Origin of the sequence: Pseudomonas sp. LFS074 (assembly GCF_047978165.1) — a bacterium.
In the GTDB taxonomy this organism is placed as follows: Bacteria; Pseudomonadota; Gammaproteobacteria; order Pseudomonadales; family Pseudomonadaceae; genus Aquipseudomonas; species Aquipseudomonas putida_P.
The window spans coordinates 230,687-459,729 of the sequence record NZ_JBFPFV010000001.1 but is presented as its reverse complement, the minus strand read 5'-3'; the positions used below and the strand labels follow the sequence as shown (position 1 = coordinate 459,729).

General features: G+C 61.7%; 200 protein-coding genes, 3 tRNA genes and 4 pseudogenes. 100 read left to right on the top strand and 107 right to left on the bottom strand.

All coding sequences use genetic code 11. From position 1 onward, the window contains the following. Positions 1–106 precede the first annotated feature (106 nt). From ACNQP3_RS02035 to ACNQP3_RS02025, 3 genes are read left to right on the top strand one after another with little or no spacing between them, the layout of a single operon-like run. Positions 107–1,381: a YeaH/YhbH family protein gene (locus ACNQP3_RS02035; protein WP_012270194.1), complete on the top strand. Its 1,275-nt coding sequence runs from the start codon at positions 107–109 to the stop codon at positions 1,379–1,381. Then, a complete protein-coding gene (locus tag ACNQP3_RS02030; protein WP_012270193.1) occupies positions 1,378–2,946 on the top strand; it encodes a SpoVR family protein in 1,569 nt (522 codons plus the stop codon). The genes ACNQP3_RS02035 and ACNQP3_RS02030 overlap by 4 nt, the downstream gene beginning before the upstream one ends. A 55-nt stretch (positions 2,947–3,001) precedes the next feature. Continuing rightward, positions 3,002–4,105, top strand: coding sequence for a multifunctional CCA addition/repair protein (locus ACNQP3_RS02025; RefSeq protein ID WP_264316752.1), 1,104 nt, complete (start codon positions 3,002–3,004; stop codon positions 4,103–4,105). A 118-nt stretch (positions 4,106–4,223) separates the two neighbouring features. On the opposite strand, the gene folK is transcribed toward ACNQP3_RS02025, so the two are convergent. Next, on the bottom strand, positions 4,224–4,733 hold the full coding sequence (gene folK / locus ACNQP3_RS02020) for a 2-amino-4-hydroxy-6-hydroxymethyldihydropteridine diphosphokinase (protein WP_060494194.1): 510 nt from the start codon (positions 4,731–4,733) through the stop codon (positions 4,224–4,226). Then, the gene (gene folB, locus ACNQP3_RS02015) at positions 4,724–5,080 is read right to left on the bottom strand and encodes a dihydroneopterin aldolase (RefSeq protein ID WP_004375185.1); all 357 of its coding nucleotides are present in this window, start codon (positions 5,078–5,080) and stop codon (positions 4,724–4,726) included. Before folB ends, folK begins: the two co-directional genes overlap by 10 nt. A gap of 74 nt (positions 5,081–5,154) precedes the next feature. On the opposite strand from folB, the gene plsY reads away from it, so the two are divergent. Continuing rightward, positions 5,155–5,724 (top strand): glycerol-3-phosphate 1-O-acyltransferase PlsY, encoded by a 570-nt coding sequence (gene plsY / locus ACNQP3_RS02010; protein ID WP_264316751.1) that lies wholly within the window; start codon positions 5,155–5,157, stop codon positions 5,722–5,724. A 17-nt stretch (positions 5,725–5,741) separates the two neighbouring features. On the opposite strand, the gene tsaD is transcribed toward plsY, so the two are convergent. Continuing rightward, complete coding sequence (gene tsaD, locus ACNQP3_RS02005; protein ID WP_012270189.1) at positions 5,742–6,767, bottom strand: tRNA (adenosine(37)-N6)-threonylcarbamoyltransferase complex transferase subunit TsaD; 1,026 nt, start codon at positions 6,765–6,767, stop codon at positions 5,742–5,744. Between the two features lie 204 nt (positions 6,768–6,971). Here tsaD and rpsU point away from each other — a divergent pair, with 204 nt between their 5' ends. The 7 genes and pseudogenes from rpsU to ACNQP3_RS01970 all read left to right on the top strand — a co-directional run bounded on the left by rpsU (position 6,972) and on the right by ACNQP3_RS01970 (position 16,821). Continuing rightward, positions 6,972–7,187 (top strand): 30S ribosomal protein S21, encoded by a 216-nt coding sequence (gene rpsU / locus ACNQP3_RS02000; RefSeq protein ID WP_003255575.1) that lies wholly within the window; start codon positions 6,972–6,974, stop codon positions 7,185–7,187. Between the two features lie 303 nt (positions 7,188–7,490). Next, positions 7,491–9,473, top strand: a complete 1,983-nt coding sequence (gene dnaG / locus ACNQP3_RS01995) for a DNA primase (protein ID WP_264316750.1) — start codon at positions 7,491–7,493, stop codon at positions 9,471–9,473. Between the two features lie 67 nt (positions 9,474–9,540). Continuing rightward, entirely contained in the window at positions 9,541–11,391 is a 1,851-nt protein-coding gene (rpoD, locus tag ACNQP3_RS01990; RefSeq protein WP_012270187.1) for an RNA polymerase sigma factor RpoD, read from the top strand. 127 nt (positions 11,392–11,518) lie between these two features. Further along, positions 11,519–15,262 carry a bifunctional diguanylate cyclase/phosphodiesterase gene (locus tag ACNQP3_RS01985; protein ID WP_012270186.1) on the top strand — a complete coding sequence of 1,248 codons (3,744 nt, stop codon included), beginning with the start codon at positions 11,519–11,521 and terminating at the stop codon, positions 15,260–15,262. 16 nt (positions 15,263–15,278) lie between these two features. Next, a tRNA-Ile gene (locus ACNQP3_RS01980) sits at positions 15,279–15,355 on the top strand. A 125-nt stretch (positions 15,356–15,480) separates the two neighbouring features. Beyond that, positions 15,481–15,812: pseudogene (locus tag ACNQP3_RS01975) on the top strand (site-specific integrase); the annotation flags it as partial. A 244-nt stretch (positions 15,813–16,056) separates the two neighbouring features. Next, the gene (locus ACNQP3_RS01970; RefSeq protein ID WP_264316749.1) at positions 16,057–16,821 is read left to right on the top strand and encodes a hypothetical protein; all 765 of its coding nucleotides are present in this window, start codon (positions 16,057–16,059) and stop codon (positions 16,819–16,821) included. A gap of 290 nt (positions 16,822–17,111) precedes the next feature. Here ACNQP3_RS01970 and ACNQP3_RS01965 read toward each other — a convergent pair whose 3' ends face one another. Together ACNQP3_RS01965 and ACNQP3_RS01960 are read right to left on the bottom strand one after the other, a co-directional pair. Next, on the bottom strand, positions 17,112–17,789 hold the full coding sequence (locus ACNQP3_RS01965) for a hypothetical protein (RefSeq protein WP_012270183.1): 678 nt from the start codon (positions 17,787–17,789) through the stop codon (positions 17,112–17,114). A 179-nt stretch (positions 17,790–17,968) separates the two neighbouring features. Further along, complete coding sequence (locus ACNQP3_RS01960; RefSeq protein WP_012270182.1) at positions 17,969–18,523, bottom strand: serine acetyltransferase; 555 nt, start codon at positions 18,521–18,523, stop codon at positions 17,969–17,971. Between the two features lie 134 nt (positions 18,524–18,657). Between ACNQP3_RS01960 and ACNQP3_RS01955 the strand changes: the two genes are divergently transcribed. Beyond that, a complete protein-coding gene (locus ACNQP3_RS01955; protein WP_416469510.1) occupies positions 18,658–19,149 on the top strand; it encodes an Lrp/AsnC family transcriptional regulator in 492 nt (163 codons plus the stop codon). Positions 19,150–19,411: 262 nt separating this feature from the next. Continuing rightward, complete coding sequence (locus ACNQP3_RS01950; protein WP_038635113.1) at positions 19,412–20,137, top strand: autoinducer binding domain-containing protein; 726 nt, start codon at positions 19,412–19,414, stop codon at positions 20,135–20,137. A gap of 31 nt (positions 20,138–20,168) precedes the next feature. Here ACNQP3_RS01950 and ACNQP3_RS01945 read toward each other — a convergent pair whose 3' ends face one another. Then, positions 20,169–20,759, bottom strand: coding sequence for an acyl-homoserine-lactone synthase (locus tag ACNQP3_RS01945; RefSeq protein WP_038635110.1), 591 nt, complete (start codon positions 20,757–20,759; stop codon positions 20,169–20,171). 320 nt (positions 20,760–21,079) lie between these two features. Between ACNQP3_RS01945 and ACNQP3_RS01940 the strand changes: the two genes are divergently transcribed. From ACNQP3_RS01940 to ACNQP3_RS01900, 9 genes are all read left to right on the top strand, one after another. Continuing rightward, positions 21,080–22,762, top strand: a complete 1,683-nt coding sequence (locus tag ACNQP3_RS01940) for a flavin monoamine oxidase family protein (protein ID WP_060493143.1) — start codon at positions 21,080–21,082, stop codon at positions 22,760–22,762. A 14-nt stretch (positions 22,763–22,776) separates the two neighbouring features. Next, positions 22,777–23,571 (top strand): carbon-nitrogen hydrolase family protein, encoded by a 795-nt coding sequence (locus ACNQP3_RS01935; protein ID WP_060493144.1) that lies wholly within the window; start codon positions 22,777–22,779, stop codon positions 23,569–23,571. Between the two features lie 62 nt (positions 23,572–23,633). Continuing rightward, a complete protein-coding gene (gene pqqF / locus ACNQP3_RS01930) occupies positions 23,634–25,934 on the top strand; it encodes a pyrroloquinoline quinone biosynthesis protein PqqF (protein WP_060493145.1) in 2,301 nt (766 codons plus the stop codon). A gap of 159 nt (positions 25,935–26,093) precedes the next feature. Further along, the gene (gene pqqA, locus ACNQP3_RS01925; protein WP_003243383.1) at positions 26,094–26,165 is read left to right on the top strand and encodes a pyrroloquinoline quinone precursor peptide PqqA; all 72 of its coding nucleotides are present in this window, start codon (positions 26,094–26,096) and stop codon (positions 26,163–26,165) included. Positions 26,166–26,244: 79 nt separating this feature from the next. Beyond that, entirely contained in the window at positions 26,245–27,156 is a 912-nt protein-coding gene (pqqB, locus tag ACNQP3_RS01920) for a pyrroloquinoline quinone biosynthesis protein PqqB (RefSeq protein ID WP_012270177.1), read from the top strand. A gap of 9 nt (positions 27,157–27,165) precedes the next feature. After that, complete coding sequence (gene pqqC, locus ACNQP3_RS01915) at positions 27,166–27,921, top strand: pyrroloquinoline-quinone synthase PqqC (protein ID WP_012270176.1); 756 nt, start codon at positions 27,166–27,168, stop codon at positions 27,919–27,921. After that, on the top strand, positions 27,918–28,193 hold the full coding sequence (gene pqqD, locus ACNQP3_RS01910) for a pyrroloquinoline quinone biosynthesis peptide chaperone PqqD (protein WP_012270175.1): 276 nt from the start codon (positions 27,918–27,920) through the stop codon (positions 28,191–28,193). The genes pqqC and pqqD overlap by 4 nt, the downstream gene beginning before the upstream one ends. Continuing rightward, positions 28,165–29,325, top strand: coding sequence for a pyrroloquinoline quinone biosynthesis protein PqqE (gene pqqE, locus ACNQP3_RS01905; RefSeq protein WP_060493147.1), 1,161 nt, complete (start codon positions 28,165–28,167; stop codon positions 29,323–29,325). The genes pqqD and pqqE overlap by 29 nt, the downstream gene beginning before the upstream one ends. Beyond that, positions 29,291–31,114: an alpha/beta hydrolase family protein gene (locus ACNQP3_RS01900; RefSeq protein WP_060493148.1), complete on the top strand. Its 1,824-nt coding sequence runs from the start codon at positions 29,291–29,293 to the stop codon at positions 31,112–31,114. Before pqqE ends, ACNQP3_RS01900 begins: the two co-directional genes overlap by 35 nt. 33 nt (positions 31,115–31,147) lie before the next feature. Here the strand turns inward: ACNQP3_RS01900 and ACNQP3_RS01895 are convergent, their stop codons facing one another. Both ACNQP3_RS01895 and ACNQP3_RS01890 read right to left on the bottom strand, forming a co-directional pair. Continuing rightward, positions 31,148–31,306, bottom strand: a complete 159-nt coding sequence (locus ACNQP3_RS01895) for a YqaE/Pmp3 family membrane protein (RefSeq protein ID WP_003177654.1) — start codon at positions 31,304–31,306, stop codon at positions 31,148–31,150. A 152-nt stretch (positions 31,307–31,458) separates the two neighbouring features. Beyond that, positions 31,459–32,739: an aspartate aminotransferase family protein gene (locus tag ACNQP3_RS01890; protein WP_012270172.1), complete on the bottom strand. Its 1,281-nt coding sequence runs from the start codon at positions 32,737–32,739 to the stop codon at positions 31,459–31,461. Positions 32,740–32,948: 209 nt separating this feature from the next. Here ACNQP3_RS01890 and ACNQP3_RS01885 point away from each other — a divergent pair, with 209 nt between their 5' ends. Continuing rightward, entirely contained in the window at positions 32,949–33,872 is a 924-nt protein-coding gene (locus ACNQP3_RS01885) for a LysR family transcriptional regulator (protein WP_012270171.1), read from the top strand. Between the two features lie 368 nt (positions 33,873–34,240). On the opposite strand, the gene ACNQP3_RS01880 is transcribed toward ACNQP3_RS01885, so the two are convergent. The 9 genes from ACNQP3_RS01880 to bioB all read right to left on the bottom strand — a co-directional run bounded on the left by ACNQP3_RS01880 (position 34,241) and on the right by bioB (position 44,603). Next, positions 34,241–36,019, bottom strand: coding sequence for an acyl-CoA dehydrogenase C-terminal domain-containing protein (locus tag ACNQP3_RS01880; protein ID WP_012270170.1), 1,779 nt, complete (start codon positions 36,017–36,019; stop codon positions 34,241–34,243). 124 nt (positions 36,020–36,143) lie between these two features. Then, complete coding sequence (locus tag ACNQP3_RS01875; protein ID WP_012270169.1) at positions 36,144–37,427, bottom strand: sensor domain-containing diguanylate cyclase; 1,284 nt, start codon at positions 37,425–37,427, stop codon at positions 36,144–36,146. Positions 37,428–37,610: 183 nt separating this feature from the next. Further along, positions 37,611–39,416, bottom strand: coding sequence for a phenylacyl-CoA dehydrogenase (locus ACNQP3_RS01870; protein ID WP_012270168.1), 1,806 nt, complete (start codon positions 39,414–39,416; stop codon positions 37,611–37,613). Between the two features lie 289 nt (positions 39,417–39,705). Beyond that, the gene (locus ACNQP3_RS01865) at positions 39,706–40,002 is read right to left on the bottom strand and encodes a hypothetical protein (protein ID WP_012270167.1); all 297 of its coding nucleotides are present in this window, start codon (positions 40,000–40,002) and stop codon (positions 39,706–39,708) included. 142 nt (positions 40,003–40,144) lie between these two features. Continuing rightward, complete coding sequence (gene bioD / locus ACNQP3_RS01860) at positions 40,145–40,825, bottom strand: dethiobiotin synthase (RefSeq protein ID WP_012270166.1); 681 nt, start codon at positions 40,823–40,825, stop codon at positions 40,145–40,147. A gap of 10 nt (positions 40,826–40,835) precedes the next feature. Then, positions 40,836–41,654, bottom strand: a complete 819-nt coding sequence (gene bioC / locus ACNQP3_RS01855) for a malonyl-ACP O-methyltransferase BioC (protein ID WP_012270165.1) — start codon at positions 41,652–41,654, stop codon at positions 40,836–40,838. Then, positions 41,647–42,378 (bottom strand): alpha/beta fold hydrolase, encoded by a 732-nt coding sequence (locus ACNQP3_RS01850; protein ID WP_012270164.1) that lies wholly within the window; start codon positions 42,376–42,378, stop codon positions 41,647–41,649. Before ACNQP3_RS01850 ends, bioC begins: the two co-directional genes overlap by 8 nt. Beyond that, a complete protein-coding gene (gene bioF / locus ACNQP3_RS01845) occupies positions 42,371–43,543 on the bottom strand; it encodes an 8-amino-7-oxononanoate synthase (RefSeq protein WP_012270163.1) in 1,173 nt (390 codons plus the stop codon). Before bioF ends, ACNQP3_RS01850 begins: the two co-directional genes overlap by 8 nt. Before the next feature lies 1 nt (position 43,544). Next, the gene (bioB, locus tag ACNQP3_RS01840; RefSeq protein ID WP_012270162.1) at positions 43,545–44,603 is read right to left on the bottom strand and encodes a biotin synthase BioB; all 1,059 of its coding nucleotides are present in this window, start codon (positions 44,601–44,603) and stop codon (positions 43,545–43,547) included. Between the two features lie 89 nt (positions 44,604–44,692). Here bioB and ACNQP3_RS01835 point away from each other — a divergent pair, with 89 nt between their 5' ends. The 5 genes from ACNQP3_RS01835 to rarD all read left to right on the top strand — a co-directional run bounded on the left by ACNQP3_RS01835 (position 44,693) and on the right by rarD (position 51,168). Further along, positions 44,693–45,424, top strand: a complete 732-nt coding sequence (locus ACNQP3_RS01835; RefSeq protein WP_264316748.1) for a ComF family protein — start codon at positions 44,693–44,695, stop codon at positions 45,422–45,424. Between the two features lie 58 nt (positions 45,425–45,482). After that, complete coding sequence (locus ACNQP3_RS01830) at positions 45,483–46,247, top strand: TOBE domain-containing protein (protein ID WP_060493150.1); 765 nt, start codon at positions 45,483–45,485, stop codon at positions 46,245–46,247. Positions 46,248–46,404: 157 nt separating this feature from the next. After that, positions 46,405–47,379 (top strand): serine/threonine protein kinase, encoded by a 975-nt coding sequence (locus ACNQP3_RS01825; RefSeq protein WP_012270159.1) that lies wholly within the window; start codon positions 46,405–46,407, stop codon positions 47,377–47,379. Between the two features lie 272 nt (positions 47,380–47,651). Continuing rightward, complete coding sequence (locus tag ACNQP3_RS01820; protein WP_060493151.1) at positions 47,652–50,096, top strand: hypothetical protein; 2,445 nt, start codon at positions 47,652–47,654, stop codon at positions 50,094–50,096. Positions 50,097–50,280: 184 nt separating this feature from the next. Next, the gene (gene rarD, locus ACNQP3_RS01815) at positions 50,281–51,168 is read left to right on the top strand and encodes an EamA family transporter RarD (protein ID WP_060493152.1); all 888 of its coding nucleotides are present in this window, start codon (positions 50,281–50,283) and stop codon (positions 51,166–51,168) included. A gap of 335 nt (positions 51,169–51,503) precedes the next feature. Here rarD and ACNQP3_RS01810 read toward each other — a convergent pair whose 3' ends face one another. Continuing rightward, positions 51,504–52,022, bottom strand: a complete 519-nt coding sequence (locus ACNQP3_RS01810) for a glycine cleavage system protein R (RefSeq protein WP_049275374.1) — start codon at positions 52,020–52,022, stop codon at positions 51,504–51,506. Between the two features lie 449 nt (positions 52,023–52,471). On the opposite strand from ACNQP3_RS01810, the gene ACNQP3_RS01805 reads away from it, so the two are divergent. Then, positions 52,472–54,649 carry a malate synthase G gene (locus tag ACNQP3_RS01805; protein ID WP_060493153.1) on the top strand — a complete coding sequence of 726 codons (2,178 nt, stop codon included), beginning with the start codon at positions 52,472–52,474 and terminating at the stop codon, positions 54,647–54,649. A 34-nt stretch (positions 54,650–54,683) separates the two neighbouring features. Here ACNQP3_RS01805 and ACNQP3_RS01800 read toward each other — a convergent pair whose 3' ends face one another. Continuing rightward, positions 54,684–55,223, bottom strand: a complete 540-nt coding sequence (locus tag ACNQP3_RS01800) for a response regulator (RefSeq protein ID WP_060493154.1) — start codon at positions 55,221–55,223, stop codon at positions 54,684–54,686. 116 nt (positions 55,224–55,339) lie between these two features. Here ACNQP3_RS01800 and ACNQP3_RS01795 point away from each other — a divergent pair, with 116 nt between their 5' ends. The 7 genes from ACNQP3_RS01795 to ACNQP3_RS01765 all read left to right on the top strand — a co-directional run bounded on the left by ACNQP3_RS01795 (position 55,340) and on the right by ACNQP3_RS01765 (position 63,650). After that, positions 55,340–57,277, top strand: a complete 1,938-nt coding sequence (locus ACNQP3_RS01795; protein ID WP_060493155.1) for a DUF294 nucleotidyltransferase-like domain-containing protein — start codon at positions 55,340–55,342, stop codon at positions 57,275–57,277. Then, positions 57,274–57,984 (top strand): PolC-type DNA polymerase III, encoded by a 711-nt coding sequence (locus ACNQP3_RS01790; protein WP_012270151.1) that lies wholly within the window; start codon positions 57,274–57,276, stop codon positions 57,982–57,984. The genes ACNQP3_RS01795 and ACNQP3_RS01790 overlap by 4 nt, the downstream gene beginning before the upstream one ends. Positions 57,985–58,185: 201 nt before the next feature. Then, positions 58,186–58,704, top strand: a complete 519-nt coding sequence (locus ACNQP3_RS01785) for an RNA polymerase sigma factor (protein WP_012270150.1) — start codon at positions 58,186–58,188, stop codon at positions 58,702–58,704. After that, positions 58,701–59,657: a FecR domain-containing protein gene (locus ACNQP3_RS01780; RefSeq protein ID WP_012270149.1), complete on the top strand. Its 957-nt coding sequence runs from the start codon at positions 58,701–58,703 to the stop codon at positions 59,655–59,657. Before ACNQP3_RS01785 ends, ACNQP3_RS01780 begins: the two co-directional genes overlap by 4 nt. A 218-nt stretch (positions 59,658–59,875) precedes the next feature. Next, positions 59,876–62,308 carry a TonB-dependent siderophore receptor gene (locus tag ACNQP3_RS01775; RefSeq protein ID WP_069943195.1) on the top strand — a complete coding sequence of 811 codons (2,433 nt, stop codon included), beginning with the start codon at positions 59,876–59,878 and terminating at the stop codon, positions 62,306–62,308. Between the two features lie 56 nt (positions 62,309–62,364). Next, on the top strand, positions 62,365–63,477 hold the full coding sequence (locus tag ACNQP3_RS01770; RefSeq protein ID WP_012270147.1) for a PepSY-associated TM helix domain-containing protein: 1,113 nt from the start codon (positions 62,365–62,367) through the stop codon (positions 63,475–63,477). Continuing rightward, entirely contained in the window at positions 63,474–63,650 is a 177-nt protein-coding gene (locus ACNQP3_RS01765; protein ID WP_012270146.1) for a hypothetical protein, read from the top strand. The genes ACNQP3_RS01770 and ACNQP3_RS01765 overlap by 4 nt, the downstream gene beginning before the upstream one ends. A 44-nt stretch (positions 63,651–63,694) precedes the next feature. On the opposite strand, the gene ACNQP3_RS01760 is transcribed toward ACNQP3_RS01765, so the two are convergent. From ACNQP3_RS01760 to glnE, 8 genes are all read right to left on the bottom strand, one after another. Further along, positions 63,695–65,137, bottom strand: a complete 1,443-nt coding sequence (locus tag ACNQP3_RS01760) for a lipopolysaccharide kinase InaA family protein (protein ID WP_060493158.1) — start codon at positions 65,135–65,137, stop codon at positions 63,695–63,697. Next, the gene (locus ACNQP3_RS01755; RefSeq protein ID WP_012270144.1) at positions 65,137–65,889 is read right to left on the bottom strand and encodes a lipopolysaccharide kinase InaA family protein; all 753 of its coding nucleotides are present in this window, start codon (positions 65,887–65,889) and stop codon (positions 65,137–65,139) included. Before ACNQP3_RS01755 ends, ACNQP3_RS01760 begins: the two co-directional genes overlap by 1 nt. Then, the gene (locus ACNQP3_RS01750) at positions 65,886–66,620 is read right to left on the bottom strand and encodes a lipopolysaccharide kinase InaA family protein (RefSeq protein ID WP_012270143.1); all 735 of its coding nucleotides are present in this window, start codon (positions 66,618–66,620) and stop codon (positions 65,886–65,888) included. The genes ACNQP3_RS01755 and ACNQP3_RS01750 overlap by 4 nt, the downstream gene beginning before the upstream one ends. Then, positions 66,620–67,426 (bottom strand): lipopolysaccharide core heptose(I) kinase RfaP, encoded by an 807-nt coding sequence (gene rfaP / locus ACNQP3_RS01745; RefSeq protein ID WP_060493159.1) that lies wholly within the window; start codon positions 67,424–67,426, stop codon positions 66,620–66,622. Before rfaP ends, ACNQP3_RS01750 begins: the two co-directional genes overlap by 1 nt. Next, positions 67,423–68,547, bottom strand: a complete 1,125-nt coding sequence (locus ACNQP3_RS01740) for a glycosyltransferase family 4 protein (protein WP_012270141.1) — start codon at positions 68,545–68,547, stop codon at positions 67,423–67,425. Before ACNQP3_RS01740 ends, rfaP begins: the two co-directional genes overlap by 4 nt. Beyond that, entirely contained in the window at positions 68,547–69,605 is a 1,059-nt protein-coding gene (gene waaC, locus ACNQP3_RS01735) for a lipopolysaccharide heptosyltransferase I (protein WP_012270140.1), read from the bottom strand. Before waaC ends, ACNQP3_RS01740 begins: the two co-directional genes overlap by 1 nt. Next, entirely contained in the window at positions 69,606–70,655 is a 1,050-nt protein-coding gene (gene waaF, locus ACNQP3_RS01730) for a lipopolysaccharide heptosyltransferase II (RefSeq protein WP_012270139.1), read from the bottom strand. Positions 70,656–70,788: 133 nt separating this feature from the next. Further along, a complete protein-coding gene (gene glnE, locus ACNQP3_RS01725; protein WP_060493160.1) occupies positions 70,789–73,722 on the bottom strand; it encodes a bifunctional [glutamate--ammonia ligase]-adenylyl-L-tyrosine phosphorylase/[glutamate--ammonia-ligase] adenylyltransferase in 2,934 nt (977 codons plus the stop codon). A 383-nt stretch (positions 73,723–74,105) separates the two neighbouring features. Here glnE and aceE point away from each other — a divergent pair, with 383 nt between their 5' ends. The 5 genes from aceE to ACNQP3_RS01700 all read left to right on the top strand — a co-directional run bounded on the left by aceE (position 74,106) and on the right by ACNQP3_RS01700 (position 82,825). Beyond that, complete coding sequence (gene aceE, locus ACNQP3_RS01720; protein ID WP_060493161.1) at positions 74,106–76,751, top strand: pyruvate dehydrogenase (acetyl-transferring), homodimeric type; 2,646 nt, start codon at positions 74,106–74,108, stop codon at positions 76,749–76,751. A gap of 13 nt (positions 76,752–76,764) precedes the next feature. Next, positions 76,765–78,402, top strand: a complete 1,638-nt coding sequence (gene aceF, locus ACNQP3_RS01715; protein WP_012270136.1) for a dihydrolipoyllysine-residue acetyltransferase — start codon at positions 76,765–76,767, stop codon at positions 78,400–78,402. 271 nt (positions 78,403–78,673) lie between these two features. Next, complete coding sequence (locus ACNQP3_RS01710) at positions 78,674–81,364, top strand: putative bifunctional diguanylate cyclase/phosphodiesterase (RefSeq protein ID WP_012270135.1); 2,691 nt, start codon at positions 78,674–78,676, stop codon at positions 81,362–81,364. Positions 81,365–81,529: 165 nt separating this feature from the next. After that, positions 81,530–82,198, top strand: coding sequence for a peptide-methionine (S)-S-oxide reductase MsrA (gene msrA, locus ACNQP3_RS01705; RefSeq protein WP_060493162.1), 669 nt, complete (start codon positions 81,530–81,532; stop codon positions 82,196–82,198). A gap of 3 nt (positions 82,199–82,201) precedes the next feature. Then, a complete protein-coding gene (locus ACNQP3_RS01700) occupies positions 82,202–82,825 on the top strand; it encodes a glutathione S-transferase (protein WP_012270133.1) in 624 nt (207 codons plus the stop codon). Between the two features lie 166 nt (positions 82,826–82,991). Here ACNQP3_RS01700 and creD read toward each other — a convergent pair whose 3' ends face one another. From creD to ACNQP3_RS01680, 4 genes are all read right to left on the bottom strand, one after another. Then, positions 82,992–84,320, bottom strand: a complete 1,329-nt coding sequence (creD, locus tag ACNQP3_RS01695) for a cell envelope integrity protein CreD (RefSeq protein WP_264316747.1) — start codon at positions 84,318–84,320, stop codon at positions 82,992–82,994. A gap of 165 nt (positions 84,321–84,485) precedes the next feature. Further along, positions 84,486–85,922, bottom strand: a complete 1,437-nt coding sequence (gene creC / locus ACNQP3_RS01690; RefSeq protein WP_060515046.1) for a two-component system sensor histidine kinase CreC — start codon at positions 85,920–85,922, stop codon at positions 84,486–84,488. Further along, positions 85,922–86,602: a two-component system response regulator CreB gene (gene creB, locus ACNQP3_RS01685; protein ID WP_060515047.1), complete on the bottom strand. Its 681-nt coding sequence runs from the start codon at positions 86,600–86,602 to the stop codon at positions 85,922–85,924. Before creB ends, creC begins: the two co-directional genes overlap by 1 nt. A gap of 180 nt (positions 86,603–86,782) precedes the next feature. Beyond that, positions 86,783–87,283 carry an ATP-dependent zinc protease gene (locus ACNQP3_RS01680; protein WP_012270129.1) on the bottom strand — a complete coding sequence of 167 codons (501 nt, stop codon included), beginning with the start codon at positions 87,281–87,283 and terminating at the stop codon, positions 86,783–86,785. Positions 87,284–87,465: 182 nt separating this feature from the next. Here ACNQP3_RS01680 and ACNQP3_RS01675 point away from each other — a divergent pair, with 182 nt between their 5' ends. Together ACNQP3_RS01675 and ACNQP3_RS01670 are read left to right on the top strand one after the other, a co-directional pair. After that, on the top strand, positions 87,466–88,353 hold the full coding sequence (locus tag ACNQP3_RS01675) for an acyltransferase (protein ID WP_060493166.1): 888 nt from the start codon (positions 87,466–87,468) through the stop codon (positions 88,351–88,353). A gap of 243 nt (positions 88,354–88,596) precedes the next feature. Continuing rightward, entirely contained in the window at positions 88,597–89,970 is a 1,374-nt protein-coding gene (locus ACNQP3_RS01670) for an APC family permease (protein ID WP_264316746.1), read from the top strand. A gap of 234 nt (positions 89,971–90,204) precedes the next feature. Here ACNQP3_RS01670 and ACNQP3_RS01665 read toward each other — a convergent pair whose 3' ends face one another. After that, positions 90,205–90,786 carry a DUF2780 domain-containing protein gene (locus ACNQP3_RS01665; protein ID WP_179027109.1) on the bottom strand — a complete coding sequence of 194 codons (582 nt, stop codon included), beginning with the start codon at positions 90,784–90,786 and terminating at the stop codon, positions 90,205–90,207. A 200-nt stretch (positions 90,787–90,986) separates the two neighbouring features. Here ACNQP3_RS01665 and ACNQP3_RS01660 point away from each other — a divergent pair, with 200 nt between their 5' ends. Beyond that, a complete protein-coding gene (locus ACNQP3_RS01660) occupies positions 90,987–91,937 on the top strand; it encodes an RHS repeat-associated core domain-containing protein (RefSeq protein ID WP_264316745.1) in 951 nt (316 codons plus the stop codon). Positions 91,938–92,093: 156 nt separating this feature from the next. Here the strand turns inward: ACNQP3_RS01660 and ACNQP3_RS01655 are convergent. Beyond that, positions 92,094–92,358: pseudogene (locus ACNQP3_RS01655) on the bottom strand (formaldehyde dehydrogenase, glutathione-independent); the annotation flags it as partial. A gap of 91 nt (positions 92,359–92,449) precedes the next feature. Here ACNQP3_RS01655 and ACNQP3_RS01650 point away from each other — a divergent pair. Beyond that, positions 92,450–93,394, top strand: a complete 945-nt coding sequence (locus ACNQP3_RS01650) for an RHS repeat-associated core domain-containing protein (protein WP_264316744.1) — start codon at positions 92,450–92,452, stop codon at positions 93,392–93,394. 42 nt (positions 93,395–93,436) lie between these two features. Here the strand turns inward: ACNQP3_RS01650 and fdhA are convergent, their stop codons facing one another. The 7 genes from fdhA to ACNQP3_RS01615 form a co-directional block, all read right to left on the bottom strand. Then, entirely contained in the window at positions 93,437–94,636 is a 1,200-nt protein-coding gene (gene fdhA / locus ACNQP3_RS01645) for a formaldehyde dehydrogenase, glutathione-independent (protein WP_012270123.1), read from the bottom strand. A gap of 274 nt (positions 94,637–94,910) precedes the next feature. Further along, positions 94,911–95,768 (bottom strand): formyltetrahydrofolate deformylase, encoded by an 858-nt coding sequence (gene purU, locus ACNQP3_RS01640; protein WP_179027112.1) that lies wholly within the window; start codon positions 95,766–95,768, stop codon positions 94,911–94,913. Between the two features lie 12 nt (positions 95,769–95,780). Continuing rightward, a complete protein-coding gene (locus ACNQP3_RS01635; RefSeq protein WP_012270121.1) occupies positions 95,781–96,413 on the bottom strand; it encodes a sarcosine oxidase subunit gamma in 633 nt (210 codons plus the stop codon). A gap of 174 nt (positions 96,414–96,587) precedes the next feature. Beyond that, positions 96,588–99,602, bottom strand: a complete 3,015-nt coding sequence (locus ACNQP3_RS01630) for a sarcosine oxidase subunit alpha (RefSeq protein ID WP_060494181.1) — start codon at positions 99,600–99,602, stop codon at positions 96,588–96,590. Continuing rightward, a complete protein-coding gene (locus tag ACNQP3_RS01625; RefSeq protein WP_012270119.1) occupies positions 99,599–99,934 on the bottom strand; it encodes a sarcosine oxidase subunit delta in 336 nt (111 codons plus the stop codon). Before ACNQP3_RS01625 ends, ACNQP3_RS01630 begins: the two co-directional genes overlap by 4 nt. A 14-nt stretch (positions 99,935–99,948) precedes the next feature. Continuing rightward, positions 99,949–101,199 (bottom strand): sarcosine oxidase subunit beta family protein, encoded by a 1,251-nt coding sequence (locus tag ACNQP3_RS01620; protein WP_003255680.1) that lies wholly within the window; start codon positions 101,197–101,199, stop codon positions 99,949–99,951. Positions 101,200–101,214: 15 nt separating this feature from the next. Next, a complete protein-coding gene (locus ACNQP3_RS01615) occupies positions 101,215–102,468 on the bottom strand; it encodes a serine hydroxymethyltransferase (protein WP_003255681.1) in 1,254 nt (417 codons plus the stop codon). A gap of 339 nt (positions 102,469–102,807) precedes the next feature. Here ACNQP3_RS01615 and ACNQP3_RS01610 point away from each other — a divergent pair, with 339 nt between their 5' ends. Further along, positions 102,808–103,848: a low specificity L-threonine aldolase gene (locus ACNQP3_RS01610; protein WP_264316743.1), complete on the top strand. Its 1,041-nt coding sequence runs from the start codon at positions 102,808–102,810 to the stop codon at positions 103,846–103,848. A gap of 53 nt (positions 103,849–103,901) precedes the next feature. Here the strand turns inward: ACNQP3_RS01610 and ACNQP3_RS01605 are convergent, their stop codons facing one another. From ACNQP3_RS01605 to ACNQP3_RS01590, 4 genes and pseudogenes are all read right to left on the bottom strand, one after another. After that, the gene (locus ACNQP3_RS01605; RefSeq protein WP_370739392.1) at positions 103,902–104,630 is read right to left on the bottom strand and encodes a methyl-accepting chemotaxis protein; all 729 of its coding nucleotides are present in this window, start codon (positions 104,628–104,630) and stop codon (positions 103,902–103,904) included. 135 nt (positions 104,631–104,765) lie between these two features. Further along, positions 104,766–105,794, bottom strand: a pseudogene (locus ACNQP3_RS01600) (cache domain-containing protein); the annotation flags it as partial. A 250-nt stretch (positions 105,795–106,044) separates the two neighbouring features. After that, the gene (locus ACNQP3_RS01595) at positions 106,045–106,347 is read right to left on the bottom strand and encodes a cell division protein ZapA (protein ID WP_012270116.1); all 303 of its coding nucleotides are present in this window, start codon (positions 106,345–106,347) and stop codon (positions 106,045–106,047) included. Continuing rightward, positions 106,344–106,574, bottom strand: coding sequence for a hypothetical protein (locus ACNQP3_RS01590; RefSeq protein ID WP_012270115.1), 231 nt, complete (start codon positions 106,572–106,574; stop codon positions 106,344–106,346). The genes ACNQP3_RS01595 and ACNQP3_RS01590 overlap by 4 nt, the downstream gene beginning before the upstream one ends. Before the next feature lie 223 nt (positions 106,575–106,797). Here ACNQP3_RS01590 and ACNQP3_RS01585 point away from each other — a divergent pair. Together ACNQP3_RS01585 and ACNQP3_RS01580 are read left to right on the top strand one after the other, a co-directional pair. Beyond that, positions 106,798–107,610 (top strand): annotated as a pseudogene (locus ACNQP3_RS01585) (MCP four helix bundle domain-containing protein); the annotation flags it as partial. Next, complete coding sequence (locus ACNQP3_RS01580) at positions 107,593–108,465, top strand: methyl-accepting chemotaxis protein (RefSeq protein WP_404943662.1); 873 nt, start codon at positions 107,593–107,595, stop codon at positions 108,463–108,465. The pseudogene ACNQP3_RS01585 and the gene ACNQP3_RS01580, both read left to right, overlap by 18 nt. A gap of 44 nt (positions 108,466–108,509) precedes the next feature. Here ACNQP3_RS01580 and gbcB read toward each other — a convergent pair whose 3' ends face one another. Then, positions 108,510–109,610 carry a glycine-betaine demethylase subunit GbcB gene (gene gbcB / locus ACNQP3_RS01575; protein ID WP_012270113.1) on the bottom strand — a complete coding sequence of 367 codons (1,101 nt, stop codon included), beginning with the start codon at positions 109,608–109,610 and terminating at the stop codon, positions 108,510–108,512. 295 nt (positions 109,611–109,905) lie between these two features. Between gbcB and gbcA the strand changes: the two genes are divergently transcribed. Continuing rightward, positions 109,906–111,198, top strand: coding sequence for a glycine-betaine demethylase subunit GbcA (gene gbcA, locus ACNQP3_RS01570; RefSeq protein WP_060494184.1), 1,293 nt, complete (start codon positions 109,906–109,908; stop codon positions 111,196–111,198). Positions 111,199–111,243: 45 nt separating this feature from the next. Here gbcA and ACNQP3_RS01565 read toward each other — a convergent pair whose 3' ends face one another. From ACNQP3_RS01565 to ACNQP3_RS01535, 7 genes are all read right to left on the bottom strand, one after another. Beyond that, positions 111,244–112,080, bottom strand: a complete 837-nt coding sequence (locus ACNQP3_RS01565; protein WP_082421449.1) for an RHS repeat-associated core domain-containing protein — start codon at positions 112,078–112,080, stop codon at positions 111,244–111,246. Between the two features lie 666 nt (positions 112,081–112,746). Further along, positions 112,747–113,517 carry an electron transfer flavoprotein subunit beta gene (locus tag ACNQP3_RS01560; protein ID WP_012270110.1) on the bottom strand — a complete coding sequence of 257 codons (771 nt, stop codon included), beginning with the start codon at positions 113,515–113,517 and terminating at the stop codon, positions 112,747–112,749. A 10-nt stretch (positions 113,518–113,527) separates the two neighbouring features. After that, the gene (locus ACNQP3_RS01555) at positions 113,528–114,760 is read right to left on the bottom strand and encodes an electron transfer flavoprotein subunit alpha/FixB family protein (protein WP_264316742.1); all 1,233 of its coding nucleotides are present in this window, start codon (positions 114,758–114,760) and stop codon (positions 113,528–113,530) included. After that, complete coding sequence (dgcB, locus tag ACNQP3_RS01550; RefSeq protein WP_012270108.1) at positions 114,760–116,712, bottom strand: dimethylglycine demethylation protein DgcB; 1,953 nt, start codon at positions 116,710–116,712, stop codon at positions 114,760–114,762. Before dgcB ends, ACNQP3_RS01555 begins: the two co-directional genes overlap by 1 nt. A gap of 208 nt (positions 116,713–116,920) precedes the next feature. After that, positions 116,921–118,981 (bottom strand): dimethylglycine demethylation protein DgcA, encoded by a 2,061-nt coding sequence (gene dgcA, locus ACNQP3_RS01545; RefSeq protein WP_012270107.1) that lies wholly within the window; start codon positions 118,979–118,981, stop codon positions 116,921–116,923. Positions 118,982–118,996: 15 nt separating this feature from the next. Beyond that, positions 118,997–119,527 carry a DUF5943 domain-containing protein gene (locus ACNQP3_RS01540; RefSeq protein ID WP_008091518.1) on the bottom strand — a complete coding sequence of 177 codons (531 nt, stop codon included), beginning with the start codon at positions 119,525–119,527 and terminating at the stop codon, positions 118,997–118,999. Positions 119,528–119,604: 77 nt separating this feature from the next. Continuing rightward, positions 119,605–120,582: a dipeptidase gene (locus ACNQP3_RS01535; RefSeq protein ID WP_003257506.1), complete on the bottom strand. Its 978-nt coding sequence runs from the start codon at positions 120,580–120,582 to the stop codon at positions 119,605–119,607. 284 nt (positions 120,583–120,866) lie between these two features. On the opposite strand from ACNQP3_RS01535, the gene ACNQP3_RS01530 reads away from it, so the two are divergent. Then, positions 120,867–121,268: a lysozyme inhibitor LprI family protein gene (locus tag ACNQP3_RS01530; RefSeq protein WP_060494187.1), complete on the top strand. Its 402-nt coding sequence runs from the start codon at positions 120,867–120,869 to the stop codon at positions 121,266–121,268. 81 nt (positions 121,269–121,349) lie between these two features. Here the strand turns inward: ACNQP3_RS01530 and ACNQP3_RS01525 are convergent, their stop codons facing one another. Then, positions 121,350–122,294 (bottom strand): GlxA family transcriptional regulator, encoded by a 945-nt coding sequence (locus ACNQP3_RS01525; RefSeq protein ID WP_069943185.1) that lies wholly within the window; start codon positions 122,292–122,294, stop codon positions 121,350–121,352. Between the two features lie 146 nt (positions 122,295–122,440). Between ACNQP3_RS01525 and choX the strand changes: the two genes are divergently transcribed. From choX to ACNQP3_RS01500, 5 genes are all read left to right on the top strand, one after another. Further along, positions 122,441–123,385, top strand: a complete 945-nt coding sequence (choX, locus tag ACNQP3_RS01520) for a choline ABC transporter substrate-binding protein (RefSeq protein WP_060494188.1) — start codon at positions 122,441–122,443, stop codon at positions 123,383–123,385. Between the two features lie 125 nt (positions 123,386–123,510). Continuing rightward, positions 123,511–124,395, top strand: a complete 885-nt coding sequence (locus ACNQP3_RS01515; RefSeq protein WP_012270103.1) for a 3-keto-5-aminohexanoate cleavage protein — start codon at positions 123,511–123,513, stop codon at positions 124,393–124,395. 18 nt (positions 124,396–124,413) lie between these two features. Further along, on the top strand, positions 124,414–125,379 hold the full coding sequence (locus ACNQP3_RS01510) for an L-carnitine dehydrogenase (protein ID WP_012270102.1): 966 nt from the start codon (positions 124,414–124,416) through the stop codon (positions 125,377–125,379). 10 nt (positions 125,380–125,389) lie between these two features. Beyond that, positions 125,390–125,866, top strand: a complete 477-nt coding sequence (locus ACNQP3_RS01505) for a thioesterase family protein (RefSeq protein ID WP_060494191.1) — start codon at positions 125,390–125,392, stop codon at positions 125,864–125,866. 265 nt (positions 125,867–126,131) lie between these two features. Next, on the top strand, positions 126,132–126,389 hold the full coding sequence (locus tag ACNQP3_RS01500; protein WP_012270100.1) for a hypothetical protein: 258 nt from the start codon (positions 126,132–126,134) through the stop codon (positions 126,387–126,389). 58 nt (positions 126,390–126,447) lie between these two features. Here ACNQP3_RS01500 and ACNQP3_RS01495 read toward each other — a convergent pair whose 3' ends face one another. Next, complete coding sequence (locus ACNQP3_RS01495; protein WP_012270099.1) at positions 126,448–127,554, bottom strand: GlxA family transcriptional regulator; 1,107 nt, start codon at positions 127,552–127,554, stop codon at positions 126,448–126,450. 449 nt (positions 127,555–128,003) lie between these two features. Next, positions 128,004–129,380 carry an L-serine ammonia-lyase gene (locus ACNQP3_RS01490; protein WP_012270098.1) on the bottom strand — a complete coding sequence of 459 codons (1,377 nt, stop codon included), beginning with the start codon at positions 129,378–129,380 and terminating at the stop codon, positions 128,004–128,006. Positions 129,381–129,822: 442 nt separating this feature from the next. Between ACNQP3_RS01490 and ACNQP3_RS01485 the strand changes: the two genes are divergently transcribed. From ACNQP3_RS01485 to choV, 3 genes are all read left to right on the top strand, one after another. Continuing rightward, complete coding sequence (locus ACNQP3_RS01485) at positions 129,823–130,770, top strand: choline ABC transporter substrate-binding protein (protein WP_012270097.1); 948 nt, start codon at positions 129,823–129,825, stop codon at positions 130,768–130,770. Between the two features lie 81 nt (positions 130,771–130,851). Next, a complete protein-coding gene (gene choW, locus ACNQP3_RS01480; RefSeq protein WP_174244689.1) occupies positions 130,852–131,700 on the top strand; it encodes a choline ABC transporter permease subunit in 849 nt (282 codons plus the stop codon). Beyond that, positions 131,697–132,875 (top strand): choline ABC transporter ATP-binding protein, encoded by a 1,179-nt coding sequence (gene choV / locus ACNQP3_RS01475; RefSeq protein WP_012270095.1) that lies wholly within the window; start codon positions 131,697–131,699, stop codon positions 132,873–132,875. Before choW ends, choV begins: the two co-directional genes overlap by 4 nt. A 119-nt stretch (positions 132,876–132,994) precedes the next feature. On the opposite strand, the gene hisF is transcribed toward choV, so the two are convergent. The 6 genes from hisF to ACNQP3_RS01445 form a co-directional block, all read right to left on the bottom strand. Then, positions 132,995–133,765, bottom strand: a complete 771-nt coding sequence (gene hisF / locus ACNQP3_RS01470; protein ID WP_264316741.1) for an imidazole glycerol phosphate synthase subunit HisF — start codon at positions 133,763–133,765, stop codon at positions 132,995–132,997. Between the two features lie 10 nt (positions 133,766–133,775). Next, a complete protein-coding gene (hisA, locus tag ACNQP3_RS01465) occupies positions 133,776–134,513 on the bottom strand; it encodes a 1-(5-phosphoribosyl)-5-[(5-phosphoribosylamino)methylideneamino]imidazole-4-carboxamide isomerase (RefSeq protein WP_060494680.1) in 738 nt (245 codons plus the stop codon). Between the two features lie 27 nt (positions 134,514–134,540). Next, positions 134,541–134,801 (bottom strand): DUF2164 domain-containing protein, encoded by a 261-nt coding sequence (locus tag ACNQP3_RS01460; protein WP_012270093.1) that lies wholly within the window; start codon positions 134,799–134,801, stop codon positions 134,541–134,543. Beyond that, a complete protein-coding gene (gene hisH / locus ACNQP3_RS01455; RefSeq protein WP_012270092.1) occupies positions 134,801–135,439 on the bottom strand; it encodes an imidazole glycerol phosphate synthase subunit HisH in 639 nt (212 codons plus the stop codon). Before hisH ends, ACNQP3_RS01460 begins: the two co-directional genes overlap by 1 nt. Then, on the bottom strand, positions 135,440–136,033 hold the full coding sequence (gene hisB, locus ACNQP3_RS01450; RefSeq protein ID WP_003255736.1) for an imidazoleglycerol-phosphate dehydratase HisB: 594 nt from the start codon (positions 136,031–136,033) through the stop codon (positions 135,440–135,442). Between the two features lie 170 nt (positions 136,034–136,203). After that, complete coding sequence (locus ACNQP3_RS01445; protein WP_012270090.1) at positions 136,204–137,865, bottom strand: OFA family MFS transporter; 1,662 nt, start codon at positions 137,863–137,865, stop codon at positions 136,204–136,206. A 307-nt stretch (positions 137,866–138,172) separates the two neighbouring features. Here ACNQP3_RS01445 and ACNQP3_RS01440 point away from each other — a divergent pair, with 307 nt between their 5' ends. The 4 genes from ACNQP3_RS01440 to ACNQP3_RS01425 all read left to right on the top strand — a co-directional run bounded on the left by ACNQP3_RS01440 (position 138,173) and on the right by ACNQP3_RS01425 (position 141,918). Next, positions 138,173–140,419 (top strand): AsmA family protein, encoded by a 2,247-nt coding sequence (locus ACNQP3_RS01440; protein WP_264316740.1) that lies wholly within the window; start codon positions 138,173–138,175, stop codon positions 140,417–140,419. Then, entirely contained in the window at positions 140,416–141,483 is a 1,068-nt protein-coding gene (mutY, locus tag ACNQP3_RS01435; RefSeq protein ID WP_060493522.1) for an A/G-specific adenine glycosylase, read from the top strand. The genes ACNQP3_RS01440 and mutY overlap by 4 nt, the downstream gene beginning before the upstream one ends. Then, complete coding sequence (locus ACNQP3_RS01430; RefSeq protein WP_003255742.1) at positions 141,480–141,752, top strand: oxidative damage protection protein; 273 nt, start codon at positions 141,480–141,482, stop codon at positions 141,750–141,752. Before mutY ends, ACNQP3_RS01430 begins: the two co-directional genes overlap by 4 nt. A gap of 90 nt (positions 141,753–141,842) precedes the next feature. Next, positions 141,843–141,918, top strand: a tRNA-Phe gene (locus ACNQP3_RS01425). A 136-nt stretch (positions 141,919–142,054) separates the two neighbouring features. Here ACNQP3_RS01425 and ACNQP3_RS01420 read toward each other — a convergent pair. Further along, complete coding sequence (locus ACNQP3_RS01420) at positions 142,055–142,357, bottom strand: addiction module antidote protein (protein WP_060493523.1); 303 nt, start codon at positions 142,355–142,357, stop codon at positions 142,055–142,057. A gap of 9 nt (positions 142,358–142,366) precedes the next feature. Continuing rightward, entirely contained in the window at positions 142,367–142,657 is a 291-nt protein-coding gene (locus ACNQP3_RS01415) for a type II toxin-antitoxin system RelE/ParE family toxin (protein ID WP_179027120.1), read from the bottom strand. A gap of 149 nt (positions 142,658–142,806) precedes the next feature. Here ACNQP3_RS01415 and ppk2 point away from each other — a divergent pair, with 149 nt between their 5' ends. Both ppk2 and ACNQP3_RS01405 read left to right on the top strand, forming a co-directional pair. Further along, positions 142,807–143,787: a polyphosphate kinase 2 gene (gene ppk2 / locus ACNQP3_RS01410; RefSeq protein ID WP_264316739.1), complete on the top strand. Its 981-nt coding sequence runs from the start codon at positions 142,807–142,809 to the stop codon at positions 143,785–143,787. Between the two features lie 60 nt (positions 143,788–143,847). Further along, positions 143,848–144,291, top strand: a complete 444-nt coding sequence (locus tag ACNQP3_RS01405; RefSeq protein ID WP_264316738.1) for a hypothetical protein — start codon at positions 143,848–143,850, stop codon at positions 144,289–144,291. 76 nt (positions 144,292–144,367) lie between these two features. Here ACNQP3_RS01405 and gabP read toward each other — a convergent pair whose 3' ends face one another. Beyond that, positions 144,368–145,753 (bottom strand): GABA permease, encoded by a 1,386-nt coding sequence (gabP, locus tag ACNQP3_RS01400; protein WP_012270085.1) that lies wholly within the window; start codon positions 145,751–145,753, stop codon positions 144,368–144,370. 641 nt (positions 145,754–146,394) lie between these two features. Between gabP and ACNQP3_RS01395 the strand changes: the two genes are divergently transcribed. The 8 genes from ACNQP3_RS01395 (at position 146,395) to ACNQP3_RS01360 (ending at position 152,053) form a co-directional block, all read left to right on the top strand. Next, positions 146,395–147,168, top strand: a complete 774-nt coding sequence (locus ACNQP3_RS01395) for an ABC transporter ATP-binding protein (protein WP_003257472.1) — start codon at positions 146,395–146,397, stop codon at positions 147,166–147,168. 11 nt (positions 147,169–147,179) lie between these two features. Then, positions 147,180–147,932 (top strand): ABC transporter substrate-binding protein, encoded by a 753-nt coding sequence (locus tag ACNQP3_RS01390; protein WP_003255747.1) that lies wholly within the window; start codon positions 147,180–147,182, stop codon positions 147,930–147,932. Between the two features lie 54 nt (positions 147,933–147,986). Continuing rightward, positions 147,987–148,679: an ABC transporter permease gene (locus tag ACNQP3_RS01385; protein ID WP_003255749.1), complete on the top strand. Its 693-nt coding sequence runs from the start codon at positions 147,987–147,989 to the stop codon at positions 148,677–148,679. Continuing rightward, a complete protein-coding gene (locus tag ACNQP3_RS01380; RefSeq protein ID WP_012270083.1) occupies positions 148,679–149,368 on the top strand; it encodes an ABC transporter permease in 690 nt (229 codons plus the stop codon). The genes ACNQP3_RS01385 and ACNQP3_RS01380 overlap by 1 nt, the downstream gene beginning before the upstream one ends. Positions 149,369–149,432: 64 nt before the next feature. After that, positions 149,433–150,638, top strand: coding sequence for a methyltransferase (locus tag ACNQP3_RS01375; RefSeq protein ID WP_069943184.1), 1,206 nt, complete (start codon positions 149,433–149,435; stop codon positions 150,636–150,638). A gap of 416 nt (positions 150,639–151,054) precedes the next feature. Next, the gene (locus tag ACNQP3_RS01370; protein WP_060493557.1) at positions 151,055–151,303 is read left to right on the top strand and encodes a hypothetical protein; all 249 of its coding nucleotides are present in this window, start codon (positions 151,055–151,057) and stop codon (positions 151,301–151,303) included. Between the two features lie 98 nt (positions 151,304–151,401). Further along, a tRNA-Thr gene (locus ACNQP3_RS01365) sits at positions 151,402–151,477 on the top strand. Between the two features lie 369 nt (positions 151,478–151,846). Further along, a complete protein-coding gene (locus tag ACNQP3_RS01360; RefSeq protein ID WP_232862600.1) occupies positions 151,847–152,053 on the top strand; it encodes a helix-turn-helix transcriptional regulator in 207 nt (68 codons plus the stop codon). Between the two features lie 122 nt (positions 152,054–152,175). Here ACNQP3_RS01360 and ACNQP3_RS01355 read toward each other — a convergent pair whose 3' ends face one another. From ACNQP3_RS01355 to ACNQP3_RS01340, 4 genes are all read right to left on the bottom strand, one after another. After that, positions 152,176–152,424 carry a pyocin activator PrtN family protein gene (locus tag ACNQP3_RS01355; RefSeq protein ID WP_264316737.1) on the bottom strand — a complete coding sequence of 83 codons (249 nt, stop codon included), beginning with the start codon at positions 152,422–152,424 and terminating at the stop codon, positions 152,176–152,178. Beyond that, positions 152,421–152,750 (bottom strand): hypothetical protein, encoded by a 330-nt coding sequence (locus tag ACNQP3_RS01350; protein ID WP_264316736.1) that lies wholly within the window; start codon positions 152,748–152,750, stop codon positions 152,421–152,423. Before ACNQP3_RS01350 ends, ACNQP3_RS01355 begins: the two co-directional genes overlap by 4 nt. 337 nt (positions 152,751–153,087) lie before the next feature. Beyond that, the gene (locus tag ACNQP3_RS01345) at positions 153,088–153,291 is read right to left on the bottom strand and encodes a hypothetical protein (RefSeq protein ID WP_156858712.1); all 204 of its coding nucleotides are present in this window, start codon (positions 153,289–153,291) and stop codon (positions 153,088–153,090) included. A gap of 222 nt (positions 153,292–153,513) precedes the next feature. After that, on the bottom strand, positions 153,514–153,759 hold the full coding sequence (locus ACNQP3_RS01340) for a hypothetical protein (RefSeq protein ID WP_264316735.1): 246 nt from the start codon (positions 153,757–153,759) through the stop codon (positions 153,514–153,516). Between the two features lie 1,483 nt (positions 153,760–155,242). On the opposite strand from ACNQP3_RS01340, the gene ACNQP3_RS01335 reads away from it, so the two are divergent. Next, on the top strand, positions 155,243–155,803 hold the full coding sequence (locus ACNQP3_RS01335; RefSeq protein WP_264316734.1) for a hypothetical protein: 561 nt from the start codon (positions 155,243–155,245) through the stop codon (positions 155,801–155,803). 793 nt (positions 155,804–156,596) lie between these two features. On the opposite strand, the gene ACNQP3_RS01330 is transcribed toward ACNQP3_RS01335, so the two are convergent. Next, positions 156,597–157,211: a recombinase family protein gene (locus ACNQP3_RS01330; protein ID WP_264316733.1), complete on the bottom strand. Its 615-nt coding sequence runs from the start codon at positions 157,209–157,211 to the stop codon at positions 156,597–156,599. A gap of 253 nt (positions 157,212–157,464) precedes the next feature. Here ACNQP3_RS01330 and ACNQP3_RS01325 point away from each other — a divergent pair, with 253 nt between their 5' ends. Both ACNQP3_RS01325 and ACNQP3_RS01320 read left to right on the top strand, forming a co-directional pair. Continuing rightward, complete coding sequence (locus tag ACNQP3_RS01325; RefSeq protein WP_125474416.1) at positions 157,465–158,448, top strand: hypothetical protein; 984 nt, start codon at positions 157,465–157,467, stop codon at positions 158,446–158,448. Further along, positions 158,414–159,013: a hypothetical protein gene (locus ACNQP3_RS01320; RefSeq protein ID WP_264316732.1), complete on the top strand. Its 600-nt coding sequence runs from the start codon at positions 158,414–158,416 to the stop codon at positions 159,011–159,013. Before ACNQP3_RS01325 ends, ACNQP3_RS01320 begins: the two co-directional genes overlap by 35 nt. A gap of 109 nt (positions 159,014–159,122) precedes the next feature. Here ACNQP3_RS01320 and ACNQP3_RS01315 read toward each other — a convergent pair whose 3' ends face one another. The 16 genes from ACNQP3_RS01315 to ACNQP3_RS01240 form a co-directional block, all read right to left on the bottom strand. Then, positions 159,123–159,446, bottom strand: coding sequence for a hypothetical protein (locus tag ACNQP3_RS01315; protein ID WP_264316731.1), 324 nt, complete (start codon positions 159,444–159,446; stop codon positions 159,123–159,125). Continuing rightward, positions 159,443–163,270 (bottom strand): tape measure protein, encoded by a 3,828-nt coding sequence (locus ACNQP3_RS01310; RefSeq protein ID WP_264316730.1) that lies wholly within the window; start codon positions 163,268–163,270, stop codon positions 159,443–159,445. The genes ACNQP3_RS01315 and ACNQP3_RS01310 overlap by 4 nt, the downstream gene beginning before the upstream one ends. A gap of 465 nt (positions 163,271–163,735) precedes the next feature. After that, positions 163,736–164,347 (bottom strand): hypothetical protein, encoded by a 612-nt coding sequence (locus tag ACNQP3_RS01305; protein ID WP_209862268.1) that lies wholly within the window; start codon positions 164,345–164,347, stop codon positions 163,736–163,738. 179 nt (positions 164,348–164,526) lie between these two features. Further along, complete coding sequence (locus ACNQP3_RS01300) at positions 164,527–165,471, bottom strand: hypothetical protein (RefSeq protein WP_264316729.1); 945 nt, start codon at positions 165,469–165,471, stop codon at positions 164,527–164,529. Positions 165,472–165,474: 3 nt separating this feature from the next. Further along, positions 165,475–166,074 (bottom strand): hypothetical protein, encoded by a 600-nt coding sequence (locus ACNQP3_RS01295; RefSeq protein ID WP_119368517.1) that lies wholly within the window; start codon positions 166,072–166,074, stop codon positions 165,475–165,477. Beyond that, on the bottom strand, positions 166,071–166,373 hold the full coding sequence (locus ACNQP3_RS01290) for a hypothetical protein (RefSeq protein WP_264316728.1): 303 nt from the start codon (positions 166,371–166,373) through the stop codon (positions 166,071–166,073). Before ACNQP3_RS01290 ends, ACNQP3_RS01295 begins: the two co-directional genes overlap by 4 nt. Before the next feature lie 336 nt (positions 166,374–166,709). Further along, complete coding sequence (locus ACNQP3_RS01285) at positions 166,710–168,509, bottom strand: DUF927 domain-containing protein (RefSeq protein WP_027610157.1); 1,800 nt, start codon at positions 168,507–168,509, stop codon at positions 166,710–166,712. Then, positions 168,496–169,386, bottom strand: a complete 891-nt coding sequence (locus tag ACNQP3_RS01280; protein ID WP_264316727.1) for a toprim domain-containing protein — start codon at positions 169,384–169,386, stop codon at positions 168,496–168,498. The genes ACNQP3_RS01285 and ACNQP3_RS01280 overlap by 14 nt, the downstream gene beginning before the upstream one ends. Further along, the gene (locus ACNQP3_RS01275) at positions 169,383–169,610 is read right to left on the bottom strand and encodes a hypothetical protein (protein WP_264316726.1); all 228 of its coding nucleotides are present in this window, start codon (positions 169,608–169,610) and stop codon (positions 169,383–169,385) included. The genes ACNQP3_RS01280 and ACNQP3_RS01275 overlap by 4 nt, the downstream gene beginning before the upstream one ends. Further along, positions 169,603–169,887: a hypothetical protein gene (locus ACNQP3_RS01270; protein WP_264310694.1), complete on the bottom strand. Its 285-nt coding sequence runs from the start codon at positions 169,885–169,887 to the stop codon at positions 169,603–169,605. The genes ACNQP3_RS01275 and ACNQP3_RS01270 overlap by 8 nt, the downstream gene beginning before the upstream one ends. A 2-nt stretch (positions 169,888–169,889) precedes the next feature. Further along, positions 169,890–170,606, bottom strand: a complete 717-nt coding sequence (locus tag ACNQP3_RS01265; RefSeq protein WP_198749613.1) for a hypothetical protein — start codon at positions 170,604–170,606, stop codon at positions 169,890–169,892. Continuing rightward, positions 170,603–170,818, bottom strand: a complete 216-nt coding sequence (locus ACNQP3_RS01260) for a hypothetical protein (RefSeq protein WP_198749612.1) — start codon at positions 170,816–170,818, stop codon at positions 170,603–170,605. Before ACNQP3_RS01260 ends, ACNQP3_RS01265 begins: the two co-directional genes overlap by 4 nt. After that, a complete protein-coding gene (locus tag ACNQP3_RS01255) occupies positions 170,815–171,114 on the bottom strand; it encodes a hypothetical protein (protein ID WP_198749611.1) in 300 nt (99 codons plus the stop codon). The genes ACNQP3_RS01260 and ACNQP3_RS01255 overlap by 4 nt, the downstream gene beginning before the upstream one ends. Positions 171,115–171,439: 325 nt before the next feature. Beyond that, positions 171,440–171,598 carry a hypothetical protein gene (locus ACNQP3_RS01250; RefSeq protein ID WP_198749610.1) on the bottom strand — a complete coding sequence of 53 codons (159 nt, stop codon included), beginning with the start codon at positions 171,596–171,598 and terminating at the stop codon, positions 171,440–171,442. Positions 171,599–171,918: 320 nt separating this feature from the next. Beyond that, complete coding sequence (locus ACNQP3_RS01245) at positions 171,919–172,224, bottom strand: helix-turn-helix domain-containing protein (protein ID WP_264310695.1); 306 nt, start codon at positions 172,222–172,224, stop codon at positions 171,919–171,921. A gap of 1,394 nt (positions 172,225–173,618) precedes the next feature. Continuing rightward, on the bottom strand, positions 173,619–175,049 hold the full coding sequence (locus tag ACNQP3_RS01240) for a site-specific integrase (RefSeq protein ID WP_264316725.1): 1,431 nt from the start codon (positions 175,047–175,049) through the stop codon (positions 173,619–173,621). Between the two features lie 448 nt (positions 175,050–175,497). On the opposite strand from ACNQP3_RS01240, the gene ACNQP3_RS01235 reads away from it, so the two are divergent. Beyond that, complete coding sequence (locus ACNQP3_RS01235) at positions 175,498–175,704, top strand: DUF3079 domain-containing protein (protein ID WP_264316724.1); 207 nt, start codon at positions 175,498–175,500, stop codon at positions 175,702–175,704. Between the two features lie 61 nt (positions 175,705–175,765). Here the strand turns inward: ACNQP3_RS01235 and ACNQP3_RS01230 are convergent, their stop codons facing one another. Then, entirely contained in the window at positions 175,766–178,054 is a 2,289-nt protein-coding gene (locus tag ACNQP3_RS01230) for a TonB-dependent siderophore receptor (RefSeq protein WP_264317280.1), read from the bottom strand. Between the two features lie 149 nt (positions 178,055–178,203). Here ACNQP3_RS01230 and ACNQP3_RS01225 point away from each other — a divergent pair, with 149 nt between their 5' ends. From ACNQP3_RS01225 to ACNQP3_RS01215, 3 genes are all read left to right on the top strand, one after another. Further along, entirely contained in the window at positions 178,204–178,926 is a 723-nt protein-coding gene (locus ACNQP3_RS01225; protein ID WP_069943176.1) for a response regulator, read from the top strand. Position 178,927: 1 nt separating this feature from the next. Next, positions 178,928–180,295 (top strand): ATP-binding protein, encoded by a 1,368-nt coding sequence (locus ACNQP3_RS01220; protein WP_264316723.1) that lies wholly within the window; start codon positions 178,928–178,930, stop codon positions 180,293–180,295. A gap of 113 nt (positions 180,296–180,408) precedes the next feature. Next, positions 180,409–182,076 (top strand): FMN-binding glutamate synthase family protein, encoded by a 1,668-nt coding sequence (locus tag ACNQP3_RS01215; protein WP_264316722.1) that lies wholly within the window; start codon positions 180,409–180,411, stop codon positions 182,074–182,076. A 30-nt stretch (positions 182,077–182,106) separates the two neighbouring features. Here the strand turns inward: ACNQP3_RS01215 and ACNQP3_RS01210 are convergent, their stop codons facing one another. Then, positions 182,107–183,426 (bottom strand): OprD family porin, encoded by a 1,320-nt coding sequence (locus ACNQP3_RS01210; RefSeq protein ID WP_012270074.1) that lies wholly within the window; start codon positions 183,424–183,426, stop codon positions 182,107–182,109. Positions 183,427–183,930: 504 nt separating this feature from the next. Here ACNQP3_RS01210 and ACNQP3_RS01205 point away from each other — a divergent pair. After that, on the top strand, positions 183,931–186,027 hold the full coding sequence (locus ACNQP3_RS01205; RefSeq protein WP_264316721.1) for a TonB-dependent receptor: 2,097 nt from the start codon (positions 183,931–183,933) through the stop codon (positions 186,025–186,027). 71 nt (positions 186,028–186,098) lie between these two features. Here the strand turns inward: ACNQP3_RS01205 and ACNQP3_RS01200 are convergent, their stop codons facing one another. Then, a complete protein-coding gene (locus tag ACNQP3_RS01200) occupies positions 186,099–186,296 on the bottom strand; it encodes a hypothetical protein (RefSeq protein WP_012270072.1) in 198 nt (65 codons plus the stop codon). Between the two features lie 183 nt (positions 186,297–186,479). Next, entirely contained in the window at positions 186,480–187,586 is a 1,107-nt protein-coding gene (gene aguA / locus ACNQP3_RS01195; RefSeq protein ID WP_012270071.1) for an agmatine deiminase, read from the bottom strand. A 278-nt stretch (positions 187,587–187,864) separates the two neighbouring features. Here aguA and rfbC point away from each other — a divergent pair, with 278 nt between their 5' ends. Genes rfbC through ACNQP3_RS01175 form a run of 4 tightly spaced genes read left to right on the top strand, consistent with a single transcriptional unit; the run spans position 187,865 to position 192,125 of the window. Beyond that, positions 187,865–188,410 carry a dTDP-4-dehydrorhamnose 3,5-epimerase gene (gene rfbC / locus ACNQP3_RS01190; RefSeq protein ID WP_012270070.1) on the top strand — a complete coding sequence of 182 codons (546 nt, stop codon included), beginning with the start codon at positions 187,865–187,867 and terminating at the stop codon, positions 188,408–188,410. A 42-nt stretch (positions 188,411–188,452) separates the two neighbouring features. Then, positions 188,453–190,267, top strand: coding sequence for a sensor histidine kinase (locus ACNQP3_RS01185; protein WP_012270069.1), 1,815 nt, complete (start codon positions 188,453–188,455; stop codon positions 190,265–190,267). Then, positions 190,264–191,670: a sigma-54-dependent transcriptional regulator gene (locus ACNQP3_RS01180; RefSeq protein WP_060493554.1), complete on the top strand. Its 1,407-nt coding sequence runs from the start codon at positions 190,264–190,266 to the stop codon at positions 191,668–191,670. The genes ACNQP3_RS01185 and ACNQP3_RS01180 overlap by 4 nt, the downstream gene beginning before the upstream one ends. Continuing rightward, positions 191,670–192,125 (top strand): YiiD C-terminal domain-containing protein, encoded by a 456-nt coding sequence (locus ACNQP3_RS01175; RefSeq protein ID WP_060493555.1) that lies wholly within the window; start codon positions 191,670–191,672, stop codon positions 192,123–192,125. The genes ACNQP3_RS01180 and ACNQP3_RS01175 overlap by 1 nt, the downstream gene beginning before the upstream one ends. 47 nt (positions 192,126–192,172) lie before the next feature. On the opposite strand, the gene cysQ is transcribed toward ACNQP3_RS01175, so the two are convergent. Both cysQ and nudE read right to left on the bottom strand, forming a co-directional pair. Next, positions 192,173–192,991: a 3'(2'),5'-bisphosphate nucleotidase CysQ gene (cysQ, locus tag ACNQP3_RS01170; protein WP_012270066.1), complete on the bottom strand. Its 819-nt coding sequence runs from the start codon at positions 192,989–192,991 to the stop codon at positions 192,173–192,175. Further along, the gene (gene nudE / locus ACNQP3_RS01165) at positions 192,988–193,554 is read right to left on the bottom strand and encodes an ADP compounds hydrolase NudE (RefSeq protein WP_012270065.1); all 567 of its coding nucleotides are present in this window, start codon (positions 193,552–193,554) and stop codon (positions 192,988–192,990) included. Before nudE ends, cysQ begins: the two co-directional genes overlap by 4 nt. A gap of 64 nt (positions 193,555–193,618) precedes the next feature. Between nudE and yrfG the strand changes: the two genes are divergently transcribed. Further along, positions 193,619–194,281: a GMP/IMP nucleotidase gene (gene yrfG, locus ACNQP3_RS01160; RefSeq protein ID WP_264316720.1), complete on the top strand. Its 663-nt coding sequence runs from the start codon at positions 193,619–193,621 to the stop codon at positions 194,279–194,281. Between the two features lie 50 nt (positions 194,282–194,331). Here the strand turns inward: yrfG and lysM are convergent, their stop codons facing one another. Continuing rightward, a complete protein-coding gene (lysM, locus tag ACNQP3_RS01155; RefSeq protein WP_264316719.1) occupies positions 194,332–194,772 on the bottom strand; it encodes a peptidoglycan-binding protein LysM in 441 nt (146 codons plus the stop codon). Between the two features lie 220 nt (positions 194,773–194,992). Here lysM and fdhD point away from each other — a divergent pair, with 220 nt between their 5' ends. The 3 genes from fdhD to ACNQP3_RS01140 all read left to right on the top strand — a co-directional run bounded on the left by fdhD (position 194,993) and on the right by ACNQP3_RS01140 (position 198,805). Beyond that, on the top strand, positions 194,993–195,778 hold the full coding sequence (gene fdhD, locus ACNQP3_RS01150) for a formate dehydrogenase accessory sulfurtransferase FdhD (RefSeq protein WP_244965008.1): 786 nt from the start codon (positions 194,993–194,995) through the stop codon (positions 195,776–195,778). A gap of 5 nt (positions 195,779–195,783) precedes the next feature. Next, on the top strand, positions 195,784–198,129 hold the full coding sequence (locus ACNQP3_RS01145; RefSeq protein WP_264316718.1) for an FdhF/YdeP family oxidoreductase: 2,346 nt from the start codon (positions 195,784–195,786) through the stop codon (positions 198,127–198,129). Positions 198,130–198,325: 196 nt separating this feature from the next. Next, positions 198,326–198,805 (top strand): glycine zipper domain-containing protein, encoded by a 480-nt coding sequence (locus tag ACNQP3_RS01140; RefSeq protein ID WP_012270060.1) that lies wholly within the window; start codon positions 198,326–198,328, stop codon positions 198,803–198,805. A gap of 55 nt (positions 198,806–198,860) precedes the next feature. Here ACNQP3_RS01140 and ACNQP3_RS01135 read toward each other — a convergent pair whose 3' ends face one another. The 3 genes from ACNQP3_RS01135 to hslO form a co-directional block, all read right to left on the bottom strand. Beyond that, positions 198,861–199,301 carry an acyl-CoA thioesterase gene (locus tag ACNQP3_RS01135; protein WP_012270059.1) on the bottom strand — a complete coding sequence of 147 codons (441 nt, stop codon included), beginning with the start codon at positions 199,299–199,301 and terminating at the stop codon, positions 198,861–198,863. Between the two features lie 153 nt (positions 199,302–199,454). After that, a complete protein-coding gene (locus tag ACNQP3_RS01130) occupies positions 199,455–200,996 on the bottom strand; it encodes a phosphoenolpyruvate carboxykinase (RefSeq protein WP_012270058.1) in 1,542 nt (513 codons plus the stop codon). Between the two features lie 179 nt (positions 200,997–201,175). Further along, the gene (gene hslO / locus ACNQP3_RS01125; protein ID WP_264316717.1) at positions 201,176–202,075 is read right to left on the bottom strand and encodes an Hsp33 family molecular chaperone HslO; all 900 of its coding nucleotides are present in this window, start codon (positions 202,073–202,075) and stop codon (positions 201,176–201,178) included. Between the two features lie 119 nt (positions 202,076–202,194). Between hslO and ACNQP3_RS01120 the strand changes: the two genes are divergently transcribed. After that, positions 202,195–202,989: a phosphatase PAP2 family protein gene (locus tag ACNQP3_RS01120; RefSeq protein ID WP_060493640.1), complete on the top strand. Its 795-nt coding sequence runs from the start codon at positions 202,195–202,197 to the stop codon at positions 202,987–202,989. A 102-nt stretch (positions 202,990–203,091) separates the two neighbouring features. Here ACNQP3_RS01120 and ACNQP3_RS01115 read toward each other — a convergent pair whose 3' ends face one another. Then, a complete protein-coding gene (locus ACNQP3_RS01115) occupies positions 203,092–203,493 on the bottom strand; it encodes an RNA-binding S4 domain-containing protein (RefSeq protein WP_060493641.1) in 402 nt (133 codons plus the stop codon). A 109-nt stretch (positions 203,494–203,602) separates the two neighbouring features. Between ACNQP3_RS01115 and ACNQP3_RS01110 the strand changes: the two genes are divergently transcribed. Together ACNQP3_RS01110 and rimK are read left to right on the top strand one after the other, a co-directional pair. Next, positions 203,603–204,085 carry an ATP-dependent zinc protease gene (locus ACNQP3_RS01110; protein WP_041166351.1) on the top strand — a complete coding sequence of 161 codons (483 nt, stop codon included), beginning with the start codon at positions 203,603–203,605 and terminating at the stop codon, positions 204,083–204,085. Then, on the top strand, positions 204,082–204,987 hold the full coding sequence (rimK, locus tag ACNQP3_RS01105) for a 30S ribosomal protein S6--L-glutamate ligase (protein WP_008099005.1): 906 nt from the start codon (positions 204,082–204,084) through the stop codon (positions 204,985–204,987). The genes ACNQP3_RS01110 and rimK overlap by 4 nt, the downstream gene beginning before the upstream one ends. 31 nt (positions 204,988–205,018) lie before the next feature. Here the strand turns inward: rimK and ACNQP3_RS01100 are convergent, their stop codons facing one another. After that, on the bottom strand, positions 205,019–206,332 hold the full coding sequence (locus ACNQP3_RS01100) for an ATP-binding protein (protein ID WP_012270053.1): 1,314 nt from the start codon (positions 206,330–206,332) through the stop codon (positions 205,019–205,021). A gap of 13 nt (positions 206,333–206,345) precedes the next feature. After that, positions 206,346–207,086, bottom strand: a complete 741-nt coding sequence (gene ompR / locus ACNQP3_RS01095) for a two-component system response regulator OmpR (RefSeq protein ID WP_012270052.1) — start codon at positions 207,084–207,086, stop codon at positions 206,346–206,348. Positions 207,087–207,303: 217 nt separating this feature from the next. Here ompR and ACNQP3_RS01090 point away from each other — a divergent pair, with 217 nt between their 5' ends. The 5 genes from ACNQP3_RS01090 (at position 207,304) to ACNQP3_RS01070 (ending at position 214,362) form a co-directional block, all read left to right on the top strand. Beyond that, on the top strand, positions 207,304–209,628 hold the full coding sequence (locus ACNQP3_RS01090; protein ID WP_264316716.1) for a Tex family protein: 2,325 nt from the start codon (positions 207,304–207,306) through the stop codon (positions 209,626–209,628). Continuing rightward, entirely contained in the window at positions 209,628–210,011 is a 384-nt protein-coding gene (locus ACNQP3_RS01085) for a PaaI family thioesterase (protein ID WP_012270050.1), read from the top strand. Before ACNQP3_RS01090 ends, ACNQP3_RS01085 begins: the two co-directional genes overlap by 1 nt. 153 nt (positions 210,012–210,164) lie before the next feature. Further along, positions 210,165–211,742: a glutamate--cysteine ligase gene (gene gshA / locus ACNQP3_RS01080; protein WP_171577235.1), complete on the top strand. Its 1,578-nt coding sequence runs from the start codon at positions 210,165–210,167 to the stop codon at positions 211,740–211,742. Continuing rightward, positions 211,742–212,377, top strand: a complete 636-nt coding sequence (locus ACNQP3_RS01075; RefSeq protein WP_060493644.1) for a TetR/AcrR family transcriptional regulator — start codon at positions 211,742–211,744, stop codon at positions 212,375–212,377. The genes gshA and ACNQP3_RS01075 overlap by 1 nt, the downstream gene beginning before the upstream one ends. Before the next feature lie 86 nt (positions 212,378–212,463). Continuing rightward, positions 212,464–214,362, top strand: a complete 1,899-nt coding sequence (locus ACNQP3_RS01070) for a dermonecrotic toxin domain-containing protein (protein ID WP_416469509.1) — start codon at positions 212,464–212,466, stop codon at positions 214,360–214,362. Here ACNQP3_RS01070 and ACNQP3_RS01065 read toward each other — a convergent pair. Then, on the bottom strand, positions 214,353–215,135 hold the full coding sequence (locus tag ACNQP3_RS01065) for an autoinducer binding domain-containing protein (protein WP_416469508.1): 783 nt from the start codon (positions 215,133–215,135) through the stop codon (positions 214,353–214,355). The genes ACNQP3_RS01070 and ACNQP3_RS01065 overlap by 10 nt on opposite strands. On the opposite strand from ACNQP3_RS01065, the gene ACNQP3_RS01060 reads away from it, so the two are divergent. Then, positions 215,134–218,682, top strand: coding sequence for a hypothetical protein (locus tag ACNQP3_RS01060; RefSeq protein ID WP_416469507.1), 3,549 nt, complete (start codon positions 215,134–215,136; stop codon positions 218,680–218,682). The genes ACNQP3_RS01065 and ACNQP3_RS01060 overlap by 2 nt on opposite strands. Positions 218,683–218,728: 46 nt before the next feature. On the opposite strand, the gene ACNQP3_RS01055 is transcribed toward ACNQP3_RS01060, so the two are convergent. The 8 genes from ACNQP3_RS01055 to ACNQP3_RS01020 form a co-directional block, all read right to left on the bottom strand. After that, the gene (locus tag ACNQP3_RS01055) at positions 218,729–218,944 is read right to left on the bottom strand and encodes a TOBE domain-containing protein (protein ID WP_008095172.1); all 216 of its coding nucleotides are present in this window, start codon (positions 218,942–218,944) and stop codon (positions 218,729–218,731) included. Between the two features lie 44 nt (positions 218,945–218,988). Then, positions 218,989–219,801 (bottom strand): aliphatic sulfonates ABC transporter ATP-binding protein, encoded by an 813-nt coding sequence (gene ssuB, locus ACNQP3_RS01050; protein ID WP_012270046.1) that lies wholly within the window; start codon positions 219,799–219,801, stop codon positions 218,989–218,991. Further along, positions 219,798–220,595, bottom strand: coding sequence for an aliphatic sulfonate ABC transporter permease SsuC (gene ssuC / locus ACNQP3_RS01045; RefSeq protein WP_012270045.1), 798 nt, complete (start codon positions 220,593–220,595; stop codon positions 219,798–219,800). The genes ssuB and ssuC overlap by 4 nt, the downstream gene beginning before the upstream one ends. A 10-nt stretch (positions 220,596–220,605) precedes the next feature. Then, positions 220,606–221,754: an FMNH2-dependent alkanesulfonate monooxygenase gene (ssuD, locus tag ACNQP3_RS01040; protein ID WP_012270044.1), complete on the bottom strand. Its 1,149-nt coding sequence runs from the start codon at positions 221,752–221,754 to the stop codon at positions 220,606–220,608. Positions 221,755–221,814: 60 nt separating this feature from the next. Further along, complete coding sequence (locus ACNQP3_RS01035) at positions 221,815–222,780, bottom strand: sulfonate ABC transporter substrate-binding protein (RefSeq protein ID WP_012270043.1); 966 nt, start codon at positions 222,778–222,780, stop codon at positions 221,815–221,817. A gap of 85 nt (positions 222,781–222,865) precedes the next feature. Next, a complete protein-coding gene (ssuE, locus tag ACNQP3_RS01030) occupies positions 222,866–223,459 on the bottom strand; it encodes an NADPH-dependent FMN reductase (protein ID WP_012270042.1) in 594 nt (197 codons plus the stop codon). A 308-nt stretch (positions 223,460–223,767) separates the two neighbouring features. Next, positions 223,768–224,406 carry a peroxiredoxin gene (locus tag ACNQP3_RS01025; protein WP_012270041.1) on the bottom strand — a complete coding sequence of 213 codons (639 nt, stop codon included), beginning with the start codon at positions 224,404–224,406 and terminating at the stop codon, positions 223,768–223,770. Positions 224,407–224,571: 165 nt separating this feature from the next. Continuing rightward, positions 224,572–225,900, bottom strand: a complete 1,329-nt coding sequence (locus tag ACNQP3_RS01020; protein WP_012270040.1) for an OprD family porin — start codon at positions 225,898–225,900, stop codon at positions 224,572–224,574. 508 nt (positions 225,901–226,408) lie between these two features. Between ACNQP3_RS01020 and tauA the strand changes: the two genes are divergently transcribed. Genes tauA through tauC form a run of 3 tightly spaced genes read left to right on the top strand, consistent with a single transcriptional unit; the run spans position 226,409 to position 229,018 of the window. Beyond that, positions 226,409–227,380, top strand: a complete 972-nt coding sequence (gene tauA / locus ACNQP3_RS01015) for a taurine ABC transporter substrate-binding protein (protein ID WP_060493646.1) — start codon at positions 226,409–226,411, stop codon at positions 227,378–227,380. Between the two features lie 13 nt (positions 227,381–227,393). Next, entirely contained in the window at positions 227,394–228,182 is a 789-nt protein-coding gene (gene tauB, locus ACNQP3_RS01010) for a taurine ABC transporter ATP-binding subunit (protein WP_012270038.1), read from the top strand. Then, positions 228,179–229,018: a taurine ABC transporter permease TauC gene (gene tauC / locus ACNQP3_RS01005; protein ID WP_012270037.1), complete on the top strand. Its 840-nt coding sequence runs from the start codon at positions 228,179–228,181 to the stop codon at positions 229,016–229,018. Before tauB ends, tauC begins: the two co-directional genes overlap by 4 nt. The last annotated feature ends 25 nt before the right edge of the window (positions 229,019–229,043 follow it).

Below are 229,043 nucleotides of genomic sequence, written 5' to 3'. Positions count from 1 at the left end.
TAGCGCCGAGCGCAAGCCCGGCGCTGTAGCTTGCAGCAGCGGTGGCTGCTCTTTCCTGCAGCCAGAAGCTTGTGGCTTGCAGCTGCTCCCAGCTACCGGAGGGACCATGAGCTACGTTATAGACCGACGCCTGAACGGCAAGAACAAGAGCACGGTCAACCGCCAACGCTTCCTGCGGCGGTACCGCGAACACATCAAGAAAGCCGTCGAAGAGGCGGTGAGCCGCCGTTCCATCATGGACATGGAACACGGCGAGCAAATCAGCATTCCCGGCCGCGACATCGACGAGCCGGTGCTGCACCATGGTCGCGGGGGCAAACAGACCATCGTGCACCCTGGCAACAAGGAATTCACCGCCGGTGAACACATCCCGCGCCCGCAAGGCGGTGGAGGTGGCGGCGGCGGTCGCGGTAAAGCGGGCAACTCCGGCGAGGGCATGGACGAATTCGTCTTCCAGATCACTCAGGAAGAGTTTCTCGAATTCATGTTCGAGGACCTCGAGCTGCCCAACCTGGTCAAGCGTCACCTGACGGGCGCCGACACCTTCAAGACCGTGCGCGCCGGTATCGCCAACGAAGGCAACCCGTCGCGTATCAACATCGTGCGCACCCTGCGTTCGGCCCACGCCCGGCGCATCGCCCTGACCGGCAGCAGCCGCGCCCTGTTGCGTGAAGCGCAAAAGGAACTGGACCGCCTGCGGGTCGAAGAGCCAGACAACTTCACCGATATCCAGGAAGTCGAACAGGAAATCGAACGCTTGAAGGCGCGCATCAACCGCCTGCCCTTCCTCGATACCTTCGACCTCAAGTACAACCTGCTGGTCAAACAACCCAACCCCAGCTCGAAGGCGGTGATGTTCTGCCTGATGGACGTATCCGGCTCGATGACCCAGGCCACCAAGGACATCGCCAAGCGCTTCTTCATCCTGCTGTACCTGTTCCTCAAGCGTAACTACGACCGCATCGAAGTGGTGTTCATTCGCCATCACACCAGTGCCCGTGAAGTCGATGAGGAAGAGTTCTTCTACTCGCGGGAAACCGGCGGCACCATCGTCTCCAGCGCCCTGAAGTTGATGCAGGAGATCATGGCCGAACGCTACCCGGCCAGCGACTGGAACATCTACGCCGCACAAGCCTCCGACGGCGACAACTGGAACGACGACTCGCCGATCTGCCGCGACATCCTCTCCAAGCAGATCATGCCGCATGTGCAGTACTACACTTACGTTGAGATCACCCCCCGTGAACACCAGGCGCTGTGGTATGAATACGAGCGCATCGGCGAAGCCTACCCCGACACGTTCGCCCAGCAGCAGCTGGTATCGGCCGGCGACATCTACCCGGTCTTCCGTGAACTCTTCCAGCGCAGGTTAGCCACATGACCGCCAGAGCACAGAGACGCCAACCCATTTCCACCGGGTCCGAGTGGACGTTCGAGCTGATCCAGACCTACGACCGGGAAATCAGCCGCCTGGCCGAGCGTTACGCCCTGGACACCTACCCCAACCAGATCGAGGTCATCACTGCCGAGCAGATGATGGACGCCTACGCCTCGGTCGGCATGCCGCTGGGCTATCACCACTGGTCCTACGGCAAGCAGTTCCTCAGTACCGAAAAGTCCTACAGTCGCGGCCAGATGGGCCTGGCCTACGAGATCGTGATCAACTCCGACCCGTGCATCGCCTACCTGATGGAAGAAAACACCATGTGCATGCAAGCACTGGTGATCGCTCACGCCTGCTATGGCCACAACAGTTTTTTCAAAGGCAATTACCTGTTCCGCACCTGGACTGACGCCAGTTCGATCATCGACTACCTGGTGTTCGCCAAGCAGTACATCGCCCAATGCGAAGAGCGCCACGGCATCGATGCGGTGGAAGACCTGATTGACTCCTGCCACGCGCTGATGAACTACGGCGTCGACCGCTACAAGCGGCCTTACCCTATTTCCGCCGAGGAGGAGCGGCGCCGGCAACAGGAGCGCGAAGAACACCTTCAGCGCCAGATCAACGACCTGTGGCGGACGATTCCGAAAAGCGCGGAAAAGGGCAACGACCGCGATGATGGGCGCTTCCCCGCCGAACCGCAGGAAAACATCCTGTACTTCATCGAAAAGAACGCGCCGTTGCTCGAACCTTGGCAGCGTGAAGTGGTGCGCATCGTGCGCAAGATCGCCCAGTACTTCTACCCGCAGCGCCAGACCCAGGTGATGAACGAAGGCTGGGCAACCTTCTGGCATTACACCCTGATGAACGACCTGTACGACGAGGGGCTTATCACCGAAGGCTTCATGATGGAGTTTTTGCAGTCGCACACCAGCGTGGTGTTCCAGCCCGGTTTCGACAGCCCCTACTACAGCGGCATCAACCCCTATGCGCTGGGATTCGCGATGTACACCGACATCCGCCGCATGTGCGAAAACCCGACCGAGGAAGATCGCCACTGGTTCCCCGACATTGCCGGCAGTGACTGGCTTTCTACCATCAAGTTCGCCATGAGCAGCTTCAAGGACGAGAGCTTCATCCTGCAGTACCTGTCGCCCAAGGTAATGCGCGACCTGAAGCTGTTCAGCATCCTCGATGACGACCAGCGCGACGACCTACTGGTGCCTGCCATTCATGACGAAGCCGGCTACCGGGTGATTCGTGAGCAGCTGGCAGCACAATACAACCTAGGCAACCGTGAGCCGAACGTGCAGATCTGGAGCGTCGACCGTCGCGGCGACCGCTCACTGACCCTGCGCCACCAGCAACATAACCGCAAACCACTGGGCGACTCGACCGATGAAGTGCTCAAGCACCTGCATCGCTTGTGGGGCTTCGATATTCACCTGGAGACCGTACAGGGCGAGCAAGTGATGAAAACCCACCACATGCCCCCGCGCGGCGAGCACGGCGAAAGCGCCGACTATGGCCGCATGGACCTGGCCGTTATCCACCATCTCTGATGCAACCCCATAACTGCCGACAGGTTATCCTGTCGGCAGTTATGGAGAGCTGCACATGCACATCTACAAAGTCGGCGGCGCCGTGCGCGACCGCCTGCTCGGCCGCCCGGTCAGCGATATCGACTGGCTGGTGGTTGGCGCTACCGTCGAAGAAATGCTTGCCAAGGGCTACCGGCCGGTCGGTGCCGATTTCCCGGTGTTCCTGCACCCGAAAACCGGCGAGGAGTACGCCCTGGCGCGCACCGAGCGCAAGAGTGGGCGCGGCTACGGTGGGTTTACCTTTCATGCCAGTCCCGACGTCACCCTGGAAGAAGACCTGATCCGCCGCGACCTCACCATCAATGCGATGGCTGAAGATGAAGCGGGCACGGTGTACGACCCCTACCATGGCAAGGACGATCTCGATCAACGCCTTTTGCGCCATGTTTCCCCGGCATTCGCCGAAGATCCTCTGCGCGTACTACGCGTCGCGCGCTTTGCTGCTCGTTATGCGCCTCTGGGTTTCCGGGTTGCCGACGAGACCCTGGAACTGATGCGCCAGATCAGTGCCTCAGGCGAACTGCAGGCACTGACCGCCGAGCGCAGCTGGAAGGAAATCGAGCGCGCGCTGATGGAGGCTCGCCCCCAGGTGTTCTTCCAAGTGCTGGGCGCTTGCGGCGCCCTGCACGAGCTACTGCCTGAGCTTGTCGACGATACACAGGCCCTGGCGGCGCTGGAGCAAGCCGCAGCGCACGAACAACCGCTGCACGTGCGCTGGGCCTGCCTGTTGCGAGGGCTGGCACCGGCGCCGATCAAAACCGTCAACCAGCGCCTCAAGGCACCACGGGAATGCCAGGAACTGGCCTTACTTACCGGAGAGTGCCTGGCGCAGGGTAACCAGGCGCAGGAGCTACCAGCCACGGCACTGCTGGAGCTGTTGCAGAAATTCGATGTGTACCGGCGACCGCAGCGGTTCGAGGATTTCATTGTCGTGTGCGAGATGGCGGCGCTGGGCGATGGCAAGTCGAGTTATCCACAAGCCGATTATCTGCGTGGCGCAGCAGCGGCGCGAGCGGTGGATGTGAAGCCGCTGGTGCAAGCCGGGCTGACGGGCCAGGCGCTGGGCGAAGCGCTCAAGCGTGAGCGGCTGAAGGCTGTCGAGGCTTACAAACGCAGTTGACCAGCGCGGTACCTGTGGGAGCGGGCGCGCCCGCGAAGAACCCAATGCGGTGGATGGCACCGGCTATGCCGGTGTTCGCGGGCACGCCCGCTCTCACAATGACCGCGAAAGCCGTTAGTTAGATAGGCGTCAGCTGCAACCCGCGCCACTCGAAGGCTACCGGAGCCAGCACCTGATCGATCTGCGCCTCCTGCCATAACTGCGCCATGCCCTTGCCCGCCCCCGGATGTACCAGTTCGGGGGCCAGCAGCGACAGCGGCCACAACACAAAAGCGTTTTTCAAGATCTCGGCGCGAGGCAGCACCAGTCCGTCGAAAGTACCGTGCAAATCGTCATACATCAGCACGTCGATATCCAGTGGCAAGCCTTTGCGGTCCGGGGCATAGCGGCCGTTGTCGGCCTCGATGAACTTCAGTCGACGGTCCAGCTCGATCAACGGCAACGCGGTTTTGCCGGTCACCACGAAGTTGATGAACGGCCCGCTCTTGATCCCCACCGCCTGGCTTTCGAACGCCGGCGAGCAATGCATGTCCGTCAGGATACCGGCCAACGCATCGAGCCCGGCGCACAAATGCGCTTCACGGTCGATGTTGCTGCCGAGCCCCAGGTAAACCGTGCTCAGAGACATCCGCGCTCGATCTCCACGCCTACACCACCACGGGCCGCCGGCACCGCACCCGGTTTGGTCAGCTTCAACCGTACCCAAGGGATGTGGAATTCCTCCATCAGCGTTGCCACCAGGCGCTCGGCAAAGGTTTCCACCAGCTCGAAACGGGCCTGCTCGGCGAACGCCTGGATGCGTGCCGAGACACTGGCGTAGTCCAGCGCCAGGTTCAGGTCGTCACCGGCGGCAGCCGGGCGGTTGTCCCAGGCAAAGCTCAGGTCCAGGCGCAAGCACTGGCGAATATCCCGCTCCCAGTCATAGGCACCGATGACGGTATCGACTTCCAGGCCTTCGATGAACACTCTGTCCAAGCACTTCTCTCCACAGCACGACAAGGGCGACTGGCGCCGTTAGAATCAGGGCGTCCTCGCCCGGAATAGTTAGCATGTTTTGGTTACTGGCGTTGCTCGCCTACCTGCTCGGCTCGCTGTCCTTCGCCATTGTCCTCAGCCGCCTTTCAGGCAGCCCGGACCCGCGTTCCAGCGGCTCAGGCAATGCCGGCGCCACCAATATGCTACGCCTGGCAGGCCGTAAACTGGCGATCCTGACCCTGCTTGGCGACCTGTGCAAGGGCCTTTTGCCGGTATTGCTCGCCCGCGCTGCCGGGCTGGACCTGCATGCGCAGGCCTGGGTGGGCGCGTGCGCGGTGCTGGGCCATCTGTTCCCCCTGTACTTCCGTTTCCAGGGCGGCAAAGGCGTGGCGACAGCTGCCGGCATGCTCATGGGCCTGTATTTCCCGGCCGCACTGCTGGCTATCGGTGCCTGGCTGCTGACCTTCTACCTCACCCGCACCAGCTCGCTGGCGGCACTGATCGCCACACCACTGACGTTGCCATTGCTGGCCTGGCGCGAGCCCGAGGCCCTGCTGCCGATCACCGTGCTGACAGCGATGATCGTGTGGCGCCACCGTAAAAATCTGCGCGACCTGTTTGCAGGGCGCGAACGGCACTTCTGAACCTTCGGCGGTAAACCTTACAGTGGTGGCAACTGCTCCATCGGCCAGCGTGCCTGCACGCTGATCGCCAGGTCCTGCTGCTGCCCGGCCAACAGTCGCTGGCAACCGGCATAGGCGATCATCGCGCCATTGTCGGTACAGAACTGTGGGCGCGCGTAGTACACATTGCCCTTCATTCCGGCCAGCATCTCTTCCAGCGAGGCACGCAGCGCTTTGTTGGCACTCACGCCACCAGCGATGACCAGGCGCTTGAGGCCAGTCTGCTTGAGGGCTCGCTTGCACTTGATGGTCAAAGTTTCCACCACCGCCTGCTGGAATGCCAGGGACACGTCGCAACGGGTTTGCTCACCGTCGTCGCCAGCATTCTTGCATTGCTGCCAGGTGTTGAGGGCGAAGGTCTTGAGGCCGCTGAAGCTGAACTCAAGACCCGGACGATCGGTCATCGGCCTTGGGAAAACGAAGCGGCCAGGTACGCCCTGCTCTGCGAGGCGCGCGATTTCCGGGCCGCCTGGGTAATTGAGGCCGATCAACTTGGCGGTCTTGTCGAACGCCTCGCCGGCAGCGTCGTCCAGGCTCTCGCCCAGCAGTTCGTACTGGCCGATGCCATCGACCCGAACCAACTGCGTGTGACCACCGGAAACCAACAAAGCGACGAACGGAAACTCGGGTGGGTTTTCTTCCAGCATGGGCGCCAGCAGGTGGCCTTCCATGTGGTGCACACCTATCGCCGGGATGTCCCAGGCAAAGGCCAACGCCTGGGCGCAGGAAGCCCCGACCAGCAAGGCACCGACCAGGCCAGGGCCCGCGGTATAGGCGATGGCGTCGATCTCGGTGGCGACGCAGCCAGCCTCGTCCAGCACCTGGCGAATGAGCGGCAGCATGCGCTTGACGTGATCACGCGAGGCAAGCTCGGGCACTACGCCGCCGAACACGCGGTGCAGGTCGATCTGGCTGAACAGTGCGTCGGCCAACAAACCGCGTTCACTGTCGTATAATGCGACGCCAGTTTCGTCGCAGGATGTTTCCAATCCCAGTACTAGCATGGGTTCGTCCCTTGTGGGGGCTGAATTCGAAGCCGCGCATGATAGTCCCCGTGTCGGATGCCGACCAGCGGTTTTCGATCAGAGGCTTTGCATTCCTGCTTGCTAAGGGTTAACATCCGCAACCCTTGAAAACCGACGTTCTCCAGCACACCTTTGTTTTGCCAGGAGCACGTCTACCCCGGTAATGAATTAAGGTAGCCCTGGATGCCAGCCGTCAAAGTTAAAGAGAACGAACCCTTCGACGTAGCTCTGCGTCGTTTCAAGCGCTCCTGCGAAAAAGCCGGTGTACTGGCTGAAGTTCGTAGCCGCGAGTTTTACGAGAAGCCGACCGCCGAGCGTAAGCGTAAAGCAGCTGCTGCTGTTAAGCGTCACGCCAAGAAAGTTCAGCGCGAACAGCGCCGCGCCGTTCGTCTGTACTAATACAGGCGTTCAACGCAAAGCTTCTGCCCTGCCCGGCTAACCGCCGGGCGATGGCAGTGGTCGCTTCACACTTGAGCAGCTAGCTCAAGGCCCTGCACAAGCTTCATGCGAACTGCTCATGGGCAACCTGCCTGAAACGTCAGAGCTGGTCCTTCTTGCTGTATGACCAGACGTGCACGTCCGACTGACGGGCCCTTAGGGGCTGGCGACGAGCACACACCCCCTCGCACTTCCCCAAGCAACACTCGCCCCATTCGGCGCGTGAGCGATTAGACTTGCCAGTTGCCAGATGACGAGACTGCCATGGCCGGGCTGATTCCCCAGAGCTTCATTGACGACCTTATCAACCGCCTCGACATTGTCGACGTGGTGAGTTCGCGCGTCCAACTGAAAAAAACCGGCAAGAACTACTCCGCCTGCTGCCCGTTCCACAAGGAAAAGACCCCTTCCTTCACGGTCAGCCCCGACAAGCAGTTCTACTACTGCTTCGGCTGCGGCGCCGGTGGCAACGCCCTGGGTTTCGTCATGGACCACGACAACCTGGACTTCCCGCAGGCCGTCGAGGAGCTGGCCCGCGCCGCTGGCATGGAAGTGCCCCGCGAACAAGGCCGCCGCGACCAGAAGCCGCGCCAGCCCACCGATTCGCCGCTGTACCCGCTGCTGGACGCCGCCTCGGAGTTCTACCGCCAGGCCCTGCGCAACCACCCGACCCGCAAGGCGGCGGTGGATTACCTCAAGGGCCGCGGCCTGTCCGGCGAGATTGCCCGCGATTTCGGCCTGGGTTTTGCCCCGCCCGGCTGGGACAACCTGCTCAAGCACCTGGGTGCCGACACCCTGCAGCAGAAAGTGATGATCGATGCCGGCCTGCTGATCGAGAACGCCGAAAGCGGCAAGCGCTACGACCGTTTCCGCGACCGGGTGATGTTCCCGATCCGCGACAGCCGCGGGCGCATCATCGCCTTCGGCGGCCGGGTACTCGGCGACGACAAGCCCAAGTACTTGAACTCCCCTGAAACCCCGGTGTTCCACAAGGGCCAGGAGCTGTACGGGCTGTACGAGGCACGCAAGCACAACCGCAACCTCGACGAGATCATCGTCGTCGAGGGCTACATGGACGTCATCGCCCTGGCCCAGCAAGGCCTGCGCAATGCCGTGGCCACCCTCGGCACCGCCACCAGCGAAGAGCACCTCAAGCGCCTGTTCCGCGTGGTGCCCAGCGTGTTGTTCTGCTTCGACGGCGACCAGGCCGGGCGCAAGGCCGCCTGGCGCGCACTGGAATCGGCCTTGCCGAACCTGCAAGATGGCCGCCGCGCACGTTTTCTGTTCCTGCCCGAAGGCGAGGACCCGGACAGCCTGGTACGCGCCGAAGGCACCGACGCTTTCATGGCCCGTATCAACCAGCACGCCCAGCCGCTGGCCGATTACTTCTTCGAGCAACTGAGCGTCGAAGCCGACCCACGCTCGCTGGAAGGCAAGGCACACATGGCGACCCTGGCGGCACCGTTGATCGAAAAGATCCCTGGCGCCAACCTGCGCCAGCTCATGCGCAACCGCCTGAAGGAAATCACCGGCCTCGACCCGCAGCAGGTCGAGCAACTGGCGCAACAAGCACCCACGGTTAGCAGCGTGCCGGACTACGGCCCTGGCTACGACTACGACGCCATGGCCAGCTACACCCCCGATTACGGCGACATGCCGCAACACGACTTCGCCCCCGTTCATCAGGAGCAGGCCTGGAAGCCCAACAAGAACGGCGGTAAGAAGCCATGGAGCGACAAGCCCTGGGACAAGAACCGCAAGGGTGGCAAGCCGTGGCAACAACGTGACGAAGCGCCACCCCGCGTGCCGGCGCCGGTCGAGCCACCAACCCTGGCCGCCCTGCGCACCCTGCTGCACCACCCGCTGCTGGCCGGCAGGGTAGAAGATGCCAGCCACTTCGCCGACGAAGAACACCTGTACAGCCAGCTGCTGGTGGCATTGATCGAAGCCGCACAGAAAAATCCTGGGCTAAGCTCAATGCAGTTGATCGCACGCTGGCATGGCACCGAGCAGGGTCGCCTGTTGCGGGCCCTGGCGGAAAAGGAATGGCTGATCGTGGCCGACAACCTTGAACAACAGTTTTTCGACACTATAACTAGCTTGTCCGCCCGCCAACGCGAGCGCAGCCTGGAACAACTGCTCAGGAAATCACGTCAAAGCGAATTGACCAGCGAGGAAAAAACCCAGCTCCTCGCCCTGCTGAGCCGGAATGTTCCCGCACAAACGCCGACCTCATCTGGCGCGTGAGGCCCATGCTCGGGTATAATCCTCGGCTTGTTTTTTGCCCGCCAAGACCTTCAGTGGATAGGGTGTTATGTCCGGAAAAGCGCAACAGCAGTCTCGTATCAAAGAGTTGATCACCCGCGGTCGTGAGCAGGGCTACCTGACTTACGCGGAGGTCAACGACCACCTGCCTGAGGATATTTCAGATCCGGAACAGGTGGAAGACATCATCCGCATGATCAACGACATGGGGATCAACGTATTCGAGAGTGCTCCGGATGCGGATGCCCTTCTGTTGGCGGAAGCCGACACCGACGAAGCCGCGGCCGAAGAAGCCGCTGCTGCGTTGGCGGCCGTTGAAACCGATATCGGCCGCACGACCGACCCGGTGCGCATGTACATGCGCGAAATGGGTACTGTCGAACTGCTGACCCGTGAAGGCGAGATCGAAATCGCCAAGCGTATCGAGGAAGGCATTCGTGAAGTCATGGGCGCCATCGCCCACTTCCCGGGCACTGTCGATTACATTCTCGGCGAATATGACCGCGTCACCACCGAGGGTGGCCGCCTGTCGGACGTACTCAGCGGCTACATCGACCCTGACGACAACATTGCCGCGCCGACCGAAGAAGTGCCGATCCCAGGCACCAAGGCCGCTGCTGCGAAGGAAGAGTCCGACGACGAAGAGGAAGAGTCCGAAAGCGGTGACGACGAGGAAGAGGCCGAGAGCGGCCCGGACCCGGTAGTCGCGGCTCAACGCTTCGGTGCGGTATCCGATCAACTTCAGGCAACCTCCAAGGTCCTGAAGAAAAACGGTCGTGGCCACAAGGAAAGCATCGAGGCCCTTCAGGCCCTGGCTGACCTGTTCATGCCGATCAAGCTTGTACCGAAGCAGTTCGAGGTACTGGTCGAGCGTGTACGTGACGCCCTGAACCGTCTGCGCCAGCAAGAACGCGCCATCATGCAGCTGTGCGTCCGTGACGCCCGCATGCCGCGTGCCGACTTCCTGCGCATGTTCCCGAGCAACGAAACCGACCAGACCTGGAGCGGTGACCTGGCCAAGCGCAACACCAAGTGGGCTGCTGCCCTGGGTGAAAAGGACGCTGCCATTGTCGCTTGCCAGCAGAAACTGATCGACCTTGAGACCGAAACCGGCTTGACCGTTGCCGAGATCAAGGAAATCAACCGTCGCATGTCGATCGGTGAAGCCAAGGCCCGCCGCGCCAAGAAAGAAATGGTCGAGGCGAACCTGCGTCTGGTGATCTCCATCGCCAAGAAGTACACCAACCGTGGCCTGCAGTTCCTCGACCTGATCCAGGAAGGCAACATCGGCTTGATGAAAGCGGTGGACAAGTTCGAATACCGCCGCGGCTACAAGTTCTCGACCTATGCCACCTGGTGGATCCGTCAGGCGATCACCCGCTCGATCGCCGACCAGGCACGCACCATCCGTATTCCGGTGCACATGATCGAGACGATCAACAAGCTCAACCGTATTTCCCGCCAGATGCTGCAGGAAATGGGTCGCGAACCGACCCCGGAAGAGCTGGGCGAGCGCATGGAAATGCCTGAGGACAAGATCCGCAAGGTACTGAAGATCGCCAAAGAGCCGATCTCCATGGAAACCCCGATCGGTGACGACGAAGATTCGCACCTGGGCGACTTCATCGAGGACTCGACCATGCAGTCCCCGATTGACGTGGCCACGGTCGAAAGCCTCAAGGAAGCCACCCGCGACGTGCTCTCGGGCCTGACCGCACGCGAAGCCAAGGTGCTGCGCATGCGTTTCGGTATCGACATGAACACCGACCACACCCTCGAAGAGGTGGGCAAGCAGTTTGACGTAACCCGTGAGCGGATTCGTCAGATCGAAGCGAAGGCGTTGCGCAAACTGCGCCACCCGACTCGCAGCGAGCACCTGCGCTCCTTCCTCGACGAGTGATGACAAAACCCCGGCCCAGGCCGGGGTTTTTCTTTAGCGGCCCGTAACATAAAGCCCGCCTTCCACAGCACACCTGCCGCAATGCCCGTCTACACTCGACTTCAGACCACCTGAATGCGAGGCTGCCATGCCCTTGAAGCCGGCCATTCTGTTGCTGCTCCTGATTTTATGGAACACAACGGCCGGCGCCCTGACCCTGACAGATGAGGAGAAAGCCTGGCTGGCTGCTCACCCGCAGTTGAGCCTGGGCGTAGACGCCTCTTGGCCACCGTTCGAGTTTCGCGACCAGGAGGGCCGGTACCAGGGATTGGCCGCCGATTACATCGCCACGATCCAGCAGCGCCTGGGCGTGACACTCAAACCGGTCGAACCCAGCAGCTGGACCGAGGTACTGGCACAGGCACGGGAAAGCCGCATCGACCTGCTGCCCGGCATCATGTCCACCCCCGAACGCCAGGGCTATCTGGCCTTCACCCGCCCGTACCTCGACTTCCCCATTGTCATCCTGGCCCACAAAGGCGGCGCACAACCACGCAAGCTGGATGACCTGTACGGCCTGAAAATCGCCGTGGTCGAGAACTACGCCCCGCACGAGCTGCTGCGCACCCACCACCCCGACCTCAACCTGGTGGCGCTGCCCAATGTCAGCTCCACGCTGCAGGCCCTGGCCACCGACCAGGTGGACGCCGTGGTCGGCGACCTGGCCTCCAGTATCTGGAGCCTGCGCCAGCTCAAACTCGACGGCCTGTACGTCAGCGGCGAAACACCCTACCGCTACCAGCTGGCGATGGCCGTCCCCCGCGACAAGGCCGTGCTGGTCGGTATTCTCGACAAAGTGATGGCCGACATGAGCAGCAGCGAAATCAGCCAGATCCAGCAGCGCTGGGTGGGCAATGTAGTCGACCAGCGGATGTTCTGGTCTGACCTGCTGGTATATGGCTTGCCAACGGTGCTGTTGCTGATGGCCGTGCTGGCCGTGGTCATCCGCATCAACCGCCGCCTCAGCTCGGAAATTTCCAGGCGCATCGCCCTGGAGCAAGAGCTGCGCAGCAGCGAATACCACTACCGAGGCCTTGTAGAGAGCCTGTCAGCCATCGCCTGGGAAGCCGATGCCAACGACTTCACCTACAGCTACGTTTCACCGCATGCCGAAGACCTGCTCGGCTACCCCTTGAGTGACTGGCTCCGGCCCGGCTTCTGGCGCAGCATCCTGCACCCGGAGGACGCCCTCTGGGCCCAGGCGTACTGCGACAGCGAAACCGCAGCGGGACGCGACCACAGCCTGGACTACCGAGTGATCCGCGCCGACGGCCAGCCCCTTTGGGTACGCAACATCGTCAGCATGATCGAACACGGCCACCAACCGGTGATGCGCGGCCTGATGATCGACATCAGCGAAACCAAGCACACCGAGGACGCCCTGCGCCTGTCCGAGCAGAAGTTCGCCTCGGTGTTCCAGCAATGCCCAGACATCCTGCTGATCGCCCGCCACAGCGATGGCTGCCTTCTGGAGGTGAACGAAGCCTTCGAAGAGCAGATCGGCCTGACCCAAAGCCAGGTGATTGGCCGTACCGCCACCGACCTGAACCTGTGGGGCGTCGAAGGCAGCGGCCTACGAGTGCTCGAACACCTGCACCAGGGCGGCATCCGTAACCTGGAAATGAGTTTCCGCCGCAGCAATGGCCAGCTGTTCACCGGCCTGACCTCGGCCGAAACCTTCGAACTCGACGGCACCCCCGCGCTGGTAGTGGCGGTGCGCGACATCAGCCAGCTCAAGGAAACCCAGCAACAGTTGCAAACCTCGGAAGAGAAATTCGCCAAAGCCTTCCACGCCTCCCCCGACGGCCTGCTGCTGTCGCGCCAGAGCGACGGTCTGCTGCTGGAGGTGAACGAGGGCTTCTGCCGCCTGACCGGCTATGACCTCAACCCGACCATCGACCAGACCTCGCTGGACCTGGGCATCTGGGTAGACCTCAACGAGCGCAAGCGCCTGGTCGAGCAGCTCAACCGCGACGGCTTCGTGCGTGATTTCACCTGCCACATCCGCCGCAGCGACGGGCAGATCCGCCTTTGCGAGCTGTCCGCCCGGCCCCTGCCGATTACCGGCGTCGACTGCATGCTGACCATCGCCCGCGACATCACCGAGCGCCACCTGATGCAGGAAAAACTGCAGTTGGCCGCCACCGTGTTCGAAAACACTGCCGAAGGCGTACTGATCACCGACATTGACCAGCACATCAGTGCTGTCAACCGCGCCTTCAGCGAAATCACCGGCTACAGCGAAATCGAAGCCCTCGGCCAGACCCCGCGTCTGCTCGCGTCCGGCCAGCACGACAGCGCCTTCTATGCGGCCATGTGGCACCAGCTGACCGACGAAGGGCACTGGCAGGGCGAGATCTACAACAAGCGCAAGAACGGCGAGCTTTACCCAAGCTGGCTGACCATCAGCGCCGTGCGCAACAGTGAACGCGAGATCACTCACTTCGTGGCGGTTTTCGCAGACATCTCCAGCATCAAGCACGCCCAGGCCAAACTCGACTATCAGGCCCACCATGACCCGCTGACCGGCTTGCCCAACCGCGCCCTGTTCGAGAACCGCCTGCAGGCTGTACTCACCTGCGCGCAAGTCTCCAACCGCCAGGGCGCGGTACTGTTCCTCGACCTCGACCGTTTCAAGCACATCAACGACAGCCTCGGCCACCCAGTCGGCGACCTGCTGCTTAAAGGCATCGCCCAGCGCCTGAAGGAGCAGGTGCGCGACGTCGACACCGTGGCCCGACTGGGCGGCGACGAGTTCATCATCCTGCTACCCGGCCTGCACAAGCCCAGCGACGCCAGTACCATCGCCAACAAGCTGCTGGCCTGTTTCGCCGCGCCGTTCCAGGCCGGTGAACACGAGTTCTTCACCAGCGCCAGCATCGGCATCAGCCTGTATCCACAGGACGGCACTGACGTTGCCACACTGATCCGCAACGCCGACGCCGCCATGTACCGCTCCAAGGCCAAAGGCCGCAACCGCGTCGAAGCCTACACCCGCGACCTCACCGCCCAGGCCAGCGAGCGCATCGCCTTGGAGCATGAACTGCGCCGCGCCGTCGAACGCAACGAAATGAGCCTGTGCTTCCAGCCCAAGCTCAGCCTCAAGACCCAGAAGCTGGTAGGCGCCGAGGCGCTGATCCGCTGGAGCCACCCAACCTTTGGGGAGGTGCCACCAGAGCACTTCATCCACCTGGCGGAAGAGAATGGCACCATTCTCCAGCTCGGTGACTGGGTTCTGGAGCAAGCCTGCCGACAGATGCAGGCCTGGAAACAGCACTACCAACCCTTCGGCCCGCTGTCGATCAACCTTGCCGGCGCCCAGCTGCGCCACCCGCACCTGGCCCGGCGCATCGAACAGTTGCTAAAGCACTACCAGCTAAAGGCCGGTGACCTACAGCTGGAAATTACCGAGAACTTCATCATGAGCCAGGCAGAAGAGGCCCTGGCCGTGCTGTACCAGTTGAAGAAACTGGGCGTGCAACTGGCTATCGATGACTTCGGCACCGGCTATTCCTCGCTGAGCTACCTCAAGCGCCTGCCGCTGGATATTCTCAAGATCGACAAGTCCTTCATCCGCGGCCTGCCCGACGACCCACACGATGCCGCCATCGCCCGCGCGATCATTGCCCTTGGCCGCAGCATGCAGCTGACGATCATTGCCGAAGGCGTGGAAAACCAGGCCCAGCAGCGTTTTCTGGCAGCGGAAGGGTGTGAGCAGATCCAGGGCTACATCGTCAGCCTGCCGCTGCCACCAGACGAGTTCGCGGCCGCGTTCCTTCGCATAGCACTATCAGATCTTTCAGATGGCACAGGTGCGAAACCCTCGTTATAATCCGGCCACTTACTGAGGGCCTATAGCTCAGTCGGTTAGAGCAGAGGACTCATAATCCTTTGGTCCACGGTTCGAGTCCGTGTGGGCCCACCAACCTTGAAGCCGCGTACTACGCGGCTTTCGTGTTTTTGGTGGAACCACCTCAGTACAGTCCTATGGTCTAAAGGTACAAATTAGGTACAGTGCGGCTTCGCTTGCACGCCTTTGGAGTCCTTCAGATGGCTACAATCGTCAAAACCCCTGCCGGCACCTGGAAGGCTGTCATCCGCAAAACCGGATGGCCGACCAACGCCAAAACCTTCCGCACCAAACGCGACGCCGAGGATTGGTCACGGCGCACCGAAGATGAAATGGTGCGGGGTGTGTATATCCAGCGCAGCGGGTCCGAGCGGCTGACACTCGAAAATGCGCTGCAGCGACATCTGCGCGAAGTCAGCCCTACCAAGAAGCCCACCGCGCAAAAGGCCGAGGCGACCAGGGAAAATATTCGCTCGCAGCTCTATCATCCGAGGTGATCGCCAACTATCGCGATACACGCCTGGGCTCCCTGAGGCTCGTAGGAATGAGAAACGCTATCGGGCACGGAGCGTCTTTCACAGCCTCAGGCAGTCGCGAATTGAACGAGCTAATTGATTACACAAGGTCGTTAATAACACAATATGCGGAATTAGTTATCGACCAGCTAAATACTTATGCTCTTCCTGATCCAGAACCAGAACCAGAACAAAACTAATTAATATCAAATTTAAATCCTCAGCTGACACTGGTAGAACACTCGAATGGTTAGGGAAAACTTGATAGATGCCTTCGTACAAGAACTGCTCGCAAAGAAAAACATGTCACCATCTGAAAGGTGCTCATACGAGGTTTCTCAAATATTAAACAGCGCCGCGACCGAATGGGTTGATATAATGGATTTTGTCTGGAAAAGCCATTATACCATTACGCATGAGCAAGCTATTGAAGCAGAAAAAGTCACTCACTACTTTCCTGACATCGAAAAGCATGCAGAAATAATCGCCGCACGCGCGGCGATTCATAAGCGTCGATGGGACAACACCTATCCATATATGATTTCATCTGGCAACCTATTTTCTACGCTTTCACTATTCGAAGCTTATATTTTGCGGCTTGCAATCGCAACTGAACAAGCATCCGAAATCCAACTGTCATCCATAAATGGCGCGGGCGTCGAAAAAATATTCAATTACTTCAGGAAGCTAGGAATACCTCTTGAAACCATTGCAGTGCACGAGCCTATCAAGTGCGCACAGAAGATTCGAAATTGTCTAATGCATGCAGGCGGACTGCTTCAGCTATCAAAAGACGCCGACACAATTAGAACCATAGTAGAGCGGAAATCTTATCTCTGCAGTGAAGACAGAGGTCGTTACACAAAAAGCAGCGAAACAGAACTAGTGTCAATTAGATTTTACTTTGTTGGCGAGAAAGTCTCAATCGAGCATGATTATCCTCACCTGCTCTGCAATTACATCTCCCGCTACATCCAAATCTTAGGTGAAAAAATTCTGATTTGGCTGGAAGCTCAGAGAGCCTAGGCACGAACAGCTCAATACGGGCTGCAGGCCGTCGTGCTAGCTAATCCCTGGGAGGGCTTCGAGGTACAATGGAGGTACACTGAAAAGATTCGTTGACTTACCTTAAATTTCGCTCAAACATCGCTGCGATGCTGGCTTAATGTTACTGTACCTTTTCTTGCTTACAGTAGATTTCTGCTACTATCACATGTAGCAAGCTAACTCTGATCCTTTAGTCCACGATTCAAGTTCGTGTGGGCCCACCAGATACGACAAAGCCGCGCAGTTGCACGGCTTTTTTGTGCCAGACATCAATCTGCCCCGCAAATCACCAAGGCATCTTCAACCCGGCAACTCACGCGCTGCCCATCGTAGCCCCAATAGGTAGAAGGCAGCGGCCCACTTCCCACCGAGCTGCCATCCTCTTCGTACACATTGATGACTGCGTTCCACAAACTGGTCCGAGGCGTTTCGCTTGCGGGGTCCAGACAGAGGATGTGAGTCAGCTGGAAACCATCCTCATCTTCATAACCTTGGTAACCCACTACCATCATCCAGTGCCCACCGCCGCCACTGAAGCGAACACCGACAATCGGAGCGCACTGGCTATCGATGGCATGCTCAACCTGCTCTACGATTTCCTTTTTACTGCCACTCACATACTCGGCACCGACACCGAGACCACTGAAGCAATCGACGAGCCGAATCATGTCTTTATGATCGGTACCACCAGAGACCAACGCCCCTAGATTGCGAATTTCGTTCCGAAACCGCCCTTCTCGACTGTTGCCATGCCACTGGTGCATTTCTGTAGCTTCGTCATACCGCATTACGCCCAACGTGATAAGCGCCATGACAACACTGTAGGGCCCACAAGCGCCATCCAGGCCGCCTTGGCGTAGATGCACCTGTTGGTCGTCATCGAAAGCACAGGTGACCGGCCCATCAGGCGAGACCATCAACCAGGGGCTTACCATCATCTTGTTCATTGCGAGTCCTTGTGCGAGAGCGTTCCCGGGTGGGTGGCGGCGGCAAAGATATCAACCAGCCACCATAGCGTCCAGGCGCCATCCGCCTCGCTAGCCAGTGCTAGAAGAACCCTTGGGAGCACTCCCACTCTGCCCCAACATCCACGGCGCCCACCGCTGCAAAAACTTTAAGCTGATAACTACTGCGCACTCGGCCGCATCACTACCTGCCGCTGGTTGTAGAAGGTCATGCCAGCCGGAATATCCCGCGTAACCAGCGACATAGCGCCAATCACCACGTCGTCGCCAATATCGATGCGATCGGCAACAATGCAGCTATTGGCGCCCATGCTCACATTGTCGCCAATGCGCAGCGCGTATTCCTCTAGGCCAAGGGTCTTGATGCCGATCGAGCAGTTCTGCCGGATGAAGAAATTGCGCCCGATGCGCACGTGCCGGGTGATCACTACCCCCGGTAGGTGCGCGATGCGCAGGCCGGGCGCGATGTGTGCACCTATATCGATGTCCACGGCGTACTTGAGGTTTAGCCGCTGTTGCATGCGCCGGGCGTGACGCCGTGCCAGGCCACCATGGGCGTCGAGGTACTGGGCCAGGCGGTAGGCAAAGAGAAAACGCAGTTTGTTGTCCTTGCGGGCGCGGCGCAGCACGTTGAACAGCAAACTGATTCGGCGTCCGGGCCTTTTCTTGTTGGAGACTTCCAGTCGCCAGCATTCGAGCAGGTGGTCGAGGTTCACGCTGAGGTTCTCGTTGGACTAGCGCTTCATCATGCCGAAGGCAAAGTCATCGGGCCAGCGTGGTCAGCTGTGACGGCCCTTGCCCTCATCGGCATTGGCTGGCTAGGCTAGCGGGCCAACCGCAGAGACTCGCCATGTCGGATTCCCGCTCCATCACGCTGGATGAAATCGATCGCCAGCTGATCGCCCTGTTGCAGATCAACGCCCGCGAAAGCGTCGCCACCCTCGCCCGCCAGCTGGGCATTGCCCGTACCACCGTCAACTCACGCCTGGAGCGGCTGGAGAAGAACAAAGTCATCTCCGGTTATGGCGTGCGCCTGGGCCAGAGTGTGATAGGCGGCGGGCTGCAGGCGTACGTGGGGATCAAAGTACAGCCGCGTTCCGGCAAGGAAGTTGTGCGGCGCCTGAGTGCCATGGGGCAGGTGCAGCAGCTGTGTGCGGTAAGCGGAGAATTCGACTACGTGGCCTGGCTGCGTACGGACTCGCCCGAACAGCTTGACCAGTTGCTTGACCAGATCGGCAGTGTCGACGGCGTGGAGAAGACCACCACGTCGATCATTGGCGGTGCTGAGCGGGTGTTGTTTATACACCTGCGTTTCTTGGGGGTGGACTACCAGATCTTGTAGTGATTAGCGTATGAACGGGTTGGCTGCAGCCCACCGAATGAACTGTTGCATTATTGTGAAGAGGCAGGTTCATTCGTCGGCTGAGAGGCGGTAATGGCTTACTAACATCGCCGGGATGCAATGTTCTAAGTAGTTGGTTGGATTAGGCGCAATGAATCTAGTGCTAGCGCAAAGCCTTCTATGACGATGTGATTTTGCTTGTTGACAGAGATTCAGGTTGGTCTAGTCTAACGGCCTGTTTTCAACTTTAGTGGTGCTCAAAATGGAATTAGGGCAGCAGTTGGGATGGGATGCGTACTTTTATAGTATCTTTGCGCGAACCATGGATATGCAGGAGTTTACGGCTGTCGCGTTGAGGGCCTTGCGCGAACTACGGTTTGATTTTTTTGCCTACGGCATGTGCAGCGTGACCCCGTTCATGCGGCCCAGGACTTATATGTACGGCAATTACCCCGAGGACTGGGTGCAGCGATATCAGGCGGCTAACTACGCGGTGATCGATCCCACGGTGAAGCACAGCAAAGTCTCGTCGGCCCCCATTCTATGGAGCAATGAGTTGTTCCGGGGATGCGCGGACCTGTGGTCTGAAGCCAAGGATTCACATTTATGCCACGGCCTGGCACAACCCTCGTTCAACGCCCAGGGGAGGGTCGGGGTGTTAAGCCTGGCGCGCAAGAACAACCCCATCAGCCTTCAGGAATTTGAAGCCTTGAAGCCGGTGACCAGAGCCTTTGCCGCCGCGGCCCACGAGAAAATTTCCGAGCTGGAGAGCGACGTGCGTGTCTTCAATACGGGCGTGGCGTTCAGTGGGAGGGAATGTGATGTGCTGCGCTGGACGGCCGACGGCAAGACCTCGGAGGAAATCGGCGTGATCATGGGGGTGTGCACCGATACCGTGAATTACCATCACCGCAACATCCAGCGCAAAATCGGCGCCAGTAACCGCGTGCAGGCAGTGTCTTACGCAGTCGCGATGGGCTATATCTGAGGGGCATTCAAAAAGGACGACTCGGCCCGTATCAAGCTGTCTCTTTCAATAATGTGCCGGACATGAAGGCTGACGGTGCGACCGCGCTGCGATGGTGCTCGCGGTGGGCCGAGAGTTTGATGGCGAGGATTTTCTCATTCTGGTGCACCGTGACCGGGCCCAGCCGTTCGTAGTGGACTCCGTTGATTTTGTAATAGCGCTCCATGGTGCTGTTGACGATCCCGACGATGGCCTCTGCGCCCGCCAGGGCGGCCGTCTTGAGGCTTCTCCAGAACAACGGCATCGCCAATTGCGGTTCGCAGGTGGTGAAGCGAGTCATTTCCCAGACGGCTGGATGCTTGGGCGGCGCCCCGGCGCAGGCATGGCTGAACACCCCTTCAAGCAGGTTGGGGAGCGTGGTGGGAATCAGCCGGGCGCAGCCAACGATGGCGCGGTCTGCATTGAACGCCAGGAGGTAGCGGGCGTGTTCGGTGTCGTATTGATCCCATTCACAACCTGCCTGGCTCGGATGGGCGGGCAGCCGCCATCCGAGTTTCTCGACGAATTGTTCGTGCCGAAAGCGGCCGAGCATGAGTTTCAGCTCATCGTCCATTTCGCTCAGTGTGTGCTCTTCCATGTGCATTGCTGGGGTTCCTTAGGGATGGAGTGCAGTTTTATAGAGGACTTGCACAGGCTTGGCACCTGCAAGATCTGGTAGGGGCTTCGGTGGAATCGAGGTCAAGCCATTCGTTGGGGGTCTCAGTAGCAAGGTAGATCGCGGGCAGCCGCTCTGATTTCTAAGTCGTCGTAATGTATATGACGCATGTTATTCCGACGAAACAAACTACATTCAGACACCACTCTGCGCCTTAATTACGAAAACCCCACGCCCTAAAATGACCCCCAGGCATCTCCTATACTCAGGCTCCGCTCCCCGCGCAGCCTCTCTGGCAAGGTCACTTCATGAACAAGAAAAACCGCCACCCCGCCGACGGCAAGAAGCCGATCACCATCTTCGGCCCGGACTTCCCGTTCGCTTTCGACGACTGGTTGGAGCACCCCGCGGGCCTGGGCAGCATTCCGGTTGATCGCCAGGGTGAAGAAGTAGCCATCATAGGTGCCGGTATCGCCGGCCTGGTGGCGGCCTACGAGTTGATGAAGCTGGGCCTCAAACCGGTGGTGTACGAGGCTTCCAAGCTGGGTGGCCGGCTGCGCTCGCAAGCCTTCAACGGCACCGATGGGATCATCGCCGAATTGGGTGGCATGCGCTTCCCGGTGTCGTCCACGGCCTTCTATCACTACGTGGACAAGCTGGGCCTGGAAACCAAGCCTTTCCCCAACCCGCTGACCCCGGCCTCGGGCAGCACGGTGATCGACCTGGAAGGCCAGACCTACTACGCCGAAAAAACCAGCGACCTGCCCAAGCTGTTTCATGAAGTGGCCGATGCCTGGGCTGATGCGCTGGAAAGCGGCGCCCAGTTCGCCGAAATCCAGCAAGCCATCCGCGACCGCGACGTACCGCGCCTGAAGGCACTGTGGAACAAGCTGGTGCCGCTGTGGGACGACCGCACCTTCTACGACTTCGTCGCCACCTCGCGCTCGTTTGCCAAGCTGAGCTTCCAGCACCGCGAAGTGTTCGGCCAGGTCGGTTTCGGCACCGGTGGCTGGGATTCGGACTTCCCCAACTCGATGCTGGAAATTTTCCGCGTGGTGATGACCAACTGCGACGACCACCAGCACCTGGTGGTCGGCGGTGTGGAACAAGTGCCGCAAGGCATCTGGCGCCATGTACCGGAGCGCTGCGTGCATTGGCCGCAGGGCACCAGCCTGAGCACGTTGCACGGCGGCGCGCCGCGTACCGGGGTCAAGCGCATTGCCCGCGCTTCCGATGGACGCCTGGCGGTCACCGACAACTGGGGCGACACCCGCCACTACAGCGCGGTACTCGCCACCTGCCAGACCTGGCTGCTGACCACCCAGATCGACTGCGAGGAATCGCTGTTCTCGCAAAAAATGTGGATGGCTCTGGACCGCACCCGCTACATGCAGTCGTCGAAGACCTTCGTCATGGTCGACCGGCCGTTCTGGAAGGACAAGGACCCGGAAACCGGCCGCGACCTGATGAGCATGACCCTCACCGACCGGCTTACCCGCGGCACTTACCTGTTCGACAACGGTGACGACAAGCCGGGGGTGATCTGCCTGTCCTACGCCTGGATGAGCGATGCGCTGAAGATGCTGCCGCACCCGGTGGAAAAGCGCGTGCAGCTGGCCCTGGATGCGCTGAAGAAGATCTACCCGAAAACCGACATCGCAGGGCACATCATCGGCGACCCGATCACCATTTCCTGGGAAGCCGACCCGCACTTCCTTGGCGCTTTCAAGGGGGCGCTGCCGGGCCACTACCGCTACAACCAGCGCATGTACGCGCACTTCATGCAGCAGGACATGCCCGCCGAGCAGCGCGGCATCTTCATTGCCGGTGACGACGTGTCGTGGACCCCGGCCTGGGTGGAAGGCGCGGTGCAAACGTCGCTGAATGCGGTGTGGGGTATCATGAACCACTTCGGTGGCCACACCCACCCGGACAACCCCGGCCCAGGCGACGTGTTCGACGAAATCGGCCCGATCGCCCTGGCAGACTGAGACAAGGAGGCACCATGCGCATCGCTCTGTTCCAGGGTGCACCCAAGCCACTGGACGTGCCCGGCAACCTGCAACGGCTGCGCCACCAGGCGCAGCTGGCGGCCGAACGCGGCGCACAGTTGCTGGTGTGTCCGGAAATGTTCCTGACGGGCTACAACATCGGCCTGGCCCAGGTCGAGCGCCTGGCTGAAGCCGACGATGGCCCGACGGCGATGGCGGTGGTGGAGATCGCCCAGGCGCAGCGCATCGCTATCGTCTATGGCTACCCCGAGCGCGGCGACGACGGGGCAATCTACAACAGCGTACAGTTGATCGATGCGCATGGCCGCAGCCTCAGCAACTACCGCAAGACCCACCTGTTCGGTGACCTGGACCGCTCGATGTTCAGCCCAGGCGCCGACCTGTCCCCGGTGGTGGAATTTGACGGTTGGAAAGTCGGCCTGCTGATCTGCTACGACATCGAGTTCCCGGAGAACGCTCGGCGCCTGGCGCTCGATGGCGCAGAGCTGATACTGGTGCCGACCGCGAACATGACGCCGTACGACTTTACCTGCCAGGTGACCGTGAGGGCGCGGGCGCAGGAGAACCAGTGTTACCTGGTGTATGCCAATTATTGCGGTGCGGAAGACGAGATTCACTACTGCGGGCAGAGCAGCCTCATCGGGCCGGATGGCAGTGTGCTAGCCATGGCCGGGCAGGATGAATGCCAGTTGTTGGCGGAGCTTGAACATGATCAGGTGGTGCAGGGGCGCTTGGCGTTTCCTTATCTGAACGATTTGCGCCAGGAGCTTCACCTGCGTAAAGGCTGATAGCCCTTTCGCGGGCCCGCTACACAAATGGGTTAGCATGGACAGCAGCAACCGGAGCCCCCATGCCTGACGCCACCCGCCACCTCACCCTCGCCAACGGCCTGCAGCTTACCCTGCGCCATGCCCCGCGCCTGAAGCGCGCGGCCGCCGCATTGCGGGTGCACGCGGGTAGCCATGACGCGCCGGGAAAATGGCCAGGGCTGGCCCACTTCCTCGAGCACCTGTTCTTCCTCGGCACCCCGCGCTTCCCCCTGGACGATGGCCTGATGCGCTACGTGCAGGCCCTCGGTGGCCAGGTCAACGCCAGTACCCGTGAACGCACCACCGATTTTTTCTTCGAAGTCCCGCCTAATGCCTTGGCCGCAGGCCTCGAGCGCCTGTGCCAGATGCTGGCCGAGCCTGACCTGGGCATCGCGCGCCAACGCCGCGAGCGCGAAGTGATTCACGCCGAGTTCATCGCCTGGTCGCGCAACCCACAGGCCCAGCAGCAATTCGCCTTGCTGCAGACGCTGTCGCCCGCTCATCCGCTGAGCGCTTTTCATGCCGGCAACCGATACACCCTGGCCCTGCAGGACCCGGCCTTCCAGCAAGCGCTTGGGGGCTTTCACCGGCGCTTTTACCAAGGCGGCCAGATCGTCTTGAGCCTGTGCGGCCCGCAACCGCTGGTTGAACTGGAGCAACTGGGCCGGCAGCATGCTCAGCAGTTCGCCACGGGCACGCGAGTACCGCACCTTCAGCCACCGCCCCTGTCGGCGGCGACTATGCCACTGGCTTTTATCCACGAGCACCTTCCGGCAGGTGCCGAGCAGGCGCTGGAACTGCTGATTGCCTGCCTGAATGACAGCCGCCCAGGTACCTGGCTGGGTACACTGCGCGAGCGTGGCTGGCTGCAAGGTTTCAAGGCCGAAAAGCTGTATGCCTTCGCCGGGCAGTTGCTGTGGCACCTGGACCTGAAGCTCAGCTCCGACGCCTGCCCAGATGAAGCCAATGACCTGCTGCACGGTTGGTTCAATTTCATCCGACAAGCCGATCTCGCACAGCTGAACCGTGACTTCGGCTTGCTGCAGCACAGCGGCGAACGCAGTGCCAGCGCACTTGAACTGGCCCGCCGGGACAGTACCGGGTTGCCGTTCAGCCAGTTGGATACACAAGGTTTGCAGGCCCTTCGTGCCCTGCTGGATGACCTGCCATGCAGCAATCATGGGCAATGGCAGATACCCACGGTCGAGCCGTTGCTGATGGCTGACTTACCCACCGCCATGGCGCAGCCTCTACCGAACGCACTGACGATCAGTGACCAGCTCCCCGGCACCCGCCAATATGCGGCACTCTACTTACGCTGGCACGTGCCTTCGGCTGTGCGCCAGCGCTTGCAGGGCGTGCTTGAACAGGCCCTCGCGCCGCTGCAGGAGCGATGTGAACGCGCCTCGGTGCAACTGCAATACACCACCGCAGGGGAATACTGGCAGTTGCGCTGCGCCGGGCTGCCGGCCGCGGTGCTGCGCGCAGTGCCGCAGGCCTTGGCTTTGATGCTCACCCCCCCTTCCAGTTGCTGGCTGCCCAGCGCGGCGCCGCCCCCGGCACTGATCCCTATCAGGGCCTTGCTCAAGCAACTGCCAGACACGGTGCTGCATACCCCGCCCACAGCGGCACCGGCCGGCACGCTGAAACAGCAGCAACTCGACAGCCTGTGGCAGCACGCAAATTGGCATGGCCTGGCTGCGGGCTTCGACGATGCCGCGCTGAACGCCTTGGCTACCGCGTTGCAGCACTGCCCCGGGCAAGGCGCACGGCCTGGCTCCCTGCCCACATGGGCCAACCGTCGCTGGCAGCATGCCGAAGTGGCTGGCAGCGAATATGCCCTGCTGCTGTTCTGCCCGCTGCCTCCCGCCAGCGAAGCCGCAGGCCGCCTGCTAGCGCAACTGCTGCAGGGGCCGGTTTACCAACGCCTGCGGGTAGAGTTGCAACTCGGCTACGCGGTGTTCAGCGCCTTTCGTCAGGTCGAGGGGGTCGGCGGTCTACTGTTCGGCGTGCAGTCCCCCCATACCGGCCAAGCGCAGGTCCTCGACCACCTGCTCGCCCTGTTGCGCCAGGGTGTCACCCTGGACCCGGCCGCCCGCCAAGCCCTGGCCGAGCAATTCGACGAGCCCGCCATGGCCAATGCCGACGTCGCCGAATGGGCGTGGCAGACACACCTGGCTACACAACCCGGCAGGCTGGATGCACTGCGCAGGGCTATCCTGAACACGTGGCAGACGGATCTGGACCACCTGCTGAGCAACCTGCTCGACACAGGTTCCACTTGGCTATGCCTGGCCAACGCTGCCGCGCCAAACCCTTCCTGGCAAGGCGCTGCACGATGATTGTTACGCGAACTGCAACGGCGCTTTTCGAATAATTAACCTTTCGGTACAAATTTTTCTTGTAAGATAGCGCAATCCCAGTTTCAGGGAACTGCCGACGCGTGGCGGTACCCAAGTAGTAGCTGAGCATCCCAACCCTCATCCGGAAGGAGTAATTCCATGTGGACCAAACCTGCATACACTGATCTGCGTATCGGCTTCGAAGTCACCATGTACTTCGCTAACCGCTAAGCCCGGCTTAGGGTTTCACGCCTCGGCCTGCCGGGGCGTTTTCGTTTTTCCGATCCGGTTTTTTGCATAGAGAGTGGCCATGTACATCCAGGTTCTCGGCTCCGCCGCCGGTGGCGGGTTCCCACAGTGGAACTGCAACTGCGTCAACTGCAAGGGCTACCGTGACGGCACCCTGCGCGCCACGGCACGCACCCAGTCGTCCATCGCCCTGTCCGACGACGGCGTGCATTGGGTTCTGTGCAATGCCTCGCCCGACATCCGCGCCCAACTGCAGGCCTTTGCGCCCATGCAACCGGCCCGGGCCCTGCGCGACACCGGCATCAACGCCATCGTCCTGCTGGACAGCCAGATCGACCACACCACTGGCCTGCTCAGCCTGCGCGAAGGTTGCCCGCACCAAGTGTGGTGCACCGACATGGTCCACCAGGACCTGACCACCGGTTTCCCGCTGTTCAACATGCTCAGCCACTGGAACGGTGGCCTGCAGTGGAACCGCATCGAGCTGGAAGGCAGCTTCGTCATCGAGGCCTGCCCCAACCTCAAGTTCACCCCCTTCCCCCTGCGCAGCGCTGCACCGCCGTACTCGCCGCACCGTTTCGACCCGCACCCAGGCGACAACCTGGGCCTGTTGGTCGAGGACACTCGTACCGGCGGCAAGCTGTTCTACGCCCCAGGCCTGGGCCAGGTCGACGGCAAGCTGTTGGCGATGATGCACGACGCCGACTGCCTGCTGGTCGACGGCACCCTGTGGGAGGACGATGAAATGCAGCGCCGTGGTGTCGGCACCCGCACCGGCCGCGAGATGGGCCACCTGGCGCAAAATGGCCCTGGCGGCATGCTCGAAGTGCTGGACGGCTTCTCGCGCCAGCGCAAAGTGCTTATCCACATCAACAACACCAACCCGATTCTCGATGAAGACTCCCCCGAGCGCGCCGAAGTCCTGCGCCGCGGTGTGGAAGTTGCCTTCGACGGCATGAGCATCGAGTTGTAAGGAGGCCCGATGAGCGACGCACTGCCCATGTCCCCTGCCGAATTCGAGCAGGCTCTGCGCGCCAAAGGCGCCTATTACCACATCCATCACCCGTACCATGTGGCGATGTACCAAGGCCGCGCCACCCGCGAGCAGATCCAGGGCTGGGTGGCCAACCGTTTCTACTACCAGGTCAACATCCCGATGAAGGATGCCGCGATCCTGGCCAACTGCCCGGACCGCGAAGTGCGCCGAGAGTGGATCCAGCGCCTGCTCGACCACGACGGCGCACCCGGCGAGGACGGTGGCATCGAAGCCTGGCTGCGCCTGGGCCAGGCCGTCGGCCTCGACCCCGACCAGCTGCGCTCCCAGGAGCTGGTACTGCCCGGCGTACGCTTTGCCGTGGACGCCTACGTCAACTTCGCCCGCCGCGCCAGCTGGCAGGAAGCCGCCAGCAGCTCGCTGACCGAACTGTTTGCCCCACAAATCCACCAGTCGCGGCTGGACAGTTGGCCACAGCACTACCCGTGGATCGACCCGGCCGGCTACGAGTACTTCCGCACCCGCCTTGGCCAGGCCCGGCGCGACGTGGAGCACGGCCTGGCGATTACCCTGCAGCACTACACCACCCGCGCGGGCCAGGAGCGTATGCTGGAGATCCTGCAGTTCAAGCTGGATATCCTCTGGAGCATGCTCGACGCCATGAGCATGGCCTACGAGCTGAACCGCCCGCCTTATCACTCCGTCACCCAGGACCGGGTGTGGCACAAGGGGATCACCCTATGAGTCTTGATCGCAATCAAGTGCCGAACTGGCGCCCCGGCTACCGCTTCCAGTACGAGCCGGCGCAAAAGGGCCATGTGTTGCTGTACCCCGAGGGCATGATCAAGCTCAACGAAAGCGCCAGCCTGATCGGTGGCCTGATCGACGGCCAGCGTGACGTGGCAGCGATCATCAGCGAACTCGAACAGCAATTCCCCGATGTCCCGGAAGTGGCCGATGACATCGAGCAATTCATGGAGGTGGCCCGTGCCGAACACTGGATCGTCCTCGCCTGAGTTGCCGCCTACGCCTGCGGTCGGCCTGCCGCTGTGGCTGCTGGCCGAGCTCACCTACCGCTGCCCGCTGCAGTGCCCGTACTGTTCCAACCCGCTGGACTTCGCCGCCCAGGGCCAAGAGCTGAGCACCGAACAGTGGTTCAAGGTGATGGCTGAAGCACGGGAAATGGGCGCCGCGCAAATCGGCTTCTCTGGCGGTGAACCGCTGGTGCGCCAGGACCTTGCCGAGCTGATTGGCGAGGCTCGCAGGCTGGGTTACTACACCAACCTGATCACCTCGGGCATTGGCCTGACCGAGGCGCGCATCGCCGATTTCAAGAAGGCCGGCCTGGACCATATCCAGATCAGCTTCCAGGCCAGCGACGAGCAGGTGAACAACCTGCTGGCTGGCTCGAAGAAGGCCTTTGCACAAAAGCTGGAAATGGCCCGCGCGGTGAAAGCCCACGGTTACCCGATGGTGCTCAACTTCGTCACCCATCGGCACAACATCGACAAGATCGACCGCATCATCGAGCTGTGCATTGCCCTGGAGGCCGACTTCGTCGAGCTTGCCACCTGCCAGTTCTACGGCTGGGCGCACCTCAACCGCCTGGGCCTGCTACCGACTCGCGTGCAGCTCGAGCGGGCAGAACGCATCACCAACGAATACCGGGACAAACTCAAGGCCGAGGGCAACCCGTGCAAGCTGATCTTCGTTACCCCGGACTACTACGAAGAACGCCCCAAAGCCTGCATGAATGGTTGGGGCAACCTGTTCCTCACCATCACCCCGGACGGCACCGCCCTGCCCTGCCACGGCGCGCGCCAGCTGCCGGTGCAATTCCCCAATGTGCGCGAGCATGACTTGCACCATATCTGGTACGAGTCGTTCGGCTTCAATCGCTTCCGTGGTTATGAGTGGATGCGCGAACCGTGCCGCTCCTGCGACGAGAAAGAAAAGGACTTCGGCGGCTGTCGCTGCCAGGCCTTCATGCTGACCGGCGATGCCAGCAACGCCGACCCGGTATGCGCCAAGTCGGCCGACCACGGCATCATCCTCAAGGCCCGCGAGGAGGCAGAAACCGCCCAGCTCGCCATTGAACAGATGACCTTCCGCAATGATCGAAACTCACGTGTCATCGCCCGCGGCTGAATTCAGCGCGGCCCAGGCGGTGGCCGCCGGCACCGACTTCGCCGAACTCAAAGTCAGTGCCGACGGGCTGTTCTGGATCGAATTTCGCCCGGCCGATGGTGCTTGCCGTATCTGGCACTGGCTGCACTACCAGGCCCGCTGCCTGACGCCAGATGGTTTCAGCGTGCGCAGCCGGGCCTACGAGTATGGCGGTGGCAGCTTCTGCCTGGGTGGCGACGGGTTGGTGTTCGTCAACGAAAAGGACCAGCAGGTCTACACCCAGCCGCTGGACGATTTGCTACCGCGTGCTCTGACCCGCGATGCCAGCTGCCGCTATGGCGATGTGCAGTGGCACGACAGCCAGGTGCTGGCCGTCGAGGAGCGCCATGCCGAGCAGGTGGAGCATCGCCTCGTCGCTTTGGGCGAAAGCCGCCGTGAGGTACTCGCCGAGGGTGCCGATTTCTACGCCGCACCCACCGTGAGTGCCGATGGCCAACGCCTGGCGTGGATCGAATGGGACCGCCCTGCACAGCCCTGGACCGTGACCCGCCTGATGAGCCGCACACGGGATGCCAGCGGCCACTGGGGGCCGCCGCAGTGTGTAGCCGCCGCTGACGAATCGCTGCAACAACCACGCTTCGATGCCGAAGGCCGGCTCTACTGCCTATCCGACCGCAACGGCTTCTGGCAGCCCTGGGGAGAGGTCGAGGGTCACTGGCAAGCCTTGCCCGCCAAGTCGGCGGACCATGCAGCAGCGCCTTGGCAGTTGGGCACCTGCACCTGGCTGCCACTGGGGCCGCAAAGCTACCTGGCCAGCTGGTTCCAGGATGGCTTCGGGCAATTGGGGCTGCGTGGCGAAGATGGCCGCATGGCGCGGTTTGCCAGTGCTTATACTCGTTTTCGCAACCTGGCCATGGATGCCGAACACCTCTATGCCATTGCCGCCTCGCCTATCAGCCCGCCGGCAGTGATTGCCATCGACCGCGGCAACCACGAGGTCCGTGTGCTGGCCGGTGGTGCCGAGGTGCTACCGGCAGGGCGCATCAGCCTGCCGCAGCCCATCCACTATGGCAGTGACGGCGAGCAGGCCCATGGCTTCTTCTACCCGCCAGTGCAGTCGCAAGGCGCCGCACCGCTGGTGGTGTTCGTCCACGGTGGGCCGACTTCGGCCTGTTACCCCGTGCTCGACCCACGCATCCAGTACTGGACCCAGCGCGGCTTTGCCGTGGCCGACCTGAACTACCGGGGCAGCACCGGCTATGGCCGGGAGTACCGCCAGGCACTGCACCTGCGCTGGGGCGAAAGCGATGTGGCCGATGCCTGCGCAGCGGTCGAATACCTGGCGGCTCAGGGTTGGGTCGACAAACACAAGGCGTTCATCCGCGGCGGCAGCGCCGGTGGCTATACCACCTTGTGCGCCCTGGCATTCCATGATGTGTTCCGTGCCGGCGCCAGCCTGTACGGGGTCAGCGACCCGGTGGCCCTGGGCCGTGCCACCCACAAGTTCGAGGGCGACTACCTGGACTGGCTGATCGGCGACCCGCAGCAGGACGCCGAGCGTTATCGCCAGCGCACGCCTTTGCTGCATGCAGGGCAGATCAAGGTGCCGGTGATTTTCTTCCAGGGCGAGCTGGATGCGGTGGTGGTGCCGGAACAGACCCGCGCGATGCTGGCGGCGTTGCAGGCTAACGGGATCGAGGCTGAGGGGCACTTCTATGCCGGAGAGCGGCATGGGTTCCGCAAAGCGGAGAACCTGGCGCATGCATTGGAAGAAGAGTGGAAATTCTATTGCCGGGTGTTGAAGCACTGAGAGTTTGGGGCCGCTTTGCGGCCCCGGAAAACCTCATCGCTTGGCGATGATATAGACCGCGTGCACGATCCCCGGAATGTAACCCAGCAAGGTCAGCAGGATATTCAGCCAGAATGCTCCGCCGAACCCCACCTGCAGAAACACACCCAGCGGTGGCAGAAGGATGGCGATAATGATGCGGATAAAGTCCATGCGAGTCTCTCCTGAAGGGTTACATCAAAGACTAGCCGCGCGCCACAGAGGTTCCACAGGCAAAAAAAAACGCCCCGGGCCGAATGAAACAGGCCAGGGGCGATGCGCAGGAACGCCAGACGGTTCGTAGAATTCTCGGTCTTGCTAAACAGCTACGCCGGCATCTCGCGGCGGGCCTGCTGCTGGGCATGCAGGCGGGCAAAGGCGCGGGCCAGGCGCAACAGCATTTCATCGATGTTGCCCTTGCTCACAGTCAGCGCTGGCGAAAAACGCACTACATCCGCTTGCGGTGCGTTCAGCAGCAGGCCTTCGTACAGGGCGGCCGCCACCAGTTCGCGGGCCAGGTTTTCTTTCAGTTGCAAGGCCCACAGCAGGCCTTGCCCGCGTACTTCGCCCTGGCCATAACGCCCAGCCAGGCGGCTTAAGCCTTCACGCAGGTGGCGGCCGTTGTCCTGCACCTGAGCGAAGAAGCCAGGCTCCAGCACGGTGCCCAGCACAGCCAGGCCGGCGGCGCACATCAGCGCATTGCCGTGGTGGCTGCCTTCCAGTTCACCAGGCTCGGCGCAGCACGCCGTGCCCCGGGCCAGCAAGGCGGCCAGCGGCACGCCACCGCCCAGGCCCTTGCCCAGGGTGATGATGTCGGCGCGCACGCCATAGGTCTCTTCTGCCAGCAGCGCACCACAGCGGCCAATACCGGTCTGCACCTCATCGAGGATCAGCAGGATGCCCAGTTCGCGGCAGAGCGTTTCCACGCCCTTGAGGTATTCCTGGGTAGCCGGAATAACGCCCGCCTCGCCCTGGATCGGCTCCAGCATGATTGCCACGGTGCGCGAGTCCACCGCCGCGTGCAGCGCCGCCAAGTCATTGAACGGCACCTTGCTGAAACCGGGCAGGCCCGGTTCGCAGCGATTGCACGGCAGCGGGTCGGATGCTGACAGCGCACCCAGGCTGCGGCCATGGCAGGCCTGGCTGGCGGTGATGATGTGATAGGCACCGTTGCGGTGCAGCTGGCCCCACTTGCGCGCCAGCTTGATCGCACCTTCGCAGGCCTCGGCACCGCTGTTGAGCAGGTAGGCCTGGTCACTGCCGGTGCTTTGGCACAGGCGATTGACCAGGTCCAAAAGGCCGCGGCTGTGGAAACCCGAGCCTGGGTTGATCAGCGCCTGGGCCTGGTTACCCAATGCCTTTACCAGCACACTGGGGCTATGGCCCAGGCTGTTGACCGCGCCGCCTTGGGTGAAGTCCAGGTAGGCGTGCCCTTCGTTGTCCCACAACCAGGAGCCCTGGCCACGCACGAATACCTGCGCCGCACGCTCGGCACTGGGCATCAGGCGATCACGCGACAGCTCGGAAGCTTGCGGCACGATCACCGGCGCACGCTTAGGCTCGGCGACGGCGGCAGGGGCCGAGCGGCGCAGGTTGAACAGGTTCATCAGGGCTCCAACCAATCACGGTAAAGGGCGGCACGGTGCGGTCTTGTCGCCGACACTCGATATTTTGCCTTGCCTATCAAAAGTGTTTTTCATCCGGGGTAACAATCGACCTATTCATCGCTGTAACCCTTTGGAATACGGCGATAGACTAGGCTTCACAAGGGTTTTCGACCATTTCGTTTTTCCAGTATTTTTGATAAGCGTTACTTATGGATTTCCGCCAACTGCGTTATTTCGTCGCGGTGTATGAAGAAGGCCACGTGGGCCGTGCCGCCGAACGCCTGTCGCTGTCCCAGCCTGCGCTTTCCCAACAGATCCGTCAGCTGGAGCACAGCCTCGACCTGAGCCTGTTCGAGCGCAGCAACAAGCGCCTGCTACCGACCCTGGCCGCCCACACCCTGTACAACCATGCCTTGCCGTTGCTCGACGGCCTGCAGCGTGCTCACGAGGCCATGCGCAATTTCAAAGGCCAGTCGCTGCGTACCTTGGCCATCGGTGTGCTGCAAACCGTGCGCCCCAGCCTGGTACCGCAGCTGCTTGAACGGCTGCGCAAGGCTCAGCCTCATCTGGTGGTGCAGATTTACGAATTGTCAGGGCTGGAGATCGAGCGGCGCTTGCTCAACGGCAGCCTGGACATCGGTATCAGCTACCTGCCGCCGCGCCAGCCAGGGCTGCATGGCCTGCTGCTGTACGAAGATGAGTTGCAACTGGTGATCCCCGATACCCACCCATTGAAGGACTTCAAGAAGGTGTCCATCCGCCAGGCCGCCGAGCTGCCCATGCTGATGTTGGGCGAGGAGTTCCAGATCCGACAGATCTGGCAGGCGCAGCTGGCCAGTCAGGGCCGACGGCCGCAGGTACAGGCCGAGATGAACAACATGGCGGGGATTCTCGACAGCCTGGCGCACACGGCGCTGGCCACTATTCTGCCGGGGCGGGCCAAGGAGGCCGCCGAAGATGACCAGGGGCTGCTGTGGAAGCCGTTGAGCGAGCCGCGCGTGCCGCTGAAGGTTGGCCTGGTGTTCCGCGATGCCCAGCGCCAGCAGGCCTCTGTGGAGTTGTTGCGCACGCTGCTGGAGGAAGAGACCGATGCCCGCCTTTTGGGGGCGTCACCGCTGGATGTGCTGGCCTGAAAAAACGCGCACAAAGAAAACCCCGCCGAAGCGGGGTTTTCCAGACTGTTTCCCTGTGACATCCGTATCGCCCCGCCATCCTGGCAGGTGGTCCTTCGTCGTCTTCCTTGATCTGTCCTTTGCGCTTCCTGCGCAACGTCCATGTGGTAAAGATTAACCGTGGATCCAATCTGAGACCAGTGGTGAAAAGTCACCACGTCGTGTAGGAAAAAGCTTACAAAGAGGACCTATTCCCAGACACACCGGGAATTGGGGCTGCTGCGCAGCCCATCGCGACACAAGGCCGCTCCTACAAGGACCGCATAAGCCTTGCGCCCTGTAGGAGCGGCCTTGCGTCGCGATGGGCCGCAAAGCGGCCCCAAGATCTGTCAGAACTGCTCAGCATCCAGCAGGTACAGCGACTCACTCCCCGCCTTCACCGAAGCCACCAGCGAATCCACCCGTGGCAGCAAGCGCGCAAAGTAGAACCGCGCAGTCCCCAGCTTGCCCGAGTAGAACGCCTCATCGCCCTCACCCGCCTTGGCCGCCCGCGCCATCAGTGCCCACATGTAGCCATACGCGACATAGCCAAAAGCATGCAGGTACTCGACCGAAGCCGCGCCAATTTCATTCGGGTTACCTTTGGCCTGTTCCAGCACCCATTCGGTCAACCCGTCGAGCTGGTCGAGGCAGACCGCCAAAGGCTTGGCAAATTCGTCTAGTGCGCCATCTGCGCTGGCAATGAACTGGCGAATCTCGTCGGAGAACAAGCGGTAGTACGCCCCACCGCTGGCCACCACCTTGCGCCCCATCAGGTCCAACGCCTGGATACCGTTGGTGCCTTCGTAGATCTGCGTAATACGCACATCACGCACCAGCTGCTCCTGGCCCCACTCACGGATATAGCCATGCCCGCCGAATACCTGCTGGCCGTGCACCGCGCACTCCAGGCCCAGGTCGGTGAGGAACGCCTTGGCCACCGGCGTCAGCAGTGCCACCAGCTCTTCGCTGCGTTTGCGTACGTTGGCGTCTTCGCTGTACTTGGCACTGTCCAGCTGCATGGCCACGTAGGTGGAGAAGGCGCGGCCACCCTCGATCAGCGCCTTCATGGTCAACAGCATGCGGCGCACGTCTGGATGGACAATGATCGGGTCGGCGGCCTTGTCCTTGGCTTGCGGGCCGGTCGGGGCGCGGCTCTGCAGGCGGTCGCGGGCGTACTCCACGGCGTTCTGGTAGGAGCGTTCGGCCGAGGCCAGGCCCTGGATGCCAACACCCAGGCGCTCGTAGTTCATCATGGTGAACATGGCCGCCAGGCCCTTGTTCGGCTCACCGACGATGTAGCCGACCGCCTCGTCGAAGTTCATCACGCAGGTAGCCGAGGCCTGGATGCCCATCTTGTGCTCGATCGAACCGCAGGTGGCCGGGTTGCGCGCGCCGAGGCTGCCGTCCTCATTGACCAGGAACTTCGGCACCAGGAACAGCGAAATGCCTTTTGGCCCCGCCGGTGCATCTGGCAGCTTGGCCAACACCAGGTGGATGATGTTCTCGGTCAGGTCGTGCTCGCCACCAGTGATGAAGATCTTGGTGCCGCTGACCTTGTAGCTGCCATCAGCCTGGGGCTCGGCCTTGGTGCGGATGATGCCCAGGTCGGTACCGGCATGTGGCTCGGTCAGGCACATGGAACCTGCCCACACACCGGCGTACATGTTCGGCAGGTATTTTTCCTTCAAGGCTTCGCTGGCGTGGGCGTTGATCGACAGGCAGGCGCCAGCGGTCAGCATCGGGTACAGGCCGAAGGCCAGGCTGGAAGCGTTGACCATTTCCTCGACCTGCGCCGAGATGGCCTTGGGCATGCCCATGCCACCGAACAGCGGGTCGCCGCCCACGCCCACCCAGCCGCCTTCGGCATAGGTGTTGTAGGCCTCGATGAAGCCAGCTGGGGTGCGCACTGCACCATTGTCCCAGTGGCAGCCCTCTTCATCGGCGGCGCGGCTAAGCGGCGCGATGGTTTTGGCGGTGACTTTGCCGGCTTCTTCCAGCACGGCCATGGCCGTGTCGGCGTCGACAACCTCGGCCAGCGCGGGCAATTGCGCCCACTGCTCGGCCACGTTGAAGACTTCATTCAGTACGAAGCGCATGTCGCGCAGGGGCGCTTTATAGTCAGCCATGACAACCTCTCGCTAGTCGGGTCGGGGCGGTCTCGGGGAACCGCGACACTGGGGTTACTGGCAGTGTAACCGAACAACTTTTACGAGACATAGGGTCATCACTCGACCATACAGTCTTATTCGGTCACGCCGTCCGCACGGCCCCACGCTGCGATTGTTGCCCATGCACCATGACACAATTGCGCCCCGCACCTTTGGCGCTGTATAGCGCCTGGTCGGCGGATTTGAGCACCGCCTCGGGGTTGCGATGATCGGCATGGCGCTCGGCCACGCCAATACTGATGGTGACCGAGACCGTGCCGCCGCCACTGCCAGCGCGGCGCTGACGCCCGGCCGTATCGTCCTGCGGGCGGTTATGCTGGTCGCGCAGATGCATCACGTAGTTGGCGATGACTTCACGCACGGCTTCCACATGCGGTACGCATTCTTCGGCGGTCTTGCCAGCGAAGACCAGGGCGAACTCCTCGCCACCATAACGGTAGGCGCGACCACCGCCGGTGACCTTGGACAAGCGGCTGGCGACCAGGCGCAGCACCTGGTCGCCCACATCGTGGCCGTGGGTGTCGTTGAATTTCTTGAAGTGGTCGACATCGGTCATGGCGATCACATAGTTGCGTCCCAGGCGCTGCATGCGTTCGTTCAGCGCACGACGCCCCGGCAGGCCGGTCAGCTCATCACGAAAAGCCATCTGATAAGCCTCGTGCGCCACGGCTGCGGCGATCATCAGCATCACCTGGCTGCACATGATGTTCAGGGTAAACGGCAGGATGAAGGTTTGCGGCAGCATCCAGAAAATGCCCAGCAGGCCCGTTATCAACGCGGCGTGCAGCGGCCGCGGTGCGCGCAGGTATTGCACCACCAGCAGGATGAACACGCCGATGAACAGGGGGTATACCATCTGAATCAGGCTCATCCACTGGCCATGCAAGGCCGGCCAGCGAATTTCAGCCAACCAGGTCAGCAACGCCTCGGGGTAACTTTGCTCCAGGGCTACCGCCACGCTGCCCACGGCAAACAGCACGGCACCACGGGCCACCAGGTCCTGCAGCAGGTGAGTGCGTTCCTGCCAGGCGCCATACAGCCCGAACAGCGCCGGCAGCAGCAGGCACACCAGGTGGAAGATTACCGCTGCGTCCTCGCGCACGCGGCCATGGTCACGGTAGAAGTCGGTCTGGGTGTCGAGCAGGAAGTAGGCGATGTACACCGTAAGCATCATGAACAGCTCACGCTGGCGGCGGTACACCGCGCAGTAGGCGCCGCCCAGCAGCAGAACCAAGGTAGGCAAGACATTGAACAGCGATGTGAAAAAGACGCTGAGGTCTCTCACATAGGCTGCGGCGAGCCCTGCCAGCAACAGGAACAGCGAAGGCAGGAAGTGGCTTGCGCGAACAGCGTTAAGACGAAACAAGGGTAATCTCCAACCCGGCAGATCAATAATGGCATTGTGCCCCTACTTCATCGGCAGTGCACATGAACAGTTGAATTCAGTTCAGACACAAGGCCACGCCTACACAGGATTCGCAGTAGCACCCCAAAAGCAAAAAACCCGCCTGCCGGTGAAGGCAGGCGGGTTTTTGGTACAGCCGATGGATCAGTACGACAAGCCGAAGTGCTCTTCGTCCATTGCCATCAGGTTGTTGGCACCCGACAGCATGGTCGCCACATGGGTACGGGTACGCGGCAGGATGCGCTGGAAGTAGAAGCGCGCAGTCTGCAGCTTGGCCGTGTAGAACGCCTCTTCGCTGGTGCCTGCAGCCAGTTTCTCAGCCGCCAGGCGGGCGATGTCGGCCCAGAAGTAGGCCAGGCAGGCGTAGCCGGAATACATCAGGTAATCGACCGAGGCCGCACCGACTTCTTCGCGGTCCTTCATGGCGGCCATGCCCACTTTCATGGTCAGCTCGCCCCACTCCTTGTTGATGGCCGCCAGCGGTTCGACGAACTCTTTGACCGCTTCGTTGCCTTCCTGCGCCTGGCAGAACTTGTGCACGATCTTGGTGAAACCCTTCAGTGCTTCACCCTGGGTCATCAGCACTTTACGGCCCAGCAGGTCGAGGGCCTGAATACCGGTGGTGCCTTCGTACAACATGGAGATACGGCTGTCGCGCACGTTCTGCTCCATGCCCCACTCGGCGATGAAGCCGTGGCCGCCGTAGATCTGCACGCCGTGGTTGGCGGCTTCGAAGCCGACTTCGGTCATGAACGCCTTGGCGATCGGGGTCAGGAACGCCAGCAGGGCATCGGCCTTCTTGCGCTCTTCTTCGTCCTGGCTGTACTTGACGATGTCCACCTGCTTGGCAGTGAAGTACACCATGGCGCGGTTGCCTTCGGCGAAGGCCTTCATGGTCAGCAGCATGCGGCGCACGTCCGGGTGGACGATGATCGGGTCGGCAGCCTTGTCCGGTGCTTTCGGGCCGGTCAGGGAGCGCATCTGCAGGCGCTCGCGGGCGTACTTCAGGCCACCCTGGAACGCCACTTCGGCGTGGGCCAGGCCTTGCAGCGCGGTACCCAGGCGAGCCGTGTTCATGAAGGTGAACATGCAGTTCAGGCCTTTGTTGGCCGGGCCGATCAGGTAGCCCGTGGCAGCATCGAAGTTCATCACGCAGGTAGCGTTACCGTGGATGCCCATTTTGTGTTCGATGGAGCCGCAGCTCACGCCGTTGCGCTCACCCACGCCGCCTTCGGCGTTAGGCAGGAACTTCGGCACGATGAACAGCGAAATGCCTTTGGTGCCAGCCGGTGCGTCCGGCAGGCGGGCCAGGACGATATGGACGATGTTGTCGGCCATGTCGTGTTCACCGGCCGAAATGAAGATCTTGGTGCCCGACACTTTGTAGCTGCCGTCGGCCTGTGGTTCGGCCTTGGTGCGCAGCATGCCCAGGTCGGTACCGCAGTGGGGTTCGGTCAGGCACATGGTGCCGGTCCACTCACCGGACACCAGCTTGGTCAGGTAGGTCTCTTGCTGCTCATGGGTGCCATGCGCAGAAATGGTGTTCATCGCGCCATGCGAAAGGCCTGGGTACATGCCCCACGACCAGTTCGAACCACCGACCATTTCGCTCAGGGCCAGGCCCAGCGATTCCGGCAGGCCCTGGCCGCCATGTTCTACGTCATGCGCCAGGCTCGGCCAGCCGCCTTCGACGAACTGCTCGTAGGCCGCTTTGAAGCCGGTCGGGGTTTTAACGCCCGATTCGCTCCAGGTACAGCCTTCCTGGTCACCCACACGGTTCAGCGGCGACAGCACTTGTTCACAGAACTTCGCACCTTCTTCGAGGATCGCGTCGACCATGTCGGGCGTGGCGTCCTGGCAGCCCGGCAGGCTCTGATAGTGCGCCTCATAGCCAAGCAGCTCGTCGCGAACGAAGCGGATATCACGCAAGGGGGCTTTGTAATCAGGCATTGCGATGAACCTCTGGGTCAGTTCTGTGGGGGTGACCAGCTCTTGGCGGCCGTCTATCAAACAGTTGTTTGAAACTTACGTTTAGCACCGCGTTCTGTCAAGGTTGGACTATGGTGCCATTTACGCCGCGAAAAATGGCAAATATGCCATCGCATGACAAAAACCCCTGTGGGAGCGGGTTTACCCGCGAATAGGCCCGCCCAGAAAACAGAGGTATCTGGTCAAACGCATTCGTGGGCAAACTCGCTCCCACAGGGGTGGGTCGCGATGCAGGGGAAACGCCGAGAATTCAGGCGTAGGTGTCGATGATCCGGCCGAGCATTTCGTCGGATGCCTTGACCACTTTTGCGCCAAGTTCGACTTCGGTTTTGCCCACTGCCTGTTGCACGATGCTGGTGGCCATGTCCATCTGCTGGCTGCGGTCGACCGCGCGCAGGCGTTCGGCCTGAAAATCGCTGGACTGGCTGGTGGCGGTACGTTCGGCGGTGGTGTTGGCGATCTGGGCGGCGGCCTGATCGACGCGGCTCTGGCCGGCCTGGATTGCGCTCAGGCCCGCGTAATAAGCGGAGCTACCGGTGATTTCCATGTCAGGACTCCATTGACGCTGGATGACGAACAGCCCCAATTAAAGCAGGCCAGGCGTGAAAAGGCCCGTTTAAATCCCTAATGGCCTGGTGCCAGTCGATAGGCCTGGGGTATTCCCGCAAAAGAACCAGGCCTGGAAACGGCTAATCCAGCAGGTCCAACTGCAAATGCTCAGCCACCATATCGGCGCTGGCCTGCTTCAACTTGGGCACCCGCCCCAGGCAAGGCGCCGGCAAGCGTTCAGCCAGACTGGCCAGGTTTTCTTCCAGCCGTGAAGTACGCGGCTCGATGATGTTTGCCACCCAACCCGCCAGCTGCAACCCGTCACGTTCTATGGCCTCGGCGCTGAGCAAGGCATGGCTGATGCAACCCAAGCGCACGCCTACCACCAGAATCACCGGCAACTGCAGGGCAATGGCAAGGTCGGACAGATTCTCCAGGCCCGACAGCGGCACGCGCCAGCCACCGGCCCCTTCCACCAAGGTGAAATCGGCATGCTGTTGCAGCACATTACGCATAGCCGCCAACAGCTCTGGCACCGCCAGCGTCACCCCCGCCTCGCGCGCGGCCACATGTGGGGCAATTGCAGGCTCGAAGGCAAACGGGTTGACCTGCTCGTAGGGCAACTTGATCGTGCTTTCGTCGATCAGCGCCTGGGCATCGCTATTGCGCAAGCCTTTGGGCGTCATCGTGCAGCCAGAGGCCACCGGTTTGGCGCCCAACGTGCTCATGCCCTGCAAGCGCGCCGCATGCAACAGCCCGGCGGCGATGGTGGTCTTGCCGACATCGGTGTCGGTGCCGGCAATGAAATAGGCCTGGCTCATCGTGTTCCCCTTACGCCTGTGGCTTGCGCAACACACCATAGACCACTTGATAGGTAGCTGGCAGCCCCGCAGGCTGGCGAAATGCCTCATAGGCTTGCAACAAGCCCTGCATGCGCGCCCTGCCGGTGAGGCCGGAAGGGCGCCCAGGGTTCAGATTGTGTGCCCCTAAAGCCTTCAGCTCGTGGGTCAGGCTACGAACGTCCGGGTAATGCAGCACATGCGGGCGGCGCTGCAGCTCAAGCTGTTCGAAGCCGCTGGCCGCGCACAGGCGTTGGTAGTCTTCGAACCGGCGGAAGCGGTTCACATGCACCAGCCCATCTACCGCTTGCCAACTGGCGCGCAGTTCGTCGAGGGTGCCCACGCACAAGCTGCTGAAGGCCAGCACACCGCCTGGGCGCAGCACGCGCTGCGCCTCGGCCAGCACACTGGCGAACTGGTCGCACCACTGCACCGCCAGGCTGGAAAACACCAGGTCGACACTGCCATCACGCAGCGGCAGGCGCTCGGCGTCGCCAGCCACGTGATACTGCGCCCCGCCCTGTTCATGGCGGGCATGGCGCAGCATGCCTTCGGCGATATCCACCGCCACGCCGCTGGCCTGGGCGAAACGCTCAGCAAGCATGCGGCTGAAGTGGCCGGTGCCGCTGCCCAGGTCCAGCCAATGCAACGGCTGCAGGCCTGCAGGCAACTGCTCCAGCAGGTTCGCACCTACCGCACGCTGCAAGGCAGCCACGCTGTCGTAACTGGCTGCCGCGCGGGAGAACGAAGCCGCTACCTGGCGTTTGTCGGGCAATGCACCGGGTAGGGTCGGACGGGAAAGATCAGTCATCGCCACTCTCATGCAGGAAACTCTTGATGCCCGCCGCCAACTCCTGCGGGTACTCCAACAGGAAGGCGTGGGAACTGTCTTCGACCAGGCCCACTTCCACATCGGGCAACAGCTCGCTCAAGGCCTTCGCCGCCTCTGCCGGCACCAGCGCATCGCTGCCGGCGAACAGGTGCAACTGCGGGCCGCCATAGGCCTGCAGGGCTTCGCGAGTGTCCAGCTTGGCCAGCACCTCAAGGCCGGTGGCCAGGTACAGCGGGTCGGTGTCCGGCACGCCGACACCCAGTTGGCGCAGCAAGGTGCGTGGTTGCAGGGCGCCATCGCTGCACAAGGTACGGAAGCGCTTGAGGGTGACCTGGGTATGGCTGCGGCAGCCGTCGAGGAAGGTGCCGAAGGTGTCTTCGGCCATGCCATGCGGCCAGTCCGCGCGGGCCACGAAACAGGGGTTGCTGGCCAGGGTCAGCAGGCCGCAGCAGTGGTCGCCACGCTTGTGCGCGAGGGCGCTGGCGAGCATGCCGCCTAACGACCAGCCGCCCAGCCAGACATCCGCCGGCAACTTGCGGTCGAGGTGGTCAAGCCAGCCCTCCACATCGCTGTGAGGCAATTCCGGCAAGGGCATCAGCTCTACCTGCAGGCGGGCGTCCTGGGCGCGCAGGCTGGCTGCCAGCGGCTCAAGGGCAGCAATGCCCAGGCCCCAACCAGGCAGCAGAACAAGTCGATTACGCATCGGCGTTCTCCAGTTGTGGATAACACTCGGCCAATGCATTCAACAATAGCTGCACCTGCGCCTCGCTGTGCGCGGCGCTCAAGGTTACCCGCAGACGGGCGCTACCCGCCGGCACGGTAGGCGGACGGATAGCCGTCACCAGCAAGCCGCGCTCGCGCAGCATGCGTGACAGGCGCAAGGCCTGCGCACTGTCGCCGATCACGATGGGCTGGATCGGCGTCGGGCTGTCCATCAGTTGCAGCCCGATCTGCTGCGCGCCTTCGCGGAACTGGCGAATCAACGCGGCCAGGTGCTCACGGCGCCAGGTTTCGCGGCGCAGCAGCTCCAGGCTTTTGAGCGTAGCGCAGGCCAGCGCCGGTGGCTGGCTGGTGGTGTAGATGTAGGGCCGGGCGAACTGCACCAGTGCCTCGATCAGATCTTCGCTGCCGGCAACAAAGGCACCTGCGGTACCGCAGGCCTTGCCCAGCGTGCCGATCAAGACCGGTACATCAGCCACGCCCAGGCCGAAGTGCTCGACGATACCGCCGCCTTGTGCGCCCAAGGTACCCAGGCCATGGGCATCGTCGACCATCAACCAGGCGCCACGGCCACGGGCGACATCGGCCAGCGCCGGCAGGTCGGCCAGGTCGCCGTCCATGCTGAACACACCATCAGTCACCACCAGGGTATTGCCGACGGCCTTGTCCAGGCGGCTGGCCAGGCTCGCTGAGTCGTTGTGCAAGTAGCGGTTGAAGCGCGCACCGCTGAGCAACCCGCCATCCAACAGCGAGGCATGATTCAGTCGGTCTTGCAGCACCGTGTCACCCTGCCCCACCAGCGCGGTGATGGCGCCCAGGTTGGCCATGTAGCCGGTAGAGAACAACAGCGCGCGCGGACGCCCGGTCAGTTCGGCCAGCGCCTCTTCAACCTGGTGGTGCGGCGTGCTGTGGCCGACCACCAGGTGCGAGGCACCGCCGCCCACACCCCAGCGCTCGGCGCCGGCCTGCCAGGCAGAGATAACCTCGGGGTGGTTGGCCAAACCCAGGTAGTCATTGCTACAGAAGGCCAGCAGGCGTTGGCCATCGACCACTACTTCCGGCCCCTGTGGGCTTTCCAATAGTGGCCGCTGCCGATACAGGTCTGCGGCGCGCCGTTCGGCCAGGCGCGCTGCCAGGTCGAAGGCCATATCAGGCCGATGCAGCGTTGTAGAACATCTCGCTGCTGCGCTGTTCGACCAGCGCCTGCTCGATGGCCGCCTGATGCACTTCATCGGCGTGCTCTTCCCGCGCTTCGGGCTTGATGCCCAGGCGTGCGAACAGTTGCATGTCCTTGTCGGCCTGCGGGTTGGCGGTAGTCAGCAGTTTTTCGCCGTAGAAAATCGAGTTGGCGCCAGCCATGAAGGCCAAGGCCTGCATCTGCTCGTTCATCTGCTCGCGGCCTGCGGACAGACGCACGTGCGACTTGGGCATGAGGATACGGGCCACGGCCAGCATGCGAATGAAGTCGAACGGGTCGACGTCTTCTTCCTCGGCCAGCGGTGTGCCGGCCACCTTGACCAGCATGTTGATCGGTACCGATTCCGGGTGCTCGGGCAGGTTGGCCAGCTGGATCAGCAGGCCGGCGCGGTCGTCCAGCGACTCGCCCATGCCCAGGATGCCACCGGAGCAGATCTTCATTCCAGCATCGCGCACGTAGGCCAGGGTCTGCAGGCGCTCGCCATAGGTGCGGGTGGTGATGATGCTGCCGTAGAACTCCGGCGAGGTGTCGAGGTTGTGGTTGTAGTAGTCCAGGCCAGCCTGGGCCAGGGCCAGGGTCTGATCCTGGTCGAGCTTGCCGAGGGTCATGCAGGTTTCCAGGCCCATGGCCTTCACACCTTTGACCATCTCCAACACGTAGGGCATGTCTTTGGCCGACGGGTGCTTCCAAGCCGCGCCCATGCAGAAGCGGGTAGAACCGATGGCTTTGGCCCGGGCGGCCTCTTCCAGCACCTTCTGCACTTCCATCAGTTTCTGTTTTTCCAGCCCGGTGTTGTAGTGGCCGGACTGGGGACAATATTTGCAATCTTCCGGGCAGGCACCGGTCTTGATCGACAGCAAAGTCGAAACCTGCACGCGGTTTGGGTCGAAATGCGCGCGGTGTACGGTCTGCGCCTGGAACAGCAAGTCATTGAACGGTTGCTGGAACAGCGCCTTGACCTCGGCCAGGGACCAGTCGTGACGTGTTGTTGCAGTTGTGCTGGCGCTCATCGGCGTTTCCTTGTTTAGGCTGTAGCTGGCGCCGGGACAGGAAAGCCCGCCAGCGCATCACGGATAGCTCGCATAGTCATGGAAGGCCTATGAACTGTCAACCACACTGGAAAAGGCTGGTTTACAAGTGCTCACTTATTAATCAAACGTGTTTGCTGTGCGATGAGCCTGCCGAGCAGCGCTACCCATTGTGCACCGCCTGCGAGCAGGAACTGCCCTGGCTGGGTGATCACTGCCAGCATTGTGCCCTGCCCTTGCCCATGGCCGGGCTGACTTGCGCCCAGTGCTGCCGCCGCTTGCCGGCCTTCGATCAGGTCATTGCCCTGTGGCACTACGGCTTTCCGGTGGACACGTTGATCAGCCGCTTCAAGCACAATCGTCAATGGCCATTGGGGCGCTTGATGGCTGAGTTACTCGGGCATGGGCTGCTGCACCGCTTTGCCGAAGGGCTACCGCGCCCAGACCTGCTGTTGCCTGTGCCCTTGGCAAGCCGTCGACTGCGCGAGCGAGGGTTCAACCAGGCGGGGATGCTTGGGCGTTGGTTGTCTTCGCAACTGCGGCTACCTTGCGATGAGCGATTGCTGATGCGCACGCGCGAAACGACTGCGCAGCAACAGCTGACTGCCAAGGCAAGGCGACGCAACTTGCGTCAGGCGTTTGCGGTCACTGGCAAGCTGACAGGTAAGCATGTCGCTGTTGTCGACGATGTGTTGACCACCGGTGCCACCGCGCAGGCCATTGCTCAGGTGCTGCGCAAGGCCGGAGCGCGACAGGTAGATGTGTATTGCCTGGCACGCACGCCCAAACCAGGGTATGCATGACCTGTGCAGTCCTACACAATTCACCTTCAGGCCCATCACCTACAACGACTCAATGCTCATGCCGCTGCCTACTCTGCTTACCCAGCACATCGCCCGCCGCCCCCAGCGCATCGCGCTGCTGCAGCACATTGCCGAACAAGGCTCGATCACCCGCGCCGCCAAGGCAGCGGGCATCAGCTACAAGGCGGCCTGGGATGCCATCGACGAGCTCAACAACCTGGCCAGCCAACCCCTGGTCGAGCGCAGCACCGGTGGTCGAGGTGGTGGCGGTGCGCGCTTGTCGCCGGAAGGCGAGCGGGTGCTGCGCCTGTATCAAAGGTTGCAGGCCCTGCAGGCGCAAATCCTCGAAGCCGCCGAAGAGTCCAGCGACCTCGACCTGCTCGGGCGCCTGATGCTGCGCACCAGTGCGCGCAACCAGCTGCAGGGCCAGGTCAGCGGCCTGCGCCGCGAGGGCCGGTATGACCGCGTCAGCCTGGCGTTGGGCGGCGGGCTGGAAATCGATGCGCTGATCACGCACGACAGCACCGCGCGGCTGGAGCTGACGCTGGGGACGATGGTAGTAGCGCTGCTCAAGGCCGGGTGGGTGCGGTTGTTGGCGCAGGGGGAGCAAGCCGAGGTCGGCAGCAACTGCTTGAGTGCTACGGTGGAAGAAGTGTTGGCAGCGGATGACGGGCCCAGCGAGGTCCGACTGGCATTGGGTAATGGGCAGACGCTGTGTGCCATTGCCGAAGCGGATTGGTTGGCCGGGCTACAAGTGGCGGCTGGTAGTTCGGTGCGGGTGCAGTTTAATCCGTCCGTTGTGCTGATCGGGGTACCTGCATAGCCTGGGCGGGCCTCTTCGCGGCTAAAGCCGCTCCCACAGGGACCGCGTCGCCTGAAGGATGCTCACAAAACCTGTGGGAGCGGCTTTAGCCGCGAAGAGGCCGGTACAGGTATAACGCTGTACCATGGGCTCCATGCCGCCTATCCCCGGAGCCATCATGTCCCACCCCTTCGACACCCTCACCCCCGACCTGGTCCTGGACGCCGTGGAAAGCCTGGGCTTCCTCAGCGATGCCCGCGTGTTGGCGCTGAACAGCTACGAGAACCGCGTCTACCAGGTGGGCATCGAAGACGCGCAGCCGCTGATCGCCAAGTTCTACCGCCCAGGCCGCTGGAGCGATGCGGCCATTCTTGAGGAACACAGCTTCACCGCTGAACTGGCCGACTGTGAAGTGCCGGTGGTTGCGCCGATGCAGCACGACGGCCGCACCCTGTTCGAACACCAGGGCTTCCGTTTCACACTTTTCCCCCGCCGCGGCGGCCATGCCCCGGAGCCAGGCAACCTCGATCAGCTTTACCGCCTTGGCCAGTTGCTCGGCCGTCTGCATGCCGTGGGTGCCAGCAGGCCATTCGAGCACCGTGAAGCCCTGGCTGTGGACAACTTCGGCCACGCCTCGCTGAACACCCTGCTGGAAGGTGGTTTTGTCCCTCGCGAACTGTTGCCGGCCTTCGAGTCCGTGGCACGCGACCTGCTCAAGCGGGTGGAGGACATCTACGCCCGTACACCGCATCAGCTCATCCGCCTGCACGGCGACCTGCACCCCGGCAACCTGATGCACCGCGACGAGGTGTACCACGTGGTCGACCTCGACGATTGCCGCATGGGCCCGGCGGTACAAGACCTGTGGATGATGCTGGCCGGCAACCGCGAGGAGCGCCTTGGGCAGCTGGCCGAGCTGATCGACGGCTACAACGAGTTCCACGACTTCGACCCGCGCGAACTGGCCTTGATCGAGCCCCTGCGCGCCCTGCGTCAGTTGCACTACAGCGCTTGGTTGGCAAGGCGCTGGGACGACCCGGCATTCCCACCCAGCTTCCCGTGGTTCGGCCAGCCACGTTACTGGGGCGACCAGATTCTTGCCCTGCGCGAGCAGATGGCCGCGTTGGACGAACCACCGCTGAAGTTGTTCTAGTGCTTGCATCAGAAATGATTTAGCTAGCAATACCCTGACACGCCAGCCGGCAGGCGAGATGCCGGCACCCCACCTGAAACTTCTCTATGGGCTGAACACCTAGCATTTTTGCCAGTAGGCAAATAATTAAAGCAGGCGTAGAAAATATTAAGCGGACCACTCAAATTAATGTTGGCAAGCCAACTAGCGCCCCCTGTCGGCTACCACTGGCCGCCTCATAACCAGGCTGGAACGGGGCGCCTTGCAGGCAGCTTAATTAAAGAGAGAAGACGATGAATAATTTTGTACGCCAGTCACTTGAAGATTTTCTGAACGAGATAGCCAAAGCACGGAAAAATTTTGGCTACCCCGTGATCGTGGCATTCGATAGAAAAACAGCAAACAATGTACTGAAACAGGAGTTTATTGAGCGCTACACGGGAGAGCTATTCCTGGACCCGATGAACAGTGAGGTCGATATCGAATCAGGCGTTTCTTATCATCAGTTGAGTGACTTCTGCCTGGACCAGCCAAGGCTGACATTTGAGAATGCAGACCTCAGCGATTCTAAAGCTACGCTGATGATGCGAACGGTCAGAGGCAAGCAGCTTCAGCTAAGTCAAGCGGTAGGCAGCACGCGCCGGCAGGTCACACGCTTGGCGAAGGCTTCCCCTATCAATGGGCCATCGCTTGTATTCGATATCGAGTTGAAAAACACTAGGAATGCAGTATCGGAGAATGGCAGAGTTTACTTCAGCTATGCTGCAGGTACTAACTATGCCTTCTACGGTGGCACAACACAATTCGAACTAGACAAACTGGGGTTGCATTTCAAAGAATACTTTGAAGCCTACACGGTACAACCCGGACAGCGAGAAATCATCGAGTACACACTGGGTGAACTAGCTAATCTAGCAGACCTTATACTCAAGCCAAAGGATTTCAAGATTCGCACCCACGGCGCACCCGGCACACGGCTTAGAAACCAGGCGTCCTTTGGTGACGGGGCCGTTGTTTTATTTGTAGAGCTCGAAGGGTTCGACAGTTCGAATGCCATCCCACCCGATCGAAACGACAAGCTGCCATACCTCTTGCCAGACGGTTACAGTGCAAACGTGCTGATCAACTCTGATTTCATAACGAAAAATCTGATAATCAAACAACTGAAGGAATCTGCTTCGGGTATCAGTCTACTTGACTGGGCACCCCTACTTACAGGCGGCTTAGGCTACAGGGCAACGGGAGAACTCTCTATTGATGGCTTTGAATTTTATGACAACGCTGGGCCAAACGTCACAACATTCACCAAATACAACGCCACCTACACCTGCCCCCCCGAACATGACACAGCCAAAAATTTTAGAATAACTTTCAAAAACGACCTAATGATCGTCGATTGGAACGACGAACATCGCGCAGCTGGAAGGGCATATACACCGCGCTCGGGTCTCGATCCGATTATAGAGGACGGCGAATTTGTAAACAGCTGGAGCATACGCCTTGAATACAAGTTCACCATTGAAACAATTGAAGGCAAGCATTCGCTGGCACTCGAAAAAACCAAACAGGACTACACCTATAACTTGATGGCCACCGGAGACCTTGGGAAACACGTGCATTATGGCGAAAGAGTATACCGCCTTTGCTACGAACGGTCCGAACCCAAGTTTAAAGAGTTTCTGGATAGCATCATGTCTGGATTTACAACGCTTGACGTGGAGATTGACACGTTCATCCTATCATCACTGCTATTCCGAAACTCCCAGGTTGCCCTTGACTCCGTGCATTGGCCAAATGATTTGCTCACGGTAGGTCAATTGGCCCCTGATCGCACCAAGTTCAGCATTTCCACAAGTGACAACACCGCGATCGATCAAGGTGAAACAAGCGTACTGACCGGTGGCCGCATTGCCTTCACGACCGAGCCCGCTACCCCAGGCGTAGTCTGGAGCGTACAGCACCTCCCTGATTACACCGGTGACGACCTGAAAGGTGAGATCGACCCTGGAACGGGTGTGTACACTGCACCCGCTGCCGATACGTTCGACGACAGCTTCATCAAGGTCATCGTAACTGCCAAGTCTGGCGATAATGTTGCCCATGCCCTGGTAAGCGTGCTGCGAACTACCGTGAGTGTCTATCCGTCCGTCATGACGCTGAATCTCGGTGCCTACAACGATATCCTGGCGGGCGAGATGAACAAAGGCGCGATCAACTGGGCCGTCGAAGGGTTTGGCAAGCTTGAGGACATCGACAACGGCGACCCTTTGGCACAAGCGTCGAAAAGGTATCTAGCCCCCACTGTAGGCGAAGTCCCAGACTGGGACGACAGCATGCCATTGCTCGATATGTACATACGCCACAGCCGCATCAAGGTCAGCAGTGGGGCCACCAGCAAGTACGTTGATGTACTCCTGCCGATAGCTATTCAAGACAATCACTGGCTGGAGGCCACGCGGGCTGGCGAAGGTGTGAGGTTTGAGTTTTGGTGGAAGCCGAAAAGCAGACCCGCAGAGCTGGTGGACCCAGAAAATACGTCGTGGCACGTTCGCGTCGGTAGCGGCACCTGCATCGACGGTGTTTACACACCAGACCCATCAAAGGCGGAAGAGTACGCCGTTATTGTGGCAACAAACGACGTAACAGAAGATTACGCCAGCATGATCCTGCCACTGCCCTTCATCGACGTTGAACAGTTCATGGCGCTTCATGCGCCTGATGAAGCCAAGGCGGTTTAACGCCAGTCGTTCAACAACCGGCAATGATCGATGCAGCGATCATTGCCGGTTCAGGTATCAATGTCACGACCTCCAAAAACCAGGGCCAAGCCCTCGTTCCCACATTTAATTCGTCGCAGCACAACCGGCCAACCTGTGCTGAAATACCCCGCGCTATATTTAGCTAGCTGAGCAAGGATTCTGCATGCACGCCGCAAACCCGCGTCGCGGGTACACTTTGGGCCTGAGCGCCTACATCATCTGGGGCCTGTTCCCCATTTACTTCAAGGCGATACAGAGCGTCCCGGCGGTGGAGATCATCGTCCACCGGGTGCTCTGGTCAGCACTGTTCGGCTCGCTGCTGCTACTGGTGTGGAAACACCCCGGCTGGTGGCGTGAGCTGCGCGACAACCCACGCCGGCTGGGCATCCTGGCGTTGAGCGGGGCACTGATCGCCGGTAACTGGCTGACTTACGTGTGGTCGGTGAACAACGGGCGCATGCTTGAGGCCAGCCTGGGTTACTACATCAACCCGCTGATCAATGTGTTGCTGGGCATGCTGATTCTTGGCGAGCGCCTGCGCCGCCTGCAATGGCTGGCGGTGGGCATGGCCGCCGTGGGTGTGGCCCAGCAGGTGTGGCAAGTGGGCAGCCTGCCTTGGGTGTCGCTGGTGCTGGCACTGAGCTTTGGCTTTTATGGGCTGATCCGCAAGCAGGCACCGGTGGCCGCACTGCCGGGGCTGGTGGTGGAAACCTGGATGCTGGTGCCGCTGGCCCTGGGCTGGCTGCTGCTGCACCCGGCGGCGATGAGTGCCCAGGGGGCGTTCTACACCAGCAGCGAAGCACTGTGGTTGATGGCTGCCGGGCCAGTAACGCTGGTGCCGCTGGTGTGCTTCAACGCTGCGGCGCGGCACCTGCCGTATACCACCCTGGGCTTCTTGCAGTACCTGGCGCCGACCTTGGTGCTGTTGCAGGCGGTGCTGTTGTTCGATGAGCACCTGTCGTCGAGCAACCTGATAGCGTTCATGTTCATCTGGGCGGGTTTGGCGATTTACAGCGTCGATGCCTGGTTGAGTTTGCGCAAACGCAGCTGATCAAAAAACAACCAAAACTCTGCAGGCCATGTGGGCCGTGCCCTGCAGAGACATCTCCAAAGGTTATCCACACCCTCGTCCCCGTGCTTTGTGCACAAGCTGCTGATATTTGGGTGTTTTTTGAACAAAACCGTGTAAGGCTGATGGTACCTGGGCTGGAGAGGTACACCCCCAGGTTATCCACAGGGCCTTCCCCGTGATATCGGGATAACCGCAGGGGGCTGCTTTGCAGCCCATCGCGACACAAGGCCGCTCCTACAGGGGACCGCGTAACCCCTGTAGGAGCGGCCTTGTGTCGCGATGGGCTGCAAAGCAGCGGCCCCGGCAATCTCGGATCAATCCTCCGCCCGCAACTGCAACTCCACCATCAAGTCATCCGCCAGGCTCTCCAACTTTTGCTGCAGTTCATCCAGCGACAGGGTCAACGGCAGCGCCAGCAACGCATCGGCATGGAAAAGAGGCTCGCTGCTCATCGGCGCAGGCCGCACCTCAGTGGTGAACCGCTCAAGGTTCACCCCCAGATCCGCCAGCAACCGCGTAATGTCTCGCACGATCCCCGGCCGGTCATTACCCACCAGCTCCATGGCAATCGGCTTCCAGGTACACGACGGCTCGATCCCGCTTTCGGCAATCAGCACGCGAATGTCATACCGGGCCAGCCCCTGCAGTGAGGCCACCAGTTCTGCGTAGTTTTCGGCCGGCACCGCCACCCGCAAGATGCCGGCAAACTGCCCGGCCATGCGCGACATGCGGCTTTCCAGCCAATTGCCACTGTGGTCGGCGATGCACTGGGCAATGCGTTCGACCTGGCCGGCCTTGTCAGGGGCAATAACAGTCAGTACAAGATGATCCACAAGCCCTTCCTCGTGTCGAACCGCGCCGGGCGGCAGAAAATCGGGGGATCGACTCAGTATAGGCAAGGCGCGGCAACCTGCCGCAGGGCAATCCGCACAACGAATCGTGTACTGTTTCAAGATTTATCTGGAACAATCCACCTGTTTTTTGCGAACATACCCACTCCCAGCGTGACCATACGCGACCAACGGGTCGCAGAACGGCGCTTTTAGTCTGATTTTGCCCCGCCTACTGCTTCATGTAGTATCCCGTGGCGCGGACTACAAAACGTCGTTTGGATGTCTGCCAAGGCGCCTGTGAAAATACGCACACTGCCCGCCAGCCCGTCTGGCCGGCCGCACCCAGCCGCGCCCGGCACAACCGGGGAGCACGCACGGGTGCCGTGTTTAGAGAAGCGCTACAGGCTTAATACAGAAGAGCGAAATAGCTGAGCAGAGTGAGGCAAGCAATGACTGGATACGTTCAAGTCGGTGGCCTTCAGGTCGCCAAGGTCCTGTACGACTTCGTGAACAACGAAGCCATCCCAGGGACCGGCATCGTCGCCGAGCAGTTCTGGGCGGGTGCAGAGAAGATCATCAATGACCTCGCTCCAAAGAACAAAGCCCTGCTCGCCAAGCGCGACGAGCTGCAAGCCAAGATCGACGCCTGGCACCAGGCACGCCAAGGCCAGGCCCACGACGCCGTAGCCTACAAAGCATTCCTCCAGGAAATCGGCTATCTGCTGCCACAAGCTGACGATTTCCAGGCCACCACTCAGAACGTGGACGAAGAAATCGCCCACATGGCCGGCCCGCAGCTGGTGGTGCCGGTAATGAACGCCCGCTTCGCCCTGAACGCCGCCAACGCCCGCTGGGGTTCGCTGTACGACGCCTTGTACGGCACCGACGCCATCAGTGATGAAGGCGGCGCCGAAAAAGGCCAGGGTTACAACAAGGTCCGTGGCGACAAGGTCATCGCCTTCGCCCGCGCCTTCCTCGATGAAGCCGCGCCACTGGCCGCTGGCTCGCACGTCGACTCCACCGGCTACCGCATCGAAGGCGGCAAGCTGGTTGTTGCCCTCAAAGGTGGCAGCAACAGCGGCCTGCGCGACGACGCCCAACTGATCGGCTTCCACGGTGACGCCGCCGCACCGACCGCTGTGCTGCTCAAGCACAACGGCCTGCACTTCGAAATCCAGGTCGATGCCAACACCCCGGTCGGCAGCACCGACGCCGCCAGCGTGAAAGACATCCTGATGGAGTCGGCACTGACCACCATCATGGACTGCGAAGACTCGGTTGCCGCCGTCGACGCCGACGACAAGGTCGTTGTCTACCGCAACTGGCTGGGCCTGATGAAAGGTGACCTGGCCGAAACCGTGAGCAAGGGTGGCAAAACCTTCACCCGCACCATGAACCCGGACCGCGAGTACGCCGCGCCCAACGGTGGCAGCGTGACGCTGCACGGCCGTTCGCTGCTGTTCGTGCGCAACGTTGGCCACTTGATGACCAACCCGGCGGTACTCGATGCCCAAGGCAACGAAATCCCCGAAGGTATCCAGGACGGCCTGTTCACCAACCTGATCGCCCTGCACAACCTCAACGGCAACACCAGCCGCAAGAACACCCGCAGCGGCAGCGTGTACATCGTCAAGCCGAAAATGCACGGCCCGGAAGAAGTGGCCTTCGCCGCCGAAATCTTCAGCCAGGTCGAAGACCTGCTGGGCATGCCGCGCAACACCGTCAAGGTCGGCATCATGGACGAGGAGCGCCGTACCACGGTCAACCTCAAGTCCTGCATCAAGGCGGCCGCCGAGCGCGTGGCGTTCATCAACACCGGTTTCCTCGACCGCACTGGCGATGAAATCCACACCTCGATGGAAGCCGGCGCCGTGGTGCGCAAGGGCGCCATGAAGAACGAGAAATGGATCGGCGCCTACGAGAACAACAACGTCGACGTTGGCCTGGCCACCGGCCTGCAAGGCCGTGCGCAAATCGGCAAGGGCATGTGGGCCATGCCTGACCTGATGGCAGCCATGCTCGAGCAGAAAATCGCCCACCCACTGGCCGGTGCCAACACCGCCTGGGTGCCGTCGCCGACTGCCGCCACCCTGCACGCCCTGCACTACCACAAGGTGGACGTGCAGGCGCGTCAGCGTGAACTGGCTTCGCGTACCCCGGCCTCGGTGGACGACATTCTGGCCATCCCGCTGGCCGCCGACACCAACTGGTCGGCCGAAGAAATCCGCAACGAGCTGGACAACAACGCCCAGGGCATCCTCGGCTACGTGGTGCGCTGGATCGACCAGGGCGTGGGTTGCTCGAAGGTGCCGGACATCAACAACGTCGGCCTGATGGAAGACCGTGCCACCCTGCGCATCTCCGCCCAGCTGCTGGCCAACTGGCTGCGCCACGGCGTGGTCAGCCAGGAGCAGGTGCTGGAAAGCCTCAAGCGCATGGCCGTGGTGGTTGACCAGCAGAACGCTGGCGACGCCCTGTACCGTCCGATGGCGCCGAACTTCGACGACAACGTCGCGTTCCAGGCGGCCGTGGAGCTGGTAGTGGAAGGTGGCAAGCAGCCGAACGGCTATACCGAGCCGGTGCTGCACCGCCGTCGCCGCGAGTTCAAGGCGCGTAACGGGTTGTAAACCGCAAGGGGCCGCATTGCGGCCCCTTTCTGCTTCACTGCATTTTCAGTTCTTTTTTCACCAGTTCCAGCAGCTTGCCCAGGTCCACCGGCTTGAGCAGGAAATCCACCACTCCCAGGTGCATCACATCCACCGCCTCTTTCACATCGGTGTCGCCCGACACCACGATGATCGACAACGCCGCCCACTTTGACTCGCGTATCTGGCGGATCAAGTCCATCCCGTCCTTGGGTTCCATGCGCAAATCCGTGATCATCAGTGCGATTCTGGGTTCCCAGTGCAACTTCCAAAAAGCCTCCTGGGCACCATCGGCGGTCATGCTGTCGATACCCCTGCTTTTCAGGTAATAGCCTAGAGCCTCGCTGTTCACTGGGTTGTCATCAACGATCAACACCAACGGTTTTGGCGCGACAGGCGCACTCACCACGGCCAATGCCTCGCGTTCGGCGTCGCTCAGGATGTCGGTTTGCTCAGGCATGGCCATCTCGTCAAAAAAATTCTGCTTCAGCATTAGGACCGCATTACTTGCGTAACCCGTTTCGCCTTTCGTCGGGTCTCTGACAGGGGTACTCATAGACTTACGTCCAATGGGCACCACCCCGCCGCAAGCCGACCATGGAGGCAGAAAACAACAGGGCCGGCACCTATATATAGATATATATAGTTCGGCGTAGCGATACGGTCAGTTTCATGAGCAAAAAGGACGCCTACAGCCAGGCGGGCAGGACAGCAGTACTGCAGAACATTCAAGGCACCCTGCAGTTTCTGCAGCGCTTTCCGCCGTTCAACCAGATGGAGCACAGCCACCTGGCCTACCTGGTCGAGCAGTGCCAGCTGCGCTTCTACGCCGGTGGCGAAAGCATCGTCAAACCTGCCGATGGGCCGGTCGAGCACTTCTACGTCGTCAAGCAGGGCCGCGTGGTTGGCGAGCGCCAGCACCTGGTCAAGCCTGGCGTGGAGACCACCTTCGAAATCACCAGTGGCGAATGCTTCCCGCTGGCCGCCCTGCTGGGCGAGCGGGCGACCCGCACCGAGCACCTGGCCGGTGAAGACACCTTCTGCCTGCAGTTGAACAAGGCCGCGTTCATCCGCGTGTTCTCGATGTCTGAAGTGTTTCGGGATTTTGCCCTGCGTGGAGTGAGCAGCCTGCTTGACCAGGTCAACCAGCAAGTACGCCAGCGTGCGGTGGAAACCCTCGGCACCCAGTATTCGTTGAACACCCCCCTGGGCGAACTGGCCATGCGTCACCCGGTGGTGTGCAGCGGCGACACGTCCCTGCGCGAAGCCGTGCGGCTGATGCACGAGCAACAGGTGGGCAGCATCGTGGTGGTCGACCCGCAGCGCTACCCCACCGGCATATTCACCCTGCGCGACCTGCGCCAGGTGGTGGCCGCGGAGGATGCCGACCTGGGTGCGCCCATCGACCGGCACATGACCGCCAAGCCGTTCTACCTCAGCCCCCAGGCCAGCGCCTTCGACGCTGCCATGGCCATGACCGAGCGGCATATTGCCCATGTGTGCCTGGTGGAAAACCGGCGCCTGTGCGGGGTGGTTTCCGAGCGCGACCTGTTCTCTCTGCAACGGGTCGACCTGGTGCACCTGGCGCGCACCATTCGCCATGCGCCTCGGCTGGATACCCTGGTCTCGCTGCGCGGTGAAATCAGCCAACTGGTCGAGCGCATGCTGGCCCATGGCGCATCGTCGACCCAGATCACCCAGATCATCACCCTGCTCAACGACCACACCGTGTGCCGGGTGATCGAGCTGGCCCTGGCCGAGCGTGGCGACCCCGGCGTGCCCTTCAGCTGGCTGTGCTTTGGCAGCGAAGGGCGACGCGAGCAGACACTGCATACCGACCAGGACAACGGCATCCTCTTCGAAGCCATCGACAAGGCCGAGGCCGACGCCATCCGCGCCCGCCTGCTGCCACTGGCGCAATACATCAACCAGTGCCTGGCCCAGTGCGGCTTTACCCTGTGCAAGGGCAACGTCATGGCCGGCAACCCTGACTTGTGCCTGTCGCGCAGCGAATGGGCGCGGCGCTTTGCCGGCTTTGTTCGTGAAGCCAGCCCGGAAAACCTGCTGGGTTCGAGCATCTACTTCGACCTGCGGGTAGTGTGGGGCGACGAACAAGGCTGCGAGCAACTGCGCCAGGGCCTGCTTCAGCAGGTCGCCGACAACCGCATCTTCCAACGCATGCTGGCCGACAACGCTCTGCGCCAGCGCCCGCCGGTAGGTCGCCTGCGCGAGTTCGTGCTGACCCGCCAGGGCAACGACAAGGCCGCCACCCTCGACCTCAAAGTCCAGGGCCTGACGCCCTTCGTCGATGGCGCCCGCTTGTTGGCCCTGGCCAATGGCATTGGCGCCTGCAATACCCTGGAACGCCTGCGCCAATTGGTGGCCAAGGGCGTGATCGAGCCGCTGGACGGCGCCGCCTATGAAGAGGCCTACCACTTCATCCAGCAGACCCGCATGCAGCAGCACCAGCGCCAGACCCGCGACAACCTGCCGTACTCCAACCGGCTTGACCCGGACAACCTCAACCACCTGGACCGGCGCATCCTGCGCGAATCCCTGCGTCAGGCCCAGCGCCTGCAAAGCAGTCTGGCCTTGCGGTATCAGCTATGAGCCTGTTCGCCTGGCTGCGCCCCAGTGCGCCCGAACTGGACTCCATCACGCGCCAGCGCCTGGCCCGACACGCCAAACCGGCGCCCCTGGGTGTGTGCAGTTTGCGCGAGCAGCGCTGGGTGGTGCTGGACCTGGAAACCAGCGGGCTCAACCCCAACCGTGACCAGGTGCTGTCGATCGGGGCGGTGGCCATCGAGGACGGTGCCATCGACTTTGCCCAGCAGTTCGAGCGCACCTTGCACCGGCCGTTGCAGAAAACCAACGCCAGCGTGCTGATCCACGGCTTGGGCCCCAGCGCTCTGGCTGCAGGTTGCGACCCAGCCGAGGCCTTGCTGGATTTGCTCGATTTCATGGGCGACAGCCCGGTGCTGGCGTTTCACGCGCCATTCGACCAGCGCATGCTGGCACGGGCGTTGAAGGAAAGCCTTGGTCATCGCTTGCAATCTGTTTTTCTCGACGTTGCCGAGCTTGCGCCGATGCTCAACCCCGACACGGTGTTGCGCGAAGCCGGGCTGGATGACTGGGTGGCGCGCTTTGGCTTGCAAGTGGAAGAGCGCCACCACGCCAGCGCCGATGCCCAGGTGACTGCAGAGCTGGCACTGATCCTGTTCAGCCAGGCCCGGCGCCAGCAGTTGGACAGCCCGTTGCAGCTGGAACAGCGACTGCGCAGGTGGCGGCGGCGCAACGTGCAAAGTCACGGTTTGTAGGGTTTGAGTGCGGCAGGGCCTGTCAAATCGAGCGCCGCCCGGGGGCGCTCGATTTCACAGGCGCTAAAACACTCAAGCCAATCCCATCACCCTTCCCCATGATGGCAATCCGATAAGCGTCCATTGCACCCACCCCCTCCCCTCTGCAACAATCGCGAATAATTATCGTTAGTTAATACATTCGTTCCGGGGGGACGCTGCTTGTCTTCTGCACAGAGCCCACACGCCGATCTGGTCGATTCGCTGTACCGCGACCATCGCGGCTGGCTGCTCGCCTGGCTGCAACGCAGCATGGCCTGCCGCCAACGTGCCGAAGACCTGAGCCAGGACACCTTCGTGCGCCTGCTGGGTCGCGAGCGACTGGACACACCCCGCGAACCCCGCGCCTTTCTCGCCGCCGTGGCCAAGGGGCTGATGTTCGACCACTTTCGCCGCGCCGCGCTGGAACAGGCCTACCTGGCCGAGCTGGCGCTGATCCCGGAAGCCGAACACCCCTCGCCAGAAGTGCAGCACCTGATCCTCGAAGACCTCAAGGCCATCGACCGCCTGCTCGGCAAGCTGTCGAGCAAGGCCCGCGCGGCGTTCCTGCATAACCGGCTGGACGGCATGGGCCATGCCGAAATCGCCGAGCGCCTGGGCGTTTCGGTATCGCGTGTGCGCCAGTACATCGCCCAAGGCATGCGCCAGTGCTACGTGGCCCTGTACGGGGAGCCGACGTGAGCAACGCACCGGTTTCGTCCCGGGTACTGGAAGCCGCCATCGCCTGGAAACTCAGCCTCGACGACGCCAGCGGCACACCGGATGAGCGCAACGCGTTCATGCGTTGGCATGCCGCCAGCGAAGAACACGCGCGTGCCTGGCGCCAGCTGGGCGCCATGGACCAACGTGTCAGTGCTGCGGCCGGCCCGGCACGCCAGGCCCTGCTGCAATCGCGTGTCGGCCTGCGGCGACGCATCGGCAAGGTTGGCGGCGGGCTGGCCGGTATGTTCCTGCTCGGTTCGCTGCTGGCCTGGGTCGGTGCCCCGTCGCTGGCGCCCAGCTACTGGCTGGCCGACCAGCGCACCGCCACGGGCGAACTGCGTACCTTGCGCCTGGAAGACGGCACACTGCTGAGCCTGAACACCCACACCGCCGTGGATATCGACTATGCCGGCGAACAACGGGTGATTGTGCTGCACCAGGGCGAAATCTCGGTCGAAACCGGCCACCAGGACCCGCGCCCGCTGCTGGTGCGCACCGACGACGGTCGCCTGCGGCCATTGGGCACACGCTTCCTGGTACGCCGCGAAGCTGAAGGTACACGCCTGGAAGTGCTGCAAGCCTCGGTCGCCGCCATGCCGCATAACAGCGGCGACGAACACGTGCTGCGTGAAGGCCAGCAAGTGCTGATGAATGCCAACGGCCTCGGCCAGGTCGGCACGGTGCCAGCCGGTGCCGATGCCTGGACCCGCGGCATGCTGGTGGTCGACAACGTGCGCCTGGGCGACCTGCTGGCCGCGCTGGGCCAGTACCGCAGCGGCTACCTCGGGGTGGACGCCAGGGTCGCCAACCTGCGCGTGACCGGCAGCTTCCCGCTGACCGACACCGATCTGGCGCTGGCATCGCTAGTGCCGGCATTACCGGTGAAGATCGAGCGGCATACCCAGTGGTGGGTCAACGTCGTTCCCAAATAAACCCGCACCGCCCTCATCGCGGGTGACCCCTTTCCCACAGCCCCCCACCCGTTTCAGGCCGTGTGAAACACCTGTGGGGGCGGGTTAACCGCGAAGCGGCCAATGCAGGCAAAAACCAATTTCAAATAATTCTCACTTTTTTTCAGATTCACCCTGTCACTTTTCAAATCTCGCTCGGCAAGGAAGCAGCAAGCACTTACCCGTCGAGGAACCGCCGCATGTCCCGTGCCGTAGATCGTATCCTGCGCCCCAGCCTGATGGCCCTGGCCATCGCCGTGGCCGCACCGCTGGCCAGCACTGCCTTGTTCGCCGCCGAGCAGTCCGCTCCGCGCGCCTACAACCTGCCCAGCGCGCCACTGGCCACCACCCTCAACCAGATCGCCAGCCAGGCCGGTATTGCCTTGGCCATCGACCCGGCACTGGTCAGCGGCCGCTCCTCGGCCCCGGTAAGCGGCCAGTACGACGGCCTCGGCGCCCTGCAAGCCGCCCTGCGCGGTACTGGCCTGCAGTTGCAACAGAGCAGCGCGGGCAGCTACAGCCTGGTGGCCGTCCCGGATGGCACCCTGGCGCTACCAGAAACCACAGTAGACGCGGCGAGCGTTTCTGAAAACGCCTGGGGCCCGGTAGACGGATACCTGGCCAAGCGCACCGCCGCTGGCACCAAGACCGACACCGCGCTGGTCGAAGTCCCTCGCTCCATTTCCGTCGCCACTCGCGAGCAGATGAAAGACCGCGGCGTGCACAGCCTGGATGATGCCGTGCGCTACATGCCTGGCATCGTGTCCGCCAGCTTCGGCAGCGACACGCGCTACGACTGGATGCGCGTGCGCGGTTTCGAGCCCACTCAGTTCCTCGACGGCCTGCCACTGCCACGCGGTGTGTACGCCAACCCGAAAGCCGAAACCTGGAACCTCGACCGCCTTGCCCTGTTGCGCGGCCCGGCGTCCTCGCTGTATGGCCAGACCCCACCCGGCGGCCTGCTGGACATGGTCAGCCGTCGCCCACAAGCAGAAAGCGAGCATGAGATCGAACTGCAGTACGGCAGCGACAACCATCGCCAGATCAACTTCGCCAGCACCGGCAAAATCGACGATGAAGGCCGCTTTCTGTATGGCGTCAGTGGGGTAATCCGCGACGGCGGCACGCAGATCGACCACATCGACGACAAGCGCTACAACATTGCCCCGAGCCTGACCTGGAACATCGACGAGGACACGACGCTGACCTTGCTCACCCAGTTCACCCGCGACGATACCGGTGCCACCAGCCAGTTCCGCCCTATCCAGGGCACCAAGATCGACATGCCATTCGGCAAAATCTCGCACCACAAGAACCTCGGTGACCCGGACTACGAGTTCTACGACCGCACCTATTACGCGCTGGGCTATGCCTTCGAGCACCGTATCAACGACGTCTGGCAGTTCCGTCAGAACCTGCGCTACACCAAGACGGACTTGTCGTTCCAGACCATCACGCCCGGCAGCTATTACGAGCCCGGTGGCCCGGTGAAAGACGATGGCACGGTCAGCCGCATGTCCACCAACACGGACGAAGACATCAGCCAGTTCGCCGTGGACAACAACTTCCAGGCCGACTTCACCACTGGCGACATCAGCCACACCCTGCTGCTCGGCCTGGACCACCAGCGCATCAACACCAATTACCTGTCGATCTTCGGCTTCAACGTGCCGGACAGCAATGTCATCAACCCGGTCTACGGGGTGCCGATCACTCGCCCGGACCGCTCCACGGCGTTCTACGACTACAACCAGAAATCCCGTCAGACCGGCTTGTATGTCCAGGACCAGATGGCGCTTGGCAACTGGCGCCTGACCTTGGGCGGTCGTGAGGACTGGGTGCATACCGGTACCAAGTACTTCAACCAGGGCGATGCCACCAATACCCAGCGCGACAAGAAGTTCAGCGGCAACGCGGCCATCAGCTATGTCTTCGATTCGGGCTTCGTGCCGTACCTGTCGTATGCCGAGTCGTTCCAACCTACCAGCAATGCCAGCGCTTCAGCGACCGAGTCGCTCAAGCCGACCGAAGGCCAGCAGTGGGAGCTGGGCATCAAGTACCAACCACCGGGCTCCAACACCCTGCTGTCGGCAGCCGTGTATGACCTGACCCAGAAGAACGTCTCGGTCACCAACAACGTCGGTGGCGTAACCGTCACCAGCCAGACCGGCGAAGTGAAAGTTCACGGCCTGGAGCTTGAAGCGGTTTCCGACGTTACCGAAAACCTGAAAGTGATTGCCGCTTACACCCTGGCAAAATCTGAAGTACAGGACGGCCTGTACAAAGGCAACCGCCTCCAGCTGATGCCGAACCAGCAAGCCTCGGTATGGGGTGACTACACCTGGCACTCCGGCGTGCTCGACGGCTTTGGCATTGGCCTAGGCGCGCGTTACACCGGCAATACCTATGGCGACCAAGGCAATACCTACCTGGGCAAGGCCAAGGCCTACACGGTGTTCGATGCATCCGTGCACTACGATCTGGGTCGCCTGGACACCAGCCTGAAGGGCGCGTCGGTGGCGGTCACTGCCACCAACCTGTTGAACAAGGATTACCTCTCTACCTGTGACTCGTACTACTGCTACTACGGCGATGAGCGCAGCGTTGTCGCCAGCGCCACTTACAAGTTCTGAGTGAGCTGGGGCCGCTTTGCGGCCCCAGGCTCCAACAGACAACAATCGGTACCGTGATGAAAAGCCCAACCATCCGCCGCTGGTCCGTGATCCACACCTGGAGCAGCTTGGTCTGTACCCTGTTCCTGCTGTTACTGGCAATCACCGGCCTGCCGCTGATCTTCCACCACGAACTCGAACACCTGCTCGGCGACGCCCCCGAACTGCGTGAAATGCCAGCAGGCACCCCACACCTCGATTTGCAGCAGCTCGTACTCAAAGCGCAGCAGCACCGACCCGGCGAGGTCATGCAGTACTTTGGCTACGAAGAGGACGAACCCAACGGCGTGGTGGCCATCACCGCCGCCACCGCTGGCACCGACCCCAACCTGTCGCACACCTTCATGCTCGACGCCCGCACCGGCGAAGCAGTGGCAATGCCCGCCGCCAATGGCGGCTTCATGATGGTGATGCTGCGCCTGCACGTGGACATGTTCGCCGGCTTGCCCGGCAAACTGCTGCTGGCCTTCATGGGTGTATTGTTCATCGTCGCGATCGTTTCTGGCACCGTGCTCTATGCGCCGTTCATGCGCCGCCTGGACTTCGGCACCGTGCGCCACGAAAAGTCCCGCCGCCTGCGCTGGCTGGACCTGCACAACCTGATTGGCGTGGTCACCCTGGCCTGGGCATTGACGGTAGGCGTGACCGGTGTGATCAGCGCCCTGTCCGACCTGGTCATCGCGGCTTGGCGCAACGACAGCCTGGCCGCCATGGTTGCCCCCTACCGCGACGCCCCGCCGCTCACCGAGCGCGCACCCGCCACACGCCTGCTGGAAATTGCCGAACAGGCCGCCCCCGGCATGCGCCCGGATTTCATCGCCTTCCCCGGCACGCGCTTCTCCAGCGAGCACCACTATGCGGTGTTCATGAACGGTGCCACGCACCTGAGCTCGCACCTGTTCACGCCGGTACTGATCGATGCCCGCACCCTTGAGGTGACAGCGGTCGGCGAGCGCCCCTGGTACATGGACGCCATGGGCCTGTCGCAACCCTTGCATTTCGGCGACTACGGCGGGCGGCCGATGCAAATCCTCTGGGCGGTGCTCGACGTGCTGACCATCATCGTGCTCTGCAGCGGCCTGTACCTGTGGTGGGGCAAGCAGCGCAAGCCCAGGGAGGCGCGTGCATGAGCCACAAGTCGCAAACCACTGCGCGCATTTTCGCCTGGCCGGCGCTGATCGCCTTGCTGGGCGCCCTGGGGCTGTTCGCCGCCTTGCTCGGTGATGGCGGCTGGGATGGATTGTCCTGGCTAGGCCTTGGGCTACCTGCGTGGTTCTCGATACGCGGCCTGTGGCGCCGCTGAGGTAGCCCGCTGAAACCGGGTGTTGCCGAACGATTACCCGCGGATCATTCGGCCAGCTTGGGCAGCAGCCGGTCTAGCCGCTGATGCAAGGCACTGCCGCTCGGCCAGTTACGCAGCAGCCGCGCCCGGTCACGGGCGTAGGCCGGGGCGAAGCTGAGCTGGGTAGCGTGCTGGCACATGGCGTCGAGGTCGATCAGCGACCACCGGCCGTTGTCCCAGAACAGGTTATGGCCCTTGAAGTCGCCATGGCTGATGCGTTCGCGGATCAGCTGCTGCATCACATGCACCAGGGCGTCTACCTGTTCCTCCGGTGCATCGCCGTTCTCCACGAACGGTGCGAAACACGCGGTGAGGTCCGGGCCATCGACGTACTCGGTCACCAGGTAAGCACGGCTGCGCAGCCCCATGACCCGTTGCTCCAGCACCGCCAACGGTTTGGGTGTGGCAATGTCGAGGAACTCCAGACGATGGCCCTCGATCCACGAATGCCAGGCACGGCTCGGGCGCCAAAAGCGTTTGAACCAATGCGCGGTGTTCTTGATGTTGTAGCGCTTGAGCACCAGCTGACGACCGTTCACTTCGATGCGTGCCACACTGGCGGCGCCACCGGTCTTGTACAGATGGCCCTTGTCGATCAGCGTATCGGCCTGCGCCAGCACCGGCTGCATGGCACTGACTTCACTGCGGCGGATCGCCTGCAACCCCGAGAGGCTGCGCTGGACGCTGAACAAGCTGCACTCGCGGCCGGCCTTTTCCAGGTAGTCCTTCTGCCGCCAGTTGCGCACCTTGTCTACCTGTTTCTGCAGGGCTTCCAGCGGTAGCGCATGCTCGGCATTGGCCAGCAGGTAGTGCACCAGCAGCTCTTCGATGAACGGCTCCAGGCGCTTGGGCAATTGGGCGAAGAACACGCCGAGGTTTTCCAGCACACGCGGACGCGACAACTGTTGGCCAGGTGTTTCGGCCTTGATGCCAGCGCCGTCGATCAAGTACAACTTGCCGCCATGGCGCAGCAGGTTGTCCAGGTGCAAGTCTTCCTGCCACAGGCCTTGGGCGTGCATGTGCGCAACGGCGGTGAGCGCTTCGCCTAGCACCAGGTGCTGTTCGTCACCCAGCACGGGCAGGTTTTCAACTGCGGCCCAGGCATCGGCCAGGCTTTCGGCACCGTCGAGGAATTCGAACAGCAGCCAGCCGCCTTCGCCTTCCTTGAGGCCGTCGGCCAGCAGCTTGGGCGTGGTCAGGCCCTGCTCGGCCAGCAACTTCACACCTTGCAGCTCGCGCTGGAAATGCCTAGCCGCGTTGCCGCCTACCAGCAACTTGGCCAGCACCGGGGTGCCGCGCCACACACCAGCGCCCACATAACGCTGGCCTGGCAACACGCGCAGCAAGCTGAGCAGTTGCAGGTCAGCGCTGCCAGCGGCATCGGCCAGGGTGATGCTCAGCGGCAACGACGGGTTGCGGCCGGCATCTTTCAATTCAGACAAACGCATCAGCGGGCCTCTTTTTCACGACGGCGTTGCGTCAGGCGTTGCAGCCAGGTATTCACCAGCGAACCATCGGCCGGCTGTGCCAGGTACGTGGCCAGCAAGGTACGCACATCCTGCTCGCTCCAGGCCTGGGCGCGGCGCAGCAGCGGCTCCAGGTCCTTGAGGCGGTCGCGCATGCCGAACAGCAATGGCCGGGTCTTTTCCAGGTCGATCAACTGCGCGTCCCAACCGTCGCGGCGTTGGCGCAGGAAGATGTGCTTGGGGTAGAAGCAGCCATGCACCTGGCCGGCGCTGTGCAGTGTGCGCGCCAGCTGGCCGCAGGCCTGCAGGATACCGTTGCGTTCGGCGTCGCCCAGCTGTGGCCATTGGGCCAGCAGGCCGTCGAGGTCGGCCCACTCGTCCAAAGCGCGGGTCATCAGGATGGCCCGGTGCTTGCCGCCCTGCTTGCGCTCACCATAGAACACTGCCTGCAACGCAGGAATGTGCAGCTTCTGGTAGCGGCTGATGTTGCGAAACTCACGGGCAAAGGTCGGCTCGCCGAACGGCCGGTGCAGGGTGCGGGTCAGGTAGTCGCTCTGGCGCTTGAGGTAGTAGCCCTTGCCTTCGAGTTCCAGGCGAAACACGCTGCTCCAGCCGCCACGGCCGGTGTTGGGTTCGTCCACAGCCTCGAGTTGCAGCGCCCACAGCGCCTCGAAGTCGTCCAGGCCATGGCGTTTGAGCAGCGCGAGGTCCGCGCTGGCCAGGTAATCGGTCATTCCCTTCCCTCGAAAAAGCCCAATACCTGGCGAATGCGCTTCTTGTCGCGCACATTCAGCCGGTCGCGGCCACGGTATTGCAGGTAGAAGCGCAGGCGTTGGGTGGCGGACAGGTGGTATTTGGCCACCTTGTCCAGGCATGCCAGGTCCTTGATCATCCGGTGTCGCCACATGAAACCGCGCCAGAAGTCGCCGGTGGGGCAGTCGATGAAGAATAGCGTGCCCTGGTCATCGACCAGCAGGTTGCGCCACTTCAGGTCGTTGTGGGCGAAACGGTGCTCGTGCATTACCCGGGTATGGCGCGCCAGCTGACGGCTGACATGGTCGACCCAGGCACGGTCGGCCAGGCGCGCATCGTGGCGCTCGGCCAGTGCCGACAGGTCTTCGGTGCGCGGCAGTTCACGGGTGATCATCGCCCCACGGCCAAATGCCAGGCCGTTGCGCTCCAGGCCCCAGGCCACCACCTCAGCAGTGGGGATGCCCCACTTGGCGAACTGTTTGAGGTTCTGCCATTCGGCCTTGATGCGCGGCCGGCCCAGGTAGCGACGCATGTGCTTGCCGGCCCCGGTGTAGCGCTTGACGTAGTAGTTGACCCCGCTGCGTTCGATACGGACCACTTCGCTGAGCGGGTCGCGGGTCAGGCGTTCGCCCTGGATGGCAAATACCGCATCGAGGCTGCCGAAGTCCGTCGCCAGGTGTTCGTAACCCGGCGCCAGTGTCCAACTCGCCATCAGAGTGCATCCCCATAGCGTTGCTTGCGATCGTAGAGTTTCTGCGCCTTGCGCTCCAACCAGGCGAGCAACGCGGCTTCGTCCTTGAGGACTTGGCGCAGCGGGCGCTGGAAGTAACCGCGCAGGAAACGCAGCTTGTCGCGCTGGGTCAGGCCGATGTCCAGCGCCGAGAAGTACAGCGCGGCCAGGTCCTTGTCACGCCAGCGGCGGCTGATTGTCGCCCGGGTTTGCGCGCGGTGCAGGTCGATCACCGACAGTTTGAAGTCATCCGCCGTCACCGGTCGGTCGGTGTGCAGCAGGAAATGGCAGATATAGCAGTCGCGGTGGTTGACCCCAGCGCGGTGCATACCGCCAGTCATCTTCGCCACTTCGGCGATCAGCGCGCGCTTCAGGCGCGGCTCGGGCGGCTGCTTGACCCAGTCGATGCTGTAGTCTTCAAGGCTGATGGTTGGCGCCAGTTCTTCGGTGATGATGAACGAGTGCTGCGTGGCCGGGTTGCTGCCGCGCTCGCCGTAGGCGACGGCGGTCATGGTCGGCACACCCACCTCATGCAGGCGCTGGATGGCCCGCCACTCCTGGCCGGCGCCGAGCACTGGCAGCTTGGCCGTGAACAAGTTCTTGAAGATTTCGCCCCAGCCAATGCCGCGGTGGATCTTGACGAAGAACCCCTCGCCCTCCACCTCGGTACGCAGCGTGCGGCGCCCTTCCAGTTCGCGATAGACCTCGCCTTGCAGCGCTTCTACGGCGTCGAAGGCATCACGCCCGGCCCACAGGCGTTTGAAGGGTTCGGCCACTATCAGCTTCATGCGGTTTTCTGCCCCAGGATCACGTCGGCAGCATGCTGCGGCATGCTGTACAGATCGGCGGTTTCTGCATATGCCAGGCCGTTGCGCGACCAGCTGGCGCGGGCCTGCGGGTCTTCGAGCATGCGCTGCAAGTAACCGTTGAGCTGTTCCTGCTCGAACGGCTCGTCCAGCACCAGGCCACTGTCGGCCTCGGCGATGTAGTGGGCGTAGCCGCACACCTTGGACACCAGCACCGGCAGACCGGCCACCAGCGCTTCGAGCAGCACTGTACCGGTGTTCTCGTTGTACGCCGGGTGAATCAGCAGGTCGGCACCCAGCAGGAAGCGCGGAATGTCGCTGCGGCCCTTGAGGAACTGCACCTGGTCGCCCAGGCCCAGGGTGGCGCTTTGCAGCTGGAACACCTTGGGGTCGTCCTGGCCGATCACCATCAGCTTCGTGCGTTTGCGCAGGGCCGACGGCAGCGCGGCCAGGGCCTTGAGGCTGCGGTCCACACCCTTGGTCTTGAAGCCCGAACCAATCTGAACCAGCAGCAGGTCATCCTCGCCCAGGTTGAATTCCTTGCGAAACTCGGCGCGAATCTCGGCGGCATTGGCCGGCGCACGGCGGTCCTGGGAAATACCCGGTGGCAGCAGGTGGAAGCGTTCCACCGGGGTGCCGTAGTGCTTGATGAACAGCGGCTGCTGCACTTCGGAAATCATCAACACTTCGGTATGGGCGTCCTTGGCGAACACCGCGCGCTCATACTCGGCAAAGTGCCGGTAGCGGCCCCAGCGGCGGTACAAGCCACCGCGCAAGGTCTGCGCCTTGTCCTCGAAGCAGCCGTCGGCAGCGTAGTACACATCCAGGCCCGGCATTTTGTTGAAGCCGATCAGGCGGTCGACCGGGCGCTTGGCCAGGTCGGCGGCCATCCAGGCACTGAGTTTCTCATTGCGGCGGTGGTTGAAAATCGCTTTCACCGGCGCCACCAGCACTTCGAAGCCCGGCGGAATGTCACCCTCCCAGATCAACGTGTACACACGGATCTGGTGGCCCCGCTTCTGGCATTCCAGGGCAATGCGCATGAAATCGCGCTGCAGCCCGCCGAAGGGGAAATATTTGTAAAGCACGAAAGCCAGTTGCATCAACGGACATCCTCAGCCAGCAGCAACGCGCTCAAGCGGCCCGCCACATGCTCGGGATTCAGGCGAGTGAAGCACAGCGGCCACTCGCGTTTCAGATCGAACCGGCGCAGGTCGTCGGCGCTCGGTTTGTAGGTGCACTTCTTCTGCAGGCAGGGAGCGCATGGCCAGTCACTGGCCTGGTGAATCTGGGTCCGTCCGTAGGCGCCAGTCAGGCCCGGGTTGGTCGGGCCGAACAGCGAAATGGTGGGCACATCGAGTGCCGCCGCCAGGTGGCCAAGGCCGGTGTCGACCGCCACGCAGGCTTTTGCCGCCGCCAGTACGCGCGCGACGCCGGCAAGGTTCAATTTGGGGAGCACCTGGCAGTTGTTCAAGCCCTGAGCGATACGCTCGGCCCGCGCCTTCTCGGCCGGGTTGCCCCAGGGCAGACGCACTTCCAGCTTACGCCGGCCCATGCGCTCGGCCAGTTCGCGCCAGTAGGCTTCGGGCCAATGTTTGGTCGCCCAGGTGGTACCGTGCAGGAACACCACATAAGGCGCAGCCGGCGGCAACTGCAGGCGGTCGAGGTCCAGGCCGTAGTTGCCAATGCCCTCCGGCAGGTCGTAGGCCAGGGCCATGGCGAACAGCTGGCGTACCCGTTCCACGGCGTGTTGGCCGGTGGCAACCGAAAGGCGTCGGTCGTAGAAGCGGCTTGCCCAGCCTTCGCGTGCCGAATAACGGTCCAGGCCGGCGACCGTGGCCTTCACGTAGCGGGTCAGCCAGGCCGACTTGACCAAGCCCTGGGCATCGATAACCAGATCGTACTTGCGCTCGCGCACCCGTTGCTTGAACGCCTTCCACTCACCACTCTTGATGGTTTGCCACACGTTCTTGCGCCAGCGGCGGATGGCCACCGGGATCACTTGGTCGACCGCCGGGTGCCAGCTGGGGATTTCGGCGAAGCCTTCTTCAACTACCCAGTCGAAACGGATACCCGGAATGGCATGAGCGGCATCGGTGAGTGCCGGCAGGGTGTGGATCACATCACCCAGCGACGAGGTCTTGATGATCAGTACCCGCACTTAGTCGACCTCGGCCACGGTATCGATCAGGTCCGGCCCGCTCAGGCTGTGCAGGGCGGCGATGACTTTGCCCGGTTCCAGCAGGCGCAGGCAGTTGTAGTGGCCGAAGCGGCAGGTGCGGTCAAAGCATGGGCTGCACTCGATGCCCGTGCGCACTACTTCTACCTGTTCGGCCAGCGGCGGGGTGAAGCCGGGCGAGGTCGAGCCGTACACCGCCACCAATGGGCGATTCAGGGCTGCGGCCACGTGCATCAGGCCGGAGTCGTTGGACACCACGGCATGGGCGCAGGACATCAGGTCGATGGCTTCGGCCAGCGAAGTTTCACCGGCCAGGTTGGACGATTCTTCACGGAACCCCGGGATCAGCCGGTCACGTATCTGCTCGCCGACCGGGTGATCGTTCTTCGAGCCGAACAGCCACACCTGCCAGCCCTGGCGGATCATCGCGTCGGCCACGGCGGCATAGTGCTCGGCGGGCCAGCGCTTGGCCTCGCCAAACTCGGCGCCAGGGCACAGCGCCAGCACCGGGCGGTCCAGCTCCAGGCCGAACTTGGCCAGGGCGGCGTCACGGCTTTGCGCTTCGATCTGCAGGCTGGGGCGCGGGTACGGCTGCGGCAGCTCAGCGCCGGGGGCGTAGGCCAGGGCCATGAAGCGCTCGATCATCAGCGGGTAGCGGGCCTTGTCCAGTTTGCGCACATCGTTCAACAGGCCGAAGCGCATTTCGCCGCGCCAGCCGGTGCGTTTGGGGATGCCGGCAAAGAACGGCACCAATGCCGACTTCAGCGAGTTGGGCAGCAAAATGGCCTGGTCATACTGGCCGGCCAGGGACTTGCCGATGCGCCGGCGCGTGGCCAGCTCCAGCGCGCCGTGGCCGAGCGGGAAGCTCAAGGCCTGGCGCACTTCAGGCATGCGCTCCAGGATCGGCCGGCTCCACTCGGGGGCCAGTACGTCGATCACGCAGTCGGGGTGCTGCTGTTTCAGGCACTGGAACAGGGTCTGCGCCATCACCATGTCGCCGACCCAGCTGGGGCCAATGATCAGTATTCTCATGCTTAGTCCAGAAACGCTCGGGGAGGCTACAGGCTGTGGTACAGCCTGGCCTCCCCTCTTTATATTCAGGCTATGTGGCGGACAGTGTACCACTCAGGCAGGTCCATGGCTGATCGCGGCCCCTGCGGGACCTTCAAGCCAACCCCAATTCACCCCAGATCCGCCGCACTTCGCGGCGCTCGTCGGCAAACTGCGCCGCATCGATCACCCCGGCCTGCTTCTGCAAAGCCTGGCGGTGCGAAGCCGAGCGGAACGCCTTGTACACTTCACGCAACAGCACCGCGTCACTGGCCGGCATCAAGTTCGCCTGCTCCAGCTCTTCCAGAATGCGGATGTTATCGGTCCATCGGAGTATGGCCGGGTGGTCGTGGGACCAGGCCAAAGCGGCGTATTGCACCATAAATTCGATATCGACGATACCGCCTGCATCCTGCTTGATATCGAAGGGCACACCGGCCTCGAAGGCGTTGGCCGCAGTACCGGCAGCCGTCGCCTTGGTACCCAGGTTGTCACGCATCTTGGCGCGCATGTCACTCACTTCGCCGCGCAGTTTTTCCAGGTCGCGGGGCTGGCCGAGCACCTTGGCGCGCACACCTTCGAACGCCGTGCCGACCTGCTTGCAGCCCACCAGCACCCGCGCCCGTACCAGCGCCTGGTGTTCCCAGGTCCAGGCCTCGTTCTGCTGGTAACGCTCGAACGCGCCCAGCGAGCTGACCAGCAGCCCCGAGGCGCCGGACGGGCGCAAACGCATGTCCACGTCATACAGCTGGCCCGAGTTGGTCTGGGTGGTCAGCAAGTGAATGATGCGCTGGCCCAGGCGCGTGAAGAACTGCGCGCTGTCGATCGGCTTGGCGCCGTCGGTTTCGGCCTGCGGGTCGCCGTCATGGATAAACACCAGGTCCAGGTCCGAACCGTGGCCAAGCTCCAGGCCGCCGACCTTGCCGTAACCAATGATGATGAACCCGGGGTCGCACAGGCTGCCGTCGCTGCGCTTGGGCTGGCCGTGGCGGGCCACGGTCTGGCGCCAGGCCAGGGCCAGCACCTGGTCGAGAATGGCTTCGGCCAGCCAGGTCAGGTAGTCGCTGACTTTCATCAGCGGCAGGTTGCCGCTGATTTCCGAAGCAGCTACGCGCAGGCTATGGGCCAGTTTGAAGTGGCGCAGCGCTTCCATCTGCTGCTCGAGGTCGTCCTCGGGGATACGCGTCAGGCGTTCGCGCAGCTCACTGGCCAGCTCTGGCGCCAAGGGCGGGCTGAACAAGCGGCCTTCATTGAGCAGCTCATCAAGCAGCAGCGGGTAGAGCGCGATCTGCTCGGCAATCCATGGGCTGGCAGCGCACAGGGTCAGCAGGCGGCGCAAGGCACCTGGGTTTTCGGTCAGCAGCACCAGGTAGGCCGAGCGCCGCGCCACGGCCTCGACCAGCGGCAACACCCGCTCCAGCACCAGGTCGGGGTTGTCATGCTCCACCGCCTGGGCCAGCAACCGTGGAATAAATGCGTCCAGGCGCTCACGGCCAATGCGCTGCATCGAGCGCAGCTGTGGGCTGGAGCGCAACCCGGCCAAGCGCCGCAAGGCCTCGACGGGCTGTTTGAAGCCGGCTTCTTGCAGCTGCCGGCCAGCGGCTTCTTCATCCTGCGCCTGCTCCCACAGCGGCGACCACTCGCCCCCCACCACCAGCTCGCCCTCGCCGTCTTCATCATCCGGGTCGGCGATGACCTGGCGGAAGTGCCAGTCGATACGGCCACGCCAGTACATCAGCTGGTCGTGGAAGCTCTGCCAGTCGGCAAAGCCAAGGATATACGCCACCCGCGCCTGGTCGGTCTCGCTCTCGGGCAGCATCTGCGTCTGGCGGTCGGCGATGGCCTGGATGGCGTGCTCGGTGTAACGCAGGAATTCATAGCCCTCGCGCAGCTCGGCGACCACTGCCGGCGGCAGATAACCCTGGCCTTCCAGCGTGGCCAGCACTTTGAGCAACGGCCGCTGCTGCAGGCTGAGGTCGCGCCCGCCGTGGATCAGCTGGAAGGCCTGGGCGATGAATTCCACCTCTCGGATGCCACCGGCACCCAGCTTGATGTTGTCGGCCATGCCCTTGCGCCGCACTTCCTGCTGGATCAGTTGCTTCATGGTGCGCAGCGCTTCGATCGCGGAAAAATCCAGGTATCGGCGGTACACGAACGGGCGCAGTACTTCCTGCAACTGCGCGCCGGCGGCCTGGTCGCCCGCCACTACCCGCGCCTTGATCATCGCGTAGCGCTCCCAGTCGCGGCCCTGGTCCTGGTAGTACTGCTCCAGTGCGTTGAAGCTGAGCACCAGTGCGCCGGCCGAACCATACGGGCGCAGGCGCATGTCGACGCGGAACACAAAGCCGTCGACGGTCACTGGGTCCAGTGCCTTGATCAGCCGTTGGCCAAGGCGGGTAAAGAACTCCTGGTTATCCAGCGAGCGCTTCACCCCTTCGGTTTCGCCGCCTTCGGGGAAGCCGAAGATCAGGTCGATGTCCGACGACAGGTTCAGCTCCACCGCCCCAAGCTTGCCCATGCCCAGCACCACCATGTGCTGCGGCTGGCCGCTGCGGTTGCCGATGGGCGTGCCGAACTGCTGGCAATGGCGCGGATACAGCCATTGGTAGGCTTCGTCGATGGCCGCATCGGCCAGGTCCGACAGGTCGCGGCAGGTTTCGCCCAGCTCGGCTTGGCGGGTGATGTCGCGCCAGATGATGCGCAGCTGCTGGCGGTTGCGCGCGCGGCGCAGGTTACGCGCCAGTTCGTCTTCGCTCTGCGCCGCCTGGGCAGCCTCGGCAATTTGCCCGCGCAACTCACCCGGGGCGTAACGCCGCTCCAACTCGCCACTGGCCAGCAGGGCAAACAGCATGGCCGGGTCGCGCTGGGCCACCCCCAGGACATAATCGCTGGCGGCGGCAACCTGATCGAACTGTTGCCGATGGGCTGGGCTCCAACCGTTCAGGTCAAGATCGGGGTGGGCAGCCACGGCATCGCTGATGAATTGCCGGTTGCGAACGACCAGTGGTTGCAGGGTGACGGGCAGATCGGAGGGCAAAGGTAGGCGCATGGTCTATCCTTGATCGGCGTGAAATAGAGGGGGAAAAGCGGCCAAGGGGAAGCCGGACCACGGTTGGACTGTCGTACAAAAGTTGGAAATAGCTGAAAAAAACGAAAACTTGGCAACAAACATCAAGAACCACCCGTTCGCGACACAATGCCAACCAACATGAACGTTTTTCCTCACAAGCCAAGGTGCGACCAAACGTCGCACAAATGTAGTTTTACTACTACTCGTGTCGTGCAAAAGCATGAAATGCGAACGCAAATGTAGTAAAACTACAACGCGCCGGAAGACACCCCGGTAATCCAAGAATTCACGACGTCTGCCCATAAGGCCAGTCGCAATCTCAGGCAATCGATTCTGGTTGCCTTTCCGCCCTGGAGCAAGCCATGCAAGACCTCGATCCAATCGAAACCCAGGAATGGCTGGATGCCCTGGAGTCGGTCCTCGACAAAGAAGGCGAAGACCGCGCTCATTACCTGATGACCCGTATGGGCGAGCTGGCCACCCGCAGTGGCTCCCAGCTGCCGTATGCGATCACCACGCCATACCGCAACACCATCCCTGTCACCCACGAAGCACGCATGCCTGGCGACCTGTTCATGGAACGCCGCATTCGCTCGATGGTGCGTTGGAACGCCTTGGCCATGGTCATGCGCACCAACCTGAAAGACTCGGACCTGGGCGGACACATCTCCAGCTTCGCCTCCAGTGCCACCCTGTACGACATCGGCTTCAACTACTTCTTCCAGGCCCCGACCGAAGAACACGGTGGCGACCTGATCTTCTTCCAGGGCCACGCTTCGCCAGGCGTCTACGCCCGTGCCTTCATGGAAGGCCGCATCAACGAAGACCAGATGAACAACTTCCGTCAGGAAGTGGACGGCAACGGCCTGTCTTCGTACCCGCACCCATGGCTGATGCCTGACTTCTGGCAGTTCCCGACCGTATCGATGGGTCTGGGCCCGATCCAGGCTATCTACCAGGCACGCTTCATGAAGTACCTGGAAGCCCGTGGCTTCATCCCGGCCGGCAAGCAGAAGGTCTGGTGCTTCATGGGCGACGGCGAGTGCGACGAGCCGGAATCCCTGGGCGCAATCGCCCTGGCCGGCCGTGAGAAGCTGGACAACCTGATCTTCGTCATCAACTGCAACCTGCAGCGCCTCGACGGCCCGGTTCGCGGCAACGGCAAGATCATCCAGGAACTCGAAGGCGTGTTCCGTGGCGGTGGCTGGAACGTCAACAAAGTCGTCTGGGGCCGTTTCTGGGACCCACTGCTGGCCAAGGACACCAACGGTGCCCTGCAGCGCCGCATGGACGAAGTCATCGACGGCGAGTACCAGAACTACAAAGCCAAAGACGGCGCGTACGTTCGTGAGAACTTCTTCAACACCCCAGAGCTCAAGGCCATGGTCGAAGACCTGTCCGACGAAGAGATCTGGAAGCTCAACCGTGGCGGCCACGACCCGTACAAGGTCTACGCGGCCTACCACCAGGCTGTGAACCACAAAGAGCAGCCGACCGTCATTCTGGCCAAGACCATCAAGGGTTACGGCACCGGTGCTGGCGAAGCCAAGAACACCGCGCACAACACCAAGAAGGTCGACGTCGACAGCCTGCGTCACTTCCGTGACCGCTTCGACATCCCGGTCAAGGATGCCGACCTTGAGAACCTGCCGTTCTTCAAGCCGGAAGAAGGTTCCGCCGAAGCCAAGTACCTGGCCGAGCGCCGCGCAGCCCTGGGTGGGTTCGTGCCGCAGCGCCGTGCCAAGAGCTTCAGCGTACCGACCCCATCCCTGGAAACGCTGAAAGCGATCCTGGACGGCTCGGGCGACCGTGAAATCTCCACCACCATGGCCTTCGTGCGTATTCTGGCGCAGCTGGTCAAGGACAAGGAAATCGGCCAGCGCATCGTCCCGATCATCCCGGACGAAGCCCGTACCTTCGGTATGGAAGGCATGTTCCGCCAGTTGGGCATCTACTCCTCGGTCGGCCAGCTCTACGAGCCAGTCGATAAAGACCAGGTGATGTTCTACCGCGAAGACAAGAAGGGCCAGATCCTCGAGGAAGGCATCAACGAAGCCGGCGCCATGTCGTCGTTCATCGCTGCCGGTACCTCGTACAGCTGCCACAACCAGCCGATGCTGCCGTTCTACATCTTCTACTCGATGTTCGGCTTCCAGCGTATTGGCGACCTGGCCTGGGCCGCTGGCGACAGCCGCACCCGTGGCTTCCTGATCGGCGGTACCGCCGGCCGTACCACCCTCAACGGTGAAGGCCTGCAGCACGAAGACGGTCACAGCCACATGATGGCGGGCACCATCCCGAACTGCCGCACCTACGATCCAACCTACGGCTACGAGCTGGCGGTGATCATCCAGGACGGCATGAAGAAGATGACCGAAGAACAACAGGACATCTTCTACTACATCACCGTGATGAACGAATCCTACCAGCAGCCAGCCATGCCGGCCGGTGTCGAGGAAGGCATCATCAAGGGCATGTACCTGCTCGAAGAAGACACCCGCGAAGCCGCGCACCACGTACAGCTGATGGGCTCCGGCACCATCCTGCGCGAAGTCCGCGAAGCGGCGAAGATCCTGCGTGAAGAGTTCAACGTCGGTGCCGACGTGTGGAGCGTCACCAGCTTCAACGAACTGCGTCGCGACGGCCTGGCCGTGGAACGCGCCAACCGCCTGAAGCCTGGCCAGAAGCCACAGCAGACTTACGTCGAAGAATGCCTGAACGGCCGCAAAGGCCCGGTCATCGCCTCTACCGACTACATGAAGCTGTTCGCCGAGCAGATTCGCCAGTGGGTACCGAGCAAAGAGTTCAAGGTTCTGGGTACCGACGGTTACGGTCGCAGCGACAGCCGCAAGAAGCTGCGTCACTTCTTCGAAGTCGACCGCCACTTCGTGGTGCTGGCTGCCCTGGAAGCCCTGGCTGACCGTGGCGAGATCGAACCTAAGGTTGTTGCAGACGCTATCGTCAAGTTCGGTATCGACCCGGACAAGCGCAACCCACTGGACTGCTGAGGAGTATTTTTAAGTGAGCGAACTCATTCGCGTACCTGACATCGGCAGCGGTGAAGGTGAAATCATCGAGCTGTTCGTCAAAGTCGGTGACCGTATCGAGGCTGACCAGAGCCTGCTGACCCTGGAGTCCGACAAGGCCTCAATGGAAATCCCGGCCCCCAAGGCCGGCGTCATCAAGGAACTGAAGGTCAAGCTGGGCGATCGCCTGAAAGAAGGCGACGAGCTGCTGGTTCTGGAAGCCGAGGGCGCCGCTGCTGCGGCCCCTGAGGCTCCGGCCGCTGCCGCTGCGCCGGCTGCTGCTCCAGCGCCTGCCGCCGAAGCCGCCCCTGCTCCGGCCGCAGCTCCGGCTGCCGCCAGCGTGCAGGACATCCACGTGCCGGACATCGGCTCGTCGGGCAAGGCCAAGATCATCGAAGTGCTGGTCAAGGTCGGCGACACCGTCGAAGCCGACCAGTCGCTGATTACCCTGGAGTCCGACAAGGCCTCCATGGAAATCCCGTCGCCGGCTGCCGGCGTGGTCGAAGAAGTCCTGTGCAAGCTGGAAGACGAAGTCGGCACTGGCGACCTGATCTTCAAGCTCAAGGTTGCTGGCGCTGCACCTGCTGCCGCTCCGGCACCTGCCGCAGCTGCTGCCCCGGCCAAGGCTGAGGCTGCTCCGGCCGCCGCACCTGCCGCTGCCGCCCCGGCTGCAGCCCCTGCACCGGCTGCTACCGCACCGGCCGCAGGCAGCAACGCCAAGGTTCACGCAGGCCCGGCTGTTCGTCAGCTGGCCCGTGAATTCGGTGTCGACCTGGGCGCAGTCGCGGCCACTGGCCCGCACGGCCGCATCCTGAAAGAAGACGTGCAGGTCTACGTCAAGGCGATGATGCAGAAGGCCAAGGAAGCGCCGGCAGCTGCTGGTGCAACCGGCGGCGCTGGCATCCCGCCGATCCCTGCCGTGGACTTCAGCAAGTTCGGTGAAGTGGAAGAAGTGGCCCTGACCCGCCTGATGCAGGTCGGTGCCGCCAACCTGCACCGCAGCTGGCTGAACGTGCCGCACGTGACCCAGTTCGACTCCGCCGACATCACCGAGCTGGAAGCCTTCCGCGTTGCGCAGAAGGCCGTGGCCGAGAAGGCTGGCGTGAAGCTGACCGTGCTGCCACTGCTGCTCAAGGCCTGCGCCTTCCTGCTCAAGGAACTGCCGGACTTCAACAGCTCGCTGGCGCCAAGCGGCAAGGCCATCATCCGCAAGAAGTACGTGAACATCGGCTTCGCCGTGGACACCCCGGATGGTCTGCTGGTCCCTGTGATCAAGAACGTCGACCAGAAGAGCCTGCTGCAACTGGCCGCCGAAGCCGCGGCGCTGGCTGAAAAAGCCCGCACCAAGAAGCTGTCGGCCGACGAGATGCAAGGCGCTTGCTTCACCATCTCCAGCCTCGGCCACATTGGCGGCACCGGCTTCACGCCGATCGTCAACGCGCCGGAAGTGGCTATCCTGGGCGTCTCCAAGGCGACCATGCAGCCGGTCTGGGATGGCAAGGCGTTCCAGCCGAAGCTGATGCTGCCGCTGTCGCTGTCCTACGATCACCGTGTGATCAACGGCGCTGCCGCTGCGCGCTTCACCAAGCGCCTGGGCGACGTGCTGGGCGATATCCGCACCATGCTGCTGTAAAGCTGCCCACTGCCCCTGCGTGCAGGGGCAGTACCCTTTTCGAGCTGCCACGCTCGTACCTCAACCCCGTCGATTGGCGGGGCTTTTTTTTTCCGCCGATTGGGATCCCCGGACGCCAAAAATCTCAAGGCGAACTAATATTCCCGACCAGACAGCCGATAACCCGTCCACAGCATCGCACATGGCCGCTTGCCAGCCCTCGGGACATGATGCAACCTTGCCAGATCCAACGCCGCCCAAGGGCCGCGTTCCCTCTTCAAGCGAGTCTTCGATGAAAAGCCAACCCGATGCCGCCAGCCGTGTGGCGGCCGAGGTCGTGACGCAGTTACCCGTGCCTTCGCGGCTGGGCATGCTGCGTTTCGAAAGGCTCAACGAAGCCACTTGGGCCATGCTCTACCTGGACCCGGCCTGCGAGCGTCAGTTCGGCCTGCAGGCCGGCGACCTGTGCGCCCTGGTAGACGCCCCGTACGCCAGCCTGATGGAGCCCGAAGCACGCTACCGGCTGCACGACGAGATCCAGCTGCAGCTGGCCCAGCGCGGCTACTACCGCGTGCGCTATACCCTGCACACCCCAAGTGCGTCGATGCGCTTGCTGGAGGCCGGTGAAGCCTACAAGCAGCACAACCGCCAGTTGCTGCGCGGTTACCTGAGCGTGCTCGACGACCAACAGGACGACACCGGCGAACCCGGCGCCAGCGACCTGGAATCACGCAACAACCGCCTGCAACTGGCCCTGCAACTGAACCAGCGCGCCCAGCAAGAGCAACTGGAACACCTGGAGCGTGTGCGTGGCCAGCAGGACCTGATCCTGCGCCTGGCCCGCCAGCGCTACAGCGCCGGCAACTCGCTGCTGGAAGCGGCCCAGCTGATTACCCAGAGTGCCTGCGAAATCTACAAGGTCGACAGCGCCAGTATCTGGCACCTGGAAGACCAGCGCCTGGAACCGATCATCGCCTGGTACCGCGATGCGCAGGAGCATCGCCAGCCCGAAGCCATCGATGCCAGCCGCTTCCCCGACTACCTCGACGCGCTGCACGCCAGCCGCGCCATCGACGCCCACAACGCCGGCCACGACCCACGCACCCGCGCCCTGGCGCAAAGCATGCGCCCGGAAAACAAGGCCATGCTCGACGCCAGTATCCGCGTCGATGGCCAGGTGGTCGGCGTGCTGTGCCTGGAGCAGACCGGCCAGGCACGGGCCTGGCAGTCGGACGAAATTGCCTTTGCCGGCGAGCTGGCCGACCAGTTCGCCCAGGTCATCACCAACCACAACCGCCGCGCTGCCACCAACGCCCTGCACCTGTTCCAACGTGCGGTCGAGCAAAGCGCCAGCGCCTTCCTGCTGGTCAACCGCGACGGCCGGGTGGAGTACGTCAACCCAAGCTTCACCGCCATCACCCAGTACAGCACCGACGAAGTGCAGGGCCGCCAGCTGGCTGAGCTGCCAGCGCTGGAAAACCTCAGCGAACTGCTGTTCGACTCGCCGTCGAGCCTGGCCATGGGCAACAGCTGGCAGGGCGAGTTCAAGAGCCGGCGCAAGAACCTGGAGCCGTACTGGGGGCAGTTGTCGATTTCCAAGGTGTACGGTGACAACCGTGAGCTGACCCACTACATCGGCATCTACGAAGACGTCACCCAGACCAAGCTGGCCCAGCAGCGTATCGAGCGCCTGGCCTACACCGACAACCTGACCAACCTGGGCAACCGCCCGGCGTTCATCCGCAGCCTCGACGAACGCTTTGCCCGTGATGGCGAAAGCGCGATGTGCCTGCTGCTGGTGGACATCGACAACTTCAAGCGGATCAACGACAGCCTTGGCCACCAAACCGGTGACAAGCTGCTGATCAGCTTGGCCCGGCGCCTGCGCAACAGCCTTCACGCCGGTGGCATCCTGGCCCGTTTTGCCAGTAACGAATTCGCCGTGCTGCTCGACAACACCAGCCTGGAAGATGGCCAGGGCGTTGCTCTGCAGTTGCTGCGCACCCTCGACAAGCCGATGTTCGTCGACAACCAGCTGATCAACGTCACCGCCTCGGTAGGCCTGGCCTGTGCACCGTTGCACGGCGTCGACCCGGCCAGCCTGATGAAAAATGCCGGCCTGGCGCTGCACAAGGCCAAGGCCAACGGCAAACACCAGGTGCAGGTGTTCACCGAAGTGCTCAATGCCGAAGCCAGCTACAAGCTGTTCGTCGAGAACAACCTGCGCCGCGCCCTGACCCAGAACGAGCTGGAGGTGTTCTACCAGCCCAAGATCTGCCTGCGCAGCGGCCGCCTGCTGGGGCTGGAAGCCTTGCTGCGCTGGAACCACCCAGAGCGCGGCATGATTCGCCCGGACCAGTTCATCAGCGTGGCGGAAGAGACCGGCCTGATTATTCCCATTGGGAAATGGGTGGTACGCCAGGCGTGCCGCATGAGCCAGCAACTGCGCGAGGCAGGCATGGGCAACCTGCACGTGGCCATCAACCTGTCACCCAAGCAGTTCTCCGACCCGGACCTGGTGGCGTCGATCAGCACCATCCTCAAGGATGAAGCCCTGCCCCCGCACCTGCTTGAGCTGGAGCTGACCGAAGGCCTGCTGCTGGAGGCCAGCGAAGACACCCACCGCCAGCTGGACGAGCTGAAGGCCCTGGGCCTGACCCTGGCCATGGACGACTTCGGGACCGGTTATTCGTCGCTGAGCTACCTGAAGAAGTTTCCGATCGACATCCTCAAGATCGACCGCAGCTTCATCAACGAAATCCCCGACAACCAGGACGACATGGAAATCACCTCGGCGGTGGTGGCCATGGCCCACAACCTGAAGTTGAAGGTGGTGGCCGAAGGGATCGAGACGCCGGAGCAACTGGCGTTCCTGCGTCGGCACCGCTGCGACGTGGGCCAGGGTTACCTGTTCGACCGGCCAATTCCGGGGCGCGAGCTGGCTGAGCGGTTGAAGCGCTATCCGCGTGGCCCGGTGGCCTGACAGCCACGCAAACCTCGGGCACTATAGAGCCCATACGGGCCCTTTCGCGGGTAAACCCGCTCCCACAGGTACGCCACAGTATTCGAAATCTGTGGGTTGCCTGTGGGAGCGGGTTTACCCGCGAATGCCCCAGCCCCTATCTCAAAGCCATACAGAGGAACGGCCATGGTCCTGCGTTCGGAAATCCTGGTGAACAAAAACGTCATGCCAACTGCGGAACAGGCCCTGCCTGGCCGCGAAACGCCAATGAGCCTGCCCGAGTTCCACTACGTGTTCGAAGGCACCCCACTGCTCGGTCCATTCTTCGAAGGCGCCATCGACTTCGCCATCTTCGGCCTGGGTTGCTTCTGGGGCGCCGAGCGCCGCTTCTGGCAGCGTGAAGGCGTGGTCAGCACGGTGGTCGGTTACGCCGGCGGCTTCACCCCACACCCCACCTACGAAGAGGTCTGCTCAGGCCTGACCGGCCACACCGAAGTGGTGCTGGTGGTGTTCGACAAGGACAAAGTCAGCTACCGCGAGCTACTGGCAATGTTCTGGGAGCTGCACAACCCGACCCAGGGCATGCGCCAGGGTAACGACGTCGGCACCCAGTACCGCTCGGCCATCTACTGCACCAGCCCAGAACAGCTGGAACAGGCCAAAGCCAGCCGCGACGCGTTCCAGGCCGAGCTGAGCAAGGCCGGCTTCGGCGAGATCACCACCGAAATCGACCAGGCACCCACCGTGTACTTCGCCGAGGCCTACCACCAGCAGTACCTGGCCAAGAACCCGCAGGGCTACTGCGGCATTGGCGGCACCGGCGTTTGCCTGCCACCCAGCCTGCAGGGCAACTGAACAATGGCCACGATGACACTGTTCCACTCGCCGTTGTCGCCCTTCGTGCGCAAGGTCATGGTGGTATTGCACGAAACCGGCCAGCTCGAGCGCGTGCAGCTGCAGCCGGTGAACATCAGCCCGGTGAGCGGCGACCCGCAGCTCAACCAGGACAACCCGATCGGCAAAATCCCAGCCCTGCGCCTGGACGATGGCACTGTGCTGCATGACAGCCGGGTGATCTGCGAGTACCTCGACCTGCAACACGTCGGCCTGCCGCTGCTGCCGCGTGAGGGTTCGGCGCGTTGGCGGCGCATGACGCTGGTATCGCAGGCCGATGCAATCATGGATGCGGCGGTGTCGTCGCGCTATGAAAGCTTCCTGCGGCCCGAGGAAAAACGCTGGGACGGCTGGCTGCAGGCGCAGGGCGACAAGATCCGCCGTAGCCTGGCTAACCTTGAGCAGGAGCATTTGCCCGAGCTGATGTCCGGTTTCGACCTGGCGGCGATTGGCGTGGCCTGTGCGCTGGGGTATCTGGACTTGCGTCAGCCCGAGTTTGGCTGGCGTGAGCGCCAACCTGGGTTGGCTGCGTGGTATGCCGAAGTGGCCAAGCGGCCGTCGATGGTCGCCACATCCCCAGTGGCCTGAAGGGCCTCTTCGCGGGTAAACCCGCTCCCACAGGGTACAGCGCCAATTTCAAATTGTGCGGCATACCTGTAGGAGCGGGTTTACCCGCGAATGCCTCACTTCGGTATCACAGGAAACAGCTGCCCAATCCTGAAGGCCAACCACCGCCCGATTTCTCTGTCCTCCCTCATGCCGCTCTCCCCACCCGCGCCCAGTCCAGCCGCCGGGTCAGCACCATGAACACCCCCAGCAAGCCAAAGCACAGCAGCGACCCCATCAGCAGCGCATAATCTTCGGCACTCAACAGCCCGTAAAGCAGCGCGTACAGCGCCGCCAACCCTGCCGCAAACCCCACCCCTCGCCCCAGGCTGCGCAACACATGGCTGAGGTAGAAGCCGATCAACAGCACACACGCCGAAGCCGACAGCCCATACGCCAGGCCAAAGCCGATGTGCTCGGACAACGACAGCAACAACAGGTAGAAGAACGCCAGCGCCACACCCACCAGGATGTACTGCACCGGGTGCACACTCAGGTTTTTCAGCACCTCGAACAGGAAGAAGCCGGCAAAGGTCAGCGCGATGAATAACAACGCGTATTTGATCGCCCGCTCGCTTTTCAGGTACTGGTCCACCGGGTCGATAAAGCTCACGCCAAAGCTGCGCTCGTTGAAGTCTTCGCACTGGCCGGCGGTGGCGCATTGGCGCAGGGCATCTTCAAGGTTGGTGGCGAAGAACGACGTCTGCCAGTGAGCGCTGAAGCCCTGGGCATCGATGTCGCGGCGGTTGGGCAGATAGCTGCCGACGAAGCTCGGGTGCGGCCAGTTTGCACGCATGGCCACGCTGCTGGTGCGGCCCACCGGCACGACGTGCAACTGCCCGGTGCCTTGTAATGCAAGGTCGAAGCCGTAGCTGAATTCCCGTGCTTGCAGGCCATCCAGCATCGGCAGGCTGGCATGCACGCCACCGCGCATCCAGTCGAGCTGGGTGCCGGCCTCGAACGGCAGCCTCTGCTCGTCGATGCTCAGTTCCAGGCCATTCTCGATGCCGCGGATATCGCTGATGCCCACCACCAGGAAAGGTTTGTCGAAGCGGTAGTCGTCGAAGTCCTTGTCGATGCCCCAACTCTCCGGGAGCTTGAAGCGGCCACTGATACGCCCCTTGGCATGGAACAGCCGCGCCTGGTAGATACCGCGGGCACGCAGTTCGGTGTCCACACCCAGGTCGGCGTCGAAGGTTTCCGGCAGAAAGTACAAGTGGCCGGCAATGGTGCTGGTTTCCTGGGTGCGTTCGCCGTCCTTCTCGATCCAACGGCGCTGGTACTTGCGATAAGGCACCACCAGCAGCGGGCCACTGAGTTGCTGGTCGAAGCTGGCACTCTGGGCGATGTCGCGCAGTACGTTGTCGCGCAGGGCCTGGCGTTCATCGATCAGGCCGTTGATCAGCAACAGCGGAATGAGCAGCAGCAAGATGAGCACGGCGATCATGCCGAGCTTGTAACCGAGGGTCTTGTTCATGGGGCCTCCTGTGGCAGTGGGCGCAGTGTCTGCGCCTTGCGTGGAGGCCTTGGGGAGCTTGTGTGGAGATTGTGTGTTTTTGGGTCCGCGCATTATTCGAAGTTTGCGCGGTCCCTGTAGGAGCGGCCTTGCGTCGCGATGGGCTGCGCAGCAGCCCCGGCTATCTCAACTAATACGCCGCACCGGCAACCACAACCGCACCCGCACCCCGCCATCAACGTTATCCACCGCCAACGCTCCGCCATGCAGTTGCATCACCTCGGCCACGAAATTCAGCCCCAGCCCGGTGCTCTTGCGCCCGCTCCCCGGCCGCGGCAGCGAGTAGAACCGCTCGCTGACCCGCCCAATGGCATACGCCGGTATCGCGTGCCCCTGGTTGAACAGGCTCAATGCGACCCGCTCACCATCGCGCTCCAGGTCGAACAGCAGCGCGCCACCTTCGGGGGTGAAATCCAGCGCGTTGTCGAGCAGGTTGGCCAGCGCCTGGCGCATCAGGAACGGATCGCACAGCAAACGCAACCCGGCAGGCACACGCTGGCGCACGTGCAGGTTGGCACCTTCGATTCGCGCCGCATGGGCCAGCAGCAATTCATCGACAAGCGCCGCCAGCGCCACCTGCTGTTCATCCTCCAGCGCCTGCATCTGCTCGACCCTGGCCAAGTTGAGCAGGCGCTCGATCATCTGCTGCAAGCGTTCGCTTTCGCGCTCGATATTGCCGGCAAAGCGTGCCCGTTGCTCGGCAGGCATATCGTCGCCCTGCAACAGCTCGGAAGCCCCCCGAATGGCCGCCAGCGGGCTTTTCAGCTCGTGGGTCAGGGTGTGTACGTAGCGCTCGACATAGGCCTTGCCCTCCAGCTGGGTGCGCATGCGTTCCACCGCCTGTGCCAGGTGCGCCAGCTCGCCCCCCTTGTAGTGCGGCAATGCGGCCCGTTCACCCTCGCTGACCGCCTGGGCATAACGCGCCAGCCGCCGCAGCGAACGCGCCAGCCACCACGACAGCGCAGCGCCGATCAGCAAGCCCAGGCCGATCAGCCCCAAGCCCAACGTAAGCAAGCGCCGCTCGGATCGGTCGATGTACGGTTGCAGCGAGCTATTGGGTTTGGCCACCGTGACAACGCCGATGATCCTGCCGTCGTCGATGATCGGTGCGCCAACGTGCATCACCGAGGTGCTTTCATCACTGGGGTCGCTGCGGGTGGAGCGGGCGCCGTACTGGCCACGCAAGGTCAGCAACACGTCATTCCACTGCGAGTAGTCCTTGCCCAATGCCTCACCGCTGGAGTCCAGCAACACGATGCCCTTGGCGTCAGTGACGTAGATGCGGTGGCTGACCTGGTTTTTGGCCAGGCCCCAAATCTGCGCACCCGGGCTGCGCGAGCCGTAGGCTTTGAGCACCTCGGGCAGACGCCCCTGGTTCAGGGTGCCGGCCTTGACGTCATCACGCAGGATCTCCGCCAGCAGGTTGGCGGTGTCTACCAGGGTTTCTTCGGAAGACTGACGCACGACCGGGCGTATCTGTTCGCGTACGGTGTTGAGCAAGAAATAGCCCGCCAACCCCACGAACAGGAAGTACACCAGGAAGATCCGGATGCCCAGGCGCATCAGGCATGTTCCGGGCTGTAGCTGTAGCCGAGGCCACGGTGGGTCTGGATTGGCTCGCCGCCACTGGCCACCTGGCGCAGCTTGGCGCGCAGGCTCTTGATATGGCTGTCGATGGTGCGCTCGTAGCCCACGTCGCTGGCCACGCCCAGGGCATCGAGCAGTTGTTCGCGGCTGAATACGCGCTGTGGTTGCTCCAACAGGCATTGCAGCAGTCGGAATTCGTGGCGCGTCAGTGTGAGGGGCTGGCTGCGGTAGGTGATCTGCATGCGCAGGGTGTCGAGCTGGAACAGCGCGGCATCGGTCGCGGGCTCGGCCCTGGGGGCCATGCGCTTGAGAATCGCCCGCACCCGTGCGGCCACTTCACGCGGGCTGAAGGGTTTGACCACATAGTCGTCGGCACCGATTTCCAGGCCTACCACCCGGTCGATCTCGCCGTCGCGGGCGCTGAGGAACATCACCGGCACTTCGCTGAAGCGGCGCAATTGGCGGCAGGTTTCAAAGCCACTGATGTCGGGCAGGCCGATGTCGAGGATGATCAGGTCGGCCGGGCGCTGGCGTTGCTGGTCGAGGGCGGCACTACCGAGGGTCACCCATTCGGTGCTGTGGCCATCGGCCTGCAGGGCGTAGAGCAGGGTGTCGGCGATGGCGGCTTCGTCTTCGACAATGAGGATATGGGGCATAGTGCGCGGCCTGTGTAAATGTCGATGGCGACGCACTATTGTGTAGGAGCGGCCTTGTGTCGCGAAAGGGCCGCAGAGCGGCCCCGGCAATATCTGCATCAACGCTTGGATCGTGGGGCCGCTTTGCGGCCCTATCGCGACACAAGGCCGCTCCTACAAGGGGACCGGTCTGGCTTCAGGTCAGCAGTCAGGCTTGCCAGCGGTGAATTTCTTGGCCGGGTTGACTGCGGCCTTGAACTCGCGCAATGCCTTGGAACCCACCAGCAGCGGGTAGTTGAAGCTGCTGCGATCCACCAGGTTCACTTCCACGGTGCGCTTCACATCACCCAGACACAGCTCCAGGTCGACCACCGGGCGCTTGGAGATTTCCGGCGCATCGCCCTCCTCCTCTTCATCGGCACGGCCCTTGATCTTGCTGATGCGCGAGACCTTGTGCTCGTACACCTTGCCGTCCGAGTCCTTGGTCGCCAGGCGGAAGCGCACCCACTCCTCGCCATCGCGGTTGAACAGTTCGATATCCTTGGCCGACAACGAGGCGGTGAACGCACCGGTGTCCATCTTGGCTTTCAGGGTTTCGCCAAGCTCAGGCAGGGCGATGTTCTCGTAACGGCCGTAGATCGTGGGCTCGGCAGCCATTACCGGCATGGCCAACAATGACAACAGAGCAAGCAGAGGTTTCACAGGCAGGCTTCCTTGAGAAGGGTCAGTGCTTAGACTGCAATGGCTGAATAGGTTCGCTGTGACAAGCCTAACCAACATAATGTGAAACATTTGTCCCTGCCGACGGGCATTGGACATTTGGCGTAGGCCATTGCGCTGCTTATCATTGCCAATCGTTCATCTCCCACAACAAGAGTTTCTTTATGCGTCGCCTGCTGACCGGCATTCTCACAACCACCCTGCTGCTGCTCAATACTGTGGTGTTGATCTGCCCGCTGCTGGTCTTCGCCCTGCTCAAACTGGTGTTGCCGGGCCGTGGGCGTGATTACGCATCATGGGCGGTGATGTGGGTGGCGGAAACCTGGTCGGAGATCGACAAGGCCATCTTCGCCCTGTGCATCCCGACCCAGTGGGACATTCGCGGCGTCGAGAACCTGCGCAAGGACACCTCGTACCTGGCCGTGAGCAACCACCAGACCTGGGTCGATATCCCCGCGCTGATCGAAAGCCTCAACCGCCGCACACCGTTCTTCAAGTTCTTCCTGAAAAAAGAGCTGATCTGGGTCCCGCTGCTGGGTCTGGCCTGGTGGGGGCTGGATTACCCATTCATGAAGCGCTACAGCAAGGCGTTTCTGGAAAAGCACCCCGAGCTCAAGGGCAAGGACCTGGAAATCACCAAGGCGGCCTGCGAGCTGTTCAAGCGCCAGCCAGTGACGGTGGTGAACTATCTGGAAGGCACGCGCTTTACCGAAGCCAAACGCCAGGAACAGCAGTCGCCGTATCGTTACCTGCTCAAGCCCAAGGCCGGTGGCGTGGCGTTCGTGCTGGCGGCACTGGGCGAGCAACTGGATGCCTTGCTGGACGTGACCATCGTCTACCCCGGCAACAAGGCACCGGGGTTCTGGGCGTTGCTCAATGGCAGCATTAGCCGGGTGATTATCGACATTCAGGTGCGCGAACTGGACCCGGCATTGTGGGCGGGTGATTACGAGAATGACCCGGAGTTTCGGCAGACGGTACAGGCTTGGGTGAATCAGCTTTGGGTGGAGAAGGACCAGCGGATTGAGCAACTGCGCCAGGAAATGCGTTGAGATTTTTGTTTTCTGGACCGGCCAATTCGCGGTAAACCCGCTCCCACAGGTACTGCATTGCCTTTGAAAACTGTGCGGTCCCTGTAGGAGCGGGTTTACCCGCGAATTGGCCGGAACAGGCAGTGCAAATATCCAATTAAAACCTTGGCTAATAATCAGCATTAGGATTACTTCTTTGTCACACCCTACCTAAGTGGATAAAAATCGATCAAAGCACAACTACAAAAAAGCTTGGATCGATCAATGGCCAACCCACCCCGCTCCGCCCCCGCCCCCGCCCCCGCCCCCGCCCCCGCCCAGCTTCGCCGTGTCCTCGGCCTGCCCGCCCTGGTATTTTTCGGCCTGGTCTATATGGTCCCACTGACCATCTTCACCACCTACGGCATCGTCACCGAACTCACGGGGGGCCGCACTGCCGGCGCCTACCTGGTCACCCTGGTGGCCATGCTGTTCACCGCCGCGTCCTATAGCTTCATGGTCAAGCGCTTCCCGGTCGCGGGCTCGGCGTACTCCTACACCAACATGGCGTTCGGCCCCAACATCGGCTTCCTCGCCGGTTGGTCGCTGCTGCTCGACTACCTGTTCCTGCCGATGATCAACTACTTGCTGATCGGGCTGTTCCTCAACATCGCCTTCCCCGCAGTGCCCGCCTGGGCCTTCGTGCTCGCCTGCATTGCCCTAGTGACAGTGCTGAACGTGGTCGGCATCAACTCGGTGGCCAAGACCAGCAACCTGATCGTCGGCGCGCAGATCGTGTTCATCGGCGTGTTTGTCGCACTGTCCTGCCAGGCCTTGGCTGGCCAGCCGCTCGACCTGCTGTCGCCGCTGCTGGGTGACGGCAGCAAACCGGGCTTCGGCCACCTGATGGCTGGCGCAGCGGTGTTGTGCTTGTCGTTTTTGGGCTTCGACGCCGTCTCGACCTTGGCCGAAGAATGCCGCGACGCACGCCGCGACGTGCCACGGGCGATCATCCTCACCACCCTGTTTGCCGGTTTGCTGTTCACCGTGCTGGCCTATGTCAGCCAGCTGGTGTTGCCGGGTAGCAGCTTCGCCAATGCCGATGCGGCGGCCAATGAAGTGATGTTCAAGGCGGGCGGGCAGTTCCTTACCAACTTCTTCACTGCCGCTTATGTGGCGGGCAGCCTGGGTTCGGCGCTGGCTTCGCAGGCAGCGGTGTCGCGCATTCTGTTCACCATGGGCCGTGACAACGTGCTGCCACGGCGTAGCTTCGGTTACCTGTCGCCGCGCTTTGGCACGCCGGTGTTCGCCATTGCGTTGGTGTCGGCGTTCTCGCTGCTGGCGCTGGTGATCGACCTGTCCACCCTCGCCTCGCTGATCAGCTTTGGCGCACTGGTGGCGTTCTCGGCGGTGAACCTGGCGGTGGTGAAAACTCATCTGATGGACGACACCAGCCAGCGCAATGCCAAGAACCTGCTGCGCTACGGTGTGGTGCCATTGGTGGGGTTGGGGCTGACCTTGTGGCTGTGGACCAGCCTGTCGGCGCTGACGCTGGTGATTGGCCTGTGCTGGTTTGCGCTAGGCCTTGTGTACCTTGCCGTACTGACCGCAGGCTTCCGCCGCCCGGTGCGCCTGGTGGATTTCACCGAAGCGGCCTGACCTGCCGAGACGACGCAAAACCGCTTTTTCTTGTAGGAGCGGCCTTGTGTCGCGAAAGGGCCGCGCAGCGGCCCCAGGGATTTCCGCTTCACCTCGAAGATTGCCGGGGCCGCTTTGCGGCCCTTTCGCAACACAAGGCCGCTCCCACAGGTACAGCGCCAGGCTTGAAGTCTGCGAAAAACCTGTGGACGCTAACTTGCCGGCGATAGAGCCGCCGCTGGCAACCCAAAAACCTCAGACCGAAGGCTGGGTCAACGGCGCCGGGGTTGTCCATAGGCTACCCAGGTTCTGCAACAACGACCCAGCAATCCCTTGCTGCCCCAGGTACTGCAGAATCAACGGCGCAAACTGCCCGATCATCCCGGTATCCATGCCCAGCGCCTTGAACGCAGTGTCCAGGTCGCTGCGGTTTTCCACGTTGCTGCCCAGCGCATTGCTCAATGCCGACTGGCTTTCGCTGTTCTTGCCCAGCAAATCGCCCAACCCACTCAACCCACCCAGCGCATTGGCCCCGGCCAGCAGGTCCAGCCCCGGCACGGCCTTGGTCAGTTGCCCATAGTCATCGCTGCTCAGATTGTTGCGCGCCAACCCCAGCATTGCACCCGCCCCACCTACGGCCTGTTCGGGGGTGATCTTCAATTCACTGCCCAGGGTGTTGAGCAAATTGGCCTGTGCCTCGGGCGCCTGCACTTGGGCTTGCTGGCTCTGCTTCTGGTTTTGCATGGCCGACACGGCGTTGGCGGCATCGCTGAGGTTGAAGGCGAACACCGGGCTTGCGGCCAGGGTCATCAGGGTTGCCAAGGTGAACGCTTTCATCGGGAGGGACCTCGTTGGCCATGGATGGGATGGGCTGGGAAACGGACTTTTGACCGCAACATTAGTGGTTTGTTCCTGGATCAAGATCGAATACACGCTGGGCTATGAGTGACCTGTCATTTCTGCCAGTAGCAGTTGGCAGACGGCTCCTAAATAATAAAAATTCAAATCAGCCGTGCTTAGAATTTGAGGTAACGATCATGAAGAGAAAACCCTCTACCGCAGCGTTTTTCTATCGAAACCACAATACTGTAACCAAAGTTTCCAGCTCCAGCAGCACAACCATTTTTGGCACTGATTCACGGCCCCTCGGCCAAAAAACTTCTGAAACAAGCGAAGCAAAACTACTGCTTGTCGACGACAAGAACTCCATATACAGCGCGAGCGAAGTGAATAACATAGCCACTCAATACTCCCCATACGGCCATGCAACCAATCTGCCGTTCCTACTTGGTTACAATGGTGAGTTAGCGCAAAATCATGCTTCAATCTATATGCTCGGCAACGGATACCGAGTTTATATACCTCAGTTAATGCGCTTCATTTCGCCAGACGGGAAAAGTCCGTTTGGTCGAGGCGGTGTGAATGCTTATGCCTACTGTTCAAACGACCCGATTAATTACACCGACCCGTCCGGCCAAGCGAGAAACCCACTGCGAACCCCTGTAGCACTCACGCTGACCAAGTCGAGACGTGTCGTGAACGGTAAGCTCTACAGAGTGGAAAATATTCAAGGTAATAAGAGATTCGTACCTGCTCCGGCCTTGAGCGAGTCAGAAAAAATTCACCTAAAAGGTTTCATAGACGAACAAACAGGTGAAATCGATCGGACTCGCGCAAGAATAAATCAAATAAAACACTCACATGGACGCCCGATACAAGAAGCTGAAAATCTTGAAGCCATCATAGATAAAGGCAACGCCTCGCGAAAAACATATACTGACGCGCTTAACTGGACCAAAGATCGCCGCGCTGTAAAAAACACAATAGCTGATATTGAATCTCGCATCTCCGAGGCGCGCACAAAACTTACCGATATAACAACCAAGCACTCAGCCCACCTAGAAAAATATCGTACTTATAACGAACACCACAAACAGCTTACTAGCGACTTAGAAAATGCAAACGCAATACTGCGAGCGAGCTCGTAGTGTGGCAAAGCTCTTGCCGGTTGGGGGCCGAGGCTGGCATCTTCGCAAGCAAGCTCGCGCCTGCAAGAGCGGAATATGCCTGGAGGTTAGTTAAGGCATTGGATCTGTCATGAAAAGGGCCCCTCGATCTGAGGGGCTCTATTTACTCGACGGTTGTTACGCCGCACCCCACATCTTATGCGGATCAATCACAAACTTCTTCGGCACACCCGCATCAAACTCACCATACCCTTCCGGCGCCTGATCCAGGTTGATCACCTGCACGCCCACCACTTCAAGCAATATTGATCCGGCCCCACATGATCGCCTGCATCAGCTGGCAGTTGTACCTCATGGTCAGGGGCTGGCCAGTGTGGAAGCTGTGCGACTTCGCCCAACCCTGGCCAAAGCAGACGCTCAGCGCGCCGCATCCGGCCAACGCCTGATATTTCTGCCAGTATCAAAATCCCTTCGACTGTTCAGAATGGGCATCAAGCAGCCTCCATTTATCCAACACGGCAGAGACTTGAATCATGAGCAAAGCGTCGAACAGTTCGCTTTTCTTCTACCAGGGCGACAAGCTGATCACCGTGAAACAAGTCGATAAGCATCGCGCCATCTTCCGCAATGCGGAACAACCGCTGGCTGAGCAGCAGACGAATGGAGACCGCAGCATTGCATTGCTGGCCACCAACGATAAGGGTTCGGTTCTCAGTGTTGAGAGCGAGGGTGATAAGGAGGACCACCCTTACTCAGCCTATGGGCACGACCCATCTCTGCCCTCGTTAAGGACTACGACTGGCTTCAATGGTGAGGTTTTCGACATTGGTTCGAACTGCTATCTGCTTGGGCTTGGATACCGCGCCTACTCACCACGTCTCGGACGCTTTGTTGCTGCAGATAACTGGAGCCCTTTTGGTCAGGGGGGCCTGAACGCTTACTGCTATTGTGAGGGCGACCCAGTAAACAGCAGCGACCAAAGCGGCCACATGCGTGTTTACCTAGCTAATGGTCAGATAATGAGGACTAGCAAGAATGCAGCGATTTCCGCTGGTTCCTGGTTGAAGCCGTTAGATTTCAACAGAACAGCTCATCGAAAGGCACTTATTGACACAAAATTGCAGATGCCTCGCAGGGTAAAAGCCGACAACTCGGTCACTGAAGGGCGTACCCACATCAGGGTGTTTGAGCTATTCCAAAACCCAGGCAGCAGTACTGAAGTAGCTCACGTCCGGGCAATGGATATGCAGACATTCAAGCGCAATCGCGCGGAGATTGGCGTGTTAACCAGACTGCATGACGAAGGCGACAGAGCCCCAGCCTTGAATTATCTGGCTAGGGCCGCAGCGCTCATGAACGAAAATGAGAAATTGTCCCAGATTGGCGAAGCGCTTTGGCGCAAAGGCATTACGCCAAATTGGCCGACTACCACACTACCTGCTGATGCCAGGCGCGAGATCAGAAAGTCGAACTCTTGATAGTGTAAAAATGCCCTCAAAAGAGGGCATCTTTATTTGGCCTTAAGCCGCGCCCCACATCTTGTGCGGGTCGATCACAAACTTCTTCGGCACACCCGCATCAAACTCGCCATACCCTTCCGGCGCCTGATCCAGGTTGATCACCTGCACACCCACCACCTCAGCAATATTGATCCGATCCCACATGATCGCCTGCATCAGCTGGCGGTTGTACTTCATGGTCGGGGTCTGGCCGGTGTGGAAGCTGTGCGACTTCGCCCAGCCCAGGCCGAAGCGGATGCTCAGTGCGCCGATCTTGGCGGCGGCATCCACCGCACCCGGGTCTTCGGTCACGTACAGGCCTGGAATACCGATGCTGCCGGCAACGCGGGTCACCTGCATCAGCGAGTTCAGTACAGTGGCCGGGGCTTCATGCTTGGCACCTTCGTGACCATGGCCACGGGCTTCGAAGCCAACGGCGTCAACGGCGCAGTCCACTTCTGGCTCACCGAGGATGTCGACGATCTGCTCATGCAGCGGGGTGTCCTTGGACAGGTCGACCACCTCGAAGCCCTGGGACTTGGCGTGGGCCAGGCGGGCAGGGTTCAGGTCGCCCACGATCACGCAGGCAGCGCCCAGCAGGCGGGCCGAGGCAGCGGCGGCCAGGCCGACTGGCCCAGCGCCCGCGACGTAAACGGTGCTGCCTGGGCCTACGCCAGCAGTCACGGCACCGTGGTAGCCGGTTGGCAGGATGTCGGAGAGGCAAGTCAGGTCACGGATCTTTTCCATGGCCTTGTCGCGCTCTGGCAGTTTCAGCAGGTTGAAGTCGGCGTACGGCACCAGCACGTATTCAGCCTGGCCGCCAGTCCAGTCGCCCATGTCGACATAGCCGTAGGCACCACCAGCACGGGCTGGGTTAACGGTGAGGCAAACACCGGTGTGCATCTCTTTGCACGAGCGGCAGCGGCCACAGGCGACGTTGAACGGTACCGATACCAGGTCGCCGATCTGCATGCGCTCGACGTCGCTGCCCTTCTCGACGATTTCACCAGTGATTTCATGGCCCAGAACCAGGCCGACCTGGGCAGTGGTACGGCCACGGACCATGTGCTGGTCGGAGCCGCAGATGTTGGTGGAGACCACCTTGAGGATGACGCCGTGTTCGATCTTCTTGCCGCGCGGGTCCTGCATTTTCGGGTAGTCGATCTTCTGCACTTCGACCTTGCCGGCGCCGAGATATACCACTCCACGATTGCCAGACATGCTCTTACCTCGCTTGATTTTTATTTATGCAGCGGTGGTTGAACGCGCCGCCATCCATGGGCGGCATGTGTTTCTGGAATGCAGGGAATTGTGGGCCTGATGGGGCGAGATGCACTGACTGAAAACGACAGGGGGATGCCTTTTTACGGCAGACCAAAAGCTGGGGCCACTTTGCGGCCCTATCGCGACACAAGGCCGCTCCTACAGGGGAACGCGATCGCCTGTAGGAGCGGCCTTGTGTCGCGACAAGGCTGCGCAGCAGCCCCAGAATTGTTCAGAGAACGACCGTCCGGTTGGCGTTGAGGAACACGCGCCGCTCGATGTGATACCCCACAGCCCGCGCCAAGGTCAGGCACTCGATGTCGCGCCCTTTGGCAATCAGGTCTTCCGGGTAATGGCTGTGGTCCACCACCTCCACGCCCTGGGCAATGATCGGCCCTTCGTCCAGGTCGTTATTGATGTAGTGCGCCGTGGCCCCGACCATCTTCACGCCCTTGTTGTACGCCTGGTGATAAGGCTTGGCACCCTTGAACCCAGGCAACAACGAATGGTGAATGTTGATCGCCCAGCCATCCAGGCGCCGGCACAGCTCGGGCGACAACACCTGCATGTAGCGGGCAAGGATGACCAGCTCGGCGCCGGTCTCCTCGATCACCTGCAGCACTTTGCGCTCTTGCCCAGGCTTGTCCTTGGGGTCGAGGGCAAAGTGGTAATAGGGAATCTTGTGCCACTGGGCCAGGGGTTCGAGGTCGGGGTGGTTGGACACCACCGCGACCACGTCCATGCCCAGCTGGCCGATGCGCTGGCGATACAGCAAGTCGTTCAGGCAGTGGTCGGCCTTGGACACCATGATCACCACCTTGGGGCGGTGGTTCGGGGCGGTCAGCTCGAAAGCCATGCCGAACGCTTCGCTGCGCTCGGCGAGGCCGGCGCGAAAGCCGTCCTCGTCGAAGGCATCAGGGGCACGGAACTCCACGCGAATGAAGAACCGCCCAGACTGCCGGTCATCGAAGGAGTGGTGCTCCGTCACGTAGCAGCGCTGCTCGAAGAGGTAACGCGTCACCACGTCGACGGTGCCGAGCATGCTCGGGCAGTCGGCGGTGAGAATCCAGGTATCCGGTGCCCGACTCATGTTCTGCTCTCCTTAAGCCTCGATGCTCAGGCCGTACTCGGCCGAAGCGTCCTGCAGCCACAGCCACCAGTAGTCGGCGAAGCTGCGGCGAATCACCAGCTCCCAGGTGTCTTCGGCGGTGCGGCGGATCACCAGTTGCGATTTGGCGAACACGGTGCCGACAGCCTTGCCCACCGGGAAGTTGTTCGGGTGAACATCATAGCTGGTGGACTTCATCAGCACTTCGCGCACGTTGGGGCCGCGCAGTTCCAGCAGGCTTTGCCCGCCGCTGACGTTGACTACCTGGATATGCTGGCCGTCAAGGGCCGCGCGCAGCTTTTGCTCGACCGCCAGTTCCTGGCCGCCGGGCACGATCAGCAGCCACTCGTCAGGGCCGACCCATTGCAGCGACATGTCGTTGTTGGCGACCACGGTCAGCGCCACGGGCAGCTCCAGGCCCAGGGCCTTGTGCACGCCGGCGGCGAATTCCGGGTTGTGGCCATCACCGCGAAGGGTGAGGTGGCCGAGGAACTTGCGTTCACGCAGGGTCACGCCTGCGTTCTTGCGGCCTTTGCCAACCAGGCTGGCCAGGTCGGCGTGGTGCAGTGGCGACTGGGCCTTGGCCTCGGCGCCGGGGTTTTGCTGGAAGACGTTGATAGCGCTCATTTCTTACCTGCCTTGAATTCTGTAGGTCGCATGCGGTGCCATGGCGGGTGGTGCATCCTGTGGGAGCGGGTTTACCCGCGAATGCGAGGGTGGATTCACCGCCCTCTTCGCGGGTGAACCCGCTCCCACAGGGCCCTCATTACCAGCCCGGCACCGTTTGCCATCCGGGGGCCTTTAGACGTTCTGCCGCTCACCCTTCGGATCGAAGAACACCGAAGACACGATCTCCGCCTCGATCACGCTGCCATCCGCCTGCGGCGAGTAGACTCGCTCGCCCATGCGCTTGAGGCCGCCTTTGACCACACCCATGGCAAACGAGTAGCCCAGGGAGTTGGAGGCATAGCTGGAGGTGACGTGGCCAACCATGTCCATCGGGATCGGCTGTTTCGGGTCGAATACCAACTGAGCGCCTTCCGGCAGCCACTTGGTCGGGTCGACCGGCTTCAGGCCTACCAGCTGCTTGCGGTTCTCACGCACGCAGTCTTCGCGGTTCATGCCACGCAGGCCGATCCACGAGAACGGTTTGTTGCGGCCAACGCACCAGCTCATGTTCAGGTCGTCCGGGTTCATCGAACCGTCGGTGTCCTGGCCAACGATGATGAAGCCCTTCTCGGCACGCAGTACGTGCATGGTCTCGGTGCCATACGGGGTCAGGTTGTACTTCTTGCCGGCCTCGATGATCTGTTCCAGCACGCCCATGGCGTAGTTGGCCTGCACGTTGACTTCGTACGACAGCTCGCCGGTGAACGAGATACGGAACACACGGGCCGGTACGCCGCCAACGTTGCCTTCCTTCCAGGTCATGAACGGGAAGGCTTCCTTGTCCATGTCGATGTCGGTCAGCTCGCTCAGCAGCTTGCGGCTGTTGGGGCCGGACAGGGTCATGGTGGCCCAGTGGTCGGTGACCGAGGTGAAGTACACCTTCAGCTCCGGCCATTCAGTCTGGTGGTACAGCTCCATCCACTGCAGCACGCGCGCGGCGCCGCCGGTGGTGGTGGTCATGATGAAGTGGTTGTCGCCGACGCAGGCGGTTACGCCGTCGTCGAAGACCATACCGTCTTCCTTGCACATCAGGCCGTAGCGGGCCTTGCCCACGTCGAGCTTGGTCCAGGCGTTGGTGTAGATGCGGTTGAGGAACTCACGGGCGTCCGGGCCCTGGATGTCGATCTTGCCCAGGGTCGAGGCGTCCAGCAGGCCCACGCTGTCGCGTACGGCCTTGCATTCACGGGCCACGGCGGCATGGATGTCTTCGCCGGCTTTCGGGAAGTACCACGGGCGCTTCCACTGGCCGACGTCTTCGAACTCGGCGCCGTTCTTCACGTGCCAGGCATGCAAGGCAGTGAAGCGCACGGGCTCGAACAGGTGACCACAGTGACGGCCCGCTACCGCGCCGAAGGTGACCGGCGTGTAGTTGGGGCGGAACATGGTGGTGCCCATTTCCGGGATGGTGATGCCGATCGAACGGGCGGCGATGGCCAGGCCGTTGATGTTGCCCAGTTTGCCCTGGTCGGTACCGAAGCCCAGCGCGGTGTAGCGCTTGACGTGCTCGACCGACTCGAAGCCTTCACGGGTGGCCAGCTCGATACCCGCTGCAGTCACGTCGTTCTGCTGGTCGACGAACTGCTTCGGCCCTTTGGTGCCTTTGTCGTGCGGCACCTGGAACAATGCCACGGTGGCCTCTTCCTTGCGCGCCACGGTTTTTGGCAGGGTGCCAACGGTTGCCTTGAAGCCCGCTTCGGTAGCTGCGCGCACACCGCCTTCGAAACCATCGGCAATCACATCGCCAAGGGCGTAGACACCGTTGATGCCCCCGACGCATTCGCGTTTCTGCGGTGCATCGCCCGGCACGAAGCCGAGAATGTCGTCACGCCATACCGGGCGACCGCCCAAGTGCGAGGCGAGGTGGACGATCGGGCTGTAACCGCCCGAGGACGCGATCAGGTCACACTCGAGGGTTTCGCCTGGGCTGGTGACTTTGTGCGCCTGCACATCGATGGCCGCCACGCGGGCGCCGGTGACGTGCTTGCTGCCTTTGGCCTCGACCACGGCGCTGGAAGTGAGGATGCGAATGCCTTTTGCACGGGCCTCTTCAACCAGCGAGCCACGTGGGTTGTGGCGGGCATCAGCGATGGCGACCACCTGCAGGCCGGCGTCGTGCCAGTCCAGCGCGGCGCGGTAGGCATGGTCGTTGTTGGTCGACAGCACCAGCTTGCGGCCAGGGGCCACACCGTAGCGGCGAACGTAGGTGGACACGGCACCGGCCAGCATGTTGCCCGGCACGTCGTTGTTGCCATACACCAACGGGCGCTCATGGGCGCCAGGCGCCAGTACCACACGCTTGGCACGCACACGGTGCACGCGGTGGCGAACCTGGCCGATCGGGGCGCGGTCGCCGAGGTGGTCGGTGAGGCGCTCGTGAATGGTCAGGAAGTTATGGTCGTGGTAGCCGTTGACCGTGGCACGTGGCAGCAGGGTTACTTCCGGCAGGCCTTCCAACTCTTTGACCACGGCGTTGACCCAGTCGGCGGCAGGCTTGCCGTCAAGGGTTTCGCGGGTGTCGAGCAGGCTACCGCCGAACTCTTCCTGCTCGTCGGCCAGGATCACGCGGGCACCGCTGCGCGCAGCGGCCAGTGCGGCGGCCAGGCCAGCAGGGCCGGCGCCGACGATCAGCACGTCGCAGTGCTGGTTCATGTAGTCGTAGCTGTCCGGGTCGTTCTGCAGCGGCGCACGGCCAAGGCCTGCTGCCTTACGGATGTACTTCTCGTACGTCATCCAGAACGATTTCGGGTACATGAAGGTTTTGTAGTAGAAGCCCGGCGGCATCATGCTGCCGCCTACCTTGCCGAGGATGCCCATGACGTCGTTGTTGACGTTCGGCCAGCCGTTGGTGCTGGTAGCGACCAGGCCTGCGTACAGCGCCTGCTGGGTGGCACGCACGTTAGGGATCTGGGTGGCTTCGCTGGAGCCGATCTGCAGGATGGCGTTCGGCTCTTCGGTGCCGGCGGCGATGATGCCGCGTGGGCGCGAGTACTTGAAGCTGCGGCCAACGATGTCGACACCGTTGGCCAGCAACGCGGCGGCCAGGCTGTCGCCGGCATAACCCTGGTAGGTCTTGCCGTTGAAGGTGAAGTTCAGGACCTTGCTGCGGTCGATACGGCCGCCGCTGGCGAGGCGATAGGTCTGGCTCATACTTTTTCCCCTTGGCCTTTGACGGTCGACGGTGCGTTCGCCGCTTTACCATTGGCGGTCACTTGCGGCTTCTCGCCAATCTTGTAGGTTTCCAGAATTTCGTAGGTCACGGTGTCGCGAGTGACGTTGAAGTACTGGCGGCAGCCGGCAACGTGGTCCCACAGTTCATGGTGAATACCGCGCGGGTTGTCACGGTAGAACATGTAGGTACCCCACTCCTCGTCGGAGCAGGCGTTAGGGTCCAGCGGGCGGGCGATGTGCGCCTGGCCAGAGGCGTGGAACTCTTCTTCGGAGCGCAGCTCGCCGCAGTGGGGACAGAAAATATGCAACATGACGGTGTCTCCGGTTAGTGGGCGACGGCGGCGGCGCCGTGTTCGTCGATCAGTGCGCCGTTGTAGAAACGGTCCATGGAGAACGGCGCGGCCAATGGGTGCATTTCGCCCTTGGCCAGGCTCGCGGCGAAGACGTTGCCCGAACCCGGGGTCGCCTTGAAGCCGCCAGTACCCCAACCGCAGTTGAAGAACATGTTCTTGACCGGGGTCTTGGTGATGATCGGGCAGGCGTCCGGCGAGGTGTCGACGATGCCGCCCCACTGGCGGTTCATGCGCACGCGCGAGAGGTTGGGGAACATTTCGACGATGGCCTGCAGGGTGTGCTCGATCACCGGGTACGAACCGCGCTGGCCGTAGCCGACCCAGCCGTCGATACCGGCACCGATCACCAGGTCGCCCTTGTCGGACTGGCTGATGTAGCCGTGTACGGCGTTGGACATGATCACGCTGTCGATGATCGGCTTGATCGGCTCGGATACCAGCGCTTGCAGCGGGTGCGATTCCAGCGGCAGGCGGAAGCCGGCCAGCTTGGCCATGTGCCCGGAGTTACCAGCGGTGACTACGCCGACGCGCTTGGCGCCGATGAAGCCTTTGTTGGTTTCCACACCGATGACCGCGCCGTTTTCCTTGCGGAAGCCGATCACTTCGGTTTGCTGGATCAGGTCAACGCCCAGGGCGTCGGCAGCACGGGCGAAGCCCCAGGCCACGGCATCGTGACGGGCCACGCCGCCACGGCGCTGCACGGTTGCGCCAAGGATCGGGTAACGGGTGTTCTTCGAGCAGTCCAGGTACGGGATTTCGGCCGCGACCTGGGCGGTGTTCAGCAGCTCGCCATCCACGCCGTTCAGGCGGTTGGCGCTGACACGGCGCTCGGAGTCACGCATGTCCTGCAAGGTGTGGCACAGGTTGTAGACGCCGCGCTGGGAGAACATCACGTTGTAGTTGAGGTCCTGGGACAGACCCTCCCACAGCTTCATGGCGTGCTCGTACAGGTGGGCCGACTCGTCCCACAGGTAGTTGGAACGCACGATGGTGGTGTTACGGGCGGTGTTGCCGCCGCCCAGGTAACCCTTCTCGATCACGGCGACGTTGGTGATGCCGTGCTCTTTGGCCAGGTAGTAGGCCGTGGCCAAGCCATGGCCGCCACCGCCGACGATGACCACGTCGTACACCTTTTTAGGGGTTGGCGTGCGCCACATGCGCTGCCAGTTCTCGTGGTGGCTGAGGGAGTGCTTGAAAAGGCCGAAGCCCGAGTAACGTTGCATGGTGTGTGACTCCACTCAGCGGTAAACAGGGAAATCTGCGCACAGCGCCGCGACGTTCTTCGCCACATCGGCTTCGACGTCTGCGTCACCGAGGTTGTCGAGGATGTCGCAGATCCAGCCGGCCAGGGCCACGCACTGGGCGACCTTGAAGCCACGGGTGGTGACGGCCGGGGTGCCGATGCGCAGGCCCGAGGTGACGAACGGCGACTGCGGGTCGTTCGGCACGGCGTTCTTGTTGACGGTGATGTGCGCGCGGCCCAGGGCGGCGTCGGCATCTTTACCGGTAAGGCCCTGACGGATCAGGCTGACCAGGAACAGGTGGTTGTCGGTGCCACCAGACACCACGTCGTAGCCACGGTCGATGAACACCTGGGCCATGGCCTGGGCGTTTTCGATCACTTGCTGCTGGTAGGCCTTGAAGCCTGGCTCCAGCGCTTCCTTGAAGCACACGGCCTTGGCGGCGATGACGTGCATCAACGGGCCGCCCTGGGCGCCTGGGAATACAGCGGCGTTGAGCTTCTTCTCGATCTCTTCGTTGGACTTCGCCAGGATCAGGCCACCACGCGGGCCACGCAGGGTCTTGTGGGTGGTGGTGGTGACCACGTCGGCGAACGGGATCGGGTTCGGGTACAGGCCAGCGGCAACCAGGCCGGCAACGTGGGCCATGTCGACGAACAGCAGCGCACCGACCTTGTCGGCGATGGCGCGGAAGCGAGGGAAGTCGAGGGTCTTGGAGTAAGCCGAGAAACCGGCAACGATCATTTTCGGCTTGTGCTCGACCGCCAGGCGCTCGACTTCGTCGTAGTCGATCAGGCCGGTGTTGGTGTCGATGCCGTATTGCACAGCGTTGTACAGCTTGCCCGAGGACGACACTTTGGCGCCGTGGGTCAGGTGGCCGCCGTGGGCCAGGCTCATGCCGAGGATGGTGTCACCGGCCTGCAGCAGGGCCAGGTAGACCGCGCCGTTGGCCGACGAGCCGGAGTGCGGCTGGACGTTGGCGTAGTCGGCACCGAACAGCTGCTTGGCGCGCTCGATGGCCAGGGCTTCTACCTTGTCCACGTGCTCGCAGCCACCGTAGTAGCGCTTGCCCGGGTAGCCTTCGGCGTATTTGTTGGTGAGGCCGCTGCCTTGGGCCTGCATGACGCGCTTGCTGGTGTAGTTCTCCGAGGCGATTAGCTCGATGTGATCTTCCTGGCGCTGTTCTTCGGCATTCATCGCCGCCAGCAGTGCGTCGTCGTAACCCTGGATCTGGTCTTGCTTGCTGAACATCGTGTATCTCCCGGCAGCGATCGTTTTTTGTCGTAAGGCACTGTGGCCCTTTGTGGCGATGGTATGACTGGCGGGGTCGGGTCAGATGCCTGCGCACGCCTTGCAATGGCGCGTTTACGACATTCGTTGTTGTGCCGTTTGTGCCGGCCCTTTCGCGGGTGAACCCGCTCCCACAGGTACGGTGGTGCTCTGAAGGCTTGTGGTATCCCTGTGGGAGCGGGTTTACCCGCGAAGAGGCCAGCACAGATAACCCAGAAATCCGCCAATGCACAGCTTGTATAGGCAACCGCTGAATCGATGGTTTAGAGTGCTGTTCTGCGTCGTTCACAGGACCGTGTCATGACAGATAAGAGCCAACAATTCGCCAGCGACAACTATTCCGGTATCTGCCCCGAAGCCTGGGCAGCGATGGAGAAGGCCAACCACGGCCACGACCGCGCCTATGGCGACGATCAGTGGACCGAGCGCGCCTCGGAATACTTCCGCAACCTGTTCGAAACCGACTGCGAGGTGTTCTTCGCCTTCAACGGAACTGCCGCCAACTCCCTGGCCCTGGCCTCGCTGTGCCAGAGCTACCACAGCGTGATCTGCTCCGAGACCGCCCACGTCGAAACCGATGAATGCGGCGCGCCGGAGTTCTTCTCCAACGGCTCCAAACTGCTGACGGCGACCAGCGTCAACGGCAAGCTGACGCCGCAGTCGATCCGCGAAGTGGCGCTCAAGCGCCAGGACATCCACTACCCCAAGCCCCGCGTGGTGACCATTACCCAGGCCACTGAAGTGGGCACGGTGTACCGCCCCGACGAGCTGAAGGCGATCAGCGCCACCTGCAAGGAGCTGGGCCTGAACCTGCACATGGACGGCGCGCGCTTTACCAATGCCTGCGCGTTCCTGGGCTGCAGCCCGGCCGAGCTGACCTGGAAGGCCGGCGTCGATGTGCTGTGCTTTGGCGGCACCAAGAACGGCATGGCGGTGGGTGAGGCGATCCTGTTCTTCAACCGCCAGCTGGCCGAAGACTTCGACTACCGCTGCAAGCAAGCCGGGCAACTGGCGTCGAAAATGCGCTTTTTGTCGGCGCCCTGGGTGGGCCTGCTGGAAGATGGCGCCTGGTTGCGCCATGGCAACCACGCCAACCATTGCGCGCAGCTGCTGGCCTCGCTGGTGAGTGACTTGCCAGCGGTGGAGCTGATGTTCCCGGTGGAGGCCAACGGGGTGTTCCTGCAGATGCCGGAGCATGCGATCGAAGCGCTGCGGGGCAAGGGGTGGCGGTTCTATACCTTCATTGGTAGCGGCGGGGCGCGCTTCATGTGTTCGTGGGATACCGAGGAAGCGCGCGTGCGCGAGCTTGCGGCGGATATCCGTAGCATCATTACCGCCTGAAAGCACGCTGGGAGGGCTTTGCCCTCCAAGGGCCGCAAAGCGGCCCCAGCAATTTAAAGCCTGAACCCACCCATCTGCCGCGCCAGATCATCAGCCAACCCACGCAACGCCTGGCACTCCTCGCGACACCCTTGCACCTCCGCCGCCGTTTCCCGCGCCAGGTCGGAAATCCCCTGCACCGTCCGGTTGATTTCCTCGGTCACTGCCGACTGCTCTTCCGTCGCCGTGGCCACCTGATGGTTCATATCACTGATGTGCTCCACCTGGTCGGTAATCGCGCCCAGCGACGCCCCGGTGCGCTGGCTCGACTCCACACCACTGCCAGTCGCCTGCTGCCCCGCCTGCATCGAACTCACCGCCGACCCCGCGCCCTGCTTCAGGCGCTGGATCATCTGCTGCACTTCGTCGGTGGACAGCTGTGTGCGCCGGGCCAGCGTGCGCACCTCATCGGCCACCACGGCAAAACCGCGCCCCATTTCCCCTGCCCGCGCAGCCTCGATAGCCGCGTTAAGTGCCAGCAAATTGGTCTGCTCGGAAATACTACGGATAACCGCCAGAACTTCATCGATCGAGGCGACTTCGTCGGCCAACTGAGTGACTGCATCGGCAGCCTTGCCGATGTCGCCCGACATGCCCTCGATACCCCGAATCGAGCGTTGCACCACCTCGCGCGCCTGCAACGCCTCGTCCCGCGCCGACTGCGAGGCTTGCGCCGCATCGCCGGCATTGCGGGCGATGTCCTGCACGGTCAGGCCCATCTCGTGCACGGCAGTAGCGACCATTTCGGTCATCTCTTGCTGCCGCCCCGAGCGCTCGGCCGTGTTGTCCACCACCTGAGTTACCTGCTCTACGGCCCGGTGCAGCCGCTCGGAGGTGCTCAACACCTCACCGATAAGGCTGCGCTGGCTGTCGAGAAAGCGGTTGAACCCCCGGGCCAGGTCGCCCAACTCATCCTGGCGCGAATCATCCAGGCGGTGGCTGAGGTCTCCTGCGCCGCTGCCAATCTGCACCAACGCGCCGGTGACGCGGCGGATCGGCCGTACCAGGCCACGCGCCAACAGCACCACCAGCAGCAGTGACAGCAGGGCCACGGCGCCACCGATCAGGCTGGTCAACCAGACGGCCTGATGCATTTGTGCATAGATTTCCGACTCTGGCACTTCGGCCACCAGGGTCCAGTTAAGGTCGCGCAGTGGCAAACCAAGCGCCAGGTAGCTTTCGCCGTCACGGCTGAAGCGGCGGCTGCGCAGCCCCTCGCCTCCAGTCATGACACCCTTGGCTGCGTCCGCCCCAAGCTGCTCGGTGAGCTGGCGTTTACCACTGAAGGCTGCGTCTGGATGCACCTGGATCAGGCCATCGTTGCGCACCAGAAACACTTTGCCGTGTTCGCCGAAACTGAAATCGTGGATCAGCTTCGACAGCTCGGTCATGCGCAGGCCCATGCCGGCCACGCCGACCAGCTGGCCATTTTTTTCCACGCGGTAATCGATGAACAGCGCCAGCTCGCCGGTGGCACCATCGATGTCGATGTTGATCAACCGCTCGGCGCCGCTATCGATGTAGCCGTAGAACCACTTGTCCTTGGGGTTGCTGCGGCTGAGGGTGCGGTCCAGGCCGTTCTCGTTGTAGTAGTGGCCGGTTTCAGTCGCCGCGAACAGGGCAGTGAAGGCCTGGTTGCGCTGCTTGGCGGCGGTCAGGTATTCGGTGAATTGCGCTGCCTGGGCGGGCTCTTCACCAGCCGCCAGCCAGTCACGCAGCAAGGTGTTGCCGGCGATGTCTGCCGCTGCCACCAAAGGCTGGCCGAGCATGCGTTCGATGTCGTTGCGGATGGCTTCGATACTGGCTGGCAAGGCAGTGTCGACCAGGTAGCGCTCGGTGAGGCGGTTGAGCGCCACGGTGAAGATGACGACCACGACCAGGATGCTCGCCAGCAAGGCGGCGCCCATGCTGGTGATCAATTGCCACTGGATGCTCTTACGCCAGATACGCATGCCCTACTCCCCGCACATTATTGTTTTGCGGAAAGTGTATACACTTGCGTATCCAGTTAATCCAGTGACCTGGAACAATGAGTTGGGCCTTTGGGGCTGCTGTGCAGCCCATCGCGACACACGGCCGCTCCTACAGGGAAACGTATAACTGTTGTAGGAGCGGCCTTGTGTCGCGAAAGGGGCGCGAAGCGCCCCCAGCTATCGATCAGGACTCTGCAATGGTCCGCACGATGGCGTCCACCGTGGCGTCGATCTGCGCCTGGGTACGCGCTAGGGTCTGCTGATGCTCTTTCTGCAGCTCAACCTGCTTGGAGCACAGGTTGAGGGCAGCCAGCACCAACAGCTTGTCGCCGATCAGGGTCGGGTACTGACGCTTGGTTTCGTTCAGGGCAGTGTTGAGCATCCGTACCGCCTGGGCCAGGGTTTCTTCCTGACCTTCGGGCGCCTTGATCGAATAGTCGATGCCGAGAATCGACACCACATTGATCGGCTGCTCTTGCAGTCTCATGCGCCGACAACGCCCGCGCTGGCGCGCTCGACCAGGGCCTGGATGCGCGCTGCGGTAGCGCCGTTCTTCTCTTCCTGCTCCATCAGCGACAGCTGCAGGGTTTCGTTCTCTTCCTTGGCCTGGGCCAGTTCCTGGCCGAGGGCGGTGTTCTGCTCGGTGAGTTGAGCGTTTTTCTGCATCAGGTCGCTGACCAGTTGCTCGATTTGATTCAGGGAAGCTTCCAGCATGGGTCTATCTCAGGTTGTTGCGAGGGGCGCACACGATAAAGAAAAGTGCCGCCCATCGCCATTAAATATCGGATTCATAAGGTGTCGAACCCGCAGATTGACAGGGTAACCGCCCCCTTGTTCCGACCTGAGTCAACCGCCGGTCAGGAAAAGGTTAGCTACCTCACAATTTTTGCCGGTCGCACTCAAGACTGGCCGGTCACGACCGATAGCCCGGCAAGTCATGTTTTGTCGCACTTTCCCCCTTGCCTGGATCCTCCTCTCCATGTCCCTACGCAACATGAATATCGCCCCGCGCGCGCTGCTCGGCTTCGCGCTTATCGGCCTGCTGATGCTCGGCCTTGGTATCTTCTCCCTGGTGCAGATGGGCAACATCCGCCAGGCTGGTGTTGCCATCGAGCAAGTCAGTGTGCCCAGCATCAAGATCCTCGACGAACTCACCGCGCTGAACCTGCGCATGCGCACGCTTTCCTACCGCCTGCTGCTCAACCGCGAACCGGAAACCCAACGCGATACCCTCAACCTGCTGGACCAGCGCAACAGCCAGATCGACCGCGCGCGCCAGGCTTACCTGCCGATGATCGGTGCCGCCGACGAACAGGCCGCGTTCGACCAGTACGGCCTGTTGCTCAACCAATACCGCCAGTTGGAAGCGCGCATGCGCACACTGAGCCAGGCCGACCGCCTGGACGAATTGCGCGACCTGCTCAACCGCGATTTGCTGGCCAACTCAGAGCAGATCAACAAGGTCATGGACACCCTGGTACGCATCAACACCGACCAGACCCGCGCCACCAATGACAAGGCCGCCAGCCAGTACGCCGCTGCTTTCGCCCTGGTGATCGGCCTGCTGGTTGCCGCCACCGTCCTGACGTTCGCCTGCGCCTTCCTGCTGACCCGCAGCATCGTCAAGCCGATCGAAGATGCGCTCAAAAGCGCCGAACAGGTCGCCGACGGTGACCTGACCCACATCATCCGTGCCGAAGGCACCGACGAAGCCGCTCGCCTGCTGCGCGCCATGGCCCGCATGCAGGACAAGTTGCGCGACACCCTGCAACAGATCGCCGGCTCCGCCACCCAGCTGGCCTCGGCGGCCGAAGAGCTGAACGCCGTCACCGACGAAAGCGCCCGCGGCCTGCAACAGCAGAACAACGAGATTGAACAGGCCGCCACGGCCGTGACCGAAATGACCAGCGCTGTGGAGGAAGTAGCGCGCAATGCCGTGAGCACTTCGGAAGCCTCCAGTGAAGCCAGCCGCTCCACCGGCGACGGCCGTGACCTGGTGATGGAGACCGTGGGCGCCATCGAGCGCATGAGCGGCGATGTGCAGGCCACTGCCAAATTGATCACTCACCTGGCCGAGCAGTCGCGCGACATTGGCAAGGTCCTCGACGTGATCCGTGGCCTGGCCGACCAAACCAACCTGCTGGCGCTGAACGCCGCCATCGAGGCCGCACGTGCTGGCGAAGCGGGCCGTGGTTTTGCCGTTGTGGCGGATGAAGTTCGGGCATTGGCCCACCGCACCCAGCAGTCGACCAGCGAAATCGAGCGGATGATCGGCAGCATTCAAGGGGGCACGGAGGAAGCTGTGGAGTCGATGCGCACCAGCACCGAGCGTGCCGAATCCACCCTGAACATCGCCCGTGGCGCGGGCATGGCACTGGACACCATTGCCGGCGCGGTGGCGCAGATCAACGAGCGTAACCTGGTGATTGCCAGCGCGGCGGAGGAACAGGCGCAGGTGGCGCGGGAAGTGGACCGCAACCTGGTGAACATCAACGACCTGTCGGTGCAGAGTGCCACCGGGGCGCATCAGACCAGTGCGGCGAGTGCTGAATTGTCGCGCCTGGCCGTGGACCTGAATGGGTTGGTGGCACGGTTCCGTACCTGACCTGAAGTACCTGGGGGCGCTTTGCGGCCCCAGGTACTATCGGGTCAGTAATCGATCCGCACATCCCCTTTCGGCACACTGCAGCACGACAGGATGTAGCCCTCGGCTTCGTCCTCCTCGGTAATGCCGCCGTTGTGCTCCATTTCCACTTCGCCGCCCAGCTTGAGCACCTTGCAAGTGCCGCAAATGCCCATGCCGCAGGCTTTCGGGATCATCAGGCCAACCTTGGCCGCCGCCGCATGCACGGTCTCGCCTGGGGCAATGCGAATGCTCTTCTCGCTGCCGATGAACTCCACCAGGTTAAGGTCGGACACATCCAGCTCCGGCGCTTCGGCTGCCTGCTCGGCATGCTCGACCGCATCGGCCTTGGCCTCGGCCGGCGTGGCACCGAACGATTCCTCGTGGTAGTTCTTCATGTCGAAGCCGACCGCTTCGAGCATGCGCTTTACCGCCGTCATGTAAGGCGTCGGGCCGCAGCAGAACACCACGCGTTCCATGTAGTCCGGTGCAATCAGTTCCATCAGCCGCTGGTTCAGGTAACCGCGATAACCCGCCCATGGCTCGCCCAGGCCGTGCTTCTCGCAAATGATGTGCAGGCTGAAGTTGGGGATACGCGAGGCCATCTGTTCCAGCTCGCGGTGGTAGATGATGTCCTTGGGTGAGCGGGCGCTGTGCACGAACACCATGTCGACATTGGCGTTGGTGTCGTAGAACCAGCGCGCCATCGACATGACCGGAGTAATGCCCACACCGCCGGACAGGTACAGCGCCTTGCCCGCCGGGAAGTCGATGGCATTGAACAACCCCACCGGGCCATGCACCGGCAGCTCGGCGCCTTCGTGCATGGTGTCGTGCAGGAAGTTGGACACCAGGCCGCCCGGCACACGCTTGACGGTGATCGAGAAGCTGTAGGGCACCGACGGCGAACTGGAAATGGTGTAGGAACGCATCACCGGTTTGCCTTCGATCTCCAGCTCCAGGGTAACGAACTGCCCCGGCTTGAAGAAGAACATGATCGGCTGGTCGGCCATGAAGCAGAAGGTGCGCACGTCCCAGGTCTCCTGGATGACCTTGACGCAGCGCACGATGTGGCGGCCGTTGGCCCAGGTCTGGGTAGTGACCGGATTGAGGAAGGTATCGGACATGTTCATCTCCAGCAGCCGACTATTGGGCTTTTTATGGCTTGGATAATGCGCAAGCTGAGGGCGACGTACATTCCTGCCAGCGACATCGGCGTGCTTATCGCGACCAGCCCCGCGCTACAAGGGCTGGCGCGTCGTAATTCAATTCGGCCATGTCGCCCATGGATACGGTTCGCGGCGCCTTCGGACGCACACTCCACGGCAAAACAACTAGCTGTTTTTCGATAGACAGCCTTGCGGCACCACAACAACGATTAGCCACCTTTTGCCGGCCGCACACGGCCCCGAGGAATACACGATGGACGTCACCGCAACCCTGAGCCTGGGCGATCCACTGGAACCTGCACGCAAGGCCACCGCCGAGATGCTGCAGACCCGCGAGCGCACCTACTCGCTGCCCCAGCCTTTCTACACCGACGAGCGTCTGTTCCAGATCGACATGCAGGAGATCTTCCAGAAAGAATGGCTGATCGCCGGCATGACTTGCGAAATTCCGGCAAAAGGCAACTACATCACGCTGCAGATCGGCAACAACCCGATTCTGGTGGTGCGTGGCGCCGAGGGTAAGGTGCACGCCTTCCATAACGTCTGCCGGCACCGCGGTTCGCGCTTGTGCGTCAGCGACAAAGGCAAAGTGGCCAAGTTGGTCTGCCATTACCACCAGTGGACCTATGAACTGGACGGCCGCCTGCTGTTCGCGGGCACCGAGATGGGCGCCGACTTCGACATGAAGCAGTACGGTCTGAAGCCTGTGAACGTGAAGGTCGCTGGTGGCTACATCTTCATCAGCCTGGCGGAAAACCCACCCGCCATCGACGAGTTCCTGGCCACCCTGGAACACTACATGGAACCCTACGACATGGAGAACACCAAGGTGGCGGTGCAAACCACCTTGATGGAAAAAGCCAACTGGAAGCTGGTGCTGGAAAACAACCGCGAGTGCTACCACTGCAGCGGCTCGCACCCGGAGCTGCTGCAAACCCTGCTGGAGTGGGACGACACCAACGACCCGCGCGCCAGCCAGGAATTCAAGGACCACGTGGCCGCCTCCGCCGCCGCCTGGGAAGCCGAAAAGATCCCGTACCTGCACAAGAGCCACGGCCTGCGTAACCGTATCGTACGCATGCCGCTGCTCAAGGGCACCGTGTCGATGACCATGGACGGCAAGCAGGCCTGCCAGAAGCTGATGGGCCGCATCAAGAACCCGGACCTGGGCTCGATGCGTATCCTGCACCTGCCGCACTCCTGGAACCACTGCATGGGCGACCACATGATCGTGTTCACCGTGTGGCCGATCAGCGCCCAGGAGACCATGGTCACCACCAAATGGCTGGTGCACAAGGACGCCGTGGAAGGTGTGGACTACGACCCTGAGCGCATGCGCAAGGTGTGGGACGCCACCAACGACCAGGACCGCCGCCTGGCCGAAGAGAACCAGCGCGGGATCAACTCCACGGCTTACCAGCCAGGGCCGTACTCGAAAACCTACGAGTTTGGCGTGGTGAACTTCATCGACTGGTACAGCGGGCGGATGCTGAACAACCTGGGGGCGGAGCCGGCGGCGTATCTGAAGGAAGTAACCGCGCAGTAAAAGAGCACATCGTACAGAGGAAGGGCTGCCACGCAGCCCTTTCGCTCAAGCTGACGGATGCCTTTTCCTGAGCCCCATCGTCTGCCTTTGGAAGGCCCAAGCATCCTCTCCGTTAGCAAGCCTAGTCTCTCCAGCCAAAGCAGCTCGGCCAGCGAAAGAACGCTCGGCTACTGTAGTTCTCACCGCCAATCCCTCGCGAGTAGGCGTGCTTATACTTTCTAACGGTATGTTTGGTTGGGTGTCAGTTGGCAGTCCTCCCGTCATCAGGCCGTAATTTGTCCTTATCTGCTCCAAAGGCTTGGCTTGAGGTCCAACTGCAGCGTTGATGGCTCGAGCAGATACAGCAGTCAAACTGACCCCAAGTCCGACATTCGCTCCAAAAATGGCACTCTCGACGCCGGCGAACTGGGCACCTGAACTCGCAAGGCTCAATACAGATCCGAAAGTACTGATTCGTGAAGCATTGAGCCCCACGCGATTGGTTGGCGTCGGCCCCAAAAAATTATAGGTCAACGTTACTGTGTTCGACGCCATGCTCAAGCCTCGCAAGGATAGCGTGGCCCACTCGGACACCTTACCCGTCGGATCGTGGCGGTTGACTGGATCACCACCGCAATATGCATAGGCATTCAGTCCACCCTTACCGAAAGGGCTGTGGGAGTCTTGGGCGTGAAAACGCATCAAAACAGGATTGTAAGCCCGGTAGCCATTGCCAAGGTGATAACAGCCGGTCAGCAGATCCAGCGGTTGAGCGGCAAAACACAAAAGCGCCCCTTCGCGATCTCGTAGGAAGCCATACGGTAGGTAAACTCTGACAGCGCATCCTGGCCCGCCCAGGTTCGATGCTTGCTTGTCGAGCGCCAGCAAGTACCTGCAATTCATGCGAGAACCTCATTTATGATGACGACTCACAGTAGCACTGTGTATGGCTGTTTCTAACTGGTAGAAATGACAGTTCGGTGGGCTTTATCCACAGCTCCAGAAGGTATCAGCAAATGCTGAGTCAACCTGTGCCCAACCCAATTGATCCCAGGTGAAGTTCAATATTTGATCAAAACCCTACAAGCCACGATTCAAGCGGCGTCTAGCGTCTTCCATACACCTTGTCCACAGCTCAGCCAACAGACTTTGTTGGTAACTGCATACTCTCACTGAGGGGGCTGTGGATAACTTATCCAGACGTTATAATTTTCAACAATTCAAAGACTTTATCGTCTGAATGATCGTTTTTTGATCAACGCCATGAAACCCAGTATTTATGGGGCTTTTAGCCGCTATCGAACAGATTATCCACAGACCGACTAACAGCGACTGTGGGCAAGAACCATGAGAATTCTGAAAAGCACCCATGCAAAGACTGGGTGAAGCTTGATCGTTTTTCGATCAACTACTTGAAGGCATCGCCATACAAGGGCTGCAGCCATGCGCCAACACTTTATCCACAACTTGGCAAACAGATTTGGTGGGCAAAAGCATTCGATCGATACTGTGAATGGGATGTGGGAGCGGCCTTGTGCGCTCCCACAAAAGACCTCCAAGCCTCTGGCTTCAGCGCAGCACGCCCTCTTCCACCAGCAACTTGAGGATGGCCTCGGCACCTTCCTGTGGCGAAACATCCTTCAGCACCTTGCCGCCACCGCCACTGGCCTTGGCCGTTGCCGCTTTCATGCGATCCGCACCGCTCTTGGCCTTGATCACCTTCAGCCGCTTTGGCCGCGGGCGCGCCGGTTGCAGCTCGGCCTCAGCCAGCAGTTCATCGTCAACGATGGCCACATTGCGCGCCGCCAGTACACCCCGACGCGCCGGCCCGAAGGCACTCTGGCGCGGCTTGGGCGCCGCGTTATCCACAGTCGCCAGCAACGGCAGGCGCACTTTCAGCCGGCGCCGCTGGCCACGCGGCAGCGCCTGCAATACCTGGGCGGTGCCATTGTCGATCGACTCCACCTCGGCCAGCCCCACGATCAACGGCCAGCCGAGCTTTTCGGCCAGCAGAAACGGCAACATGCCCGATCCTTCACCCGTTTCGGCTTGGCTACCTGTCAGCACCAGCTGTGCCCCGGCATCGCGCAGGTAATCCCCCAGCACACCCAGCACATCGGCACCAGCCGGCTGCTCCAGCACATCCAGATGGTCCAGGCCCATGCCCAGGTAGGCGCGCAGCGCCTCTTCCTGTGGGTCGCCGGCATGCACCACCTGCAAGTTATCCCCAGCCAGTTGCAAACCCAGTTCCACGGCGCGGGCATCCTGCTCGGCGCGGCGGGCGCGGCCAGAGCTTGGGTGGGCACCGATGGAAACCAGGCTGATCACTTTCGTACTCATGCTCGTGCCCTTATGCCGCGTCGCGCTGGCCGCCGCTGCGGAAGTTGTCCACAGCCTCGATCAGTGCCTTGAGAATCGCCGAACTGTCGCCAATTACCGACAGGTCGGCCCGTTTGATCATGTCGCAGCCCGGGTCCATGTTGATCGCCACCACCTTGTCGCAGGCACCGATACCCTGCAGGTGCTGGATCGCGCCCGAGATACCCACAGCCACGTACACGCGCGCGGTGACCCAGGTACCGGTAGCACCCACCTGGCGGTTGCGCGGCATGAACCCGTCGTCCACCGCCACCCGCGAAGCGCCTTCGGTAGCCCCGAGGGCAGCGGTGGCCTGGTGGTACAGGTCCCAGTCCTTGACCCCGTTACCACCCGAGACAATGAACTCGGCCTCGGCCATGGCAATGGTGGCCGGGTCCACGGCCACCGAGCCGAGGTCTTCGATACGCGACAGGCTGCGCGCCACGCTTGTGGACAACTCCACCGGCAAGGCTTCGTGGCGGGTTTCGCTGACGGGCTCGGCGCACTCGGCCGACGCCAGGATCAGGCGCGGCACAGCGCGTTGCAGGTCTTGCTGGCCGGCACCGGCGCGGCCAATGCATTGACCATCCTTGACCTGCCACACCCGCGTCGCCGGGCGCTCACCCAGCGCGGCGCCCAGGCGCCGACCCAGTTCGCCGCCACCGGTGCGGCTGTCGGGCAACAGCCAGTGGCGCGGGGTGAACTGGTTATCCACAGCCCGCAGGCCTTGTACCAGTTGCTCTGGTGCATAACCTTCGAAAGCCTCGCCCTCGATGACCAGCAGGCGGTCGACCCCGGCTGTGGAAAAGTTGCTTTCCTTGTGCTCGTTGAAAACCACCGCCAGCACCGCACCGTCGCTGCCGGCCAGGCTGTGGGCCAGGCCAAGCAGGTCGCGGTCGTGGCTGCTCAGGCGGCCACCGACCATGTCCGGTACCACGGCGATGTAGAACGCCGGTGCCGGTACCTGATGCAGTGGCAGCGTGACCTCGGCGGCCGCCGTGCGACGCCCGCCCACACCGGTGCCCTGCTGGGCGCCGCTGCGGTCGATACGCTTGATGCCGGCAGGGCCAATGAAGCCTGCGGCGATCGCATGGGGGTTCTTGCGGAGGATGCCGTTGGGCCCCATCCAGCGAGTTTGCTGTGTCTGCATTGCCGCATGCAGCGGGTGCAGGCGGTTACGGGCGATCCACTCGGCGCGTGGGTCGCGGCGGATAATGTCGCTCATCAGTGCACCTCCGCAGGTTCACGTTTAGCCGTTTGCGGCTTTGGGCCAGTGGGCGCGTCCTCTTCGATCAGCACGTCGGCCACCAGCTCGGCCAGGTCCTTGATCTGCGGGCGCGGCTCGACCACACCTTCGAGCATGGCGGTGCACTGCGGGCAACCCACGGCCACCAACTCGGCCTCGGTCTCGCGGATGTCGTCCATGCGCATGTCCGGGATACGCTGCTTGCCAGGGATGTCGGTGATCGGCGCACCGCCACCACCACCGCAGCAACGGGAGCGGAAGCCCGAGCGCTGCATCTCGCGCACTTCGATACCCAACGCCTTGAGCACTTCGCGCGGGGCTTCGTACTCGCCGTTGTAGCGGCCCAGGTAGCACGGGTCGTGGTAGGTGACGCTGCCGCCCTTGTGCTGGCCGAGGTTGAGCTTCTTGGCCGCGATCAGTTCGGCGATGTAGGTGCTGTGGTGCTGCACCTGGTAGTCGCCGCCCAGGGCGCCGTATTCGTTCTTCAGCACATGGAAACTGTGTGGGTCGCAGGTGACGATGCGCTGGAACTTGTACTTGCCCAGGGTCTGGATGTTGCGCTTGGCCAGTTGCTGGAAGGTCGCTTCGTCGCCCAGGCGGCGCGCCACGTCACCGCTGTCGCGCTCTTCCAGGCCAAGCACGGCGAAGTCCACGCCCGAAGCCTTGAGCACTTTGACGAACGAGCGCAGGGTGCGCTGGTTGCGCATGTCGAAGGCACCATCGCCCACCCAGAACAGGACTTCGGTGGATTGCACCTCCGACAGCAGTTGCAGGTTCAGGTCAGCGGCCCAGTTCATGCGCCCGCCAGGGGCGAAGCCGCCAGGGTTGTCGGTGGCGATCAGGTTGTCCAGCACCTCGGCACCCTTGTTCGGGGTGGCGCCCTTTTCCAGGGTGAGGTGGCGGCGCATGTCGACGATGGCATCGACGTGCTCGATCATCATCGGGCATTCCTCGACGCAGGCACGGCAGGTGGTGCACGACCACAGCGTTTCGGCGTCGACCAGGCCATTGACGATCGGCTGGTGCGGATTGCCGCCGTGTTCACCAATCGGCTTGCCAGGGTACGGGCTGCCGGCGAACTGGGCGTCAGTACCCCCGGCCAGGCCGATGACCATGTCCTGGATGAGTTTTTTCGGGTTCAGCGGCTGGCCAGCGGCAAAGGCCGGGCACATGGCCTCACATTTACCGCACTGCACGCAGGCATCGAAGCCCAGCAGCTGGTTCCAGGTGAAGTCCACCGGCTTTTCAACGCCCAGCGGAGCATTCGGGTCTTCCAGGTCCAGTGGCTTGAGGCCGGTAGAACGGCCGCCGCCAAAACGCTCGGCACGGCGGTGCCAGGCCAGGTGCAGGGCACCGGCGAAGGCGTGCTTCATCGGGCCGCCCCAGGTCATGCCGAAGAACAGCTCCGACACGCCCCACAGTACGCCCAGGCCAAGCACGACGACCATCACCCAGCCGCCGGTATTGGCCGGCAGGATGCCAGCGACCGGCAGTGTGGCGATGAAGAAGCTCGCGGCAAACGCCAGCAGGCTTTTCGGCAGGCGCATCCACGGGCCCTTGGACAGGCGCGAAGGCGGGTTGAGGCGGCGTTTGAAGACAAAGATGGCACCGCTGAACATGATTACCGTGGCCACCAGCAATGCGTAGCCGAGGATTTTGCTCTGCAGGCCGAAGCCGTGCACCAGGATCGCCAAGGCCGCCGACAGCACGAAGCCGCCCGCCGTGGCCACGTGGGTCTTGGACATGTACTTGTCGCGCTCGACCACGTGGTGCAGGTCCACCAGGTAACGGCGCGGCATGGCCAGCAGGCCGCCTATCAGGTCGACCTTGGCGGCTCGGCCACGCCGCCACATGCGCACCCGGCGCAGGGCGCCGAGCACTGCCAGGCCAAGGGCAGCGAACAGCAGGATGGGTAGAAGGGTGTTCAACATGGGAGGCTCCCACAACAGCTAGATTCTTGCGCCACCCCGAAGGCCAGCGCGGACCCCATGTAGGAGCGGCCTTGTGTCGCGAAAGGGCTGCGTAGCGGCCCCAAAATCTATGCTGCTATGGCGATCTTGGGGCCGCTACGCGACCCTTTCGCGACACAAGGCCGCTCCTACACAGGGGGCCAGTCCCGCCTCTAGAAAGGCGGTGCGATCAGAAGTCCTTGCACAGGCGCAAGGCGTCGTAGATCGCTGCATGCACGTTGCGCTGGGCCACGCAGTCGCCAATGCGATACAGCAGGTAACCTTCGCCCGGCTGGCTGAGGATCGGCTGTGGCTTGATGGCAAACAGCGCCTCCACATCGATCTGGCCCTTGTTGCGTGAGCCATCCTTCAGCGCGTAGTACAGCTCCTCATCAGGCCGCACGCCGTTCTCCACCACCACCTGATCGACCACGCGTTCTTCCTTGGCGCCGGTGTATTCGTTCTCCAGCACCGCCACCAGCTTGTCGCCTTCGCGGTAGACCTTTTCCAGCATCATGTCGCCGGTCATGATCACTTCTTTGGGGTACATGCTGCGGTAGTAGGTCGGGAAAGTGGTGCCGCCCATGGCCACGCCCGGCTTGATGTCGTCGGTGACGATCTCGACCTGGCTGCCCTTGTCGGCGATGAAATCGGCCACCGACATGCCGGTGAACTCGCAGATGGTGTCGTACACCAGCACGTTCTTGCCCGGTGCAACCTTGCCGTCGAGCACATCCCAGCTGCTGACCACCAAGCCTTCGGCAGCGCCCCAGTGCTCGTTCTGCTCCAGGAACGAATGCCCGCCTACCGCCAGTACGATGACGTCCGGGCGCAGGTCCTGGATGGTGGCCACATCAGCGGCGGTACCCAGGCGCAGGTCCACTTTCAGGCGCGCCAGCTCCAGCTGGTACCAGCGGGTGATACCGGCAATCTGGTCACGCTGCGGGGCCTTGGCGGCGATGGTGATCTGCCCGCCAATCTGGTCTTTTTTCTCGAACAGGGTCACGTCGTGGCCGCGCTCGGCAGCCACCCGGGCCGCTTCCATGCCGGCAGGGCCGGCGCCAACCACCACCACCTTGCGTTTGACGCCGGTGGTTTTCTCGATGATGTGCGGCACGCCCATGTATTCACGGGAGGTCGCGGCGTTCTGGATGCACAGCACATCTAGGCCCTGGTACTGGCGGTCGATGCAGTAGTTGGCACCGACGCACTGTTTGATCTGGTCGATCTGGCCCATCTTGATCTTGGCGATCAGGTGCGGGTCGGCCATGTGCGCACGGGTCATGCCGACCATGTCCACATAGCCGCCTTCGAGGATGCGCGTGGCCTGGTTCGGGTCCTTGATGTTCTGCGCATGCAGCACCGGGACCTTGACCACTTCCTTGATACCGGCCGCCAGGTGCAGGAACGGCTCCGGCGGGTAGCTCATGTTGGGGATGACGTTGGCCAGGGTGTTGTGGGTGTCGCAACCCGAGCCAACCACACCGATGAAGTCGAGCATGCCGGTGCTGTCGTAGTACGCGGCGATCTGCTTCATGTCCTCGTGGCTGAGGCCGTCAGGGTGGAACTCGTCGCCACAAATACGCATGCCCACGCAGAAGTCGTCACCGACCTCGGCGCGCACGGCTTTCAGGACTTCCAGGCCGAACTTCATGCGGCCTTCGAAGGTGCCGCCCCATTCGTCGGTACGTTTGTTGACCCGCGGGCTCCAGAACTGGTCGATCATGTGCTGGTGCACCGCCGACAGTTCCACACCGTCCAGGCCGCCCTCTTTGGCACGACGCGCAGCCTGCGCGTAGTTGCCGATCACCCGCCAGATCTCTTCCACTTCGATGGTTTTGCAGGTGGCGCGGTGCACGGGTTCACGGATACCCGACGGCGACATCAGGGTCGGCCAGTTGAAGCCGTCCCAGCGCGAGCGACGGCCCATGTGGGTAATCTGGATCATGATCTTGGCGCCATGCTTGTGCATGGCGTCGGCCAGGTTCTGGAAGTGCGGGATGATGCGGTCGGTCGACAGGTTGACCGACGCCCACCATTCCTGCGGGCTGTCGATGGCGACGACGGACGAACCGCCGCAGATCGCCAGGCCGATGCCGCCCTTGGCCTTTTCTTCGTAGTACTTCACGTAGCGGTCGGTCGTCATGCCGCCGTCAGTGGCGTAGACCTCGGCGTGCGCGGTGCTGAGCACACGGTTGCGGATGGTCAGCTTGCCGATCTGAATCGGCTGGAACATTGCTTCGAATGCCATGACGCTATCTCCGGCTTACAACGGCTTTGTTACGAACAGGCCATCTTCGTGGCCTTCTTCCGACCCGCCGTAGACCTGTTCGGCCACGGTGCGGATCTTGCTGCCGCGGGCAGCGAGAATCTGGTCCATCGCGCCGGCGAACCAGCCGGTGAACATGTAGTCGACCTTGCGGCCACACTTGCCATACACGTACACGAACGCCGAATGCTTGAGCTTGACGCTGCAGGTGCCTTTATCCAGGTCGATGTCCTGGATTTCGAACAGGCCCCAGCCACGCTGGCTCAAGCGCTTCATGTAGTGCTCGAACACCGCTACGCCTTCCAGGCCATGGCATTCGGCCTCTTTTTCGCACCAGTGCCAGGCGGACTTGTAGCCAGCCTTGTAGAGGATCTCGGCGTAGGCGTCAGCGCCCAGCACTTCCTCGATGCCGATGTGGTTGTTGACGAAGAAATGGCGCGGCACATACAGCATCGGCAAGGCGTCGCTGGTCCAGACACCGGTTTCGCTGTCGACTTCGATTGGCAATTGCGGGGCGATCTTGGCCATGGAAACTCAACTCCATAAAAATTTTTATTTGGGTGCCCCGGCGTTGCTGGCAGGGGCTATCAGGCTTGGAGAGCGGCTTACTCGCCCCAGACGTCCTTGAGGACGTTGACCCAGTTCTCGCCCATGATCTTGCGCACCACGCGCTCGGAGTGGCCGCGCTTGAGCAAGGTTTCGGTGAGGTTGGGGAATTCGCCCACGGTACGGATGCCCAGCGGGTTGATGATCTTGCCGAAGTTGGTCAGGCGTCGGGCGTAGCCCTTGTCGTGGGTCAGGTACTCGAAGAAGTCCTGGCCGTGGCCCTGGGTGAAGTCGGTACCGATACCGATGGCGTCTTCACCGACGATGTTCATGGTGTACTCGATGGCTTCGGCGTAGTCGTCGATGGTCGAATCGATGCCTTTGGCCAGGAACGGCGCGAACATGGTCACGCCAACGAAGCCGCCGTGGTCGGCAATGAACTTCAGCTCTTCGTCCGACTTGTTGCGCGGATGCTCTTTCAGGCCCGAGGGCAGGCAGTGCGAGTAGCACACCGGCTTTTTCGATTCGAGGATGACTTCTTCGGACGTCTTGGAGCCGACGTGGGACAGGTCGCACATGATGCCTACGCGGTTCATTTCCGCGACGATCTCACGACCGAAGCCCGACAGGCCGCCGTCACGCTCGTAGCACCCAGTGCCTACCAGGTTCTGGGTGTTGTAGCACATCTGCACGATGCCCACGCCCAGTTGCTTGAACACGTCCACATAGGCGATCTGGTCTTCGAACGCGTGGGCGTTCTGGAAGCCGAAGAGGATGCCGGTCTTGCCCAGTTCCTTGGCCTTGCGGATGTCGGCGGTGGTGCGCACCGGCATGACCAGGTCACTGTTGTCGCGGATCAGCTTCTGGCTGGCGGCGATGTTGTCGACGGTAGCCTTGAAGCCTTCCCAGACCGACACCGTGCAGTTGGCCGCGGTCAGCCCGCCTTTGCGCATGTCCTCGAACAGCTCGCGGTTCCATTTGGCAATGATCAGGCCGTCGATGACGATGCTGTCGGCATGAAGTTCGGCTGGGCTCATCAGGCTGTCCCCTTTTATTGAATGGTTGGCGCCAAACCTTGTGCCGGCGCTTTGGGGCCAGCATATGCCTGTGCCCAAAGGCGCCCCGATGCAAAAACGACAGGGGGTTTGCCGAAAGCGTCAACGCGCGACAACACGCCCTCTGGCGCGGCGCCTGGCGATGAGAGACAGTCTCGATAACGACCTTTCTGGCTGCTTTATGAACATTTCGTCAGAGAGCTACCGCCTTGCCCTCGGCTGAGCGAGAATCCCTGCGATTCGTCAGCCTGTTGAGGAGAAAACGGATGAAATCATTGGCATGGCTGGTACTGCTGGCTGTCGTATCGGGCGCCCAGGCCGGCGAGGAAGAAAGCACCCCGTGCGACAACGTCGAAACCGACCAGCAGACCTACGCGTGCGCGGCGTTCAACAAGCAGACTGCCGAGCGCGAACTGAAAGCGGCGTATGACGACCTGATCCAGCGCATCCGCGATCAATATGCCGAAGAAGGCGACCAGGCCACCGCGCTGATCGGGCGCATGGACGCGGCCGAAAAACTGTGGACACAGTTGCGCGATGCGGATTGCAAGGTCGAGACCTATGCCGAAAAGCCAGGGAGCAAGGCGTTCCAGGCGGCTTGGGATACCTGCGTGGCGCAGCGCAGTGATGACCGGTCGGAATACCTGCAGAGCATTGGTCAGCAATAGGGGCTGCCGATGACGTGGGAGCGGCCCTGGGTCGCGAAAGGGCCGCAAAGCGGCCCCAGGTTTTGGGGCTGCCCAAGACCCTCATAGCGCCCGAGCCAAGCGATCCTCCCGCGGGCAACGCTGATACCGCGCCCGGTAGCAGCGGGTAAAGTACGAAGCGGACTCGAACCCGCAGGCTACCCCCACCTCCAGCACGCTCATGTCGGTCTGGCGCAACAGCTGCCGCGCCTTGTCCAACCGCAGGCGCAAATAAAACCCACTGGGTGTGTCGTCCAGGTGCACACGAAACAGCCGCTCCAGCTGGCGCCGGGTCACCTGCACCGCTTCAGCCAGCACCTGGGTATTGAGCGGCTGCTCGGTGTTGCGCTCCATTTCGCCAATCACCTTCACCAGTTTCTTGTTGCTGATGCCATAGCGGCTGGCAATCTGCATGCGCTGATGGTCCTGTCGCTGGCGGATACGCCCGAGCACGAACTGCTCCGACACCTGCACCGCCAGCTCGCTGCCATGGGCCTGTGCAATCAGGTCGAGCATCAGGTCGATCGATGCCGTGCCGCCAGCACAGGTGATGCGCCGTCGGTCGATCTCGAACAGCTCTTGGGTTGCCTGCAGGCTCGGGTAGTTTTCCTTGAACGCCTCCAGCGCCTCCCAATGCACGGTAGCCCGGTGGCCATCGAGCAAGCCAGCTTCCGCCAGCACCACAGCGCCGGTATCGATGCCGCCCAGAATCACCCCGTCATGGTCCAGGCGGCGCAGCGCCTGCTGCAGTGGCGGCCCATAGCAGGCCAACGGGTCGAAGCCAGCCACGATCAGCAAGATGCCGCCCGGCTCGCCGGCCGCCAACGCCGCATCGGCGTTCACCGACATGCCATTGCTGGCCTGCACAGCGCCACCGTCCAGGCTCAGCACCTGCCAGCGATAGGACGGGCCTTTGAAGCGGTTGGCCACCCGTAGTGGCTCAAGGGCACTGATGAAGCCGATTGCCGAGAAGCCTGGCAACAACAGGAAATGAATGATTTGCGGCATTGCATGCTCCACGGCAAAGGTGGTCGCCTCCGTGCAACTGTTGGTCGCCAGGGTGCGATTTTTCACCCTGCCAGCAGCGTAGCGTGTTCACACGGCCCAGAGAGGTCGGAACCCATAACAATATGCACTGCCGATGGAGAGCCACCATGCACAGCTTGATCCGCCGCAGCCTGTTGACCCTTGCCCTGAGCAGCATCGCCACTTCCCCGCTTTTCGCCGCAGAGCCTGCGGCCTGCAAAAACGTCCGCTTGGGCGTGGTCAACTGGACCGACGTCATCGCCACCAGCGCCATGGCCCAGGTGCTGCTCGATGGCCTGGGCTACCAGACCAAACAGACCAGCGCCTCGCAGCAGATCATCTTCGCCGGCATACGCGACAAACGCCTGGACATGTTCCTGGGTTACTGGAACCCGATCATGACCCAAACCATTACCCCGTTCGTCGATGCTAACCAGGTCAAAGTACTGGACAAGCCAAGCCTGGAGGACGCCCGCGCCACCCTGGCCGTACCGAAATACCTCTACGACAAGGGTTTGAAGACCTTCGCCGACATCCACAAGTTCGAGAAAGAGCTGGGTGGCAAGATCTATGGCATCGAACCCGGCTCCGGTGCCAACACCCAGATCAAGGCGATGATCACCAAGAACCAGTTCGACCTGGGCAAGTTCCAGCTGGTCGAGTCCAGCGAGGCCGGCATGCTGGCCGCCGTCGATCGCGCCGTGCGGCGCAAGGAAGCCGTGGTGTTCTTCGGTTGGGCGCCGCACCCGATGAACGTGAACATCGACATGGCCTACCTGGGTGACAGCCAGGATGCGCTCGGCCCTGACGAAGGCCGCGCGACGGTGTGGACGGTGACTGCGCCGGATTACGCCGAACGCTGCCCCAATGCCCACCGCCTGCTGGCCAACCTGAACTTCAGCGCCGAGGACGAGAGCCGCATGATGCAGCCGCTGCTCGACCACAAGGATGCGCTGGAATCGGCCCGCCAATGGCTCAAGGACCACCCCGACGACAAGGCCCGCTGGCTTGAGGGTGTGACCACCTTCGATGGCAAGCCGGCTGCGGACAATCTGAAGCTTACCGCTAACTGATCCGGCGCTTTCGCAGCACAAGGCTGCTCCTACAGGTACAGCGCCAAGTTCAGGGTCACTGCTGACCCTGTGGGAGCGGGCTTGCCCGCGAAAAGGCCAGCACAGACACCACAAGGAACCGCACCATGAACCACGACGTCATCATCACCTGCGCCCTCACTGGCGCTGGCGACACCGCCTCGAAAAGCCACCTGGTCCCGGTCACCCCCAAGCAGATCGCCGAATCCGCCGTCGAAGCCGCCAAAGCCGGTGCCACCGTGGTCCACTGCCACGTCCGCGACCCGCAAACCGGCCGCTTCAGCCGCGACGTGGCGCTGTACCGCGAAGTCATGGAACGCATCCGCGAAGCCGATGTGGACATCATCGTCAACCTCACTGCCGGCATGGGCGGCGACCTGGAAATCGGCCCCGGTGAAACGCCCCTGGAGTTCGGCCCAGGCACCGACCTGATCGGCCCTCTGGAGCGCCTGGCCCACGTCGAGGCGCTGCTGCCGGAAATCTGCACCCTCGACTGCGGCACGCTCAATTTCGGTGACGGCAACTCGATCTACGTTTCAACCCCCGCACAACTGCGCGCCGGGGCCAAGCGCATCACCGAACTGGGGGTGAAGGCCGAGCTGGAAATCTTCGACACCGGCCACCTGTGGTTCGCCAAGCAGATGATGAAGGAAGGCCTGCTCGAAGACCCGCTGTTCCAGCTGTGCCTGGGCATCCCGTGGGGCGCGCCGGCCGACACCACCACCATGAAAGCCATGGTCGACAACCTGCCAGCCAACGTCACCTGGGCTGGCTTCGGCATCGGCCGCATGCAGATGCCCATGGCAGCGCAAGCGGTGCTGTTGGGCGGCAACGTGCGGGTCGGCCTGGAAGACAACCTGTACCTGGACCGTGGTGTACTGGCCAGCAACGGCCAACTGGTGGAACGCGCAGCCGAGATCATCACCCGCATGGGTGGCCGTGTACTCAGCCCGGCAGAAGGCCGGGAAAAAATGAACCTCAAGCGCCGCTGATCTTTTCAGGAGACCGATATGCCCTTCATCACCGAGATCAAGACTTTCGCCGCCCTGGGTAGCGGCGTGATCGGCAGCGGCTGGGTCGCCCGCGCCCTCGCCCATGGCCTGGACGTGGTCGCCTGGGACCCGGCCCCCGGCGCCGAACAAGCCCTGCGCAAACGTATCGCCAATGCCTGGCCGGCGCTTGAAAAGCAAGGCCTGGCACCTGGCGCATCACAAGACCGCCTGAGGTTCGTGGCCACCATCGACGAATGCGTGCGCAACGCCGACTTCATCCAGGAAAGCGCACCAGAGCGACTGGACCTCAAGCTCGACCTGCACGCGAAGATAAGCGCGGCGGCCAAGCCTGACGCAATTATCGGCTCAAGCACTTCGGGCCTGTTGCCCAGCGAGTTCTACGAGTCGTCCACTCACCCTGAGCGCTGCGTGGTCGGTCACCCGTTCAACCCAGTCTACTTGCTACCTCTGGTAGAAATCGTCGGCGGCAACCGCACCTCGCCAGAAGCCATCGAAGCGGCAAAAACCATCTACACCACCCTCGGCATGCGCCCCCTGCATGTGCGCAAGGAAGTGCCAGGCTTCATCGCCGACCGCCTGCTCGAAGCGCTGTGGCGCGAGGCGCTGCACCTGGTCAACGACGGTGTGGCGACTACCGGCGAGATCGACGATGCGATCCGCTTTGGCGCCGGCTTGCGCTGGTCGTTCATGGGTACCTTCCTCACCTACACTCTGGCCGGTGGCGATGCCGGTATGCGCCACTTCATGTCGCAGTTCGGCCCAGCGCTGAAACTGCCTTGGACCTACTTGCCAGCACCGGAGCTGACCGACCAGTTGATCGACGATGTGGTAGACGGCACTTCTGAACAACTGGGTGAACGCAGCATCGCCGCACTTGAGCGCTACCGTGATGACACGCTGCTGGCGGTGCTGGAAGCGGTGAAAACCAGCAAGGCCAAACACGGCATGGCTTTCGGCGACTGAGGACCACGCAATGCCTGCACTGATCACTTACCGCACCCCAGTCCAGGAGGACTGGGTCGACTACAACGGGCATCTGCGCGATGCCTTCTACCTGCTGATCTTCAGCTACGCCACCGATGCGCTGATGGAGCGCATCGGCCTGGATGCCGACAGCCGTGGGCAGAGTGGCAATTCGTTGTTCACCCTGGAAGCGCACATCAACTACCTGCATGAAGTAAAGCTAGGCACCGAGGTGTGGGTGCAGACGCAGATCATCGGTTGCGATCGCAAGCGCCTGCATGTCTACCACAGCCTGCACCGGGCCGGGTTCGACCAGGTGCTGGCGGCCAGTGAGCAGATGCTGCTGCATGTGGACCTGGCGGGGCCAAAGGCGGCGCCGTTCAGTGAGCAGAGTGCCGGGTTGCTGCAAGGGTTGCTGGAACAGCAGCAGGATCTGCCGCCGGCCGAGTTCGTGGGCCGGGTGATATCCCTGCCTGCAGCACGGTAAGAAAAAAATAGCCCCGGAAAGCCGTGAGCATCCGGGGCAAAGCGCGAGCAACATCCACTGTGCATGAGTGAGGGTGACCAAACCCTCGGTTGCTGTAGATGGCTTGAGTGTGCGCAGTTCCCGCCAGGTGGATTTAGCCGTAAACGACCTGTTCTTAGCCAAAGCAGCCATGCCGGCATTCTGTTGTTGCGGGCATGTCGTGGTCGTCACAGAATCGGTCGTAAATCACAGCAGCACTCTCTTAGCGATAAAAGGGACAACAGCCATGATGCATGCGGATTTGATTGATCAGGACGACCTGGCAGGCCACCTGCGCGCACGCGGGTTCGAGATACCCGCCGGGGCCAGTGCCGAACAAGCCTGCGAAGCGGTGGTGCGTGGGCTGACCGAGCCCAATGCACGGGCGCTGAAGGGGATGGTGGAGCAGATGTATACCGGTAGTGCGACGATTCTGCCGGCGGTGCGCCAAGCCATCGACAAACAGCTGTTGCCGGCGTTGGCGCAGTTCAACAAGCGCGCTTGATCGGGTTTTCCTGCACTGGCCTCTTCGCGGGTTTACCCGCGAAGAGGCCAGTGCTGTTTCATAGCCTTACACTGGCAAACGTCGATTCGTTGCGCGCCTGGCTCAGGGCCGCCATCGGCCCGCTGTGCGGCGACAGGGTCATGGCCTGCGGGATCGGCATCATCGCCACCTGCTGGGCGGTGTTGGAGCCCACGCGCTCGTCACGCGGCGGAATACCGAAGTACTCGCGGTAGCACTTGGAGAAGTGCGGGGTCGACACAAAGCCACACACCGATGCCACTTCGATGATCGACATCGGCGTCTGCTTCAGCAACTGGCGCGCACGGATCAGCCGCAGCTTCAGGTAGTAGCGCGACGGCGAGCAGTGCAGGTACTTCTGGAACAGCCGCTCGAGCTGGCGTCGCGACACCGACACGTACACCGCCAGTTCGTCCAGGTCGATCGGTTCTTCGAGGTTGGCCTCCATCAGCGCGACGATTTCCTGCAGCTTCGGCTGGTTGGTGCCGAGCATGTGCTTGAGCGGCACGCGCTGGTGGTCCTGCTCGTTGCGGATGCGCTCGTAGACGAACATCTCGGAAATGGCCGCCGACAATTCGCGGCCATGATCGCGGCTGATCAGGTGCAGCATCATGTCCAGCGGCGCGGTGCCACCGGAGCTGGTGAAGCGGTTACGGTCAAGGGTGAACAGGCGGGTGCTCATGTTCACCCGCGGGAAGGCCTCCTGCATCGCGGCCAGGCATTCCCAGTGCACGCTGCAGTCGAAGCCATCGAGCAGGCCGGCGCAGGCCAGCGCCCAGCTGCCGGTGCACACCGCGCCCAGCCTGCGCGACTGACGGGCCTGGGCTTGCAGCCAGGTAACGTGTTCACGGGTGACCGACCGCTGAATGCCAACCCCGCCGCAGACGATCACGGTGTCGATGGGCGGTGCATTGCTGATGGCGGCATCCGGGGTGATCTGCAAGCCATCGCTGGCCCATACCTGGCCACCGTCGACCGTCAGGGTGTGCCAGCGATACAACTCGCGCCCAGACAGCTGGTTGGCCATGCGCAGCGGCTCGACGGCCGATGCCAGGGAAATCAGGGTGAAGTTGTCCAATAGAAGAAACCCGATGGACTGGGGTGCTGTGCGGTTCTGGGTTGGGTTCCCGGAGGTGTACGACGTCATCGCGATTTCTCCTCACACAAATGCAGGGTGTGCCTCAGGCGGGCACTGATTTCTTGTTATTACCCCGATTCATGTGCCGGGGCTTGGTGGCCAATATCAACGCAAACGCCGTGCCTGAAATTGAACGGCTATCCAAAAAAACCTGAAAACGACGCCTTTATTCGGCAAATCAGGTGCTTTGATCGAGTTGGCCTGGTGTTCGCAAACGGGCGTGCTAGGCGCCATGCGTGTAACGGCTGAGCAATTTGGTGACACGCGCAGTGTAGGTTGCCCAGAAACGACACTCTTGAGTGTCACCGACAACACGAGTACTGATAACGACACCCGACGATCGGTAGGCGTCGTGCGCACCATAAAGAGGCATTGGTGATTGTGCTGCACCTGCATCAACCTCAAGGGCCTCTTCGCGGGTAAAACCGCGAAGAGGCCCTTGAGGGGGGATCAAACCATTAGCATTCGATAGCACTGACAGCCAGGCCACCGCGCGAGGTTTCTTTGTACTTGTCGTGCATGTCGGCCCCGGTATCGCGCATAGTGCGGATTACCTGGTCGAGAGAAATGAAGTGCTCACCGTCCCCGCGCAAGGCCATCTGCACCGCGTTGATGGCCTTTACCGCAGCAATCGCGTTGCGCTCGATGCACGGCACCTGCACCAGCCCACCGACCGGGTCGCAGGTCAGGCCGAGGTTGTGCTCCAGGGCAATTTCAGCAGCGTTTTCCACTTGTGGCGGGGTAGCCCCGAGCACTTCGGCAAGGCCCGCTGCAGCCATGGCACAGGCCGAGCCGACTTCACCCTGGCACCCCACTTCGGCACCGGAGATCGAAGCGTTCTTCTTGCACAAGATGCCCACCGCAGCAGCACCGAGGAAGAAGTCGACCACGCTCGACTCGTCCACTTCATCGCTAAAACGCATGTAGTAGTGCAATACCGCCGGAATGATCCCGGCCGCGCCATTGGTAGGCGCGGTGACCATGCGCCCGCCGGCGGCGTTTTCTTCGTTGACCGCCAGGGCGAACAAGTTGACCCACTCCATGGCGCTCATGGTCGAGCCGATCACGTTGGGCTTGCCGATTTCCTGCAGGCTGCGGTGCAGCTTGGCGGCGCGGCGGCGCACATTCAGCCCGCCAGGTAGCGTGCCTTCGTACTTGAGGCCGTTGTTGACGCATTCCTGCATGGCCTCCCAGAGCTTGTGCAGGCCTGCGCGAATCTCTTGCTCGCTGCGCCAGACCTTCTCGTTGGCCATCATCAATTGCGACACGCTGAGGTCGTTTTGCTTGCACAGGCGCAGCAGTTCAGCGGCGCTGTTGAAGTCGTACGGCAGCACGGTCTGGTCGGCATCCAGCACGCCGCTGGCGGCCTGGGCAGCATCGACCACGAAACCGCCGCCCACCGAGTAGTAGGTGTCGCGGTGCAGCTCACCCTGCTCGCCTTCGGCAATCAGAGTCATGGCATTGGGGTGGTATGGCAAGTTCTCGTCCAGCAGCAGCATGTCGCGGGCCCAGACGAATTCGATGGGTAGCCGGCCGTCCAGCTGCAGGGTGTCGGTTTCGCGCAGGTCGGCGATGCGCGGCACGATCTGGGTCGGGTCAATGGCGTCAGGCCATTCGCCCATCAGGCCCATGATGGTGGCGTTGTCGGTGCCGTGACCGATACCGGTGGCCGACAGCGAGCCGTAAAGACGCACCTCGATCCGTTTCACACGCTCCAGCTCGCCGCGTTCGCGCAGGCCCTGAACGAACAGGGCGCCAGCACGCATGGGGCCGACGGTGTGGGAGCTGGAGGGCCCGACACCGATCTTGAACAGGTCGAACACGCTGATGGCCATTGTCGAATCACCTCTTGCTGGGCTTGTCTCTGCGCGCCATGCGCAGGGCGGGGCAGCTGCTAGGCTGAAACAGCGGGCCGCCTTGAATGCCAGCATCATCGGGCTTTTACCGCCCCCCTCGCCGTCTGCAACCGACGTACTTTTGTCCAGCAGCGCCGCGCTGTTCGTTGCCTTCTCCACGCCGTTTTCCAGCGGCCTGGTGACGCAAAAATGCGGCCGAAGGGGTGGAAAAATCCATAAGCGACATCGCCCGTACTGGATACGACCCGTTCCGTACTGGATACGACCCTACCAGTAGGCGATTGCCCGGCGCTGGAGGATTATCGAAAGCGACTCGTAAAGCACGGCCACGCATCCTGCCCTCTGCAGGCCTGGTCGACCGGACCTTCAGAAAGCCCGGCGACCCACGCGAACCCGAAGACAAAATCACAGGAGTCCATCCATGAAAGGTTCACCCTCGCTGTTGCTGGTTGCGTTGCTGTCCACGCCATTGCTGGCCCAGGCCGCCGAACCCGAGCAGTGTCAGACGGTACGTTTCTCCGATGTCGGCTGGACCGACATCACAGTCACGACCGCGACCACCAGCGTTGTGCTCGAAGCCCTGGGTTACAAAACCCACACCACCATGATCTCGGTACCGGTGACCTACAAGTCGCTGGCCACCGGCAAGGACCTGGACGTGTTTCTCGGCAACTGGATGCCGACCATGGAAAACGACATCAAGCAGTACCGCGACGCCGGCACGGTGGAAACCGTGCGCGCCAACCTGGAAAACGCCAAGTACACCTTGGCCGTGCCCCAGGCGCTGTATGACAAGGGCCTGAAGGATTTCAGCGACATTCCCAAGTTCAAGAAAGAACTCGACAGCAAGATCTACGGCATCGAACCCGGCAACGATGGCAACCGCACCATCCAGAGCATGATCGACAAGAACGCCTTCGGCCTGAAGGACGCCGGTTTCAAGATCGTGCAATCGAGCGAGGCCGGCATGCTGTCGCAGGTCGACCGCGCGCAGAAGCGTGGCGAAGCGCTGGTGTTCCTGGGCTGGGAACCGCACCCGATGAACACCCGCTTCAAGATGCAGTACCTGACCGGCGGGGACGAATTCTTCGGCCCCGACTTCGGCAAGGCCACCGTGCTGACCAACACCCGCAAGGGCTACGCGCAGGAGTGCAGCAACGTTGGCCAGCTGTTGAAGAACCTGTCGTTCGAGCTCAAGGATGAAAGCACCATGATGGGCTATGTCCTGGACGACAAGATGAAACCCGAAGCCGCCGCCAAGAAATGGATCAAGGACAACCCAGGCAAGCTGGATGCCTGGCTGGCCGGCGTGACCACCGTGGATGGCAAACCTGGCCTGGAGGCGGCCAAGGCCAAGCTCACGCAATAACGAACCACGCAATAGCGCTACCTCGGGGCAGGACCGTGCCTGCCCCGGGTTGATTTCAATCTATGCAGGTGGAAGCTCGCTATCATGCTTATCGATCAGAAAATACCCCTGGGCCAGTACATCGCGTCGTTCGTCGAGTGGCTGACCCAGAACGGCGCGAATTACTTCGACGCCATCGCGCAAGGCCTGGAGTTCATGATCCATGGCGTCACCAGCGCCCTGACCTGGTTCAACCCGTTCGTTCTCATTGCCCTGTTCGCCGCCCTGGCGCACTTGATCCAGCGCAAATGGGCGCTGACCGTGTTCGTTGCCCTGTCGTTCCTGTTGATCCTCAACCTGGGCTACTGGCAGGAAACCATGGAAACCCTGGCCCAGGTCACCTTCGCCACGGTGGTGTGCGTGGTAATCGGCGTGCCGCTGGGCATCCTCGCCGCGCACAAACCGATGTTCTACACCGCCATGCGGCCGGTGCTCGACCTGATGCAAACGGTGCCCACCTTCGTCTACCTGATCCCAACCCTGACCCTGTTCGGCCTGGGCGTGGTGCCGGGGCTGATCTCCACCGTGGTATTCGCCATTGCCGCGCCTATTCGCCTGACTTACCTGGGCATCTGCGACGTGCCGCAAGAGCTGATGGACGCCGGCAAGGCCTTTGGCTGCTCGCGTCGCCAACTGCTTACCCGTATCGAACTGCCGCATGCGATGCCCAGCATCGCCGCCGGCGTCACCCAGTGCATCATGCTGTCGCTGTCGATGGTGGTGATTGCCGCCCTGGTCGGCGCTGACGGCCTGGGCAAACCTGTGGTCAACGCACTGAACACCGCCGATATCTCCCTGGGCTTCGAAGCGGGCCTGGCGATCGTGCTGCTGGCGATCATGCTCGACCGTATCTGCAAGCAACCGGAACTGCCGGTAAGGGGTGAGGCATGAGCATCATTCGTTTCGAAGACGTCGACGTCATTTTCTCCAACAAGCCACGCGAAGCGCTGTCGCTGCTGGACCAAGGCAAGACCCGCGAGCAGATCCTCAAGCAGACCGGCCTGGTGGTTGGCGTCGAGAAGGCCAACCTGGATATCAACAAGGGCGAGATCTGCGTGCTGATGGGCCTGTCCGGCTCGGGCAAGTCGAGCCTGCTGCGCTGCATCAACGGCCTCAACACCGTCAGCCGTGGCAAGCTGTTCGTCGAGCACGAAGGCAAGCACATCGACATTGCCCACTGCTCCCCGGCCGAGCTGAAGATGATGCGCACCAAGCGCATTGCCATGGTGTTCCAGAAGTTCGCCCTGATGCCCTGGCTGACGGTGCGCGAGAACATCAGCTTTGGTTTGGAAATGCAGGGCCGCCCGGAAAAGGAACGGCGCAAGCTGGTCGACGAGAAGCTTGAGCTGGTGGGCCTGACCCAATGGCGCAACAAGAAGCCGGACGAGCTGTCAGGCGGCATGCAGCAGCGCGTGGGCCTGGCCCGTGCACTGGCCATGGATGCCGACATCCTGTTGATGGACGAACCGTTCTCGGCCCTCGACCCGCTGATCCGCCAGGGCCTGCAGGACGAACTGCTGGGCCTGCAGGCCAAGCTGAGCAAGACCATCGTGTTCGTCAGCCATGACCTGGACGAGGCACTGAAGCTGGGTACCCGTATTGCGATCATGAAGGACGGGCGGATCATCCAGTACAGCAAGCCGGAAGAAATCGTGCTCAACCCGGCCGACGAATACGTGCGCACCTTCGTCGCCCACACCAACCCGCTGAACGTGCTGTGCGGCCGCAGCCTGATGCGCAGCCTGGACAACTGCAAGCGGGTCAATGGTTCGGTGTGCCTGGACCCCGGTATCGATTCGTGGCTGGACCTGGGCGAAGGCGGCGCGCTCAAGCGTGCTCGCCAGGGCCAGAACGGGCTGGACATGCAGAACTGGGCACCGGGGCAGGATGTGGAGCTGCTGGAGCGCAGACCGACCGTGGTGCACGCCGACATCGGCATGCGCGAGGCGCTGCAGATTCGTTATCAGACTGGCAACAAGCTGGTGCTGCAGGATAACGACAGGGTGGTGGGGATTCTTGGGGATACCGAGCTTTATCACGCGTTGCTCGGCAAGAATCACGGGTGATGCAATTGGGGCCGCGTTGCGGCCCATCGCGACACAAGGCCGCTCCTACAGAGATACGCATTACCCTGTAGGAGCGGCCTTGTGTCGCGATAGGAGGGCAAAGCCCTCCCAGCGATCTGTCAGCGAACGACGATCCCGCGCGAAGCCATGTAGGCCTTGGCTTCCGGTACCGTGTACTCGCCAAAGTGGAAGATACTGGCCGCCAGCACCGCGCTGGCATGCCCTTCCAGAATACCGTCAGCCAGGTGCTGCAGGTTGCCCACACCACCCGAGGCAATCACCGGAATACCCAGCGCATCACTGATGGCACGGGTAACGCCCAGGTCGAAGCCGTTCTTCATGCCGTCCTGGTCCATGCTGGTGAGCAGAATCTCGCCTGCACCCAGGCCTTCCATCTTCTTCGCCCACTCCACTGCATCCAGGCCAGTCGGCTTGCGCCCACCGTGGGTGAAAATCTCCCAGCGCGGCTTTTCACCCGGCCCGGACACTTTCTTGGCATCGATGGCGACAACGATGCACTGCGAACCGAAACGGTCCGCAGCCTCGCCCACGAACTCCGGGTTGAACACCGCAGCCGTGTTGATCGAAACCTTGTCGGCACCGGCGTTGAGCAGGTTACGGATGTCCTGCACGGTACGCACGCCACCGCCCACGGTCAGCGGGATGAACACCTGGCTGGCCATGCGCTCGACGGTATGCAGGGTAGTGTCGCGGCCATCGACGCTGGCGGTGATGTCGAGGAAAGTGATTTCGTCGGCACCCTGCTCGTTGTACCGACGGGCGATTTCCACCGGGTCGCCGGCATCACGGATGTTCTCGAACTTGACGCCCTTGACCACCCGGCCGTTGTCCACGTCCAGGCAAGGGATGATGCGCTTGGCCAGTGCCATGGTTCAGTCCTCAGCCTTGGTAGTTGTCGCAGAAGGCCTGGGCCTCGGCGACATCGAGCGTGCCTTCGTAGATGGCACGGCCTGTGATGGCGCCGACAATGCCTGGCGCCTTGGCGTCGAGCAGGGCCTTGATGTCGCCCAGGTTGTGAATGCCGCCAGACGCGATCACCGGAATGCGGGTGGCTTCGGCCAGCGCCTTGGTGAACGGCACGTTGCAGCCCTGCATCATGCCGTCCTTGGCGATGTCGGTGTAGACGATCGCCGAGACGCCATCGGCCTCGAAACGCTTGGCCAGGTCGATGACCTGCACCGAGCTGACTTCGGCCCAGCCGTCGGTGGCGACGAAGCCGTCCTTGGCATCCAGGCCAACGATGACCTTGCCTGGGAAGGCCTTGCACGCTTCGGCGACGAACTCGGGCTGCTTGACCGCTTTGGTGCCGATGATCACGTAGCTGACGCCAGCCTTGACGTAGTGCTCGATGGTTTCCAGCGAACGGATACCGCCGCCGATCTGGATCGGCAGAGTCGGGTAACGTTTGGCGATGGCGGTAACCACTTCACCGTTGACCGGTTGGCCTTCGAAAGCGCCGTTGAGGTCGACCAGGTGCAGGCGGCGGCAGCCACCCTCGACCCACTTGGCGGCCATGCTCACCGGGTCGTCGGAAAATACCGTGGAGTCTTCCATGCGGCCCTGGCGCAGGCGCACGCAGGCACCGTCCTTCAGATCGATAGCGGGGATAATCAGCATCTTGGGAACCTGTCTATTTGTTGGGTTTCAGGGCTTCTCGAGTGCCCACAGGTCGCTTTCGATGCTCTCGAACCGCTCCTTGAGGTGCAGCTGAACATCGGCAATCGCCCTGTTGTAGTAATGGGGTGCAATTTCCTTGGTGAACAGCTCGAGGACTTCGGCCACCTCGAACGACCCCAGCTGCAGCTCGAAGCGGTCTTCAAGGAAGCGCTTGAGCGTGTCGAGCGCATCGCGCTCCTGCTCGGGGGCCAGGGTCATGATCGGGGCCTTGGTCTTCGACCTGCTCATTACCAGCGCCCGTCCCAGGCGACGAAGTTCTGCAGCAACTGCAGGCCATGGGTATGGCTCTTCTCCGGGTGGAACTGCACGGCAAAGCGCGAGCCATCAGCCAGCGCGGCGGCGAAATCGACGCCATAGTGGCCGCGACCGACCACCTGGCCCGGCTTGCCGGCATTGATGTAGTAGCTGTGCACGAAGTAGAAACGTGCGCGGTCGGGGATGTCGTGCCACAGCGGGTGGTCGATGGTCTGGGCAACTTCGTTCCAGCCCATGTGCGGCACCTTCAGGTGCTCGCCGTCTTCTTGCAGGTCTTTGCCGAAGAAACGCACCTGGCCGGGAAACAGACCGATGCAATCGACACCGGTGTTTTCTTCGCTGTGTTCGAGCAGCGCCTGCATACCGACGCAGATACCGAGGAACGGGCGGTCCTGGCTGACTTCACGTACCAGGCTGTCGAAGCCCAGGCGGCGGATTTCGGCCATGCAGTCGCGAATCGCACCCACACCTGGGAACACCACGCGGTCGGCCTCGCGGATCACTGCGGCATCGCTGGTGACCAACACCTTACCGGCACCTACGTGCTCAAGCGCCTTGGCCACCGAGTGCAGGTTGCCCATGCCATAGTCGATTACGGCTACCGTCTGCATTTACAGGCACCCTTTGGTGGAAGGCATCTGCCCGGCCATGCGCTCGTCGAGGGTAATGGCCATGCGCAGAGCGCGGCCGAAAGCCTTGAACACGGTTTCGATCTGGTGGTGGGTGTTGTGGCCACGCAGGTTGTCGATGTGCAGGGTGACCAGGGCATGGTTGACGAAACCCTGGAAAAACTCCTGGAACAGGTCGACATCGAAGCCACCAACGCTGGCGCGGGTGTACGGCACGTGCATCTGCAGGCCTGGGCGGCCAGAAAAGTCGATGACCACGCGCGACAGCGCTTCGTCCAGCGGCACGTAGGCATGGCCGTAGCGGAAGATGCCTTTCTTGTCACCGATGGCCTGGGCGAATGCCATGCCCAGGGTAATGCCAACGTCTTCGACGGTATGGTGATCGTCGATATGCGTGTCACCCTTGCACTCGATATCCAGATCGATCAGCCCATGGCGGGCGATCTGGTCCAGCATGTGTTCAAGGAAAGGCACACCGATATCGAATCGGGCCTTGCCACTGCCATCGAGGTTGATCGAGCACTTGACCTGGGTTTCCAGGGTATTGCGCTCGACGGAAGCCTTACGTTCGACCATCACCAGCTCCGCAAAATCATTGGGCGAAAAGGGCTCCATTATAGGCCCAGAACGCGCCAGCTTGAAACGCGGATGACATATGGCAAAGCGAGGAATTACGCGGGCTAGATGCCGCTACAGGTCTATACAACCAGGTAATTGGGGCTGCCTTGCAACCCCAAAGGAGCGGCTCAGTGGAACAGCACAGCTGTCTTCTGCAAGGTTACCCACACCCCCCAGGCCAACGGCACGACCACCACAGCCCAGGCCAGCAGCACCAGTGGCAGGCTGCCCGGCGCCGCTTTCCACTCCAGCGAGCGTGCACTGTCGGCGCCCTTGTCATGGCTCAACGCCCGCTCGGCGGCCAGCTCTGCATCGCTCATGAAATGCTTGTCGGCCACCGGGCGTACCAGCATGTTGCAGATAAAGCCCAGCACCAGCAGGCCAGCGAGGATGTACAAGGTCATGTCGTAAGCCGCTGCCCGCTCCACACCCGCGGCCAACTGAGACTCACGCAGATAAGTGATCAACACCGGCCCCAGCACCCCCGCCGCCGCCCAGGCCGTCAGCAGACGACCATGAATGGCGCCGACCATCTGCGTACCGAACAGGTCAGCCAGGTACGCCGGCACGGTCGCGAAACCGCCACCATACATCGACAGGATGATGCAGAACGCGGCCACGAACAGCGCCACGTTACCCAGGTGCCCCATGTTCGGCACCAGGCTGTAAAGGCCAACGCCCAAGGCGAAGAAAGCGAAGTAGGTGTTCTTGCGGCCGATGTAGTCGGAGAACGACGCCCAGAAGAACCGCCCGCCAATGTTGAACAGGCTCAGCAAGCCGGTGAAACCGGCAGCGATCGCGGCAATCTGCGCCAGCTGGGCAGTGTTCAGCTGGCTGAAGGTCAGTTCGTTGCCCAGCAGCTTGCCGGCGAACACCTCCTGCAGCAGCGGCGAAGCCATGCCAAGAATGCCGATGCCTGCCGACACGTTCAGGCACAACACCAGCCAGATCAGCGCAAACTGAGGCGTCTTCCAGGCCACGCTGACGTGCACGTGACGGTCGGTGACCATGGCGTTGCCGGCCTTTTTCACCGGGGCCGTCCAGCCTTCAGGCTTCCAGCCGGTCGGCGGGACACGATATGCCAGAGCGCCGGCAGTCATGAACACGAAGTAGATCGCCGCCATGGCGACGAAGCTCTGCCACACGCCAACTTCATGCTCGTTGCCAAAATGCCCCATCAGCGCGGTGGCCAGCGGTGCACCCACCATGGCCCCGCCGCCAAAGCCCATGATCGCCATGCCGGTGGCCATGCCGCGCTTGTCCGGGAACCACTTGATCAGGGTCGACACTGGCGAGATATAGCCCAATCCCAGGCCGATACCGCCAATCACGCCGGAGCCCAGCCACATCAGCCATAGCTGGTGGGTTTTCACGCCGATTGCCGAAAGCAGCATGCCGCCACACCAGCACAGGGCCGAAACCAGGCCAGCCTTGCGCGGGCCGGCGTGCTCCAGCCAACCGCCCAGCACCGCCGCCGAGCAGCCGAGAAAGACGAAGAACAGGGTGTAGATCCAGCTCAGCATCGAGATCGGCCAGTCGCATTCGGCGCTGAACATCCGGGCCATGAAGCTCATGTCTGCGGCACAGGCAACGGGGGCGGTGATGCCGAGGGCTTGCGACAAAGGCAACCAGAACACCGAGAAGCCATAGGCCATGCCGATGCACAAGTGAATGGCCAGGGCGGCGGGTGGCACCAGCCAGCGGTTGAAGCCCGGGCGGGCGATGATGCGCTCCTTCGACAGGAAGCCTGGCGCACTGGCCGAGGAGCCCGTCGCGACGGTACTGGTCATGGATCTGATCCTTGTTATAGGGAGGGTGCTCGCAAAGCGGCGCAAGGTTAGCAGAGCCAAGTAGCGTGAAAGCAATCTGATATCGTGATTTATTGCTTGGCTGAAACGGTCCTCTTTCCTGTGCCAGCCTCTTCGCGGGTAAACCCGCGAAGAGGCCGGCACAGGCGAACATCTGCCCGCCGAAAGCCGTACCATCTGCTGAAAACGTAGGATATGCCCTGTATCTCTGGTCGAATACGCAGGGACAACCCTCGCGGCGTTATACTCTGCCGCCTGAATTTCACTAACGGACTACAAGGACTCGCCCATGAAAGCGTTCGGCAAAATCCTGGGACTGGGGCTTCTCGGGTTGCTGCTGATCATCGTGGCGCTGGGCTTCGCCCTGACCCACCTCTTTGATCCCAACGACTACAAAGACGAGATTCGCCAGCTGGCACGCGACAAGGCTCACGTGGAGCTGACCCTCAACGGCGATATCGGCTGGAGCCTGTTCCCATGGCTGGGCCTGGAGCTGCACGAAGCCAGCATCGCCACCTTGGCCAAACCCAAGGAACCGTTCGCCGACCTGCAGATGCTCGGCCTTTCGGTCCGTGTACTGCCATTGCTGCGCCGCGAAGTGCAAATGAGCGATGTACGCGTCGAAGGCCTGAACCTGACCCTGGCGCGTGACGAACAGGGCCATGGCAACTGGGAAGACATCGGCAAGCCGCTGCCTGCGCAAAACGGCACAACCGCCGGTGCACCCGCGCAGCCACCTGCCGAGCAGAAGCCCACGACCGCCGACAACAACGACCGCGCCGTCAAGCTGGACATCGACAGCCTGACCGTGAACAACGCCCGCGTGCAGTACACCGATGCCAAGACCGGCCAAAGCTATAGCGCCGAAAGCATCCAGCTGAGCACCGGCCCGGTCCATGAAGGCGCCAACATTCCGCTCAAGGCCAGCGCCTTCATCAGCGCCAGCCAACCGAGCATCAAGGCCCGCACCGAGCTGGCCGGCGAACTGCGCTTCGACCGCAAGCTCAAGCGCTACAACTTCGAAGACATGCGCCTGTCGGGCGAAACCTCGGGTGAACCCACTGGTGGCAAGACCGTGACCTTTGCCGCCCAAGGCCAACTGCTGGTAGACCTGGCTGCCAATGTGGCTTCGTGGAACGGCCTGAAAGTCTCCGCCAACCAGCTGCGCGCCCTCGGTGAGCTGAACCTGCGTGACCTGGACAAAGCACCCCAGCTGAGCGGCGGTCTGTCCATCGCCCAGTTCAACCTGCGCACCTTCCTCGACAGCATCGGCCGCCCACTGCCGGCCACCAACGACCCGGCCGCCTTCGCCAAGCTGGAGCTGGTGACTCGCCTGCAGGGCACGCCCAACAGCCTGGCCCTGGAAGACCTGGCGGTGAAGCTGGACGACAGCACCTTCAGCGGCCGCGTGGCCGTCGAAGACTTCGCCAAGCAGGCCCTGCGCCTGCAGCTCAAAGGCGACACCTTCAACGCCGACCGCTACCTGCCGGCCAAGAGCGAAGAAGCCAAGGGCGCCACCGCTGCGCGCCAGGCCGAGGTGAAGCAACAGGAAGCCAGCGCCGTGGCCGGTGCCGGCACCACGCCACTGCCCAATTCCCCAACTCAAGTGGCCTGGAGCGACGACAAACTGCTGCCGGTGGACCGCCTGCGCGCCCTCGACCTGCAGGCCGACCTGGCCTTCGGTTCGTTGACCCTGGACAAGCTGCCGATCGAAGACGCCCAGCTCAAGGCCATTGGCCAAGCTGGCCTGTTGACCCTGCAAACCCTGCGCGGCGAACTGTACAACGGCACCTTCGAAGCCAAGGGCACGGTCGACGTGCGCCCTGCCGTGCCACAACTGGGCGTGAACACCAACATCCAACGGGTGCCGGTGGAGCACTTCATCAAGACCGAAGGCAAGGAGCAGACGCCACCGGTCAAGGGCCTGCTGACCCTGACCAGTGATCTGACGGCCACCGGTAACAGCCAGAAGGCACTGGTCGACACCCTGAACGGCAGCGCAAACTTCACCATCAACGACGGTGTGCTGGTCAATGCCAACCTGGAACAGCAGCTGTGCCAGGCCATCGCCACCCTCAACCGCAAAACCCTGAGCGGCGAACCACGCGGCAAGGACACCCCGTTCCAGGAGCTGCGCGGCAGCCTCGTGGTACGCAATGGCGTCGCCAGCAACCCGGACCTCAAGGCCCGCATCCCAGGCCTGACCGTCAACGGCCATGGCGACCTCGACCTGCGCGTGCTGGGCATGGACTACAACGTGGGTGTGATCGTCGAAGGCGACCAGCGCGCCATGCCGGACCCTGCCTGCCAGGTCAACGAACGGTATGTTGGCGTTGAAGTGCCGCTGCGCTGCCGCGGCCCGCTGGAACTTGGCGCCAAGGCCTGCCGCCTGGACCAGAACGGCCTGGGCAAGGTGGCGGCCAAGCTGGCCGGCAACCGCCTGCAAGACAAGATCGACGAAAAGCTTGAAGAAAAACTTGGAGACAAAGTGAGCCCGGAAGTGAAAGACGCGCTCAAGGGGCTGTTCAAGCGATGAGCCCCGAGCAGTTCTCCAGCGCTGTGCTGGATTGGTATGACGAGCACGGCCGGCACGACCTGCCCTGGCAACAGGGCATCACCCCGTACCGGGTATGGGTGTCAGAAATCATGCTGCAGCAGACCCAGGTCAGCACCGTGCTCAACTACTTCGACCGCTTCATGCAGGCCCTGCCGACCGTGCAGGCCCTGGCCGAGGCGCCGGAGGACGAAGTGCTGCACCTGTGGACCGGGCTGGGCTACTACACCCGTGCCCGCAACCTGCAAAAGGCCGCGAAGATCGTCGTCGAACAACATGGCGGCGAATTCCCGCGCAGTGTCGAGCAGCTTACCGAGCTGCCCGGCATCGGCCGCTCCACGGCAGGTGCCATCGCCAGCATCAGCATGGGCATCCGCGCGCCGATCCTCGACGGCAACGTCAAGCGCGTGCTGGCCCGCTACAGCGCCCAGGCGGGCTACCCCGGCGAGCCCAAGGTGGCCAACCAGCTGTGGGCCACCGCCGAGCGCTTCACCCCACAATTGCGCGCCAACCACTACACCCAGGCGATGATGGACATGGGCGCCACGCTGTGCACGCGCAGCAAGCCCAGCTGCCTGATCTGCCCGCTGCAGCGCGGCTGCGAAGCGCACCTGCACGGTGAAGAAACCCGCTACCCCGAGCCCAAGCCGCGCAAAGCGCTGCCGCAACGGCGCACCCTGATGCCTCTGCTGACCAACCCCGAAGGCGCCATCCTGTTGTATCGCCGCCCCTCCAGCGGCCTGTGGGGTGGTTTGTGGAGCCTGCCGGAGCTGGATGACATTGCCCAACTCGAAGACCTGGCCTATCAGCACGGCCTACGCCTGGCTGGCAGCCACGCCATGGATGGCCTGACCCACACCTTCAGCCACTTCCAGCTGGCGATCGAGCCCTGGCTGGTGCGCGTCGACCCGGTCGGCGAGCACATGGCCGAGGCCGACTGGCTCTGGTATAACCTCGCCACCCCGCCGCGCCTGGGCCTTGCCGCCCCGGTAAAAAAGCTGCTTGAACGCGCGGCCGACGAACTGATTGCAGGAGACGCCCGATGACCCGCACCGTGATGTGCCGCAAGTACCAAGAAGAACTCCCAGGCCTGGAACGCCCGCCCTACCCAGGCGCCAAGGGCCAGGACATCTTCGAACACATCTCGCAGAAAGCCTGGGCTGACTGGCAGAAGCACCAGACCATGCTGATCAACGAAAAGCGCCTGAACATGATGAACGCCGAGGACCGCAAATTCCTCCAGGCCGAGATGGACAAGTTTTTCGCCGGCGAAGAATACGCCCAGGCCGAAGGCTACGTTCCACCGGCCGAATGACCCCAAAAATCGTAAGCGACGGAATTAATTTAAAATTTTTTCAAAAAGTCGTTGACGAGCGGTCCGGAAATCTATTTAATTCACCTCGTCGCCCAGATAGCTCAGTCGGTAGAGCAGAGGATTGAAAATCCTCGTGTCGGCGGTTCGACTCCGTCTCTGGGCACCACCTTCAAGCTTCTGGTGGTTGCAAAGTTACCCGAAGCGACAACAAGAAACCCGCCTAGTGCGGGTTTTTTGTTGCCTGTGATTTTTGCTGCAGGCTTGGCAGCCAACTGACTTAGCTACCAAATTCAATCCGGACGTTACCCTGCAGTGGGTGGTAGCACCTCGGCATGAAGCCTCACCCCAAGCGCCGCCATCACTTTCATGATGGTCGCCAAGCTGGGGTTACCTTCAGCAGACAGCGCCTTGTACAACCCCTCCCGCGTGAGCCCGGTATCGCGCGCCAGTTGAGCCATACCACGAGCACGAGCGATATCACCCAAGGCAGCAGCAAGCAGTGCAGGGTCGTTTTCCTCCAGACAGGCTTCGAGGTACAAGACCATGTCCTCCTCTGTCTTCAAATGGTCCACAGCATCCCATTTGGTCAATTTGATATTTTTCATGATGGCCTCCTAGAGGTCGCGAGCCAGCTTGAGAGCCGATTTGATATCCCTGGCCTGACTAGCCTTATCGCCACCCGCCAGGAGGATGATCACTTCATAACCTCGTCGAACGAAATACACCCGATAGCCCGGACCATAGTCGATCCGAAGCTCGGATACCCCTTCAGCAACCGGCCTACAGTCACCCATCACTCCAAGACCCACCCGTCGTAACCGGACAGTTATGCGTGCTTTCGCACGCGGGTCCCGCAAAGCAGCGAACCACGTTCGGTAGGTGTCGGTTTGAATTAATGTATGCATGGGAGGAATGTAAACCGTAGTTCACACTACAGCCAATTGGTAGCTGTTTCAAACTGTTTATAGGCACCCAGTTGACCAGCATCAAATGGCCATCACTCGCCACAATTTAAGGTGCTGGATGGACATCCGAATCGACTAGCAAGGACCCCATGAGCGAAGAATCCCCCCTACTGCTCCCCGCCCCCGGCGAACCTGCCGTCACCCCAGTCCGCACGCGCCGCCCACGCCAGCGCAAGCCGGAACCGACGATCACCCGCATCAGCCAGCAACCCGCAGCGCTGGAAGTGGCTACCGCCCCCAGGGGCAGCAATGAAGACAGCACCTCGGCGCGCCTGCCGGCCAGCTACCCCTACCGCACCCGGCTGCGCCGCCAGGACTACGAGAAGGCCAAGCACGCGCTACAGATAGAGCTGCTGAAGGTGCAGAGCTGGGTAAAGGACACCGGCCAACGTGTGGTGATTCTGTTCGAGGGGCGCGATGCCGCCGGCAAGGGCGGCACCATCAAGCGCTTCATGGAGCACCTCAACCCACGTGGCGCTCGAATCGTCGCGCTCGAAAAGCCTTCCGAGCAGGAACAGGGCCAGTGGTATTTCCAGCGCTATATCCAGCACCTGCCCACGGCGGGTGAAATGGTGTTCTTCGACCGCTCCTGGTACAACCGCGCCGGGGTAGAGAAGGTGATGGAGTTCTGCACGCCACTGCAGTACCTGGAATTCATGCGCCAGGCGCCGGACCTTGAGCGCATGCTGTGCAACAGCGGCATCCTGCTGTTCAAGTACTGGTTTTCGGTGAACCGCGAAGAGCAGCTGCGCCGCTTCATCTCGCGCCGCGACGACCCGCTCAAGCACTGGAAGCTGTCACCTATCGACATCAAGTCGCTGGACAAGTGGGAAGACTACACCGCCGCCAAGGAAGCGATGTTCTTCCATACCGACACTGCCGATGCACCGTGGACAGTGATCAAGTCCGATGACAAGAAGCGTGCGCGGCTCAACTGCATCCGCCACTTCCTGCACTCGCTGGACTACCCCGACAAGGACCATAGCGTGGCCCATGCGCCGGATGAACTGCTGGTCGGCAGGGCATCGCACGGGTTCGAAGAGGATGAGCCCGCCCCGCTGGCGAGTTGAAACGCCGAGGCAGCTGCGCTTCAATACGCGCAATTTCCGAACACCCCAAGGATTCACCCCATGGCCACCCCTACCAAGCAACAGAAACGCGCCAAACGCGCCGCCAGCAAGGCCAAGCAGAACCGCATGGTGCGCAGCGGCCAGGCGGTCAAGGCCAGTGCCGGCGACAGCGCCAGCGTCGAGCAGGTGTACAACAAGGCCATGGAGTCGGGCAGCTACGACGCGATGTTCAACAAGATGAAGGAAGCCCAGGAGGGCGGCCTGGTACCGATGATCTCGGTGTTCCTGGTGGACCCGCTGCTGGCCCTGGTACTCAAGGGGCACAAGGAAGAGCACGCCACCGACTACATCGTGCTGGTGTTCAACGCCTACCGCAAATGGCTGGACGGCGCTGACGAAGAGGCCACCATGGCCTGGCTGGAGAGCGATGAGTTCCAGGAGGCCTATATCGCCGCTTCCGAACTGATTGCCAAGCAGCAGCAACAGCAGAAGCAGTTCGGCTGACAGGGCCGTTTAACCTGCCAACGAAAAAGGCCGTGCCCCTCACAGGGCACGGCCTTTTCATCTCAGCCAGCGCGGATCAGTTATCCAGCGCCACCCGTCCGGCAGCCTCACGCTTGCGGTGCACCAGCAAGCCAGCTGCCACCACACCAATGCTCAGCAGCGCAGTCGCGATGATTTCGGCACGGTGATCTTCACGCAACGCCATTACCACCAGAATGGCAACGATGAAGGCAATGGTCGCCCAGGTCAGGCCCGGGAACAGCCACATCTTGAATGTGATTTTCTCGCCGCGGGCTTCACGCTGGGCACGCATGCGCAACTGCGACACGGCAATCACCAGGTACACCAGCAGCGCAATGGCGCCCGAACTGGCCAGCAGGAACTCGAACACCTGGGCCGGGGCCACGAAGTTGGCGAACACGCAAAGGAACGCCGCTGCCGTGGACAGCAAAACCGCCACGTGCGGGGTAGCCGCCTTGGTGGTGCGCTGGGCGATGGCCGGTGCGTCGCCACGCTTGCTCAGCGAGAACAGCATGCGCGACGAAGTGTACAGCGCCGAGTTCAGGCAGCTGGTCACCGCGATCAACACCACGATGTCGACGATCAGCTTGGCATTCGGTACGCCGATACGGCTCAGCACGGTCTGGTAGGAACCGGTTTCGGCCAGCGCTGGGTCGTTCCAAGGCACCAAGGCCACGACCAGGAAGATCGACACCAGGTAGAACAGGCAGATACGCCAGATCACCGAATTGGTGGCACGGCTGATCTGCTTGCCCGGGTCCTTCGACTCGGCAGCGGCGATGGTGACGATTTCAGTACCCATGAACGAGAACATGGTGGTCAGCATCGCGGCCAGCACGGCGCCCAGGCCGTTCGGCATGAAACCTTGGGTATCGAACAGGTGGCTGGCACCGCTCACCTGACTGTTTGGCACGAAGCCGAACAAGGCAGCACAGCCCACGGCGATGAAGCCGATGATCGCCAGCACCTTGAGCAGGGCGAACCAGAACTCGAACTCACCGTAGTTCTTAACGCTGCACAGGTTGGTCAGCGTCAGCGCCAAGGTAATGATGAGGGAGAATGCCCACAGGTCGACCGCAGGGAACCACGCATGCAGGATGGCTGCGGCGGCATTGGCCTCCAGCGGTATCACCAGCACCCAGAACCACCAGTACAGCCAGCCAATGGTGAAACCGGCCCAGCGCCCGATGGCGCGGTCGGCATATGTGGAGAACGAACCGGTGTCAGGCGAGGCGACAGCCATTTCACCCAACATGCGCATCACCAGCACCACCAGGGTACCGGCGGCGGCATATGCCAGCAGCACGGCAGGGCCGGCAGCTGCGATGGCGTGGCCGGAGCCTACGAACAGGCCGGCACCGATGACGCCAGCGATGGACAGCATGGTCACATGCCGTTGTTTGAGCCCCTGAGCGAGGTCATTGGAATTGTTACCGCTCATTGAAACTACCTTTGTAAGGAGTGGACCACTCCGACTGCGAGTACAAAGCGCACCAAGGGTTGGCCTAGGCGTCGCTGCAATCGGCGGTTTCCTACTGGCAATAAGCGCGCCATGTGCTGGATGCATTCGTCAGAAGTTTCTGCGGGCCTTTTAGGACGCGGCTTGGAGGGCTTTCGGCCAAGACTTGACCGAAAGAGCACCAAATCATCGGATTACTGAAATACCCACTTACAAATGCACCACAGGTGCTCCCCGGTAACACCTGTGCACCACCGCAATGCAAAAAAGTGCAACCTTGAGGTACAACCTTTAAAGCTAGCGACGCATTCGCGGGTAAACCTGCCCCCACTGGAATCGTTTGACCTAAAGGTCGGCTTTACCCCGCCAATGGGCCAAAACCGCTTCCATGAGCGGCCCAAAGGTGGCACCATCGCGCCTTTTTTCATCAAGGCTCTGGTGCTGGGCGACACCTTCGCGGACATCTGCGCGACGTTACGCTGTAGCGATGCGACAAACTGCCCCACCAGTGCCCACAGTCCCCGGCGACCCTGTTGGCCGTCATAATGCCGCTATGCTAGCTTGGCGCACGCCAGGAAGGCCGCCAATAGCTGGGAACGCACCCGAACACATGAGGACCGCACATGGCTCAGGCCACGCCCGCGCTGGAAATCCGCAATCTGCACAAACGCTACGGCGAGCAGGAAATTCTCAAGGGCATTTCGCTGACCGCACGCGACGGTGACGTGATCTCCATCCTGGGGTCGTCCGGCTCCGGCAAGTCCACCCTGCTGCGCTGCATCAACCTGCTCGAGAACCCGCACCAGGGCGAAATCCTGGTCGCCGGCGAAGCCCTCAAGCTCAAGGCCGCCAAGAACGGCGACCTGGTCGCAGCCGACAACCGCCAGATCAATCGCCTGCGCAGCGAAATCGGCTTTGTCTTCCAGAACTTCAACCTGTGGCCGCACATGTCGATCCTCGACAACATCATCGAGGCGCCACGCCGCGTGCTCGGCCAAAGCAAGGCCGAGGCCATCGAAGCCGCCGAAGCGCTGCTGAACAAGGTCGGCATCTACGACAAGCGCCACAGCTACCCCGCCCAGCTTTCCGGTGGCCAGCAACAGCGCGCCGCCATTGCCCGTACCCTGGCCATGAAGCCCAAAGTGATCCTGTTCGACGAGCCCACCTCGGCGCTCGATCCGGAAATGGTCCAGGAAGTGCTAAACGTTATCCGCGCATTGGCCGAAGAAGGCCGTACCATGCTGCTGGTGACGCACGAGATGAGCTTTGCCCGCCATGTGTCCAGTGAAGTCGTCTTCCTGCACCAAGGCCTGGTCGAAGAGCAGGGATCGCCGCAGCAGGTCTTCGAAAACCCGACCTCGGCGCGTTGCAAGCAATTCATGTCCAGCCACCGCTAACGGAGCAATACATGCACACTTACAAGAAGTTCCTCCTGGCAGCTGCTGCCACGCTGGTGATGTCGGCAAACGCCATGGCCGCAGAAAAACTGCGCATGGGTATCGAAGCCGCCTACCCACCGTTCAACAACAAGGATGCCAGCGGTAACGTGGTTGGTTTCGACAAAGACATCGGTGACGCCCTGTGCGCCAAGATGAAAGTCGAATGCTCGGTCGTTACCTCCGACTGGGACGGCATCATCCCGGCCCTGAATGCCAAGAAGTTCGACTTCCTGGTGTCGTCGCTGTCGATCACCGACGAGCGCAAGCAGGCCGTGGACTTCACCGAGCCGTACTACTCCAACAAGCTGCAGTTCATCGCGCCGAAAAACGTCGATTTCAAAACTGACAAAGAGTCGCTGAAAGGCAAGGTAATCGGCACCCAGCGCGCCACCCTGGCCGGCACCTACCTTGAAGACAACTTCAAGGGCGTCGACGTGAAGCTGTACGACACCCAGGAAAACGCCTACCTGGACCTGGTGTCCGGCCGCATCGACGGCATCCTGGCCGACAAGTACGTACAGTACGAGTGGCTGAAGAGCAAAGACGGCTCGAACTTCGAGTTCAAGGGCGAGCCGGTGATGGACAGCGACAAGATCGGTATTGCCGTGCGCAAAGGTGACACCAAGCTGCGCGACGACCTGAACAAAGCCCTGGCAGAAATCAAAGCCGACGGCACGTACAAGAAGATCAACGACAAGTACTTCCCGTTCAGCATCGAATGACCCGCCCTGACCGGCGCGCCCTTGCGGCGCGCCAGTCCCTAGAATGACCTGCCCATGAATATCGACCTGCACGGATTCGGTCCGGCCATGATGGCCGGCACCTTGATGACCGTAAAACTGGCGCTTTGCGCCTTGCTGCTGGGGCTGGTGCTGGGCCTGCTCGGCGCCCTGGCCAAGACCTCCCCGCTCAAGCCGCTGCAATGGCTTGGCGGCTTTTACTCGACCCTGGTTCGCGGCGTGCCCGAACTGCTGTGGGTGCTGCTTATCTATTTCGGCACCGTCGGGCTGATGAACAGCCTCGGCGAAGCCCTGAACATGCCTGGCCTTGAGCTGAGTGCCTTCGCGGCCGGCGTGATCGCCCTGGGCCTGTGCTTCGGCGCCTATGCCACCGAGGTGTTCCGTGGCGCCATCCTGGCGATTCCCAAGGGCCACCGTGAAGCGGGCCTGGCACTGGGCCTGTCCAAGGGCCGCATCCTGTCGCGGATCATCCTCCCGCAGATGTGGCGCATCGCCCTGCCCGGCCTTGGCAACCTGTTCATGATCCTGATGAAGGACACCGCACTGGTGTCGGTAATCGGCCTTGAAGAGATCATGCGTCATTCGCAGATAGGCGTGACCGTGACCAAAGAGCCGTTCACCTTCTACATGGTCGCGGCCTGCATTTACCTGGGCCTGACCGTCCTTGCCATGACCGGCATGCACTTCATGGAAAAACGCGCCGCTCGCGGCTTTGCGAGGGCCGAATAATGAATTGGGAAGTCATCTTCAAATGGCTGCCACGCCTGGCCGAAGGCGCAACCCTTACCCTGGAGCTGGTGGCCATTGCCGTGGTTGCCGGGTTGATCCTGGCCATCCCGCTGGGCATCGCCCGCTCCTCACGCCATTGGTACGTGCGTGCGGTGCCGTTCAGCTACATCTTCTTCTTCCGTGGTACGCCACTGTTGGTGCAGCTGTTCCTGGTCTACTACGGCCTGGCGCAGTTCGATGCCGTGCGCTCCAGCTCGCTGTGGCCGTACCTGCGCGATCCGTTCTGGTGCACGGTGCTGACCATGACCCTGCACACCGCCGCGTACATCGCCGAGATCCTGCGTGGCGCGCTGCAGTCGATCCCCAAGGGCGAGATCGAAGCGGCACGCGCGCTGGGCATGTCACGGGGCAAGGCACTGTTCTACATCATGCTGCCACGTGCTGCGCGCATCGGCCTGCCGGCGTATAGCAACGAAGTGATCCTGATGCTCAAGGCCAGCGCCCTGGCCAGTACCGTGACCCTGCTGGAACTGACCGGCATGGCCCGTACCATCATTGCGCGGACCTACCTGCCGGTGGAAATCTTCTTCGCGGCCGGGGTGTTCTACCTGGTGATCTCGTTCTTGCTGGTGCAGGGCTTCAAGCTGCTGGAGCGCTGGTTGCGCGTGGATGCCTGCCAAGGCCGCTGAGCCGTCCCGGCCTCTTCGCGGGTGCAACCGCGAAGAGGCCCTAAAACCCAACACACGTCCTCCCATGCCCAGTCACCTCCACAGCCACCACCTAAGCACCCGCTTCCAGGCACTCGACCAGTTCCTGATCGAGCACCAACAGCTGTGGAAACCCCGCCCCTTCACTACCCTGCACCTGGGCTGGGAAACCACCCACCCCGAACTGGCCACCCACCTGCGCCAATGCTCCCTGGCAGACGCCGAAGCCGATAGCACCGCTGACCACTTGCCCGCCCCATTCCCGCAACTGGCCCAGCAAGCCCAGCAGCTCTCCACCCTCGGCAGCCTCCCTCAGAGCGCTCGACCCTCCGCCGCCCACCGTCTGGACGTTGCTGTCCCCGGCCGCAAATGGCAGCAGATCGAAGCCTTCGCCAGCCACCTGGCCTTCCGTGAACCGCCGCAACACTGGCTGGACTGGTGCTCTGGCAAAGGCCACCTGGGCCGCCGCCTGTTGCAACCCGGCCAGCAGCTGACCTGCCTTGAGTACGACGCCGACCTGGTCGCCGCCGGCCAGGCCCTGAGCGCCCACCACCACGTGCCAGCGCAGCATGTGCATCAGGATGTGATGGCCAGCGACAGCGTCCGCCACCTGGCAGGCGACAAGAGCGTGGTCGCCCTGCACGCCTGTGGCGACCTGCATGTACGCCTGATGCAACTGGCCAGCCGGCAAGGTTGCCGGCAGTTGGCCGTAGCCCCCTGCTGCTACAACCGCACAGCCGTGCAGCAATACCAGGCGTTATCCACAGCCGCGCAAGCGTCCAGCCTGCAGCTGTCGCTGGACGACCTGGGCCTGCCCTTGAGCGAAACCGTCACCGCTGGCGCCCGCGTGCGGCGCCAGCGCGACACCTCGATGGCCCGGCGCCTGGGCTTCGACCTGCTACAACGCCAGCAGCGCCAGAGCAGCGAATACCTGCCGACGCCGTCGCTGCCGGTAGCCTGGCTGGAAAAGCCTTTCGAGCACTACTGCCGCGACCTGGCAGATCTGAAACAACTGCCTTTGCACGGCAACCCGGATTGGGCCGCCCTGGAGGCCGCGGGCTGGCAGCGCCTGGCCGAGGTACGCAACCTGGAGCGCGTGCGCAACCTATTCCGCCGGCCGCTGGAACTATGGCTGGTGCTCGATCGCGCCCTGTTTCTCGAAGAACAAGGCTATGAGGTGCGCCTTGGCCTGTTTTGCGACTACCCACTGACCCCGCGCAACCTGCTCATCCTTGCGGAACGCGACCGTTAGCCGCAGCACAACCTGTGGATAAGTCTGTGAACAAGCTTGTGATTACCTGTTGGAGCCAAGCGCTATTTCAAGCGCTTGGCTTATTCCAGCTTACGCGTCAAGCCCAACAAAAACAGGCGTTTGCGCAAAGACCAGCGGCGTAGCGATCCGGCATGCCTTTCGCGCAAGTCGGCAATGCCACTTGTGCATAAACATTTCTTGTGGTTGATGCAAGCGCTGTTTGCGCGGTCATTTATGGGTGTGAGAATTCCCGCGAAGAGCGCCTGACAGGCAACACAAGGCTAATGCCCAACCGCCGTAACGGTGTATCATCCGCCCCCCAAATCATTAAAAAGTGACGTCGCGCGCTGCCCGCCAGCCCCGCGACCTTCTGGCGTTGCGCCAGAACCGACAATGGACCAACGGACTTGACCATCGTGACTCGAGCCACCCCCCTCGCCCTGTTGACCTTCGCTCTGGCCCTGACCGGCTGCACCAACGGCACCGCGCCCCACTCCAACAGCAACCTGGGCTGGAACCACCCCGGCATGCAGCTGGGCGGTGATAACGGCCTGCCCCTGCGCACCGAAAGCCCTTGCCGCAAACGCGGCTGCGACAATGACAAGCTGTTCTTCAACCCAGGCAAAAGCGAGCCAAGCGTCAACACCATCCACCGCGGCTGGTAAGAAAATTCTCCTTTTGGGCCGGTAACTTAGGTCTTTTGCGAACAATCGCAAGGAAGTGGTTTACAGGCGCCAAACGATCGCTATAATGACGCCCCATTGCCGGTATAGCTCAGATGGTAGAGCAACTGACTTGTAATCAGTAGGTCCCGGGTTCGATTCCTGGTGCCGGCACCATATAGATCAACGACTTAGGCTCACCTCACGGTGGGCCTTTTTCGTTTCTGGGCTTTGAGCCTCCCATTTTTCCCCGTTCATTCCCCGTTTCCGCTTACCTCTATTCTTGGCTGCTCACTGCCCGCGCACCGCGCCATCGTGACATTCCGTTAACAAAAGCTCTCCAGCCGGGCGGCGCACTCACAGTCCCCGCCGGGCCGGGAGTCACGCCAGGTTCACGACCCAGGCTCGGCATTGACCTGTGCAGGAGCGTCTATGGCACCTCAGTCGCGAGCGCTTGGCTAAAGTTAGAGGAGAGGCCGTCCGGGCTGTCACGAAGCCTTCCTGGTATTCGACGACCTCAATCCGCTGTCTACGACGGAGGAGCACATGGTCTCTGCCGAGAATGATCGCTTCATGCGTATCGCTGAAGTCACCCGAATTACCGCACTCAGCCGAAACACCATTTACAAGCGAATGAGGGAGGGGACATTTCCGAAGCAGGTGAGGCTTGGGCCAAACTCCGTCGCCTGGTTGCAGTCCGATATCTCCGCCTGGATGACCTCGGTGATGCCAGACAAACCAGAGGCCTCGTGAAGCTCACACCCTTCATCTGAAACAGACTGGGCCTGACGCCGGGGCGGTAAGATGGTATCGCCGCCGCGGCAATCAAAACTGCTATGCGCTCGCTGCACGAACGTAACGGGTCGCGGCGGCCCCTATCTCAAACTTTTCATTGCTTCCGCGCGTCTGGCGTCAATGTAAGAAGCCAGGTCCCCAATGTGCACACCACGCGCTGACTTCTGGCTTTTCTCGATCGAGATAAGTGGGAGCCGAATTTCGCCGCGCGCGATCTTGCCCTTCAGCTTTTCAACAGAGAGATGTGGGAAGTAATCGGTGCAGACCCGTTCAATTGGGATCACAACCATCCCATCGTACTGAGCGAGGAGTAAGAAGGTAGTGTTCACTGCGCGCCTCGACGCAGTTTCTTTCCGGTGGCGAGCCGTACCGCATCTTCAAACGCCTTCTTGGAAGCATCAATAGATTGCTGCTCATGATCCCGAGCAGCTTGCTTCAATTGCTGTCTCGGCTCCTTCTGGACGCGTGTGGCAGTAATGTACTCGTCTGCCCATGCGTCCAACTCGTAACGATCGAAGCCGACGCCCCTGACGCCAATGCGGAACTCTGCTACGAATGGCCTTACTGTTCTGTTGAACTCCTGCCTGCACATCCCTAGGTACTCAGGGGCGTCCCGGTACCTGAGAATTCTCGGCATTACCTGATCACGGCTCATGATAGGTGCACTCGGCCAACTGTGGTCTAACTCAGGCTAACAGTCCCGTTCCGCATGAGCTGCCTACATGACAATCGGCTTTTCTGCACTGACCAAGAGCCGGCTCATGCCGACAGGTAACCAGAAGGCGCAAATAGGGCAATCGCGTCGGTGGGAGGGGGGTTGTGTATAGCCATTGTTTAAGCGATGCCCAGGGGGTGGTGTATAGCCGGGCACCGCCACCCCGGAACCGTAAGGGTGGCGCTTCACCATCCAGTGACCGTGGCTGCTCGCCGGCGGGTGCTGCGATCTGACAGCAACCCCTTGCTCAAGCAGATACCGGAAAGTTTGCCGGGATCTACAGCCCCATCTGCCTGATGATCCTGCGCGGCTCCATTCCATCGCGAAGCGCCCGGCTGGCGTCCATGGTCATCTGGTCGAGCGCCTTGATCTCGAATGCCTCGGCCATGGCAGCGGCCTTCCTGACGATCAGTAGCGCCAGCTCTGGCGGGAACTGGACCGGCTCCGGTTGGGGTAGGTAGTCGCAGTCGATAACGGACATGTCGCGGCCCTCGATGTGATGGTGCTCAACGTGGCGAGCTGGGCACCGGATTATCTGATAACTACCCAGCATCCGGGTAGTTTGTACCAGACCCGCCCGGCCACCTGTTCCGGCCTGCTGTCAGGGTGCTGCTCTACCACCTGGTCGGCCAACTCTGCCGGGTAGCAGAATTGATAATCGAGTCGATCGAAATTGGTAGTTTCGTCGCGGTCAACATCTGGGCTATTTCACGCTGGTAAAAGTCGGCGGAGGTCGGCGCTTTCGCCCAGGTGTCACTGGTTTGTGAAGTCCGCTCTCACACTCTCGCAAGAACTCCCTCACCGTACCGACCCGCCAGCAAATCCGGCGGCCCTGCTTGAACGATGGCGGAAGCCAGGCCGCCCCCGCCTGCATCGCACTTCTGATTGCCGACTCTGATCGGCAGAGCAGCATGGCAAGCTCTGGGACGTGGATAACTTCGGGCTCCATATCCGACTCCTTACGCATTCCGGGGCCCTCTCTTCAGGGTGGTTCCAGATCAGGCTACCACTAACAAATCGTTGGGCGTTCTGAAACGACGGTCGGGACTAGCATGCGCTTTGGCTCGAAGAGGCCCAATCGGCCTAGCCCACATCCCGCTGGCCAGAGTGTCAGGGGCTGGCACTTTTTTGTCCCTGGCAAGCCTGGCATGTCAGGTTTTGTCAGGTTCTGGACCACCCGGTTTCTCTTGACGAGCAAGCCCGGAAACTCTTGACGCCCTCCGCTCCCACAGGTCGGCCAGAATCAGCGCCAGCCCTTGTACAGCAGGGGTTACAGACGATCCTGCTCAAGCGCCAGCGGCTGAATCCGTCAAGGCCCTGTCAAGGATTCCGTCAAGGCCTGTCAAGAATTTCGCCGCCCCTGGCCATTCTGGACGAGTAGACGCCGGTCGATGGTGGCCAGCCTCCCGCGCATCAGGTAAATCACCGCTCCCACGGCATTCCATCTGCTGGTGCTGGTCCTGATCCGTCCAGAGCCTGTCCAGAATTCGGGCTTTGGCATTAGACGGGACTGTCCGCGCCAGCCCATCACGCATTGGCCCAGGCCAGGCCCGGCAGGTGATCCAGCGAATGGGGCCGCAGGCCACCGTCTATCGCGGTCTAGTGCGGGTCTATTTTAACTTGGCGGCTCTGGACGAGCAGGCGGTCCGAGCAGATCACCACTAGGCCGGCAGTCACGACATCACGCGCCATAGCGCCAGCGCCACCGCCCAACACCAGCGACCCGTCCAAAGCTGTCCAAAATCCGTCAGGGGTCTGTCAGGGGTACGAGACGGCCAGGGCCTCTACTTTGACGGCCTATAGCACCGGACGGACCTCAGACGCCCACCCGGTGCTGGCTCCGTCTCATGCCTGTCTCACATTCCGTCAAAGCGTGGTCAAAGTGGTTCCCAGTCGATCAGGTGTGGCTTTTCCGGTGTGTCCGTAAAAGTGTGGAGTCGGTCCACCGTGTTGATTCCTACACAGTGTGTCGCTTTCGAAACGGTGGAACCTGAGAAAACCTGAGATTGGATCGGCTGGCGCTTGGTATGGGATTCGTAGTTTTGATGTGGTTGTTCACGGTGGGCGTGTCGGTGCGGTTGCCACTGGCAAGCCTGCAATACCGTGGAAACCAGAGTGGAAACTGGGGCTGGAAACCATAACTTTTGATAACAGGCAGGCCGCCCAGGTTCGCGCATAGACGATTGCGAACCATAGGCGCGAACCAGCCTAGTGCGCACGCCAGAATGCGTACCAGCGGTGCGTACCTGGCCGCGCACCACTACACAATCACGCACCGCGCTGCGTGAAGATCGTGCGTGAAGCAGCGCGCGAACCATCCATGAGTCGGTCTACTCCACCTTAGCCCGCATCCCGCGCCCCCCTCCTCCTCAACCTTTCACCCTATCAGCCGTTAAATACTCACTGCGGCATTCAAAACAATGGGGACGTTTATGAAACGAGTCGAGCGGGATTTTATTACCTTGTTCAACTGTCTGTGGTACCGCGATTTCCCGGTTACTGAAGCAAACGATCTGGCGGGGCGCGCCGATTGGACCATCCACCTCGGATTGGTGGTGCGTCAGTGCGCTACGCTCCTTGGCGCGAGAGCACTGTTTGAGCAGGGCGGGCGCACCGACGCGGTACTGCGCTACCCCGAAGGCGACACTCTTTCGTTCGTCGAGTGGGAATGGAAGCGCGCGCATACTGATATCAATGAAATTTCCAAGCTGTTAGAGCGTGCCAGCCAGGCAGTGTTCCAGACCTTCATTGGCTATAGCAGGGTTGAAGACGTAGCGCTCACGCTGGAACGAATTCACACGCAATGGCAGGGCGCGGACAGGCCACTGATGGTTTTCCTCATCACTTATGAACTATCTGGTCGCAGCCGTCATTTCATGGAGCTGCATACCTACATGTTTGCCAAAGGGAAATACAAAAAGGTTCGTACTCAACCAGCACTACCGTGGAAGGTGAATAGGGCTAAAGCCAACAAAGCTACTGATGATGCATGACCACTGGCCACTTACCGCGAATGCTAGCTCAGCGACCTGGCTGATGTTGCCATCAGAGCGTCCCGGCGCCGGCGCTTGAACTCCGCCCTGTTCGCAAATGTTAGTGCCTGGCCTGGGCTGGCCAACCCGTCAGCCTGTTAAGAAATGTTGGTGTGCGGCGCTGGCGCTGGGTGGATCGGGCGCCAGGCCAGTCCGGTTACCAGGCGTGGTTACCATCGCTGGTTACCAGCTCCGCTCAGGTGGCATGACTGCGTGCAGATCCCGAGGAAAGGTAGGTCGACTTGGCGGCTGTACCACCAAAAACACCAGCCCCGTAATAGACTCGGGACACTTTCATGCTTGAAATGAAAACGTCCTAACCCCGGTACAAAAGAAGTCCTCAACCTGGTAGGGGCTCGGTTTAACTGAAAGGTGGCGTAGCCGTGGCTTTGACGCGGCATGCAATGGCATTCCTGTGGCACAACAATGGACTGAGAGTGCGAAGCTCATCTCATCGGCATCAGCAATGTCCAATCCGTGCTAATTCCGTGGCACAAGAACGCCATTTCATCGCCACTTCATAGCGCCATGCTCAGCACTAGCGACCTGTCAAAGCCTGTCATGATATCCACCTCGACGACTGGACCGCATGTTGACAAATGTTGACATCGGAGCGGGCGTTAGCGGGCCGGCCTGTTAGCAAAAGTTAGTATTTGCCTGGTTGATCGGCCCAGTTCCCTGTTAACAATTGTTACGGTTCAGCCGCCTGGCGAGATAGGTGGTTGTGATGCTGCCGGGCAGGAGCGATACGGTATCAGGCAGCAGTGTCGCGAATACGCAGTACAGTAGTTGTCGAGCAGTTCGCATGCCTGGCAGTGGCTCGGATACCTAGCCCGGCGCCCAGAAGCTCCTTCACACGCTTGTGAAGCTCCTCATCCACAGGCCGGCCTTGGTATTTGCCTTCAGCTTTAGCCTTCTGAATCCCCTGAGCCTGGCGCTCGCGGCGCTGCTCGTAATCCTTCCGGGCGATGGCGGCCATCATTTCGACCAGCATCGAGTTGATCGCGGATAACATGCGGTCGGTGAACTCATCGCCCTTCGTGTCGCGCATACCCTGGTGACTGGTAGGCAGGTCCAACGCCACGATGCGCAGGCCCTTGGCGTCGATCGCACTCTTGAGCTTCGCCCAGTCGTCGGCCGGCAGACGGGACAGGCGATCAATAGATTCGACAAGCAGCACGTCACCCTTCCGAGCGTCCTTGAGTAGGCGCAGCAGCTCCGGTCGATCTGCAGCGGCACCGCTGGCATTCTCCAAGTATTCGCAGGCAATGACCTTGTTGTGGTCGCTGGCAAACTTTTCCAATGAAGCCCGGGCGCGGCCGGCGTCTTGCTCGTCGGTGGATGCTCGAAGGTAGGCGCGAATGAACATGATGCAACCTGTATCAGTTAGGGTGTTGTCCTAACACTGTTGCATTTTGGGTGTTACTTATCAAGCAAAAAGGGCTGATTTGGTTAAATTAGACCGTATCAGCCCAAGCATACCTTGCGTAGCATACGAGCTAGAAGCTAAATTGCCATCACTCCTCGCCAGACATAAATTTAGCCGTGGAGCATTCCCAGGGAGGGGTTCCGCACTGCGATCTACCTCGCCCTGAGTTCGAACGATCTGCGAGGATTAGTAAGTGACAAAGAGATATCTCCGATTTTATGACCTGCGAGTCAAAGCTGCTGCCCGATATCACGTAAACGGCAAGCCTATTTCAAATACCGTTACAGCCTTTACGTTGCTGACAATTTTGCGCCAAGCGAAAGCTTTATTTGACGCGAGCAAGCTGACACATCGAGAAATCCCCGACAGCGTCAAGTATTACTTGGCTGACATTGAAATAGACGAAAATGCACAAAAGGCTACATTACTGATAAATAAGAGCGACCCAACCGAGCCCGATCAAACCATATCTAATCCGGTTTCAGGTGAACGCCAAGAGCTCTTAAAGCCGGATGGATTTGGCAATGATTACTCTGCTCATCTCTGCGTGAGCCTAGTCGCGCATCAACCAAACCTTTATTCCATGGTATATGAATCGCCTCGTGGAGGGATACCAGGAACCCAAATTCACAGTTTTCTAAATCACCTGCTACGAGAGTGTCGAAGTGGAAATAAGGCAGAATATAAGGTGCCCCATCCTGCCGGTGTAATGGAAGGCGGCGCTCCTCTAATGGTCAACGCGCTGCATAGCATAGAGTTAAACGGAAAAATTTCTGATGAGTTCTTGAATGATCTTGCAAACGGAACACTCGGACGTATCGAACTGGCTAATTATGAAAACCATGGACAGGTCTGGGACAATGGTGCAGGATTGAGCGAGGAGAAAAAAATAATCGTGTTGCGCCCGCAAATCGAAAATCTTCCACCCCAAGGTGTGATTGATGCTCTCAAACAGGCCTTTAACCGGGGCAACCAATTTGACTACAACGAAGCAGTCATACGGTTCAGAGACCCTTCGGATGAGGCGCACACAGTCAAGGTGAACACAGACGACTTCACGCTCACTGATAACGAGCGGTATGTAAAAAAGGCGTCAATCGATACCCCTGATACAAACTCGAATGGCTACGGAGAGATCGACGATGACATCAAAAGATCGCTTTACAACGCCTTATAAAGTTTTTCTCGGGCAACTATGCAGGCCATTTGCCTATTTAGCGATACGTCACGAACACAAAAAAATTATGGACTGGTTTTTCCCGGGGATTTTGGTTGGACTAAGCGCAATAGTACTACTGACCTGGGGAGAAAAAATCAATCTTTATGGAAGCTCAGGAGTTTTATCAAAGATACTAAGTTTTATACAGAACCTTCCTGGCTTTTATATTGCAGCGCTGGCTGCGATCGCTACATTCGGCCGTTCTGATATCGACAGCATAATCCCGGCTCCCACACCACTGATAACAGAATTTCGCGGCGGGGAGGAACAGGAAGTCGCTTTAACTAGGAGGCGATTCCTAAGCATGATGTTCGCATTTTTAACTGCCGAATGCGTGATAATAATACTTGGATCAATCGGGCTACTAACACTAGCTGGAGATCTAGACAAATCATCAATACCCTACGCCTCAACTATTGGAGCAGCAGCATTTCTCCTAATCATGCTATTCTTCTTCCAGATGATACTTACAACCTTCTGGGGTCTATACTATCTAGGAGATAAAATCCATAAAGTTGATTGAATGCTTGGGACCGCCCCTAAACATTTCACGGGGCGACCCAGTAATTCTACAATTACGGAGAAGATCAAGCTGCATCGTTACTAGAGATACAGATAATCGGTGTACCGCCCTACCCCGGCAAATCACTGAAATGTTTTCTCAATTTTCCGTTCGGCCCCCACAGGTTGCCAACGGAGCGCGCGCAGCGAGCCCTGTAGTGTTCCTCGTATCGCCTGATTTTGAGCGCTATATCTGCGCCGATCGGACCTTCGTGATTAATTACGGCCAGTGTTCGCCCGATCATCGTTCCGACCAGCTCAAAGCGGGCCCTGATCTCGTGCATGGGCGCATTCGCATCATCGACCCAGGCACCGAACACGCGCACGAAAAGCTCAATTACCTGCTGATCCAGCTCCGGCCCCAGCTTTTCTTTGTCCCAATGAATATCTGTCAATTTGCGTTCCTCTGCATTCTGTAGAACTGTTCCATGGTCTCCGGGAAGCCACCCGAGCCAGTGGCTACTTGATCTCTAAACCTGTCTTCCACAGCCTGGATAAGCACCTCAAGCTGGCCGTTCTCGCCGGTGCGTGTCTGCACCACGGCATTGCTGTTGTTATAGATGTAGACCTCATGCTTAACCTGGGGAGCGGTCCCGGACTGCCCGGACTGCCCCGAACGCTGATTATCTGTCGGTGCGACTGACCGGCCAGCCACCGATACCCGCTCATTCGAGTTGATCGCCTCCAGCAGCGCCCGGTTACGCTTGGTCGCCGCGGCATTCACCACGAATTCGCCGTCACTCAGGCGGGCCATGATGCTGTCGGAGGTGCCGGTACCTGCGCCGGACACGTAGCCGCCGGTGGCGAAGCCGGGAATCACAGCGAGGCTGGTGGCCAAGGCCGTGGTCGAAGTCAGCGCTGCCGCCGCAGGCACGGAGTTGGCGCCCAGGGTTGCCAAGGATGCCATCGCCGCAGCCGGCGCCCAGGCCGTGGCCGTGGTGCCAGCTAGGATCATGCTCTGGCCTGCAGCTGCCGTACCCAGGGTGGCGTTCAGTGCCGCGTTCACGCCCATTTGCACGCCCATCTTCACGAAGCCGCCAATGATGTCGCGCACAACGTTGTTTGCGATGTCACCCAGGGTATTGAATGACAAACTGCCGCTCATGATGCTGCTTGTGATGTCGGTGGAGATGTTGTTGAACGCGCTGGAGAAGATCGCCTCCGTCTGCCCGGCGATGTCCCGCGCCTGGTTGCCGAAGTTCTGCACCGCAGCCGTCCACCCGTTGATCGGGTTGAGCATGTCCTGGTCGACCTGCGCCCAGCCGTTTTGCATTTCAGCTATGCGCTTAGGCAGATACTCACGCTGCAGGTCGATCTGCCTTTGCAGAGCCTGCTTTTCTCTTTCTGATTCAGTCCGATCCCTCTCGGTCATCAGATTCTGAATCGTGGTGTTCGTGTCGCGGACTAGCTGAATCTGACTTCTTGCTCGCTCTGTTTGCAGGTCGCCCATTCCGACAGCGGCGGCATTGATCCGGTTTTCATCACGATCAGTTTGCAGTTGACGCTCCAACTGCGCCCGGTACTGCTCGGCCTGTGTAAGGCCTTGGACGCCTTTGATCGCGGCGGCGTAGTTGATTGAGGACTGCGCCAGCGCCTCGTTGTACTGCGTCTGGGTGATCTTGCCTTTCGACAGCAGAAGCTCCAGCTGAGACTGGCGCTCGACATACTCTTGCAGGGCGAACTTGGCTGGCTGGGCGGCCTTGTAGAGGTCGTCAAAGGCTGATCGTGCGGCGCTGAGCTTTCCTGCCAGGCTGTTCTTGCCGCCGCCAGACCCAGAGTTCGCGGACGTGCTTCCATCAAGCTGGGCGATGGCGTCCTGCGCCATCTGGGCAATCGTCTTCCCGCCCGGCCCAGTAGGCATTTGCACTTGAGGCTGGCCAAATGTCAGAAGTGCAGACCCTTGGAGATTGAGCTGGGGGGCCGATAGTGCCGACACCATTCGCGCAGAAGACGCCACTGCGAAGTTGGCGGCCTGCTCAATGGCCGTGATCTGGCGCCTGGTGCTGCCTTCTGTGTTTTCGGCCATCTTGCTCATGGCCTTGGAATGGTTTTCCATCTGAGTTCTGATCGCCTCAGATGCCGTGATCGAGGCGATGAGCTGAGCTCTAAGCCGATCCTGCTCAGCTTTCTTCCCATCCTGAATCGCTTTCTCGTACTTCTTGAGGATGTCGGTCTGCTCTCCGATCAGCCTGGCGTATTCGACCTGCTGCGAGTTGAATCCAGCCTTGGAGGCCGTGTATGCAGCCTCTTGAGCTGCGTTTGCACCGATGAGGTCCCTCGTCTGGGTAAGCTGTTGAATGTACTTGTTCCAGTCGCCGGCGGTGCTGCTGATCGAAGCGCCGACCCCGGCCTGGGACTTGGCAAGCGAATCAGCGGCCGACGCAGCAGCCGTAGTGGCGGTCTTGCTCCGGCCCAGCAATTGCTCGTAGTCAGCCGCCTTGCTGCTGCTATCTGCGTAACCGGCAGCGATTTTCACCAGCTCATCTTGGTACACGCTTGCGATCGAGGTATTGGACGTGATCCAGCTCGTCAGGGAGTCAAGCGAGCGCTGGCCATTCTTCACTTCGTCGAACAGGTCGCGGAACGTCGCCACCGCCTCGACCCCGGGGGCGCCGAGCGAGGACAGGCCTTGGAATGCCCGGTTGAAGTAGTCTTTGAGGGCCTTGTCTGCCTCAGCGGTCGCGTCTCGCTGAGCCTGCATCCAGGTCGCAGATTGGAAGCGCTTCTGCTCTGCGGTCAGGGTTTTGAACTTGGAGATAGACTCGTCCAGGGTCAGGTTCTGGTCGATCAGCGCCTGTGTTGCAGTGTCAGTACCTGAGCCAAAGTAGATCATGGCGCCTGCCAGGGTGCTCACGGCTGCTGTTGCAAGACCTACAGGCCCGCCAAACGCCGCCATCACAGCAGTACGTGCCGCAGCGCCTCGGGTAGCAGTGGCGGTAAGGCTTGCCTCGGCAGCGGTCTGCGCAATTTTGGCTTGGGTGAGAGCGATGGTCGCGGTACGGTTTTCGCTAGCTGCGGCCACCTGCGCCTGCAAAGCGAAGGTTTCAGCATTGGTGCCTCGGGCGGCCTGCAGCTCAACGTTTGCCCGGGCCAGCTTGGCGCCGGTCAACTGCTTCTCTGCAACGGCACGTCGAACGCTGATCTGGGAGGCCTGGAGGTCAGCAGCTGCGACGGCACGAGAGGCCGTTACCTGTTGCATCGTGGCGGAGAAGTCGGCCAGCCGAGCCTGTGCAGAAAGCGTGAGGGATGAGGTGAGCCTTACCCCCACACTGGTTGCATAAGCACCGGTCAGAGCCAGGATTGCATCCATATTCGAGATGACGCCCTCGAAGCCCTTCACTCCCACGCCGGCGATGCTTGCCAGGGAGCTGGAAAAGGTCTGCATCCCATTGATGATCTGGGGATTGGCGAAGGCGTCGCCGAGCGACGTCATGGCGCTGATGGCCGGGTCGACATTGATCTGTCCAACGGCGGCCAGGAAGTTGTTTTTCATGACCTGCGATGCGCGCTCAAAGAGGGGAGGCATCGAGGCCACTTCCTTGTTCAGCGAGGACAGCGAGCGGAGCAGGGCATTCATCACCACTTCCGAGGTGATCTTGCCCTCGGCAGCCATTGCGCGGATCTGCCCGTTGGTGACGCCCAGGTACTCGGAAAGAGCGCGGGTGATTCGCGGGGCCTGCTCCATCACGCTGTTCAATTCTTCGCCCCGCAGCGTGCCAGAAGCCATCGCCTGCGACAGCTGGATGCTTGCGGCCGTCGCCTCCTGCTGAGTCGCGCTCGATACGAGAAACGCCTTGTTCACCGCATCGGTGGCCTTCAGCAGTTGCTCTTGAGAAAAGCCCGCACCCTTGGTGGCGTTGGACATACGAGTGAACAGCGAAACAGTGCTCTCCAGGCTGGAGCCAGTTTCGTTTGCCATCGCCTTGAGGGTTTCGAACGTGCGCGCCGCTTCGGCAGTTGAAGCGCTCACCAGGCCGATCTGCCCGGCCATCGTCTTGAATCGGTCGGTAGCCCGAAGCAGATTGTTGGTCAGTTGGCTGACCCCGATGCTTGCCATCGCTGCTGCAGCTGCTTTCGCTGCCGGCCCAAGCCCGTAGATGCTATCCGCTGCATCGTCACCGGCTCCCGTTAGAGCTGCGAGCTTGCCACGTAGAACATCGGCTTGTTGGCGTGCAGCCCTTGAGTCAATCGTTATGGCGAGGCGCGATTCCGTAGTCATACAGAAGCCCCCTGGCCGACAAGCCCTTGATCACCAAGAGTGATCGACCTGTTTTCAGCAAGCACAATCAACAACGCATTGGCCTCAACGCTGCCTCTCTCTGCCGCCTCTCGCAACCTCACCCACGCTGCGGACAAATCTGCTTTAGTCGGCTTCGCTTGCTGCCCCCTGATCTTCCCACCTGCATTCATCTCTACACCCTCTCGATGATGGTCAATAAGATGAAATTAGGCCCGATCTGATCGGATAAACAGTGTTTTTTGGGTGCACCTCAATAAAGACACATCCTGGCACGTCCTGACACAACAAGCGGAGGGGTCTAGAAGGGAATTTCGTAGCAGTATCTAGGGGCAACTCAAATTGATACGAAATGACGATAGGCCGTCAACGATGCTACGCGCCAGACTGACCAGCTGTGCGCGCACCACAAAACTGGGGTACAGCGTTTTGTGGCGCGAGCAGGGATCACTTAATTCCGCATTCGGCCAAGGCCTTGCTCAGCGATTGATCAAGGGCATATTCGCCCGTGGTGCTGGCAGCCTGGTTCATGCCTAGCGTGCGATAGATCAGCACCTTGCCGGTCTTCATTTGCGCCAAAATCTTCTCGGCCTTTTCACCGGTCGCCGCGGTGAATGGAGACATGGCCTGGGCAGAGGCCTGCAGGGCGGCCTTGTAGGTGCTCTCCAGCATCTGTTGCTGCTTGGCATCCCCCCCGTATGCTTGCATGGCTTTGAGCTGCCCTTCCGGCACGTAGTCCACTGGGGTCTCCCCTGTCGCAATGGTCCACGCAGTGTTTTGGTCGATCCTAAGCTGGACATCTCCGACAGGAATTTTGAAACGGCCCCCGCTCCGAATCCCTACCCTCAGTTCCCCATTCACCGATTCGATGTACGGGTAGTAGTGGTTGGAAGCAGTGAATACACCGCCGCCTGTGTAGAAGCTGCCCACAGTCACGCCACAGGTAGACTTGTCCGTGAACTGGTCAGTACTTCTGACGGTGACCCATTCGACTTCGGGAGTTACACCTGCGCAACCGGCCAAGGCCAGCGCTAGGGCAAGCGTGCAGAGTCGTTTCATATTCATCCTTCTTAGCGGGCAGGAACCGCCCAGATATGCGTCCTTAGGTGATGGCCAAGTGCTCTTGGCCAGAGTTTTATACCCGCCTACCCCTTCAATTCCAATCATTCAGATGGCGCTTCGCCTGGTGAACGCCTTTGGAGTGGGAGATCCAAGAGGTGACGATCAATGTGAATCGACTACCCAATGAGATTTATAAGAATGGCCTCCGACTCCGCCATGTCTTCGCGCTGGCTGGCAATCAGGTACCGAAACACCGCCAGTCCCTCGGACTTATCACGGGGCCGGATCTGCGCCAGCAGGCCGAACACGAACCAGTCACGTGCGGTCGCATCGGGTGGTCCGTCGCTGGCGTCACGGTCGACGGCGTTACGCAGCCGGTAGAGCTGGTCCCAGTAACTAAGCTCGTACAGGCAATCCGCCAAGGTGTGAGGCAGCAATTCAGGGTGGGCGTTGAACCGGGCGGCTACCTGGCGCTTATCGAAATCACCGAACTGGCCGGCAGCACGCAGTCCGCGCAGCGCCTCGATGCAGAACCTTTCAGCCTCGGTGTCGGCCAGCAGGGTATCACCGAAGCGAGCGACGCCCTCCAGCCTCAGCCGGTTCTGCTCAATGGCCCGAGTGGCCAGCGCATCCAAGTCAGCGAAGCCAAACGACGACATAGCAGCGAACAGATGCCCTGGATTGGTGGCCACCAAGTAATCTCGGTACCGCTTCTCTAGCACATCGAGCGGCGTCTTGATCTTCTTGGCGCCCTCCATGGCCCGGTCAATCAGGGCGGCCTGGCCGGTACTGATGACGGAGCGCAGCCACAGCACCGCATCCACCTCCTTGTCGCCGGTGCCCACCTCCTGCGGAGGCAGCTCGGGCACGCTTGGCAGTGCCTCGGTGCTGGCGCTGATCGGCGGCAGGGTAAACATGGCGCGGTGCTGCTCGTTGTCGCGGAACGCCCCGGATCGTGAAACTAGGGTCTTCACCGTTCCTAGTGGTATGCCGGTGATCTGGGCCACCTCACGGAGGGAGTGACGCCGGCGCAGGTCCAACACTAGGCGCCGCTGCTTATCTGAAACCCGCTGCTTCGTCTTCACGGGTGAATCAGGCTGTTTCGACTCTGGCTTAGTCATGGCTCACACCACCCGCAGCTTAGGTGGCAGCTTGGGCCCGAATGGCGCCCCAGGTGCGAAAGGGTCAGGCAGCACCCCATCGGGACAATCCCTGATGAAGTCCGCCATGGCCGCGTGACAGGCGTTGAACAGCGGCGCGTCATTCCATTCTTGCCCCCGGCGCTCTGCACTGTCCTCCACGACGTGGGTGAACACCAAACCTTCCAGGCTGGTGACGCCCTCCCGCCTGACATGCTCACGCTCCACCACGTTCACGCTCAGCAGGTCGCACAGGCGGTCGACCCCCAGGGCATCGGCTAATCCGTCCTCATCGAACAGCAACTGCCGCCCGAACCCGGACAAGGCCACCAGAGCCTTGCTCTGCTCATCGTCGCGGTGCTCCCACGCTTGCTGCTCCAGATCGGCAATAGCCTGGCGGGTGAATGGTAGGAATGCTTTCAGCTTGCCCGCCTGGCGGCGTATGGCTCGTCGCTCGGCGTGTATTGAATCGAGGTTGCGGCTGATGTTGCGGCAGATACGCCGGGTGGTGATGAGTTGCGTGCTGGCGCTGATTCCTGGCTTCAAGGCGATATTGCACAGACGCATGGTCGGTGTGGGCGTCATGAGTGGGCCTCCATGGGCATGTTGTCGTAGGTGGTGCGCAACTCGGTACCGATCAGGCAATGGCGACCAGCGGGCGCATAGCAACCCCGGCAGGTCATGACATGGCTGATGTACTGGTCGCGGGCCCCCCGCCACTGAGGCGTGGCATTGGCGGCGTTGGCGTAAGGGCCGGATGGCAATTGCACAGCATCGACTAACACCAACCGCGGGCGATCCGGAGCGCGTTTCGCCATCGGTGGCTTGCTAGCGCCAGCACCGTTCGGCGGCATGTGATTGAGCAGGTCGGAAAGGAGGCTCATGGCGTCACCTCCCCCGGATTCCCATAACGCCCAAATGTGTCTGTGAAAAAAGATCGGGGGAACGGGGGAACGCGGGGAACACCCAGTGTTTCCGGGGCCTCCAGCTGGGGTACGTGTTCCCCACCCGAAAAACTGGGGAACAGTGATAACCAAGCAGAAGGGGAATCGCAGGCGCTTATATTCAAAAACATGTTTGTGTTCCCCCTGTTCCCCAACACTTCAATAAGGGGGAACGACTACAGACCACGTATTTACTGGCTGTTCCCCCGTTCCCCCTGTTCCCCACGTTTTTAGGTTCCTGTGGATTCGGGCATTGGCGTTGGGTGGTGATGACGGTCATAGGCCACCGCCTTCGCTATCCATGGCGTCGGGATCGATCACATAGAGGCGAGCAGACCCACCAGCAGGCAGGCGGTACTTCTTGGTCCTGCGGCTGTCCCGGTCGGTATCGTGCTTGGCGAGAGCGCCAGCGCCCTCCAGCGCCTTCACAACCCGCGCCAGCCCGTGACCATGGGCGGCCTCGGTCAGTGCGGACTTGTTGAACAGATAAAGCCGCTTGGCGCCGACCACCTCCCAGTACCCGGCGCGGTTGAACACCTTGGTGTCCAGCGTCTGGTCTTCTACGTCCGAAAAACGGCTGCTGCCGTGCTTGTCGATGAAGTCGAGGATGCCGGCGAGGATCTGGCGGTCTTCGGCATTGCCGCCGCCCACCCGGCTCAGCCACTCGCCGTACAGCAGCTGGCAGTCGGCCAGAGCGGTGCCTGGCGCCCAGGGCAGCAGGTCGTAGGCAATGGCCATTTCGCCCGCCAGCGCGATCACCGCGAAGCGATCTGCCACCCGCCCGGCCTGGGCGTTGTCCTCGACGAATTGAGCGCGGATACCGGCGAAGTCCTCCAGCAGCCCGGGGCGGTCATCGCTGGCCAGCAGCTTCTCCACGAAAGCCGGCCCGATGTGCCCATGGTTCGCTCCTACAGCCACCGTGAGCTGGCGGTGGAAGTCAGCGCCCTCCAGGCCGTGCAATTCATCGAAGGCGCGGTGCGTGCGGGTACCGGCGTTCACGTCGACCATGCGCAGCTCGGCGCCAGCATGGGCAGCATTGCCGCTGATGGCCGCGTGCTCGGATAGGGAGCGCTCACCGCTGGACAGCGCCAGCAGGCGCCAGCTCAGTTTGCCGCGGGCCTCCCGGTCACGGGTCATGGTGCCCTTGCCCTGGCCGTTGGCGAGCGAATAGGCCATCTCCTGTACGCGCTTCGGGTCGGCCCGCTTGATCTCGTCCAGGGGCAACATGGTGTCGTTGCGGCTGGACGCCTCGATCTCCAGTCCGCCCTTGGTCATATCCCAGGACGCAGCGAAGATGCCTGGGTCGCCCCATACGGACGAGCCGATCAGTTGCGCCAGCGACTTGCCGCTGGAGCTGTCGCCCACCAGGTGAACACCGCCACCCAACACGCCAACCAAGCTCAGCAGCGGGCCAGCGAGGGCGCAGCCGATGGCTAGGGTCAGCACCGGGTTGCCCTCACACTTGGCTGCTACCTCGATCTTCCAACCCTCCAGGCTCCCGCGCACGCTGAACAGGTTCTGCCCCTTGGCGCTGGCCTGATAGCGCACTTTGTCGCTGCCGATGGTGCGCCCAGGTAGCACAAAGGCGCCTGACTCATGCCAGCCGGGGCGGCAGGTGGTGGCGAACACCTCTGCAGGGTGCTGGTCCAGCAGGTACTCCATGAACTGGCCGCGCTTCTTCAGGGCGATGATGACGCCCATGCCGAACAGCGTCCGCCTTGCGTCCTCGCCGCTTCCACCGAACACCTCCATGGGAATGATCCACTCCTTGGTGCCGCTGTCGGTGAGCAGGCGCAGAAACCGGCCTTCGCTGCCATCGTCGCTGTTGGTGGTGCGAGCGGCGACGGTCACGGGCGTGGCGATCCACTCGTCAGTGATCGGGCGATCTGCCTTATCGTCGTCGCTGTCGTCGTCGCCGGCGCTGCGCTTGAAGCCGTGCCAGTACACACCGGGTTTGAGCCTGCGGCCTTTCTCATTTGTCACCCAGTGCTCATACACACCCCAGCACGGGCGGTCAGGCTCGACTTTGGGTGCTTCGGGGCGCAGGTTGATGACGTTGGTATCAGGCGGGCGCATGACGGCACCTCCAGGCGGCGAGGTCGTTGAAGTCGGAAAGGGACAGCGGCGCGTCGGCCGGCCACTCGGGGAAGGTCACTAGACCGCCACACGCGACAGCGGCCTCATGGGCGGCTGTGCGCCCCGGATTGCCCTTGCCTTCGGCCTCGGTTTCGCGGTCGTCGTCGCCGGCGATGATGATTTCGGTGCCGGGGTGGTCGGCCCGCAGCGCCAGTGCCACCGGTTTCAGGTTCCCGGCGTTCATCGCACAGGCGACCGTGTAGCCGCTTGCGTGGAGCGTGGCGCCCGTAGCCCAGCCTTCGCAGATGCACAGCGGCATGCCCGGGGTGATGCGCCCCAGCGGCGAATAGGCGCCCTTGATTCGCCCGCCATACAGGAAGCGCTTGTCGCCATCTGGGGCGATCCGCTGCAGGTTCACAAGCACACCAGCCGCGTACAGAGGGATCAGCAGGTCGTCACCACGCTGGCGCAAACCGTGAGCTCGAATGGACTTAGCGACCAGGTAGGGGTGGGCCGGATCAGCACGACGGGCGTCACGCCACCAGCGCTGCGCCAGGCCGGCCGCCCTAAGCTGGCGCCGCTGCCGTTCGGCCTCCCGCTGGCGCCGGGCTTGCTCGATGCGCTGGCGCACCTGCTCGGCTTCGCGGGCGTCCACCGGCTCACGGCTACACCAAGTGTTGGTGCCGCCCGTCTTCCAGCTCCCGAACGCGCCCGAGGCAATGCCATCAGCAAACAGGCAGTACCAGCCATTGAGCGTGCCGGGCTTGTCGCCGGGGACGTGGAAGCGGTGAATGTCGCCATCGTCCAGTGGTAACCAGTCGAGCAGACCATAGGCCGACTGGAGCACGTCGCTGAACAAGATCACAGGATCAGTCATGCGGCCCCCTGCGGCGGCGTGAAGCGCTTGGCCAGCCGTTCCAGTTGATTGGTCAGGCGCTCCAGCTCAGGGCAGTGACGGCCAGCGTCACCCTCGGCAATGCGCAGTTCCAGAAACCCCGCCAGGCTCTCCACCAGCAGCGTGTAGCTGGCGCTGTCGATGTAGGCGCCAGCAGTCGGCGGACCACCGGCACCCTTGCGTCGAATGGAAGTGACCTTACTCATGGTTCACCCCTTCAGCGCCTGCGAAGGTCCGGCAAACTTGGCCATTGTTCACCGCGTGCCAGTAGGTCAGCGCGCCGAGCGACTCGACGCGGCAGGCCGTCACCACCGCATCAGGACTACGCAAAACTACGCGCCCACACTCGGCGTCGGCCAGGCTCAAGAACGGCCCCAGTAGCGCCCGGTCGACCTTCGGATGTCTCACGTAATACAGCTCGGTGGCTTTCTTCGGGATGAACGAATCCCTCAGCGCAGCGCGGCGCTGTTGAAAATTGGTCATGTTTAACCCCTCAGTCTGGAGTCGCGACGATGAACGCGGCGGTGGTTCCGGGTGTGCTCAATCAGCGCCGGGGAGACGTGCGGCCCGACGAATGCGGCCAGTTCCTCGGTTTTCAGCATCGAGGCAGGCACATAGGCGTACTGGCCGCCCGGCAGTGCCCTGGGCTTTCTGCGCTTACGGGGGAGGTGCCTTTGCAACAGATCCAGGTCATCGGCCATTACCTCCTGCATGCGCTTACCCGTCTCGCTCAGCGGCAGTGGCTCGCCAGGCCGCACCTGCTCCCACGCATAACGGTCTGCCAGCATCTCGTTCACGCGGTACATCACCTTGTGGCATTGGTCGCCTACCACCTGATCGGGAGCGAGGATCAAGTCCCAGAGCGAGAAGTTGTCGAGGTGGTGGCCAATCTCGTGATGCAAGATGAATGAATAAATCTCGCTGTCATCCAGCGCCGACCAGTCAATTTCCGGACGAGTAGCGCTGCGGAAACGGCCCGCATTGATACTGGTTGCCAGCTTGATAGCAACCCGCTCGTCACGTTGGGTTTGATCGCTCAATGCGTCACGAACGATCGGCTGCGCCCAGCAGCTGTATTCGCCCCAGATGCCACCAAGCTCAGTGAAGGTGGCAATCGTCAAAGCCAGGCCGCTCTCCTTGGCCAGCTCGGCGAAGTCACGGTATTGCGTGCGGGTGATGCGCTGGGTGGTGTCGGTCTTCACAGATCACCCCCTTGCTCAGCAATCATGCCGTCCAGCATTTCGGCCCAGGCCATGGCGGTGTGCTGCGCCATCACGGCAGTGACACGGGCAACGATGACTGGGGTGGCAGGCGAGGCGATCACTGCCAGGGCCATGCTCAACAGCACAAGGATGCCTTGCACGTCGCGAAGATCGTCCCGGATATCGTCCGGCATCTGGATAACGGAAGTCATACAAGACCTCCGTTAGCAGCAGGCTGGCCAACAACACCATGCGAGGCACCAAGGTGGCGATGGCGCCAACAATAATTGCCGCTGAAGGACTGGATCTGCTCGAGGTGACGGGCAATGTCGCAGGCCAGCTCGTTGTCATACCCGCCCAGCGCTGGGATCACGAGCGTCAACAGGATCGTCTCCAGCTTCTTGTGCTCGTCGCGGGCAAAGTTCATGCAGCACATCTCGCGGGCATCAAGAACCGCCTCTGAAAGCACCTCGCCTTCAATGGTTGCATCGATTGGGAAGTGATTCATTGGGCACCTCCGACATTGACAGCCGCCTGAAAGTGTTCCACCAGAGCTGCGCCTGGGTGCGCCTGTCGCCGGCATTCCTCCAACGCGGCACGGACTTCATCCGACACACGCATGGCCTCGTCCAGCCCGGCCAAAGAGCCACGGCAACGACCCAGGATGCTCACAGCTGCTTGCGGAAAGTCCGCACTTACCAAAGTGGCGATATCACCTGCGAGGCCTACCCCAACCACTGGGGGTAGACGGAACACTTGTTGCCCTGGATTCGTGACCACGACCTGAGACTGGATGAAGCCCTGTATGGCCTCGACGACTTGCTGAATGTGAGTCACTGAGCACCGCCTTGCCCTTCCAGGGCGCGGGCGATCTCGGCGTGATGGTTATAGCGGGCGAGACGGACAGACAGGGAAGAATTTGCGCGAAGTGCGGCCAGGGCCAGACGCCGGTGGGCGTGTGCGCGGATTTTGGATGGATTGAGGGCGTGCATGGGTCGAGCTCCTAACGTTGAGTGGGAGCTGCCACGAACCGTCGCCAAACGATTATGGGTGGCAGCTGTACGCAGGTTGGCGAACCGGGACGTTAGGAACCCGGCAGACCCGAAGGTCTCCCGCGCACAGCCGCCATAACACGGGACTGCGGGCACAAAAAAAGCGCCTGCAATCGTGATGGGGGCGCTGTTGCGCCTAACGTGTGACGGGTCGCCAAACCCGGCCGCTGAATTTGCAGCGACCGGCGAACCATACCGAGCATCACAATTGCCTGCAACCAGAATTATCGACCGTTCATCGCGGATCTTTAGTGACGGCATCATTCGACCACCTTCTGCGCCGACCCAGCGCTCAGGAAGTACGTGGCCACTTTGCGATGATCGCGACCATGGTCATCTTTCAGCGTGCTCAGATGAGTAGCAATCTTGTGACCCAGGGCGCGAAGCTCGGCAATACGCGCGCCCGGGCGCACGATGTTCAGCTGCGCGATGGCCTGGAAGGTGTTGATCGAGCCGTGCTGGCGCAAGTGGGCAAGCAAGCGAATACGCTGCGCGCTGCCGCTGGTGTCATTGTTATCGCACGCTGGGCAACCACTATTGAGAGGCGGAGTGTCTGCCATGTTCATGCCCCCTCGCCTTCACAGCCTGCTTGATCGCGCTCGCTCTTATGCCCCTGCTGGACCTCGCGGGGATGCACCAAATTTTTTAAGGGTACGGGAAGGGATAGAACCGCTTTTTCCAAGCCAGCCGATCCCTTCTCTGCGCTCACGCAGAGTTGATTGGACATCATGGGTTAGGCCTCCTGGCTGCGCAGGAAGGATTCCACAGAGTCAGGTTCCCAACGGACAGAACGACCGAAGCGAATAGGAGCCGGAAAGCCGGGAGTTTTGGACCAGCGCCACCAAGTGGAGCGGCTGACTTGATACTTGGCGCAAAGCTGAGCTGCGGTAGCGCGGGCGCCGGGGATCGGCAGGTTGGGTACATCGGCAATGCAAGTGGCGGCTTGAGCCATGGTAGGTACCTCTAAGATATAGACGTACCGAGGGAGCGAACTGCTTGAAGGGCCCATAGCCACTGCATAAATACCCAGTTGCGTATTGTTCCTTCCGGTACTACAGTCCGCCGCGAAGCCCGTAGAAATGCTTCACCTCGGGGTGCTTGCTGGGTCGACCATCATGCAGCGGACGTTGGTAGCGTCCTTCCCGATCAAGGCCTCGACGTTGGTAGCGTCGGGGCTTTTCTTTGTCTGCAGATTCGCGACCCATCATCCCAACAGTTCGCCATAGTGTTTAAATAACTGGCGGCTGCTTTAGGAATGCCCAGATGTTAGCGGCGATGCCCGTGATGTCGCAACAACTTTCTCTGCTCGTCAGCAGTTACCTTTAGATAACTAAACCTCTCAGCCATTCTACCCGCGCCTGTATACATTGCCCCATACGTCCCCATACGTACCAACAAGGTCTCAATACGTGCAAAAGCAGATTATGGATTCAGGAAAAAATGCCGACGAACGGTAGGTGATGCGTCTGAAACCCCCGGTTTTACTGGCCCCTATTGAGGGCCTCATGAGGGCCTCATTCGATCCTCGCCCGTCCACATCTCGCAATCACGCACCGATCTTCTTTTTCATCTGTAACAAGTAGCCGTCACCTCGCGCCACAAAACCATGAAGTACGATTTTGTGGCGCGCACGCTCTTTTGTAAGATGCAGAAGATCCTGACCGGTAACTAACAACGCTGCGTAATACGATACGTTGTTTATTTGGGCTTATTCGCTACCCTATTCACCGTTCCGACCTGTTCCCCATGGGTTCTTTTGAATTGAATAAGGGCCTGAGGTCGCCCCAAGCGGAGAATGTCGACGTGCAGCAGCCTGGGGGGCGGAATGATCATCAGCGCTGCTGAAGCCATCGGCGCCCAGGCATCTATGGTGGGAGGCGGGATTGAAGCGGGAGCTCAAAATTTAGCTGCTAAATCAGCCCGGCTTCTTCGCCTGCAAGAATGGGGCCGCTGACATGCGTTACGGCTTTGACCTGGAGCTTTTCTTGACCCGCCGCCCCATTGATAGCGCATTGCCATCTTTATTTTTCAGCTCGCCCAGAGCAACTGCCAAGCAGTGCTCAAATTGTTCAAGTGCTCGACGCTTCTCCGGTAACGCAGCCTCAGCGTTGTTCCGATAGTGCTTCGATACAACCCCCGTTTGGCCATGCGCCTGCAGAAGGTCGGACAGGCGATCATCAACACCGCACCGCTGCATAAGCTGGGTGCAAGTGCGGCGCAGGTCGCGGGGCGAAAAGGGCGACATCCGCACTCCGTCGACCACAGCATGCTTGGAATCCATCCAATCCGCTATCGCATGGGTCGGACTACTGATAACGAAGGGCTGCTTGCCATGCGTAGTCCAAGGCCATTGATGGTCACCGCTGATTTCAAGCACGCGCCGCATGATCGAGATCGCACGATCCGAAAGCGGGACCAGGTGCGGCCGGCTCAAGGTCTGCCCGCCCCTTCCCTTACGGTGAACGAGTAGAACAGTGCCCTCGTCCAGGTCGTAGTCAGCCCATGTGGTTTCGACGATGTTCTTGATGCGCTGGCCACCAGTCGCGATTACAAACTTGAACAGCAGCGCCATCACCGGACCAATGCCATCTGTGCTCTCGATCGTCTGCCAAAAGTGCTTCAGCTCAGCATCCGAGAGGGCCCGCTCGACAGGAGCGGAGACCTTCTCCACCTTCACCATTGCGGCCGGGTTGATCTCAAGGCTATAGACCTTGTCGTTTGAGCGCCCTACGACGCTCTCGACCGTAAGGCCATGATTGAAAGCCGCGACAAGGAAAGAACGCATCCGATCGGCCTGGACCTTGGAGCCGCGATTCCAGATCGGGTTGAGGATCGTGAGGATATGCTCTGATCGAATGTCCCGGGCCTTCATCAGCATGATGTCGGGATGGGGGGTTGCCAGGTTGCTCTTGAACAAGCGCTCCAGCTCTTTCACAACGCCTATGGTCGCCTTGGCCCGGCGTGACTCGATGTAATCTAAGAAAAGGTCATGGAAGCTGCCGCGGGCTGCGTCTATCTCAGCCAAGCGCAAGCGCTCAAGCCTCTCTTGTTCCATCCGCGCAGCCGCGTTCTCTTGCTCGATCTCGACTGCTGCCTTCTGTTCAGCAACATACGTCAGGTACTTGGCCAGGCCTCCCGCAGCCGCGGCCTCAACAGAGATACGCATCGCCTCGGCGCGGATTCCATCAAGGGTATGCTCACCTGTCCCTACACGGGGCTTCTTGGAGAGCGTCCCCAGCACCAGCCTCTTATCGCTGTCAGGTGTGCGCTCTCGGTAATAGGCCTGGATTGCACCTGATGCTTTGCGCTCGAGAAGCAGAGTGCCCTTTCCACGAGAACCCACCGGCTCAGACTGTCGGGTTTTTACGGAGTATGCCTCCATCTCAGTCATGCGCGTGCGCTTAGCCATTTTTCCCCGTTGCCTCCACGTTTTCCCCGTTCGATCCCCGTTTTCGATGCAAAGGTACGCTATCGGGTGAAACATAGAAAGACATCAAGACGGCGTTATGTGGGGCTTTCTCTGGTTATCACGGCATCCCATGAGAATCGGTGACCTCTCGAAAACCATCAGAGCAAACGGCTTGTAATCAGTAGTTCCAGGGTTCGATTCCTGGTGCCGGCACCATACGCAGTATCAAAAAGGCTCACCGAAAGGTGGGCCTTTTTTGTTTGTACCGTTTTTCTTTGAATACCCACATCAAACACCCTGCAGTCGCCAAAAGACTGCAGCCTTCCCCCTCAGCGTGCTCGTGCAATTACTGCAGCGTTTGATTTCGATCAAGCTCCCTGCAGCCATGAGGCATAGCCTGTTTTCAGGCAGCCCTTGAGGGAAGCACCCCATGGCCAAGAAATTCCCCACAAACCCCAGCCATCCCGAGCGTATCTGCTGGGGCTGCGACCTCTACTGCCCAGCCAAAGCCCTAGCCTGTGGCAACGGTGCAGATCGAACAATGCATCCGATAGAGCTGTTTGGCGAGGATTGGGAGAGCTTGGAGGGCCGGCTGGAGAAGTCGGTTGTTCGGGGGCAAGAGGCAGAGCCCGGGTGAAGAAGGGCCGCTGCGCGGCCCATCGCGACACAAGGCCGCTCCTACACTTGACCGTGCCTGATCAGAAGGCAGTGCTGACCGTCAGCGAAAGGTTACGCGGGTCGCCATAGATTGCCCCGGCGTAGAACCCGTACTGGGTGTAGTAGTGCTTGTCGAACAGGTTGTTGGCGTTGAGGCTGACGCTGGTGTCGTCGGTCAGCTGGTACTTGGCCATGGCATTCCAGATGGCATAACCGGACCAGTTCACGTCAGTGGCACCATTGCTCACGCCATTGGTGGGCTGACCTGCCGGGCTGGAAATGGCGCGAATGTTGGTTTGCGCGGTCACGCCTGCGCCCAGGGTGAGGCGGTCGAGCGGGCCGCTCAGGCGGTAGGTGGTCGAGGCCTTGAACAGGTGCGACGGGTCGCTGCGACCGTCGCTGTCGACGCGGCGGAAATGCAGGTAGGTGTAGCCGGCATACACGTTCCAGTTGGGGCTCAGGGCACCCGCGACTTCCAGGTCGATACCGTCAGTTTCCTGCCCGGAACCGGCCTTGTAGGCATTGCCACCAGTCGGGGTGGTCAGGTCGCCATCCAGCACGGCCTTGTTTTCCTGCTTGGTGCGGAAGTACGCCGCCGAGGCGTTCAACCGGCCATCGAACCACTCACCTTTGATGCCGGTCTCGTAGCTTTGCCCGCGAATCGGCTCGACCTTGCTGCCGCTGCTGGTTTCAGAAGTTTGCGGTGTGAAGATGTCGGTGTAGCTGGCATACACCGAGTAATTCTCGTTGAGATCGTACACCGCACCCAGGTAAGGGGTGACGATGCCGTTCTCTTCCTGGCTGCTGCGCACGCCGGCCACGCTACGGGTAACGGACGAGTAGTTGCTGGTGCGCACGCCGACGATCACCGACAGCGGGTCGGTGATGCTCAGGCGGGTGGCGGCGTACATGCCCTGCAGGCGGGTGGTGGTCTTGCTGTGGCGGCCGGTGCGCGAGGCGAGGATGTCGTAGTCGTCATCCACTCCATTGCGCCAGTCGGTCAGCGGGAAGCCGTTGTTGGCGCGGAACTGGCAGCCCAAAGCAGGCGCGCTGGCCATGCCGTCACCGACCATGGTGCAGGAGTATTCCGGCGACCAGCCCACCGTGCGGCTGTCGTTGTAGCCAACCATGGCCTGGTGGGTACGGCCGAACAACTGGAACGGACCGGACAGGTCGATTTGCGCCGATTGCTGGGTGGTGTCGCTGGAGCTGTGCAGGCCATTGAGCACGGCGCCGCTGCCATCCTGGTCCCAGTAGCCGCCGTAGCTGCCACGGCCCGCCGAGTTGACCTTCGCCAGGCCACGGTGGTTCAGGGCTTCGGTAGTGGCCTGGGCGCCTTTCAGGTCCAGGGTCCAGTCGTTGTCGAAGCGGTGCTCCAGCGAGCCGAACGCAGTGCGGGTGGTGTACTCGCCAAAGCTCCAGCTGGGCACCACGTTGGTGCTACGTGGCAGGTCGGTCTTGCTGCCGTCGCGGTACCACAGCGGGATGTTCGCCCCCCAGCCGCCACCAACCACCTTGTTGTACTCGTACTGGTAGCCAGCGCCGAGGGTGGTCGCCTCGTCCAGATCGAATTCGAAATTGGCCAGCGCGGCGCGGGAGCGCTCGGACTGGTTGTCGCGGAACGAGTTGGCGTCCTGCTGGGTCATGACGAAGCGCGAGCGCAGCCGGCCGTCTTCGGACAATGGCAGGTTTAGGTCGGCACCCAGACGGCGTTTGTCCCAGCTGCCGTAGGTGGCGTAGGCGCTGCCGCCGAAGGTTTTGGTCGGTGCCTTGCGGATCAGATTGACGGTGGCCGACGGGTCGCCGGTGCCGCCCAGCAGGCCGTTGGCGCCGCGCACGATGTCGATGCGTTCGTACAGGTCCATGTTCAGCGCATTGCCGCTGCCGCTGAAGTCGGAGCCGCCCTGGGTCTGCAGGCCATCGACCTTCCAGTTGCTGATCGAGTAACCACGGGCACGGTAGTCGGTGCGCCCACCCACTTCGGACTTGTTGGCCGTTACGCCCGGCGTGGTTTGCAGCGCCTGCTCGATGGTGTGAATGTCGCGGTCATCCATCTGCTGACGGGTGATGGTGGTGACCGATTGTGGCGTCTGTCGCGGCGTCAGATCGAGGCCGGTGGAGCTGCGAGTGCGCTCGACCGTGTAGCCCAACTGGCCGGCATCGTCGGCTGGCAGTAACGCGCTGTCTTCGATCTGCGTGGCATCCAGCTCCAGGGGTTTACCGTCGGCAGCCATGGCGCCACCGCTGATGGCAACGGCAACGAAGAAGGCCAGCGGCTTGAGACGACTGCCACTTGGGCTGCTGGGGGTGAAGACTTTCGGGGTGCTCATAGCATTCATTTGGGAAGACTTCGTATTTGCAGATGATTTTTTGTTAGGATTCTAGGGACCGGCCCTCCGGGCTCCAGACCCGACATGTACGGGGATGTAATTGAACGTAATGAGCGCCACCGGCCCTCACCGAACAGGTGTTTTTCCGCATGAGCACGACCCTGCTGGTTGTCGATGATGACGACGAGATCCGCGAACTTCTTTGCGATTACCTGAAAGATGCCGGCTACACCGTGTTAGCTGCGGCCGACGGTGAACAGATGCGCGAGCAGCTGGCCCGGCAAAAAGTGGAGCTGGTGGTGCTCGACTTGATGCTGCCTGGCGAGGACGGTCTGAGCCTGTGCCGTCAGCTGCAGGCCACACCTGGGCTGGCGGTGATCATGCTGTCGGCCAAAGGCAGCACGCTGGACCGCATCATCGGCCTGGAGGTGGGTGCCGACGACTACCTGGCCAAGCCCTTCGAGCCACGCGAGCTGATCGCCCGGATCAAGGCCGTGCTGCGTCGCCCGCAACGCCTGGACGCACAGGCCGAAGAGCCCGCCGTGGTGGATGCGCAGCTGTTCGCCGGGTTTCGCCTGGAACACGTAAAGCGCCTGCTGACTCGGCCCGATGGCGAGACCCTGACCCTGCCGCGCTCCGACTACCGCGTACTGCGTGAACTGCTGGAAGCCAACAACCGCGTGGTCTCCCGCGACCAGCTGACGCGCAGTGCGTTCGGCCGCGACCACCTGCCCGACGACCGCTCAGTGGACATGTGCGTCAGCCGCCTGCGTCAGCAACTGCGCCGTGCACCGGCGGGGGCCGCGCAAATCCTTACCATCCGCAACGAAGGCTACCTGCTGAGCATCGCCAGCCACGAGGCCGATACCTGACATGCGCTGGCTTCGCCGGCTGTGGCCACGCACCTTGTTTGGTCAGTTGCTGCTGATCATGGTCAGCGGCACGCTGGTGATTCAGTTGATGTCGAGCAGCATCTGGTTCGATGTGCGTTTCGCCCAGGTGCTCGAGGCGCCTGTGCGGCTGGTCGCTGCGCGCAGCGCTCCACTGATTGCCCAGGCCGACTGCCACGGCGGCATGCTGCAGCCACCAGCCCATTACCAGCTACGCTGCGCCGAAAGCCTGCCCACGCCGGAGCATGACGAGCGCCGCGGGCGCAGGCGCATCGAGCTGTTGCTGCAGCAGGCCCTCAAGTACGAGCTGGGGCATGCCCAGGACGTGCGCCTGATGAAGGTGCAACTGACCGATGAACTGGGCCAGCCGATCGTCTGGCGCAGCTTGTTCGGCCTGCGCACGGCCCAGGCGCATATCCAGTTCGCGGTGCCGTTGGCCGATGGTCACTGGCTGACCGTCGATGGCCAGGAACTGCAGGGTTGGAGCGGCGAGTCGGCTTGGGTGCTGATCAGCGACTACCTGTTGCGGGTGTACGCCCTGCGGATTGTCGCGGTATTGCTGGTGTGCCTGATTGCCGTGCGCCTGTGCCTGCGCCCGCTGCGTCGCCTGGCCGATGCCGCACGCGGCCTGGGCGCTAACCTCGAGCAACCGCCCTTGGCGCTGGATGGCCCGGAGGAAGTGCGTCAGGCGGCGCAAGCGTTCAACGCCATGCAGCAGCGGCTGATAGCCATGGTCAACGACAAAGCCTACTTCCTGGCTGCCGTATCACACGACCTGCGCACACCACTGACCCGAATGCGCCTGCGCCTGGAGCGCCTGCCCGACGACGAACACCGCCAACGCCTGCGGCAGAACATCACACAGATGGACGACATGATCGGCCAGGTCCTCGATTACCTGCGTGCGGGGGAGCAGCAGAATTTGCAGCAGGTGGACCTGGACCGGCTGGTGGCGCGCCAGTGTGCGGACCTGGCCTGCGCCGAGGAACCACTGCCAGTACACGGCCAGGCAGGCAGCGTGCGGGTGGATGCCTTGCTGTTGCAGCGTTGCCTGCAAAATTTGTTGGTGAATGCGTTGCGCTATGCCCAAGACATTTCGGTCACGCTGGAGCGAGCGAGCACAGGGGTATTCATCCATATCGACGACCGTGGGCCGGGGATCGCGCCCGCGCTGCTGACGACCATTACCGACCCGTTCGTGCGCGGCGAAGGCTCGCGTAACCAGGCCTCGGGAGGGTATGGGCTGGGGTTGAGCATTGCCCAGCGGATTGCAACCAGCCATGGCGGTGAGCTGATGCTGTCGAACCGTGAGGGCGGTGGGTTGCGGGTCAGCATACTGCTCCCCATCTGACGGCGAGCGCTCTGGCATACGCAATCAGGTAATAGTCTTTTACCAATTCCCCAGGTTTTCCCTGCCCCGCCTTTGCCTATCCTATGCCCGGTCATCCTGCCTGCGATGGACCCATGAAACACTCTCTGCCCAGCCGCTACGCCTGCCTCGCGCTCTGCCTTGTCTTCAGCTTCGCCAGCCTACCGCTGCTCGCCCAACATGCCTGGCTGTGGCCAGTAACGCTGATCACCGCATTGCTTAGCCTGGTCGGCCTGAACGACCTGCGACAAAGTCACCACGCGGTACGCCGCAACTACCCGATCCTCGGCAATATCCGCTACCTGATCGAAACTATCCGTCCGGAAATCCGCCAGTACCTGATCGAGGGTGACGACGACAAGCTGCCGTTTTCCCGGTCGCAACGCTCGCTGGTCTACGCACGGGCCAAGAACGAAAGTGCCGAGAAAGCCTTCGGCACTCTGAACGATGCCTACAAGCCCGGTTTCGAGTTCATCAGCCATTCGATGCTGCCGGTGGCTACCCCAGACCCGGCATCGTTTCGCATTGCCATTGGCGGGCCGCAATGCCGTCTGCCCTATTCGGCCTCGATCTTCAACATTTCGGCCATGAGCTTCGGTGCCCTCAGTGCCAATGCCATCGCCGCGCTCAACCGCGGCGCACGCATGGGCCGGTTTGCCCATGACACTGGCGAAGGCAGCATCAGCCCGTACCACCGTGAACACGGTGGCGACCTGATCTGGGAAATCGGCAGCGGCTACTTCGGCTGCCGCACCGAGGACGGTCGCTTCGACCCACAGCGCTTCGCCGAACAGGCCAAATCGCCACAGGTGAGGATGATTGAAATCAAGCTCAGCCAGGGCGCCAAACCAGGCCACGGCGGCATTTTGCCGGGGCACAAGGTCAGCCCTGAAATTGCCCAGACCCGCGGCGTGCGCGCAGGTGAGGACTGCATCTCGCCGGCAGCGCACAGCGCCTTCCGCACACCAGTCGAGTTGCTGCAGTTCGTGGCCAGCCTGCGCAAGCTGTCGGGCGGCAAACCTGTAGGCTTCAAGTTCTGCCTGGGCCACCCGTGGGAGTTCATGGGCATTGCCAAGGCCATGCTCGCCACCGGCATCACCCCGGACTTCATCGTCGTCGATGGTAAGGAAGGCGGTACCGGCGCGGCACCACGCGAATTCAGCGACAACATGGGCGTGCCGATGCGCGAAGGCCTGATGTTCGTGCACAACACCCTGGTTGGCCTGAACCTGCGCTCGAGCATTCGCATCGGCGCAGCAGGCAAGATCGTCAGCGCCTTCGACATTGCCAGCGTGTTGGCCATCGGCGCTGACTGGGTCAACTCGGCACGCGGCTTCATGTTCGCCATTGGCTGCATTCAGTCGCAAAGCTGCCATACCAACAAGTGCCCGACCGGCGTGGCCACGCAAGACCCACTGCGCCAGCGCGCCCTGGTAGTGCCGGACAAGGCCGAGCGGGTGGCCAGCTTCCACCGCAACACCCTGCACACCCTGGCCGAGATGCTGGCTGCCGCGGGCCTGGAGCACCCTTCGGAGCTCAAGCCCAAGCACCTGGCACGGCGTATCAGCCCCAGCGAGATCGGGTTGTTTTCAGACTTGCACACCTTCCTCAAGCCGGGCGAATTGCTCAGCGGCTCGATCGAAAGCGAGTTTTATGCACGGATGTGGCGGATGGCGCGTAGCGACAGTTTTGCACCGGAAACCACAGATGCAACACCGGCTCCGGCAGTAACCTTGCGCCGAAAAGAAACAGCCCCGGCATAGGCCAGGGCTGTTGGGTACATCACATCAGCATCAGAAGATGCTGATCGGGTACTCGACGAATACGCGGACTTCGTTGCCGTCGTCGTTGTAACCGTTCTGCTGCACGGCGTTGTTGGTACGCACGAACGAGCTACGCAGCTTGATGGACAGGTCCTTGGCCGGGCCGTCCTGCACCACGTAACGGATCTGGTTGAAGATCTCGCGCTCTTTACCTTCGCCAAAGCCCTGCGGGTTGGCAACGTTGCGGGTGTTGATGTTGTCACCCACCACGTAGGCCAGCTTGTAGGTCAGGCCCGGAATGCCGTAGGCACCGAAGTCCAGGCCGTAGCCCAGCTGCCAGGAGCGCTCGTCTTCGGCATTGAAGTCGGACCAGTACGAGTTGGCCAGGTAGATGGTCGAACCACCGTCACCCACGCCACCGGCGTTCTGGTAGAAGCCGTAGTTGTAGCCAGTGCTGCCGGTGCTGCGCTGGTGAGCGAGGGTGAACGAGTGGGCACCGTACGCGTAGGTGGCGGCCAGGCTCCAGATGGTGTTGGAGTCGCCGTTCAGGCCAGCGGCTTGTACGTACTTGTGGTCGATGTCCGACTTGTAGCCGTTGAAGTCCAGGGTCAGGGACTGGTCGCTGGCGATCGGGAAGACGTAGTTCAAGCCCAGGTAGTGCTTCTTCATCACGTCTTCGTTGTCGGCGGTGTACAGCGAAGCGGTGAAGTTGTCGGTGAACTTGTAGCTACCACCGAAGACGTTGATCGACTTCAGGCCACCGCTATCACGCCCCTCTGCGCTCTTGCGCGCTTCCTGGGTGAAACGACCGGCGTTCAGTTCCAGGCCCTGGATTTCTTTGGAAGTGATCAGGGTACCGGTGAAGCTTTCTGGCAGCAGACGTGCATCGTCGTACTGCAGCACAGGCAGTGCTGGCATCTGGTCACCGTATTTCAGCACGGTGTTGGAGATGCGGAATTTCACTGCAGCACCACCACGGGCCAGGTTGTGCGGCGAGCTGGCGTTGCCTTCGGCGTTGGTGGTTTCGTGCGGTTTGAAGAAGTCGACGCCGCCGCCACCGTTGTGGCCTTTGCCGCCATCGAGGCGCACCGCGTACAGGCCGAATGCGTCGACACCGACGCCGACGGTGCCTTGGGTGAAGCCGGAGGAGAAGTTGGCGATGAACGCCTGGCCCCATTCGATCTGGTCGTCGGTGCCGTGCTTCTTGTCACGGTTGATGTAGGCGTTGCGCAGGAGGACGTTGGCGTGGCTGTCCTCGATGAAGCCCTTGCTGTCGGCCTGTTCATTGGCCTGTGCCTGGGTCGCGGCGATCATCGCCAAGGCGACCAGGCTGATCCTGGTTTTCAACATGTTGTTTTCCTTATTTCTTAATCAAAAACGCTCTGCAATATGACGCCAGGAACCAACGCCCCTTCGTAGGTTCGACGCTATGCGGATCCAGCCGGGCGGGCCAACCGGTAATACACGGCGGCCCTTGGCAGCAGCTTGGCCAAGATCATGGCCAGCAGGCGTTGGCCGAATCCTAGCCGTGTGCGATTACAAATGTCAAAAAATCGTGAAATGCAGGTTGATATAACCAAAATCACCGGTGAGCCTGGTGCATTTCCATACAGGTTTGCGCTATCAGCGGGCATTTTATCTTGTGTGGGAAAAAGCCTTTTGATCGCACGGACAACTTCCCGTGGAGCCGTTTTCACAGCACAAGGTTGCCCCAACAGGCAAAGTCGCTGCGATCAGGGATGTTACAAACAGACACATATGTAAAGACAAGCCTTTACAAATACCCAAGCAAGAGTAAATAGCAAGCATTACCATTCGCGCCTTTCTTTTCACCTGCCCGGTCCGGATGTGCCCATGCTTGTACCCTGCCGCCTTTCACCCCTGACGCTTGGCCTGTCGCTGCTGTTCAGCGTCGACCTGGCGAGTGCCGCCACCACCACGCTGCCAGAGTCGTCGATTACCGCCGACAGCGAGCGCGAGAAGGACAACCCACGGGTCAAGGAGGTAAGCACCGCCACCCGCACCTCGACGCCGGTGCGCTATGTCCCCCAGGCCATCGACACGGTGAAGACCGTCAACGTGCTGGATTACGGCAGCAACACCTTGGGCAAGGCGCTGGAGGGCATCCCCAACGTCAGCAGCGGCGCCGATACCCGCTTCGACAGTGTGCGCATCCGCGGCTTCGAGGCCAGCAACGACTTTTACCTGGACGGCATTCGTGACGACAGCCAGTACATCCGCGACCTGCACAACATCGAGCGGGTCGAGGTACTGAAGGGGCCTGCGGCGGTGCTATACGGCCGTGGCAGCCAGGGCGGTATCGTCAACCGGGTCAGCAAGGCACCGGAGCCGGGCCGACGCTCGACCCTCGAAGCGCAGGCCGGCAGTGAAGACCTGCGCAGCCTGTATGCCGACCTCAGCGCCGACCCCAGCGACACCGTCAGCCTGCGCCTGAACATGGGCAACCAGGACAACAACAGCTTCCGCGATGGTGTTCACGGCAGCCGCCAACTGTTCGCCCCGTCGATCAGCTGGCAGATCAACCCCGACCTGAACTGGCTGGTGCAATACGAATACAGCCGTTACAACCGCACACCCGACCGGGGTATCCCCGGGGTCAACGGCCGCCCGGCCGACGTGAGCCGCGGCACCACCTACGGTGACCCGCGCGACTATATCGATGATCACGCCCAGTCCCTGCGCTCACGCCTGAACTACCAGCTGAACGAAACCTGGCAGCTGCGCCATACCCTGGGCCTGTTCAAGCTCGACAGTGAGTTCGACAACACCTATGTCGTCGGCTACAACGCCGGCACCAACACCGTGACCCGCCAGCGTTGGCAGCAGGACCTCAACACCCGCAACCTGTTCAATAACCTGGAGGCCGAGGGCGACTTCGACACCCTGGGGTTGGAACACAAGCTGCTTGTAGGCCTGGAGTTCGGTAACCAGCGGCGTGACCCTCTGCTGTACACCGCCTTGCCTGTTGCGAAGGGTGGCCAGGCGGTTCCAGGCCTGGACCTGAACAACCCCGACCGCAGCCAGCAGCACAATGGCCCTATGACGGTGTCGAGTGACAACCACACCGTGGTCGATAGCCGTGGCCTTTACCTGCAGGACCAGATCCGCCTGAACGATCAGTGGCAGATCCTTGCTGGGGTACGCTTCGACCAATTCGATGTGCAAACCACCAACAAGGATGGCGTGCGCGAACCACAGGACAGCAACAGCACCAGCCCGCGCCTGGGCGTGGTCTACACGCCGTGGCGCGACCATTCGTTCTACGCTTCGTGGAGCAAGACCTTTTCGCCGGTGGGCGGCGGCCTGATCGGCATCACTCCAGATGCGCCGGGCAACGGCAACGACGCCAAGCCGGAAGAAACCCGTCAAAAGGAAATCGGCGTGAAGAGCGACTGGCTCGACCAGCGCCTGACCACCACCTTGGCCATTTACGAGCTGGAGCTGTACAACCGCCGCACCCGCGACCCGCTGATCCCGGAAAACATTTTGCTCAGCGGTCTGCAGCGTTCGCGCGGCATCGAGCTGACCGCCACCGGCAATATCGTTGGCAACTGGTATGTACGCGGCGGCATCGGCCTGCAGGACGCCATCATCGTCAAGGACAACAACGGCCAGGAAGGCAACCGCATCAATGACGTGGCCAAGCGCAACGGCAGCTTGTTCGTGACCTGGAAGCCAGAGCTGGGCTGGTACGCTGAAACCGGCCTGACGTTGGTGGGTAAACGTTATGCGGACAACCAGAACACCACGGTATTGCCGGGGTATGGCCGTTGGGATGCATTGGCGGGGTACCGCACCCATGACTGGGATGTACGGGCGGCGCTGAGCAACATTGCCGACAAGACCTACTACAGCTCAGCGACCAGTGCGGCGCAGATTCAGGTAGGGGACCCGCGTAGCCTGGTGGTGACGGGTAGCTACAGCTTCTGATCTTGGTTGACTGCACCGGCCTCTTCGCGGGCATGTCCGCGAAGAGGCCGGTGCAGGTAGAACCGATTCGATCAGTGCCACACCGCCATCAGCGCCTGCATTTCTGCTTCGCTGATCAGCCCCTGGGGGTATCGCCCGGCAAGCAGACGTCGTGGGTCGGTCGTCCTGACCCTGATGCTTCCATGGTGTTTCAACCACTTCGCCACAACCCTGAGCGATTGGTGATTCACTGCCGATGGGCGCAAAGCCGACTCACTTGCTACGTTCATGTCCACACGTACTCCCTGGCCCGTGAGCGGCTAATTTACGTAAGTATTGTTACAGATCAGATACCCCGGCCTGGCCAAGCTATCTATTTGAAAAACAATACAAAACATATGCCAGTCCAGGCCCCGGACGTCGCCCCAAAAAAAAGGCCCGTCACACGACGGGCCTCTTCATTCACTTCACGCTCAGCGCTTGACCGGCGCCGGCTGCTGCTGGGTCAGGCAGTGGATATTGCCGCCACCCAAGAGCAACTCGCGGCCCGGGATCATCACCACCTCATGGTCGGGGAAGATCTTCGCCAGGATCGCTCTGGCTTCGGCGTCTGCAGGGTCGTCGAAGCTTGGCGCGATGATGCCACCGTTGACGATCAGGAAGTTCACGTACGAACCGGCCAGGCGCACCGACGGGTCACGCTCCTGGCTGCCGGCCACCTGGTCGACACCGGCGCACTCTTCGGCGGTGGCGAACAGTGGGCCCGGAATCGGCATCTTGTGCACGATGAACTCACGGCCCTTGGCGTCGCGAGTGTTCTTCAACACCTCCATGGCCGCGTGGCAGCGCGCATAGTTGGGGTCGTTGGAATCATCGGTCCAGGCCAGTAACACTTCGCCCGGGCGCACGTAACAGCAGAAATTGTCCACATGGCCGTCGGTTTCGTCGTTGAACAAGCCATCCGGCAACCAAACCACGGTGTCCACCGCCAGCTGATCGCGCAGCACCGCTTCGATCTGCTCGCGGTTCATGTGCGGGTTGCGGTTGCGATTGAGCAGGCATTCCTCGGTGGTGATCACGGTGCCTTCACCGTCCACGTGGATCGAACCACCTTCAAGCACGAAACCTTCGGTCTGATAGCGCTGGCAGCGCTCCATTTCCAGCACCTTGGCGGCCAGCTCCTCGTCGCGGTTCCACGGCGCGTACAGGCCGCCATCGAAGCCGCCCCAGGCATTGAAGCCCCAATCCACACCGCGCACTTCGCCATGGTCGTTGATGACGAAGGTTGGGCCGGTGTCACGCACCCAGGCGTCGTCGTTGCTGATTTCGACCACACGAATGTTCGGCTGGTCGAGCTGGCGACGGGCGTTTTCGTACTGGCCGGCGGAGGCCGCGACGGTTACAGGCTCGAAGCGGGCAATGGCCTTGGCCAGGGTTACGTGGGCGGCCTGCGCCGGCTTGCCGCCGAGGCGCCAGTTGTCCGGGCGCTCTGGCCAGACCATCCACACCTGGGTCTGCGGGGCCCACTCGGCGGGCATGTGGAAACCATCGGCACGGGGTGTGGAATTGAGGGTTTTCATGGGTGACCTCTGTGATGGCCCTAAGCCGGAGTGCGCTGGGGCGTTTGCCAATTTATAACCGATATATATCGATATTTAAAGCCGATCCGGTAGAAATTCCGGGGCCGTTCGGCGCATTTAAATCGATAACAATCGGCACAAGCTAACCTTAGCCTGGTGAAAGGAGCAGCCTGCCGTCTACCATAGCCACACCCTATGCATCCTGTTACAGCTACACACGGAAAATTCCGACAAGGACGACTAGGGTCAATACGTGAGCAACGGGCCAGCGAGCCGCTATGAACATCATCCCTACCGCAATCCCTGAAGTACTGATCATCGAACCGAAAGTGTTCGGTGACAGCCGTGGTTTTTTCTTCGAGGCATTCAACGCCCGTGAGTTCGCACGGCAAACCGGCGTGAACGTGGAATTCGTCCAGGATAACCACTCGCGCTCCATCAAGGGCGTGCTGCGTGGGCTGCACTACCAGGTGGCAAACACCCAGGGCAAACTGGTGCGCGTGGTGCATGGCGAGATCCGCGATATTGCCGTGGATGTGCGCAAAAGCTCGCCAACCTTTGGCCAATGGGTTGCCGTGCACCTGTCGGCCGACAACCACCGCCAACTGTGGATTCCACCCGGTTTTGCCCACGGTTTTGCGGTGATGAGCGAATCGGCCGAATTCCTCTACAAGACCACCGACTACTACAACCCCGGCGCCGACCGCTGCATCCGCTGGGACGACCCGCAACTGGGCATCGACTGGGGGCTACGGCAGCCACCGGTACTGTCGGACAAGGACAAGGTCGGCCTGCCACTGGCAGAGGCGGAACTGCTCCCTTAACTAGCGCATAATTGCGCCAGACTTTTCTGGCGCCTATACGTGATGATCGCAAAACCCACGCCCCCACGCCGTCCCCGCTGGCGCAGCCTGGCCTTGCTGGCCCTGTGCCTGGCACCGTTACTGTGGCCGTTGCACCATCTGGCCGAACGCTACTACCAGCAAGAGCTGGCCTCGCAGAACCGCCAGACCCTCGACCTGTATGTCGCCAACCTGCTCGGCACCCTGCACCGCTACGAGACCCTCCCGCAAATCCTCGGCGACCTGCCGGCATTGCGTGGCGTGTTGGCCGACCCGTTCCGCCTGGAAGCGGTGACCAACGCCAACCGCCTGCTCAAAGACATTGTCCAGCAGACCGGTGCCGAGGTGATGTACCTGATGGACGTCAGCGGCAACACCCTGGCCGCCTCCAATTGGGACAAGCACGACAGCTTCGTCGGCCGCAATTTCGCCTTCCGTCCCTACTTCAACGAGGCCATGGCCGGGCATCTGGGCCGTTTCTTCGGCCAGGGCACCACGTCGGCCAAACGCGGCTACTTTTTCGCCGCAGCAGTACGGGACCGTGAGCGGACCGTGGGCGTGCTGGTGGTCAAGGTCGACCTGGATCACACCGAAACCCTGTGGGGTCGTACCCCTGAGCAGTTGTTGCTGACCGATCACAATGGCGTGGTCATCCTCACCTCGCGGCCCGACTGGCGCTTTCGTGCCACCCGTGTGCTGAGCGAGGCCGAGCGCCAGGCCATCATCGCCATCCAGCCCTACCCGACCCAGGCCCCGCAACCGCTGGTACTCAGCCCGGACGCCTGGATCTCCCAAACCCGCGACATCAAGGAAACCGGCTGGCAAGTGAGCATCCTTGCCCCACGCACACTGGTCGACCGCTCGGTACAGACGGTGATGGCAATCGGCGCCGGCACCTTGCTGGTGGTAATGCTGCTGGCCGGGCTGGTGATGCAGCGGCGGCGCCATTACATCGACCGCATCGACTTCGAGGCCCGTGGCCGCCAAGAGCTGGAAAAACGTGTAGCCGAACGTACCGCCGACCTCGAAGGCCTGAACACCCGCCTGAAAAGCGCCGTGCTGGAACGCGAGAACGCTCAGCAGGAAGCCGTGCGCGCCCAGGACGAACTGGTGCAGGCCGGCAAGCTGTCGGTACTGGGCACCATGTCGGCCAGCATCAGCCATGAGCTGAACCAGCCGCTGGCGGCCATTCGCAGCTACGCGGAAAACGCCGAGATCCTACTCGACCACCAACGCACCGAAGACGCACGCGGCAACCTCAAGCTGATCGGCGAGCTGACCGGGCGCATGGCCTCGATCATCGCCCACCTGCGCGCCTTCGCCCGCCGCGACCGCCACGCCCCGGAAAGCGTGGCCCTGCAGCCGGCCCTGGACGATGCCCTGGCGCTGCTGGCCAAACGCCGCCGGGCAATGGCCGTAGAGCTGATCCGCGACCTGCCTGAAGCCACTTTGTGGGTACAGGCCGGCGAAACCCGCCTGCGCCAGGTGCTGGGCAACCTGCTGGCCAATGCCCTCGATGCCCTGACCGAAAAGGCCAACCCGCGCCGCCTGTGGCTAAGTGCCGAGCAACGTGATGGCTGCGTCTACCTGTACATCCGCGACAACGGCCCCGGTTTCAGCCGCCAGGCCCTGGAGCACGCCAAGGAGCCGTTCTTCACCACCAAGACCCGTACCCAGGGCTTGGGCCTTGGCCTGGCCATCTGCGAAAGCCTGATGCGCGCCCTGGGTGGTGAACTGCTGCTGGCCAACCACCCGGAAGGTGGCGCACTGCTGACCCTGCAGCTGCGTGTGGCCGCGCCTGGCGCTACTTTGCCCAATTCGGAGGACCCCTCGGCATGACCACCGAGACACTGATCGACAGCCGAGCCCAGGTCATCCTGGTCGACGATGACCCCCACCTGCGCCAGGCCTTGAGCCAGACCCTGGACCTGGCAGGGCTCAAGGTAGTCGCCTTGGCCGATGCCCAAGGCCTGGCCGAGCGAATCGAGGCCGACTGGCCGGGCGTGGTGGTCAGCGACATCCGCATGCCCGGTATCGATGGCTTGCAGTTGCTGGAACAACTGCACAGCCGCGACAGCGAGCTACCGGTGCTGCTGATTACCGGCCATGGCGATGTGCCGCTGGCAGTGCAGGCAATGCGCGCCGGGGCTTATGACTTCCTGGAAAAGCCGTTTGCCACGGACGCCCTGCTCGACAGCGTGCGCCGCGCCCTGGCCCTGCGCCGCCTGGTGCTGGACAACCGCAGCCTGCGCCTGGCGCTAAGCGACCGTCAGCAGCTGGCCACCCGCCTGGTGGGCCATTCACCGGCCATGCAGCGCCTGCGCGAGCAGATCGGCGCCTTGGCCGGCACCCGTGCCGATGTGCTGATTTTGGGCGAAACCGGCGCAGGCAAAGAGGTGGTGGCCCGTGCCCTGCACGACCTTTCCAGCCGCCGCGACGGCCCGTTCGTGGCGATCAACGCGGGGGCACTGGCCGAGTCGGTGGTCGAAAGCGAGCTGTTCGGCCATGAGCCCGGCGCGTTCACCGGCGCGCAGAAGCGGCGCATCGGCAAGTTCGAATTTGCCAACGGCGGCACGCTGTTTCTCGATGAAATCGAGAGCATGAGCCTGGATGTTCAGGTGAAACTGCTGCGCATGCTGCAAGAGCGGGTGGTCGAACGCCTGGGCGGCAACCAGCTTATCCCGCTGGATATCCGCATCATCGCTGCCACCAAGGAAGACCTGCGTCAGGCCGCAGACCAGGGGCGCTTCCGCGCCGACTTGTATTACCGCCTTAACGTCGCACCGCTGCGTATTCCGCCGCTGCGCGAACGCGGCGATGACATTCTGGTGTTGTTCCAGCATTTCGCCGATGCCGCCAGCCAGCGACATGGCCTGTCACCGCACGCGCTGCAGCCAGCACAACGTGCCCTGCTGCTGCGTCACGACTGGCCGGGTAATGTGCGCGAACTGCAGAACGCCGCCGAGCGCTTCGCCCTTGGCCTGGAACTGGCCCTGGATGGCCAGGCACCTCCGGCAGCAGCACCCGCAGCACCATTGCTGAGCGGCAACCTCAGCGAGCAGGTGGAGCAGTTCGAACGCTCGCTGATCGCTGCCGAACTGGCCCAGCCACACAGCTCCATGCGCAGCTTGGCCGAGGCGCTGGGCATCCCCCGCAAAACCCTGCACGACAAACTGCGCAAGCATGGCTTGAACTTCGACGGAGGCAGTGGCGGGCATGACGAACAAGAGGACAATCGTTAATGAGCACCGATAGCCAGTATCTGCAGTCCGTACTGCACAGCGACATCCCCCTGACCCGCGAAATGGGCCTGGAAGTGATCGATTGGCAGCAGCACACCCTGCGCCTGCAGCTGCCGCTGGCGGCCAACGTCAATCACAAAAGCACCATGTTCGGCGGCAGCCTGTACTGCGCAGCGGTGCTGGTGGGGTGGGGCTGGTTGCACTTGCGCCTGCGAGCGCTGGGGATCGATGACGGGCATATCGTCATTCAGGAGGGGCAGATCAGTTATCCACTGCCAGTTACCGGCACGGCGGTGGCGCGTTGTGCAGCGCCGGACGAGAAGACCTGGGAGCGATTCCTGAACATGTACCAACGGCGCGGGCGGGCGCGGTTGACGCTGGAGACCACGGTAAGCAATGCCGGCAGTGACGAGCCTGCCGTTACCTTCAGCGGCCAGTACGTTCTGCACCGCTAGCCCAACAGCCTTGCGCAAAATCCAAAGGCTCCCACAGCAAAACCCCGTCAGATCAGGTTAAGGAACGCCTGGCGCCAGGCAGCATTTGCCGGCAACGCCAGGAAATACGGGTTAAGCAACGACTCGCGCGGTGGATACCGGAACGGCAACCCATCCAGCCCGATGACCTCGCCCCCGGCCCCTTCCACCACACCCTGCGCCGCCGCAGTGTCCCACTGCGAAGTCGGCGCCAGGCGCGGATAGCAATCGGCGCTACCCTCAGCCAACAGGCAGAACTTCAACGAGCTGCCAACGTTGGCCAGTTCCAGCTCCCCCACCGCAGCACCCAGCCCGGCCAGCAGCGCTTCCTGCTCCGGGCTGGAGTGCCGGCGGCTGGCAACCACGGTGAAACACTCACCTGCAGGAGGCGCGTTACGCACCTGAATCGCCTTGGCAGCCTCACCCGCGTCGGCCCGCCAGGCACCCAGGCCGCGACCACCGAAATAGCAGCGCCCGTTGGTCGGCATCGACACCACGCCGAACACCACCTGGCCGTTTTCGATCAGGGCGATGTTGACCGTGAACTCTTCGCTGCCGGCGATGAACTCCTTGGTGCCATCCAGCGGGTCGACCAGCCACCAGCGGCCCCAGCCCTGACGCTCGGCCAGGGGAATATTGCAATCCTCTTCGGACAGCACCGGTATGTGCGGCGCCAGCGCCAACAGGCCATCGGCAATCACCCGGTGCGCCGCCAGGTCGGCAACGGTAACCGGCGAATCGTCGGCCTTGTTGGTCACCGCCACATCGGCGCGCCAGAACGGCAGGATCGCCTCGCCTGCCGTCAGTGCCAGCTTGACCACTTCGTGCATCAGTTGCAGGTCGTTCATAGCTCCAGCAAACCCCGCTGAATCAACAGGTCACGGGCCAGGTAAAGCGCCGCCAGGGCGCGCCCCTCGGTGAACTGCGGGTGCATGGCCAAGGCCGAAAGCTCACGCAAGTTGACCTTGTCGACCCGCATCGGCTCCGGCTCGTCGCCTTCCAGGCGCTCTTCATACAGCTCGCTGGCCAGCACCACCTGGATCTTCTGGCTCATGTAGCCCGGCGACAACGACAGCTCGGTCAGGTGCTCCAGCTGGCGTGCGCCAAAACCGGCTTCTTCCTTGAGCTCCCGGTCGGCGGCCGCCAGCACGTCTTCGCCAGGCTCGATCAAGCCCTTGGGCAACGACAACTCATATTCATCGGTGCCGCCGCAGTATTCTTCCACCAGCACGGCATGCTCGGCGTCGAGCATGGCCACGATCATCACCGCACCGTAGCCATTCCCCCGGCCGACCAGGCGCTCGTAAGTGCGCTCGTTGCCATTGCTGAAGCGCAATTGCACGGCTTCGACGCGAAACAGGCGGCTACTGGCGACGATTTCGCGGCTGAGTACGGTGGGTTTCTGGCGCATGGGGCGGCTCCTTGGCGTGAACGGGTTACTATACCGTGGCTTGCCGACTGATCGAGAGTTTCCCATGCCTGTTCTTCCCTGGTCCGCCATCGATACCGTCCTGCTGGACATGGACGGCACCCTGCTCGACCTGCATTACGACAACCGCTTCTGGCTGGACCACCTGCCCCAGCGCTATGCCGAGCTGCACGGGGTAAGCCGCGCCATGGCGGAAATGGAGCTGCAACCGCTGTTCGAACGCAATTCCGGCACCTTGAACTGGTATTGCCTGGATTTCTGGAGCCGCGAGCTGCGCCTGCCCATTCGCGAGCTGAAGCGGGAAATTGCCGACCTAATTGCCCTGCGCCCGGATGCCGATACCTTCCTGGCTGCGATTCGCCAGGCGGGCAAGCGAGTGGTGATGATCACCAATGCCCACCGTGATTCACTGTCGCTGAAGCTGGAGCGTGTAGAACTGGCGCCGTACTTCGAGCGGCTGATCAGCTCCCACGACTATGGCTACCCGAAGGAAAGCCCGCAGTTCTGGGATGCCTTGCAGGCGGATATCGGCTTCGAACCGGGGCGCAGCCTGTTCATCGATGACACGCTGGCGATTCTGCGCAGTGCGCGGCGCTTTGGTGTGGGGCACCTGCTGGCGGTGCGGCAGCCCGATAGCAAGGCGCAGCCGCGTGATACCGAGGAATTTGCAGCGGTCGAGGATTATCGGGAGTTATTGGTAGGCCTGTGAGGCCCCATTCGCGGGCGCGCCCGCGAAGAGGCCGCTACAGGCTTTAGAGATCAGTCGGGAATACGCAGCACCTGCCCCGGATAAATCTTGTCCGGGTGCGTGAGCATCGGCTTGTTGGCCTCGAAGATCTTGTTGTACTGGCTGGCATTGCCGTAAACCACCACAGAGATGGCCGACAGCGTGTCGCCCTTCTTCACCGTAACAAACCTGGCCGCCTTCACCACCGGCCCGGTCACGGTGATCTGGTCATCGACACTGGCCACACCATTGATGTTGCCGGCTGCGAGAATGATCTTCTCCTTCTCTTCCTGGCTGGCCACTTCTCCCTTGAGGATGATCTTGTCTCCCTCTACAGTGGCGGTGATGTTCGGGTTGCCCAGGCCGACACTTTCCACGTGTTTCTTAAGCTGCTCTTCGGCATTGGCGTTGCCAGGGGTCAGCAGGTCGATCAACTTCTCGCCGGCTTCCTTCACGAAACTGAACAGGCTCATTGCGCTCTCCTTGTTGACGAAACCTCGGACACAGGAGTCTAGGCCAGCTTTGCCACTCTCGCCCCATGCGGCCAATCGACGCGGTCTATCAAGGCATAGAGCCTAGCGATTAGACGCCGCTGGCACGCAAGCCTAGGCTTGTGCAATCAGAAAGCCGCCGGTATTCAGCGCCCCGATGAACAGCAAGCCTCCGGTCTGCGCGGCCTCATCGCCCTTGTCCATGCCCGCCGCCAGCAACAGATACGATTACGTCCAGCTCAGCGACGCCAAACGCGACAGCACCCCGCTGGCCGAGGAAGTGGCCCTGGCCATCGTCTATAACGGCCTCAACCAGGCGGTGATGCTGGTCAGCCCCACCGATTTGGAAGATTTCGCCGTGGGCTTCAGCGTCGGCAGCGGGATTGTCGAAGGCACCGCAGAAATCTACGACCTCAAGCTCTCGGGCAGCGGCTCGGCGATGTATGCCGACCTGGAAATTTCCAGCCGGGCATTCTGGAACCTGAAGAACCAGCGCCGCCAGCTGGCCGGCACCAGTGGTTGTGGCCTGTGTGGGGTCGAAGCCCTGGAGCAGGCGCTGCCGGAACTGGCCGTGCTGCCGGGTGCCCCCCTGCCGCCGGCCCAGTGGCTGGCCGGCCTGCGCGAGCGCATCGATGCCTTCCAGCCTCTGGGCCAGCACTGCGGCGCCGTACATGCGGCACTGTTCATGGACCGCCACGGCGAATTGCTGCTCGGCCGTGAAGACATTGGTCGGCACAACGCCCTCGACAAGCTGATCGGCGCCTTGCTGCGCCAAGGCATCGACAGCCAGGGCGGCCTGGCCATCGTCACCAGCCGCTGCAGCCTGGAGCTGATCCAGAAGGTGCTGCGCGCCGGTATCCAGACCCTGGTCAGCCTGTCGGCGCCCACTGGCCTTGCCCTGCAATGGGCACGCAAGCACAACCTCAACCTCATCCATTTGCCCAAGCACAGCGCACCGCGGGTCTACAGCCCAGCGGCGGAGTCGTAACAGCCGTGACCTCGTACCAGCACCTTCCGGACAACGCCCCAGCCTCTACCCCTCGCTACAAGCCCTACCACGGCCCCGCCGGTGGCTGGGGCGCACTGCGCAGCGTGGCCAAGGCCTGGGTCGGCAGCGATAACGCACTGAAGAACATTCGCGCCCTGCTCAAAACCAACCAGAACGGCGGTTTCGACTGCCCCGGCTGCGCCTGGGGCGACTCGCCGGAAAACGGCATGGTCAAGTTCTGCGAGAACGGCGCCAAGGCGGTGAACTGGGAGGCGACCAAGCGCCGTGTCGATGCGGCCTTCTTCGCCCGATACAGTGTCACCTCGTTGCTGCAGCAGAGCGATTACTGGCTGGAATACCAGGGGCGCCTGACCGAGCCGATGGTCTACGACGCACCCAGCGACCGCTACCTGCCTATCCGCTGGGACGCCGCATTCGCCCTGATCGCCCGCGAGCTGAACAAGCTGGTCAACCCGGACCAGGCCGAATTCTATACCTCGGGGCGCGCCAGCAACGAAGCGGCGTACCTGTACCAACTGTTCGTGCGCGCTTACGGCACCAACAACTTCCCCGACTGCTCGAACATGTGCCACGAGGCCAGCGGCGTGGCCCTGGGGCAAAGCGTCGGGGTTGGCAAGGGCACCGTCACCTTCGACGACTTCGAGCATGCCGATGCGATCTTTGTCTGGGGCCAGAACCCCGGTACCAACCACCCTCGCATGCTCGACCCGCTGCGTGATGCGGTGAAACGTGGCGCCCAGGTGGTGTGCGTAAACCCGCTCAAGGAACGTGGCCTGGAGCGCTTCCAGCACCCGCAGAACCCGCTGGAGATGCTGACCAACAGTGACCGGCCAACCAACACCGCGTTCTTCCGCCCGGCGCTGGGCGGCGACATGGCGATGCTGCGCGGCATGGCCAAGTTCGTCCTGCAATGGGAACGCGAAGCCCAGGCCAAAGGCGAGCCGGCCGTGTTCGACCATGCCTTCATTGCCGAGCATGGCCATGGCGTCGACGAGTACCTGGCTGTGGTGGATGCCACGCCGTGGGAACACATCCAGGCGCAGTCCGGCCTGACCCTGGCCGACATCGAGCTGGCCGCGCGCATGTACTGCCGTGGCAAGCGGGTGATCATGTGTTGGGCAATGGGCATCACCCAGCACCGCCATTCGGTGCCGACCATCCAGGAAATCGTCAACCTGCAGATGCTGCGCGGCAACATCGGCGCGCCAGGCGCCGGCCTGTGCCCGGTGCGCGGCCACAGCAACGTGCAGGGTGACCGTACCATGGGCATCAACGAGCGCCCGCCGGTGGCCCTGCTTGACGCCCTCGAAAAGCGCTTTGGCTTCCCCGTGCCCCGGCACAATGGCCACAACACCGTCGAAGCCATCCACGCCATGCTCGACGGCCGCGCCAAAGTATTCATCGGCCTGGGTGGCAACTTCGCCCAAGCCACGCCAGACACCGAGCGCACCGCCCAGGCATTGCGCAACTGCGAGCTGACCGTGCACATCAGCACCAAGCTCAACCGCAGCCATCTGGTCCATGGCAAGCAGGCGCTGATCCTGCCGTGCCTGGGCCGTACCGACATCGACCTGCAGGCCGACGGGCCACAAGCGGTGACAGTGGAGGACTCGTTCAGCATGGTGCACGCCTCCAACGGCCAGCTGAAGCCGCTGTCGACGCAAATGCGCTCGGAACCGGCAGTCGTTGCCGGCATCGCCGCCGCCACCCTGGGCAAGCAACCGGTGGACTGGCACTGGCTGGTGGCTGACTACGACCGAATCCGCGATCTGATCGGCGATACCATCGCCGGCTTCAGCGGTTTCAACCAGCGCCTGCAACACCCAGGTGGCTTCTACCTGGGCAACAGCGCCGCCAGTCGCGAATGGAAGACCAGCACCGGTCGCGCCAACTTCAAGGCCAACCTGCTGCCGGATTCGCTACTCGATGAGCGCGTGCGCGCCAGTGGCCAACTGCCGGACCTGATCATGCAGTCCATGCGCTCGCACGATCAGTACAACACCACCATCTACGGCCTGGACGACCGCTACCGGGGCGTGCGCGGCCAACGTGAGGTGCTGTTCGCCAACGAAGCCGACATCATCCGCCTGGGCTTCCAGCCAGGGCAGAAAGTCGACATCGTTTCGCTGTGGGGAGATGAGCATGTGCGCCGGGTGCAAGGCTTTACCTTGCTGCCTTTCGACATCCCGGCCGGGCAGGCGGCGGCGTATTACCCCGAGGTGAACCCGCTGGTGCCGCTGGAGAGCATTGGCGATGGCAGCCACACACCGACATCGAAGTTCATCGCGATCAAACTGGAGCGCGCGCGGGACGACGGGCGCATCCTGTAAAAACGAAAAAAGCCCTGTTCCGTTGGGGTTCAGGGCTTTGTCATAAAGGTCTCAGACAGCCTAAAATCGATAAAGTTTCACAGCAAATACAGTAACTTAGAGAATTGTGTACAACTCGTGTTACTCGTCGGATTTCCGTTGCCAGCCAGGCCGCTTAGCCTCAAATTCGCCTCGTCATCCCTATGAGGCTCTCTTGATGAAGAAGTACTCCTCGATTCTGTTGTTGTCTTTCAGCTTGCTCAGCGGCGTTGCCATGGCAGGCGGCACCACCGAGGCCGGCATTGGCGGCGCATTGGGTGGGGTACTGGGCTCAGTGGTGGGCAACTCCATCGGCGGTAGCACCGGCGGCGCCATTGGTGCCGGCCTGGGCGGCGCGGCAGGCGGTGCCCTGGGCGCGGACAAGCGCCAGCGCGGTGAGGCCGCTATCGGCGGCGCACTGGGCGCGGCAGGCGGTAACGTGGTAGGTCGCTCGGTGGGCGGCACCACCGGTAGCTACATTGGCGCGGCAGCCGGCGGTGGTGCCGGTGGCGCACTGGGTAACTACATGGGCAACAAGGCCGACGAAGACGAGCGTCATGACGATCGCCGCTACCGTCGCGGCTACGACGACCGTCGCCACTACGACCGTGGCCACCATTACGGCCACCGCAAGCACAAGCGCCACTGGCGCGACTGATGCCTGAGGGCCTCGCCCCGGCAGCAAAAGCCCCGCCCCTTGTGGCGGGGCTTTTTTATGCCTGTGGCTCCAGTACAAGGCCGGACAGGATCGCCTGCAGCGCCTCTGGCAGTGCCACAGGCCGGCCACTGGCACGCTCGATGAACACCTGCACCACCGTGCCCGCCGCGCACGCCTCTGATTCGCCTGGACGGTAAAGCGCCAAGCGGTACTCCACCGTGCTGCCCGCCAGGCGCGTCACTCCCAACCCCACCTCCAGCACGTCCGGGAAGCCCGGCAGTGCGTAGAAGTCCGCCGCCGAACTGACCACGAAGGCCGCCAGTTCGCCGTCACGCAGGTCCAGTTCGGCCTGTTCGACGAAAAATGCCTGGATGGCGGTTTCGAAAAAGCCATGCACGGTAGCCCCGGCGATATGGCCGTTGATGTCGTTGTCCGAAGGGCGGGTGAGGACGGTGTGGAAGTGGGAGAAGGCAGTGCGCTGAGGGGATTCGGTCATCTGTCTGGCTCTTGTCTTCGCAATTGATGCTGACAGTGAATCAGAAAATCCAGGTTTGCGCTGCCTGCGCTCCCCTGTGGGAGCGGCCTTGCTGATTTGCAGGAACAAAAAAGCCGCCCCTGGGGGCGGCTTTCTCGTTGCGGCTGGCTCAGCTTACAGCTGTGGACCAGCGGCCTTGATGGCGTCGGAAACTTCGAACTTCTTGAAGTTTTCGATGAACAGCTTGGCCAGACCTTTGGCGGCCTCGTCGTAGGCAGCTTTGTCAGCCCAGTTGGTGCGCGGGTTGAGCAGCTCGGTTTCAACGCCCGGAACAGCCTTCGGCACGTCCAGGTTGATGATGTCCAGGTGCTCGGTTTCGGCACCGACCAGCGCGCCGCTCTGGATCGCAGCGATCACGGCACGGGTGGTCGGGATGCTGAAGCGCTTGCCAACGCCGTAGCCACCACCGGTCCAGCCGGTGTTGACCAGGTAAACCTTGGAGTTGAAGCCGTTGATGCGCTTGATCAGCAGCTCGGCGTACTCGCCAGCCGGGCGCGGGAAGAACGGTGCGCCAAAGCAGGTGGAGAAGGTCGACTTGATGCCGCCGCCCGAACCCATTTCGGTCGAACCGACCAGCGCGGTATAGCCGGACAGGAAGTGGTAGGCCGCCTGCTCGTTGTTCAGGATCGAAACCGGAGGCAGTACACCGGTCAGGTCGCAGGTCAGGAAGATGACTGCGTTAGGCTCGCCGCCCAGGTTCGCTTCGGAGCGCTTGGCAACGTGCTCCAGCGGGTAGGCCGCACGGCTGTTCTGGGTCAGGCTGACATCGGTGTAGTCGGCGTGCTTGTTGGCGTCGAGCACGACGTTTTCCAGCACCGCGCCGTGCTTGATGGCTTTCCAGATGACCGGCTCGTTCTTCTCGGACAGGTCGATGCACTTGGCGTAGCAGCCACCTTCCATGTTGAAGACAACGCCTTCGCCCCAACCGTGCTCGTCGTCACCGATCAGGTAACGGCTTTCGTCGGCAGACAGGGTGGTCTTGCCGGTGCCGGACAGGCCGAAGAACAGGGTCACATCACCTTCTTCACCGATGTTGGCCGCGCAGTGCATTGGCAGCACGTCGGCAGCCGGCAGCAGGAAGTTCTGCACCGAGAACATGGCTTTCTTCATTTCACCGGCGTAACGCATGCCAGCGATCAGCACCTTCTTCTGGGCGAAGTTGATGATCACGCAACCGTCGGAGTTGGTGCCGTCACGCTCAGGCTCGCAGACGAAGTTGGCGACGTTCAGGACCTGCCACTGGTCGCGGCCAGCCGGGTTGAACTGCTCCGGGTTGATGAACAGGCAACGGCCGAACAGGTTCTGCCAGGCAGTCTGGGTGGTCATCTTCACTGGCAGGTAGTGCTCGGCAGCCGCCCCTACGTGAACATAGGAAACGAAGTGATCCTGGGCGTTGTTGAACGCCTCGACGCGAGCCCACAGGGCATCGAACTTGTCGGCCGGGAACTTGCGGTTGATCGGGCCCCAGGAAATGGCGTCCTGGGTGGAAGGTTCTTCGACGATGAAACGGTCAGCCGGCGAACGGCCAGTACGGTGACCGGTCTCTACGACCAGTGCGCCAGTATCGGCTAGTACGCCTTCACCGCGTTGCAGCGCTTCTTTTACCAGCTCATCGACGCTCAGGTCGGTGTACACGGTGTTGTTGGCTTGCGTCATGAGATACCCCATCCGGCCCGAGGCCGAGTGCTCCAAACGTTTTGTAGTTGTCTTGAAAAAACTACTACAGCGAAAAAAGTGGCCGGATTATGCCAGAAACGCCCAAAAAAAGTAGGCCCCTCCTGTCAGAACTGCGCTTTTGCGCAATTCGACAGGAGATTGTCCTGTGATTAACCGTTTCAGTGGCGAGTTTCTGAGGCCACGTCAGTGCCGCCACCAGCAAACAGTTGCGCTACATCGCTGGCATCGAAGAAATAGCGCTCGTTGCAGAACTGGCAATCGATCTCCACCGTCCCACCGCACTCTTCTACCAGCGCCTTGGCATCGTGCTCGCCCAGGCTGACCAACGCATTGCCGGAGCGCTCGCGCGAACAGCTGCAATTGAAGCGCAGCGGCTGGATATCGAACAGGCGCACGGCATCTTCGTGGTACAGGCGGTGCAACAGGGTTTCGTTGCCTTCGGCCCACTCTTCGGGCTTGAGGGTCTTGGCCAGGGCCACCACGTGCTGCCAGCTGTCCTCACGCTCTTCATCATCCGGCTGGCGATCACGCGGCAGCTGCTGCAGCAACAAGCCACGGGCCTTGCCGCCTTCGGCGTTGAGCCAGAAGCGCGTATTCAACTGCTGCGACTGGACGAAGTAGTTGGTGAAGCATTCCGACAGGTTGGCGCCATCGAGGTCGACGGTACCCTGGTAGCGCTGGCCCTTGACCGGGTCGATGGTCAGGGTCAGGTGGCCGTCGGGCATCAGTTGCGACAGGCTGGCATCCGCCGGGATCTGCTCTGCTTCGTAGCGGGCCATGCCGCGAATTTCGCGGTCACCGGAGCATTCCACCATCAGCAGCGGAATCGGCCCTGCCGAGCGCGCCTGCAAAATCAGCAAGCCATCGAACTTCATCGCGCCGACCAGCAAGGCGGTGGCGGCCATCAGTTCGCCGAGCAATGCCTTGACCGGCTGTGGGTACTCATGGCGCGCCAATACTGCGGCGTAGCTGTCATCCAGAGACACCCACTCGCCGCGCACATCGCGCTCGTCGAAGATGAAACGTTGGGTGAAATCGGTATCAGGCAAATCGCTCATAGGTTTTGGCTATCTAAAAATGATGACAAAATGGTTACAAGGGTTATCGGAAACCTGCGAGAACCCGTGACAGAGCGCTCACAAGGCGCTCCGATTCCTGTTTGCAATAGAGGTATTTTATGGACAATCGACCACTGTTCCAAGCAAGGTGGTCTTTGGGGCCATTGGCAGCCTGTACGCTGCTTCCCATCGCTCTACTGTGTTTCTGGTTATGGCCCATTGGCCAGATCCTGTGCCTGACTTTCGACGAGTGGCTGTTTCACAGCCTGAATGCGCCCCTCGCCGACAACACCACCTGGCGTTACATCTGGACCGTCGGCAGCCTGCGCCCGTTCGACATCGTCGTCGGCCTGATCCTGCTGACAGTGCTCATCCGTGGTGACTGGGTGTTCAAGGCAGCGCAAGTTCGCCAGGCATTTTTCGGCTTTCTGGTCACGCTACTCCTCTTAGTGGTGATTCGCGCACTGTTTTCCAAGTGGGTGGATGCAGCCGGCTGGCAACACAAGAGCCCGTCGATGATCTTCGACGACGTCGTGCACCTCAGTGACTACTACCCCAACCTGGAGAAGGCCTGGGAGCTCAAGGACCGTTCCAGCAAGAGCTTCCCGGGCGATCACGCCTCGGTGTTGCTGATCTGGGCGCTGTTCATGAGCGTGTTCTGCCGCCGCCTGGTGCAATACCTGGTGGTCTGGGGGCTGGCGCTGCTGTTCATGCTGCCGCGCCTGGTAGCGGGTGCTCACTGGGGGCAGGATGACTACATTGGCGGGTTGCTGATGGCGGTGCTGGCGTTGGGCTGGAGCTATTACACGCCGCTGGCGGCCAAGGGCAGCGAGGCGCTGATGCGCTGGACGGCGCCACTGTTCACAATCGCGGCCAAGTTACCGTTGGTCGGCAAGTTGGCGGTAGTCCGCTAAACCCTGGGGCTGCTGCACAGCCCATCGCGACACAAGGCCGCTTCCACGTCGAATGGTGTGCACAGGTCCGTTGTGTCGCGATAGGCCGCAAAGCGGCCCCGGCTATTCAAAGCTCCCATGCAACTGGTGTATCTGCCGCCGCTGCTTTTTGGTCGGCCGGCCATCGGTAGTCACCCCCATCGCCCCCGCCTTACGCAGGTCGGCCGCCTGCTCACGGCGACGCACACTTTCTTCGGTTTCCTCGTACAGCGTCTGCGCCTCTGGCGCCCCACGCCGCACCACCGACAACGCTTTCACCACCACAGTACGTTCATCGAACCCGGTGCGCAGCACGAACTCGTCGCCCACCCGCGGCTCTTTGCCCGGCTTGCATCGCTCGCCCCGGCAATGCACCTTGCCGCTTTCGATCGCGGCCTTGGCCAGCGCTCGCGTCTTGTAAAAGCGCGCCGCCCACAGCCATTTGTCCAGACGAACCTTATCGTCGTCTTCGGCTTTTTGTGCCATCCCGTTACCTCGGATTCTGTCTTTCATCGAACTGTACTACCTTCACATACGGATGCAAAAAGTCCCCGCCGTGCTTACAGTTCACCACCTCATTCGCAGGGTGTGCTTCGTGAAGACATTTGACCATTTGACTGTGATCGGCCTGCGCGAGTGGGTCGCCTTGCCTGACCTCGGCGTGGCCGGGCTGCGCGCCAAGATCGACACCGGTGCCAGCACCTCCAGCCTGCACGCCACAGAGGTGGAACCGTTCGAGCGCGATGGCCAGCCCTGGGTCCGTTTCACCGCGCACCTGGGCTCGGTGGTGCAACTGCGTCACCGCCGCTGCGAGGCGCCGCTGGTCACCATGAAAACCATCAAAAGCTCCAACGGCCAGGCCCAGACCCGCTATGTCATCCGCACGTCACTGGCGCTGGGCGATGGTGTGTGGGAGGTGGAGTTCACCCTGGCCTGCCGCAAGAATATGCGCTATCGCCTGTTGCTTGGTTCCAAGGCCCTCATACACGGCCAATTGGTGGTCAACCCCGGCCTGAAATACGTACAAGACAAACCGGCCTTCCCGGCCACCCTTTCCCCTGTCACAGGTGCTGCATGAAGATCGCTGTGCTGTCGCGCAATCCGCGTCTGTATTCCACCCGCCGCCTGGTCGAAGCCGGTATCCAGCGTGGCCACGAAATGGTGGTGATCGATACCCTGCGGGCCTACATGAACATTGCCAGCCACAAGCCGCAGATCCACTATCGCGGCAAGCCGCTGGAAGGCTTCGATGCGGTGATCCCGCGCATCGGTGCTTCGGTTACCTTCTACGGCTGCGCAGTACTGCGCCAGTTCGAAATGATGGGCGTGTACCCACTCAACGAGTCGGTGGCCATTGCCCGCTCACGCGACAAGCTGCGCTCGTTGCAGTTGTTGTCGCGGCGCGGCATCGGCCTGCCGATCACAGGCTTCGCCCACTCGCCGGACGACATCCCCGACCTGATCCAGATGGTCAACGGTGCCCCTTTGGTGATCAAGGTGCTGGAAGGCACTCAAGGCATCGGCGTGGTGCTGTGCGAAACCACCCAGGCGGCCGAGTCAGTGATCGAAGCGTTCATGGGCCTCAAACAGAACATCATGGTTCAGGAGTACATCAAAGAGGCCGGTGGCGCCGACATTCGCTGCTTCGTGGTGGGCGACAAGGTGATTGCCTCGATGAAGCGTCAGGCCAAGCCGGGCGAGTTTCGCTCCAACCTGCACCGTGGTGGCGTTGCCAGCCTGATCAAGATAACCCCTGAAGAGCGGATTACCGCGATTCGCGCGGCCAAGGTGATGGGGCTGAGCGTGGCGGGCGTGGATATCCTGCGCTCCAACCATGGGCCGCTGGTGATGGAGGTGAACTCGTCGCCGGGGCTGGAAGGCATTGAAGTGACCACCGGCAAGAACGTGGCCGGGATGATCATCGAACACCTGGAGAAGAATGGCGGGCCGAATCAGACCCGGACCAAGGGCAAAGGCTGAGATTTTTGGGGCCGCTTTGCGGCCCCAAAAATCACACGGCATTACGCGGTAGCAGCAGCCCCAATGGCAGCCTGACCCGCGCTTCGATCCCGCCACCAGACCGGTTACGCAATTCCACATTCCCGCCATGCTGCGCCGCGATCCGTTTGACGATCGCCAGCCCCAGGCCTGTGCCCTTGCCACCCCGCGCCCGGTCACCACGAATGAACGGGTTGAAGATGGTTTCCAACTCCGACTCGTCGATCCCGGTGCCGCGGTCCAGCACGCTCAGCACCACGTACGGCGCACTTTCGTCACCCGACACATAGGCCGCCACCTCGACCCCCTTGCCAGCATGGTGCAAGGCGTTGCCGATCAGGTTGCCCAACATGCGCTTGAGCGAAACCCGGCGCAGCGGGAACGGTGGAATCGGCTCCAGGCACAGGCGCACGCGCTCTTGTGGCTGGTTGTACGGCGCCACCACCTCGCGTACCAGGTCAGCCAGGTCGACCTCTTCCACCGGTTCGTCACGGCCATCGCGGATAAACGCCAGGAACTGATCGAGAATCGCGTCCATGTCCTCGATATCGCGGACCATGTCGTCACTCAAATCGCTGTCGCTGTTCAGCAGTGACAACGACAGCCGCAGACGTGTCAGCGGTGTGCGCAGGTCATGGGAAACCCCAGCCAACATCAGCTCGCGCTCGCGCCCGGCCTGCTCGACATCCTCGGCCATCTGGTTGAAGGCCTTGTACACCTCGGTCATCTCGCTGGGCGTATCGCTGATCGGCAGGCGCACACTGCGCCCCTGGCCAAGCTGGCGAGCGGCAAACACCAGGCGCTTGAGCGGCTGGTTCAGCTGGCGCACGAAAATCCACGCCGAAGCGGTAGACAACAGGCCGATGGCCAGGAACCAGCCCAGCACGTTCCAGATTTTCTGCCCACGCAACGGGTGCGGGTACAGCGGCACTTTCAGCCAACCAGGCCCAAGGCTTGGCGCGTTGACCCACAACGCTGGCGGCGCGTGAATGCGCAGCCGAACTTCGGTGTCGTCACCCAGTTCGGCCTGCATCTGCCGTTGGTAGATTTCGCTGTAGGGCCAGTGCTGCTCCCCTTCGGGCACGCCCGAGCCGGTCACGCGGATAAGGCCTGCCGCCTCGGCGATCTTGTCGCGGTTTTCTTCGTCGGCGGCCCAATAGGCGCGCAATGTCAGCGCTACCCCGTGGCTGTACTGACGGTCGACCAGCACGTCCTCGTTCATCAGCAGGTAGACCAGGGTCAGCGCCTTGGAGAACAGGACGACGATCAACACCAGCCACAGGGTGCGGGCGAAGAAGCTTTGCGGAAACCAGACCGGTGTTTTCATGAAGGGCGCGGCATCATTTACCGGCGTTTCCGTCCGGTACGAACACGTAGCCCACGCCCCATACGGTCTGGATGTAACGCGGCTTGGACGGGTCCGGTTCGATCATGCGACGCAGGCGCGAGATCTGCACGTCGATGGAGCGCTCCAGTGCATCCCACTCACGGCCACGGGCCAGGTTCATCAGCTTGTCGCGGGTCAATGGCTCGCGGGCGTGCATCACCAGGGCCTTGAGTACGGCGAATTCACCGGTGGTGAGCATGTGCACTTCGTCGCCACGCTTGAGTTCGCGGGTGGCCAGCGAAAGCTCGTAGTCGCCGAAGGTGACCGACTCGTCTTCGCTGCCCGGCGCACCCGGTACGCTGGGCGCCTGGCGACGCAGCACAGCCTTGACCCGCGCCATCAGTTCGTCCGGGTTGAAGGGTTTGCCCAGGTAGTCGTCGGCACCCAGTTCCAGGCCTTTGATGCGGCTGAGCTCATCGCCCTTGGCGGTCAGCATGATGATCGGGATCTGGTTGTTCTGCTGGCGCAGGCGCTTGCACGCAGACAGGCCATCCTCACCTGGCAGCATCAGGTCGAGTACCACCAGGTTGAACACTTCGCGCTGCAACAGACGGTCCATCTGCTCGGTGTTGGGCACCGCGCGGGCACGGTAGCCCTTGCTGGTGAAGAAACGTTCCAGCAGGCTGCTCAGCCCCGGATCGTCGTCGACGATGAGAATCTTGTCACCTTCAGCGGTGTTTGGCGTGCCGGTCATGAATAACTCCTCTGATTTCGCCGCGCATTATGGCGTAGCCATTGCTGCACGTTGCGTGAGCATTGTTAGCAGATTTTTCCCCCGGCGCCAGTTCCGGCTGGCCGGGCGCCATCACCGCAAGGCGTTTGCGATGGGTATAATGCGCGCCTTTCATCCAGCGCCGCCGGGCGAAAAGCCCACAGGCGACCCCCGTATTCACAAATGTCAGGTGGTTTACATGGACAGCATCAACAGCCGTATCGCCGAGGAACTGGGCGTACGCCCCCAGCAGGTCGAGGCGGCCGTGGGCCTGTTGGACGAAGGCTCGACCGTGCCCTTCATCGCCCGTTACCGCAAGGAAGTGACCGGTAGCCTGGACGATACCCAGTTGCGCCATCTGGAAGAACGCCTGCGCTACCTGCGCGAACTCGACGAGCGCCGCGCCAGCATCCTGTCCAGCATCGAGGAGCAGGGCAAGCTGACCCCGGAACTGGCCCGCGAGATCAAGCTGGCCGACACCAAGACGCGCCTCGAAGACCTGTACCTGCCGTACAAGCAGAAGCGTCGCACCAAGGGCCAGATCGCCCTGGAAGCCGGCCTTGGCGAGCTGGCCGACGGCCTGTTCAACGACCCCACCCTGGCACCGGAAAGCGAAGCCGCACGCTTCGTCGACGCCGAAAAGGGCGTGGCCGACGTCAAGGCGGCACTGGAAGGCGCCAAGTACATCCTGATGGAGCGCTTTGCCGAAGACGCCGCCCTGCTCGACAAGCTGCGCAGTTTCCTCAAGCAGGAAGCCGTGCTCAGCGCCCGCCTGGTGGCCGGCAAGGAAGAAGAAGGCGCCAAGTTCCGCGATTACTTCGCCCACGACGAACTACTGCGCACTGCGCCGTCGCACCGTGCGCTGGCCATCTTCCGCGGGCGCAATGAAGGTGTTTTGAGCGCATCGCTCAAGGTCGGCGAAGAGCTGCCCGGTACCCTGCACCCATGCGAACTGATGATCGGCAGCCACGTCGGCATCGAAAACCGCGGCCGCCCGGCCGACAAATGGCTGGGCGAAGTGGTGCGCTGGACCTGGAAGGTCAAGCTGTATACCCACCTGGAAACCGACCTGTTCGGCGAGCTGCGGGACAACGCCGAAGGCGAAGCGATCAACGTGTTCGCCCACAACCTGCACGACCTGCTGCTGGCCGCCCCGGCTGGCCCACGTGCTACCCTGGGCTTCGACCCGGGCCTGCGCACAGGCTGCAAGATCGCCGTGGTCGATGCCACCGGCAAGCTGCTGGACTACACCACGGTCTACCCGCACGCGCCGAAGAACGACTGGGACCGCACCCTTTCCATCATGGCTGCACTGTGCGCCAAGCACTCGGTGGAGCTGATCGCCATCGGCAACGGCACCGCCAGCCGTGAAAGCGACAAGCTGGTGGCCGAGCTGGTTAAAAAATACCCAGCACTGAAGATCACCAAGATCATGGTCTCCGAAGCCGGCGCGTCGGTGTATTCGGCCTCGGAACTGGCCGCCCGCGAGTTCCCGGACCTGGACGTGTCGATCCGTGGTGCCGTGTCAATTGCTCGCCGCCTGCAGGACCCGCTGGCCGAGCTGGTGAAGATCGACCCGAAATCCATCGGTGTCGGCCAGTACCAGCACGACGTGTCCCAGCTGAAACTGGCGCGTGGCCTGGACGCCGTGGTCGAGGACTGCGTGAACGCCGTGGGTGTGGACGTGAACACCGCCTCGGTGGCGCTGCTGACCCGTATCTCCGGCCTCAACGCCACGCTGGCACAGAACATCGTTGCCCACCGCGATGCCAACGGCCCCTTCGCCACCCGTGCAGCGCTGAAAAAGGTCAGCCGCCTGGGTGAAAAAACCTTCGAGCAAGCCGCCGGCTTCCTGCGTGTGATGAACGGCGACAACCCGCTGGACGCCTCTGCGGTGCACCCTGAGGCCTACCCGCTGGTGCAGCGCATCGCCGCCGACACCGAGCGCGACATTCGCTCGCTGATTGGCGACAGCAGCTTCCTCAAGCGTTTGGACCCGAAGAAGTTCACCGACGAGTCCTTCGGCCTGCCGACCGTCACCGACATCCTGCAAGAGCTGGACAAGCCTGGTCGCGACCCACGCCCCGAGTTCAAGACCGCCACCTTCCAGGACGGCGTCGAAGACCTCAAGGACCTCGTACCCGGCATGATCCTGGAAGGCGTGGTGACCAACGTCACCAACTTCGGCGCCTTCGTCGACATCGGTGTGCACCAGGACGGCCTGGTACACATCTCGGCACTGTCGGAGAAGTTCATCAAAGACCCGCGTGAAGCGGTCAAGGCCGGCGATGTGGTCAAGGTCAAAGTCATGGAAGTGGATATCCCGCGCAAGCGCGTCGGCCTGTCCATGCGCATGAGCGACACCCCCGGCGAAAAGGTCGAAGGCAACCGTGGCGGCAATCGTGGCAATGGCGGCAACCGCCAGCAGCAGGCCCCGCGCCAGCGTGAAACCACCACTGCCGCACCGGCCAACAATGCCATGGCCTCCCTGTTCGCCAACGCCAAGCAGTTGAAGAAGAAGTGATGGACGTACCGCGCGAATACGTCGAAAGCGCCTTCAGCCAACTGCTGGGCTGCCGCCTGCAACGCCTGGATACCGGTGTTGCCGAGGTGGCCCTGGCCCTCGAGCCGCACTTGCGCAACCGTGGCCAGAAGCTGCACGGCGGGGCCATCTTCAGCCTGGTGGACATCGCCATGGGCCTGGCCTGCTCGGCCAGCCATGGCTTTGACCAGCAAAGCGTCACCATCGAGTGCAAGATCAACTACATGCGCGCCGTCAGCGACGGTGAAGTGCTGTGTACCGCCCGTGTACTGCACGCCGGGCGGCGCACCCTGGTGGTCGACGCTGACGTAGTCCAGGGCGACAAGCTGGTGGCAAAAGCGCAAGGAACCTTCGCGGTTCTCTAGCTCACCAAGCCGTATCTGCGGTATTTTCAGCAGTGCGCTGGCACTGCTGGATCCGCGTAAACCAGGCGACAACGCCAGTTCCTTTCTTCCTACCCTTGTAGACCGTTATCTCTACCCCCATATTGGGGCGACTGACGCGTGAAGGAATACATCTTGAGCGACCTCCTCAACCGCCGCCTGAGCCTGCTCGGCGCCAATCTCCCCCTGCTCAAGCAGTGCCTGCACGGCATTGAGCGCGAATGCCTGCGCGTGACCGACGAAGGTCGCCTGGCCCAGACCCCGCATCCGGACGCACTGGGATCGGCGCTGACCAACGAGCAGATCACCACCGATTATTCCGAGTCGCTGCTGGAGTTCATCACCCCAGCCCTGCCCGACCCGGCCAAGGTGCTCGAAAGCCTCGAAGAGACCCACCGTTTCGTCTACAGCAAGCTGGGCGACGAATACCTGTGGAGCCCGTCGATGCCGTGCACGCTACCGGCCGAGGAGGACATCCCGATCGCCGAGTACGGCACCTCGAACATCGGCAAGCTCAAGCACGTCTACCGCAAGGGCCTGGCCCTTCGCTACGGCCGCACCATGCAGTGCATTGCCGGTATCCATTACAACTTCTCGCTGCCCGAGGCGCTTTGGCCCCTGCTGCGCGAAGCCGAAGGCAGCACTGAAGACGACCGCGACTACCAGTCGTCGGCCTACATCGCGCTGATCCGCAACTTCCGCCGCTACAGCTGGCTGCTGATGTACCTGTTCGGCGCCTCGCCGGCCCTGGACAAAGGCTTTTTGCGTGGCCGCCCGCACCAGCTCGAAGAGCTGGACGCCGAGACCCTGTTCCTGCCCTACGCCACCAGCCTGCGCATGAGCGACCTGGGCTACCAGAGCAACGCCCAGGCCGGCCTTACGCCGTGTTACAACAACCTGGCCAGCTACACCGACAGCCTGCGCAAAGCAGTGGGCACGCCCTACCCGCCTTACGTTGAAGTCGGCACGCATGTGGACGGCGAATGGGTGCAGCTGAACACCAACATCCTGCAGATCGAAAACGAGTACTACTCGAACATTCGCCCCAAGCGCGTCACCTACACCGGCGAACGGCCGATCCAGGCCCTGACCTCGCGGGGCGTGCAGTATGTAGAGGTGCGTTGCCTGGACATCAACCCGTTCCTGCCCGTGGGCATCGACCTGACCGAAGCGCGCTTCCTCGATGCGTTCCTGCTGTTCTGCGCCCTGGAAGAAAGCCCGCAGCTGGACAACGGCGAGTGCGGCCAGTGCACCGACAACTTCTTGACCGTGGTCAAGGAAGGCCGTCGTCCGGGGCTCGAGCTGCACCGCGATGGCCAGCCTATCGGCCTGAAAGACTGGGCCAGCGAGCTGATCGAGCGTATCCGCCAGTTGGCCGACCTGCTCGACCAGGCCCAAGGTGGCGAAGCCCACGCCAAAGCCCTGGATGCCCAGCAGGCCAAGGTCGACGATACCTCGCTGACCCCATCGGCCCAGGTGCTGGCACGCATGACCGAACATGACGAAAGTTTCGTCCAGTTCTCGCTGCGCCAAAGCCGTATCCACGCCGAAACATTCCGCGAGCAACCGCTGAGCAGCGAAAAGCAGCAGGCATTCGAAACGCTGGCCCGCGAGTCGCTTGCCAGGCAATCAGAGCTGGAGCAAGACGAAGTCGGCGACTTTGACCTGTTCGTCGGTGCTTACCAGGCCAGCATCCTGGCAATCAGCAACTGATGAACCGCACCGCCACCCCACGCAAACCGCGCGCCAGCAGCCAAGCCAGGATCGAAGCGATCCTGGCGGCTGCGCGCGAGCTGCTGGCCGAACAAGGGGTAGCGGCACTGTCCATCTACAGCGTTGCCGAGCGGGCACAGATTCCACCGTCGTCGGTGTATCACTTCTTCGCCAGCGTACCTGCGTTGCTGGAAGCACTGACGGCCGACGTACACCGTGCGTTTCGCGAGGCCTTGAGTGCCCCCATCGACAGCCTTGCCTTCACGACCTGGCACCAACTGTCGCGGCTGATCGAGCAACGCATGCTCGCCATCTACAACGAAGATGCTGCTGCACGCCAGTTGATCCTCGCCCAGCACGGGCTGAGTGAAGTGGTGCAGGCTGACCGCCAGCACGATATGGAACTGGGCGAACTGATGCACAGCCTGTTCGACCGGCATTTCCAGCTGCCGGCGATGCCGGGCGATGTGGATGTGTTCGCGCTGGCCATGGAGCTGAGCGACCGTGTCTACGCTCGCTCAATGCAGCTGTTCGAACAGATCACGCCGCGCATGGCGGAAGAAGGCATGCGCGTGTTCGAAGCCTACCTGTCACTCTACCTGCCCCCCTTCCTGCCCAAGCGCAATGGCGCCTGACCCTAAACATCTACCACCCAGCAAAACCAAGTGATCGTTTCAATGAGGCTTGCGCTAGCGCGCCCCCCTCAAAGAGACCATTGCTCATGCCCACAGCCAGCAGTTCGCAAACCGATTACGTCAAAGCATTACCCCTGACAGACACAGACACCTTCGACCGCCAGCTAGCCGGCAGAGGCAACATGCTGGAGGCAGCCAGACCCGCGCAGCGTCGTGCCGCCACTGCATTACGCAACCTGTTGAACGGTGCCCCCACCGTGAAACAAATACTGCAAGCCACGCTACACGCTCACCTCGGCATCGACCCCTACACCTGCGGGCTGCAAGACGGCGACAGCCAGGTCACCCTGATGACTTTTGCCGCACGCCTGCTGGCCAGCCCACTATTCGCCACCGCCTATACGACGTGGACCACATGGGGGTTGGACGACTCACAGGCGCAAACGAAATGGGCTGGCAGTGACTGGCTCAGCGAACTCGGCCCTGTAGTGAATGCAGCCCACTTTCAAGCCACCCATGACTACTGGAACGGCCGGATGCCGGGTACAACCCTCTCGCGCCAAAAACATGCAAGCAACCTGCTGCGCCAACACTTTAAGAGCAACCTGGATATAGCGTTTGGCACCGGCAAACTGGACATCGATAACTGGCAACAAGGCCATCAGCCTGACCTGCAATATGCTCAACTGGACTGCCAGCTTCCTAATGGCGCGAGCCTTACCAGCACGGCGGCATTGCTGATTGCACCTCAGCCGAAAGGTTCACGCTGGCTGATGTACAGGCCGGGCGCGCAAACCCCGCTACTGACGTTCGACAATCAGCAAAGCCTGCGCAACTGGGTGCATCAGAACCATTTCTGGTTCTGGTCAGATCCGAGGTATTCGATCACCACGGGCTCGAACGAAAACGTCATCGTCTCACCGATCGCGAACGATGGCTTCAGCGTGTTATTGGATGAGCACCTGCTGCGCATCCAGGCAATTTCCGACCATTTTTTATTCAAGGCCAGCAAAGAGCCTGCAACTCAGCCCCTGGATTGGAGTGACCTGCAGGATTGGGAAGCACAGCGAGGTTCGATCATTTCAGATTCCCTCGACGCCACGACCGACAACACCATTGACGACCTGATCGCTGCCGATGCCGCACTGGCGAACGAAGAGCTGCATTTTGACAGCCTTGAGCAGTACCTGCCGACAAGCTGGCGGCGGCAGCGCATCGAGCGCCAGGAAGCACTGCTAGAGCAGTATCTGGGAGACGATACAGAGCCCTCCTCGGTGGAAGTTACCTGGCTGCGAGAGCAACTGGAGCAGCTGGTTAAGCTTCAGGATTCGCTGAACCTCTTCCTGCTGGAGCTTCCCGACCAAGTCGCTGCCGATGACTGGCAAGCGCCTCATGAGGAACAGACTCGCATAGCGCGAATCAGCCATGAACTATCTCAGGGCTTGCTGCTGGAGGCACGCTTGCAGCACGCCATGGGTGAGCTTTCAGCCACCCACCTGGGCTGGGTGGAAGCGCTCGTTGACAGACCCAGGCCAAGCCTCCAGCGCCCTGTGCAAGCCAGCACCCTCATGCTGGGCACCGGTGATCGTAGCTGGGCGCTATCTGGCTACATGACATTCCGCGCAGCCGTCGGGGACACTGACGACACCTTGGACTATTCACTGCTGCTATACCGCCCCGGTCAACAGGGTGGCCTGATGGCTTTCGAGGATGAAGCCACGCTCACCAGACACCTGCTGGCAACGCTGTGCGGCGCCTGGCCAGACGCGATACTGGACTCGGTGCACGCAGCGGATGCGGTGCAACTGCTAGAGGCACTCTCCAATGCGCCCGCAGTCACACTCGATCAAACGCCCATTCCCGCGCACTTCATGCAGCACTGCGTGCAAACCATCGTCGAGTCACTACCCGCGAACACATCACGAGAGCAAGCCCGGCAGCGGCTGTGCATGAGTGAGAACCAGGCCAGGGCCATTCAGATATAGCCCATCGCGACGGCGTAAGAGACTGCCTGCACGCGGTTACTGGCGCCGATTTTGCGTTGGATGTTGCGGTGGTGGTAATTCACCGTATCGGTGCACACCCCCATGATCACGCCGATTTCCTCCGAGGTCTTGCCGTCGGCCGTCCAGCGCAGCACATCACATTCCCTACCGCTGAACTCCACATCCGTATTGAACACACGCACGTCGCTCTCCAGCTCGGAAATCTTCTCGTGGACCGCTGCGGCAAACGCCTTGGTCACCACCTTCAACGCCTCAAATTCCTGAAGACTGATGGGATTATCCTTGCGCGCCAGGCTTAACACCCCAACCCTCCCCTGGGTGTTGAACGAGGGCTGTGCCAGGCCGTGGCGTAAATTCGAGTCGTTGGCTTCGGACCACAGATCCGGGCACCCACGGAACAACTCATTGCTCCACAAAATGGGGGACGACGATACTTTGCTGTGTTTCACCGTGGGATCGATCACCGCGTAGTTAGCCGCCTGATATCGCTGCACCCAGTCCTCGGGATAATTGCCATACATATAAGTCCTGGGCCGCATGAACGGAGTCACGCTGCACATGCCGTAGGCAAAAAAATCAAACCGTAGTTCGCGCAAGGCCCTCAACGCGACAGCCGTAAACTCCTGCATATCCATGGTTCGCGCAAAGATACTATAAAAGTACGCATCCCATCCCAACTGCTGCCCTAATTCCATCGCCTTGGAGCGGTTCGCTGAGCTGAACCGCAGCAGCCGTGTCCAGACACTTCTCATGCCACTGCAGCACCTTGGTGCCGATGAGCTCACCGAATTGATTGCCCAGGTGAGCGCATACCAAGACGCCGTCCGCGCCGCGGGTGAACTGCTGAAAGTAAGCCTGCCATCGCGCCAGCAGTTCACATGGCACATGCTGGAACACCACGTGTGCAATGAGTTCGGCCTCCAGACCATGCCGAACATAACCCTGAACATTGCCAACAGTGTCACGGTAAAAAAGGAAGTGACCGGCCAATCCGCAGCGGGCGGCGCAGGTTCACGCGACGTACCAGTGTTCAGCGAGGCGCGCAGTGATGTCAGCCTTGAATCTTTCATCCTCGTGGCGCTTGACGATGAGCGACGGCTCTTGCTGGATAATGCAATCATCACGCTCGATCCGGCCACCCACCCGACGCTGCAGCAAGCACTCACGCCCGCTTACATTGCCGAGCTGATCACCCGGCTAGACGCCGCCGGCAGCTATGAAAACCGCATCGTCAATGCATACCTGGGCTTCGAGCAAGAAACCCCTTGGCAAGTTGAGTGGCGCCACGAAACGCTTCGTGCTCCCTACGCGTATCGGCTGCGCTTGTTGGCACTGTGCAAACCGGCCAGCCTCGATGCTGATGGGCAGCGACTGCTGGAAACCTTCTGCCGCGAACAGGTCAATGCTGTTTCTGCCAGAACGGTTCAATACCTGTCCCTGGTGCTTAGGCCAGGAACCGCAGCAGACGGCTCCAGCGACAGTGTGGGGTTGTCGGCCATACATGTCATAACAGACGCCAATGGCCCAGTGCTGTTGTACATGCCTGGCGCGCCCAATGGCAGTGTCGTTAGCCAGCATGCCAGCACCAGCGCAGCGTGCGAGGCGTTACAGCGCATGGCGCTGGACCCGAAGATGGCCCGCTACCTCGCAACCCAGGCCCAGTCCGGCAACCCAGACCATCATGAAAGTTACATCAACACTGCGCTGCAACAGGGCTTCCGGGTGTTCATAGAGATGGGCGCGTCGCGCTCGGAAACCTTGCCCACGCATGAGTGCCGTCAGGACATGGGCGACCTCATCCGCAGCCACCGCGCGACGTCGCGCAGCCAGGCCGACATGGTGCTTGCAGCGCCCGACGTTTTCGATCGTTACTTCTTCCTGGGGCTGAGGCTCGTGCTTGGCCTGTTGCCCGGCGCAGGCACGGCCTTGGCGCTGTACGATGGCTGGCACACGGCGAATGCTGCGATCACGGCTTTTGCCAAGGGCAACCTGGAGACAGGCATCCAACACCTGGTCAGCCTGCTGCAATCGCTGACCGACGCCATCCTCACGCTCGCGCCGTTGGCAGCCAGCCAACGCAACCCTGCAACTGCAGCGCGTCTGCTTACCCAGCGACGCCAGCGCCTTGATCCGCTGCGGCCAATTACCAGTACTCGCAAGGCGCCTCCTAGCCCGTTCACCGGTTATGAAGCAGGATTGCCTGCTGGCCCAATGGTGCGTTCCACACTGCCGCAGGGTGCTGGCGTGTTCGAGCATGTGGCCACAGGACAACGCTATATTTCCCGCAACAACGCCTGGTATGCAGTGACCTGGGACCCCGCTTACTTCACCTGGAGGCTCAAGCCACAGGGTCTTCGTACCTATCGGCAACCCGTGCGCCTGAGTGAGCAGGGCGTTTGGGGGACACCAGGCAGGCTGAGCGGCTTGCTGGTCGACAATGGCCTAGCGGGCGGCGGCGGCGTACTTACCACCCTTTACGAGAATGGTGTTGCCTACTGGCGTGTGCTGCTTCGCCGCCAACCCCAGCAGTTGACCGGCATGGCGCTGGCACACGACATCAACGACGAACTGAAACGCATCGTGATACGCATGCGCGCAAAACAAGAGGCCTACCACTCGGCCAAGCGAGTAGTGGCCGAAGGGGGGGCACTGAGCGACGCTCAGCAGGCAGTAATCGCCAATGCACGCCAGCAGCTGAGCGATGAGTTGATGCAGAACATCGAGTTCAATGCGCGCAGCCTCGCTCGCCTCAAGGAGCAGCGCTCGACGCTGAGCAGATCGGACTACACCCGGTTCACCTCACTGTGCGAGGCCAACATCAGTGAGATGAGCGTACTCGATATGCATCTGGTGGCCGACCGCTTCACCTTGGCCACGCAACAGTCAATGCGTGCAACCAGTGCCATCCAGGCCCTGCCACTGCCCTCGGTACCCACCCATGTGGTGAGGCGCGTCACGCAGGACTCGCTGCGGGCGAACCAGGAAATGATCGAAACGCTGCAGGAGGTGGAGCGCCTGGCCATTCGTCATCATGCCAGGTGCAACCAATTGCAGGGCAAAGCACTGACCGATTACCTGGCAAAAGTCACAGGCACGGGCCTGACCCTCGATGCAGCCAATACCCGGCTCGTTCGAGCGTCCATCCTGTCGTCGACACTGTTCACCGCAAACGCCGTTGAACACCCACAAATGGCGGCATTCATGGCGCACTTCAACGAACAGGGGGCAGCCTTGCGCAGCACGCTTTTCAGCCATCTTCAACTACAAAAGGCCGGCCTTAGCCGAGCTCAGGAGCGCACCTTCCTGGCCAGCGTGCAAGACCGCTATACGCGCTTTATTGGCCATGTAACCGCATGGCAAGACACGTTCCAGGACTTGCTGTCGACCAACGAAACACGCTCGTTGCGCCAGTTGATGCGCCAGCTTGTCAGCGATATTGAGGATAGTCTCAATAGCGTCACTGCAAACCGGCAGCGCCCTGCGGTACAGCCCGCTAGCGGTCCAAGCCGTCCACGCCTGTTCGAAACCGCCGAGGGGCCGCTTATCGGCAACGAGTACGTCGAACGGGGGCAGACACGCATGCGCATCAACCACCCCAACTCGGATCAACCTCATACGGTTTATGCCAGGAACGAGGCGGGAGAATGGCGGTTATCCACGCCCGAGCGTGCGGCCCCCACCGAGACGATGTCGAGCCTTGTGGAAACCGCTACTGCCCGGCTGGACGATATCCCGAGGCAACAAACCCGGTTGCGCCAGTACCAGACACCTCAAGCAGTGCCCGTCGACCTGGAGGACATCGCTCAAGGCCATGCACAGCAACTGCGTTTCATCGCCGACAGGATTCGGCAGAAAGCAGGTGGCACGCTCAACCCAGAGCAAACCGCGCTGACGCATAGGCTGGAAACGACCGCCCAGCAGGTACAAGCATTTGGTCGCCAGCTACGAACGGCCCAGACCAAAGCAACCGGCAAACCCACCGTGGGCTATCTGGAAGACCTGCTTGAACAGAATGAAGTGGAAATCGTTTGGTCACGCACACTGAAGCCGAAGACGGACCGCAAGGGCAACCCTGTCGAATACCTGGAGGAGTACCGCATCAATGACCTGGGTACCCAGCAGCCATTGTGGTACGCGCACTTTCACTTCCGCCAGCAACCGGCACAAGGCTTCACTCGGCTTGAAGCAGGTCACCTGAAACTGGCCAGTGAACGCGACATCGGGGAAGGCGCGTGGCGTGGCAGCATGAGCGAGGCACAAGCCAACAGGCTATTCGGCAACCTGCGGCCGGCCAGCTGACAACACATCACCCCCAGAGCTGCAAAACAGCCCTGGGGGTGAATGCTTACAACTTGGCAATGGACACTTCAGTCGACTTCACAAAGGCAATCACTTCGCTGCCAACCTGCAGCTCCAGCTCCTTTACAGAGCGGGTGGTGATGACCGAAGTAACGATACCCGAGGCCGTCTGCACGTCGATTTCCGACAATACTGGCCCTTCGAGGATTTCTTTCACGGTGCCTTTGAACTGGTTGCGGACGTTGATGGCTTTGATGGTCATGATGTTATTCCTTCTCTATGGCTTCAGTCTGGTAAGTGGGTCATTCAGTGCGCCCAACGCAACTGCGTGGGCAGAGGGGCTACAGGATCCGGCTCGGGCGCAGTGCCCGGGGCCGACAGAACACGGTTGAGCACTTCGCTTTCCAGCGCCGCCAGGCGGTGTGAACCACGCGCCCGAGGCCGCGCCAGGTCGACGGTGAGGTCGAGCCCGACTTCGCCGTCCTCGATCAGGATCACCCGGTCAGCCACGGCAACCGCCTCACTGACGTCGTGGGTGACCAGCAGCACGGTGAAGCCATGCTGACGCCACAGGCGTTCGATCAATTGCTGCATCTCGATACGGGTCAATGCATCCAGCGCGCCGAGCGGCTCATCCAGCAACAGCAGGCGCGGCTGGTGAATCAAGGCGCGGGCCAACGCCACGCGCTGCTTCTGGCCACCCGAGAGGGCTGCCGGCCATTCATTGGCGCGGTCGGCCAGGCCTACCGCCTCCAATGCATCCAGCGCACGCGGGCGCCAATCGCCAGACAGGCCAAGGCCAACGTTGTCGATTACCTTCTTCCATGGCAGCAGGCGTGCGTCCTGGAACATCAGGCGAGTCTCTTCGCGAGCCTCTTCCAGCGGCGCAGCGCCGGCCAGCAACTGGCCGGCTGTGGGCTGGTCGAGCCCGGCCAACAGCCGCAGCAAGGTGCTCTTGCCGCAGCCGCTGCGGCCGACGATGGCCACGAACTGGCCGGCCGGAATGTGCAGGTCGATGCCCTTCAACACTTCGCGCTGGCCAAAGGTTTTGCGCAGGCCATTGGAGGCCAGCGGGATGCCACGCAACAGGCGTGGCGGCTGTTCCTTGAGCACGGTCATGCGCCCTCCTTCTTGGCCACTTGGTAGGCTGGGTGCCAACGCAGCCACACGCGTTCCAGGCCACGAGCGGCGAGGTCGGCGAGCTTGCCGAGCACGGCATACAGAACGATGGCCAGCACCACCACGTCGGTCTGCAGGAACTCACGGGCGTTCATTGCCAGGTAACCGATACCGGCGTTGGCCGAGATGGTTTCGGCAACGATCAACGTCAGCCACATGAAGCCCAGAGCGAAGCGCACGCCCACCAGGATCGAAGGCAGCGCCCCCGGCAGGATCACCTGGCGGAACAGGCCGAAGCCGGACAAGCCGTAGCTGCGTGCCATTTCCACCAGCGCCGGGTCGACGTTGCGGATGCCGTGGTAGGTGTTCAGGTAGATCGGGAACAACGTGCCTAACGCGACCAGGAAGATCTTTGCCGACTCGTCGATACCGAACCACAGGATCACCAGTGGGATCAGCGCCAAGTGCGGCACGTTGCGGATCATCTGCACCGAGCTGTCGAGCAGGCGTTCGCCCCAGTTCGACAGGCCGGTGATGAAGCCCAGCACCAGGCCGATGCTGCCGCCGATGACGAAGCCCAGCCCGGCACGCCAGCCACTGATGGCCAGGTGGGTCCAGATTTCGCCGCTGCGCACCAGCTCGACACCGGCGCTGACCACTGCGCTGGGCGCCGGCAGAATGCGCGTCGACAGCCAGCCAGCACTGACCGCCAGCTGCCAGGCTGCCAACAGCAGCACCGGCAACGCCCAGGGCGCCAGGCGCTGGGCCAGGTTGGAGGAAGTTGCACGACTCATGGCCCAGCCCTCAGCTCTGCGATACGGACTTGGGCAGGATGTCGTTGGCCACCATCTCGCCGAACGGGCTCACGTAACCACCGGTCTTTGGTTGCTCCGGGCGCTGCACATCCAGGTGCGGGAACAGCAGTTCGGCCACGCGGTACGACTCTTCCAGATGTGGATAACCGGAGAAGATGAAGGTATCGATACCCAGCTCGGCATATTCCTTGACCCGCGCCGCCACAGTCGGGCCATCGCCTACCAGCGCGGTTCCCGCCCCACCACGTACCAGCCCGACACCCGCCCACAGGTTGGGGCTGACTTCCAGGTTGTCGCGGTTGCCGCCGTGCAGGGCAGCCATGCGCTGCTGGCCCACCGAGTCGAAGCGCGCCAGCGAGGCCTGGGCGCGGCTGATGGTGTCATCGTCCAGGTGCGAGATCAGGCGGTCGGCGGCAGCCCAGGCTTCTTCGTTGGTTTCCCGCACGATCACATGCAGGCGGATACCGAAGCGCACTTCGCGGCCTTGGGCAGCAGCTTTTTCACGCACTTGGGCGATTTTTTCAGCAACGGCGCTCGGTGGCTCGCCCCAGGTCAGGTACAGCTCGACCTGTTCGGCGGCCAGGTCCTGTGCGGCCTCGGACGAACCGCCGAAATACAGTGGCGGACGTGGTTGCTGAATCGGTGGGTAGAGCAGCTTGGCGCCCTTTACCTGGATGTGTTTACCGTCGTAATCGACGTTTTCGCCTTCCAGCACCTTGCGCCAGATACGGGTGAACTCGACCGAGGCTTCGTAGCGCTCCTGGTGGTTCAGATGCAGGCCGTCACCGGCCAACTCGTCAGGGTCGCCACCGGTTACCAGGTTGAACAGCGCACGGCCATTGGACAGGCGATCCAGGGTTGCCGCCTGGCGGGCCGCTACGGTCGGCGAAATGATGCCCGGGCGCAGGGCCACGAGAAACTTCAGTCGCTGGGTCACCGGGATCAGCGACGCTGCCACCAGCCAGGAGTCCTCGCAGGAACGGCCGGTAGGGATCAGCACCCCACCAAAGCCCAAGCGGTCGGCGGCCTGCGCAATCTGCTGCAGGTAACCGTGATCGACCGCACGAGCGCCGTCGGAAGTGCCCAGGTACTTGCCGTCACCGTGGGTTGGGAGGAACCAGAAAATGTTAAGGCTCATTGGAGTTGTCTCCTCAAGGGTGGCTCAAGCCGGAGCGTCGCCCCGGCACAGGCGAAACAATCAAGGCGCGCTAGCGACCTTGGCCGGGGGTGTCCAGATCACGTCCTTGATGCTCAGCGGCTTGGGTATCAGCTTGAGCGCCTGGAAGGTGTCGGCGATCTTCTGTTGCGCAGCCACTACCTCTGGCGTCAGTGGCGCGGCACCATAGCCTTGACGCTTGACCGAGGTCAGGGTGATGTCGGCGGGCAGGCCGAGCAGCGGTGCGACCTGGTCGGTCACTTCCTGCGGGTTGGCCTGGGACCACTCGCCCACGGCGCGCACTTCCTCGATCACCGTGTTGATCACTGCCGGGTGCTGGGTCGCGTAGTTGCGGGTGGCCAGGTAGAACTGATGGTTGTCGACCAGGCCCTTGCCGTCACGCAGGGTGCGCGCTTGCAGCTGTTGTTCGGCGGCGGCCTGGTAAGGGTCCCAAATCACCCAGGCATCGACGCTGCCACGCTCGAACGCCGCGCGGGCATCGGCCGGGGGCAGGTAGACCGGCTGGATATCGCTGTATTTGAGGCCGGCGTCTTCCAGGGCGCGCACCAACAGGTAGTGCACGTTGGAGCCTTTGTTGAGAACGACTTTTTTGCCCTTGAGGTCCTTCACCGACTGGATCGGCGAGCCCTTCGGCACCAGAATCGCCTCGCTGTGCGGCGCAGGCGGCTCGTAGGCCACGTAGAGCAGATCGGCACCAGCGGCTTGGGCGAACACGGGCGGGGTTTCGCCTGTTACGCCGAAATCGATGGACCCGACGTTGAGCCCTTCGAGGAGCTGCGGGCCACCGGGGAATTCGGTCCACTGCACCTGCACGCCCTGCTCGGCCAGGCGCTTCTCCAGCGTGCCCTTGGCCTTGAGCAGCACCAAGGTGCCGTATTTCTGGTAACCGATACGCAGGCTTTCGGCCTGGGCTTGAGTAATGGCGCCGAAGGACACAGCCGCCGCAAACAGGGCGACCAGACCGCGACGCAAGAAGACAGTGCGCATGGCGCTCTCCTGTGCGAATGAGGTTCGGGTTGCACCTGCTTGCCTCGTTGTCGGGCGAGTAAGGTGGTGTAGCGGGTAGTGCCGTTCAGATGCTCCAGCGAGCGCTGATCAAGCGTTCGTTCAGTACGCCAGGCGCCACGGGGCGCGGCCGGCGGGCCAGGGCAACGTGGAAGGTTTCCAGCGAGTCGTGCAGGCGCTCTTCAAGTGCGGGTACCAACTGTGCCGGCCGGGCGCCTTCTGCGTAGGCAACCTGGCTGTCGTCGGCGAAGATCCCTTGCAGGGTCTCTTGCGCCTTGAGTGCCGACAGCACCGGCTTCAATGCGTAATCCACCGCCAGCATGTGGGCGATGCTGCCACCGGTGGCGATTGGCAACACGATCTTGTGGGCCAATGCGCGTTCGGGCAGCAGGTCGAGCAGTGTCTTCAATGCCCCGGCGAACGATGCCTTGTACACCGGGGTGGAAACGATCAGGCCATCGGCCTGGGCCACCAGTTGCTGGAAGTGCTGCACCTGCGGGCTGTCGAAACGGGCATGCAGCAAGTCTTCGGCGGGGAAGTCACGCACCTGGAAGGTCACCACTTCAACGCCACGGTTCTGCAGCCACTGGCGCGAACGCTCGAGCAGCACGCCGGAGCGTGAACGGGAACTTGGGCTACCACCGATTGATACCACCAGCATTGCAGCGCTTCCTTGTGTTCTGTTGGAGCAGACATTAACAGCTGGCATATATATCTAGAAATCATATTTTTTCATTTATTTATTCCATAAAGTGCTTTGTAGGGTTTGAGATCTTAGGGCCGCTTTGCGGCCCATCGCGACACAAGGCCGCTCCTACAAAGGACCGCGACCTGCATGTAGGAGCGGCCTTGTGTCGCGATGGGCTGCGCAGCAGCCCTAGGCCTCAAAAAGCCTGCAGGCATAAAAAAGGGCCGTCGAAACGGCCCGAAAATCCCTGCTTGGCTAAGAGCGATGCAACGAGGAATCCATTAGCGATTTGGCTGAGGGGTTAGCCGCAGATAGGGTTTGACCGCCCGGTAACCTTTGGGGAAGCGCTGCTTGATCTCTTCCTCATCTTTGAGCGAAGGCACGATCACCACCTCGTCGCCGTCCTGCCAGTTACCTGGCGTGGCGACCTTGTGGTTGTCGGTCAACTGCAGCGAATCGATCACTCGCAGGATTTCGTTGAAGTTGCGCCCGGTACTGGCCGGATAGGTGATGGTCAGGCGCACCTTTTTGTTCGGGTCGATGACGAACAGCGAGCGCACGGTCAGGGTGTCGCTGGCGTTCGGGTGAATCAGGTCGTACAGGTCGGATACCTTGCGGTCGGCGTCGGCGATGATCGGGAAATTGACCACGGTGTTCTGGGTTTCGTTGATGTCCTCGATCCAACGGTGGTGCGAGTCCACCGGGTCCACCGACAGGGCGATGGCCTTGACCCCACGCTTGGCGAAATCGTCTTTGAGCTTGGCCGTCAGGCCCAGCTCGGTGGTGCACACCGGGGTGAAGTCGGCCGGGTGAGAGAACAACACCCCCCAGCTATTGCCCAGCCACTCGTGGAAGCGGATCTTGCCTTCGCTGGAATCCTGTTCGAAATCGGGGGCGATATCGCCGAGTTTGAGGCTCATGGGCTGCGGCTCCTTGGCTGGGTTCTGTACCGTATGGGTTCAATGTGCCTGCATTCGGTTAAAAACAAAAAGAATAAATAACGATTTATTTATAACCATAATGCATACGAATGTGCAGGCACAAAAAAGCCTCGCACTAGGCGAGGCTTCTTGTTCAGCTACGGCTTACAGGAAGTTGTAAGTGTAGTTGAAGATCAGACGGGTCTGATCCTGGTCAGCCAGCGAGCTGGTGCCGGTGCCACGGTATACGCCGTGACGCAGGCTGGCGCCCAGGCCCTTGAAGGTGCCTTCCTGGATAACGTAGTCGACGCGAGCGTCACGTTCCCATTCGCTGAAAGTACCGCCGCCAACGGCGTTCTTGCCGTCTTCACCTTTCAGGTAGGCAACCGAGGCTTTCAGGCCCGGCACGCCCAGGCGAGCGAAGTCGTAGGCATACTGACCGAAGGTGGTGTTTTCACCGGCCTTGGCGAACTGGTTGATCATGCTGTCGGTGAACAGGTAGAAGCTGGAACCACCGGCGCCTTCGTTGCGGCCGTTGCCGTCAACCACGCTGCCCTGGTTCAACCAGACGAAGCCACCGTCGTCATTGACGCGCTGGTGGCCGAGCATCAGCGAGTGGCCACCCAGGGTGTAGGTGAACATCGCGGACCAGGTCTTGTTGTCGACCTCGCCAGTGTTCTTGGCGTAGCCACCGTTGTTGTTGAAGCGGTAGCCGGCTTCGCCGTTCTTGCCGTCGCTGCTGCTGTCGAAGTAACGCAGGTCAGTCTTGAACGACTGGTCCTGGTCGATCTGGAACACGTGGGTCAGGCCCAGGAAGTGCTGCTTGTAGTAGTCTTCCAGGTTCGAGTAGTAGTACTGCAGGGTCAGGTCTTTGGTGAGCTTGTAGTCCAGGCCGCCGTAACGGAACTTGTTGCTGTCCTGGGTACCACCGTTGACCGACAGACCCGTACGGTTGCTCGACGCACGGCCCATGGCGTGGGTCAGCTGACCGGCGTTGATGGTCAGGTTGTCGATTTCCTTCGACTGGATGGTGCCACCCTCGAAGGTTTGCGGCAGCAGACGGCCATCGTTGGAGACCAGGATCGGCAGGTTCGGCGCCAGGGCGCTACCGAAGTGCACCTCGGTCTTCGAGAAGCGGGCCTTGGCGTTGGCGCCAACACGCGCCCACTGGCTCACAGCCGAACCGTCGGTGTCGCTTGGGAAGAAGCTGCTGTTGTCAGGGTGCTTGCCACGGCCACCGTCCAGGTGGATACCCCACAGGGCCTGGGCATCGACACCAAAGCCAACGGTGCCTTCGGTGAAGCCGGAGATGTAGTCGAGCTTGAAGCCCTGACCCGATTCGCGGTTGTCTGCACCGCCGTCACGGTTGTCGTTGTTGAAGTACATGGTGCGCGAGCTGAGCGACAGTTTGCTGTCTTCAACGAAACCGGCAGCGCCTGCTTGTTGGGCGAGAACCCCCAGTGCCACGGCCAGAGCCAGGCTGGACTTGTACATGTTTTGCTCCTCTACGTTCTAATTCTTGTGTATCTCTGGCGGAAGGGTCTGCTGCCCCGCTCACCGTGGATTGGCGATTTAGTCCCAAAGCGTGACCATTAAGTCAATCGTTTCTAAACGTTTCGCGACTTTGGTCTAAGACGCCACCTGCGCTACAGGATAATGACAATCCTATAAATCCAAAATGACCGTTTTATGAATTCGTAAGATTTTTACGGAATATGGTTGGAACCTTTACTGCCATTCGTTGTAGCAGCCGCACAATTCATAACTTTTGGTTATTTGCAAACGTTTGCTCATAACCTAATTCCGTATCGTTCTATAGGGACGAAAAAGCCTAGCAGGCTCCGCTGATTTCGCCATTGAGCGAAACCACCGCGTCAGAGCGCCCAGCCGCTTAAAGCATTTGTCTCCTAAGCTAATGCAAAAAAGTTATTTATTTTAACTTTCTTAGATCATTTAGCCTTCTCGTCATCCAGCCCCCAATTGCCTGACGAGAGGTTCAACCATGATCCCGCACGCTCCGCTGCGCCTGTTCGCTGCCCTGACCCTCGCCAGCACCAGCTGGTTAGCCCAGGCTGCCGACCTGACCGTGGCCTACCAGACCACCGTTGACCCAGCCAAAGTGGCCCAGGTGGATGGCGACTACGAAAAGGCCAGCAAGGCCAGCATCGACTGGCGCAAATTCGACAACGGCGCCGACGTGATCACCGCAGTGGCCAGCGGCGACGTGCAGATCGGCTACCTGGGTTCCAGCCCACTGGCCGCGGCTGCCACCCGCAAGCTGCCGGTCGAGACCTTCCTGATCGCCACGCAGATTGGTGCCGGTGAGGCGCTGGTCGCTCGCGACAGCATCAAGACCCCGCAGGACCTGGTCGGCAAGAAAGTCGCCGTACCGTTCGTTTCCACTGGCCACTACAGCCTGCTGGCGGCCCTGAAAAGCTGGAACATCGACCCTTCCAAGGTACAGATCCTCAACCTGGCCCCGCCGGCCATCATTGCTGCCTGGAAGCGCGGCGACATCGACGCCACCTACGTATGGGACCCGGCCCTGGGCGTGGCCAAGGAAAATGGCAAGGTACTGATCACCTCCGGCGAACTGGCCCAGAAAGGCGCGCCAACCTTCGACGCCTGGATCGTGCGCAAGGACTTCGCTGAGAAACACCCTGATGTGGTCAAGGCGTTTGCCAAGGTCACGCTCGATGCCTACGCCGACTACCGCAAAGACCCGAAAGCCTGGCTGGCCGACAAGGCCAACGTAGACAAGCTGGTGAAGCTGTCCGGCGCCAAGGCCAGCGACATCCCGGTGCTGCTGGAGGGCAACGTCTACCCACTGGCTGCGGACCAAGCCAATGCCCTGGGCGCGCCGACCACCCAAGCACTGACCGATACCGCCAACTTCCTCAAGCAGCAAGGCAAGGTCGAAGCCGTGCTGCCGGACTACTCGCCGTACGTCAGCGCCAAGTTCCTTCCAAACTGATCCGGAGCCCGTCATGGCCTTGCTCGAACTGGAGCGCATCAGCGCACAGTACCCTGGCGCCAGCACCCCGGTGCTGGCCGACATCAACCTGAGCCTGGGGCCTCGCCAGTTGCTGGTGGCCCTGGGGCCTTCGGGCAGCGGCAAGACTTCGCTGCTCAACCTGATCGCCGGCTTCGTCGCCCCCAGCGGCGGGCGCATCACCCTCGACGGCTTACCGGTGCAGGGCCCAGGTGCCGAGCGCGGTGTGGTGTTTCAGGACGATGCCCTGCTGCCATGGCAAAACGTGCTGGGCAATGTCGCCTTCGGCCTCGAACTGGCCGGCGTGCCCCGCGCTCAGCGTGAGGCCAAGGCCCGTGAAATGCTCGCCCTCGTCGACCTCGCGGGCTTCGGCGAACGGCGCATCTGGCAGTTGTCCGGTGGCCAGAAACAGCGGGTGGGCCTGGCCCGCGCGTTGGCGGCCGACCCTCGGGTATTGCTGATGGATGAACCGTTCGGCGCCCTCGACGCCTTCACCCGCGAGCAGATGCAGGAACTGCTGCTGCAGGTCTGGCAGCGCACCGCCAAGCCGGTGTTCCTGATTACCCACGACATCGAAGAAGCCGTGTTCCTCGCCAGCGAGCTGGTACTGCTGGCCCCCAACCCTGGGCGCGTGGTGGAACGCCTGCAACTGGACTTCGGCCAGCGCTACGCCGCTGGCGAATCGGCCCGGGCCATCAAGTCCGACCCTGCCTTCATCGAAACCCGCGAGCATGTGCTGGCGCGGGTATTTTCCCAACGCCAAAGCCTGCAGGAGCCCGCATGAGCAGCCTGGACCTGCCGGTCGCCGGCAAACACGACACCCAAGCCCGGCCAGCCGCCAAGCTGCGCCGCCCACTGTCCACCCGCTGGATCAGCACCCTGACCCTGACCAGCCTGCTGCTGGCCTGGTGGCTGGTGACGGCCGCCGGCTGGATCGAGCCGCTGTTCCTGCCCTCGCCCGGCGACATCCTGGCCAGGGCCTGGACACTGCTCACCCAAGGCTACATGGACGCCAGCCTGTGGCAGCACCTGGGCGCCAGCCTGGGCCGCATCGGCTTGGCCCTGCTGGCCGCCACCCTCACCGCCATCCCGGTGGGCATCGCCATCGGCTACAACCGCGTGGCGCGCGGCATTCTCGACCCGCTGATCGAGTTCTATCGGCCGATCCCACCGCTGGCCTACCTGCCGCTGATCGTCATCTGGTGCGGTATCGGCGAGCTGTCCAAGGTGCTGCTGATCTACCTGGCCATCTTCGCCCCCATCGCCATTGCCACCGCCACCGGTGTGCGCACGGTCGACCCGGCCAAGCTGCGGGCGGCGCAGTCGCTGGGTGCGACCAAGGCCCAGCTGATCCGCCATGTGATCCTGCCCAGTGCGCTGCCCGACATCCTTACCGGCATCCGCATCGGCCTGGGCGTCGGCTGGTCGACCCTGGTCGCCGCCGAACTGATCGCCGCCACCAGCGGCCTGGGCTTCATGGTGCAGTCGGCGGCGCAGTTCCTGGTCACCGACGTGGTGGTGCTGGGCATTCTGCTGATCGCCCTGATCGCCTTCGCCCTGGAAATGAGCCTGCGTGCCCTGCAACGCAAACTGGTGCCCTGGCATGGGCAGAGCCACTGATTGCCGACTGACCACGCCGGCAACC

What these genes read in the sequence shown, in the direction of transcription:
- ACNQP3_RS02035 (WP_012270194.1), top strand. Translation starts at nt 107, where the DNA reads ATGAGCTACGTTATAGACCGACGCCTGAACGGCAAGAACAAGAGCACG.
- ACNQP3_RS02030 (WP_012270193.1), top strand. Translation starts at nt 1,378, where the DNA reads ATGACCGCCAGAGCACAGAGACGCCAACCCATTTCCACCGGGTCCGAG.
- ACNQP3_RS02025 (WP_264316752.1), top strand. Translation starts at nt 3,002, where the DNA reads ATGCACATCTACAAAGTCGGCGGCGCCGTGCGCGACCGCCTGCTCGGC.
- folK (WP_060494194.1), bottom strand. Translation starts at nt 4,733, where the DNA reads ATGTCTCTGAGCACGGTTTACCTGGGGCTCGGCAGCAACATCGACCGT.
- plsY (WP_264316751.1), top strand. Translation starts at nt 5,155, where the DNA reads ATGTTTTGGTTACTGGCGTTGCTCGCCTACCTGCTCGGCTCGCTGTCC.
- tsaD (WP_012270189.1), bottom strand. Translation starts at nt 6,767, where the DNA reads ATGCTAGTACTGGGATTGGAAACATCCTGCGACGAAACTGGCGTCGCA.
- rpsU (WP_003255575.1), top strand. Translation starts at nt 6,972, where the DNA reads ATGCCAGCCGTCAAAGTTAAAGAGAACGAACCCTTCGACGTAGCTCTG.
- dnaG (WP_264316750.1), top strand. Translation starts at nt 7,491, where the DNA reads ATGGCCGGGCTGATTCCCCAGAGCTTCATTGACGACCTTATCAACCGC.
- rpoD (WP_012270187.1), top strand. Translation starts at nt 9,541, where the DNA reads ATGTCCGGAAAAGCGCAACAGCAGTCTCGTATCAAAGAGTTGATCACC.
- ACNQP3_RS01985 (WP_012270186.1), top strand. Translation starts at nt 11,519, where the DNA reads ATGCCCTTGAAGCCGGCCATTCTGTTGCTGCTCCTGATTTTATGGAAC.
- ACNQP3_RS01965 (WP_012270183.1), bottom strand. Translation starts at nt 17,789, where the DNA reads ATGAACAAGATGATGGTAAGCCCCTGGTTGATGGTCTCGCCTGATGGG.
- ACNQP3_RS01955 (WP_416469510.1), top strand. Translation starts at nt 18,658, where the DNA reads ATGTCGGATTCCCGCTCCATCACGCTGGATGAAATCGATCGCCAGCTG.
- ACNQP3_RS01950 (WP_038635113.1), top strand. Translation starts at nt 19,412, where the DNA reads ATGGAATTAGGGCAGCAGTTGGGATGGGATGCGTACTTTTATAGTATC.
- ACNQP3_RS01945 (WP_038635110.1), bottom strand. Translation starts at nt 20,759, where the DNA reads ATGCACATGGAAGAGCACACACTGAGCGAAATGGACGATGAGCTGAAA.
- ACNQP3_RS01940 (WP_060493143.1), top strand. Translation starts at nt 21,080, where the DNA reads ATGAACAAGAAAAACCGCCACCCCGCCGACGGCAAGAAGCCGATCACC.
- ACNQP3_RS01935 (WP_060493144.1), top strand. Translation starts at nt 22,777, where the DNA reads ATGCGCATCGCTCTGTTCCAGGGTGCACCCAAGCCACTGGACGTGCCC.
- pqqF (WP_060493145.1), top strand. Translation starts at nt 23,634, where the DNA reads ATGCCTGACGCCACCCGCCACCTCACCCTCGCCAACGGCCTGCAGCTT.
- pqqB (WP_012270177.1), top strand. Translation starts at nt 26,245, where the DNA reads ATGTACATCCAGGTTCTCGGCTCCGCCGCCGGTGGCGGGTTCCCACAG.
- pqqC (WP_012270176.1), top strand. Translation starts at nt 27,166, where the DNA reads ATGAGCGACGCACTGCCCATGTCCCCTGCCGAATTCGAGCAGGCTCTG.
- pqqD (WP_012270175.1), top strand. Translation starts at nt 27,918, where the DNA reads ATGAGTCTTGATCGCAATCAAGTGCCGAACTGGCGCCCCGGCTACCGC.
- ACNQP3_RS01900 (WP_060493148.1), top strand. Translation starts at nt 29,291, where the DNA reads ATGATCGAAACTCACGTGTCATCGCCCGCGGCTGAATTCAGCGCGGCC.
- ACNQP3_RS01895 (WP_003177654.1), bottom strand. Translation starts at nt 31,306, where the DNA reads ATGGACTTTATCCGCATCATTATCGCCATCCTTCTGCCACCGCTGGGT.
- ACNQP3_RS01890 (WP_012270172.1), bottom strand. Translation starts at nt 32,739, where the DNA reads ATGAACCTGTTCAACCTGCGCCGCTCGGCCCCTGCCGCCGTCGCCGAG.
- ACNQP3_RS01885 (WP_012270171.1), top strand. Translation starts at nt 32,949, where the DNA reads ATGGATTTCCGCCAACTGCGTTATTTCGTCGCGGTGTATGAAGAAGGC.
- ACNQP3_RS01880 (WP_012270170.1), bottom strand. Translation starts at nt 36,019, where the DNA reads ATGGCTGACTATAAAGCGCCCCTGCGCGACATGCGCTTCGTACTGAAT.
- ACNQP3_RS01870 (WP_012270168.1), bottom strand. Translation starts at nt 39,416, where the DNA reads ATGCCTGATTACAAAGCCCCCTTGCGTGATATCCGCTTCGTTCGCGAC.
- ACNQP3_RS01865 (WP_012270167.1), bottom strand. Translation starts at nt 40,002, where the DNA reads ATGGAAATCACCGGTAGCTCCGCTTATTACGCGGGCCTGAGCGCAATC.
- bioD (WP_012270166.1), bottom strand. Translation starts at nt 40,825, where the DNA reads ATGAGCCAGGCCTATTTCATTGCCGGCACCGACACCGATGTCGGCAAG.
- bioC (WP_012270165.1), bottom strand. Translation starts at nt 41,654, where the DNA reads ATGACTGATCTTTCCCGTCCGACCCTACCCGGTGCATTGCCCGACAAA.
- ACNQP3_RS01850 (WP_012270164.1), bottom strand. Translation starts at nt 42,378, where the DNA reads ATGCGTAATCGACTTGTTCTGCTGCCTGGTTGGGGCCTGGGCATTGCT.
- bioF (WP_012270163.1), bottom strand. Translation starts at nt 43,543, where the DNA reads ATGGCCTTCGACCTGGCAGCGCGCCTGGCCGAACGGCGCGCCGCAGAC.
- bioB (WP_012270162.1), bottom strand. Translation starts at nt 44,603, where the DNA reads ATGAGCGCCAGCACAACTGCAACAACACGTCACGACTGGTCCCTGGCC.
- ACNQP3_RS01835 (WP_264316748.1), top strand. Translation starts at nt 44,693, where the DNA reads ATGAACTGTCAACCACACTGGAAAAGGCTGGTTTACAAGTGCTCACTT.
- ACNQP3_RS01830 (WP_060493150.1), top strand. Translation starts at nt 45,483, where the DNA reads ATGCCGCTGCCTACTCTGCTTACCCAGCACATCGCCCGCCGCCCCCAG.
- ACNQP3_RS01825 (WP_012270159.1), top strand. Translation starts at nt 46,405, where the DNA reads ATGTCCCACCCCTTCGACACCCTCACCCCCGACCTGGTCCTGGACGCC.
- ACNQP3_RS01820 (WP_060493151.1), top strand. Translation starts at nt 47,652, where the DNA reads ATGAATAATTTTGTACGCCAGTCACTTGAAGATTTTCTGAACGAGATA.
- rarD (WP_060493152.1), top strand. Translation starts at nt 50,281, where the DNA reads ATGCACGCCGCAAACCCGCGTCGCGGGTACACTTTGGGCCTGAGCGCC.
- ACNQP3_RS01805 (WP_060493153.1), top strand. Translation starts at nt 52,472, where the DNA reads ATGACTGGATACGTTCAAGTCGGTGGCCTTCAGGTCGCCAAGGTCCTG.
- ACNQP3_RS01800 (WP_060493154.1), bottom strand. Translation starts at nt 55,223, where the DNA reads ATGAGTACCCCTGTCAGAGACCCGACGAAAGGCGAAACGGGTTACGCA.
- ACNQP3_RS01795 (WP_060493155.1), top strand. Translation starts at nt 55,340, where the DNA reads ATGAGCAAAAAGGACGCCTACAGCCAGGCGGGCAGGACAGCAGTACTG.
- ACNQP3_RS01790 (WP_012270151.1), top strand. Translation starts at nt 57,274, where the DNA reads ATGAGCCTGTTCGCCTGGCTGCGCCCCAGTGCGCCCGAACTGGACTCC.
- ACNQP3_RS01775 (WP_069943195.1), top strand. Translation starts at nt 59,876, where the DNA reads ATGTCCCGTGCCGTAGATCGTATCCTGCGCCCCAGCCTGATGGCCCTG.
- ACNQP3_RS01770 (WP_012270147.1), top strand. Translation starts at nt 62,365, where the DNA reads ATGAAAAGCCCAACCATCCGCCGCTGGTCCGTGATCCACACCTGGAGC.
- ACNQP3_RS01765 (WP_012270146.1), top strand. Translation starts at nt 63,474, where the DNA reads ATGAGCCACAAGTCGCAAACCACTGCGCGCATTTTCGCCTGGCCGGCG.
- ACNQP3_RS01760 (WP_060493158.1), bottom strand. Translation starts at nt 65,137, where the DNA reads ATGCGTTTGTCTGAATTGAAAGATGCCGGCCGCAACCCGTCGTTGCCG.
- ACNQP3_RS01755 (WP_012270144.1), bottom strand. Translation starts at nt 65,889, where the DNA reads ATGACCGATTACCTGGCCAGCGCGGACCTCGCGCTGCTCAAACGCCAT.
- ACNQP3_RS01750 (WP_012270143.1), bottom strand. Translation starts at nt 66,620, where the DNA reads ATGGCGAGTTGGACACTGGCGCCGGGTTACGAACACCTGGCGACGGAC.
- rfaP (WP_060493159.1), bottom strand. Translation starts at nt 67,426, where the DNA reads ATGAAGCTGATAGTGGCCGAACCCTTCAAACGCCTGTGGGCCGGGCGT.
- ACNQP3_RS01740 (WP_012270141.1), bottom strand. Translation starts at nt 68,547, where the DNA reads ATGCAACTGGCTTTCGTGCTTTACAAATATTTCCCCTTCGGCGGGCTG.
- waaF (WP_012270139.1), bottom strand. Translation starts at nt 70,655, where the DNA reads ATGAGAATACTGATCATTGGCCCCAGCTGGGTCGGCGACATGGTGATG.
- glnE (WP_060493160.1), bottom strand. Translation starts at nt 73,722, where the DNA reads ATGCGCCTACCTTTGCCCTCCGATCTGCCCGTCACCCTGCAACCACTG.
- aceE (WP_060493161.1), top strand. Translation starts at nt 74,106, where the DNA reads ATGCAAGACCTCGATCCAATCGAAACCCAGGAATGGCTGGATGCCCTG.
- ACNQP3_RS01710 (WP_012270135.1), top strand. Translation starts at nt 78,674, where the DNA reads ATGAAAAGCCAACCCGATGCCGCCAGCCGTGTGGCGGCCGAGGTCGTG.
- msrA (WP_060493162.1), top strand. Translation starts at nt 81,530, where the DNA reads ATGGTCCTGCGTTCGGAAATCCTGGTGAACAAAAACGTCATGCCAACT.
- ACNQP3_RS01700 (WP_012270133.1), top strand. Translation starts at nt 82,202, where the DNA reads ATGGCCACGATGACACTGTTCCACTCGCCGTTGTCGCCCTTCGTGCGC.
- creD (WP_264316747.1), bottom strand. Translation starts at nt 84,320, where the DNA reads ATGAACAAGACCCTCGGTTACAAGCTCGGCATGATCGCCGTGCTCATC.
- creC (WP_060515046.1), bottom strand. Translation starts at nt 85,922, where the DNA reads ATGCGCCTGGGCATCCGGATCTTCCTGGTGTACTTCCTGTTCGTGGGG.
- creB (WP_060515047.1), bottom strand. Translation starts at nt 86,602, where the DNA reads ATGCCCCATATCCTCATTGTCGAAGACGAAGCCGCCATCGCCGACACC.
- ACNQP3_RS01675 (WP_060493166.1), top strand. Translation starts at nt 87,466, where the DNA reads ATGCGTCGCCTGCTGACCGGCATTCTCACAACCACCCTGCTGCTGCTC.
- ACNQP3_RS01670 (WP_264316746.1), top strand. Translation starts at nt 88,597, where the DNA reads ATGGCCAACCCACCCCGCTCCGCCCCCGCCCCCGCCCCCGCCCCCGCC.
- ACNQP3_RS01665 (WP_179027109.1), bottom strand. Translation starts at nt 90,786, where the DNA reads ATGAAAGCGTTCACCTTGGCAACCCTGATGACCCTGGCCGCAAGCCCG.
- ACNQP3_RS01660 (WP_264316745.1), top strand. Translation starts at nt 90,987, where the DNA reads ATGAAGAGAAAACCCTCTACCGCAGCGTTTTTCTATCGAAACCACAAT.
- ACNQP3_RS01650 (WP_264316744.1), top strand. Translation starts at nt 92,450, where the DNA reads ATGAGCAAAGCGTCGAACAGTTCGCTTTTCTTCTACCAGGGCGACAAG.
- fdhA (WP_012270123.1), bottom strand. Translation starts at nt 94,636, where the DNA reads ATGTCTGGCAATCGTGGAGTGGTATATCTCGGCGCCGGCAAGGTCGAA.
- purU (WP_179027112.1), bottom strand. Translation starts at nt 95,768, where the DNA reads ATGAGTCGGGCACCGGATACCTGGATTCTCACCGCCGACTGCCCGAGC.
- ACNQP3_RS01635 (WP_012270121.1), bottom strand. Translation starts at nt 96,413, where the DNA reads ATGAGCGCTATCAACGTCTTCCAGCAAAACCCCGGCGCCGAGGCCAAG.
- ACNQP3_RS01630 (WP_060494181.1), bottom strand. Translation starts at nt 99,602, where the DNA reads ATGAGCCAGACCTATCGCCTCGCCAGCGGCGGCCGTATCGACCGCAGC.
- ACNQP3_RS01625 (WP_012270119.1), bottom strand. Translation starts at nt 99,934, where the DNA reads ATGTTGCATATTTTCTGTCCCCACTGCGGCGAGCTGCGCTCCGAAGAA.
- ACNQP3_RS01620 (WP_003255680.1), bottom strand. Translation starts at nt 101,199, where the DNA reads ATGCAACGTTACTCGGGCTTCGGCCTTTTCAAGCACTCCCTCAGCCAC.
- ACNQP3_RS01615 (WP_003255681.1), bottom strand. Translation starts at nt 102,468, where the DNA reads ATGTTCAGCAAGCAAGACCAGATCCAGGGTTACGACGACGCACTGCTG.
- ACNQP3_RS01610 (WP_264316743.1), top strand. Translation starts at nt 102,808, where the DNA reads ATGACAGATAAGAGCCAACAATTCGCCAGCGACAACTATTCCGGTATC.
- ACNQP3_RS01605 (WP_370739392.1), bottom strand. Translation starts at nt 104,630, where the DNA reads ATGGTCGCTACTGCCGTGCACGAGATGGGCCTGACCGTGCAGGACATC.
- ACNQP3_RS01595 (WP_012270116.1), bottom strand. Translation starts at nt 106,347, where the DNA reads ATGAGACTGCAAGAGCAGCCGATCAATGTGGTGTCGATTCTCGGCATC.
- ACNQP3_RS01590 (WP_012270115.1), bottom strand. Translation starts at nt 106,574, where the DNA reads ATGCTGGAAGCTTCCCTGAATCAAATCGAGCAACTGGTCAGCGACCTG.
- ACNQP3_RS01580 (WP_404943662.1), top strand. Translation starts at nt 107,593, where the DNA reads ATGGCCCGCATGCAGGACAAGTTGCGCGACACCCTGCAACAGATCGCC.
- gbcB (WP_012270113.1), bottom strand. Translation starts at nt 109,610, where the DNA reads ATGTCCGATACCTTCCTCAATCCGGTCACTACCCAGACCTGGGCCAAC.
- gbcA (WP_060494184.1), top strand. Translation starts at nt 109,906, where the DNA reads ATGGACGTCACCGCAACCCTGAGCCTGGGCGATCCACTGGAACCTGCA.
- ACNQP3_RS01565 (WP_082421449.1), bottom strand. Translation starts at nt 112,080, where the DNA reads ATGAATTGCAGGTACTTGCTGGCGCTCGACAAGCAAGCATCGAACCTG.
- ACNQP3_RS01560 (WP_012270110.1), bottom strand. Translation starts at nt 113,517, where the DNA reads ATGAGTACGAAAGTGATCAGCCTGGTTTCCATCGGTGCCCACCCAAGC.
- ACNQP3_RS01555 (WP_264316742.1), bottom strand. Translation starts at nt 114,760, where the DNA reads ATGAGCGACATTATCCGCCGCGACCCACGCGCCGAGTGGATCGCCCGT.
- dgcB (WP_012270108.1), bottom strand. Translation starts at nt 116,712, where the DNA reads ATGTTGAACACCCTTCTACCCATCCTGCTGTTCGCTGCCCTTGGCCTG.
- dgcA (WP_012270107.1), bottom strand. Translation starts at nt 118,981, where the DNA reads ATGGCATTCGAAGCAATGTTCCAGCCGATTCAGATCGGCAAGCTGACC.
- ACNQP3_RS01540 (WP_008091518.1), bottom strand. Translation starts at nt 119,527, where the DNA reads ATGGCCAAGATCGCCCCGCAATTGCCAATCGAAGTCGACAGCGAAACC.
- ACNQP3_RS01535 (WP_003257506.1), bottom strand. Translation starts at nt 120,582, where the DNA reads ATGAGCCCAGCCGAACTTCATGCCGACAGCATCGTCATCGACGGCCTG.
- ACNQP3_RS01530 (WP_060494187.1), top strand. Translation starts at nt 120,867, where the DNA reads ATGAAATCATTGGCATGGCTGGTACTGCTGGCTGTCGTATCGGGCGCC.
- ACNQP3_RS01525 (WP_069943185.1), bottom strand. Translation starts at nt 122,294, where the DNA reads ATGCCGCAAATCATTCATTTCCTGTTGTTGCCAGGCTTCTCGGCAATC.
- choX (WP_060494188.1), top strand. Translation starts at nt 122,441, where the DNA reads ATGCACAGCTTGATCCGCCGCAGCCTGTTGACCCTTGCCCTGAGCAGC.
- ACNQP3_RS01515 (WP_012270103.1), top strand. Translation starts at nt 123,511, where the DNA reads ATGAACCACGACGTCATCATCACCTGCGCCCTCACTGGCGCTGGCGAC.
- ACNQP3_RS01510 (WP_012270102.1), top strand. Translation starts at nt 124,414, where the DNA reads ATGCCCTTCATCACCGAGATCAAGACTTTCGCCGCCCTGGGTAGCGGC.
- ACNQP3_RS01505 (WP_060494191.1), top strand. Translation starts at nt 125,390, where the DNA reads ATGCCTGCACTGATCACTTACCGCACCCCAGTCCAGGAGGACTGGGTC.
- ACNQP3_RS01500 (WP_012270100.1), top strand. Translation starts at nt 126,132, where the DNA reads ATGATGCATGCGGATTTGATTGATCAGGACGACCTGGCAGGCCACCTG.
- ACNQP3_RS01495 (WP_012270099.1), bottom strand. Translation starts at nt 127,554, where the DNA reads ATGACGTCGTACACCTCCGGGAACCCAACCCAGAACCGCACAGCACCC.
- ACNQP3_RS01490 (WP_012270098.1), bottom strand. Translation starts at nt 129,380, where the DNA reads ATGGCCATCAGCGTGTTCGACCTGTTCAAGATCGGTGTCGGGCCCTCC.
- ACNQP3_RS01485 (WP_012270097.1), top strand. Translation starts at nt 129,823, where the DNA reads ATGAAAGGTTCACCCTCGCTGTTGCTGGTTGCGTTGCTGTCCACGCCA.
- choV (WP_012270095.1), top strand. Translation starts at nt 131,697, where the DNA reads ATGAGCATCATTCGTTTCGAAGACGTCGACGTCATTTTCTCCAACAAG.
- hisF (WP_264316741.1), bottom strand. Translation starts at nt 133,765, where the DNA reads ATGGCACTGGCCAAGCGCATCATCCCTTGCCTGGACGTGGACAACGGC.
- hisA (WP_060494680.1), bottom strand. Translation starts at nt 134,513, where the DNA reads ATGCTGATTATCCCCGCTATCGATCTGAAGGACGGTGCCTGCGTGCGC.
- ACNQP3_RS01460 (WP_012270093.1), bottom strand. Translation starts at nt 134,801, where the DNA reads ATGAGCAGGTCGAAGACCAAGGCCCCGATCATGACCCTGGCCCCCGAG.
- hisH (WP_012270092.1), bottom strand. Translation starts at nt 135,439, where the DNA reads ATGCAGACGGTAGCCGTAATCGACTATGGCATGGGCAACCTGCACTCG.
- hisB (WP_003255736.1), bottom strand. Translation starts at nt 136,033, where the DNA reads ATGGTCGAACGTAAGGCTTCCGTCGAGCGCAATACCCTGGAAACCCAG.
- ACNQP3_RS01445 (WP_012270090.1), bottom strand. Translation starts at nt 137,865, where the DNA reads ATGACCAGTACCGTCGCGACGGGCTCCTCGGCCAGTGCGCCAGGCTTC.
- ACNQP3_RS01440 (WP_264316740.1), top strand. Translation starts at nt 138,173, where the DNA reads ATGAAAGCGTTCGGCAAAATCCTGGGACTGGGGCTTCTCGGGTTGCTG.
- mutY (WP_060493522.1), top strand. Translation starts at nt 140,416, where the DNA reads ATGAGCCCCGAGCAGTTCTCCAGCGCTGTGCTGGATTGGTATGACGAG.
- ACNQP3_RS01430 (WP_003255742.1), top strand. Translation starts at nt 141,480, where the DNA reads ATGACCCGCACCGTGATGTGCCGCAAGTACCAAGAAGAACTCCCAGGC.
- ACNQP3_RS01420 (WP_060493523.1), bottom strand. Translation starts at nt 142,357, where the DNA reads ATGAAAAATATCAAATTGACCAAATGGGATGCTGTGGACCATTTGAAG.
- ACNQP3_RS01415 (WP_179027120.1), bottom strand. Translation starts at nt 142,657, where the DNA reads ATGCATACATTAATTCAAACCGACACCTACCGAACGTGGTTCGCTGCT.
- ppk2 (WP_264316739.1), top strand. Translation starts at nt 142,807, where the DNA reads ATGAGCGAAGAATCCCCCCTACTGCTCCCCGCCCCCGGCGAACCTGCC.
- ACNQP3_RS01405 (WP_264316738.1), top strand. Translation starts at nt 143,848, where the DNA reads ATGGCCACCCCTACCAAGCAACAGAAACGCGCCAAACGCGCCGCCAGC.
- gabP (WP_012270085.1), bottom strand. Translation starts at nt 145,753, where the DNA reads ATGAGCGGTAACAATTCCAATGACCTCGCTCAGGGGCTCAAACAACGG.
- ACNQP3_RS01395 (WP_003257472.1), top strand. Translation starts at nt 146,395, where the DNA reads ATGGCTCAGGCCACGCCCGCGCTGGAAATCCGCAATCTGCACAAACGC.
- ACNQP3_RS01390 (WP_003255747.1), top strand. Translation starts at nt 147,180, where the DNA reads ATGCACACTTACAAGAAGTTCCTCCTGGCAGCTGCTGCCACGCTGGTG.
- ACNQP3_RS01385 (WP_003255749.1), top strand. Translation starts at nt 147,987, where the DNA reads ATGAATATCGACCTGCACGGATTCGGTCCGGCCATGATGGCCGGCACC.
- ACNQP3_RS01380 (WP_012270083.1), top strand. Translation starts at nt 148,679, where the DNA reads ATGAATTGGGAAGTCATCTTCAAATGGCTGCCACGCCTGGCCGAAGGC.
- ACNQP3_RS01375 (WP_069943184.1), top strand. Translation starts at nt 149,433, where the DNA reads ATGCCCAGTCACCTCCACAGCCACCACCTAAGCACCCGCTTCCAGGCA.
- ACNQP3_RS01360 (WP_232862600.1), top strand. Translation starts at nt 151,847, where the DNA reads ATGGTCTCTGCCGAGAATGATCGCTTCATGCGTATCGCTGAAGTCACC.
- ACNQP3_RS01350 (WP_264316736.1), bottom strand. Translation starts at nt 152,750, where the DNA reads ATGAGCCGTGATCAGGTAATGCCGAGAATTCTCAGGTACCGGGACGCC.
- ACNQP3_RS01345 (WP_156858712.1), bottom strand. Translation starts at nt 153,291, where the DNA reads ATGTCCGTTATCGACTGCGACTACCTACCCCAACCGGAGCCGGTCCAG.
- ACNQP3_RS01340 (WP_264316735.1), bottom strand. Translation starts at nt 153,759, where the DNA reads ATGGAGCCCGAAGTTATCCACGTCCCAGAGCTTGCCATGCTGCTCTGC.
- ACNQP3_RS01335 (WP_264316734.1), top strand. Translation starts at nt 155,243, where the DNA reads ATGAAACGAGTCGAGCGGGATTTTATTACCTTGTTCAACTGTCTGTGG.
- ACNQP3_RS01330 (WP_264316733.1), bottom strand. Translation starts at nt 157,211, where the DNA reads ATGTTCATTCGCGCCTACCTTCGAGCATCCACCGACGAGCAAGACGCC.
- ACNQP3_RS01320 (WP_264316732.1), top strand. Translation starts at nt 158,414, where the DNA reads ATGACATCAAAAGATCGCTTTACAACGCCTTATAAAGTTTTTCTCGGG.
- ACNQP3_RS01310 (WP_264316730.1), bottom strand. Translation starts at nt 163,270, where the DNA reads ATGACTACGGAATCGCGCCTCGCCATAACGATTGACTCAAGGGCTGCA.
- ACNQP3_RS01305 (WP_209862268.1), bottom strand. Translation starts at nt 164,347, where the DNA reads ATGAAACGACTCTGCACGCTTGCCCTAGCGCTGGCCTTGGCCGGTTGC.
- ACNQP3_RS01300 (WP_264316729.1), bottom strand. Translation starts at nt 165,471, where the DNA reads ATGACTAAGCCAGAGTCGAAACAGCCTGATTCACCCGTGAAGACGAAG.
- ACNQP3_RS01295 (WP_119368517.1), bottom strand. Translation starts at nt 166,074, where the DNA reads ATGACGCCCACACCGACCATGCGTCTGTGCAATATCGCCTTGAAGCCA.
- ACNQP3_RS01290 (WP_264316728.1), bottom strand. Translation starts at nt 166,373, where the DNA reads ATGAGCCTCCTTTCCGACCTGCTCAATCACATGCCGCCGAACGGTGCT.
- ACNQP3_RS01285 (WP_027610157.1), bottom strand. Translation starts at nt 168,509, where the DNA reads ATGCGCCCGCCTGATACCAACGTCATCAACCTGCGCCCCGAAGCACCC.
- ACNQP3_RS01280 (WP_264316727.1), bottom strand. Translation starts at nt 169,386, where the DNA reads ATGACTGATCCTGTGATCTTGTTCAGCGACGTGCTCCAGTCGGCCTAT.
- ACNQP3_RS01275 (WP_264316726.1), bottom strand. Translation starts at nt 169,610, where the DNA reads ATGAGTAAGGTCACTTCCATTCGACGCAAGGGTGCCGGTGGTCCGCCG.
- ACNQP3_RS01270 (WP_264310694.1), bottom strand. Translation starts at nt 169,887, where the DNA reads ATGACCAATTTTCAACAGCGCCGCGCTGCGCTGAGGGATTCGTTCATC.
- ACNQP3_RS01260 (WP_198749612.1), bottom strand. Translation starts at nt 170,818, where the DNA reads ATGACTTCCGTTATCCAGATGCCGGACGATATCCGGGACGATCTTCGC.
- ACNQP3_RS01255 (WP_198749611.1), bottom strand. Translation starts at nt 171,114, where the DNA reads ATGAATCACTTCCCAATCGATGCAACCATTGAAGGCGAGGTGCTTTCA.
- ACNQP3_RS01250 (WP_198749610.1), bottom strand. Translation starts at nt 171,598, where the DNA reads ATGCACGCCCTCAATCCATCCAAAATCCGCGCACACGCCCACCGGCGT.
- ACNQP3_RS01245 (WP_264310695.1), bottom strand. Translation starts at nt 172,224, where the DNA reads ATGAACATGGCAGACACTCCGCCTCTCAATAGTGGTTGCCCAGCGTGC.
- ACNQP3_RS01240 (WP_264316725.1), bottom strand. Translation starts at nt 175,049, where the DNA reads ATGACTGAGATGGAGGCATACTCCGTAAAAACCCGACAGTCTGAGCCG.
- ACNQP3_RS01235 (WP_264316724.1), top strand. Translation starts at nt 175,498, where the DNA reads ATGGCCAAGAAATTCCCCACAAACCCCAGCCATCCCGAGCGTATCTGC.
- ACNQP3_RS01230 (WP_264317280.1), bottom strand. Translation starts at nt 178,054, where the DNA reads ATGAGCACCCCGAAAGTCTTCACCCCCAGCAGCCCAAGTGGCAGTCGT.
- ACNQP3_RS01225 (WP_069943176.1), top strand. Translation starts at nt 178,204, where the DNA reads ATGAGCACGACCCTGCTGGTTGTCGATGATGACGACGAGATCCGCGAA.
- ACNQP3_RS01220 (WP_264316723.1), top strand. Translation starts at nt 178,928, where the DNA reads ATGCGCTGGCTTCGCCGGCTGTGGCCACGCACCTTGTTTGGTCAGTTG.
- ACNQP3_RS01215 (WP_264316722.1), top strand. Translation starts at nt 180,409, where the DNA reads ATGAAACACTCTCTGCCCAGCCGCTACGCCTGCCTCGCGCTCTGCCTT.
- ACNQP3_RS01210 (WP_012270074.1), bottom strand. Translation starts at nt 183,426, where the DNA reads ATGTTGAAAACCAGGATCAGCCTGGTCGCCTTGGCGATGATCGCCGCG.
- ACNQP3_RS01205 (WP_264316721.1), top strand. Translation starts at nt 183,931, where the DNA reads ATGCTTGTACCCTGCCGCCTTTCACCCCTGACGCTTGGCCTGTCGCTG.
- ACNQP3_RS01200 (WP_012270072.1), bottom strand. Translation starts at nt 186,296, where the DNA reads ATGAACGTAGCAAGTGAGTCGGCTTTGCGCCCATCGGCAGTGAATCAC.
- aguA (WP_012270071.1), bottom strand. Translation starts at nt 187,586, where the DNA reads ATGAAAACCCTCAATTCCACACCCCGTGCCGATGGTTTCCACATGCCC.
- rfbC (WP_012270070.1), top strand. Translation starts at nt 187,865, where the DNA reads ATGAACATCATCCCTACCGCAATCCCTGAAGTACTGATCATCGAACCG.
- ACNQP3_RS01185 (WP_012270069.1), top strand. Translation starts at nt 188,453, where the DNA reads ATGATCGCAAAACCCACGCCCCCACGCCGTCCCCGCTGGCGCAGCCTG.
- ACNQP3_RS01180 (WP_060493554.1), top strand. Translation starts at nt 190,264, where the DNA reads ATGACCACCGAGACACTGATCGACAGCCGAGCCCAGGTCATCCTGGTC.
- ACNQP3_RS01175 (WP_060493555.1), top strand. Translation starts at nt 191,670, where the DNA reads ATGAGCACCGATAGCCAGTATCTGCAGTCCGTACTGCACAGCGACATC.
- cysQ (WP_012270066.1), bottom strand. Translation starts at nt 192,991, where the DNA reads ATGAACGACCTGCAACTGATGCACGAAGTGGTCAAGCTGGCACTGACG.
- nudE (WP_012270065.1), bottom strand. Translation starts at nt 193,554, where the DNA reads ATGCGCCAGAAACCCACCGTACTCAGCCGCGAAATCGTCGCCAGTAGC.
- yrfG (WP_264316720.1), top strand. Translation starts at nt 193,619, where the DNA reads ATGCCTGTTCTTCCCTGGTCCGCCATCGATACCGTCCTGCTGGACATG.
- lysM (WP_264316719.1), bottom strand. Translation starts at nt 194,772, where the DNA reads ATGAGCCTGTTCAGTTTCGTGAAGGAAGCCGGCGAGAAGTTGATCGAC.
- fdhD (WP_244965008.1), top strand. Translation starts at nt 194,993, where the DNA reads ATGCCCGCCGCCAGCAACAGATACGATTACGTCCAGCTCAGCGACGCC.
- ACNQP3_RS01140 (WP_012270060.1), top strand. Translation starts at nt 198,326, where the DNA reads ATGAAGAAGTACTCCTCGATTCTGTTGTTGTCTTTCAGCTTGCTCAGC.
- ACNQP3_RS01135 (WP_012270059.1), bottom strand. Translation starts at nt 199,301, where the DNA reads ATGACCGAATCCCCTCAGCGCACTGCCTTCTCCCACTTCCACACCGTC.
- ACNQP3_RS01130 (WP_012270058.1), bottom strand. Translation starts at nt 200,996, where the DNA reads ATGACGCAAGCCAACAACACCGTGTACACCGACCTGAGCGTCGATGAG.
- hslO (WP_264316717.1), bottom strand. Translation starts at nt 202,075, where the DNA reads ATGAGCGATTTGCCTGATACCGATTTCACCCAACGTTTCATCTTCGAC.
- ACNQP3_RS01120 (WP_060493640.1), top strand. Translation starts at nt 202,195, where the DNA reads ATGGACAATCGACCACTGTTCCAAGCAAGGTGGTCTTTGGGGCCATTG.
- ACNQP3_RS01115 (WP_060493641.1), bottom strand. Translation starts at nt 203,493, where the DNA reads ATGGCACAAAAAGCCGAAGACGACGATAAGGTTCGTCTGGACAAATGG.
- rimK (WP_008099005.1), top strand. Translation starts at nt 204,082, where the DNA reads ATGAAGATCGCTGTGCTGTCGCGCAATCCGCGTCTGTATTCCACCCGC.
- ACNQP3_RS01100 (WP_012270053.1), bottom strand. Translation starts at nt 206,332, where the DNA reads ATGAAAACACCGGTCTGGTTTCCGCAAAGCTTCTTCGCCCGCACCCTG.
- ompR (WP_012270052.1), bottom strand. Translation starts at nt 207,086, where the DNA reads ATGACCGGCACGCCAAACACCGCTGAAGGTGACAAGATTCTCATCGTC.
- ACNQP3_RS01090 (WP_264316716.1), top strand. Translation starts at nt 207,304, where the DNA reads ATGGACAGCATCAACAGCCGTATCGCCGAGGAACTGGGCGTACGCCCC.
- ACNQP3_RS01085 (WP_012270050.1), top strand. Translation starts at nt 209,628, where the DNA reads ATGGACGTACCGCGCGAATACGTCGAAAGCGCCTTCAGCCAACTGCTG.
- ACNQP3_RS01075 (WP_060493644.1), top strand. Translation starts at nt 211,742, where the DNA reads ATGAACCGCACCGCCACCCCACGCAAACCGCGCGCCAGCAGCCAAGCC.
- ACNQP3_RS01070 (WP_416469509.1), top strand. Translation starts at nt 212,464, where the DNA reads ATGCCCACAGCCAGCAGTTCGCAAACCGATTACGTCAAAGCATTACCC.
- ACNQP3_RS01060 (WP_416469507.1), top strand. Translation starts at nt 215,134, where the DNA reads ATGCCACTGCAGCACCTTGGTGCCGATGAGCTCACCGAATTGATTGCC.
- ACNQP3_RS01065 (WP_416469508.1), bottom strand. Translation starts at nt 215,135, where the DNA reads ATGAGAAGTGTCTGGACACGGCTGCTGCGGTTCAGCTCAGCGAACCGC.
- ACNQP3_RS01055 (WP_008095172.1), bottom strand. Translation starts at nt 218,944, where the DNA reads ATGACCATCAAAGCCATCAACGTCCGCAACCAGTTCAAAGGCACCGTG.
- ssuB (WP_012270046.1), bottom strand. Translation starts at nt 219,801, where the DNA reads ATGACCGTGCTCAAGGAACAGCCGCCACGCCTGTTGCGTGGCATCCCG.
- ssuC (WP_012270045.1), bottom strand. Translation starts at nt 220,595, where the DNA reads ATGAGTCGTGCAACTTCCTCCAACCTGGCCCAGCGCCTGGCGCCCTGG.
- ssuD (WP_012270044.1), bottom strand. Translation starts at nt 221,754, where the DNA reads ATGAGCCTTAACATTTTCTGGTTCCTCCCAACCCACGGTGACGGCAAG.
- ACNQP3_RS01035 (WP_012270043.1), bottom strand. Translation starts at nt 222,780, where the DNA reads ATGCGCACTGTCTTCTTGCGTCGCGGTCTGGTCGCCCTGTTTGCGGCG.
- ssuE (WP_012270042.1), bottom strand. Translation starts at nt 223,459, where the DNA reads ATGCTGGTGGTATCAATCGGTGGTAGCCCAAGTTCCCGTTCACGCTCC.
- ACNQP3_RS01025 (WP_012270041.1), bottom strand. Translation starts at nt 224,406, where the DNA reads ATGAGCCTCAAACTCGGCGATATCGCCCCCGATTTCGAACAGGATTCC.
- ACNQP3_RS01020 (WP_012270040.1), bottom strand. Translation starts at nt 225,900, where the DNA reads ATGTACAAGTCCAGCCTGGCTCTGGCCGTGGCACTGGGGGTTCTCGCC.
- tauA (WP_060493646.1), top strand. Translation starts at nt 226,409, where the DNA reads ATGATCCCGCACGCTCCGCTGCGCCTGTTCGCTGCCCTGACCCTCGCC.
- tauB (WP_012270038.1), top strand. Translation starts at nt 227,394, where the DNA reads ATGGCCTTGCTCGAACTGGAGCGCATCAGCGCACAGTACCCTGGCGCC.
- tauC (WP_012270037.1), top strand. Translation starts at nt 228,179, where the DNA reads ATGAGCAGCCTGGACCTGCCGGTCGCCGGCAAACACGACACCCAAGCC.